Origin of the sequence: Parabacteroides distasonis ATCC 8503, assembly GCF_000012845.1 — a bacterium.
GTDB lineage: Bacteria > Bacteroidota > Bacteroidia > Bacteroidales > Tannerellaceae > Parabacteroides > Parabacteroides distasonis.
The window spans coordinates 2,195,172-2,425,857 of record NC_009615.1 but is presented as its reverse complement, the minus strand read 5'-3'; the positions used below and the strand labels follow the sequence as shown (position 1 = coordinate 2,425,857).

Sequence of the window (230,686 nt, the reverse complement as noted above, 5' to 3'; positions counted from 1 at the left end):
ACGCTAGTGGCTTGCATACACTGGGTAACGCTGATTTCCAGAAATTCTATTTCACGATCAACTTGAAGAACGATGCTTTGGCTATGTATGCCGCTGCCGCTCCGACCGTGAACGCAAGTCCGATGAGCTCCGTTCCGAACGTACGTGTCGTATATGCCAGCGTGATCGAGACGAAAGCCTTGACCGTATCTGACTTGCAGTCGGGTTCTACTCAACCTGCTCAAGGAGCCGCTCCTGTTATTACCGTAACGAAGGGAACTCCTTCTACGATCGCTACAGGTACAGGCGTATACTTCTTGAAGAGTGCGAGCAAGGGCGATAAGGGCGGACAATACGCTGTCGCTTACGATAAGAGTGCCGCTTCCGATAAGTTGGTAACCGCGGCAGGTTTCAAACCTTCTATTTATCAACCGAAGGGACAATGGTATATCAAGGAAAACAACGGAATGTATTCGGTTGTAGACCGTAATACGAATACGACTATTATTTCTAACGAGGAGATCTTCGCCGTTCAAGGTATGGCCAATACCTATACATTTGGGGGTAGCACCGATTCTATTACGGTGGAATATCAAGCGAATGTGGATTTAAAGGATAAGTTCTTGGGTACTCGTCACTTCTCTGCGGAGGAACTCGCTGATAATGGTTATGTATTGAACTTAATCTCCGGTACTCCGGGTGTAGACGATCTGTATGCGTTTACTTCTGATTCCGTATTGATGATTAAATCCGGTGACGCAGCGAACGCAGCCGCTCTTCGTATCGTGGTTAGCCAAGATTCCGTACAGAATGTAACGGATGGTTTAGGTGCCCGTGCTTTAGGTGATACCTTGTATCATGCGACTTATATGTTGAAAGAACGTTTCAGCAATGATTTGGTTGCCAGCGAGAATGGCGGACCGTTGAAATTATCTGATTATACCGCTCCGTTGGAATTCGTATTCAATACGGCTACGACCGGTGGCAAATACCAGATGGCTACAAGGGTAGGTGCGACCACTCAATATGTCTTTATGAACGTGAATACGGCGAACCTGATCCTTTCCGATAAGGTTAACTACTTCGACTTTGTCGCTGTAGAGGCTCCAGAGTACGCTTCTATCGACAATTCTCACAAGCGTTTCGGTACGAATGGTAAGTTCTTGACGATGAATCCGCTGAATTTCTTCGCCGAAGTGAAGAACGAAGGCCAAGATATCTTGAAGTCAACTTATGAGACTGACAACTTCTCTTTGTGGGTTCAAGAAGCCGATACCGTGATCGCTGGTAAACCGTTGTATTTCATCACGACATCGATCTATACGCCGGAGACAACTACCAAAGCTGTTTCTCCTCGCTACTATATGGTATCCTTGCGGGATTCTAACGAGACATTCGTTAGCAATGGCGCTACTTACTACCGTGTAGGCTTCAGCGATAAAGCGAATATCGTTCCGTCTTTGGATAACAACGCTTTGTTCGCCTTCAAGACAACTCAGGATGGTGGTTACTTATTGGAGAACCAGAAAGAGCTGAATCGCACCGTGGCCGCAGGCGAGTTGAAGACTCCTTATGTAGGTGTGGTAAACAATGTTGTGGTAATGTCTAATGTTGGCGTTCCATTCACGATCGAGAATGCTCCGACCCCGGTTTCCAACGAACAATTGGAAGAGGTTGCCAGCTTCACGGTAATCGCTGGCGAGGCTAGCGTTACGGTCTTGAACGCGGCAGGCAAGACGGTTACATTGTCTAACATCTTAGGTCAGACCACCGCTTCCGCTATCGCTTCTTCAGATAACTTCGTGATGCCGGCATCGAAAGGTATCGTGGTAGTTTCCGTTGATGGCGAGACCGCCCAGAAGGTCGTCGTTAAATGATGAATAACTGATAGTGGATATCAGTCTGTATACTAACGCCGGGATTCCTACTGTATGGTAGGGGTCCCGGTGCTTTGTTTATAGGTAGGCCATTTGTATGGAGGGATTCTACTCCTCCAGTTTATTCTTTAGATAAGCGATCTTCTTCTCTGATTTCTCTTTCAAGGTGTTCATGCTCTTGATATCGCTTAATACGGTGGCGAGGTTGAAGGTGTTGACGATCGCTTTCTTGTCGGCGTCCGCCATATATATAATGTAAGGCTTGCCTCCTGTGTATTCCACCTTGATCCGCTCTTTCTCGTTATCGTAGATGAACTTGACGGCATCGACGCAGTGCTCCCCCTTGTAGGTCACTACCTCCGTGGTGCTTCCCATATCCTTGAAGCGGTAATTCAGTCCGCCGTCGTACGGGATGGAAGCGGTCTCGGCGAATTGGCCGTCTTTCAGGCTCAGCTTGATTCCCGTATGCTCGATGGGGCGTCCGCCGTAATATACGCTGGCCAGATACATCTCGCCCTCCTCGTTCACGCCGCAACGTACGTAACAACGTTGCACGTTGCGCTCGATCGTCTGCTGTTTCCAGATATAATTGCCGATTTCCTCGTAAACGGAATCCTTCTCGAAAGCGAAGCCTTTCTTCAATCCCTCTACTTCCTCCAGCTTGATCGGGAGTAAGCTGTCGCAGAAAGCGATGTTTCGCTCCGCCTCCTTTACTTCTACTTGGCGCATAAGCGTTAATCCCTGCTTCAGTACCTTTACTTCCTTGGGATAGAGCGCCCGGATACTGTCTATCTCGTTCTTCGCCCCGAAAAACTCGTTATTCTCGTACATGGCCCGGGCCTTGTCCAAACGGGCCTGAGCCGCTTTCTCGTCTCCGTTACAGCCCGTTAAAATGGCAGCAATGAGCGTTATACAGATCGCTAACTTTTTCATATCTTTCTCGTTCAATGTATTTGATACCGCAAAAGTACATGAAATTTGATTATCTTTGCGCTCTTTATTGGATTTGGAATACATAAATATGTATATAAACGAGGAAGAGATAGTAAATCATATATCCGCGAAGCCTTTCCATTTGATATCGGAGGCGGCGGAAGAGCTAGGTGTTGAGGTATATGTAATAGGCGGATATGTGCGGGATATTTTCTTGAACCGCCCATCCAAGGATATAGACGTGGTAGCGGTTGGCAGCGGTATCGAGTTGGCCAAACGAGTGGCCAAAAAGATCGGGCGTGGCGCTTATCTTTCCGTCTTCAAGAATTTCGGGACGGCGCAGGTGAAAGCCGGCGATCTGGAGCTGGAATTCGTGGGGGCGAGGAAAGAATCCTACAGCCATGACAGCCGTAAGCCTGTCGTGGAAGACGGCACCTTGGAGGATGACCAGAACCGCCGCGATTTCACGATCAACGCCTTGGCCCTTTGCCTGAACAAGGAGCGTTACGGAGAATTGGTCGATCCCTTCGGCGGGTTGGAGGATATGGACGAGCTTACGATCCGTACGCCTTTAGACCCGGATGTTACTTTCAGCGATGATCCGCTCCGGATGATGCGTGCGGTTCGTTTCGCCACTCAATTAGGTTTCTTTATCGATCCCGACACCTTCGACGCCATCATCCGTAACCGGGAGCGTATCTCCATCATCTCCAAGGAGCGTATCGTGGACGAGTTGAACAAGATCGTCCTCTCGCCAAAGCCCTCTATCGGTTTCGACTTGCTGGATAAATGCGGACTGTTGCCATTGATTTTCCCCGAGCTTTGCGCCTTGAAGGGCGTGGAGACCAAGGAGGGGATCGGGCATAAGGATAATTTCGCCCATACCTTGATGGTGCTGGATCGTTTGAGCAAGACTTCCGATAATCTATGGCTGCGTTGGAGCGCCCTCTTCCACGATATCGCCAAGCCTGCCACGAAGCGTTTCGACCCTCGCTTGGGATGGACGTTCCATAATCATAATTTTATCGGCGAGCGGATGATCCCCGGTATTTTCAGGAAGATGAAACTCCCGATGAATGAGAAGATGAAGTACGTGCAGAAGATGGTAAGCCTGCATATGCGTCCGATCGCCTTGTCGGACGATGAGGTGACGGATTCGGCGATCCGCCGTCTGCTGTTTGACGCGGGAGATGATATCGACGATTTGATGAAACTGTGCGAGGCCGATATCACGAGCAAGAACCCGGAGAAGGTTCGCCGTTTTTTGAACAACTTTCGAAAGGTGCGCGAGAAGCTGGCCGATATAGAGGAAAAAGACCGTGTCCGTAACTTCCAGCCCCCGGTATCCGGCGAGGAGATCATGGAGACGTTTGGCTTGGCTCCCTCCAAGCCTGTCGGCGTGCTGAAAGAGGCGATCAAGAACGCCATCCTCGACGGCGTGATCCCGAACGAGTATGAGGCGGCCCGTCAATTCCTTATACAACGTGCGGAGAAGATGGGGCTGAAGCCGATTCTGTGATCTTATAGTCACAAGGCTCAGTCTTACAGTTGGCACAGTCCCCTGTACGAAGTACTGCGGTACTTCCTAGAGGGTACTGTAGTACTTCGTACAGAGTACTACGGTACTTCGTGCACAGTACACTGTCTAAGAATTTAATCGCTCTACCGCTTTCACTCCGTTTACCGCCTTGATCTTTTTCGTCAGCAAGTTTAATGCGGTCGTATCTCTTACCAATACGGTAAAGTTACCTTGGAATAATCCGTCTACCGAGTTGATGTTTAAGGAGCGAAGCGTGACGTTCGATTCCTTTCCGATCACGGAGGTGATGTTGGTGACGATCGCTATATCGTCCCGTCCGATCACCCGCAACGTAACCGTATAGCCATTGTCTCCCTTGCCGCTCCATTTCGCACGGATGATCCGGTAACCGAAGCGGCTGAACATCTCTTGGGCGTTCGGGCAATCCATGCGGTGTATCTTGATACCTTGCGTGGAGACGAAACCGAAAACCTCGTCGCCATAAATCGGGTTGCAGCATTTGGCGAGTTTATATTCGATACCCGTCAGGTTCTTGTCGATCACCAAGACATCCTTGTTCGTCGATATCTCCTCCACCGGAGTCGTGGTCACGAATTCCTCCGCGCTACGCACCTCGGTGCGCTCGTTCGTCTCCGTCTCCTTGCGGAAAGCCTCCAGATATTCGTCGATTACTTGGTTGGGATCGAGGCGTTCCTCGGCGATCTCGATGTAGAAGTCCGTGACGGTCTTGAATCCTTTCTTCTTGATATAGCGCATCATGGTTGGCTCGTCCATGTCGATCTTCCGGTTCTTGAAGCGGCGCTGCAACATCTCCTTGGCGAACTCCACGGCCTTCACGGTCTCCTCCTTCAAGGCCTGCTTGATCTTCACGCGGGCCTTGGAGGTGACGACGAAGTTCAGCCAATCCCGCTTCGGGCTTTGCGCCGGCGACGTGATCACGGATACGCTATCGCCGTTGTTCAAGGTGTATTTGATCGGTACGTTCTTCCCGTTCACTTTAGCCGATACGCATTTGCTTCCCAGCTTCGTGTGGATGGCAAAGGCGAAATCGAGGACCGTCGCTCCCTTGGCCAGCTTGATAAGCTCGCCGGTAGGCGTGAAGACGTAGATCTCATCCTTATATAGATCCATCTTGAAATCCTGCATCAAGTCGAGCGGATTATTCTCCTTGGCCTCCAAGGCGGCACGTACGGTATTCAAGAACTCGTCTAGCCCGCTCTCCGCTTTCACGCCCTTGTATTTCCAATGCGCCGCTAGGCCTCGCTCGGCGATCTCATCCATCCGCTTCGTACGGATCTGCACCTCCACCCATTTATTTTGCGGGCCCATCACCGTGATGTGCAAGCTCTCGTAACCGTTGGTCTTCGGGATGGAGATCCAGTCCTTCATACGCTTCGGGTTGGGCTGGTACATATCGGTGACGATGGAGTAGACTTGCCAGCATTCCGAGCGTTCCTTCTCCAGCGGCGTATCCAATACGATCCGGATAGCGAAAAGATCGTAGATACCCTCGAATTCCACCTGCTGCTTTTTCAGCTTGTTATTAATGGAATGTATGGATTTGGTACGCCCCTTGATATCGAACTTGAATCCTGCCGCTGCCAGCTTCCGCTTGATCGGGGCGATGAACTCGGCGATATAAGCGTCACGGGAACGTTTCGTCTCATTCAGTTTCCGTTTGATGAAGTCATACTGTTTCCTGTCCGTGTATTTCAGGGAAAGGTCTTCCAGCTCGCTCTTGATCGTATATAAGCCCAACCGGTGGGCGAGGGGAGCGTACAAATAAGAGGCCTCGGTAGCCAGCCGGATACGATCATCCTCTTGCATCTGTTTTCCCATACGCATGAGGCAGAGGCGGTCGGCGATCATAAGCAAGATCACACGTACGTCCTCGGCAAACGAGAAAAGCAAATGATGGAAATTCTCCGAGTTGACGGCGGTGTTCCGGGCATACAGGTCGGAGGTCTTCAAGAGGCGACGGATGATCAAGGTCACGTCCGCTCCGAATTTCTGCTCCACTTCCTCTATCGTGATCGCTTTCTTCAATACCGGGCGGTATAATAGGAGGGCGATGACCGAGGTGCGTTTCAAGCCAATCTCCAAGGTGGCGATCAAGGCCGTGTCAATATTTCGCAATAAACCGTTGATACCATTCTTATCCCTGCCGTAGCAATCGAGGGCGACAACCCGCTTCATCAGCTCCTTCATCTTTCGGATATCTTCCCTCTCGAGGAAAGAGTAAAGGTTTCGTAACAGGAGCCTGTATTTGGAGAAGAACAGCTTCTTTTCCTCAGACGTAAAGAATCCAATTGTATCCATAGTTATATCATTTTTATTGCCCGGTTGAGGACAAACCGCAAAACATGCTGTAAAAATACTTTTTTCTATGGAATTTCAACATGTATCTTGCGGTTATTTTATACATTTGCGATACACATAGCGCATAAGTGCTTGTGGTGTTACTGATGAGATTATTCACATTAAATACTATACTATGTTAAACGCAAACGATTTAGAACAGCTGAAAGCCAAAGGAATCAGCGAAAAACAGATTGAAGAGCAACTCGCTTGCTTCGTAAAAGGTTTCCCTTTCCTTGAGATAGCGGCCTCCGCTTCGGTAGAAAAAGGTATTATGGTAATATCTAAAGAGGAACAGGCTTCTTATATGGATGCTTGGGACGCTTATCTGGCTAAAAACAAGAAAATCGTAAAATTCGTACCTGCCTCCGGCGCTGCTAGCCGTATGTTTAAGAATCTGTACGAGTTCCTTTCTGCGGATTATAAGGAACCGATGAACGCTTTCGAGAAGAAATTCTTTAGCGAGATCGAGAAATTCGCTTTCTATAAGGCTTTGGACAAGAAGTGCGTGGAGAATACAGGGAAAGATATTCCTGCGTTGGTAGCCTTGGGCGAGTACAAGGAGGTGGTATCCAATTTATTGGAGCCGAAAGGCTTGAATTACGGACAGCTACCGAAAGGCTTGTTGCTTTTCCATAAATATGCCGATACGGTTCGTACGGCGATGGAAGAACATTTGGCCGAAGGCGCCATGTACGCCAAGAATAACGCCGGCGAGGTGAATATCCATTTCACGGTATCTCCGGAGCATCAGGCTTTATTCGAGCAATTGGTTGCCGATAAATCTGGCGAGTACGAGGAGAAGTTCTCTGTGAAATACGATGTCTCTTTCAGTATCCAGAAACCGAGTACTGATACGGTAGCGGCCGCTATGGATAACACGCCGTTCCGCGATAAGAATGATAAGTTATTGTTCCGTCCGGGTGGGCATGGAGCCTTGATCGAGAATTTGAACGATGTGGATGCCGACGTGGTATTTATCAAGAATATAGATAACGTGGTTCCGGATAGCTTCAAATGCTCTACGGTTATCTACAAGAAGGTGATCGCCGGTGTCTTGGTAACATTGCAGGAGAAAGCCTTCAGATATCTGGAACAGATCGAGACCGGCAAATATACCCATGCCGAGGTAGAGGAGATGATTCATTTCTTGCAAGACGACCTATGTATCAAGAACCCGGATACGAAATTACTGGAAGACGCCGAGTTAATCCTGTATATCAAGAGCAAACTGCTTCGCCCGTTGCGTGTATGCGGTATGGTGAAGAATGTGGGCGAGCCGGGTGGCGGTCCGTTCCTGGCGGTGAATCCGGACGGTACGGTTTCCTTGCAGGTGCTTGAAAGCTCCCAGATCGATATGAGCGATCCGGCTAAGAAGGCGATGTTTGAGAAGGGTACTCACTTTAATCCCGTGGATTTGGTTTGCGCCGTTAAGAATCACAAGGGAGAGAAATACAACTTGCCGGATTACGTGGATAAGAATACGGGCTTCATCTCTTATAAGAGCAAGGATGGCCGCGAATTGAAAGCGCTGGAATTGCCGGGCTTGTGGAACGGTGCCATGAGCGACTGGAACACGGTATTCGTAGAAGTTCCTATCGAGACATTCAACCCCGTGAAGACGGTGAACGACCTGTTACGCCCCGAACATCAATAAATACCCAGTTGTAGAGACGGGGCGTGCCCCGTCCCTACAACTAGATCCTTATATTTTCGGTAATTCCCACGGTGCCCTGTATTCCTTGCACAATAGTTTATCCGCCTCCGTATCATGGAAACTCTTTCCATCCCACGATAATTTCTTACCCGTGCGATAGGCTATATTCCCTAATTGGGAGAACTTGGCGATATGCGCCCCGATCTCTACGCTGGCATTGCAATTCCGGTTCCGGCTCTTGATACATTCCAAATGATTCTTCGCATGCAAATTCAAGCCACCCTCTCCGTATGACTTCTTCAAGGGAACAGCCTCCATGCGGGCCTGTCCGTTTACCTTTTCCGGAATAACCTCCCAGCCGCCACGATCGATCACCAAGGTACCGTTCTCGCCAACGAATCCTAGGCCATGATTCCGTCCGTAGGCCCCGTCGTCAATGCCGATCGCATGATCCCACATAACGGTGAAGTCCTTGAATGTATAAATGGTTTGCAATAAGTCCGGGGTCTCGCAAGCGTCATCCGGATAACCAAATTTACCTCCGGAAGCCATGATAGACTCCGGTGCGGTGACGTTCATGCCATACAATGCGTAATCCAGTAAATGTACGCCCCAGTCCGTCATCAAACCTCCCGCATAATCCCAGAACCAACGGAATGTGAAATGAAAACGGTTCCGATTGAACGGACGTTTCGGGGCCGGCCCCAGCCACATATCATAGTCCACTCCGGCGGGCACCGCCTCGTCCGGCTTGACGGGGATAGAGGGGCACCAACCTTGATAAGAGAATACACGTACGGTGCGTATCTTACCCAGCTGTCCGCTATGTACGAATTGCATGGCGTCCTGCCAATGCGGATCGCTACGTTGCCATTGGCCTACCTGCACGACCCGGTTGTATTTCTGCGCCGCCCGTACCATGATGTTACATTCCTCGATACTATTTCCCAGCGGTTTCTCACAATACACATCCTTCCCGGCTTGGCAAGCGGATACCATTTGCAGGCAGTGCCAATGATCGGGAGTACCTACGATTACGAGATCGATATCCTTATTGTCTATCAATTTACGCCAGTCTTTATATAAATGCTTTACTTTCTTCCCGGTGATCTTCTCGGTCTCTGCCGCCCGATTATTCAATACGTTCTCGTCAATATCCGACAAGGCGATACACTCTACTTCCGGATTACGAAGGAACGCTTTCAGGTCTTCGAATCCCATGCCGTTACATCCGATAAGCCCGACGCCTATCTTATCGTTTGCGCCCACACCAGCGCTCCCGGCTTTAATGAAAAAAGGACTGATGGTAAGTCCGGCACCGAGCAAAGCGGTCTGCCGGAGAAAATCTCTTCGAGTTGTCATGGTATTACTATTGATTTAAAGTATTTGCAATATTAAGCGAAATCCTTTACAATCGCAAATGATAATAGCTTTTTAACTACTTACTTAGTCGATGAAGTATATATCCTATGGCACTTGAAGTATATATCCTGTGGTACTTGAAGTATATCTGTCCGGTAAGGTTGGTATTGTAAGGATATGTACCATTGCGTCTTTGTAAAAAAAGTTATTAAAAGATATAGGGATGCGATATTGGAGAATATAGTTTAACTTTGTGCATTATGTTCACCCTAAAAGGGCGATGTGTTGTATATAATATAATGTATAGAGTATGACTTTGCGAAATTTGCTTTTCTGTTTTTTTATGGTGATGATCTCTGTTTCATGTATCCGGGAGGAGGCGCCCAATGCGGAAGCGGATATCTTGTCGTGTACGGTGGATGGCGATATATTGAAAGCCGAGCCGGAGATCGACAACGAATCCGTGACACTGACCGTGAAAAGTGACGCCGATATTACAAACCTAGCCCCGGTATTCACCTTGACTCCCGGCGCTACTATCACTCCGGCTAGTGGTTCCGCTTTTGATTTTACGACGCCGAGAACCTATACGGTAACTTCCGAGGATGGTCACTGGACAAAGACTTATACGGTGCGTTGTATCGTCTCCGGCGTAAGCACGGAATATCATTTCGAGCATATAACGATGGAGCCGAAGAATGGACGTTACCAGATATTCTATGACTTTACATCGAATGGAGATTCCGTGACTTGGGCGAGCGGGAATGCCGGATTTGCCTTGACCAATAATAAATTGGAGCCTTTAGACTTCCCAACCATGCAAGACGATAACGGATATGTCGGTAAATGCGCTAAGTTGGTGACCCGCAGCACGGGTAGTTTCGGTAGCGGATTCGGTATGCCTATCGCCGCCGGAAACCTTTTCATCGGTACGTTTGATTTGCTGAACGCTATTCCGGACGCAAGGAAAGGCACGAGATTGGGACGTCCTTTCGATCATGTGCCGACTTACTTGAGTGGTTATTATAAATATAAAGCGGGAGAGTCGTATAAAGTGAATGGCGAGGAGGTAAAAGGTAAGAAAGACCAATGTGATATCTACGCCATCTTCTATGAGACGGATGAGAATGTGAAATATTTGGATGGTTTCAACGGGTTGACAAGCCCGAACCTGATATCCGTTGCCCGGATCAGCGATCAGAAAGAGACGGATGAGTGGACGCGTTTCTATATCCCGTTCGTGGCTAAGCCCGGTAAGGTGATCGATAAGGATAAGCTGGCGAAAGGTGGTTATCAGTTATCCATAGTCTTCTCTTCGAGTTTGAAAGGTGATGTCTTCGAGGGAGCGGAAGGTAGCACGCTTTGGATCGATGAGGTTGAGATAATCCAGTCCGGTGAGAACTAAAAAAACAGAGGATATGAAAAGATATATAGTATTAATAGGTATACTGTGCTTGTCGGGTGTCATTACGTTGAAGGCGCAGCAGGAAAGAAACCAAGGAATAATCTGGTCTTCCCTAAGGGGATTGGAATATACGGTAAAGGCCGGTATCAATATCGGCGGAACCGCTCCGGTGCCATTGCCTCGTGAGATTCGTGCGATAGATAGTTATCGCCCTACGCTTTGTGTCTCCATAGAGGGCGATATCAAGAAATGGTTCGGCGAGAGCAAGGAATGGGGTATGATGATCGGTCTCCGTCTGGAGAATAAAGGTATGGAGACAAAAGCGACGGTTAAGAATTACAGCATGGAGATCATTGGCTCCGGTGGCGAGAAGCTGAAAGGAAACTGGACCGGCGGCGTGCAGACGAAAGTGGAGAACTCTTATTTCTCGATACCGGTCGTGGCTCTTTACCAATTGAATAACCGGGTGAGTTTCTCGGCGGGACCATTTGTCTCGTTCGCTACAAACCGGAACTTCTCCGGCTACGTATACGACGGATATCTGCGTGAGATCAATCCTACCGGTACGAAGGTGGAGTTTTCTGGTGACAACCGTGCTTCCTATGATTTCTCGGATAACTTAAGAAAGTTTCAGTGGGGAGCGCAGATCGGTACAGAATGGAAAGCGTTTAAGCACCTTATCGTATACGCTGACTTGACATGGGGATTGAACGATATCTTCCAAAAGGATTTCGATACGATTACCTTCGGGATGTATCCGATCTATCTGAACGTAGGCTTCGGATATGCGTTTTAGGAATTGATATGAATCAAAATAAGGCTATCCCGGACAAGGATAGCCTTTTTTATTAAAAGATTATTATGGAAATAAATTATTTTTTATAACTTTGGGGCAATCATTCTCAGACCAAGTTACATTTTATCTTATATTATTAACAAAATTACCATGAAAGAAAACACTAAGAAGGGCGTAAGCCGTAGAGAGTTTTTGGGTCTTTCCGCACTAGGATTGGCTAGTTTAACAATTCTTCCCAGTTGGGCCATTGATGGAGTCCGTATCGCCCCGAGCGATCGAGTCGTTTTAGGTTTTATCGGCCTAGGTCAGCAAGCATTATCAGACTTTAAAGGATTTGCCGCATGTCCGGGCGTACAGGTTGCCGCATGTTGTGACGTGGACACGATGAAAACAGAGCGTTTCAGAAGACGTGTCGCTGAATGGCAAGCCTCAAAGGGAATGAACCAACGTTGTGATCAATATGAGTTTTACGAGGATTTGCTGGAGCGTAAGGATATCGACGCTATCGAGGTCGCTACCCCGGACCACTGGCATGCCTTGGCTACCATTCATTCTTGTCAATCTGGAAAAGACGTATATTGTCAGAAACCGTTGGCTTATACGATCGCTGAAGGTTTGGCTATGGTAAAAGCCGTACGTAATAATAAACGTGTGCTTCAAGTAGGTAGCCAGCAACGTTCCAGCAGAGAGTTCCAAGCTGCGATCGATATGGTTCAGAATGGAGCCATTGGTCATATAGAGAAAATATATGCACGTGTAGGTGAGCCTCCTACGCCGCTGAGCTTGCCGGAAATGCCGGTTCCCGCTAATTTGAACTTCAATCAGTGGATGGGGCCGTTGAACGATCCGAAGATCCATTATCATCCCGATTTATGTCCTCCTATTTCTCTGGATCCGGAAGAGAACGAGAAACTATGGGGCGCATGGCGTTGGTATCAAGAGACCGGTAATGGTTATACCGCTGACTGGGGCGCTCATATGTTCGATATCGCCCAAGCCGCTATCGGTATGGATGGCTCTGGTCCGGTAGAGTTTACACCTAAGGGATACAATGGCACGCAATATTCAACCATGCGCTATGCGAATGGTATCGTAATGACTGAACAACCTTATTTGGAGGATAATCCGGATGCGCAGGGTATTAAGTTTGTTGGTGATAACGGTTGGATCGAGGTAGCTCGTGGCTACATCAACTGCTCTGATCAGTCTAAGATCCCCGCCGACTTGAAGAATTTGATCGAGAAGCGCCCGAGAATGATGACTCCGGAAGAGCGTAAGAAGATGTATGAGGAATATATGAAGAAGCTGAAAGACAGCAAAAAGAAGGGTAACGATGCGGGTAATTATGAGACTAGTGCTCCGCATATGCAGAACTTCATCGACTGCGTTCGTTCACGTGAGAACCCGATCGCTCCGGTTGAGGTAGGTTGCAGTACGAATACGCTTTGTTGCTTACAGAATATCGCTCGTGAGCTAGGCCGTCCGGTTAAATGGAACCCGGCTACATTAAGCTTCGGTAATGATAAGGAGGCGGCTTCCCACCGTTTGTACTGGTATCAATATCGCAACCCGTATTCATTGCCTTATTTCTGTAAATAAGCCTATTTAAATAGAATGATGTTATGAGTAACAGACGGGATTTCTTAAAAAATATCTCTCTCTTTACCGCTGGTGGATTGCTGGCTGGTAAAGCCGGTTCCGTAAATGCGGCGAACGCTGCGTTGGGAGTTGTGGATGAGGTCCATGCCGGCAAAGAGATTGGCTTGCAGATCTATTCTTTATCCCAAGAATTATATAAAGGCGACGTGGCCGCTAATCTTCGGAAGGTGAAGGATATGGGATACTCCAAGCTGGAGTTGGCGGGTTATGGTAAAGGCGCTATCGGAGGTGTTCCTATGATGGACTTCAAGAAAATGGCGGAAGACGCTGGCTTGAAGATCATTAGCTCGCACGTGAATCCGGTAGACACATCTATCTCTGACCCTTTTAAGGCTATGATTTTCAAATACTCGAAGGAGGTTACCCCAAAGATCATGGAGTATTGGAAAGCTACGGCTGCCGATCATGCGAAACTAGGCTGTAAATATTTGATCCAGCCGATGATGCCGACGATTACTACGCACGATGAGGCTAAACTTGTTTGCGATATCTTCAATCAGGCCTCGGATGTTATCAAGGCAGAGGGCATCGCCACTGGTTTTGGCTATCATAATCATAATATGGAGTTCAATCGTGTCGCAACGAAAGAGCAACAGGAGAAAGTGAAGGGAAATCCTTTCGCTGCCTTCATGAAAGTCGGAGACCAGATTTATGACTTGATGCTGAAAGATACGGACCCGAGCAAGGTTTACTTCGAGATGGATGTTTATTGGACTGTCATGGGACAAAACGATCCTGTCGAGTATATGCAGAAACATCCGGATCGTATCAAGGTATTACATATCAAGGATCGTGCCGTATTCGGCCAAAGTGGTATGATGAACTTTGAGATGATATTCAAGCAAATGTACGCGAACGGAATCAAAGACTATTTTGTAGAGTTGGAGCAAATGCCGGACGGACGTACTCAATTTGCGGGTGTGAAGGATTGTGCCGACTATTTGATCAAGGCTCCTTTTGTAAAATGAAGTAACAATCGATAGATCGTAAGCCTCGGGGTTAATAAACTCCGGGGCTTTTTTATTAGATGAAAGGCAACATAAACGGGTCTATTTTGTTTTTATAAAAAGAAGTTTATATCGCAAAAATCAAGGAAAGGATGAGTTCTAGGATATGGAAGATATTGAAACATACGGTGATCGCTGTTTTATCGCTGGCTGTATTGTTCCTAGTTTTGAATCTTTTCCTGACAGGTCGTTTGGAGCGGTACCTGAAAAGAGAACTGATAGAGCGTACGGCGAATGCTACGGATGGTTTTTATCGCCTTTCTTTCGATAAGCTTTCTATTAGCTTCTTCAAGGGAGAGCTAAGGCTAGAGGGTGTTTCATTGGAGCCGGACTCTAAGGTCTTTGAACATTGGGCCGCCTTGGATAGCTTGCCCGATACCTATGTAAGTACCCGGATTGAGGTGATAGATTTTAAGGGAATTAATTTGGTATGGCGATGGAATTACCGGCAACTCCATTTCAATACCTTTGAGATCCGCTCGCCGGAGGTTCGTGTATACGGCTCTTCCGGATCAAACCCGTTAGTTTCCGGACTGGCGGCAGATACGGTAGAGCATGCCGAATCGAAGACCTTGTACGAGGTGATCTCTCCATACATAGATGCCCTGAGCGTAAAGACCTTGAACTTGGAAAATGCCAGTATCTCTTATAATGTGGAAAACCAAGTCTCGCCGATTATCTATACGTTGAATAACGTAAGTTTCCATGCGTATGGTTTTATGTTGGATTCTACCTCTTCACGGAGCGGGAAGCTGTTGTATTGCGATAACTTCGATTTTGTCACGAACCAGCCGCAAACCTTGTTGGTAAATAATGATTTTAGGTTGGAGACGGATAGTATATGCCTCAGTACCCAAGATTCCATTATCTATATCCAAAAAATCCAATTGCTTCCGCAAGAATTATTGTGGGGGGAGACCAATCGGAAACCTACGAATTATCTGGAAGGGAAAGTGCAAACCGTAGAGATACAAGGGATTCACTTTAGACGGGAAGAAGCCTTGAACTATTTGTCCGCCCGTAATTTTGAGATACAATCTTCGGATATTAAGGTGTATGACTTAACTCGGGAGAAGAAGCAGGCGAATGCCGATGCGGATTCTTTGGTGCAAGCCTTATCGTTATATGATGTGATCTCTCCAGTACTACATAGTATATCCGTGGATCAAATACGAATAGAGCGAACCGCACTTCACTATTCCTTAGCCTTGAAAGGGCAGATAGAGGACTTCTCGATCCCTGAGTTTAATTTCCATGCGGAAGGTCTTCTGATCGACTCCTTGGTAGCTCCGGGCGAGGAACTGAATTATTTTCGTTCCATTGCGTTTGAGGCGAATGATATACAAGGGATCATGAGGGCTCGTAATCATCGGTTCGATATCAAGCGTTTGGCGATGAATACGGCCTTAGGCTCGTTTCATATAGATAGCATGCGACTACGTCCGTTGTCTGTTCGTTCCCACAATGATTATTTGTCGGGAAGTATCGATACGATCTGGATAGACGGGTTGGCGTACGACAAAGGTGTTAGCGCAGATTTACTGAAGGTTCGGTCGCCTCGCTTGGTTTATTATAAAACGCCCTCCGTTGAATCTCCGGATAAAGGGAAAAGCACATCTGTAAATAGCCGTGTGGATGTGGAGAGTTTGTTAAATCCTTTCCTTCGGTATCTTTCCATCCGTAAGATCCAGATTCGGAATGCAAATGTGACATTGGAGGATCGTGAGATAAATGACACGACCCGGTACCGACTCAACGGCCTTGATTTCTTTGCTACGAATTTCTTGGTGGATGAGCAAACGAACCGGAGTGGGCAATTGTTTTTCAAGTATGATCATTTTGGTCTTAGTTTCCGGGATTTCGATAACTACTTACCGGGAAAGGATCTGCGTGTGACTATAAGAAAAGGTTCGCTATCCACCGTAAACGGCTTTTTCCGTCTACAGGATGTGACCCTGGCCGCTAAAAAGGACTCGATACGTTTTTCAACCCCATTGATTTCTTTAGCGGGAATCCGGATTCCCAAGAATAGCATCTATCAGATCGGGTTTGACCGATTTGATTTATCCGATGGTGATTTTTCTATGTCTTGGGGATCGGATACGACAATATTGCGGACTGAGAGCCAAAAGGATATCCAATTGGCTTTGGAGAATGTGTTTGTGGATTTGAAGAAGAAGACGTTTCAATTAGGTGATCTTCAGCTACAGACGAAGGATATCGATATACCGTTGGATAACGGCTTCTACCGTTTGAAAATCGGGGGGCTGGATTTGAGAAAGTCAGGTTTGAGGTTGGATCACGTACATTTAGTCTCGCCTTATTCTAAAATGGAATTCGCTTATAAACAGCCTAAGCATCAAGATTGGTTTGACGTGAAGGTTGGGAACGTAAGATTGAACGACGTGGATATTCCCGGATATTTCTCAACCAAGGAATTACGTGTGGGGGGACTCTGGATAAACGATGTCTTACTACAAAACTTAAAGAACCGGAAGATCCCGGTGGAGCCTCATATCGTTCCGATGATTTATGAAGGTTTACAAAAGGCTCCGGTCCGTTTCAAGATAGATACCGCTTCCGTTGCCAATTTCTCCGTGGTTTATGAGGAATTACCCGTTAAAGGCGATAAGCTCGGTAAGCTTTATTTTACCGATATGAACGGCCAATTTTCAGGTTTGACCAATATCGTTTCCTATCCGGAGCAATTCATCACATTGCATGCGGACGGGAACCTGATGGGATCGGGGCATTTCACGGCTACATGGCAACTCCCCGTGGATTCATTATATGACCGCTTTCTATTGGATGCCCGTTTGGATAGCCTAGACTTGCTTTCCTTAAATGAGATCATAAAACCTCTGGCTCCGGCGGAAGTGACGAGCGGTTGGGCGCAGGATGTGGTCTTTCATATGGATGCCTCAAGCCGGAAAGGACGGATACGGTTAGACTTCCCGTACCGGAAATTGAAAGTGGCTTTATTGAAAGAGAAAGACGGAGAGACCACACAAAAAGGTTTCTTGTCGAGATTGGCGAACTTAGTTCTACGGGATAATAATCCGGCTCATCCGGAGCGAAAAGATAGTAAATTGCGTAAGGTCGATATGGAAATTGTGCGAGATCCCTATCATTCCACGTTTAACTATCTATGGCAGATGCTAAGACCAGCCTTGGTGGAATCAGTCGGAGTCTCGAAAAAAGAACAGGATGCGGCCTTGAAAGTGGCAGGTTTCTTCACGAAGGTAAAGCGCTTTTTCGGTCTCGATAAAAAGAAGGATAAGCGGGAGGAGATTGATACAAATAATAAGGAAATAGAACCTTTAAAAGAATAAATAATGGAATATACAGTAAATCACTATCCGGAGAAACATCGTTTCGAGGTAGTAGAAGACGGCTTGACAGCCTATGTGGAATATCGTTTAAGAGGAGATGCCTTGGACATTATCCATACCATTGTCCCAAAAAACTTGGAAGGGCGTGGGATTGCGGCGACTCTTGTTGAAACAGCTTATAAATACGCAAAGGAACAGGGGTTGCGCCCTTTGGCTACCTGTTCCTATGCGGTTGTGTGGTTAAAACGCCATCCGGAGTTTTAATCCTTGATCGTAATACCTAACATTCTAGCGATGTCCAGTGCTTGTAAGGAGGTTACGGTAGCACCTTTCAACTCTCCTCCGGGAATCGAGCCGATACGTATACCGGCGATCTCGGAGGAAGTGAGATCGATCCCTTTCAAAGAGGTCCGGTGAAGCTCCGCCTCTACTAAATTACAATGTTCGAATTCAACGTTCGTAAATTGGCAATTGTCCAATCCGCCCCCTCGTAAAAAGCATTGATTAAAAGAAACGTTCCGGAGTTTGCTCATGGAGAAGATTACATAATCTCCTTTGCAATCCCGGATGGTAGTATGATTAAAGATTGATTCGGAGAAATTCGTTCCGGTAAGTTTACACCCAATGAACTCTACCCGGTAAAAGCCACATCCGGATAAATTTATATTTGATAGGTCACAGTTCTTAAATACCACATCGCTAAACTGAGATTTACGATAATTGCAAGCAATGAAACCACAATTGGTGAATAAGCAGGAATTAACGGATAGGTTCTGTTTAGATACGTCCTCGACGCATAATCCATTGAAAGAACATTCTGTAAAATCATCCTCTTGTCTGGATATACAATCCATCCAGTCCACATCCTCCCGTAAGTTTTTTACCAATCTAGGCGCTGTTATTTTCAACATGTTATTGTTTCCTATTTTAATTTAGATGGTAAAGATAACGGATTTGGGCTAAATAAACGATATCTTTACTTTATAGTTCATTTTAGCAATATCGGAAAAGTGTGTTCGGGATAATTCTTCTACTTTTGCCTTGAAATCCTAAGAATCATGCGAATAAAGACAACGACAAAGACAGAGTATCAACAACGTATCAATGTATTGGTTGAATACATAAATAATCACTTAGGCGAGGATGTCGATCTAAATAAGCTGGCGGAGATATCCGGATTCTCTCGTTGGCATTTTCATCGGATCTTTGCGGAGTTCTTAGGGGAACCGGTCGGTACGTTTATCGTTAGGATGCGGGTTGAGACGGCCGCTCGGCTTTTGCGTTACACGGAAATACCTGTCAAGGAGATCGCTTATAAAGTAGGATATGACGTACCCTCTTCTTTGTCTAAGGTTTTTCGCCAGTTCTATGGTATTTCTCCAAATGAATATAGAAACAATAAAGATTATGTAATTATGGAACCGAATAGAATAATGCCCGATATGGAATTGAAGGTCGAGGTAAAAGATTTACCCGGTAAACAAGTAGCCACATTCGTTTAAACGGAGGGTATAAAGAAATCGATTATCCGGGAACTTGGATGCGCTTGCTCCAATTTGCTAAGGAGCAAAACATCCAGCCATTGAGTTTTTCACCGATCTGCTTGTACCATGATGATCCGAAAGTGACCTCACCGGATAAGCTGCGTACCGATATTTGTATGGAAGTCGCTCCTGCGGTTTGCCCTAAAGGGGAGATTGGTACGAAAAAGGTATTGGAAGGGCGTTTTATGGTCGCTCTTTATAAGGGAACTTATCAGCAATTAGGGGCTGTGTATGATACGCTTTACGGCAAATATCTCCCCGAGATGGGTCTTTCCTTACGAGAAGTGCCTAGCGGCGAGATCTACTTGAATGATCCTCGTAATACGAAGCCGGAGGATTTATTGACTCAGATTTATGTGGCGGTAGAATAATAAGAGCTAGAGAGGTTTCTGAAGTGAATAAATGAATTAATCTTGATTGCCGTCTTGTCTAATTAGCGGCAATCAAGATTTTTAATATTTTAGATGCGATTGTATGATGTGATAACTTATATACTTGCTTTTACAAATTCATTATCGATCCAATAAGTCGCTTCTTCGGAAGTGAATTTCAATATACAATAGCTCGGATCTATTACTCCTCCAGGGAAATGGGCGAACATCCAGTCAGACCAAAGGGCTTTCTTGATTTCCATATCGGAAACGATCTCGACCTTACCCGTTAACACGATACTGTCTCCTCCTTTCATAAAGCAAACTCCGGCTTTCGGGTTGAGTTGGAATTGTATTGTCTTATCAGAGAACGTGCCTGTAGAGAACCATATCTGGGAAATGCCATCCGCTTTTATTTTTCCCATAGGAACCGGACGGGGATAACCCTCTTCCGTAACAGACGCAAGCATAGCGGTATCACATTCCGTTAATATGGAAATTGCTTTTTCCTCGATTAGCTTGAGGTCTATCATCTGGACGGGTATACATAAATCGATCATACATTTATCTTGTGGATGTTGATCGAGGGGGATGCTTTGATAGATCTCGAATGATTTGCCCGCACAAGGTTTGCATTGGTGTTTGGATGTAAGCGTGTACATCAAGCTCCATGCGGCGGGTATTTCATCCGTTCCTATCTCAAAATGCCCGATCGCATAAAGTCCTCCGGATAATAATCCTTTTGAGATCTCACTTTCTCCCTCTACCTCTTGAGGCACTGTTAAACCGATATCCACACTTAACACCTTTCCTTCGTGTTGGTAAACTGATATCAGTTTATTTGCCGGACCGTTTATAAGTCCTTTTGGCCCGGCCCATTGCATAAGCTTTCTGATAGAGCTTGGGATCAAGCTTATATCTCCTTGATGATGAAGATACACGATGTGTGTAGCTTGTAGTTCTTTTAGTTCAAAAGTGTAATTCATAAGATTCTTATTTGTAAAAGTTCAATAGTGCAAACATACGGAATGACTATTCTTTCTGGTTGTAAAAAAACGACTTTTTATGTGATAGATTCTTGCGATTTTATTTTTAATCAAATATAAGTAAGCGGTTCATCCGCAGGATTTGGTAAAGTCAGGAAGTAAGAGGGAACGTCTCCCGCTAAACGCTTGAATTCTTTGATAAAGTGGGAATGGTCATAGTAGCCGCAATCTAAGGCGATGCTGCTTAAGTCCGTGTGTGGGGCGTTCCTCAGTACTTCTATGGCATATTGGAATTTTATGATCCGGCTGAATTCTTTGGGGGTATATCCGGTGGCATCCTTGAACTTACGTTGGAAATGTCGCTGGCAGATGCAAATCTTGTCGATCAAGTTTTGTACGGGTAGCTGTCCGTAGGACTGTTTTATAAATGAGGTGGCGTATATAATTTGTCTGTCTACTTGAATGGATTGGGTGAGAAGGCGTATAAGATAGCCTTCGATAATGCGGATACGGACGGAATCGTCCGGTTGTTCGCAAAGCATCTCGGCAAAGGAATTATCGAATAAAAGGTTAATATCTGAAGACTGGATGCGAAGATCGGCAAACTGTCCCAAAGGCTCATTCGTGAAAGCTGCCAGCCCACAGGGTTGGAAACGAACTCCTAGCATATGTAGGGAATCTGTCGTAGCGGTAAGATTGGAATAAGACCTCATGGGACCGACAAAAAAGGAACGATAAGGCTGCATGATCATCGAATGCTCGTCCGTAGGGACGGTCATGTTACCGATTGAGAAGATAAAGTCGGTGCATCCGTCCGCGAGGATCTTAAAACGTGTCCCGATGTCGGTAAAGCCTTTGAACACCCAGAACTTGTCGATAAAGGGCACTAAGGCTGCGCAGGGGGTAAATTCGTGATACATAGTGCTTCTTTCGCTTGTTTTATACGGCGAAGATACTATTAAAAAATCATAGTTATGAAATTTTCAAAACATAGTTATGAGTTGAACAAATCATAACTATGTTTTTTTATTTGTTTTTATAGGAGTGGGAGATAGTCGGCATATCCCTCTTCTTCCATCTTTGCTTTAGGGATAAATCTTAATGACGCGCTGTTGATGCAGTATCGTAACCCACCTTTGTCGGCTGGGCCATCATTAAAAACGTGCCCTAGATGTGCATCTCCTGTTTTGCTGCGTATCTCAATCCGTTTCATCCCGTGGGAAAGATCCGTTTTTTCCATCACCAAGCTCTTGTCTATCGGCTTGGAGAAACTAGGCCATCCGCAACCCGAATCAAACTTATCGGTAGAGATAAACAAAGGTTCCCCAGTCGTGATATCTACGTAGATGCCTTCACGCTTTTCATTCCAATATTCATTCTTGAAAGCTCTTTCCGTAGCGTTTTGCTGTGTTACCGCATATTGTTCGGCGGTGAGTTTAGAGCGCAATGTCTGATCATCCGGTTTCTGGAATTTCTTTTGCGATACAGGCTTGTTCGAGGCTTTCCCCTTATTAGCCTTTCGGGCGAAATCGAATAGATCCGGGCTTATGTGGCAATAACCGTCCGGGTGTTTATCTAAATAATCCTGATGATAGTCTTCTGCCGGATAGAAATTACTTAATGGCTGAATCTCTACGACGATGGGCTTGGTATAATTCTTGGCCAATGCCTCCACGGTCTCTTTGATGATCGGCAGATCGTCCGTATTCGTATAATAGATGCCGGTACGATACTGTGATCCGATATCGTTGCCTTGCCGGTTGATACTTGTCGGATCTATCGTCTTGAAGAATAGTTCGATCAATAACTTCAAATCGGCTTGTCGCGGATCGTAGCTAACTTCCACTGTCTCGGCGAATCCGGTATTATCGTTACACACTTGTTCGTAAGTCGGGTTTTTGATACTCATCTTCCCGTTCGCGTAACCTACTCGGGTATTCGTAACGCCATCGATTTGCTTCATGAAATGTTCTGTTCCCCAGAAACATCCACCGGCAAAATAAATTTCACTTTGGGTATTCATTCTTGTTGTTTTTGAAAGTTGATCACTCATTGTCGTTCTCGCGATTGCTAGTCCGTTTGATACTAGCAAAGCTATAAATAAAATTAGATGTTTCATATACTTTTTCTTTATTATCGTGAAGGGATGAGATCCATTATATTATATAACCAGAATAGCAGGAAATGGTTCTCCACCAAAGGCTTGATCCCGGCGGCCTCGGTCGGGGTGAATTTAAAGAAACTGATAATTGATTTCATATTCTTGTTCATCTTAATGTTTAATCTATAATCCGTAATTTTTGTTCTTTGATAATTTAGTCTGTCGTTATGAGAAAAACTGACAAGATTTGTCGCGGGGGTATTTGCCCTTTTGGTGATGAACTATCGGGATTTGTTCGCTACCGATGTGATATCCTCATTTATGAAGCCGGTCGATGAGCCAATCGTGGTGTTAGGGCCTGTTCTGCAGATATTTCGCGGGATACTGTTGGCTTTGGTGTTATTGCCTTTACGGAAGGTGTTTTTTGAGGAAAAGAACGGCTTAATGAAATTAGGCGTAATAATCCTAGGATTGTCCTTGCTATCAACCATTGGGCCGACAATGGGATCCTTTGAAGGATACATATATACGAAAATACCCTATATGTATCAAATGTTGGGTTATCCGGAGGCGATACTATACGTGTTGTTGTTTATCGGGATATTGCATGTCTCGATAAAATATGCTCACAGGAGAATAATCACCTTGTTATCTATATTGATAATGGCGTTGATATGCTTTTTGGGGATAATGAGCTTTGTGATGGCGTGACGTATCTTAAATAATGGGCAATATCTCCGCCCAAATATGCTTCTTTAAATCCACGCACCCGTTCTTTTTGAAAGCGATGCCTTCTTTTTCCAGCAGTTCCCTTTGTTCCGTCCAATTGGGAGCCAATCTTCCTTGGCTGTTTACTACCCTGTGGCAAGGCAAGTTCAGCTCTCTCGGGGCGTTGAACATGGCTTGCCCTACCATGCGGGAACATTGTGGCCTCCGGGCGAGTTTGGCTAACTGCCCGTAGGTAACCACATTTCCCTCCGGTATTTCCTTTACGATGTTGTAAACTTCCGTGTAAAAATCAGCCTTCATCGATTCTCGCTTTTATCTTGCCCCATGCGTGCGTATCGAGGCTACAAATACGCATCGTCTCGCACATCTCCTTGAAGCGAGACATCGGGATCGTGAAACTCAATACGTTGCTTTCCACATAAGGGCGGGCCGAGGGATCGAAGAAGCCGAGGAAAGCACGGTGCCCGCCACGCCGGTTCTCATTGACGGCTTGCGTAATGGTTGCGCTACATCCCGAGCCAAAAGGCGTGGAGATGGCCTCGGGCGAGTTATTGTCGAAAAACGCCCACGTGACCAAGCCGGACAGGATATCCGGGGTAGCGAGGAACAAAAGCCCTTCCACATCCTCGAAGGAAGTAAGCCGGTCGATTCTTGCGAAATGGATATATTGCTTGGTCGCCCTTTGTACATCTATCTTCTTGATGCCTTCCAGAACCATCTCGGGTGTTTGCTTATATCGTTCTTTCAAGGAAACAAAGTTAGGTACATGTTCCGGCATGGGAGTGAATCCGGTATAGAATTTCCCACCTCCGCAACCGATGCTTTCTCCGCTCATGCTGATAATCTCCCCGTTCCTTATGGCGGGAAGCGCTTTAAACAGGCAACCTTGCGTCTTCCTTAATTCTCCCGATAGAGTATCGGAATACCAGAAAGCGATCGGTAATTCCGCTTTGCCGGAGAATGTCTCCTGATAGTTGTCGATAAACGTTTGAATATCCATATGCGATTGATTTAGGTTGATTTATACTTACCAATCGATTTCCGGGATGCCTTTACCCCGTAAGAAATCATTAGCCTTACTGAAATGCTTACAACCGAAGAAACCATATTCGGCGGAGCGGGGAGATGGATGTACGGTCGTTAGGACCAAATGTCGGCTCGTATCGATAAGGGAAATCTTGGCTTTAGCGTAACTGCCCCATAACATGAATATTAGATTTTCCCGTTCGTCGCTTAATTTCTTGATAACGGCATCCGTGAACGTTTCCCATCCCCTGTTCCGGTGCGAGCCTGTTTGGTGGGCACGGACCGTGAGGACGGAATTCATCGGAAATACGCCTTGGCTTACCCAACGATCCAAATTCCCGGAGGAAGGAATCGGTTTCCCAAGATCATCGTAGATTTCTTTGAATATATTCATCAAGGAACCGGGAATCGCCACGCCATCGGGTACCGAGAAGCAGACCCCATAGTATTGCCCCGGATTTGGATAGGGGTCTTGTCCCAAGATAACGACTTTTACCTTCTCAAACGGGCATGCGTTAAATATATGGAATATCTGGGGCCCGGGAGGAAGTACGTGCGCTTGCTTATATTCGTTTTTGACAAATGTCACCAATTGCTCGAAATAAGGCTTGTCAAATTCTTCTTGCAGACGTTTTCTCCAACTTTCATCTATTCTAACATTCATGGTGTTTTTCTTATTCTTCCACCAAAGGTACGGAGAAAAGCTTAAAATTCGAGGATTTTGTGTAAGTTTGCCTTCCGATTTGAATTTAAATAAGAAAACATGATAAGTTACCTTCAGATAGATAAGCTGACCAAGAGCTTCGGTGATTTGGTTCTTTTCGAGGATATAACGTTCGGAGTCGCGCAAGGACAGAAGATCGGGTTGATCGCCAAAAACGGGACGGGTAAGACTACCTTATTGAATATTATCGGTGGTAAGGAGGATTACGACTCGGGTGAGGTGGTTTTCCGGAAAGACCTGCGGGTCGGGTATTTGGAGCAATCACCTTCTTATCCGGAAGAACTGACCGTGCTACAGGCTTGCTTCCACTCGAAGAACGAGACTGTCCAGTTGATAGCTGAGTACGAGGAGGCGATGGCGAAAGAGGATCACTCGAATCTGGAGGACATCCTTACCCGTATGGATAGCTTCAAGGCGTGGGATTATGAGCAAAAGGCGAAACAAATCCTCGGGCAGTTGAAGATTCATAACTTCAATCAGAAGATCGGGGAATTGTCCGGAGGGCAGTTGAAACGGGTAGCCTTGGCGAATGTCTTGATCACGGACCCTGAATTGATTATCTTGGATGAGCCGACGAACCATTTGGATCTGGAAATGACCGAGTGGCTGGAAGATTATCTGAGCCGGGCCAATATCAGTATCTTGATGGTGACGCACGACCGTTACTTCTTGGATCGTGTTTGTAGTGAGATCATCGAGATCGATAATAAACAAATCTATTCGTATAAAGGTAATTATAGTTATTATCTGGAGAAACGCCAAGAGCGTGTCGAGGCGATGAACGCCGACGTGGAGCGTGCGAAGAATCTTCTCCGTACGGAACTGGATTGGATGCGCCGCCAGCCGCAGGCACGGGGCACGAAAGCGAAGTACCGTATCGATGCCTTTTATGAGCTGGAAAAGAAAGCGAAGCAACAACGGGATACTGGAAAGGTGAACTTGGACGTGAAGGCTTCTTACATCGGTTCGAAGATTTTCGAGGCGGTGAATGTAAGCAAACGTTTCGGTGATTTGAAGATTACGGAGGATTTCAACTATATTTTCGCCCGTTACGAGAAGATGGGTATTGTCGGGAATAACGGTACGGGCAAATCTACCTTTATCAAGATGCTGATGGGGGAGGTGGCTCCCGATAGCGGCCATTTCGATGTGGGCGAGACCGTTCGCTTTGGCTATTATAGTCAAGATGGCTTGAAGTTCGATGAGCAAATGAAAGTGATCGACGTGGTGCAGGCGATCGCCGAATACGTGGATTTGGGTAACGGACAGAAGATGGGAGTGTCCCAGTTTTTGAACTATTTCCTGTTCACGCCGGAGAAACAGCATAATTACGTTTATAAATTGAGCGGTGGCGAGAAGCGTCGCCTCTATTTATGTACGGTATTGATGCGTAGCCCGAACTTCTTGGTGCTTGATGAGCCGACCAATGATCTGGATATCGTGACCTTGAACGTATTGGAGGAATACCTTCGTAACTTCAAGGGGTGTGCTATCGTGGTTTCCCACGACCGTTACTTTATGGATAAGGTGGTAGATCACCTGCTGGTTTTCCGGGGTAACGCTGATATCAAGGATTTCCCCGGCAACTATACGCAGTACCGGGATTGGAAAGATGTGCAAGACCAACAGGAAAAAGAGGCGGAGGCTGCTTTGCAAGCGAGACAAAACCCGGCTCCGGAGAAACCGTCTCGTCCTGTCAATGAGCAAAAGAAAAAACTCACTTTCAAGGAACGGAAAGAGTTCGAGGCCCTAGAGGAGGAGATACCGGCTTTGGAGGCGGAGAAGGCGGAGTTGGAGACCGCTATGAGCAGTGGTACTTTGTCTACGGACGAGCTTATGGCTAAATCTCAACGGATCACCCAAGTCATGGAAGAGATCGACGAGAAAACGATGCGCTGGCTGGAGTTGAGTGAGCTGGCATAAGTAATAAAGAGGAATGAGCGAGACTAAACCTGTACTTTGGAACCGGAATTTCGTCCAATGTTGTATCTCTTACTTCTTGATGAATTTCGCCTTTTATATGTTGATGCCTACTATGCCGGTCTATCTGGTGGAAGAGTTGGGCATCAGCACGTCCGAGGTGGGGATGGTCTTGTCTAGCTATACGATCGGGTTGCTGTGCGTGCGCCCGTTCTCGGGATATCTGGTGGATTGTTTCTCCCGCAAACCGTTATATGTATTCGCCTTCACGATATTCGCCTGTTTGTTTGCCGGTTATTGGTTTGCTATGACAGTCTATACGATCATGGCGGTTCGTTTCATCCAAGGCGGGTTTATGGGACTGACCTCAGTCTCTGGCAATACGATTACGATAGACGTGATCCCTTCCAAGCGAAGAGGAGAGGGCATGGGCTTTTACGGATTGACGATCAATCTCGCCATGTCTTTGGCTCCTTTGGTGGCGGTCGGGCTGTACGATCGGCATGGTTTCTTCTGGATCATAGGGGTCGCTTTGGTGATCGCATTGGTCGGGATCGGCTCCGTCGGGCTGATCTGTTATCCGAAACGGGAGAAAGTGCCTCGTCCGGCCTTCTCGTTGGATCGTTTTATCTTGGTAAAAGCGCTTCCTGCGGCCTTGGCCTATTTGCTGGTCGCTATACCTTATGGGATGTTGCTCTCGTTCGTGGTATTATATGGTAAAGAGATCGAGGTGCCGAACCCAGGCTATTTCTTTATATGTATGGCGATCGGTGTAGGGACGGCCCGTTTGATTTCCGGACGGTTGGTGGACCATGGCAAGATCCATGTCGTGTCCATCGTATCCTTGGTCTCTTTAGCGATCTCGTTTTCCGTGTTCGCTACCGTACATACATCATTTGTCTTTTTCGCTTGCGCCTTGGCGATCGGTATCGGTTTTGGCGTGAGTGTACCGGCTTTTCAATGTCTTTTCGTGAATGTCGCTCCGCACCATATGCGCGGTACGGCCACTTCTACCTACTTGACCTCTTTCGATTTCGGGATGGGGATCGGGATGCTGTCCGCCGGCTTTATCGCTACCCATACCAATCTGGCTACCGCCTACGGAGTCGGGGCGGTTTGTTGCCTTCTTTCCTTATTCGTCTATATCCGCTTGGTAAAAGCCTCGTACGAGAGGAATAAGCTGATTTCTTGATCCGCTTGATTCCCGGTTTCGTCTAAACCTACGGCGTACTTCGTCGATTCTTCCTTTTCTAGCGGGAAACCTCACCCTATATTTGTATCAAAGATCACAGAGAAATAGGTTTTTAAGGTTTAACAAATGAAAGGAATAGGTAGTATGAAACGTTTAGTAATGGCTATGTCAGCCTTGTTGGTAAGTGTGACAATGAGTTTTGCGCAGGAATCGAGCTTACATAAAGAACCGTTTGTAGTCAATGTGGGCCAATTGGTAAGCTATCTGGAATTACGTCCTAGCCAGATTAATGAGGTAGGGATGATCAACGATTATTTTAGGAAAAAGCAAAGCGAGGGCTTGAGGGGAAGCCATAAAATGCGGGATAAACGGATGCGGCAAGCCGTATTTGGCAACTTAAAGTTGATGAAAAAGGCGTTAAGCACCGATCAATATCGGAAATACGTGGCTTTGATCAACGTAACGAACAATAATAACCGGATGACGAGCGGGCTTTCCTTCCCCGATGTTTATCTAGCCGATAAATAAGTAAAGGATAGATGTAAAGTATCAAGCTATTGCATAAAAAGTATCTTGTGACTGTATCTATTCTATAAACCACGTCGTGGTCTGTATAGATCATGTCGTGGTTTTTATAGACCACGCTGTGGTTTGTATAATCCACGACGGAGATTATAGAATAGATACGGTATCGTATAAGAATACAGCTAGGCTTGTATAAGAATATATCTAGGCTTTTGTTTGTTTATAAACGGTGTCTATGATGAAATAGATAGTGTTTATCGTAATATGTGTTACAAAATGATTGCTATATGCCTTGATATATATCAATAACGTCAATTGTTTGCAAAAATTAACCGTATTGAAGAACAATGTTATAAAACATACTGTTATATTTGCAGTAACAAAAAGAGAAAGATAGAAGATGCGGAAACGCCGCATTTATTAGTTAAGGTCTTAGTTTAGGTTTAAATTTTAGGTATTATGAGACGTTTAGGTATGATGGTAGTCGCTTTAATGATGGTAGCGACAATGAGCTTCGCTCAAAAGGTTAGTGATTCAAAGAGTATGAGTTTCGATAAGCTAAGCAGATATTTGCAGCTTGACGCAAACCAGATCGCTGAGGTGTCAGAGATTAATACTTACTTTGAGAATCAATTAGGTCAACCCCTGTCTGCGGAAGCGCTTTGCAATAACGCAAGACCGGAAGAAACTCGCAACGCATTGTTGTGTAATTTGAAACTGATGAAACGTGCATTGACTAAAGATCAATATCGTAAATATGTAGCGTTGATTAATGTGACTCGCGCTAATCAGGAAGATAAGGTTTCTAATCCGCTTTTGGACAGCTATTTGGCTGAGAAGTAATTAAGCCAATGTGATTGGGCTATGTGTTTTTAAGGTTTTTGTTTAGGTTTAACAATTTAAGGTTTTTAGGTATTATGAAACGTTTTGGAATGGCAGTCGCAGCCTTATTGATGTGTGCGACAATGAGCTTCGCTCAGAAACCGAGTTTGAGTAGAGAACCGTTTGTGGTAAGTACAGAGAAGTTAGCGAACTATTTGCAATTGACTCCGAGCCAGTTGGACGAGGTAGCTAACATCAACGAATATTTCATCGAGATGCAGAATGCGAGCGTAAAAGCTAGCGCTAAATTGCAGGATAAGAAAATGTATCAAGCGGTTTACGGTAACTTGAAGTTGATGAAGAAGGCTTTGAGCCCGGATCAATATCGTAAGTATGTTACTTTATTGAACATCACGAACAATAACAACCGTACGCTGGGTATTAATACGTTCCCGGAAGTGTACTTAGCGGATAACGCAAGTAAGTAATTTATACTATATAAGAGTGTGTCCCCCACTATTTCCTGTCAAAAGGTAAATAGTGGGGATACTTTTTTTTAAGGCTCGCGTATAAATCGAAGAAGATTGTGTAAGTTTGCGGCGTTTTACAAATAACGCTTAATTCGAGTCATGACAACACAACAACTTTTAGTCCCTTCTAATGCTACTTTGAAGAGAAATGTAATGGACTACTCCTTAATCGTGGTAGGTTCATTTTTGCAGGCACTTAGTTACGTGCTTTTCCTAGCGCCTTACAAAATCGTACCGGGAGGTGTGTATGGTATCTCTATCGTAATCCACTATGTGACGAAAGATTTGTTCCCGTTCTTCCCGGATGGTTTGCCGATGGGTGCGACGGCGCTTTGCTTCAATATCCCGTTGATGATTTTGGCGATGAAAAAGATCGGATTGTCTTCCGGCCCGAAGACGATCGTTACTTTCTTGCTGATCTCTATATTTACCGACTCATTATCTTATTTCCTTACCGATCCATTGGTGGAGAACGATGCCTTTATCGCCGCCTTTTACGGTGGAGCTATTTTAGGATTGGGTGTGACTTGTATTTTCCGGGCGCAAAGTACAAGTGCCGGTACGGATGTGCTGGCGCGTGTAATAGCTAACGACTCCAACTTGAAGGTCAGCAATATGATCATCGTATTGGATTCCGCGGTCGTATTGTTGGGCTTGATCGTATTTAAGGATTGGGCGGTACCTTTGTATTCTTGGTTTACTATTTTCGTATATGGAAAAATCGTGGAGATGTTCCAGACGGAGAATCCGAACCGTGCCGTCTTCATTGTCTCTCGTAAGACACAGGAGTTGAAGACCTTGATAGTCGATAAAATGGGTATGAGGGGTACTTTTATTCACGGTAAGGGAATGTATCAGGGAAATGAGACTGAGATTATATTCACGATCGCTGAACGAAAAGATATGCCCCGCTTGAAAGATGAGGTGAAAGAGATCGATCCGAATGCCTTTGTTTCTACGATGCACGCTAGCAAGGATTCGCCTCGGCCGGGTATTTAATAGAATTAAGAATTATTCCGTATATTTGTGGGTAGGCTAATATTAATATCGGTTTTGAATGATGGATAGAAGAGGTTTTTTGAAGAATGCTACGCTTGTGAGCGCTGCTTGTTTGATGGATTTCAGGGAGGCTTTGGCGTGGGGCGCTAAGGATGCTGAAGTAGGAAAAGCATGGAAAGGATGGAAAAAGGGGCAGTTCCAGATTCATCTGATTTATACCGGGGTGTCGGAATCGATGTTCTTGATTTTCCCCGACGGTACAACGATGCTGCTTGATTGTGGTGATCATAATGCGGTTGGGCGCGGTAAATTGGCTGTGCCGGTGCTTCCCAATCCCGATCGGCATGCCGGGGAGTGGATCTCACGCTATGTCCGGAGAGTGAACCCTCAGAAGGATTATGTTGATTATATGATGTTGACGCACTATCATTCAGATCACGGTGGCAACAATAAATTCTACGCTCGTAAGGAGACGAGGGATGGTAAGGATTACTACCTAAGTGGATTCTCTCAGGCTGCCGAGTACCTTACGTTTGGCAAGGCTTTTGACCGTTGCTGGCCCGACTACAACGATCCTCTTCCTTTGACCCAGGAGGCAGCCGATGCTTTTGAGCACATGAAGGATTTTTACGACTATATGTTGGCTCATAAGAAGATGGAGATTGAGAAGTTCTGTCTTGGCGAAACCAACCAGATCGCCATGAAGAAAGACGCTACGGCATATCCGGGATTCTCGGTAAGAAATATCTGTGCCAACGGCCGCATTGCCGATAAGGAGGGGAATATACGTGACCTCTATGCGGAGCGCAAGAAATCCAATCCGGTTAAGTTCAGTGAAAACGGAATGAGCCTGGGCATGATCTTTACCTACGGCGATTTCAAATTCTATACGGCGGGAGACTTCTCTGATGGCTGGGAGTTGCCTAATGGAAAGAGATTCGAGATAGAGGATGCGATAGCCGACGTGGTTGAGCCGGTGAGTGTGGCGAAAATCAATCACCACGGACACAAGTCAATGACTGATAAGCTCGTGGCTGCGTTGCGTCCGCGTGTTGTTGTCAACAACGTGTGGGATCAGCTTCATACACTGCCTTCGGTCATGGAGCGTTTTTATAACCGGAATCTTTATCCCGGCGAGCGCATCGTGTGTCCTACCGTGTTCCCTGCAGAACGTCGTGCCGAGGATGCCGGACAGCCGTGGCTTGATATACTTAACCCCTCGTCGTTTGATGCCGGTCATGTGATTGTCAATGTCGAGGAGGGAGGTAAGGACTATTCGGTTACTTACCTCACTGCCAATGATGAGTCGATGACTGTAAAGAGCGTGATGCGGTTCAAGTCATAAACGGCTTGAATTTGGTGTCAACTGTCAACTAAAATGCCTATCTTTGCATCATAAAAACGAATAAATATAGAATAATAATGCCCAACATCTCACAAAGAGGAGTCGAAATGCCCGCTTCCCCGATCCGGAAGCTGGCTCCATTGGCCGATGCTGCCAAACAGAGAGGAGTTCATGTGTATCACCTGAATATCGGTCAGCCCGACCTTCCCACTCCGCGAGCGGCACTTGATGCGATCCGTAATGTCGATCGTACGGTGTTGGAATATAGCCCTAGTCAGGGATATCGCAGTTATCGCGAGAAGTTGGTTGGATATTATAAAAAGTATGATATTAATCTTACGGCTGACGATATTATCATCACTACCGGTGGTTCGGAGGCTGTTTTGTTTGCCTTCTTGAGTTGCTTGAATCCGGGTGATGAGATTATTGTACCGGAACCTGCTTATGCCAATTATATGGCATTCGCTATCTCGGCAGGAGCCGTGATCCGGACAGTGACGACTACGATAGAGGAAGGATTTTCTCTTCCGAAAGTGGAAAAATTCGAGGAGTTGATCAATGAGCGTACTAAAGCGATCCTGATCTGTAACCCGAACAATCCTACGGGTTATTTGTATACGCGTCGTGAGATGAATCAAATCCGGGATATCGTAAAGAAATATGATCTTTATCTTTTCTCGGATGAGGTATACCGGGAGTTTATCTATACCGGTTCCCCGTATATCTCGGCTTGTCATCTGGAAGGTATCGAGCAGAACGTGGTATTGATCGATTCTGTCTCAAAACGCTATTCGGAATGCGGTATCCGTATCGGTGCGTTGATTACGAAAAATGCCGAAGTGCGTAGTGCCGTCATGAAGTTCTGCCAAGCTCGTTTAAGCCCGCCTTTGATCGGACAGATCGCGGCCGAGGCTTCTTTGGATGCTTCCGAGGAGTATGCCCGTGAGACTTATGACGAGTATGTGGAACGGCGTAAATGCTTGATCGATGGCTTGAACCGTATTCCCGGCGTTTATTCTCCCATACCGATGGGCGCTTTCTATACGGTGGCTAAACTTCCGGTGGATGATGCCGATAAGTTCTGCGCTTGGTGTCTGGAAGAGTTCGAATACGAGGGTCAGACGGTCATGATGGCACCGGCGTCGGGTTTCTACACGACACCGGGACTTGGTAAGAATGAGGTTCGTATGGCCTATGTCTTGAAAAAGGAAGATTTGGCGAAAGCTTTGACGGTGTTATCAAAGGCGCTGGAAGCTTATCCGGGAAGAATGTTATAAATGAATTTAGAGCTATTTATCGCCAAAAAGATACATTTCAGCAAGGAGGGGGATCGAGAGGTTACTCCTCCCGCTGTTCGTATTGCCATGATCGGGATCGCCTTGGGATTGGCGGTGATGATTCTTTCGGTGGCGATCGTGATAGGCTTTAAGAAAGAGGTCCGGAACAAAGTGATCGGTTTCGGCTCGCATATCCAGATCACGAATTTCGATAGTAATTCTTCCTATGAGTCGCAGCCGATAGCGGTTAGCGATACTTTATTGAATGCGCTCGATGCATTCCCCGGTATTCGCCATGTCGAGAAATTTGCGACGAAGCTAGGCATCTTGAAGACTGACCAAGATTTTCAAGGAATTGTCTTGAAAGGGGTGGACACGGATTATGACTGGACTTTCTTCAAGGATAATTTAAAAGAAGGCGAGATCTTTACGATCCAACCGGATAAGAACTCTACAGATGTTATTATTTCCAAGTATTTATCAGATCTGCTAGGACTAAAGGTAGGGGATTCTTTCCTGACTTATTTTGTGCAAGATGACGTGCGTGCCCGTAAGTTCACGATCACGGGGATTTATGAGACGGGTTTCCTTGATTATGACAAGATGTTCGTAATCGCTGATATTAAGCAGATACGCCGCTTGAACGGTTGGGATAAAGATCAAGTAAGCGGACTGGAGTTGCAAGTGGATGACTATGATCGTTTGGACCAAGTGGCCGAGGATGTTTATTTCGATCTGACGGAACGGCAAGACCGAAATGGCAATACGTTCTACGCCCGCTCGATCAAGGAGTTGAACCCGATGATCTTTAATTGGCTGGATGTGCTGGACATCAATGTGGTGGTTATCTTGGCGCTGATGCTTTCCGTCGCAGGGTTTACCATGATCTCCGGATTATTGATCATAATCTTAGAGCGTACCAATATGATCGGAATCCTAAAAGCCTTGGGACAAAATAATAACAGTATTCGCAAGATCTTCTTGTATGTCTCTTTCTTCTTGATCGGCAAAGGAATGTTGTGGGGGAATATCATCGGTATCTCTCTTTGTTTGCTTCAATCTCATTTCCACATTATCCAATTAGATCCTTCTATTTATTATTTGGATGCCGTGCCTATCGATCTGAGCCTATTTTCACTGTTCCTTTTGAATATAGGGACATTGGTCGCCTCCATGTTGATGATGTTAGGACCTTCCTATTTGATTACGAAGATTGATCCGGCCAAGAGTATCCGTTTTGAATAAAAGCCGTATCTTTGGCATACGTTCTAGTTTTGCCGGATTGATATGACAGATCTTATCTCTAAAGAAAAGCGTAGCTATATCATGTCTATGATTAAGGGCAAGAATACAAAGCCCGAGATTATAGTCCGTAAATACCTGTTCCATTGTGGCTTTCGCTTTCGTGTGAATGTAAAGCGCCTTCCCGGTACCCCTGATATCGTATTGCGTAAATATAAGACCGCTATCTTCGTGAACGGCTGTTTCTGGCATGGGCACGAGGGTTGCCCTGAATTTCGTCCTCCCCGTACCCGGGTAGAGTGGTGGACCGAGAAACTAAACCGGAATAAAGCCCGGGATGCCCGTGTACGTGAGGAATTACGAGCGATGGGCTGGAATACGATGGTGATTTGGGAATGCCAGCTTAAACCCAAAGAACGGCAAGCTACTTTAGAAAATGTCGTCCGTTTATTGGAAAAGACGTATGTGGAATCTACCTATCATGCGAAGTTTACCCCAGCCTACCCGCTATTAGAGGAGGAAGAACTTCCCAAAGTGGCGGAAGAAGAGATATCCTATGAGAGTGCTCATCATTATTAATTCTCCAACCGGAACGTATAATCCTTCCTACTTCTGAAAAGCCGGTAAATACGGACATATCCATTGAATATGGGTTGAATAAACTCCAACAGGAATAACCAACCGATAGTAGGGCTTTGTTGAAGCATTCGAGCTGATTTGCCGAAAACGATTGCCTTGATTATAAAACGTATCAAATATAATAATACGGCGATCAAGGAGATTAGCCAGTTGCCCTGTAATCCGATCACTACCGTAGCGATAACCGATGCTTGGAAAAGGTAGAAACAAGTGGATTCGAGATGATAGAATGTCAAGGCGCTTCCTTTGTAATACCGTTGAGTGGCGGCACGGGAAACCTTCATCTCTTTCCAGATTCCAAAACGTTCGATTTGATCCATTTCCGTTAGGCTGTCCGGAGTATAAATTACTTTCGTATTCTCCTTGGTCGAGGCTTCGTTGATGAATAAGTCATCGTCTCCCGCATGCAAGTTCAAGGATTGGTAGTAACCTTTATGCTTGAAGAATAACTCTTTCCGATAAGATAAATTTCGTCCGTTTCCGGTATATGGGTGATGGGAGAGGGCGGAAGATAGATAACGTAAACCCGTCAATAAGTTATCATAGGCGATCAACTTATGAAAGAATCCCTTGTAGTTGCTGTATTTGCAGTAGCCCAAGATAATACTGGTCTCGGGTGTGTATCCACCAACCATGGCGGATAACCATTGATCGTTGAGCGGTTGGCAATTCGCCTCCGTGAATAGAAGAATATCGTATTTGGCCGCTTTCGCGCCTAGGGTAAACGCCAGTTTACGGCGGCTTAGGTAGCGAGCGTCCGAGGGGACGTAAGTATGATACAAATGTTTATACTCATTTTGAAAGAACTTTAGCGTATCGTCAGTATCGTCGCTTGAGCCATCGTTGATAACGACTACCTGATATTCAGGGTAATCTTGTGTAAGTAACGCTGGAAGGTGTTTCTTGAGGTTCTCAGAATCATTTTTAGCGTATATGATGATGGATACGGGGAGTTTATTACCTTCCTCTAAGGTATCATCCGTTCGTCTTGACGCACGTAAAAGGCGGGCATAAGCGATCAGATAATAAAGAGATAAGATAACGAACCCTATCAAAGAGATCCCCAAAAGGAAAAGCTCTGTAGTATTGAGTAGAAACATAATAATGTACCAATGTATTAAATGTCAATGTGCTAAAACGACAATATACCAATGCGATACCTAAAACGTATTCGCATGGGTATATTGGTATAGTAGCGAAGCGCTATTACCTCTTTATTATATCGTATCGGAATAATAGGCTTTCGGTAAATGGCGGCAGTTGTATTGGGAGGCCATGACCTCGCCATAAGCGCCGGCGGAACGAAGGGCGATCAAGTCGCCACGATGAGCCTTATTCAACTCTACATCCTTACCGAATACATCCGATGACTCACAGATAGGGCCCACTACATCGTAAGTCTCTACTGCCTCATCGCTGCTGATGTTCTCGATACGGTGATAAGCGTCGTACATCGCCGGGCGGATCAATTCCGTGAAACCTGCATCAAGGATAGCGAATTTCTTCGTCTCTCCTTCCTTGACATATAATACCTTAGAGATTAATGTTCCGCATTGAGCGACGATCGAACGTCCCGGCTCAAAATGTACCTGTTGACCCGGACGTACTTGAAGCAGTTTATGAATGGCCGCGAAATAGTTATCGAAAGCCGGGATCGATAAATGATTCGGGTGATAGTAATCGATACCTAATCCACCTCCGAAGTTTAGGTTCTCCACTGTAACCCCATGAGCTTCCAGTTCTTCCTGTATCTCGTTGAAACGAATTACCAAATTGCGGAAGCTAGACATATCCGTGATCTGTGAACCGATATGGCTATGGATACCGATCAACTTCACATTCTTCATCTCCTTTAATTTATCCAGTACACCTCCTAATTGGCTAAGGTTGATACCGAATTTATTCTCTTTCATACCCGTCGTGATCTTGGCATGCGTATGGGCATCCACTTCCGGGTTGATACGAAGGGCGATAGAGGCTACTTTATTTTTAGCGGCCGCCAGCTCATTGATGATTCCCAGCTCAACGGCAGATTCCACGTTAAAGCAGAAAATATCATTGTCCAGTCCTAGGTTGATCTCCCAATCCGCTTTGCCAACACCGGCAAAGACAATCTTATCGGCAGGAAAACCGGCATCTAAAGCTGCCTGTACCTCGCCGCCACTTACGCAGTCTGCGCCAAGGCCGTTTGCCGCTATGATGGAAAGGATACGGGGATTGGCATTCGCTTTCACGGCATAATGCACGTGGTAACCATATTTCCCGGATTCGGTTTTTACTACGTCTAATGTGTCTTGCAATAGCTTGACATCATAATAATAAAAAGGCGTAGAAAGCTGCTTGAACTTTTCTACAGGAAATGTTCCTTTGAGCATATTATACGAAATTATATAAAGATAAATAAGGGCAGTCTGTAAAAGGCCGCCCTCGTTTGTTTTTATTTGTTGTTAAATAAATGATCGCTTAGAGCTTGCAGCGCTCTCTGCTTGTCCGAGGCCTTGATCAGCAAGGAGACGTTGTAGTTGCTTCCTCCGTAGGAGATCATACGGACCGGGACATCCTTCATAGCTTGTACGATACGAGCCTCGAAGCCGATGTTATCCCATTCTAGGTCGCCAACCACGCAAACGATAACCATATCCTCGTCTACGGTCACGGTTCCGTACTTCTTCAAATCGTCAACGATCTCTTCCAGATGCTTGCGGTTATCGATCGTAACGGAGACACCCACTTCGGAAGTCGTAACCATGTCGATCGGAGTCTGGTAGTTCTCGAAAGTCTCGAATACCTTACGCAAGAAACCTGTAGCTAGCAACATACGTCCGCTCTTGATCTTGATAGAGGTAATATTGTCTTTGGCGGCGACCGCTTTGATCTTACCTTTTTCGATAGCGTTTGAGATCAATGTACCCGGAGCGTCCGGCTGCATCGTATTTAACAAACGAACCGGGATGTTGTTCAATTTAGCCGGCAATATACAAGTCGGGTGAAGGATCTTGGCTCCGAAATAAGCTAATTCGGCAGCTTCCTCGAAATGCAATTGACGGACTGGAGACGTTCCCTGTACGATACGAGGGTCGTTATTGTGCATACCGTCGATGTCTGTCCAGATCTGGATCTCTTCCGCACCGATAGCCGCGCCGATTAAGGATGCGCTATAGTCGCTACCACCTCGTTGTAGGTTATCGATCTCGCCGTAAGCGTTGCGGCAGATATAACCTTGTGTGATGTATAGATCAGCATCCTTATTATCAGCGAGTAATTTCACCAATTTCTCTTTGATATAGACAGGGTCCGGTTCCGCGTTCTTATCCGTACGCATATAATCCAAAGCCGGGATCAATACGGATTTCACGCCGCATTCGTTCAAATAAAGATTCATCATACCCGTAGAGATCAACTCTCCTTGTGCCAAGACAACCTTTTCCTCGAACAAGGTAAACAGATCCTTCGTGAACGTACGGATATATTCGAAATGAGATTTTATCAGTTCTTTGGCCTTCTGTTTATATTCCTCGGTGCTGTATAGTTCCTCAACATGGCCCATATATTTCATGGCAAGCTTGTTGATGATCTCATTCGCTCCGTCTGGGTTCTTTTTGTACAGGTAGTCGGAAATCTCGACTAACGAGTTGGTTGTACCCGACATGGCTGACAATACAACGATCTTACGGTCTCCCGTGATCAGTTTCGCTACATCTTTCATTCTCTGTGCAGATCCCACAGAAGTACCGCCAAACTTTAAAACTTTCATCTTCTTTTGTTCTATATTAAATTGTTTTCTTTTTCAATCGAATGCGACCGCAAAGTTACAAAAAAATTATTCTCTGACATCACTTAGACAGGCATTCTCGCATTTTACTATGCGGGCAGGATAATTATGCACGATCGTATAGTTATGAGTGGTCATAATCACCGCCGTTCCCTGCTGGCAGATGTCGTGTAAGAGTTGTACGATTTGTCCGCTCGTCTCCGGGTCCAAGTTGCCGGTCGGCTCATCCGCCAGTATCAACTTGGGGTTGTTCAGAAGGGCACGGGCAATAACGATACGTTGTTGTTCCCCGCCGGATAGCTCATGCGGCATTTTATAGCCTTTGTCTTGCATGCCTACCTGACGGAGCACGTTGTCTATCCGTTCCTTGATCTCGCTTTTCTTTTTCCATCCGGTGGCTTTCAGCACGAATTCCAGATTCTTGGAGACGGAACGGTCGGTCAACAATTGGAAATCTTGGAAGACGATACCTAGTTTCCTACGCAAATAAGGGATATCCTTCCGCTTCATCTTGGTGAGGTTGTAATCCATGATACGTGCCTCGCCTCGCAAGATCGGTATCTCGCAATACAAGGACTTGAGCAGGCTGCTTTTACCGGAGCCTACCTTCCCGATCACATATACGAACTCTCCGTTACGAAGCGTGAGGCATGCGTCGTGTAATACCCTGTTTTCCTCACGGCATATCTCCACGTTCTCTAATTTGAGTAGAATATCTTCTTCCATAGAATTTATCAACCTTTATGTCTTTTCTTTAATTCACGGGCGAGGTCTTCCAGACGAAGTCCCTTGCTTGTCAATAATACGATTAAGTGGTAAACCAAGTCGGATGCCTCATAGATGAAGCCGTCCTCGGTTCCGTTGGTCGCCTCGATAACGGTCTCTACCGCTTCTTCGCCGACTTTCTGGGCCATGCGATTCACGCCTTTCTGGAATAAGGTAGTCGTATAGGAACCTTCCGGCATTTCTTGACGGCGACGCTCGATGAAGTTCTGCAAGTATTTCAAGAACATGATATCCTCTACGTTCTTCTCGCCGAAACAAGTATCCGCTCCCGTATGACAAACCGGTCCGGCTGGAATCGCCTTGATCAATAATGTATCGTTGTCGCAATCCGCCGTGATGCTAACTACCTGCAACGTATTTCCGCTACTCTCTCCCTTCATCCACAAACGGTTTTTCGTGCGGCTAAAGAATGTAACCTTACCCGTACTTACTGTCTCATCATAAGCTTCTTGATTCATGAAGCCCAACATTAATACCTTACTCGTGTTGTTGTCTTGTACGATAGCGGGTATTAATCCGCCCATTTTCTCGAAATCTAATTTCATCTTTATATATAATGTGTTATATCCTTACATTGATCCCCTCGTCCTTGAGGTATTGCTTCAAGTCGCTAATCCGTATCTCGCCGAAATGGAAAACGCTGGCCGCTAAAGCCGCGCCCGCTTTCCCGTTGGAAAACGTATCCCGGAAATGTTCCATCTTTCCCGCTCCACCGGAGGCGATAACCGGGATATGCAACGTATCGGCCAAGGTAGCCAGAGCGTCGTTCGCGTATCCGTCTTTTACGCCATCGTGCGTCATACTGGTGAAAAGGATCTCGCCGGCGCCACGGCTTTCCGCTTCCGAGGCCCATTGAAACAAATACTTATCCGTCGGGACACGCCCTCCGTTTAGATAGCATAGCCAGTCATTGTTCTCAAAATTAGCGTCGATAGCGACTACGCATACCTGACTACCAAAGTTCTTGGCGATCTCCTCGATTAATGCCGGGTTACGTAAAGCCGCCGAGTTGATCGAGACCTTATCGGCGCCAGCGCTAAGCAAACGATCCACGTCCTTCAATTCGTTGATACCTCCACCCACGGTAAAAGGGATGCTGATATGGGCCGCCACTTGTTTTACCAACTCGGTGAAAGTCTTTCGCCCCTCGTGTGAGGCGGTAATATCCAAGTACACTAATTCGTCGGCCCCTTCACGGCTGTACTGGGCGCCCAACTCCACGGGGTCTCCAGCGTCGCGAAAGTTCACGAAGTTGATGCCTTTTACGGTCTTTCCATCCTTTATATCCAGACAGGGAACAATTCTCTTGGCTAGCATATATCTATTTTATTATTTCAAGTAAAACGAAGTAAATCTTTCAACTGGATCTTCCCCTCATAAATGGCCTTGCCGAAAATGACAGCGGGAATCCCAGCCTCAGATAATTTCTCAATATCCTCGATCGAGCTTACGCCACCGCTCGCTATGATATAAAGGAAGGGGATCTCGTCCCGTATCTCTTTATATAAATCGATAGCCGGGCCTTGCAGCATACCATCCCGTGCGATATCCGTGCAGATCACCTTGGTAATCCCCTTGTCGTAATATCCTTTGATAAAAGGAACCAACTCTTGGCTGGTCGTTTCCTCCCAACCGCTGATGGCGATCTTCTTTTCTTTGGCATCGGCCCCTAATATGATTTTCTCGCTACCGAACTTGCTGATCCAAGAGGTGAACATTTCCGGGTTCTTCACGGCGATACTGCCTCCGGTTACCATCTGGGCGCCGCTTTCGAAGGCGATCTCCAGATCATCCTCTTGTTTCAAGCCCCCTCCGAAATCAATGATCAAGGAAGTCCGGGTCGCTATCCGCTCAAGGATACGGTAGTTGATGATGCGTCCTTCACGGGCTCCATCCAAATCTACCACATGCAAACGCCGGATGCCGTTACCCTCGAACATCTTGGCCACCTCCAGAGGATCTTCGTTGTAAACCTTCTTGGTCGCGTAATCTCCTTGCGTCAACCGGACGCATTTGCCATCTATTATATCTATAGCGGGAATAAGCTCAATCATATCTTTAAAAAGTTTTTCAATATAACCTCTCCTACCGATCCACTTTTTTCCGGATGGAACTGTGTCGCGTAGAAGTTGTCCTTATGTAAAGCGGCGCTGAACGGAAGGATGTAATCGGTCGTAGCCGCCGTATATTCATTTACAGGTACATAATAACTATGTACGAAGTAAACAAATTTGTTCTCCAATCGCTCATTGAATAGGCCGCTTTTAACGTTTGTCAAAGTATTCCAACCCATGTGAGGAACCTTGTCCTCATGCTTTCGCGGAATGAAACGTTTCACTTCCGTAGGGAAGATCCCCAAGCAATCCGCGTTTCCCTCCTCTGAACGCATGCACATCAATTGCATGCCGAGGCATATCCCGAGTACCGGTTGCTTTAGGTTCAAGATCACCTGATCCAATTTATGCTCCCTTAAATACTCCATGGTCGTGAAAGCTTCACCTACTCCGGGAAAGATAACCTTATCCGCTTTATTTAATAATTCCGGATCAGCCGTGATGATCGGGGTAACGCCCAACCGCTTCAAAGCGTAATCTACCGAGTAGATGTTTCCGGCATTATATTTAATAATGGCAACGTCCATTGTTGTTAAGCATTTATATTGAGTCGCAAAAGTAACAAATTATCATTACATAATTATGAATGGCGATTGAAAAGTTCCAAAATGAAATGTATTTGTGATAAACTGGTGTGATCGGGAAGGGGATAGGGGCGGCATAATTATGTAGCTTCTGAGGTCTCTCCAGATATTTTTACTATCAAATATGATATTTTTTTGCGTCAGCTATTGCAGATTTAAAAATAATACTTACCTTTGCACCGCAATCGAGAGAGATAGCGATAAAAGAAAAGAGGTTCGGTAGTTCAGCTGGTTAGAATACATGCCTGTCACGCATGGGGTCGCGGGTTCGAGTCCCGTCCGGACCGCCTCTTTTTCAAAATTATTATTGATTATAAAATGGTTCGGTAGTTCAGCTGGTTAGAATACATGCCTGTCACGCATGGGGTCGCGGGTTCGAGTCCCGTCCGGACCGCTTTCAAAGAAAGCAAAATAAAGTAAAGCTCTGTAATTTAAAAATTACAGGGCTTTTTCTTTTTCCTCACTTATCAAGAATGACGGCTCACCTGCAAAACTCTATGTTTGTAAAACACTCGCAAAAGCAGGGGGCGGCAATCTGTTTTGCGGTTGGCTTCAATGATGTTGTAAGCGAAAATGCGATAACCTTGACGTTTTGTTTGAAAATCCGGGATTATGATGACAGGGCCTTTTTGCGAATAGAAGAAATAGGGAGTGCTTTATGTTCAAATTATCCATTTTACCCTGTTTTTTTGCATGAATATCTCTGTTGGGAGACGAAAGTAATGGGATTAGGTAACGCGAAAGCCAGTGTTAGGCAACGCTACCGTATGTGTTTGGCGATACATACGGTAGGAATTGGGTACGCAACCTATAGGAATGGACGATGCATCCGTATGAAAAGCACCTTTCTCCTGCATAAATAGGAGATAGGATGAATTAATCTCGCTAGAATGAAAGGGTATATTTAAGCAAAGTGCTATAATACAATTGATTGCTGATATTTTTTCTCGTATTTGGTAACAGCATGTACCTTTGCCCGGAAAAAACGATTCTCCGGGGCTTCAGATTACATATTGTCATATTGTCAATTTGAGCGTATTACTTATCTTTTGAGTCCCTACCGTTGTAGAGACATATGCTATATATCCCACTATCCTGATAGAATCTTAAAGTTTCCATTCCGAGGGGATGAGACGCAGCACGCTACGTCTCTACAACAAGGCGACAAATTATATATATTAGCTGCGATTTGCTGGGACAAATCTTACATCTTGTCCTTTACTATTTCCTTCAGTAATTCGATTACGCTGTCTTTCTCTTTTAGCATTCGCTCATATAAGGCGTTTTTCTCGTTGTATAGTTCGATAACTTTATCGATCGGATTGAATGTCGGATTATTAAATATTGAACCTGCTTTATCATATAAGGTGCTAGAGACAATATTAATAGACGCAGCGTTATCAAGTTCCGTAATGGCTTCCACCGGAATGTTCAAGGCTACGGCGATCTTATCCAAGATCTCCTGTTCCAACGTCTCTTTTTTCTCATAGCCAGAGAGGGTCGCCTGCGATACTCCTATTTCTTCCGCAAGAACGTCTTGATTTACATTACGCCATTCTCTCCACCGGCGTATATTAGCCCCATGGTTACATTTCTTCGCTGTCGTTTGCATTGCTTAATTAGTATATAATATTCAATCAGACAAAAGTATGAATTTAATTTGGGTGATGCTTGTTTGATAGAGTAATATTTTATCTGGTGGAGATAAATATATTATGTATCATTGCGATAGGACGTATTCCGATCCCTGCTTATGCGGATCTATTATTAATTTGCCGCACTAGGCTGGCAATGCGGGCAATAGTAAATGCTGCCTCCGAGGTAAGCCTCTTTCTGTATCCGTTCGCCACAGACGGGGCAAGGGTCATGGTAGGTGTTCTTCGATAGGATCGTGCGGTAATTGCCTAAGGCGCCGTATAGATCCTTCTCCGTATCCCGGCCTCCTCGGCGAGTCATCTCTTCCAGCGTGGATTTCACGGTGTTGAAGAGGCGGTCTATATCCTCTTCTGATAAAGTCGATATTTTTCGTTTCGGGGAGATCCGGGCATTGAACAAGATATCTTGGCAGACTCCGTTGCCCAGGCCCGGAATACGTTGCTCGGTGGCGAGTAACGCCTTTGCGGATATATCTTTCTTGAGATTCCCGATGAGACTGATAAAATAGGTTTTATCGAATCTCTCGTCCAACGGACATAGCTTATGGATGCTACCTTGGTAATAGGGATTGTCAAACTCGCCTTTGAAAGCGTAGATGGAACCATACATCGAAACCGTGAAAGCTAGGAACGAATCGTCCTCGAATACGATCATAAGCTGATATTTCTTCGGGGCCTTTTCTGCGGAGGTATAATAACGCATATTGGTTCCGTCTCCGATTAAGAGGTGGGTATCTGCGTCCATAAAGATGTCCACGAATGCGCCATAGCCTTGGGCGCCTAGGACCGTTCGTCCTACCAGCCTATTGGAGTATTCCGCCGGATCGCCATTATAGAACGTGAAGCGGTGAGGACTGTTCGACTCGATAACATGCGCTATCCGTTTACCCTTTAGCGTTTCGCTAGCCTGTTTGCCAATGGTGGCGGATTCGGGAATCTCAATCATATTCGTATTGTTTTTAGAGGTGACAGGGTAAATATAGGCATATTTTCCGTACCAATATTCATTGATACGGAAAATAGGAACCGGGCTTTAATTCTGGGTCGGATAAAGGGGCTTTCCTGTCTCGTCCACATCTGTCCAGTCTTTTACGTTGACACTGGCCAAAGTGACCGAATTACCGTTGATTACCGCTTTAAATAAATAAGAGTTTCCCGCTTTCAACTCGCCATCCGGAAGAGGGATCTGGGTGGTATAGGTGCGGGTACTGTTTTCATTGTCGGCGGATATTTCCAGCGTGAGAGTCATGGGAGCCGTATGTCTTATCGGCAACATGATATATTGGGCTGTTAATCCGTTTATCCCCATCTTATCCGCTTTTCCGAAGGCGGTAGCAGGAGTGATGACACCTGTGCCCAGATCCATGGTAGCCCCAACCACGGGAGGAGTGATCATGGCGGAGACCAGTTGGTTGATCGTGATACCTTCACCGCCGGTTAATTCTACTACGACTTGGGTAGCCACATGCCCATAAACAATCGGTATATTGATTTGGGAGCTATTAACATCCTGTTGTATGGCGCTCCACCAAAGATAATCGATACCGTTGAAGAGGGGTTCGGATACGCCACTCGTGAATGTCGGGGGGATCGTGGAGAAATTGTCGGATACGGCGTAGAAATTATAAGTGCCATTGGAGAGAAACATTTTATATCCGTCACTTCCTGTTAACACCCCGGGAGATGAGGTTATGTAAAGGCCTGACGCCTCGGGGCTTCCCTTGGTTCCTGCGCTGCTGTCGAAGACATAAACCCTGCTTTGTATCCCTTTATTCATGGGAGACATGGAACGTAATAGGTTCCGGCCCTCCACGGAGGCGTTGAAGGTCACCAACGTGCTGTTTCCCGGGTCCTCGTTTCCCGAAGAGCCGTTCGGGGTTGTTCCATCCTCAAAAATAATCGTGTTCTTGTTGCATCCGGCGAGGAGTAACAGGAACATCGTGCTAAATGTAAGCGCATTTGCCGCTTTCAGTAAATTCCGTATCATATAATTTGTGTTTAGTGAATAGTCTATATAATACATTTTACGAACCGTTTTGGTTCAGAAAGCGGCAAATGTTTTAACTTTAATCTAGCGGTTTCACGTAAGACCAGTGGGTTTGTATGATCTTCCATTGGTTGTCGGGGTTGCGTCTGTAAACCTCGGTGCAGTTCCATTTTATTACCTTGTCGGATAAGTAGCTATCAAGGTTGAAGGTGAGTACCGCTATGTTTTGTGCGACTTGTACGACCGGGCGGATCATGTCGAAATGATCTGCCGGAGGAAGTTGCATACCTTTATAATAAGTGCGCAGTTGTTCCAATCCCTCTATTTTCGTCTCTAGGGAAGGATCGAAGTAAATCACGTCGGTGTCTGAAAGCTCTACGAATGCCATCGGGTCGGTCGAGGCTAGAGCCTCTTTTTCAAGGGAGATGATCATCTCCGGGATGTTCTCGTTTAATGTTTTGTTCTCCATATTCTTTTGTTGTGCGTTAGCGGATAACGTGCTTCCTAATATGAGAGCCGCTATCCATGATTTGTATTGTCTCATGATGCTTTATTTATTGATAGAGGCAAAATTAGACATACCGAATGGAGTTCGTATAATACGTATAAAGGAGGAAATAGTACTTTTTACGGTTTTGTATTCCTGCGATAGTTTAGCGGGGTCATGTTTGTTTGGGAACGAAATAGACGGATGAAATAGGATGGATCCTCGTAACCTAGAGCTTCCGTTATGGCGGATATAGGCAAGTCTGTATAAGTCAATAGCCGTTTGCTCTCGATTAGTATTTTGTTTAGGATGTATTGTTTAGCGTTGATGCCCGTAGCGTTTTTCACGATCTCATTCAGGTAGTTCGGGGTGATGCAAAGCTGATCGGCATAGCTCCGGATGGAATGATCTTGCTTGAAGGAATGGTTTACTAACTCGATAAATCGGTCTACATAGATGCTTTTAGATCGGGTGTTTGTGTCTGGTGGTAAAGCGTTCGAGTTAGAATATAACCTGTTGAGCAACATTAATGTCTCGTACAACAAGGCCCGGAGTAAGTGTTTGTCTTTCGACTGATAGTTCTTGATCTCTTTATCGATCTCCGAGATCAACTCGGAGATGCGGGCATAGGCTTTCTTGTCGAGACTGAGCTTGGAAGACCGTCTTTCCGTATGGAAATAAGAGAGGTTCCGGAGAAATGCCGGATCATTGAAAAAAGAGAGCAGGAACTCTTCCTCAAAGATAAGAGCGAATCCGTCTTGTATCGTTTTATCGTCCCATTTGCGTATTTCGCCGGGCCGGGTAAAGATGATATCTTGAGGCTTTACCCGGTTCGCTTGATGATCGATAAGGAATTCTCCCTCCCCGCTAGTGATCAATGTTATATCGTAATACGTCAATATATGTACGGGTTGTTCCTTGAGATACTTCTTGATCGTGTTCAAGGGAACGACGTCGATAAGTAGCTCATCGCCGTATTTGTGTTTATAGAAGTCGTATTGCGGTATATTATGATTCATCTGCTCATGTCTTTTATTTGAAAAGCATAGGAGCGAATTGGAGGAGATAAGCCCGCCAATTGGCCCAGATATGCCCTCGGGTGGATTCTACGTACTGGTATTTCATACCTAGGCTATCCATTCGCTGGCGGAATTGCTGGTTCGCGTCGTACAGGAAATCGTCCTTTCCGATACCGATCCAGAACAATTGATAACCGGATCTCTTGAGGTTTCCTAACTTCTCGTCGAGGTTCGTGTACATCGGGCTATTGGGGTCTACACCATTTGCGCTGAGCCCAGCGGAGAAAAGTCCTATATAGTTAAAATAGTCCGGATAATTCAATGATATATATAATGTATGGAAACCACCCATCGAAAGTCCGGCTATGGCTCGGTGTCGCTTATCCGGGATCGTACGGTAACGGTTATCGATGAAATGAATGATCTCGGTGAAACTCTTCTCGTACGAGCCATCCTTATAACCGGGGAAGCTGTTGCTCATGGCCGGCTTGTAATTCAGGTTATCGGGCGTTTCGCCGGGAGCGGCCTGTTTACTGGGATTGCCGTTTGGCATAACGACAAGCATTGGCTGTATCTTGCCTTCGGCAATCAAGTTATCCATGATACGGGCGGTACGGCCAAGCTCCAGCCAAGCGTTCTCGTCGCCGCCACTGCCATGTAACAGGTACAGAACGGGATAAGACTGGATGTTCTTATCGTAAAAAGGAGGTGTATAAACGCTAAGCCTACGTTCGCTCCCGAGGATATCCGAGTGATACCACGTGGTCGTTACATCGCCATGGGGCACGTCACGTACTTGATAATAATCCCCATTTCCCCCGTTGATATAGAACAGGCTGAACAAGGTGCCTACGTCACGGCAAGAGAATGGGTTGTTTGGGGCGATGTTGTAAATACCATCTATGTTTAAACGATAGGTGTACATTTCGGATGGCAGTGGGGGAGTCGTATAGCTCCATGTACCGTTTTTCCCTTTCGTCATCTGGCCATTGCCCTCGTTGGCTTCCCAGTCTCCTTTTACGGAGACGGACTTCGCCTTTGGGGCTTCTACATAGAAAGTAACGCTATTGTCTGGGTTGATCACGAGAGGTTCTACCTTATCGGTCTTGAATCCTACGTTCTGTTGGGCGAAAACCATGGATAGCGGCAGTAAGAGAGCTGCGAGTAATGCTAGTCTTTTCATTTTATCTATACGGTTTAAAGAATTAAGTTATAGAGACAAATATACGATTTATTTCGGAAAAATAGAAGTTATACTTACTTGGCACTTGTAGTATATCTTTTTGGGTAAAGTAAGTATATCTTCTTTAGTACTTGCTGTATATATCCTTTTCTGATTAGGATGATTCTTTTTGATTATAACTAATACCTGATTTCACGTTACTACCTTTGCGGCTCTTCTATTGTTAATTAGTCTTATATGTTTGCACAGTATTTGCTGTTTTGTGCGGCACATTTTTATTAAAAGTGTGCAGTGTTTGAAAAAAGTATTTATCTTTGCGACCGTTTTGTAATCAAGAAAAGTAAAACATGAAGAAAAAAGTAGTATTAGGTGCGGCATTGATGATGATGCCTTTGGTTTCTTTCGCTGGAGGATATTTGACGAATACGAATCAGCATGCAGCCTTTTTAAGGTCACTTTCGCGAGGTGCTGCAATTGATATAGACGGCGCTTTGTCAAACCCGGCGGGTCTTTCTTTTTTGCCGACAGACGGTTTCCGCGTTGGTGTGAGTATCCAAAGTGCTTTCCAGACCCGGGATATCGATGCCTCTTTCAGTACATACAATGGTTTCGACCCAGTGAATAAGGTGCCGACAGTGAGCGACGTTCCCTATAAAAAGTATTACAAAGGAAAGGCAGCCGCTCCCGTGATTCCGAGTGTTTTTGCGGCTTACAAAAAAGGTGATTGGACGATCTCCGGTTTCTTTGCCATTACGGGTGGAGGTGGTAAGGCTTCGTTTGACGATGGTCTGCCAATGTTCGAATCGGCTGCTATGGCCGGTATCTTCAAGGAAAGTGTAGCGAAATATATAAAGACTGGCGGTCAAAGTCCCATCGTCACGCCGGATATGTATACTATTAACAGTGCGATGGACGGAAAACAGTATATTTATTCCCTACAACTTGGCCTATCATACAAGATCACGGATTGGCTTTCTGCCTTTGCCGGTGGCCGGATGAACTATTTCTCAGGAAACTATGACGGGTATCTGGATGCAAAATTAAAACAGAATTTTGGTGGAGCGGATTTAATGAACCTGGCTTTGGATTGCGACCAGACAGGTTGGGGGTTGACACCGGTTTTGGGTGTCGATGTCAAATATGGTAAATTCAATTTCGGAGCTAAATATGAGTTTAAGACGAACTTGAACATCGAAAACAATACCAAGAAGTTGGATTATCCCGACAGTGCGGAAGGTTTGGTTGGCCCTTATAAGCATGGTGTAAATACGCCGAACGATATTCCTTCCATGCTTTCGGTGGCAGCTTCTTATCGGTTTTTGCCCATGTTGAAGGCTTCTGTTGAGTATCACTTCTTCGATGATAAGAAGGCGGGAATGGCCGGTGGAAAGCAGAAGGAACTGGAAAGAGGTACGAATGAGTATCTGTTTGGTATAGAGTGGGATGTTGTCAAGAGATTGACCATTAGCGGTGGCGCTCAAATTACAGATTATGGTTTGTCTGATAATTTCCAAAGTGATGTTAGTTTCTCCTGCGATTCTTATTCGCTGGGCTTTGGTGCTAAAGTGATGTTGAGCGAAAAAATGGCTTTGAACGTGGGATATATGTGGACAACTTACCACGATTATACCAAGAAGATGGACAACTACTGCGGCACGGGACTTCCTGGGCAGAATGTGTATAGCCGCACCAACAAGGTGTTCGGATTAAGTTTGGACTACGCTTTCTAAGCTTGAAAATATTCGTATCCTATTGAAAAAGGAAGCTGCCTGTCGTGTGGCTTCCTTTTTTTAATTCATGGGTATTCAACGGACTATATGAAACCCTATGCATTACGGCTCGTAACCATAGGTTTTAGTCGCTGTAAAGCATAGCTGGGTATGGCATAAAAAAAGAGGGTGCATGACGCATCCTCTTTCTTGATTATTTGTTTTACTTGTTGCCGATTATAACTGAATCCAACGTACATAAGCGAAGTCCATACGGTGAGGCAACTCCTTGTTTACAGGATATACACGGAAGCCTATCTTATGGTTACCAGCCTCGGAAGGAGTGGTCGTTAACTTGAAGAATAACTTGGAGCCTTCTTCCTTCATCAACTCGAACTGAGCGGTATTGATTGGTGACAGCGTGTGTTTCTCCGGATCTTCCTTCATGACAACCATTTCAGCACCTAACATACCTTGTAGTTCATGACGGTCGATTACCAAATTGAAGTTGTATTCTTTTCCTACAACCGGGCCATTCACCGTCAAATCTTGGTCGCAAGTGAAAGATTCCACTTGGAAGCTATCCCAATGTTGCGCAACTTCCTCTTTCCAAGCAGCTAATTGCTTAGCGATCTCGTAGTTGTTAGCGGAAATATGAGCGGAACGAGTAGCCAATTTGTGATAGAAACGATCCTCATAATCGTCCAACATACGTTTCATCGTATAATCCGGAGCGATCTTGGCGATAGAGTTCTTGATATATTGGATCCAGTCCGGAGAGTAACCCTTGCTGTTCTTAGCGTAGTAAGTCGGGATGATCTCAGTTTCCAAGCAATGGTAGATCGTAGCCGCATCCAATTGGTCTTGGTATTGCTGGTTCTCATAAGTACGCTTGTCGGTCAATGCCCAACCTGCGCCTTCTACGTAACCCTCATACCACCAACCGTCAAGAACGGAGAAGTTCAATACACCGTTCATCTCGGCTTTCTCACCGGAAGTACCGGAAGCCTCTAACGGACGAGTCGGCGTGTTCAACCATACGTCTACACCAGAAATCAAACGACGGGCCAAACGCATATCGTAGTTCTCCAAGAAGATGATCTTTCCTAAGAACTCCGGACGGCGAGAGATCTCTACGATGTGTTTGATCAAACCTTGACCACCACCATCAGCTGGGTGAGCCTTACCGGTGAATACGAACTGAATCGGGAACTTCTCATTGTTAACGATCTTAGCCAAACGGTCTAAGTCCGTGAACAACAAGTGCGCACGCTTGTAAGTAGCGAAACGACGACCGAAACCGATCAGCAAGGCATTCGGGTTGATCTTCTCTAGGATAGAAACCACCTTGGAAGGATCACCTTGGTTCTTCAACCAGCTATCTTTATATTGAACACGGATGTAATCAATCAATTTATTCTTCAAGGTCATACGGAGATTCCAGATTTCCTCGTCGGATACATTCTGAATTCCTTCCCAACATTTGCGATTTGATTGATCCTCGAAAAGCTTCGTGCCTAATTTATCCGCATAGAATTTCTTCACCTCGGTAGCGGCCCAAGTCGGCATATGTACACCGTTCGTTACATAACCAACGTGCAGTTCATCCGGGAAGTAACCTTTCCAAACCGGGGCGAACATGCGCTGAGAAACCTTACCGTGCAACCAGCTTACGCCGTTAGCCTCTTGGCAAGTGTTCAAGGCGAATACGCTCATGGAGAATTTCTCGTTAGAACCTGGGTTCTCACGTCCCATGTCGATGAAATCTTGCCAGCTAATACCTAACTTGCCGGGGAACTCACCCATGTAACGTCCGAACAAACCCTCGTCAAAGTAATCGTGACCTGCCGGAACCGGAGTGTGTACCGTATAGAGGGCGGAAGCACGAACTACCTCCAACGCTTGGTTGAATGAAAGGCCGTCGTTCTGGATATAGTCTACCAAACGCTGAGCGTTGATCAAAGCGGCGTGTCCCTCGTTGCAGTGATAAATTTGTTTCTTGATACCTAACTTGTTCAGCATCATGATACCACCGATACCCAACAAATACTCTTGTTTCATACGGTTTTCCCAGTCGCCACCATATAATTGGTGCGTGATGGAACGATCCCATTCGCTGTTCTGAGGAATATCCGTATCCATTAAGTACAAAGGTACACGACCTACGCTAACTTTCCAGATATGAACGTAAACGGTTCTGCCCGGATAAGGAACTTCCAATACCATCGGCTCTCCGTTCGACTGCAATACCTGAGTCAACGGCAGGGCGTTGAAATTTTGCGGCTCGTAATTGGCGATCTGCTGACCGTCCATGGACAAAGTCTGTGTGAAATATCCGTAACGATACAAGAAACCTACGGCACATAAATCGATATTGCTATCGCTGGCCTCTTTCAAGTAGTCACCGGCTAATACTCCCAGACCACCTGAGTAAATCTTTAATACATTGGTCAAACCGTACTCCATGCTGAAGTAGGCTACAGACGGTTGTGTCTTGTCGGGTTTTACATTGATATAAGCTTTGAAATCAGCGTATACCTTTTGGATTTCAGCCATTAACTCCTTATCTGCTAAGATCTCTTCCATACGTTTGTGTGAAAGGCTTTGCAATAGCTGTACAGGGTTACCTTCTGTGGATTTCCAAAGTTGTTTGTCGATCTTGCCAAATAGTTTAGCGCCTTCATGATTCCATACCCACCAAAGATTCGTAGCGATCTCATTAAGTGGTTCCAACTGTTGTGGAAGCTTGGAATGTGAGTAGACGTCCTTCCAAATAGGACTGTTTGCGTTATTCGCCTTAATTTTCATTATCGTGAAGTTTAAAGTGTTTGTCTAAAAACGAGTGCAAAGATAGCATTATCTTATTAATTATGAGCAATATTTAGCTGTTTCTTTCCTCGGCATGCTTTATGGCGATATCGAATGCGGTCAGATAATAGTCGATAAACTTGCTCCATTCAGCTTTTCGAGCGAGATCGAAACAACGCTGTTTGATTTCCTCGATGTCCGTAGCATCCTTTTGGCTGAGAGCCAGGATGGAGTTCATGATAGCGTCCGCTACCTCAAAATAATTGAAATCCGTACGATTAATAACCTCTACGCCTTCGCTAAGGTTATCTCCGGATACCGTTTTCTTCGCCCACATACCGAAACCAGCCAGATTGGTCGTGATCGTCGGTATACCGAAAGCGATACTTTCCAGCGGGGTATATCCCCACGGCTCGTAGTAGGAAGGATATACGGTAGCGTCCATCCCTATCAGCATATCATAATAGGTCTTATTGAAAATACCTCCTTTACCGTCCAAATAACAAGGAACGAATATGATCTTTAGTTTTTCGGATGCCGCGTTCGTGAAGCCGGCGTGGTTGATATAATTCAAGACCTTATCTTCTGGCATATTATGCAACCAGTGCGTAATGAAAGGGATTTGAAGCGGAGAGGTCGTCTTTATGTCCTGCTCGATCGCCTCTTTTAAATCCGCACGGGCAGCACGTACCCAAGCCGGTACCATGATAAAGGCGACGACCTCACGCTGCAGGCGTCCGGACGTACGTACACGGTTCATCGCCTCGATGAAGACATCGATACCTTTATTTCTGTATTCATAGCGGCCACTGGTGGAAACCAGCAAAGCGTTCGGGTCGATGGAACAGCCCAATAATTTCTCCGCTACATTAATTAATGTACGACGTGCCTCCTTCCGCTTTTTAGCGTATTCCTTACCCTCGGGTACGAAGTTGGGCTCAAAGCCGTTCGGGGTAACGATATCCGGTGCCTTATCCAATAACTGTTTACATTCACGGGCCGTGATATCGCTTACGGTCGTGAAGCAATCCACGTAATGGGCGGCCTGCTTCTCTACGGAATGCTTGGCCTCCATGTTTAGCTCCTTAGCCATCTGATCGCCGTTGTAACCGTCCATATAAGCGTATAACGCTTTGTTGTTACCGGCGATAGAGCGTCCGATCGATGTGGCATGCGTCGTGAAAAGTGTCGCTATGGCAGGGATTTGCTTTTGAATGTAAAGCGCTCCCATCGCCAACATCCATTCATTGAATAGGGCGGCGACTTTCTTGTTTTCCAGTTTGTAGAAGTGATAGAAACTCTCTATTACCTTACCGACCGCATATGCGAAGATACAAGACTCATCGTAATCGCCGTAGGCGTGGATGGAGTCAACTCGGAAATTTTCCCACATAGAATAGAAAAAGGCGTCTCGTTCACTGAAGTAGGACTTGAAATCTACCAGTATAACAGGGGGGGTACCCGGTACGTTCCAGCGACCAACCTTAACTTTCAAGTGATCTACTGCCTCGGCGTGCTTTCTCCAATCCTCAAACAAAGATGCGTCTTCCGTAAAATCGGGAGCGGTTGTGTTTGCCCACACATCCGGACCGATGAATATTACTTTGTCGTTAAAAATTTGTTGAAGCGTATGAGCTTTAGTCGATAGTACGGTATAAATACCTCCCACTTTATTACAGACTTCCCAGCTGCTTTCAAAGAGAAACTCTGGCGTCTTTATCATTTCGTTCATATTTGATTTGTTTATAATCAATGATTTCACCGCTGCAAAGATAATTCATTTTATGTTTTTTCTTGGCCTTTCCTCGGTATTTAATAACATATGTTCTATATTTGTGGATAATTAAATATGAAATAATTATGGCTAAAAGAAGAATTTTAAAGAAAGAGATCAGCTACGTGGCTGGTGAATTGTTCACGGAAGCGCTGGTTTGCAAATTGTATATACCCGGAGTAAATCAAGAGAAAGCGGATGCTTTGATGGCTCGTATCCTAGATATGCAAGATAGTTATATCGTTCGTGCCGGACACCCCGACGGCAAGGATAACAAGGCTCTCGTACGGAATTATTATCGCAAATTAAGAGAGGACTTGCAAAACGAGGTTAACGCTATCGCCGACGAGATAGGAGAGTTGAGCAAGGACAAATAGGCATGAAGAAGGCAATTAGTAAGGCGATACTCCGTATGGCGGGGTGGAAGCTGGGCCCGGTGGATGGCGTGGATTTGCCGAAATGTATCGTATGTGTGGCTCCGCATACCAGTAACTGGGATTTTATCGTAGGGAAACTTTTTTATACCTCGATCGGGTGTAACGCCGGTTTCCTTATTAAGAAAGAGTGGTTCTTTTTCCCTTTTAATTTGCTGTTTAACTGGCTGGGAGGTGTTCCGGTGGATCGTGGTAAACGTACGTCGGTGACCGATCAGATGGTGGAACGTTTCAAGACCAGTGAGCGGTTTCAATTGGCCGTCACACCGGAAGGTACCCGGAAGCGGGCCAAGGACTGGAAAAAAGGATTCTATTTTATCGCTTTGAAAGCGAACGTGCCGATCGTGGTGGCTTATTTTGATTATGGAAAGAAAGAGGTGGGTACGAAGGGTGTTTTTTATCCGACAGGTGATGTGGATAAAGATATCCATACGATACGTGAGATGTATCGGGGAGTTACCGCTTGCCATCCTGAGAATTTCGTACAGGTATAGGAGTTTTATGGTGAAGAAATAAGAGTTTTACTATAGGAAAACAAAAGTTTTCCCTAAGAGAAACAAAAGTTTTGCTATGAAGAAACTACTGTTTCTTCACCATGAAACTGTTTCCTTGTCACAATATGTCTTTTTATTACCTTAATATCTTTATTCTATGACTGAAGACTTACGTATCAGCATGATACAATCCCATATCATTTGGGAAGACCGTGAAGAGAACTTGGGTTATTACGGCGAACTGTTGCGCCGTGTTAGTGGAAGAACCGATTTAGCCGTATTGCCGGAGACGTTTACCACGGGATTTTCCATGGACGTGGAGAAACAAGCCGATACGATGGAGGGCCAGACCGTACCGACTATAAAGGAATGGGCTAAGAAATATAAACTGGCCGTGGCCGGGAGTTTTATCGCGAAAGATAACGGAAAGTTCTACAACCGGGCTTTTTTCATCACTCCGGAAGGAGAGGAGTATTATTACGATAAGCGTCATTTGTTCCGTATGGCGGAAGAGGACAAGCATTTCTCGGCGGGCGACAAACGGCTGATCGTGCCCTATAAAGGCTGGAATATCTGTTTGCAGGTTTGTTATGACCTGCGTTTCCCGGTTTGGAGCCGCAACGTAAATAACGAATATGATCTTTTGATTTATGTGGCCAATTGGCCCGAGGCCCGGAAGAAGGCGTGGAAGGCATTGCTGCATGCCCGTGCCATTGAGAACATGGCTTATGTCTGTGGCGTGAACCGTGTGGGGGTAGATGGGAAAGGTTTTCTTTTCAGAGGGGATTCCATGATTTATAACGCAAAAGGAAAGAAATTGGCTGATGCCGGAAAACGGGAGGAAATCACCCGGACATGTACCTTGAAGAAGAGCGAGCTGGATGAGTTCCGGGCTAAGTTCCCGGCGTGGAAGGATGCGGATGGATTTAGTATTGACTTCTAATCATCTGATTCCTGCTGATTATGGAAAAACGTAGTCCTTGGGCTTGGATCCCGTCTCTTTATTTCGCCGAAGGCTTGCCCTACGTGGTAGTCATGACGCTTTCTGTGATCATGTATAAACGTTTGGGCGTCTCGAATACGGATATCGCCTTGTTTACCAGTTGGCTTTATTTTCCTTGGGTGATCAAGCCCATCTGGAGCCCGTTCGTAGACTTGATAAAAACGAAGCGTTGGTGGATTTATGGCATGCAGTTATTGATTGGTGGTGGAATGGCAGGTGTGGCGTTCGTCCTTCCCGGGGATTTCTTTCTGCGGTTTACCTTGGCTTTCTTTTGGTTGATGGCGTTTAGTTCCGCTACGCACGATATCGCCGCAGATGGGTTCTATATGCTGGGCTTGACGGAGGAGCAACAGGCGTTCTTCATCGGTATCCGAAATACGTTCTACAGGGTGGCGATGCTAACCGGACAAGGTCTGCTGGTTATGCTGGCGGGACTTTTGGAGGAGAGTACCGGGCGGATTTCCTTTGCTTGGAGCCTGGTGTTTTTCGTATTGGCCGGTACCTTTATCGCCTTGGCCTTGTGGCATAAGTATATCTTACCCCGTCCGGCGAGTGACGCGCAACGTACGAATATCACCCCTCATACCATCTTGGTGGAGTTTGGCAATACTTTCGTGAGTTTTTTCAACAAGAAAGGGATTGTCCCGGCTTTGCTTTTTATGCTGACGTATCGTTTGGGGGAATCCCAATTGGTAAAGTTGGCTTCTCCTTTCCTGCTGGATGGGCGGGAAGTTGGCGGGCTGGCGCTCAGTACCGGTGAGGTCGGGTTCGCTTATGGTACGGTGGGAGTGATCTCCTTATTGCTCGGAGGGGTTTTAGGAGGCCTGGCTATATCCCGGAGTGGCTTGAAGACTTGGTTATGGCCTATGGCATTGGCTATCTCCTTGCCGAATCTGGTCTATTTGTATATGGCCTATACGATGCCGGAGAGTATTGTTGTCGTAAACGCTTGTGTCGCTGTCGAGCAATTCGGCTACGGGTTTGGCTTTACGGCTTATACGATGTATCTGATGCTTTTCGCCGAGGGGGAATATAAGACTTCGCATTATGCGATCAGTACCGGTTTCATGGCGTTAGGTATGATGCTACCGGGAATGGCATCGGGATGGATACAGGAGCAGATCGGTTACCAACATTTCTTTATCTGGGTAATGATCTGTTGCATACCTTTATTTATTGTATTGCCGTTCTTGCGTTTCAAGAAAAAATAATCTTATACCGATAATCCGGGAGTGTAGGGAAGGGTCACGATGAATGTGCTACCTTCCCCTTCTTTGGATTCTAGGGTGATATATCCTCCGAAGTGCTCGATGATAATTTGGCAGATCGCCAGTCCGAGGCCTGTCCCTTGCGCAAACTCGTCCAGTTTGTTGAACCGTTCGAATACTTGGGCTTGCTTATCTGCGGGAATGCCTTTGCCCGTATCGGTCACGGAGATCTGGATCCAACGTTTATCTTGCGTATAATCGTATTTAATCAAGATGTATCCTTGCGTCGTGAATTTTGCGGCGTTGTTTATGAGGTTGGTAATCACTTGGGTTAATCGATGTAGGTCCGCTTGGATAATGGCCGGGAGGACCGGCAGTTGTATTTTAAGCGCTACGCCTTGGGGCATCAACAATTGATGGGTGCGGTAGATATGGGATAGTAATTCGTTTAAGTCACAATTCGTGAGGGTAAACGACATCTTACCGGACTTGATGCGGGATAGATCGAGAATGTCATTGATCAATTTCAATAAGAGGTCGCTGTTCTTACTGATAACTTGCATGAACTCATCCCTCTCGTTCGGGCTTATTTCCATATCGCTTGTTAGCAGTTCCGAAAATCCAACGATGGCGTTAAGCGGGGTACGTATCTCATGGCTCATATTGGCGAGGAACGCTGATTTCATTTGGTCCGCTTCCTCGGCCCTTATACGGGCTTTGATAAGATCTTCCTCTACTTCCTTACTTTGTTGGATATTTAAGCAGAGCCCGTTTACTCCGACATTATTGCGGGTGGAGTCTTGTCCATTCTTCGCTTGCGCATATCTGAATTCCCACCATATATGCCCTTTGCCGTTGAAATTATATCGGCGGCGGGTGATCTTACGGGAAGGGAATCCTGTATCAAGCAGGTGCTTATGTTGGATGAAATCTTCCCGGTCTTCAGGGTGGATAGACTCTTGGAATTGCGTGGAGGTGATCGGCTTTATCGGCATATCCAACGACTTATAGAAATCATGGTCGAACTCGAATACGCCGTTGCTGTATCGGAATGCGAAAATATCACCGCTCTCTAAAGCCAACGAGAGGAATTCTTTCTCTTTCCGTAAACTTTCTTGAGCCTGTTTCTTGTGAGAGGCTTCGCGACGGTATTGTACTCTTTGATAGAAAAGTGTCCATAGGATAAATAGGGTTAGAAGAATCCCGCATAGAATAATATATGTTTGATAACGAACCACAAAGGGCATATTCAAGAAGATACTGTTTTGAGGCAGTTCTTTCCAATCGATACCCCATTTATTTAAAGTCGGGTAATCGAACAGATAGTTTTTGGCGCTTTCCGTTATTTGTGGGAAGCTATTGGCCGGTGTGCCCTTGAGTATGCTGGCAGCTCGTCGTAAGGCTTCTTGGGTTTGGCTCTCTACCGGGGTCATATATCCTCCGATGAAGTCTCCGTCATATCCTACGGATTCGTTGATCGCCGAGAAGCTGGGAAATGAGCAGAACCTACCTAAGGCTATCGAGGTATAATCTCTTTTGGTAGCAAGGTAGGCCTTGTTGTAAGTATTTGTACCTAACCCCCAGATCAAGTTGGAACTGGTGCGGGGTTGAATGGTTTGTATATAGAGGGAATCGAACGGTACTTTTGGGAACCGCACTAAAGAAGAGGATCTCTTTTTATCGGATGGGGATGAATACTGGGGATATTTAAGGTAATCGGGTCTAGCCTTGGAGCATAGCCCTTTTATTTGCTCATCCATATCTTTCAGGATCTTTTTGTCAAGAGCTGTACTATCAGAGACACGTACAATTACGCATTTTCCCATGATTCGCTCGATAAGTTCGACGTTTTTCCGATAGTCCGGCTTATCCCAAAATCCGGATACGTTAGGATACTTTTGAATTAAGGGTATGTTTGGGTAGTTGACTCCGGTAAAAACGATAGGTACGCTATCTAATAAAGGATGTTCGCAAGCCAATAAGGAATAGGTCGCTTGATCATCGTTTACGATTATGATATCAGGCTTCCATAAAGATAACGTATTGAGTTCCGTATATATTCTTTGTTTCTCTTCTAGCGATTGATAAGCTTCGCAATTAAGATAGAACGTGAAGATACTAGCAGGAATGCCTTCCTTCTGGAATCCTTTTTTAAAAGCCTCTTCTATATCTTTATAGGCTTGAAAGTCCGGCTCATAAGATTGGACTATCAAGATACGCTTTTCCGTGGTTGAGCGTTCGCAAGAATTTGCGACCAATAGAAATAATGGAAGCAACAATAAAAAAAGATAACGATAAGAAGTGTTCGCCATGTGTATAGCTTCAATATAATAGGTACAAATGTATAAAAAGTAATTGGATATCAAAGAGACAAATGTCTATTTTTCTTGGCTTCTGAGGTTGGTTTATAATTCGAAAACCAAGGAGATGCGGCACCCCTTATTCTTTTCGGACTTGAGCAAGATACGCCCGTTTAATTGTTTTACGATAGCTTGGCAGATCGATAATCCAAGACCTGTCCCTTGCACGAAATCATCCAGCTTCTTGAAACGCTCGAATATCGCTTCTTGGTCCTCGGGAGAGATCCCGATGCCTGTATCCTGCACATAAAGTCGGACGTCTTGTGCATTGGTGGAATACTCGTAACCGATCTCTATAAAGCCTGCGGAAGTAAATTTTATAGCATTTTTCAGTATGTTCTCGAGCGCTTGGTAAAGTCGCTCCTTATCCGTATATAAGCAGATCGGCGTATCGGGGCATTTCTCCTTGAATTCGATACCTTCGGGGACATCGGAAAGATGTTGTTTATAAAGGGTTTTCACTAAATCCGTTAAATTGCAGGATTCTTTATGAAAGACGATACCTCCGGATTCAATCCTTGCCAAATCCAATATGTCATTGACTAACTTTAGTAATAACTCGTTATTGGTCGTGATGATATTAGCGTATTGCTCCTTCTCTTCCGCTGTCAGATCCAGTTCGGCGATTAGGCTTGAAAAGCCGATGATCGCATTTAGAGGGGTACGTATCTCATGACTCATGTTAGCCAAGAATACGGATTTCATCCGGTCGGACTCATTGGCTTTCTCCAAGGCTTCCGCTAATGATTCCTTTTCATGTAATAGGGCTTTTTGCGCTTGTCGTTTTGCCTTGGATTCTTGGGTATACATGATGATGAAGCTACCGAAGACAAAGCAGCACATCGTGCTGACTACGATTATCAAGCTCCAGAATAATCTTGGATATTGGTCCTTAAAAGGAAAGTTCAAAAGTATAGCATCCTTCGGAAGAAGCCTTTTATCGATATTCCAATATTTGACTTCATTGAAATCAAATACATAATTCTTCTTGCTCTTTGTTATCTGTGGGAATGATTCGCTAGGGGAGCCTTTTAATATTTCCGCGGCTCTATCGGTAGATTCTTCTATTTGGGTTTCCAAGGAGGTGATATAGCCACCTACAAGTTTATTCGTATATCCTAGATCCTCGTTGATCGCCGTAAAAGAGGGTTTACTGGAAAAACGGCTGGTGTTCAATACCCGGTAATCCCGTTTGGCCTGTAGATAGTAGATGTAAGGGACGTGTTTACTCATGTACCAAGAAACAGCTGATAGCTTGTCTCCTTGCACGGGCACGACGTTGACGGTCGTACTATCCGGTCGTTTTAAGCTTTGATTGACCCTGTCCAAAGTAGCGATCTCTACCGGTATATACATGATGCGATTATTATCGACCCGAATGTCTGCTTGAGCACATTGCTCATGTAACGTAGCCTTAATGTGCCTATCTATATACGTACTATCGTGCAACATATAAATCGTAGACTTGCCCAACAGATGTTCTATCAAGCGGATGTTCGTGACGTAGTCGGGCTCGTCCCAGAATCCGGAAACATTCGAATATTGCGCCAATAGTGCCTTATTGGGGAAATTTACGCCGCCAAATACAATGGGAATTGTAGAAATTAGCGGATGATGGCATTGCATTAACGTGTAAGTCGCTTGATCCTCGTAGACCAATATCAGATCGGGTTTCCAAGTGGAGATCGAATCTAGATACAGGTACATCCGTTTTTCTTCGGCAGGTGCCGCATATTGCTCGCAGTTCAAATAGAATGTTTGGATCGACGGATTAATCCCCTTTTTCTCGAGGGATTTCCGGATCAACCGATCGCAGTCTTTATAAGCTACATAGTCGCTTTCATAGGAATGGACTACTAATATACGATATTTATTTTCCGACTGTTGACAAGAGGACTGTAGAATGGCTAGCAGAAAAAGTAGAACAAATATGTAATATTTCTGTATAGATCTCGCTAGCATAAGTCGAAAATTAGTACGTTGCCCTTAATCGTAATTTAAAATGAGTGTTTTTATGCGAGTGCAAACTTATTAATAATTATTGGATATCAATGGCTTTTTTATTGAATATATAGGGCTAAAATAAAAAACGGCTATCAGATCCCGAAGGACCCGATAGCCGTTTTTCTATCTTATGTGGAGTAAAGGAGCGATTAAAACCGCTTCTTTTTATTTTACTTCCTCAAAGTCAACGTCCGTAACGTTACCGTCTTTGCTGTTGTTGCTGCTACCTGCGTTACCGCCAGCTTGTTGACCACCGAAGTTAGGATCTGCTTGCGGACCGCCTTGAGCGCCGCCACCTTGAGCGTTGTACATTTCTTGGCTAGCTGCTTGGAATACGCTGTTCAATTCTGCCATAGCAGCATCGATACCTGCGATATCCTGAGCCTTATGAGCTTCTTTCAATTTGTTCAAGGCACCTTCGATCGGAGCTTTCTTGTCTGCCGGAAGCTTGTCGCCAAGATCTTTCAATTGTTTCTCGGTCTGGAAGATCATGCTATCCGCTTGATTCAATTTATCGATACGCTCTTTCTCTTTCTTATCGGCCTCTGCGTTTGCGGCAGCCTCTTCTTTCATACGCTTAACCTCATCATCGCTCAAACCGCTGGAAGCCTCGATACGGATACTTTGTACTTTACCGGTTCCTTTATCCTTAGCCGATACGTTCAATATACCGTTAGCGTCGATATCGAATGTAACCTCGATCTGAGGAACACCACGTTGTGCGGCAGGTATTCCATCCAAGTGGAAACGACCGATAGACTTGTTATCTTTAGCCAAAGAACGCTCACCTTGCAAGATGTGGATCTCAACAGAAGGCTGATTGTCTACGGCAGTCGTAAATGTCTCGGACTTCTTGGTCGGGATGGTCGTGTTAGACTCGATCAATTTAGTCATTACACCACCCATTGTCTCAATACCTAAAGACAGCGGAGTAACATCCAACAGCAATACGTCTTTAACCTCACCTGTCAATACACCACCTTGGATCGCTGCGCCTACGGCTACTACTTCATCCGGGTTAACGCCCTTAGACGGAGCTTTACCGAAGAATTTCTCAACGATAGCCTGTACAGCCGGGATACGAGTAGAACCACCTACCAAGATCACTTCGTCGATATCAGAAGTTGATAAACCTGCATCTTTCAAGGATTGACGGCACGGTTCGATACATGCTTGGATCAGACCGTCAGCCAATTGTTCGAATTTAGCACGAGTCAAAGTCTTAACCAAGTGCTTTGGAATACCGTTTACCGGCATGATATACGGCAAGTTGATCTCCGTGCTAGTCGTACTTGACAACTCGATCTTCGCTTTCTCGGCAGCTTCTTTTAAACGTTGTAAAGCCATCGGGTCTTTACGTAAGTCTACGCCTTCCTCTCGTTCGAATTCTTCAGCCAACCAGTCGATGATTACGTGGTCGAAGTCATCACCACCTAGGTGAGTATCACCGTTTGTTGATTTTACCTCGAATACGCCGTCACCTAACTCAAGGATGGAGATATCGAATGTACCACCACCTAAGTCGAATACGGCGATCTTCATGTCTTTGTTCGTCTTATCCAAACCATAAGCTAAAGAAGCGGCAGTCGGTTCGTTTACGATACGGCGTACGGTTAAACCTGCGATCTCACCAGCCTCTTTCGTAGCCTGACGTTGAGCGTCACTAAAGTAAGCAGGTACTGTGATAACGGCTTCCGTTACTTCCTGTCCCAAATAATCCTCAGCTGTCTTTTTCATTTTCTGCAGGATCATCGCTGAGATTTCCTGCGGAGTATACAAACGTCCTTCGATATCTACACGAGGAGTGTTGTTATCACCACGCACTACTTTATAAGGAACGCGATTGATTTCCTTTTGTACTTGGTCATAAGTTTCACCCATGAAACGTTTGATAGAGAATATAGTCTTTTCAGGATTGGTGATAGCCTGACGTTTTGCGGGATCACCTACCTTACGCTCGCCGCCTTCTACGAAAGCTACGATTGAAGGTGTTGTTCTTTTACCTTCGCTGTTCGCGATAACAACCGGTTCGTTACCTTCCAATACGGCAACACAAGAGTTGGTTGTTCCTAAGTCGATTCCAATAATCTTTCCCATGATTGTAAATATTTTAATTGTTATTATTCATCGTCCGTCATCCTCCTTGTTTAAAGGATTCACATAGTATTCAACAAATGCCGTGCCAAAGAAGTTTGGGTTTGAAAATAAATAATACGTGTCATGAATCGTGACATTTTGGCGGTTTGGCAGAATACAGAAAGCCCCGGAACCGTTTTAATAGGCCCGGGGCTTCTCTTGTTATTTGTTGATTATTTCCTTTTCTTCTTTCATGTCAAGCTCATTCTTGTCGGCATCAAAGAATTTGTATTCAAGAAAGGCGAGACTTTGATTGGGAATAACTTTTAAACCATGTGTGTACTTCATTTTCCACTTCATGCTCAAGGGGAACAACCCCTTGTTCACATACGCTGCGACATACGGATGTACATGCAGGGTGAATTTCTTCACGTGATGTTTGTTTACTAAGCAATCTATTTTTTCTTCCAGGCTGTCGGTAAACAGGATGGAAGGCTTAACCGTTCCTGTTCCGAAACAGGATGGGCAGTCTTCTGACGTATCCACGTCCATTGCCGGACGTACCCGCTGACGGGTAATCTGCATCAAGCCAAACTTACTAAGAGGAAGGATATTGTGTTTAGCCCGGTCATTTGCCATTGCCTTTGTCATGTGTTCAAATAGCTTTTGCCGGTTGGCAGCCTCTGCCATATCGATAAAGTCTATGACGATGATACCTCCCATGTCTCGTAAGCGGAGCTGACGGGCGATCTCATCGGCGGCGGCTATATTTACGTCGATAGCTGTCTTCTCTTGGGCATCGCTGCCTTTGGAACGGTTCCCGCTGTTCACGTCGATAACGTGCATAGCTTCCGTGTGCTCGATAATCAAGTAAGCTCCACTCTTGTAAGTGACAGTTCGTCCGAATAGCGACTTGATTTGCTTGGTGACCGCAAAGTTGTCGAAGATAGGAAGCTCTCCCGTATATAACTGTACGATTTCTTCCCGTCCCGGTGCGATCAAGCTTACATAGTCGCGGACATTATTATAGACCTCCTTGTCATTTACATAAATATTTTGGAAAGAGGGGTTGAATATATCCCGAAGCAAAGCTACGGTACGTGCCGTTTCCTCATAAATAATAGCCGGAGCTTTGAGTTTAGGCACCTTCACGATATTATCTTCCCATCGTTTCATCAATGTCTTCAATTCATGATCAAGCTCTGCGACACGCTTGCCCTCCGAGGATGTCCGTACGATAACACTGAAATTCTTCGGTTTGATACTTTGGATTAACTGGCGCAAACGGGCTCGTTCCTCGCTTGATTTAATTTTGGTGGAGACAGATACTTTATCGGCGAACGGTATCAGCACGATATATCTTCCGGCAAAAGAAAGCTCGGAAGTCAATCGGGGACCTTTCGTCGAGATAGGCTCTTTAGCAATTTGAACCAACACCTCTTGTCCTACTTTCAGCACGTCGCTAATACTCCCGTTCTTTTCGATCTCCGGTAGAATCTGAGTTTTCGACAGTACCGGCGCCTTTTTGGGATCGCTCAGCAATTGCTTTAAATATTTCTGTTGGGTGTTGAAGTTAGGACCTAAGTCCAAATAGTGAAGAAACGCATCCTTTTTGTAACCGACATCAATGAACGCAGCGTTTAAGCCCGGCATCAGTTTCTTAACCTTACCTAGATAGATATCACCAACAGCGAACGAGACGTTGCGGGCCTCCTTTTGGAGCTCCACAAGGCTCTTGTCCTCCAAGACGGCGATAGATACCTCTTTGGGCTGTACATCAACTACTAATTCACTAATCACTTAAGATGTGTTTTTAAGATCAGACCTTATAAAATACGCAAAGAACAAACTTAAAAGGTCACTTATTAAGTTTGTTCTTTAGAGTTCGTTAGATAGACTTATTTCTTCTTATGTCTATTCTTCTTCAGTCTCTTTTTGCGCTTGTGCGTAGACATTTTATGTCTTTTTCTTTTCTTTCCGCTAGGCATCGCTTTAAAATTTTAAATTAAACGTATAATAATTAATTACTTAACTTCACCAATAAAAGTCTTAGCCGGCTTGAATGACGGAATGTTGTGTTCCGGGATGATGATCGTAGTATTTTTTGAAATATTACGAGCTGTCTTTTGAGCTCTCTTCTTAATAACGAAACTTCCGAAACCTCTCAAGTAAACGTTTTCGCCTTGGGCTAAAGAACTTTTTACGATATCCATGAAGGACTCAACGCTTGCTAGCACTGTCTGTTTGTCGATACCAGTGCTTTTTGAAATCTCGCTAACAATATCTGCTTTAGTCATGTCTATAAATTAATTAATTGATTTTGACCTATTAATTTTTTGGAATGCAAATATATAGCTTTTTATTTAAGTGGAAAAAGAATTGAGCTTCAATTTTTAAATAAAAAGATTCTTCTCGATTCGTAATATATATGTATGTTTGCGGTAATCAAATAGTTATGATGTTGAAAAGTGAGAAAGGGAGCAGTTATGTTACAGTATGAAAGTGAGTTAGAAATCAGCCGGATATTGGTTGAGTGGTATGAAACCTATAAAAGAGAGCTTCCTTGGAGGGAAACGAGAGACCCTTATATCATCTGGATATCGGAGATTATATTGCAACAAACCCGGGTTGTACAGGGATTGGAGTATTTTTTGCGTTTTACCGAACGTTTCCCGGATGTGGCATCTCTAGCGGTGGCGGAAGAGGATGAGGTGCTGAAATATTGGCAGGGCTTGGGGTATTATAGCCGGGCTCGTAACTTACATGCGGCGGCTAAATCTATCATGGAGCGGTTTAACGGGGTTTTCCCGGAGAATTATAAAGAGGTATTATCCTTGAAAGGTATCGGGGAGTATACGGCGGCGGCGATCGTCTCCTTTGCTTGGAACCAACCGTGTCCGGTCGTGGATGGAAATGTGTACCGGGTACTTTCCCGTTTGTTTGCCGTAGATACGCCGATCGACACCACGAAGGGTAAAAAGCAATTTGCGGAACTGGCCGGAATGATCTTGGACCCTAAGAACGCAGGGACGCATAATCAGGCGATCATGGAATTGGGTGCTTTGCAATGTGTTCCTCAAAACCCGGACTGCGGGGTGTGCCCGCTAAAAGATAAATGCGTGGCGTTCGCTTCCGGCAATGTGCAAGCTTATCCGGTGAAACAAAATAAGACGAAGACAAGGGATCGTTATTTCCACTATCTATACATTATATATAAAGAACAAACTTGGATGAACAGACGGACGGGGAAGGATATCTGGACCGGTTTGTATGAATTTCCATTGATCGAGACGGATCATGCGATGGATTTTTCCGGTTTGTGTGAGACGCAAGCCTTCCGTAACCTATTGGGAGATGCTGGAAAATTGAGTATCACCCAAGGGTTATCGAATGTAAAGCATACGCTCTCCCATCAAATTTTATACGCTTCTTTCTATCAAATAGAGATAGAGCAGGTTCCGGAATCCTTGGGGAATTACCTCTCTCTGCCTTGTCGGGATATTGAGAAGTATGCCGTTCCCCGGCTGATACATATTTATTTAGAGAAATTAAACGGAAACTTGTGAGAATGATTGAATTTGTGTTTCTTTGTATGGTTATTAAGAATTTGAATTATGTCATTGAATAAGGTTATATTGATCGGCAACGTAGGCAAAGATCCTGACGTTCGCTATTTTGACAGTGGTGCCGCTGTCGCTAATTTCCCGCTGGCAACCTCGGAACGTGGGTATACGTTGGCAAATGGAACGGTGGTTCCGGAACGTACGGAGTGGCATAATATCGTAGTTCGTCGGGATTTGGTTCCTTTCGTGGAAAAATGGGTACGTAAAGGTTCCGGTGTATATGTGGAAGGCAAGATTCGTACTCGTAATTATGATGACCAAAGCGGCGTGAAACGATATGTTACGGAGATCCATGCGGATCGTATCGAGTTTTACAGCACGGGTTCCCGTCCGGCCGATGGTGGAAATACGACTGCACAAGGCGGTAGTATGCAGCCCAATGTGGGACAAGGACAACCGGCTCAACCGACCACGGCGCCAAATACCGCTTATCAACAGCCAGCCGCCTCGCAGCCTAGCGCATTCTCAGAATCCAGTGACGCGGATGATCTCCCGTTCTGATATTGTTTAACTAATACTGTTTCCCTTGGACTCGGACTATTATTTATGGGGCTTATTTGAAAACGTAACGGTGCAGGCGCTGACAGCGGGTCCTGTGATCGCATTAAGCCTCGCTTTTTTACTGCTGTTTGTTTCCGGCTTCGTGTCGGCCTCTGAAGTGGCATTCTTTTCTCTAACCCCGGGTGACCTAAATGAGATCGGGGAAGAGAATCGCCCGGCAGATCCTGTTATCAAACGTCTCCTTGAACGTTCGGAGTATCTATTGGCATCTATATTGATCGCTAATAATTTTGTAAATGTGGCGGTCGTTATGCTGTGTACCTATGCGATTAACGCTTGGATTAATTTCTCGGCCGCTCCTCTTCTAGGCTTTGTGCTTGAGACGATTCTCTTGACTTTCTTGCTTTTACTTTTTGGGGAGATCATGCCTAAGATTTACGCACAGAAGAATTCTTTGCGTTTTGTTCGTTTTTCAGCCTCCGTATTAAGTGGTTTGGAACGCTTCTGCCGCCCATTCTCGAAAATCTTGGTTAATTCCACATCGGTCATCAATAAAGCGTTAGCGAAAAAGAAATATGATATCTCTGTAGATGAGCTTTCTAAAGCGTTAGAGCTAACCTCTACCGAGATCCCGGAGGAGAAGGAGATGCTGGCGGAGATTATCAAGTTTTATAATAAGACCGCTGATGAGATCATGACTCCTCGTCTGGATATGGAAGATATCGAGATCAAGATCAGTTTCCGTGAGGTGGTTGATTTTATTATCAAATCCGGCTATTCGCGTATTCCGGTATATTCCGAGACTGAGGATAATATAAAAGGTATCTTATATATCAAGGACTTATTGCCCTATATTGACAAGCCCGATACATTCCGTTGGCAGAGCTTGATCCGACCGGCCTATTTCGTGCCGGAAACCAAGAAGATCGATGATTTGCTGGAAGAGTTCCGTACCAATAAAATTCATATGGCGATCGTGGTCGATGAGTTTGGCGGTACCTCCGGTATCGTGACGATGGAAGATATCCTAGAGGAAATTGTTGGAGAGATCTCCGATGAGTATGATGAGGATGAGCAACAATTCATCCGTTTAGCAGACGGTAGCTTGATCTTTGAGGCAAAGATATTATTGACGGATTTCTTCCGGGTTATCGATGCCGATCCCTCAGATTTTGGTAAATTGACGGAAGAAGTGGAAACTTTGGCCGGTCTTTTGTTGGAGATAAAAGGGGATTTTCCACGCCGTAGGGAGATTATAGATTTTAAGGAATATCGTTTCCAAGTGCTGGAAGTGGATAACAGGAGGATATTAAAGGTTAAATTTAACCGTATCCTTGAAGATACAGGGAATGATGAGAATGGGAAAGATACGAAGTAAATGTTTATGAAATGGATAGCTGCTGTCATAGGAGGTTCTCTGTTTTTAGGGATATGCTGTATTTCGTGTGTGGAATATACGCCGAAGCCACGGGGCTATGTTCGTATTGAACCTTCGAAGGCACAGTATAAACCGCTTGATCTCAGTTACCTGCCTTTTAATTTTGATGTCTCTCAGACTGCGGTCATAGAGGTTCCGGATCAAAAGAAGGGTGTTACGGGCTTGAATATCTCGTATCCGGAGTTAGAGGCTAAGCTTTATTGCAGCTATTTGCCAATTACTCCCGCGTCCTTGGTGACGGTGGAAACGGAAAGCCGCTCTTTCGTCGCCCGCCTGATAAAGTCGGAGAATCGGATATCGGAGAAAGCGTATTCCAACCCTGCCGCAAACGTTTATGGCTCGTTGTTTCTTCTGGATGGAGAATCGGCTTCTCCCATACAATTCCTGTTGACAGATAGTGTATCGAATTTCTTCCGGGGGGCCTTGTATTTTGACTGTAAACCCAATGCGGATTCATTAGCTCCCGCTATCCAATATATCCGGGAAGATATCATAGAACTTATACAAACTTTTAGTTGGAAAGAATAATATGGCCTTGCTATATAAACAACTCTCGCCGCTGCATGGAGTCTGGAAAATGGAAGAAAGCTCTGATGAGCTTTTGGGGATGCTTGAGCATAAAGCGGACTATTCTTCTTTTTTGGAGCGGGTATCGGCAGAGAAGCGGAGGCAGGAACGTTTCGCCAGCCGGGTGCTTTTAAAAGAGCTTTTAGGAGAGGAGGCAAGGGTTGACTATCATTCTACGGGTGCCCCGTTCCTTGCGTGCGTACCTTTATATATAAGTATATCTCATACGAAAGATTATGTGGCGGTAATCTTGGATAAGCGTCCGACAGGGATCGATATCGAGTATCGTTCGGACCGGATCTTGAAAATACGAAGTCGCTTTATGAATCCGGAGGAAGAGGCGGGTATCGATCTGGAGCATGAGGTCGAGCATCTATTAATCCATTGGTGCGCCAAAGAAACCTTGTTCAAGATAATCGGGCAGGAAGGAGTGGACTTTCAAAAGCATCTTCACGTGAATCCTTTTCCTTATTTATCGAGTGGGACGTTTAAGGGACGAGAAACCCGGACCGAGGCATGCCGGGAATATGAGTTGGCATATCAAGTTACACCGGACTATGTATTGACTTGGTTGAAGTAAGTTAACTTCATACGCTTGTGAAGTTAACTTCATTGACTAACGAAGCTAACTTCATTGGCTCACGAAGCTAGCTTCATCAAATCATGTGGTTGGAAAGATATCGTTCGATCTATTTCTGCCAGATCTCCCAAGCGGCGAAAGCCTGTAATAGAAGCATTTCCAGACCATTTTTCACGACGGCGCCTTTTTCTTTTCCTTTCTTCATGAAAAGGGTCTCATCCGGATTGTAAAGTAAATCATACAATAGATGATTCGGCGTAAGTAAATCGTACGGGATATCCGGACATGAGTCTATATTCGGGAACATGCCTAAGGGAGTCGTATTCACGATCACCGTATATTGCTCCATGGTCTTCGGAGTAATCTCATCGTACGTGATACAAAATTCTTTCGGTTTGCGAGAAACCAGCGTGGCACCAACACCTAGCTGTTTCAGTCCATGGAAGACTGCCTTTGACGCCCCTCCCGTACCAAGGATCAACGCTTTCCGGTGCGTTTCTTTCAATAAAGGATCAATCGATTGCTTGAATCCGATAATATCCGAGTTATATCCTTTCAGTTTAAGTTTGCCGAAAAGACCTTTTGTGAACTTGATGACATTTACCGCTCCGATCTGACGGGCATCGTCATCCAAATCGTCTAAATATGGGATTACTTGTTCCTTATAAGGAATGGTCACGTTTAAACCGTTAAGTTCAGGGTTTTCTTTGATTACGTTCTTAATCTCCTTGATAGAGGGAATCTCGAAATTCAAGTACTCAGCGTCGATCTTCTCCGCCTCAAACTTCTGGTTGAAATACGTTTTAGAAAACGAATGTCCGAGGGGATATCCCAGTAAGCCATATTTCTGCATAACCTTTTTATTGTTTATTCTTTAGATCCTGTATATAATGAACAGATCCCGAAGGTAAAGGTCCGTACACGGGCCTGCTTGAAGCCTTGGCGGGTGAGTAAATCCGTCATGACCTTTCCCTGAGGAACTACCTTGATGGAAGCCGGCAAATAATTATACGCGACTTTTTCTTTAGAGAGTAGACGTCCGATAAAGGGGATGACGGTCTTTGAATAGATCTGGTAGAGTTGTCTCATGGGAAAATGTTCCGGTGTGGAAAGTTCCAAGATCATGATATGTCCACCGGGTTTCAGCACCCGGTACATCTCTGAGATACCTTGCTCTATGTTCTCAAAATTACGAACCCCGAAAGCGGCGGTTACGGCATCGAACGAGTTTTCCTCGTAGGTCAAGGCCGTACAGTCCTGTTGCTCGAAGGATATATGCTCCGAATAACCGGCGGCAGCTACTTTTTTCCGTCCCACTTCCATCATGCCTAACGAGATGTCGGCACCGACGATATGGTCGGGTCGCAGCTTTTTGTACATGGAGATAGCCAAGTCTCCGGTACCGGTAGCGATATCCAGTATCGTTTTAGGAGAGAAAGGACGCAGGAAAGCGATCCCTTTCCTGCGCCATATCTTGTCGATACCAAATGAGAGAGTATGGTTGAGTTGATCATACGTTTCGGCTATCGAGTCGAACATACGTTTGACTTGCGTGCCCTTTTGTTCCTCTTTGTTATAAGGAAGTATTGTCTCTGAACCATACTGTGTCATGTGCGGTATCTTATTTATTCTGTAAATATTCAGTAACGTTTTTCTCGATGCGGTTCAGCAAGTTATCAGTCTCGCCTTTTACGAAAGTCTCCCCTGTGATATGCTCGAACAATTCGATATATCGGTTGCTGATTCCTTCTACGATCTCCGGTGTCATTTCAGGAACTTTCTGTCCGGATTTACCTTGGAAGCCATTTTCCATCAACCATTCGCGGACGAACTCCTTGGAAAGTTGCTTCTGCGGTTCCCCTTTGGCGAAACGATCCTCGTATCCTTCTGAGTAGAAATAACGGGAGGAATCCGGAGTATGGATCTCGTCGATCAAATAGATCTTGCCGTCACGATGACCGAACTCATATTTCGTGTCAACCAAGATCAAGCCACGTTCCTTAGCGATCTCGGTACCGCGTTTAAACAAGGCCATCGTATATTTCTCAAGAACCTCGTAGTCCTCTTTAGAGACCAAACCTTTAGCGAGAATCTCCTCTTTAGAGATATCTTGATCATGCTCTCCGATCTCAGCCTTTGTGGTCGGGGTGATGATGGGTTCGGGGAAACGTTGGTTCTCACGCATACCCTCCGGTAGTTTCACGCCGCAGATCTCACGTACACCGCTCTTATAAGCACGCCATGCGCTTCCGCACAGATAACCGCGTACGATCATCTCAACCGGGAAACCTTGGCATTGAACGCCAACCGTTACCATCGGGTCCGGAGTAGCCATTTTCCAGTTCGGACAAATATCAGTCGTAGCGTCAAGGAACTTGGCGGCGATCTGGTTTAACATTTGTCCCTTGTAAGGAATACCTTCCGGCAAGATAACATCGAAAGCGGAAATACGGTCTGTAGCGACCATTACCAATACCTCGTCATTGATGTTGTACACGTCGCGTACTTTCCCATGGTATACGCTCTTTTGTCGCGGGAAATTGAAGTCTGTTTTAACTAATGCCTTCTTCATGACTCTTACTTTTAGTTGTTGTCTATATTCGTTTTCTTCTCTTTTGCCTCTTTGATCTCTTTCTTCCGTTTATCATCGAACTTATCATAAGCCTCTACGATTCGTTGGACAAGTTTATGCCGGACAATATCTTTCTTGGTGAACTCGATCTTACCGATCCCGTTTACGCCCTTCAATATTTGCATGGCCTGTATCAATCCGGACGTGGTAGAAGGCGGAAGGTCTATCTGCGTGACATCTCCGGTGACGATCATCTTGGCGTTCATACCCAAGCGGGTCAAGAACATCTTGATTTGATGCGTCGTCGTGTTTTGCGCCTCGTCCAATATAATGACGGCGTCGTTCAAGGTACGACCGCGCATAAACGCTAGCGGGGCGATCTGTATCACGTTATTCTCCATATATTCCTTCAGCTTGGCTGCCGGTATCATATCCTGCAAGGCATCGTAAAGCGGTTGCAGATAGGGATCTAGCTTATCTTTCATCTCACCCGGCAAGAAACCCAGTTTTTCTCCGGCTTCCACGGCGGGACGGCTTAAGATGATCTTCCGTACTTCCTTATTCTTTAATGCTTTTACGGCTAAGGCGATAGCGACGAATGTTTTACCCGAACCGGCGGGTCCTGTGGCGAAAACCAGATCGTTGTTCTCGAAAGCCTTTACCAATAACTGTTGATTCTCGGTACGTGCGGTAATCGGCTTGCCATTCATGCCGTGGATGATCAGGTTCTCCTGCTTCACGACCGTGGGACCTTTCCCTTTTATAATATCCAGAATCACGTCTTCGGAGAGCGAGTTAAACTCCTCACAGTATTTTTCCACCTCACGGATTTTCTTGAGAAAAAGCTCGGACTCATCCTCATCTCCAATCACTTTCATCACATTTCCACGGGCAACGATACGCAATTTCGGAAACAATGTCTTGATCAATTGCATATTAGAGTTATTCACACCGTAGAAAATTACCGGGTCTACGCTTTCAAGAATATAAATTCTTTCAATCATCCGCTATTCCTTTTATTAAATTACGCTTCAAAAAGATGTGCTATTTTTTATTATTCGAATCAAGTTACAAAATTAGTAATATTCTTTATCCATTGATGCAAAGGGAGAAGTTTTATTTCACGGGAACACATCTTTCAGCCGTCCGTCTACCATTTAGAGAAAAACTAATTGGAGTTAAGGGGGAATTTCGGATTTTTCCGTATGTTTGTCAGGCAAAACGAAGGAAATGAAGATGAAGACTGTGTTTAATGTGATGTTGTTGCTGGTCGTGATCGTGTCGGCGACGGCTTTTTCTTCTTGTAAGGAGAAAAGAGGTGAATTGAAGAAGATTTGGTACAATGGAAGCTATAATCGTGATTTTAATGATTTGAATGACGTTCATTTGTCCGTTGCGAAGAAGATCGGCATAGAGCCTGTCTCTTCGAGGGAAGGAGCGGAGCACGCCTCCCGGGATATGGTGGAGATCAAGACGAATGACTATTACGAGGTAGAGGAGTTGACGCACTCTATTCCGTATTTGGTGCCGGAAGCCGCTAATCTGCTGGAGGATATCGGGAAAAACTTCCAAGACTCATTGAAAAACTTGAATGCTTCCATTTATAAAATAAAGGTAACCAGTGTAACCCGTACGGTTGCCGATGTCAAGAAATTGAGAAAAAGGAATACGAACTCTTCTCTCAACTCTGCCCACCAATACGGAACTACGTTCGATGTATCATGGGTACGCTATACTAAGATAGATGAGAAAGATACCTTAAATATTGATAAGGACCGCTTGAAAATGGTGCTTGCCTCCGTGCTTCGTGATTTGCGCAGGGCGGATCGTTGCTATATCAAGCACGAACGCAAGCAAGGGTGTTTCCACATTACGGCTCGTGAGTTGTAATTTGTTCCAGCGCTTTCGTATAAACCGATTTGTCGTATCCGGAGAAACAGCACATCGTGACTTGCTGGATTTCCGGATTCTCTTTTAGGAAGGTATCGATCGTGCGGATCGCTATCTGTGCCGCCTCCTCGATAGGATAGCCATATACGCCGGTGCTTATTGATGGGAAAGCGATTGTTCTCAGTCTGTTCTCTTTCGCCAATCGCAAGGAGTTTCGATAACAATTTTCCAGTAGCTCCGGCTCTCCGTGTTGTCCGTTTCGGTAGATGGGACCGACGGTGTGTATGACATGACGGGCTTTCAATCGATAACCTTTCGTTATCTTCGCCTCTCCGGTCGGGCATCCTTGTAAAGTCCGGCATTCGTCAAGGAGTTCCGGACCGGCGGCCCAATGGATGGCACCGTCTACGCCGCCACCTCCCAATAAGCTATTGTTCGCGGCATTTACGATGGCGTCTACATCCAATGTCGTAATATCTGCTTGTATAGCAATTATTCGTTCGTTCATATCTTTAGTTATTTGTATGTTGGTCCTGTTCATATATATTCTAAATGTGCGCAATATAGCGAAAAAGTTGCTTTGTTTCAAACTTAAAATAGTTGTTTTGAAAGCATGTACGTGTTTTCTAGGAGGGTTAGTGGGGGATTTTGGCTGTATTTTGCAGAGTCAAATTTTTATTGGAATATTTTATAATATTATTTGGTTTATAAAATAAACTTGTCTATATTTGCGATGTGCAAAGAGTGATGCGCAGCTCCTTTGCATTTTTTTATCCATGGATGGTTTATAAAATAAACTTGTTTGTAGTAACAGTGATAATAATTAAGAGGAGGATACTAAAATGAGACGAGTTTTATTCATATTATCTTTATTCATGTTGGTATGTGGTTGCATAGAGGCACGTACTATTATTGTAGAGATTGGAAATATACGTGGTAACCATGGGAATATCCTAGTTATGGCTCAGTCAGGAAAAGATACCAAGCCTGTTTATGGCATGGCGAAGTCTGAGAAAGGAAAGGCTACGATCCGACTGGAAAACGTGGATTGGGAAAAGTTTGATCTGTCCGTATTCCATGACGAGAACGAGAATTGGCAAATGGATATGCTGGAAGGAAAAGGGCCTGCGGAAGGATATGCGTTGAAAAGTTGCGAGGTGAAGGATGAGGAAGCGACTTTCAAATTAAAACTGTATTATCCGGTAAATCAATAGAGCCATGGTACGGTTTTTACTGCTATCGCTTTGGATTTTGGCGATAGGCGGGGGTAGTGCTCAAAAGATCTCGGGACAAACGGTTTATAAAGCCCATGTTTCCGATGCGGAGGGAAATGCCGTGGAATATGCGACCGCTGTGCTTTTATCGGGAGAAAAACAGGTAGGGGGTGCCGTGGCCAATAGTGATGGCGATTTTAGCATGGAGGCGGAGGCTGGGAAGTATAGGCTTGTTGTTCAATGTCTCGGATACGAGCCTTTACGGAAAGAGCTGATCTTACCGATAAAACGGCGGGATTCCTTGATTCTAGATCTATCGAACCATGTTCTGAGGGAAGTCGTTGTTCGAGCGAAGAATATTGAGCGGAAGGCAGACCGCTTTATCATGTCGGTCATGCCATCTGCCGGAAAGGATGGTACGGAATTATTATCGCAGGCACCGGGTGTGTGGCTCTCGGATGGAACGATCTCGATTAATGGGGCGCAAGGGGCGAAGGTGTTTGTGGATGACCGTGAGATTCGTTTAACGGGAGAGGAGCTACTGGCTTATTTGCGGTCTTTGAAATCGGAGGATATAAAAAGGATTGAGGTAATACCGATCGCGGGAGTTGAGTATGAGGCCTCAACTAAGGGTGGAGTGATCAAGATCTCATTGCGGCGACGTCCGGATAACGGTATGCAAGGATATGTATCTTTAGGTACGTCATTGTCTCCATCTTTACAAGGGTATATTCCATCGGCGTCCGTAAATGCACGTGTCGGGAAATGGAGCTTGAATGGAGCGGTATCGGGTACTTTTACTCCCCGGGATAAAGGAGAGATGAACTCCAACAGGGAATACGGAACGGTGGGGAATAAGTTTGTGTCTCAATCTTTGTATGATACGGATTCCAAATATGGGAATGGACGTGTCGGGGCTATTTTCGAGATCGATTCGCTGAATAGTGTCGGAGCTGAGATCGAATATATCAATCAAGCTTCGGACGGAACATCTTGGAGTCAAACGGATTTAGTAAAGAACTCTTATCCTATGAAGAGTACGGGGAATTATCGACAGAAGGATGATTATAACACGTTTTCCGCTACGGTCAATTACTTACGTAAAATGGATGAACGAGGCTCGATATTTAAGGTCATAGCCGATTTCGTAAATAAGCGATCAACCGGGGATAATCTCCATACGATCCGTTATGAACAATCTAATTGGAGCCGTGATACGGTTTACCGGAGTCATGCGGCGGCGGATTATGATATGGCGACAACCGATATTTCTTTCCAAAAGAATTTGCGTGAAAAAATGTCTTTGAAAATCGGGGCTAAATATACCTATACGTTGATGGATGATCATTCCTTGTACGAGGGTTTAAACTCTAGTGGGAGTTGGATTCCTAATGAGGAATATGGATATACCTTGAGATATAATGAAAACATTGTAGGAGCTTACGCCTCTTTCTCTGCGGAGATCAAGAACTGGTCGTTCGTTGCGGGGGTACGTGCGGAATATTCCAAGACGTCGGATAGAAGTGAGGATTTTAGTCGGGATTATCTGGATCTTTTTCCGAACTTGAACGTGACCTATGCGTTCGATCCCATCAAGAGGTGGATGCTGGTAGGGCAATATGCTCGTAATATCGAACGTCCTCCGTTCTATACCTTGAATCCGAATCGTATACAGAGTTCGGACTATAGCTACCAGATCGGGAATCCTTATCTGCGTCCTACTTATATCAATCGTTTCAGTGTAACGTTGGTTTATAATTATCGTTATACGGTGACTGTAGGAGGAAACTTGCACCACGACTTGATCCGGGAGTTCTGTAAACAAGATGTGGTGAATCCCGATGTATCCTATATCACGTATGAAAATCACGATCGGGAAAACCATTGGTTTGTAGCGGTCAGCTTGCCGTATCAACCCTTTACTTGGTGTAACTTGACAGGGAATTTCATAGGCGTACGGCAGGATATCCGGATGACGGAATTGTCTTCTTTTTCGTCTCATTATTTAGGGTTTGCCAATGCGATCGCTACCTTTACGTTGCCGGCAGGTTTTACGGTGGAGGCCCGGTATAGTGGAACGAGCCGGCTATATTCCGGTAATAGCGAGGTCGCCCCCCGGCATACGGTTGGAGTAATGGCGAGAAAGAAACTATTGAATGATAAGCTATTGTTGGCAGTTTCAGTCGATAATATCTTTAACCAAGCCAATGAGTACGCCAGTACGTTGGATGTTTATCGAACATCATCCCGTTATGAAAACGGACTTACTGGAAGGGTCTTTAAGGTTGCGTTGACATGGAATTTCAATAGCGGAAAGAAAGTAAGGAAGAGTAAGATTGAGATAGGTTCCGAACGGAGTCGCCTGAATGAAAAATAATAACCGAAAGGTTGCTCAGAAATACCAATGGCCTTATCTTTGGATACGTATTTACATTTTTACATTGAATGAAGAACAAGATAAAATAAATACAGTTATGGAAGATAGAAAATTATCAGAAAAAGAAAGTCTGGATATTATCACTCAGATGATCAACTCCAGCAAGCGAAATATGAAAGTAGGGAGTGGCAATGTGTTGCTTTATTGGGGGTATTTTACCGTGCTCTTATCGGTCGTGATATCCTCTTTGATAGTGTATACGCAAAATTATATTTGGTCTTGGGGATGGATGCTCATGTTTGCTGTCGGACCGGTTATTTCATATAAGCAAAGAGGTTGCGAGCCGGCCGTGGTGACTTATACGGATAAGACGATCTCCAGTGTATGGCAAGTGTTTGGCTGTATGTTTGGACTTACGTTCGTCTTGATCGCGGCGTTTTGTGTGCTTTATGAACAATCCGTCAATTTTATATTAATGCTTCCTTTATCGTTATTATATTGTGGGTTGGGGGTGTCGATAAATGGCATTATCTTGCGGGAGAAATGGATGATTTACTCTCCGGTAGTTGCTTTCGTCTTAGTTATCTACATGCTGATGAGTTTGATAAATCATGGTCCTGTCACGGTCTTGTGGTATTTGTATTTTGGCCTTTCATTTGTGGTAATGATGATTATTCCCGGGCATATTCTTAATAATAAAGCTAAAAAACAATGTTTAAAGAATTAGATCCTTTATTGCATTCCCAACTCCGGCTAGCGGTGATGTCCATTTTACTATCGGTGGAGGAGGCGGAGTTTGTCTATATCAAGGAGAAGACGAACGCTACGGCGGGAAATCTCAGCGTCCAGTTGGACAAACTTAATGAAGCTGGTTATATCGAGATCGAGAAGGGGTTTGCCGGGAAGAAGCCCCGAACGGTTTGCCGGATCACAGACAAAGGACGCTTGGCGATGGAGGAGTATGTGAATACATTAAGACAATATATTAATATTTAGCTTGTGCCATTTTTAGGGCACGCTTATGCCACCGTGATGGCACAGCTATGCCATAAGGATGGCACAAGTGTGCCACTAGGATGGCACGGCTGTGCCACGCCTATGGAAAGTAGTGGCACAGTAATAGTTTGTCAATCAGTTGTATGCTTTGGGGCGAATTGTTTATCCTTCCACTATCTTATATCCCGAAACGGTGAGTAATTGCCGGATCTCATTAATTTGCTGTTGATTTCTTGTTTCCATCTCCAACCGCAGATAACAGCCATTGATATCAGCCGTATGGCTGACACGCTCGTGATATACGGATACTACGTTAGCGCCGGTAGAGGCAATGATTTCAGATACGTGCTGTAATTGTCCGGGTTTGTCTACCAATTCGATCGTCATGGAACAAGAGCGGCCGGATTTTTGCAAACCACGTCCGATTACCCGGGAAAGGATATTCACGTCGATATTTCCGCCGGAAATCAAACAGATTACTTTTTTCCCTTTGATGGGTACTTTATTAAACATGGCGGCGGCCACGGCTACGGCACCCGCCCCTTCGGCGATTAATTTATGTTGCTCGATCAACGCGAGGATAGCGGTGGAAATCTCATCGTCTGTCACGGATACGATCTCGTCCACATATTGCTGGCAAAGATCGAAAGTATGTATTCCCGGTTCTTTTACGGCGATACCGTCGGCTATGGTACGGACACCTTCGAGGCGTTCGATTTTCCCATGCTCGATAGAGTTTAACATGCTGGGCGCTCCTTTGGCTTGCACTCCGTAAACTCTGATATCCGGGTTCAAGTTCTTGATGGCATAGGCGACTCCGGAGATCAGCCCACCCCCTCCGATCGGAATGATTACAGCCTCTACTTCCGGGAGTTGTTCCAATAACTCCAAACCGATGGTCCCTTGTCCGGCGATCACATCCTCATCATCAAACGGATGGATAAATGTGTATCCTTTCTCATCCTTCAATTGTAAAGCCTTGTTATAGGCGTCATCGTAAACACCTTCGACAAGGCATACATCTGCCCCATAAGATTTAGTAGCCTCGACTTTAGAGATAGGAGCGTTATCGGGCAAGCAGATTAAGGACTTGATACCATGAGCGGTAGCCGCTAATGCCACACCTTGGGCATGGTTTCCCGCCGAGCAAGCCACTACGCCATGCGATTTCTCTTCTTCCGTAAGCTGGGCGATCTTGAAACAAGCGCCGCGCACTTTAAACGATCCGGTTACTTGTAAGTTCTCTGGTTTTAGAAAAATATGGGATTCCGGATTGATATTGGGAGCGCTGATTAAATCAGTGCGTCTGATGACTGTCTTCAAGGCATATGATGCCTGATAAATTTTATCGAGTGTGAGCATTCTGTCTGTATGTTAAAACGATGTCGCGAAAGTATAAAAAATACCGCAACCTATTCATACTTATCTTTGTTATATTATAAATCAAAATATAGAGAAGTATGGTAGTGATCGATTTAACGAAAGATGGTTTTATCGCCAATGTCGGTGATTTTGAGGCCAATCCCAAAGATTGGAAATATATAGGAAGTCGTCCTTGCCTCATAGATTTTCACGCTCCTTGGTGCGGTTATTGCAAACGCTTAAGCCCGATATTGGATGAGTTTGCCAAAGAATTTGATGGGAAGATTTATATTTATAAGGTGGATGTAGATCAAGAGGAGGCACTCGAGACAGCCTTTAATATCCGAACGATTCCCACTTTGATGTTTTGCCCGCTAGACGGCCCCCGTGAGATGATGATCGGCACGATGGGAAAACTGGAGTTAAAGCAGTTGATTCAGGAAAAATTGTTGAAGTAATATAATATGGATATATGGTGTGGGGTGTAGAGACGTAGCGTGTATGCTGCGTCTCTATTTTTTGCTTTCTTATTATATGAATTGAATGAATAGTAACCCCAATCCAACAGAAACTCCGGTCGCTATCAATCCCGGCATCATGAAAGAATGGTTCAAGATGTATTTACCGATGCGGGTCGTGCCCGTGCGATCGAAGTTGATGGCGGCTACGACTGTCGGGTAGTTTGGGATGAAGAAATAACCGTTTACGGCGGGGAATAAAGCGATCAACATATAGGGTGAGATTCCCAATGCGATCCCTAGCGGCAATAACGCACGAATGGTAGCCGCTTGGCTAAATAATAAAATGGACATTACGAAAAGGGCCAATCCGAATAACCAAGGCATCTGTGTAACTATATGCTCGATAGATCCCTTTAATTCAGTCATATTGCCGGCGATAAATGTATCTCCCATCCAAGCGATACCGAAGATCGCTACCACCGCTTGCATACCTGCGGAAAAAACGGAACCCTGTGCGGCCTTGATACCATCTGTTTTTGTAAATAATAAGATGAAAGCGGAGGCTGTCAACATTAATACCTCAATAATATGTGACATCTGCATCGAGACCTTTTCCGTGCCGACGGTAAAGACCGGACGTAGGGACTCCATAGAACCAAAAATAACGATCGCTATCGTAGCGAGAACAAATATAGAGACCGATAAGGCCGCTTTCATTTGGTTTTCAACGCCTTTCGCCTCATAATGTTCCGTGCTAAACTCATGGTTCGCCACCCGCTTTAAGTATTCCGGATCTTGATCTAGCTCTTTACCGACCTTTAAAGAGTAGATCGCTCCCGCTAACACACCTAATAAGGTACAAGGAACAGAGATCATCAAGATATTCATCAAGGAGATATTGTATCCGGACAACATACTTAATAAAGCTACCGTAGCCGCCGATATCGGACTGGCCGTAATGGCCTGCTGGGAAGCGATCACGGCGATCGCCATCGGACGTTCGGGACGGATCTTCGTTTCCGTAGCGACCTCGGCGATTACCGGAAGGACCGAATAAGCCACATGCCCCGTTCCGGCTATGAAGGTAAACAAATAGGTGACGAGCGGGCTTAATATCGTGATTCGTTGAGGATTCTTGCGAAGCAATTTTTCCGCCCACTTAACCATAAGATCAAGTCCGCCAGCGGCTTGCATACAACTAGCCGCCGCTATTACGGCAACGATCATAAGCATGACATCGATAGGAGGGGAAGTGGGCTGGAGCCCGAATCCAAAGGTGAGTATACCGAGTCCGAGACCTCCTAACACGCCTAATCCGATACCACCGATACGGGCACCTATAATAATGGCTATTAAAACGAAAGCTAATTGTAACAACATGCTGTGCAATTCTTTTGATTTAGTTTGTATTGGAGACAAAAATACTTATTTTTGCTCCGCTATGAATAACAAAAACACAAAAAACGAATGAAAAGAACAAGTTTCGCTATTTTGATCGGTTTGTTTTGCCTTTTCCCTGCGCTTTTTTCTCAAGTACGCAGTGAGTTCCTGTTGGAAAAGAATTGGAAGTTCACCCGGGAAGACCGCCCGGAGTTTATCAATCCTACTTTTAACGATAGCAAATGGCAATCCGTGACTGTTCCGCATGATTGGGCGATTTACGGCCCTTTCAGCTCTCAGAATGATAAGCAAGAGGTCGCTATCGCCCAAGACGGACAAACGGAGGCCATGGAACATGCCGGCCGAACCGGAGGTTTGCCTTTCGTGGGAGTCGGCTGGTACCGGACCGAGTTTGAGGTTCCTCAATTTACGGATGGGAAGCGTGCCACGATCCTGTTCGACGGTGCGATGAGCCATGCTAAGGTCTACGTGAACGGACAAGAGGTTGGATATTGGCCGTATGGCTATAATTCTTTCTATTTCGATATCACGAAACAACTCATGCCGGGGAAAAAGAACACCTTGGCGGTTCGCCTCGAGAACTTGCCGGAATCCTCCCGTTGGTATCCGGGAGCGGGATTATATAGGAATGTACATGTAATCGTGACGGAAAACGCCTATATCCCGGTCTGGGGAACTTATATTACGACCCCGACCGCCACGAAGGAATTTGCGAAAGTCAATGTACAGACGAAAATCGTACTGCCGGAAGGTGCCGATGCCAGCAAGTATAGCGTGAAAACCAGTGTATGGAATCCGAACGGGCAGAAGTTGACGGAGCAGACTATGCCTCTCTCACAGATTAAGTACAATGATAATAGCCTCTCCCAAGAGTTTATCATCCAGACCCCGACTTTATGGTCGCCGGATATGCCCGCCCTGTATTCTGCGGAGACTCGTCTCTATGAGGGCGATCAACTGAAAGATATATATACGACCCCGTTCGGTATCCGTTCGATCGAGATCATTCCGAATAAAGGCTTTTTCTTGAATGGTGAGAAGACGGTATTCAAAGGCGTTTGTAATCACCATGACTTAGGCCCGTTAGGGGCTGCCGTCAATGATGCCGCTATCCGTCGTCAGATCCGGATCTTGAAGGACATGGGATGCAACGCTATCCGTACTTCCCATAATATGCCGGCTCCCGAGTTGGTAAAGGCTTGCGATGAGATGGGTATGATGTTGATGGCAGAGAGCTTCGACGAATGGAACAAGGCGAAATGTGCGAACGGCTATAATTTGATTTTCGATGAATGGGTGGAGAAAGACCTCGTGAATCTGGTACATCATTACCGGAATAACCCGAGCGTCGTGATGTGGTGCGTCGGCAACGAGGTGCCTAACCAATGGGATGAGAGCGGTTGTAAGATCTCCAAGTTCTTGCAGGATATCTGCCATCGGGAAGACCCGACTCGTCCGGTGACGCAAGGTATGGATGCCCCGGATGCCGTCGTGAATAATAATATGGCGGCGGTGATGGATGTGGCGGGATTCAATTATCGTCCGTTCCGTTATCAAGTGAATTATAAGAAACTGCCTCAGCAAATAATCTTGGGAAGCGAGACGGCCTCCACGGTTAGCTCACGAGGGGTTTATAAATTCCCGGTAGAGCGTAAGGCGATGGCTGTCTATGAGGATCACCAAAGTTCCTCGTACGACGTGGAGCATTGCAACTGGTCTAATCTGCCGGAAGACGATTTTATCCAGCATGAGGACCTTCCGTATTGTATCGGGGAATTCGTATGGACAGGATTTGATTATCTGGGCGAGCCTACTCCTTATTATACGAATTGGCCAAGCCATAGCTCCTTGTTCGGTATTATCGATTTGGCGGGTATCCCCAAGGATCGTTACTATCTATACCGTAGTCATTGGAACAAAAGCGCCAAGACCTTGCATATCCTGCCGCATTGGACATGGCCGGGACGTGAGGGCGAGGTGACACCCGTATTCGTTTATACCAATTATCCTTCCGCCGAATTGTTTATCAACGGAAAGAGCCAAGGGAAACGTACGAAAGATCTAAGCATCGGTATCGATAGTAGTTATACCGAAGCGGCTCAAAAGAGTTTCGAGCGCCAGAAACGATATCGTTTGATGTGGATGGATACCAAATACGAGCCGGGAACTTTGAAGGTGGTCGCTTATGACAAGGAGGGTAACGCTGTGGCCGAGGAGGAGGTTCATACCGCAGGGAAGCCGCATCATATTGAGTTATCTGCCGATCGTAACCAATTGACGGCTGACGGAAAAGACCTTTCTTTCATCAATGTTAGAGTCGTAGACAAGAACGGTAACCTTTGTCCGGATGATACCCGCCAGATCCAGTTTAAGGTACGTGGTGCCGGAGCCTACCGTGCGGCGGCAAATGGAAATAGCGCCAGTCTGGAACTCTTCCATCTTCCGGAAATGAAACTGTTTAGCGGGCAACTTACCGCTATCGTGCGGACGGCCGAGGAACCGGGGACGATCTATTTCGAGGCTTCCGCACCGGGAGTAAAAGGGGCGACCTTGGAATTGATCAGTAAATAAGCTTGATTATCATATAACGCAAACCGCGCGATTCAAGTCCGGAGACGGCTGTGAATCGTGCGGCTTTTTTATACGATATTCCCGAATACATCAAAGGTAATCGTCTTGTCCTGCCCGTTATGTGAAACCTTGAATAGGTAGAAGGTGCCATTGGCATTCAATAACGTATATATGGACTGTACCTTGTCGCTAGCGTAAGCGGAGGATTCGAATCCTTGCATCACGATCTGCGGAACCTCTTGCTCGGACATGGCCCATGTGGTACTTTGCCACCTGTAATCCTTATTCAATTGCGCCACTTTATAAATCTGGTTATCGATCATATCCAGCTCGTAACCTAGGCTGTTCTGTTGGATATCCAGCAACTCGGCGTTGGCGAAAGTGATCTCCATCAGGTTGCTGACCTCTTTCGGGATAACGATCGGTGCGTCATTATTGATCTCATCGTCCACGGCTTTGATCAGGTTTCCATACTGTGAATAATACAGGTCTACTTCGCTATTGGACTGCTCCGCCTCGATCTTGTAAACGATTCCCATATTTAGGCGATTGATGGCGTACGTGTCATCCACGGTCCAATTTGAGTAAAAGCTTTGTTTGAAGGCGGTGGATACCGCTGCCGGTAATTGGGCGAAAGAGATGTCTATCTTCTCCATCATCCATATGCCTTGATCCGTGAACCAAGCTGTTGTCTCGGAGCCGCCGTTGTTGAAATCTACCACATAATAGTTACCTTCGATCTCAAAAACAGGGTTTTTGGCATCGGGATATTTCTCTTGGAAAGCGTTCTCTACCGGTGGAAGAGGGATAATGCCTTGATGATCATCATCATTTTTGCTACAGCCAGAGAAAAAGAGAGTCAGACCGGCTATACAGGTGAATAGAATTAGTCTTGTGTTCATACATTTTGCGTTTATAAGTTTTGGGCATAGAACAACAGGTCTATCGGAAAAGTTTTGAGCGAAATCGATTTAAGTATATTGAATCAAGAACAAGGATCTTGTTTCGACGAGATCCTTGTTCTTGTATAATTGCTACGGATTTACGTTCAAATAATAGGTTGCTGTGCCTATTAAAGAACTTCCATTATACATTGCGCAGGTGATGCGAAGAGATCCACCGTAATGTTGGGAGTTTAGATAGACACTAACATCTAATCGATTACCGGAAGGATAAGTGTACCATCTATCGCATTCTCCATAGAATTCAGCGTTCCAGCTATACGAGGTCGGAGTTCCTGTCTTTGTGTAAGCATATAAAGTCGTCGTGGCATTACCCCCTGGCGCATTGATAGAGGAACTGCCGCTACTATAATCCTCTTGACTCTTCCCTATATAAACAGTCGGCATATCATTTTTTTTCATATATTTTAAGCTTGATGCATCAAAGGGACATGAGCTTTGGGATGCCTCATAAGAGCGTATTCCCCCCATTTGGAGATGAATATATTGGGCGTAGATGTCGTTACGGCAGAGTGATTATCACTAAGATAGGATACTTTGGTTGCGGCACCTGTTGTTGATATATAACTACCATCTAACCAATATACGTTTGTGGGATTAATAGTCCATCCCATCCAAACTGCTGATCCGCCTTCAGTCATATACCAAGCATAGGCATGACAATTGTAAGTGGTTGTTGAACTACTTATTAGAGTTGCTTGTGAATAGGTTGTTGTACAATATTGGTCATGGCTCGCTTTTTGTGAGGCTGATAATTCCTCACTTCTGTAGTAAGTGTCATTAACGAGTGTCCCGTTAGGAGTGTAAACAGTAGCGGCTGCTCCTTGAGCTTTTGTCTCAACATTGAGATTCGGCTCCCAAATCATGTTTAAATTCTCCATAGTGATCCATTCATTGGGGAATTTTTCGATTCGTTCTCCGGAAAGCAAGAATAGTAATTGCCCGCAAGAAGCACAAGAATTCACCCCATCCAAAACGAGAATGTGTTCTTTTCCATCTCCTTGAATAGTAAAGACCCAAGGGTATGGATAGTCTGTTCCCTTGACATGGGAGTGAGCGACAGAATCTACTACATTCACCAACCATTTAGGATATGTTATCTTTCCGTCTTTAATGACAATTTCTGAACTGGATGTCAAGATTTCTTTATCACCTCCTTGCATATTATCCATTTCATTGTCACATGCGTTCAGCGTGAATGCCAGCATGATTATTAAATAGTATAATACTTTTTTCATGATCTCAATTTATTAAAGGTTACAATGTATTGTTTTAATAACTCTTCGATTACATTACTGCCCGTTAGCTTTTCATCGATGGTGAATTGTTTAAATTTGGGCGTAATGGTCTTGTTGTCTATCCGTTCTAGACTTCGACCTAGGAGATAGACTACGGTTTTTAGACCATATTGTCCATAAATATCCGGGTTGTTTTGTTTGTAAAGGAGTCTCTTTACGGCTTCGGAGGAGATCTCTTGCTGTAAAAGATTATTTGTATTAGATAATATCGTCTCATTAGACAGAAGAGCCTCGATTACCATTTGCCGACTAATTTCATTACCTATTTCTATGGAAGTCAACACTCCTGCTTTCAGTAATTCTTGTTTTTTTATCTTCTCAAATAGCAAAGAAGCATTGTCTTTCCTTTTGAATAACTCTTGTAACCCGTTAAAACGTGCGGAAACCTTGCTAATGCCTTCCTGTATTCCATTGTAAGCGAATATGTCGCCTAATAATGGGTAAGCAAGGCAAAGTTCTATAAGCTCTTCTGTTGATACCGTTTTTAATATCTCTGCCGGAATTTGGCAGGCTTTCAGCATATCCTCATGTGTGGATAATGCTTGCCAAGCCTCCGTTCCTGGTTTTATGGGGTAATCCCAACTTTTTATTGATTGTGCGTTCATATCTATCGATATAAACACGAGGAGGAAAATGCTCCAAACGAAAGTTACTGTTTTTTTCATCTCTCTTTAGAATTTAGGGTAAATAATATAAGATTGGTATTCCTTGATTATGGATTTTTCCAAAAATAGTCCTTTTTGTAAAGATAATCAAGTATTTATATGTTAATTATGATTGAATATCTGTAGATTCTCATTGCTGATGTCTTTGTTTTCGTACAAAAGCGGACACAGTGTTCGATATCGGACATCTCTTTTGTTTTATTTCTTCAATAAATCAATCACTTACGTTTTTGGCACGGGGTTTGCTCTTTGGAGGGTGGAAAATAAAAACAAACGAAATATGGACAGAGAGATATCAAAAGAGGTTCGGCAGAAGGAGCAGCGTAAACAGTTTATAAAGCTGGGGGCGGGGATCGGTATTGCCGTTGTCTTGATTGGCGGGGTGATCGGTTTTATGCAAACCAGCCTGCAACGGAAGGACTTGGTTTTTTCAACGGTAGATAAAGGAGTGATCGAGGTTTCCGTTAGCGCATCCGGCAAGGTGGTACCTGCTTTCGAGGAAATCATCAACTCACCGATCAACTCCCGTATCGTCGAGATTTATAAAAAGGGAGGCGATTCCGTGGATGTAGGTACTCCGATCTTGAAACTGGACTTGCTAAGCGCCGAGACGGATTATAAGAAACAATTGGACGAGGAGCAAATGAAACGCCTCCAATTGGATCAACTCCGTATCCAAAACCGCAATAAGCTTTCCGAGATGGAGATGCAATTGAAAGTCTCTCGCATGGAACTGAACCGAAAGGAAGTGGAGTTGCGCAACGAGCGTTATCTGGATAGCCTAGGCGCCGGAACGACCGATAAGGTCCGTCAAGTGGAACTGGACTATAACGTTAGCGTCTTGAAACTGAAAGAGGATGAGCAAAAATATGAGAACGAGAAATCCTTGACGGATGCCGATTATAAAGTGAAAGAACTCGACCTGAACATCTTCCGAAAGAGTCTAGCCGAGACGAAGCGTACCTTGGAAGACGCCCAGATACGCTCTCCCCGCAAGGCGATCCTGACCTACGTGAACAACGAGGTAGGTGCCCAAGTCTCTCAAGGCAGTCGTGTCGCTATCGTCTCCGACTTGTCCCATTTCAAGATAGAGGGGGAGATCGCCGATACCTATGGCGACCGGATCGCCGCCGGTAGCAAGGCCGTCGTAAAGATCGGCAACGATAAACTGGATGGGGTGGTTAGCGATGTTACCCCCTTATCGAAGAACGGCGTGATCTCCTTCACGGTACAGTTGGAGGAGGATAACCATCGCCGCTTGCGCTCCGGTTTGAAGACCGATGTATACGTGATGAATGCGATCAAGGACGATGTGCTGCGTATTTCCAACGCCTCGTTCTACGTCGGGAAAGGAGAGTATGAGTTGTTTGTTGTCAACGGAGACCAATTGATCAAGCGGAAGGTACAGCTGGGAGACAGCAACTTTGAGTATGTAGAAGTAGTAGGTGGCTTGGAACCGGGTGACGAGGTGGTCGTTTCCGATATGACAAGTTTCAAGGAAAAGAATAAACTGAAATTGAAATAACGATTCGAATTATGTATAAGCAGTACATCAAACAAGCGGTTCAAATGCTGCGTGAAAATACGCTCGTAAGCATAATCTCTATTTCGGGAACGGCCCTTGCGATCGCCATGGTGTTGGTGATGGTATTGGTGTTCCAGATTAAATCCACGGGATATGCCCCTGAGTCCAATCGGTCTAGGTTTATGTATGTCTGGGGTACGGAAGTCGGTTCGAAATCCCCCGGAGGATCGGATCGTAATCGTGGAGGCATGTCCAGCGAGGTCGTGAAGGAATGTTTCTATACCTTGCGGAAACCAGAGGCCGTATCCGGCTATTGTAGTGATAGCCATTCCTTGTCATTGCCCAATAGACGGCTCTTCAAGGAGTATGAGATTTGTTATACGGACGCGGGCCATTGGAAAATATTCGACCATCCTTTCGTGGAAGGAGGCCCCTTTAGCGAGGCTGATTTTCAATCCGGTATACCGAAGATGGTGCTGTCGGAACAGGTGGCGACCGATTTGTTCGGAACAGGACAGGCCGTCGGGCGGCAGGTTGTGATGGATTTTATCACTTTCACCGTCTGCGGGGTGGTGCGTGACGTACCTTCTTCATTGATGAGCTCCTACGCTCAGGTATGGATACCCTATAGCAGCAATGAGGCCCTGACCCGTGTAAATGGGGAGTATGGGGAGAATATGGCCGGTTATTTCAGCGTGGCCTTATTGGCTCGTTCCTCTTCCGACTTCGATGCCATACGCTCGGAGCTAGACCAACAGGTCCGTCGCTACAATGACAGCAAGACCGATTATAACGTAGGTTTCCCTTCCGGGCTACTTTCCCAGTTGGATACGGCCATGGGAAGCGGCGCTTTTCAAAAGGTGGACTGGCCTACCTTCTTGGCCGGATCGGGCGCTTTCCTATTCTTCTTGCTCTTGGTACCGGCGCTGAACTTAACGGGCGTGATCCAATCGTCCGTGCAGAAGCGGAAAGAAGAGATCGGTTTGCGTAAGGCTTTCGGGGCTACGGGACAGAATCTTTTGATGCAGATCTTATCGGAGAACTTTGTGCTGACCTTGATCGGCGGCGTGATCGGCATCGGCCTCTCGATGGTCTTGCTGGTGGTAGGGAAGCCTTTCATGTTGAGCGAGAACGTGAGCCTTACGGCGCCTATGCTCGTTAAACCGGGCTTATTTATCTCCGCCCTTATCTTTACGTTCTTGCTGAATATATTAAGCGCCGGGATACCGGCATGGCGTACGACAAGGCAACCGATCGTAGAAGCGTTAAAGGGGAACGAGTGAATCCAATGAATGATGAACAATGAGTTGTCAATTGTCAACTATCAACTATCAACTATCAAATTATGATTAAGCATATATTTAAAATAATATGGGCCCAGCGCAAGAGCAACGGCTGGATACTGGGCGAGTTGGTTATCGTGATGTGCGCCCTTTGGTTTATGATGGATAAGTTATGGGTGGACGTGCGCTGCTATAACGCCCCGATGGGATATGATATCTCGAATACGTGGCGTTTCAAGCTTTCCACGCTCTCGTCGAACGCCCCGGGTTATGTGCCCGACTCACTTTACGACTCGAACGCAACACAGGATTTGTTGAAGCTTATGGAACGTATCCGCCAAGAGCAGGAGGTCGAGGAGGTATGTGTTACGTATTGGTCCATGCCTTATTCAAACGGAAGTTCGTGGGGGACGCTCCTTCCCTTGGGCGCTGATACCTCGAAGGCGGTAGGACAGAACTACCACAAGCTGAAAGTATCCCCTTCTTATTTCGATGTATTCCGTATGAAGGATAAGGAGGGCCGTGCTATTACCCCGTTGGTGGAGAACGCTTACCGTCCGCTCGTCATAACGGCGGAGGCGGAAGATTTCTTCTTCGGGGGGCAGTCCGCCATAGGCCGGCAGATCTCGGAGAATGACGACCTTTCCGAGCCTTTCACGATCGCCGCCGTGCTTCCTACCTTCCGTAGCAATGACTTCGACCGCCCGGAGAACTGCGCTTTCACGATATTGAAAGGTGAGTCATTGCAGGAGTTCGTGAAGAATTTCGGCGTAAGGAGCGCTGAACTATCGGTACGTACGAAACGCCCGATGACCGAGGATGAGATGTACGCTTTCTTGGAGAAAACAGCGGATCGGATGACGGTAAATAACACCTTCGTCCACGGTGTCACCCTCCTTGCCGACCAGCGTGATGACCAACTCCGGTTTACCAAGAACGAGAACAGCAAGAAACTCTCCATGATGGCCTTCCTGCTCGTGAACGTATTCTTCGGTATCGTAGGCACGTTCTGGTTGCGTACCGAGCGGCGGCGTAGCGAGATCGGTCTCCGCATGGCGATCGGTTCCAGCCGGGGCAGGCTGGGCGAGTACATGTATCTGGAAGGTCTGGGCCTCTTGGCGATCACTGTGCCGATCCTACTGGTCTTCGTCTTCAATATGGCCTTTTTGGATAAGCTGGATTCCTACCGCGAGCCCCTCTCCATCCTCCGCTTTCTAGTAACCCTCAGCGTCTCCTACCTCCTGATGGCCGGCATGATCTGCATGGGAATCTGGTTCCCTGTCCGCAAGGCGGTAAAGATGGCTCCGGCGGAGGCGTTGCATTACGAATAAATTGTCTATCTTTGCGTCTGTCAATTCATTAATGAGAAAGGAGCAAGCGTATGACAGCTATAGAATTAAAAATGTCGTTACTGCAAGAGGTGATGTCCTTGGAGGATGAGAAGTTGATCAAGAAGGCCCTCAACAGCGTCCGCCGTATGAAGATGGCTGCTTTCGGTAAGGCCACCCCGGTAGAGAAGTCGGCAGACGATTACGTGGAGCCTACCAAGGAGGAGATCTTGGCGGGGCTAAGGAACGCCCTGCAAGACGTGAAGGATTTGCGTGAGGGCAAGGATGTGGGGCATAAGTTTAGAGACTTGAGTGAGTTGCTCAATGAGGTATAGGATAAAAACCCATCAAGACTTCGATAAAGAGTTCAAACGTCTCTGTAAGAAGTATAGCTCATTGAAGGCTGATTTATCGGCTTTGGGTAAGTCTTTGAGCGAGAACCCTGATCAAGGGACGAGCTTAGGCAAAGGCGTTCGCAAGGTACGCATGGCCATCGCCTCCAAAGGAAAAGGAAAGAGCCATGGGGCGAGAGTGATTACTTACACGGAGGCCATTGTCTGCGCAGATAATGAGGGTACGGTTATTCTCCTCACGATCTACGATAAGGCCGACCGTGACTCCATTTCGGCAGCCGAGATCGATGAACTGCTGAGATCCTTACGTTGGGAATTATAAAATCTGAAACTGTCCATAATCGCTGTCCGATAACGAATCAAGTGTTCGTTATCGGACAGCTTTTTTTACGGGGTGATGTTAGGAATCAAGTGGTTACGTTTTTGGCACGTTATTTGCCTCCGTAGGGGCACAAAGTCGGATGATAACAAACAATCGCTGTTTTAGTCGGGTAATAGATAATTTATAATACAAAAGTTTATGATAAAGCAATACATTAAACAAGCGTTGAGGATGATCGGGGAGAACAAGCTGTTGAGCGTGATCTCGATACTCGGTACCGCCTTGGCCATTTGCATGATCATGGTGATCGTCATCCTGTATGTCGTGAATACGGCGAGTTTCAAGCCGGAGGTAAACCGTGGCCGCACCTGCTACATAACGACCGTCATGAGCAATGGCAAGGATGATAACCGGCGCATCTCCTACTCGTCGTTGGGACTGCCCTTGGTGAAGGAATGCTGCTATCCGCTGAAAGGGGCGGAGGCCGTTACCGCCATCAACATGGATCGCTATAGGCCGTTGACCGCCTCGTCCATGGACGGGCTTAAGAATCGGACGAGTTACATCTCTTATACGGATACCGCCTTCTGGAAGATTTTCCAGTTCGATTTCCAGCAAGGAGGCCCCTTCAGCCCGGCGGCTTTCACGAGCGGTATCCGCGACGCCGTGATCAGCGAGAGCGTGGCCTTGGCCCTTTTCGGCACGGACCAAGTCGTGGGGCGGGAGATGAAGCTCGATTTCATCGTCTACAATATCTGCGGGGTCGTGAAGGACGTATCCCGGTTCGCCTCGAAAGCGTGGGCGGAGGTCTGGATCCCTTACACGGTGCGGGACGACGGGGGATACCAAGAGGGCATCAACGGCTCGTATAGCTGTTGCGTCCTGCTGAGACCGGGCGTCACGAGAGAGGAGTTGAGGACCGAGGCGCTGCGGAAGGTCGAGGAGTTCAACGCCAAGACCCGGGATGTCAAGGCCGATATCCTTCACCAGCCCTCCACCCAGATCGAGGAATGGATCGGCGGCGGTAGCGAGTTCGGGGCGAACCTCTTCTACCTCTACGTTCGTTACGGTATCATCCTTTTCATCCTCCTGCTGGTTCCGGCCTTGAACCTATCGGGCATCACCCTGTCGAGGATGCGCCGCCGGATGGCCGAGCTTGGCGTACGCCGGGCTTTCGGGGCCACGCAAGGCACCATCCTCTGGCAAGTGCTGTCCGAGAACATGGTCTTGACCCTGCTCGGCGGACTGCTGGGATTGGCGATGTCGTACGGCGCCATGTTGTTGCTGAGGGACTGGTTGCTGGTCACCTCGCTGGGGAAGACGGGGCTTTCCACCGGGATGTTTAACGGGGCGGTCTTTATCGCCGCCTTCCTGTTCTGCCTCGTGCTGAACCTGTTTTCCGCCGGCCTCCCGGCTTGGCGAATGTCAAGATTGAATATTACGGACTCTATAAATGGTTGACGCTATGTATAAGATGATTCTAAAACAACTCTGGAACGAGCGCAAGGGGAACTTGTTTATCTGGTTGGAAATGCTCGTGGTCTCTATCTTCCTGTGGTACGCGGCGGACGCCTTGTTCGTGATGTACAGACTCTACTCGCAGCCCTTGGGCTTTAACATCGAGCATACGTATCATGTGAGTTTCGGCGTGATCCCGGAGGAAAGCCCCGATTATGACACGACCTCCGTGCATAGCGAGCGGGGAGGCGGGGATTACCTGACCTTGATGGACCGCATCCGCCGGAACCCCTCCGTGGAATCAATCTGTTTCACCACCGGCGTGCATTTTCATTACCGGGGATCGAATCAATACGCCACGTTCCGGAAGGACTCGTTGATCCGTAATGGCTTCGTGCGCTTCGTCTCGCCCACCTATTTCGAGGTGTTCGGCGTGAAGACGGCAGAAGGCGGTTCCCCCTCGGAGTTGGTGGATGCCCTGCGCGACAACCAAGTGGTGGTGACGGGCCGTGTAGCCGATGACTTCTTCGGTAACCCGGCGGCGGCCGTGCGCCAAGAGATCTATATCACCGACCAAGGCTCTCGTGATAGCGTGGCCTACCGTATCGGTGGTGTCTGCGAGAAACAACGTTACTGCGAGTTCACCGGTTATGATTACGCCTACTATAAGCTGGTGGACGAGAACAAGGTGGCCGAGGAGGGCGATTGGGTCGGAGAGGGCCTGAACACCTTCATCCGGGTGAAGCCCGGTGCGGACGGCGCCGCTTTCGCCACCAACTTCCGGAAGGAGATGGAGCAGCAATTGTGCGTGGGCAATATCTATCTGAAGGATGTTTTCCCGATGTCCCATTACCGGGACCAGTTCCTTGAGCGTTGGTTGGATCAAGTCCGCCTTTACGTGGCGGGCATCGCCTTCTTCCTGCTGAATGTCCTGCTCGGCGTGGTGGGAACCTTCTGGTATCGTACGCAACAAAGGAGCGCCGAGATCGGCCTCCGTATGGCGATGGGAGCCACCCGCAAGGGCATATTCTGGCAATTGGTGAAGGAGGGCTTGGCGCTACTCACCATCGCTTTCATCCCCTCTACCGTCATCTTCGCCAACCTGCTGCATATGGAGGTGACGCAAGGCTCGGAGATACCGCCCGACATGGCCTCACGCCTGTTGTTCGGTTTCGTCTTCTCGTATGCGGTGATGGCTGCGATGATTGTCGTGGGAATCAGTTTTCCGTCTTACCGGGCCATGCGGATGCATCCGGCGGACGCCTTGCGGCAGGAATGATCAGACACGGACATCTGTGTTCGGGAATGAACCGACTGTTCGATAATGGACAGTGCTTTTTCAGGAAGATGCCATGGAATCAATGAGATACGTTTCTGGCACGTAATTTGCTTTTAGGTGGCAAAGCCTAGCGATAGCAAGAGTTTAACAATAACAAGAGTCAAACAATAACAATTAAAATATTACAGTCATGATCAAACTAACGAATTTACAGAAGATTTACCGTACGAAAGAGATAGAGACAGTCGCGTTGGAAAACGTGAACCTAGAGGTGCAGCAAGGCGAGTTCCTCAGCATTATGGGGCCTTCCGGATGCGGGAAGTCCACCTTATTGAACATCATGGGCCTGCTGGACCTTCCTACCTCCGGCACGGTCGAGATCAACGGAGTAAACACGGTAGGCATGAGCGACAAGGAGTTGGCCGCTTTCCGTAACAAGCAGTTGGGTTTCGTCTTCCAGAGCTTCCACTTGATCAATTCCCTGAACGTGCTGGACAACGTGGAGCTGCCACTTCTCTACCGCAAGGTATCCTCCTCGGAGCGCCGCAAGCTGGCCGAGGCCGTGCTAGAGAAGGTCGGCCTGAGCCACCGTATGCGCCATTTTCCGACGCAGCTCTCCGGCGGTCAATGCCAGCGTGTGGCCATCGCCCGTGCGATCGTAGGTAACCCCGACATCATCCTCGCCGATGAGCCGACCGGTAACTTGGACTCCAAGATGGGTATCGAGGTCATGGACCTGCTCCACCAACTCAACAAGGAGGACGGCCGCACCATCGTAATGGTAACCCACAACGAGGCGCAAGCCAAGCAAACCAGCCGCACCGTGCGCTTCTTCGACGGAAGGCAGGTGCAGTAAGGGGCGGATCTAGGACACTACTGCTCGCATCACTCATGATAGCTATCATGAGTTAATCATGAAAGCTATCATGAATCGTTCATGAAAGTTATCATGTGTCGCTCATGAAAGCTGTCATGTGTGATACGAGCAGGGAAGGCTCGGGAGCTATCTCACTAGGAAGGTGAGTGTTCCATAGCGGGGTTGCTTGTATGGACGCGAGTTGGGTGTGTATTGCGTCACCACCTCCGCCACCCACTCGCCGTCGGTGAAAGCGAAGCCGGGCGTGAAGCAAAGTCGTTTGCCGGTATTGATAAACACCTCGGAGGGCGGGTAGAAGTGTTCTTCCGAGCCGTCGGGGCGGTGCAGGTAGAGACCCACGCGGGGATCGTCGCCCATCAGTTTCAGCCGGTCGCCATAGATGGAGATGAAGTGGTGCTCACCTGCCGGAAGCTGGTTGTAAGGCTCGTCGCTGTCGGGCGTGCGAGGCTGGATGCGGAGGCTGACGTAAGCGGGACGGGGCTGGGAGTTGTAATCCAGTTGGTAGGTCTCGTTCACGGCACGCAAGTTTGCCACCCGTTGTTTCAGCTCCGGCGCGGGGCGCAGGCGTGGGGCGAGCGTATGGCGGTTGGGGTCGAACTTCTCGTACAGGCTCTCGAAAGGCCCGTTCACGGTCAGTTCCGTCCGCCCGAAGCCGAAGTCCACGTTGTAGCCCTCCTCGATGGCGTCGTAGATCTCCCGCTTGAGGAGGTTGAAGGTGGTGATGAGCGTCTCCTTGCGATACTCGCTCCGTTTGTCTACGACACGGGCGGCGATGTCATCGATGCTGAGCGTACGTTGCCATACGACGCTTCCCTTGTAGCTCGCGTTACCGGGCAGGTGGCTCTTGCTGACGCGGAGGCTCAGCTTGCGAAACGGCTTGGGCAGCTCCGACTTAGGTAATTCTTTATCCATGATCTCGTGGTTTAATGAATGATTAAGTGGCAAAGATAAGAAAGATAACGTGAATCGAATGAGTATGTACAAGATCTACATAAAGCAAGCATGGGCCTTGATCCGGCAGGAGCGCTTCTTCAGCTCGGTCTACATCGTAGGCACGGGGCTGGCCATCTCTATGGTAATGGCGCTGGCGGTGGCCTACCATATACGTACGGCGAATATCGCCCCCGAGGTGCATCGGGACCGGATGTGCTACCTCTCGAACGTGACATACAAGTTGAATGGCACGAAGAGCAATTACAAGGCGGCTTGCGGCCCTCGCCTCGTCAAGGAGGTGATCGGTAATCTCCGCGTCCCGGAGGACGTGGCGGTGACCACCAACTCCTTCATGATGCCTTTCTCTTATGGTGACGCTTTCATGCGACTGCCCGGTGGAGACGAGTCTCCCAAGGTGAGGTTGAAAGGCTGCGACGACGGCTTCTGGCGTGTCTACCGCTTCGATTTCGTGGAGGGGCGGCCCTTCACCGAGGCCGAGTTCCTCTCCGGCATGCCCCGTGCGGTGCTGTGCCGCTCGTTGGCCGGCCGGCTGTTTGGGCACGAGGCGGCGGCGGGGCAGACGATCTTGCTGAACGGCTTGGAGTATACCGTGAGCGGTGTTGTGGACGACGTCTCCGGCATAACCGCCGATGTCTACGCCGAGGCGTGGGTCACTTATTCCTCCCTCTCCGTCGCCATGGACCATGCCTTGGGCGAGCGTGACGGGGCCGTCGGCCTGCTGGAGGCAAATATCCTGCTTGCCGACGCGTCCGACCTGCCGGCTCTCTCGGAGGAACTGCGGCGGGAGGTGAGGCGCTATAATAGCGGGCTGTCCGAAGGGCAGGTGGTATGCGAGGAGCCCTTGAGCTATGCCGACAATCTCCTTTCCGGATTGTTCGGCCCCGAGACCTACATCGTGCTTGGGATGGCGCTCCTCCTTTTCTTGTTGGTACCGGCGCTGAACCTTTCCGGGATGAACGCATCGAGAATACAAGAGCGTGTCGGCGAGCTGGGTATCCGCAAGGCGTTCGGGGCGACGAAGGCTACGCTGATGGGGCAGGTCTTCGTGGAGAATATGGTGCTGATGCTGCCCGGGGGCGTGGCGGGGCTGCTCTTCTCCTACGTGCTGGTGTTCATCTTCCGTAACGCCCTCCTCGTGCCTGGGTTCAATCTTCTGGGGACGAGCGGGGATGTCTTCCTCTCGCCGGGGATGCTGCTCAATATGTCGGTCTTCGCGTACGCCTTCGGGGTTTGCGTCGCATTGAACCTGCTTTCCTCGATGCTGCCCGCTTGGAGGATCGTGAGGGGGAATATAACGGATGCGTTGAATGGATAAATAGGAGATACGGTTATGATAATACATATATTGAAACTGATAAGGTCCCGCATGGGGGGCAGCGGATGGATACTGGCCGAGTTGCTGGTGGTGTTCGTGGTGATCTGGTTCATGACCAGCTACTTCTTGATGATGGGTAAGTCGTGGTATGAGCCGGTGGGCTACGACCTCGAGGGCGTCTACCATGCGGTATTGGCCGTCCGTCCCTCCAACAGTCCCTCGTTCGTTACCTACGAGGAGGGCGGCGATGAGGCTGCGCGCGACGTGGAGCGTATCGTGGAACGCCTCCGGGGGCATGCCGACGTGGAGGCCGTGGCGCTCTCCGTCTCTTCCTTGCCCTATACCCTTTCTTGGTCGGGAAGCCGGGTGACGAGGGATTCCGTCAGCGTAAGCGTACGGCTGATGACCGTCTCGCCGGACTACTTCCGTGTGTTTGGCATCCGTCCCGCCTCGGGCGAAAGCCCGGAGAGGCTGGGCGAGGCTCTGTCCGGGACAAGGGAAGGCAGGGATCGGGTGATATCGGCGGAGTTGGCGAGGCGGCTATATGGCACGACCGACGCTATCGGGGCCGATATCTACCTGCATGGTGATACCCTTCCCGGACACGTGGTGGCGGTGACAGGGCCGGTCCGCAATGACGAGTTCGACCGCCGGAAGCAATGTATCCTCTTCTCCTTGCTCGACCTGCGGGAGCTTAACGATCTTACACAGGTGCAGATAACCTTCCGCCTTCGCCCTTCCGTGGCTACGGCCGGTTACGCCGATCGGTTCCTGAAAGCGATGAAGCGTCAATTGATGGTGGGCAACTTCTGGGTGTCGGAGGTGCGAGCCTACCCCGACGTGCGATCCTCTTATCTGGAGAACTCGATCGAGAGTAACGCCCAGCGGATCGTCTCCGCTCTGGGCCTGTTCCTGCTCACGAACGTGTTCCTCGCGGTGATCGGCACGTTCTGGTTTCACGTGAGCCGCCGCCGTGCGGAGCTGGGCTTGCGTATGGCGATGGGTTCCACGCGTGCCTCCATCTTGGGCTTGGTGATGGGGGAGGGCTTGATGTTGCTGACGATCGCCACCGTCCCGGCCCTGTTGATTTGCGTGAATCTGGCCTGGATTGACTTGATGCCGCCCGGCTTGGTAGAATCCAAGGTAGGCTGCTTCCTGATCAACTCCCTGCTGACTTGGCTGATCTTGGCGCTCATCATCAGCCTTGCCACTTGGTATCCGGCCCGCAAAGCCTCCAGCTTGGAACCCGCCGATGCCCTGCGCTATGACGGATAACAGATAACACCCGGTTGTAGAGACGGGGCGTGCCCCGTCTCTCACCGACTGATAGAATATTTAAATGGAATGAATATGTATAAGATCTACTTAAAACAAGCATGGGCCCTGATCCGGCAAGAACGGCTGTTCAGCTCGGTCTATATCGTGGGGACGGGATTGGCGATCTCGCTGGTGATGGTGCTGTCCATCGTGTTTTACGTGAAAATGGCCTCTATTTATCCGGAGATGGACCGGGACCGGTTGCTGACCGTGAAGAGCGCTGCGCTGAAGAATGAGAAAGGGGGCACGAGCAGTGGCCCGGTATCGCCCCGCTTCGTGGAAGAGTGCCTTGCGGGGGTGCCCGGCTTGGAGGCGTTGGCGCTATGTTGCGATGACGCCGCCTCCGCTTTCGTGCAGCCGGTGGGCAGTCCCGTGCAGATACCGGTCATGAAGATGGGGGTAAACGATGGGTTCTGGAAAGTGTTCTCCTTCCGTTTCCTGGAGGGCAAGCCTTTCACCGAGGCCGATTTCCGGTCGGGGATGCCCGTGGCGGTAATCGCCCGCTCACTGGCCAAGAGGCTTTATGGAGAAGGTAGTGCCGTGGGGCAGACCTTGAGCCTCGACTTTACCTCATTTCGTGTGGTGGGCGTGGTGGATGACGTATCTTACCTGATGGATCGGGTTTTCTCGCAGGTCTGGTACCCATATACCCAAGTGCCCGACTTCGAGGAGCGGGTCCGATACTCGGAGGTGCGTATGCCCGGGCTAGGCCCCTTGAAGGTCTATATGCTCGTGAAGGACAAGGCCGATATCGGCAAGGTGCGGGAGGCGGTGGCGGATAACGTGCGTCGCTTCAACCAATCGTTGAACGTGGATGGTAAACGTGAGTTCTCCCTTCTTGGGCAGCCGGATCGCCATTGGGAGAGTATCTTCCGGTATTGGTCGAACGTGGAGCCGGATATCGTGGGAGACTTGAGCCGTTATGGGGTGATTTTCCTGCTCCTGCTGCTCGTCCCCGCCGTCAGCCTCTCGGGCATGGCCGATTCCCGTATGGAGCGGCGTCTGGGCGAGCTGGGCGTGCGGCGTGCTTTCGGGGCTCCCAAGGGGGCGTTGATCGGGCAGGTCTTGATGGAGAACTTCCTGTATACGCTGCTGGGCGGCTTGGTGGGACTCCTGTTCTCCTTCCTGTTGGTGACGTTCGCCAGTTCGTGGGTCTTCAAGATCGGCAACGGCTTCTCGGATGCCGCCCCGGATGGTGTGGACGTATCGCTCTCCATGGGGATGCTGTTCAACCCGTGGGTCTTCTTGATCGCCTTGTGCGTATGTTCCCTGTTAAACCTGATGTCGGCGTTGTGGCCCGCTTGGCGTGCGTCAAGGCGACCTATCGTTGATTCGTTGAACGCTTAAATGGAGGGAAGAAAGATATGTGGAAAATAACTTGGATACAATTGATGAACCGCTGGCGTAGCAACGTGTGGGTGTGTGTGGAGTTGCTGCTCGCCTTTTGCCTAGCGTGGTACATGGTGGATTACTTCTTCGTGGAGATCTATAACCGTAGCCTCCCCTCCGGACGTGGCTACGCGAATGTCTGGCAGGTAGAAATGGGCCTCTTGCCGGAAACCTCCCCCGACTATCGAGCCGCCGAGAGCGACTCGATCGCCATGCTGGGAAATTATGAGCGGATAAAAGACCGCTTGCGTGATTATCCGGGAGTGCAGGCGATGGGCGCGGCCTCGGGCTGTTACTCCACGCCTTATACGGGCTGTTATTACGGTATCGGTTTGGCGAACGCGGCCGATACGAGTAAGCGGGAAGCGGTCATGAGGTATGAGATAGATCCTACCACGGATTTCCTGTCGGTCTTCAACCATTCGTACGCCAAAGACGGCCGTCCGGTATCTACATCCGATTTTGATTGGGGAGACCCCCGCGCTATAGTAACCACCCGGATGGTGGAGCGAAAGGTATTTGGAGAGGCATCCGCCGTTGGGCGTGAGGTGAAAGACCCTTTCGACGAGGAGGGCCCGACTTATATCGTAAAGGGCGTATTAGAGGATATCAAGCGTTTTGACAATAGCCTACCCCAAGGTGCCGCCTTCTTGGCGATCCGTCCCTCGGCGGAGGAGATCCCCGAGATGAATTATTTCATACGGATCGATCCTGCCGTGGCAGGCCCTCGTTTCGCCGATACGTTCCGGGAGAAGATGAGCCGTGAGCTTCGGGTGGGGAACTTCTACCTGAAACGCCTGACCTCCTATGAACGGATCAAGGCCGATACCGATTATTCCTTTGGCATTACCTACGATTACCGGGTCCGTATGGCGTTGATGGCCTTCTTGGGACTGAATATCCTGCTTTGCGTGATGGGTACGTTCTGGTACCGGGTGCGGATGCGCCGGGGAGAGATCGGGTTGCGCATGGCGATCGGTTCGCCCCGTGAAGAGATACGTAGCCAGATGGCTCGTGAGGGCATATGCCTGTTACTCATGGCTACCCCGCTCGCTTTGTTGATAGAGGCTCAATTCGTGATGGTCGGCTTCTTGGACATCCCCAAAGGGACCTTGCCGGAGCATTACTGGCCGGCGATCCTGCCGCTCCGTTTCTTGCTGGTGAATATCTTGACATGGATACTGCTGGCTATCGTCATCCTGCTTGCCGTCTGGCTCCCCGCCAGCAAGGCCGCCGAGATGGAGCCGGCCGAGGCGCTGCGGTATGACGGATAACAGATAATACCCGGTTGTAGAGACGGGGCGTGCCCCGTCTCCCACCGACTGATAGTATAATTAAATTGAATAAATATGTACAAGATCTATTTGAAACAAGCCTGGGCCTTATTGAAAGAGAACAAGCTCCTTTCCGGAGTCTCTATCTTCGGTACGGCCTTGGCGATTTGCATGATCATGGTGATCGTGATCGTATGGCAGATGCGTACCGCCAATTACTCACCGGAAGACAATCGGGACCGGATGATGTACGTCAGTGATACCCGTGCCTCCTACAAAGAGAACGAATCTTATAACGACTGCTACCTTCTCGCTTCCCGGGTGGTGAAAGATTGTTTCTATCCCTTGCGCTCTGCCGAGAAGGTAGGCATGGCGTATCATGGCGTGCAACGCTTGGCGGCAGTGGCGGATCATACGGTGGAGTTCAAGTGCGACGTGACCTTTACGGACGCGGCGTTCTGGAATATCTTCAACTTTCGTTTCCTCTCTGGTAAGCCTTATGGCGAGGAAGAAGTACAAAGTGGCATCATGGATGCTGTGGTAAGCGAGTCCGTGGCACGTCGGCTCTATGGCACGACCGAGGTCGTAGGCCGTACCGTCGAGATCAGCTACGTGCCCTATACCATCCGTGCCGTCGTGCGGGATGTCTCCCTGCTGGCCGAGTCTGCCTATGGCGATGTCTGGTTGCCTTATACCACCGACAATTCCCTGTATGATAATGGTTCCGACCGTCTCGTCGGGGGCTTCCGTTGTTATATCCTCGCAAGTTCGTCCGCCGACTTTGATGCGATCCACTCCGAGGCTGAGGCGAATATCGCTCGCCTTAACGAATCACAAAGCACGCACCTACTGAAAATTGGAGGAGGACCTGATACCCATTTGGGCGATTTGGCTCGCGAGGATGCTTTCTCTGAGCCGAATGTACGGGAACTGGTCATGAAATATGTTATCATCGTTCTTGTCCTTTTGCTGATCCCTGCCATCAACATGAGCGGTATCACGCAAAGCCGGATGCGTAAACGTATGGCGGAGATCGGGGTGAGGAAGGCGTTCGGGGCGACACGCTCGGAATTACTGACGCAGGTACTCTACGAGAATCTGTTGCAGACCTTGCTGGGAGGTGTGTTAGGTCTGTTTTTCTCATACGCCTCCGTATTGCTCTTGTCCGATTGGTTGCTAGATACGGGCACGGCATCGATGGGTATCGGTCGCACCTTCGTCAATGCGGAGATGATGTTCAATCCATTGATCTTCCTTTACGCGTTCCTTGCTTGTCTTGCGTTGAACCTGCTGAGCGCCGGCATCCCGGCTTGGCGAGCCTCAAGGATGCGTATCATCTCGGCTCTCAACGAGAATGTTCATTAATCTCCTGCGTTGGATGATAGCTATACTAAAATAATAGAAAGATATGATACAACATTTATTACAATTGATCTGGAACCAGCGCAAGCAAAACGCTTGGTTGTGGGCTGAGTTATTGCTGGTCTCGGTCTTCCTTTGGTTCCTTGTGGACTACCTGTATGTGATGGGGCGCACGTATACGGCTCCTCTGGGCTTCGATATCCGGCATACGTACAGCATCGTGATCAGTAGCCTTTCGGAAAGAAGCCCGGATTATATCCCGAAGGAGAAGCGGGAGCGGCCGGATGGTGTTCATCTGCTGACGGCGTTGGATCGCATCCGCACCTATCCCGGCGTGGAATCGGCCTGCCTTACGGATGGGGGGATGCCTTATTATATGGGAAGCCGTAACCTCGTTTGGCGGATTGATACATTGCAGGTGCCCTGCCGCTATGCTTTCGTCACCCCGGAGTTCTTCGACGTGTTCCGTATCTATGATAAGGACGGCAAGACGGCTTCCTTGAAACGGGCCATCGAGGATAACAACTCCATCGTAATCTCCGCCGACGTGGAGACGATGAATCCCGGCCTTTCCCTACTCGGGCAAAAGGCGTACCGGGGGAATGTGACCGACGAGATCGAGGAGACGATCCGTGGTATCAGCGTCCCCATCCGCCGTCATGAGTACACCAAGGCGGAACCCAACGTCTATAGGGCCCTGCGGCTAAGCCGGATGGAGGAAGGATACTATGAGGGGATGATAGATGCCGTGCGACTCTGCGTACGTGTCCGTCCGGATGTCGATAATGCTGATTTCCCCGCACGCTTCCGCAAGGATATGGCCGAACAGCTTCGGCTAGGCAACCTCTATCTGCTAGACGTACAGCCCTTGTCATATATTCGCGACGGTTATATCCGTTCGATCGGCGTAGAGAACGAGGTGAAAACCCGTGTGGCGGTAGCCTGCTTCCTATTGGCGAATATATTCCTCGGCATCATCGGTACCTTCTGGTTCCGTACGGAATATCGCAAAGGCGAGATGGGGCTTAGGATGGCCTTAGGCTCTACCCGCCGTCAGTTGAACTCGATCATGGTGGGAGAGGGTGTCCTATTGCTGGTCTTGGCGTTCATCCCGTCCTTACTCATCAGCTTCAACATCGCCCATATGGATTTGATAGATACCTATCAGCTTCCGTTCACGTGGCTGCGCTTCGCGATTTGCGGAGGGATTACGTTTGTCTTGATCGTCCTCATGATCATCTGTGGCGTATGGTATCCCGCCCGCTCGACAGCTCGCTTGGAGCCGGCGGAGGCTCTGCATTACGAGTGATCAGGGTAGCTAGCCTGCTTTCGGGAGTGTCCGATAACGAGCCAGATGTTCGTTATCGGACACTTTTTTATGATATGGCTGTTGATATACAGCTGCTTACATCTTTGGCACAGCATTTGCTAATAGATAGATAACAGTCATAAAAACGAACACATATGTATAGGCAATATTTTAGACAAGCTCTACAGATGCTGAAAGAAAGCCCTTTCTTCAGCGTGATTACCATTCTGGGCACGGCCTTGGCGATCTGCATGATCATGGTGATGGTCATTGTCTTCGAGATACAAAATAAAGGCTTCAAGCCGGAGTTGAACCGGGATCGGACGCTTTATGTGAAGGACGTGGCGATCACGCATAAGAATGAGGAGGATGGCGGTATGAACTATTCCCTTGTCGGTGGCCGTGTGGCTAAGGAGTGCTTCTTTACGCTGAAAACCCCGGAGGCCGTCAGCATGCAATTGATGCGGATGCAAACGCTGGTCACTTCCACGGATCAAACGAGACGGATGAAATGCGATCAGATACGGACCGACGAGGGCTTCTGGAAGATCTTCGATTTCGAGTTCTTGGCGGGAAAACCATTCCTGCGGAGCGATGTGGAGAGTAATATCAAGAAAGCGGTGATCAGTCGCAGGTTGGCACTCCGTATATTCGGGTTGGCAGACGAGAGCGTGATCGGGCAAACGATATTGGTGGCACGCCGTCCATATGTGGTTGGCGGTATCGTGGAGGACGTATCTCCTCTCGCCAACCGTGCGTATGCCCAGATCTGGATTCCTTATGCTCAATCCGATGTGGATCGGCTGATAAACGAGGAGACATTGGAGGGTCTGATCGGTAGTTATCGGGTCTTGATATTGGCTCGCTCAAGCGGTGACTTCAACAAGATCAAGACCGAGGTGGAGCAAAACGTAGCCCGGTTTAATAATTCCTTGCAAGAACTCAAGATTGACTTGATGAAGCAGCCGGATACGCAGATGGAGAGCCGCCTTCGCTTGTGGAGTAATGTCGTGCCCGACGTGCCGAGAATGTTGGGGCAGTATGCGTTGGTCTTGATCGTCTTGCTTCTGGTCCCGGCTATGAACCTTAGCGGGCTTACTGCGTCAAGGATGCAGAAACGCATGGGGGAGCTGGGGGTACGGAAAGCGTTCGGTGCGAACCGTGGCACGTTGATACGGCAGGTACTGGCGGAGAATCTCGCCGTGACGTTATTGGGCGGGGTGTTGGGATTGCTGTTCTCCTATGTGGCGGTCTTCTTGCTTAAGGATTGGCTGCTAGGCTCGTTCGAGCTGGCTTCCTTGAATAGCGGCCTGACGTTGAGCGCGGGGATGTTGATCCGTCCGGCTATATTCTTCTTTGCTTTCCTGTTCTGTTTATTGCTGAATCTGCTGAGTGCGGCGATTCCGGCGTGGAATGCCTCTAATGGGAATATAGTGGATTCATTGAATGATAAGTAATAACCGGTTTTGTTAATTCTATAATTCGTCACTGATATGATAAAGCATCTAGTAAAGATCATCTGGAACCAACGTAGGCGCAATGGGTGGATTGCCGCCGAGATCCTGCTGGTATTCGTGGTTCTGTGGTACATAATCGATTCGCTAATGGCGGTTGGGAAAGTCTTCTTCGCCCCGATGGGATGGGATATCGACCATGTCTATTGGATCTCGATGGGTGTGGAAGAGGTAGACCGGAACGAGATGGATTCTACCTATCGATACATCACTTCCGGACGCAGCATGCTGACGGCGATCGACCGTATCAAGACCTGCCCGGGTGTGGAGGCGGTGGGTGCGGGGCTGATGTCCATGCCGCATACGGGAGAGAACCGGTACATGCATGTTGCCGTGAACGATTCGATAAATGTAGAGTACGTGAAGCTACTGGAAGTGACACCCGGTTTTCTGGAGGTGTTTAATTTCCGTCCCATGGAGGGCGAGAAGAAGGATTGGGAAGAGATGCTGAACGGGCGTCAGGTCGTTCTTTCCGCCGGCCTGTTTAGGGAATTTCAGGAGAAAGGCGGCAAACGGGATGAGGGGATTTCCTTCTGGGGGGATAGGCGATCGATCGGTGGGGTTACCGCCGATTTCCGTGCCGACCGTTTCACGAAAAGCTGTAGCTGGCTGTTCATGCCTTTGACGGATGAAGAGATCGCCGAGGACGATACCGATTTCCATGTGAAGATCGCCATCCGGGTAAACCCTTCTGCGGATCATGATTTCCCGGAGTTCTTCGTGAAGCAAATGGAGAAGCAACTCTCCATAGATCGTTTGTATTTGCTGGATGTCATCCCATACTTGGACTTGAGATATAGCATGGAATTAAGGAATGGCGTAAAATCCGAGTTGCAGAACCAGATAGCCGTGATGGGATTCTTGCTGTTCAATATATTCTTGGGGATCATCGGCACGTTCTGGTTCCGCACGGAACAACGGAAAGGGGAGATGGGGTTGCGGATCGCTTTGGGTTCCACCCGTTTTAGCTTAAAGGGGATCATGATTGCCGAGGGGGTATTATTGTTGACATTGATCGCTGTCCCGGCCTTATTGATCTGTTTTAATCTTCATGTGTCGGAATTGACGAAAGGATTCTATATGGATTATACGATAGCCCGTTTTGCGGCGGGGTTCCTTATAACCTACTTAGTCATGGCGGTGATGATCATCTTGGGGATATGGTATCCGGCTCATCAAATGGCACGGTTGGAACCTGCGGATGCCTTACGGTATGAATAACACTTTTTGTTTAACATATTACACTTACACACAATTGAAAGCCCGGTCTTGTAGTGATACATGGCCGGGCTGTTTTCGTGTTTGGCAAAAATTCGCGAGTTAAAACGTCATTGACGCATATACCCCATAATGCCCGTCTCCCGCTACCGGGCTGATAGACAGGTTATGTTTCTTTGCGAACGGACGGGTAAAGATATAGGCGCTACCGGCGCCGATAACGGCTCCCGCCGCCACGTCCCACCAATCATGCTTCTTCCCATAGACCCGGCTCCAACCCACGTAGGTAGATACCGCATAAGCCGGAATACCCCATTTCCATCCATAACGCCTTTGGATAAAAGCGGCTCCCGCAAAGGATACGGAGGTATGCATGGATGGGAACGAATGATTATCGCTGAAGTCGGGCCGCTCTTTCTTCACTAGGTATTTCAGCGCATAGGTTACGCCCAATGTCGTAACCCCGGTGAATACGCCTTGTTTCAGCCCTTGCCAATCTTGGGTTGCCAATACGGTCGCTAGACTCGCCACCGGAGTGATAAACACCAATACGTCTCCCGAGGTCCGTACGGCTTTCCGGCTACCGGTCACCTTCAATTCTTGTCCGTTAACGGACAGGCATAGCATGAGCATTGTAATTGCGAAAAGGATATGTCTCATAGATTTAAAATATAGTTGCTATTTTAGGTATAAAAATGACGAACCCGACGATTGCTGCCGCTATCGCCATCAATAATACAGCTCCCGCCGCCAAGTCTTTCGTTCGCTTGATAGCCTCATTATACTCAGGGGAGACCAAATCTGCTAGGGCCTCGATGGATGAATTGACCGCCTCGGCAGCTAATACCGCTCCGATCACGATCGTTACTGCGATCCATTCCATGCGGGAAAGTCCAAATACCATTCCGGCGATAAGTACGCAAACTGCCGCGAAACAATGGATCCAAGCGTTATGCTCCTTCGTGATCAATAGCTTGATTCCGTTGAAAGCGAATTTAAAGCTTCTGGCTCTCTTTCGAAATGTGAAACCGTCATTCTTCATTTTTATAGCATCTCTTATTGAGGAGGGCAAATATAGGTATTTTTTGCCTTTATCGCATATCCTGACGAACAAACAGGATATTCACCTTTCATATTCCGCAATTCGTCAAGATTACTTGTTGGTTTTTATCTGGAACGATAACTTCGTTGATTAAAAAAGTACCTGTGATATGAGCATAGATCAAAGTAAAAGAATAAATTTATGGCTTGAAATCAGATATGAAGATAAAATATAACTTTCTAAGTCCGTTGCTAATGGCGATATTGACGATCTGTTGCCTGTGGATTGTTACGGATGTCGCTTATGGTGTCCGCATGTGGGAACTGGGAGTGGACGCGTGGATCGGGCGTATCAAGGCCCTTGCTATTATATTGATCGGCGTTAGCTTATCTTATTTGTTTTTTAATTACTTGGCTAATACTTTTTTAGATAGGAATAAAGAGCGGAGGTCCCGCCCGGTATTCCGGGAATATCTATGGGTGGTCTTGTTTAATTTAGTCGTGCTCAATATCGGCTTATATATCGTGATCTATTCTATAAATGGAACGACCTATCGGTGGGGAGAGGCGTTAATGATCAATGCGGTAGCTGTGCCGATCTTTCTCCTATACTATTTCTTGATCCGTAATAATATATTAGCCAAACGCTATTCGGAGAAAATCGTTCAATTGGAGAAACTGAGAGTAGATCAGCTGGAAACGCAATTGAAGCTGCTGAAGATGCAATACCATCCCCATTTCCTGTTTAATGCCTTGAATACGATCTATTTCTTGATCGATGAGGAAAATGAGGAAGCGATTGAGGCTGTAGAGTTACTTTCGGACTTACTCCGTTATCAATTATATGATATAAATACGAAAGTGACGATCGAAGAGGAGATTGATTATTTGCGAACATATATTCAATTCCAGCGACTTCGTATGACGAAACGCTTACAGTTCGAGGAGTCCTTTGACCCGGAATTGACCGGACAAAAAATACATCCGTTGCTTTTCCAGCCATTATTGGAGAATGCGTTTAAATATATAGGCGGAGCGTATCGGATACAAGTATCTATGCGGAAAGAGGGGGCAAAGGTCTGTTTGGGGGTAAGCAATACTTTCAATCCGGATTTCTTGGAACAAAGAAAGGGGAAAGGCATTGGGATCGACAATCTGAGAAAACGGTTGGAACTATTGTACCCGGATAAACATGAGTTACGTATAAAAAAAGACAATACCCGTTTTAGGGTTGAGTTATGTATTGATTTATCAGAATAATATGGAAATAAAGTGTATCATAACGGATGATGAGCCAATCGCCAGAAAAGGACTTCGGCGACACATCGGTAAAATTGATTTTCTGACCATCGTCGGAGAATGTGAGGACGCTATACAACTCAATAATATGCTGAATTCGGTTCAGGCGGATTTGCTTTTTCTGGATATAGAGATGCCGGATATGTCCGGACTGGACTTCTTGGAGAGTGCTCAGAACGCTCCTAAGGTAATTATCACCTCGGCATACGAGCGGTATGCGTTGAGAGGATATGAGTTTGACGTGGTGGACTATTTATTGAAACCAATCTCTTTTTCCCGTTTCCTGAAATCGGTCAATAAAGCACATGCGTTGATGGAATCTACATCGAAAAGCGAGGAGCCCGCTTATATCTTCGTCAAGACGGAGAAGCAACTTAAAAGGCTTTATTTAAAGGAGATTCAATTTATAGAGGGCATGGAGAACTATATTGTTATCCATACCCTCACTTCCAAAGAGATCGTTCATCTCCGGTTGAAGAGTATACAGGAAACGCTGCCGGCACAAATTTTTATGCAAGTGCACCGCTCTTTCATCGTAAATCTTTCTTATGTACAAGCGATAGAAGGAAATCTATTAATCATTGGGGAGCATAAAATCCCGGTGTCGCGTCCTTTACGGGAAGAGGTATATAAATCGATCGTCAATAATCAACTCATTCAAAGATAAGTATCCAAAAACGAACACACTGTTCATTATCGAACACTTTAAATATTCCTATTTATCGGATTATCAATAGTATATGTTTTTGGCATGCCTTTTGCCTTAGGCAGGGTAAAAAAACTTATACTAAGATGAGAAGGATCTATATAGCGATGTGTTGTCTGTGGGCGGGGATTTCGGGAGTATGTGCCCAAGACAATACGAATAAAGTTCGAATAACCCTGCGGCAAGCGATCCAGATCGCACAGCTTCAATCCGTAGACGCTGCCGTGGCGCTCAATGAGTTGCGAACGGCCTATTGGGAATTCCGTACGCATCGGGCGGATCAGTTGCCGGAAGTGATATTTACGGGGACTCTGCCTTCATATAGCAAGCAATACTCGAAGTACCAGCAATCGGATGGTTCTTATACCTATGTGCAAAACAATGCCTTAGGCTTAAATGGAGAGATCTCTATCGCCCAGAACATAGCCTTGACCGGAGGTAAGATCGCCTTGAATACCTCCTTGGATTTTACCCGTCAGCTAGGTAGTGGCGCTTACAACGAGTTTATGAGCGTACCTGTTAGTTTGACATTGACGCAACCGATCTTCGGCGTGAATGACCAAAAATGGAAACGTCGTATCGAGCCTGTTCGTTACCAAGAGGCTAAGGCCGCTTATATGGAGAACGTGGAGAATGTAACGATCGCTACCATCACGAATTACTTCAACTTACTGTTGGCGGAAGATAATCTGGATATCTGTAATCAGAACTTGCTGAACGCCAATAAACTCTATGACATAGCGGTAGCGAAGCGTAAGATCGGGCATATCTCGGAGAGCGAGTTGATGCGTTTGAAACAGTCGGCCTTGCAAGCGAAAGGTAAGCTAACCGAGGCCCAATCCAATTATAACGCGATGATGTTCAAGCTCCGTTCCTTTTTAGGGATGAGCGAGCAAGACGTGATCGAGCCTGTTCTTCCCGAGGCGATAGAAGGGGTCCGTATGGATTATCAGGCGGTATTGGAGAAGGCTCAAGAAAATAACTCATTCTCAAAGAATATCATGCGCCGCCAGTTGGAAGCGGATTATGATGTGGCGACCGCCAAGGGAAACCGTCGAAGTATTAACCTGTTTGCCTCCGTGGGTTATACCGGTAAGGATATGTCCATGCGAGGAGCTTACAACCCGTTGAAAGATAACCAGATCGTAGAGGTCGGGCTTTCGATTCCTATCTTGGACTGGGGAAAACGGAAGGGAAAGGTAAAAGTAGCCGAATCGAATCGGGATGTCGTACTTTCCAAGATCCGTCAGGAGCAAATGGATTTTAATCAAGATATCTTCCTCTTGGTGGAGAATTTCAATAATCAAGCCGCTCAATTGGAGATAGCCGCCGAGGTGGACACGTTGGCGGAAAAGCGCTACAAGACCTCGATCGAGACTTTCATGATCGGAAAGATCGATATCCTAGACTTGAATGACGCCCAGAGTTCGAAGGATGACGCGAAGCAAAAGCATATCCAAGAACTGTATTATTACTGGCGTTATTTTTATAACATCCGTAGTATAACATTGTATGATTTCTTGAATAATCGTACATTAGATGCCGATTTCGAGGAAATCGTGAAACGATAAATTGATTATATGATACTGATAATAGATGATGATGCGGCTGTTCGTTCCTCGCTTACATTCCTGCTAAAACGTGCGGGTTTCCGGCCGGAGGCGGTTCCGGGGCCGAAGGAGGCCTTGGAGGTGGTCCGTGCCACGGCGCCGGAGCTGATCTTGATGGATATGAACTTCACGTTGACTACCACGGGCGAGGAGGGGATTCAATTATTGAGACAGGTGAAGATCTTTCGTCCCGATGTACCCGTGATCTTGATGACCGCTTGGGGATCGATCTCTTTGGCCGTGCAGGGAATGCAAGCCGGAGCCTTCGATTTTATCACGAAGCCTTGGAATAACTTGGTATTATTAAAATCGATCCGGACCGCCTTGGAACTGAGCGAGCAGAAGAAGGAGGCAAACGCTCCCTTGAACCGTTCGGATGCCGATCATAAATTTCATTTTGATAAGATCGTGGGGCAAAGTGCCGCTTTGATGGATGTCTTGGGGACGGTCTCGCGTATCGCTCCGACAAACGCCTCTGTCTTGATTACCGGCGAGAGCGGTACGGGTAAAGAGCTGATAGCGGAAGCGATCCATGCGAATAGCCCCCGGTCGAAAGAGGCTTTCGTAAAAGTAAACCTAGGCGGACTTTCCCAAAGTCTTTTTGAGAGCGAGATGTTCGGACATAAGAAGGGGGCTTTTACGGACGCGTACATGGATCGGGTAGGGCGTTTCGAGATGGCGAACAAAGGTACGATCTTCTTGGATGAGATCGGCGATTTGGAACTGTCTTGCCAAGTAAAGCTGCTTCGGGTATTGCAAGACCAGACCTTTGAGGTCTTGGGGGATAGCCGTCCCCGGAAGGTGGATATACGGGTCGTAAGCGCTACAAACCGGGATTTACGATCGATGGTGGCGGACCGTACGTTCCGTGAGGATCTTTTTTACCGGATCAATTTGATCACGGTGCATTTACCCGCCTTACGTGAGCGAAGGGAGGATATCCCATTGCTGGCCCGGTATTTCGCGGATAAGCAATCGGAGATCAATGGGCTACCGAGGGTGGAGTTCTCATCGGATGCCCAGACCTATTTAAGCCGTCTCCCTTTTCCCGGTAATATCCGTGAGTTGAAGAACTTGGTGGAGCGGACGATCCTTGTGTCGGGTAAGACGCTTTTGGATACCGCTGATTTCGAGGTTCATTGCATGAATACATCCGGTGCTAAATCGACGATTCCGCCTTCTTTGGAGGGCTTGACCTTGGATGAGTTGGAGAAGCAAACCATCTTACGCTCCTTGGAAGCGCATGGAGGTAATTTATCGCATGTCGCTACGGCGTTGGGAATCAGTCGTGCCGCCTTGTACCGGAGATTAGAGAAATACGGAATCCCGATCGATAAATAAGAAGAGGCAAGGATGAGGCTGAAAGGACTATTCTGGATATTGACGACGCTGCTGTTGACTATATTGGCGGTGGTGACTTATTATGTCTTTTATACGTCTTCTATCCGGATGTTTTTCGCGGTAGAAGCCTTGGTCTTGCTTACGATCATCTATTTATTTGTCTTTTATCGCCGTATCATAAAGCCCTTGCATATCATCGGTAACGGTATGGAGCTGTTGAAAGAGCAAGACTTTAGTTCCCGCTTGGGAAAGGTCGGGCAAACGGAGGCGGACCGGGTGGTCGATGTGTTTAATAAGATGATGGAGCAGTTGAAGAATGAGCGTTTGCACCTCCGGGAGCAAAACCATTTCTTGGACTTGCTGGTCAACGCCTCTCCGATGGGAGTGATCATCTTGAACTTGGATGAGGAGATTCTATCCATGAACCCGGCCGCATGTAAATTGTTTGGCGCGCAAAGCTCGGAGGATATGGTGGGAAAACGTTTTCTTCAACTAGATTCTCCCTTGGCGGAAGAATTGGTACGGGTTCCGATGTATCAAGCGCAAACCGTCCGGTTGAACGACGCTAATATTTATAAATGTACGCATTCCTCATTTGTGGATCGAGGTTTTCACCACCCGTTTTATTTGATAGAGACGTTGACCCAAGAGGTGTTCAAGGCCGAGAAGAAAGCGTATGAGAAAGTGATACGTATGATCTCTCATGAGGTGAATAATACGACCGCGGGTATCACCTCTACCTTGGATACGTTGGAGTCTACTTTCAGCGGGATGGAAGATATGGAGGATGTCTGCGAGGTTTTGCGGGTCTCCATAGAACGCTGCTATAGCATGAGCCATTTCATCACCAATTTCGCCGATGTGGTGCGTATACCCGAACCCCAAAGTCGTCCGCAAGCATTGAACCAAGTGGTGTCCGCTTGTAAACGCTTTATGGAGACAGTTTGCCAGAACCGGAATATCGAGATTGTTATGGATCTGAGCGAGGAATCTCCAGTCGTGAATTTGGATAATTCATTATTCGAGCAAGTCTTGGTCAATATTATCAAGAATGCCGCCGAATCCATCGACCGGGACGGAAAGATCTATATCCGGACGACAGTGCGTCCTACCTGCTTGGAGATAGCCGATACGGGCAAGGGCATCGACAAGGAAACGGAAACGAAACTGTTCAGCCCGTTCTTCTCTACGAAACCGAACGGACAAGGTATCGGCTTGATCTTTATCCGTGAGGTGCTGTTAAAACATGATTGCCGATTCTCTCTCCGCTCTTACGCGGATGGATTGACAAGGTTTAAGATTTGGTTTAGTTGAAATAATCCCTTTATGGTTTGAGGTTTTTCCCTTGTAGGCTAAGGCTGTATTCTTACAGGTGTTAGCCTTTTTGTCTGCTTGTATTCATCATGCAACAGCCGTTGCATGATCATCTACCAACTGTTGCACGATCTTCTACCAGTCGTTGCATGATCGTCCAACAGTTGATAGATGATGGATGTCTCTTGAGGAAAAGTCTAAAGATAGGGATGGAAAGGGCTAAAGGATATGGAGGTTTTGGGCAAGCTGTACTGGATTTTATACTATCTTTGGGCCGTATAAATGCAATAGAAATCTAATCTTGAATATCATGAAGAAAGTAGTATCTGTATTATTTATCCTTGCGATTATCGTATTTTCTGTATTAATGGTAAGCTATTCGAGTGATCAAAAGCCGGAGAAAGTTCTTCGCCATGTTGTTATGTTCGGTTTTAAGCCGGATGTGTCCGAGGCGCAGGTGAAAGAGGTTGAGGATGCCTTTTGTAAGTTGCCTTCTCAAATCGACTTGATCAAAGGATATGAGTGGGGAACGGATTGTAGTCCGGAGGGATTGCAACAGGGCTTGACTCATTGCTTTTTCTTGACTTTTCATTCGGATGCGGATCGGGACGCCTATTTGGTACATCCGGCGCATAAAGCATTTGGCAAGGTGTTAGGAGGGAAGGCATCGGCGGTTACGGTGTTGGATTATTGGACGAAATAAAAAGAATGGGCGGGATGAATCGATGAGTCACCCCGCCCGTTTTTATATTCCTTAGTTACTTTATATTATAACCATTGATTCATGAACTGATCCATCTCTTCCGCATGGGCTTCTAGGCTTTGAAGTAGCTTGAATTGGGCTTTCGTACGGATTAAGTTATGTTTCGGGCTATGGATCTTGTAATAGGTATCGCCGTTGATATAATCGGTTAAGAAACGAACGGTCTGCATATAAGTCAATAAGCGTCCACCGTAAGGTAGCAATTTGATCTCGGTAGGAGTTAAGAACGCCTTGGCCTTTTCCATGTATCCACGGGTATAGGCTTTGAATATCTCCATATTAACGTTTACGTTATCCAGATTCTCATCGTCCTCGGCACCCGTATTGGCTCCGGTACGGATAAAGTCGCCGATATCGGAAAGGACGAAGCCCGGCATCACGGTGTCCAAGTCGATCACGCAAAGCACCTTGTCGCTATCAGCGTCAAACATCATATTGTTAACTTTTGTATCGCAATGGTTCGTGCGTTTCTTCAATTGGCCCTCACGGTACAGGCGTTCTTGAATGCACATCGCTTCGGCACGTTTCTCGATCTCCTCTACCAAATCTTTCACCTCTTCCAACCGGCCTGCCGGATTAGCGGCTACAGCCTCATGGAATTGTCGCAAGCGGAACTCCATATTATGGAAATCCGGGATGGTCTCGCCCAGCGTACCCTCGGGTATATCGGACAACATGGTCTGGAAATCACCGAACGCTTTGCCAGCCTCATAAGAAAGCTCAGGAGTTACTTCCTCATAGCTTTTGCTGCGAGGGATGAATAGGCATACCCGCCAATAACTATCTCCATCGAAATAATATTTTTTCCCGTCTTTAGTCGGCAAGAAGGTTAATACCTTACGGTCGATATCCGTTTCACCTTTTTCCTCCAGCTTTTTGCGGATATGAGTGGTAACCACATGGATGTTATTTTGCAGCATATCCACATTGGTGAAGATTAAATGGTTGATACGCTGTAGCACGTATTTGATCTCCCCTTTCTCGTTGGTCACTTTCAATGTATCATTAATGTGTCCGTTTCCGAATGGTTCAGCGGAAACTACTTTCTCGTCCAACTGGAACTGATCCAAGATGTTTAGTAATTGTTCTTTCGTTTTTGCCATGATATTTCATTATGTTAACTCCGGCAAAGATACAAAAAAAGGCCACGATACAAATCGTGACCTTTTTTTATTTCTTAAAGAAAGAAATCTTATTTCTTGTTACGGTTACCATAACGGCTCATGAACTTATCAACACGTCCGGCTGTATCGACCAACTTAGACTTACCAGTGTAGAACGGGTGAGAAGTGTTAGAGATCTCGACCTTTACCAACGGATAAGTTACGCCGTCGATCTCGATCGTCTCTTTAGCGTTAATAGTAGAACGAGTGATGAATACATCATCGTTTGACATGTCCTTAAATACTACAGGACGATAATTTTCAGGATGAATACCTTTTTTCATTGCTTTATTATCTATTTTAATTTATACTCTGTATATATTTGGTAACCGGTATTTTGGCTTGCAAAGGTAAGGGTTTGCCACAAACAAACAAAGAAAATCGTATTATTTTTTTCAAGGGCGTTGATTTTGTGTTATTTTATATGCTTTGAAGCATCATTTGTCGTGAATCTTGATTATCTTTGTGCAAGTTTTTAATCATTAACGTAATAACATAATAACAACTATGGTAAATTACAAAGATTTGGGCTTGGTGAACACAAAAGAAATGTTCGCTAAGGCTATCAAGGGCGGATATGCTATCCCTGCTTTCAACTTCAATAACATGGAACAGATGCAGGCTATCATCAAGGCTGCTGTAGAGACAAAATCTCCGGTTATTTTGCAAGTTTCAAAGGGCGCTCGCCAGTACGCAAACGCTACTTTGCTTCGTTACATGGCACAGGGTGCTGTTGAATATGCTAAGGAATTAGGTTGCCCGAATCCTCAGATCGTTCTTCACTTAGACCATGGTGATACGTTTGAGACTTGCAAGAGCTGTATCGACTCTGGCTTCTCATCTGTAATGATCGACGGTTCTCACCTTCCTTATGAAGAGAACATCGCTTTGACTAAGAAAGTTGTTGAGTACGCTCATCAATTCGATGTAACTGTAGAAGGCGAGCTTGGTGTATTGGCAGGTGTTGAGGATGAGGTTTCTTCAGACCACCACACTTATACCAATCCTGAGGAAGTTATCGACTTCGCTACTCGTACGGGCTGCGATTCTTTGGCTATCTCAATCGGTACTTCTCACGGTGCTTATAAGTTCACTCCGGAGCAATGTACGATCGACCCTGTTACAGGTAAGATGGTTCCTCCTCCATTGGCATTCGACGTTTTGGACGCTGTTATGGAGAAACTTCCGGGATTCCCTATCGTTCTTCACGGTTCTTCTTCTGTTCCTCAGGAAGAGGTTGAGACTATCAACAAATTCGGTGGCGCTTTGAAGGCTGCTATCGGTATTCCTGAAGAGTGGTTGCGTAAGGCTGCTAAATCTTCTGTATGTAAGATCAATATCGACTCAGACTCTCGTTTGGCGATGACTGCCGCTATCCGCAAGACTTTCGCTGAGAAACCGGCTGAATTCGATCCTCGTAAATATCTGGGCCCGGCTCGTGATAACATGGAGAAACTTTACAAACACAAGATCATCAACGTTCTTGGTTCTAACGACAAGTTATAATCGGAAGTTTCTTGATATAAATAAAGAAAGCCATCTCGGTATCGGGATGGCTTTTCTTTTGGTCTGTAGTTTAGTCTTTTAATACCTTACGAAGCGCTTCCAACATCGGATCTACGGTAAGATCGTTGCCGGTAGCTTGCTTGATCCACACATTCGGGGTGAGGCGGCCTTGCTTGAATATCCGGCTAACCTCATTCGCGAAATCCTTGCCATTGAGGTAGTTCTCTAGCTGGAACTCGATAATCTGTCCGAAAGCGTAGGCGGAAAGGTAGAGCGGATAACCGATCATATGGGAGTAAATCGCTAGAACGGTCTCGTCTTTTACACCGAATACCGGAGCGTAATACTTATTCCAGATTTCCTTGGAAAGACGGATCACGGCCTCCTGCAATTCCCCGGCGGTAGCGTTAGGATGTGCGTACATCCATTTCCATACGGAGATATCCAGCATGGAAACACCGCAAATCTCATACATGCTCCATATCTTATCCAAGATATCCATCTTTTCTTTTTCCGGATTCTCGTCTTTTATGCCCAGTAACTCAAGGTCTCTTTTCTGGAAGACAAAGGCCAGCGCTTCGGTGAAAGCCGTATTGGGAACTCCGTTGAGCATATAATAATCGACATCATATAATGAGATCGTTTGCTCTACGTTATGTCCGAACTCGTGGATGGCGATATTATATCCTTTGTAATCCATCCCTTGTGAAGGGATACGGGTACGTAAACGGGAACGCTGGCCTTTCATGGAGGCTCCCCACGCATGACCGGAACCACGGGCGGGATCGACTGCGATCTTATCCGCTAGATATTGGGCACGATCGGGGCTGAATCCTAGTTTCTGTAATATTTCCGGTAGCTTCTTTTCCATCGTTACCGCATCGGGATACAGGGTACGGGTTTGCTCGTTTAGCTTGTTCTCGTCCAGATTGCTACGGGCCTTGAAGCCATCGTACCATATATCGTAGGCTTCCAGTTTGCGTCCGAGGCGTTTGGAGATGATTTTCCCCACTTCCTTTAGTTCGGGGGCGGAAAGGAATTGATCGAACAGGGCTTCTACATCGTTGACATCTATTTCCATATCTTCCGTGAACTTACGGTCTATATAGGTGTTTCCCGTATATTTGTCTATACGCTGCATGGCGTTGAAGTTATTCAACATTTTCTGATAGCGGGCCGGGCTTTCAGGGGTACCTTCTAGTTCATTTCCTGCTTGAGATAACGTATTGGCGTACGGGTTCCATTCGTAACGATCCGAGTTGATCACCTCTTTCGGGATTTCTTGCGAGATGATTCGCTTCATGATCTCATATACCATCCGTTGTTTTTCCAATCCCTCTTTTCCTTTGTTATAATTGGCCTTGATCTCGTCGCGAAGGTTCCAATGGCAAAGTAAGCGCATGTCGGAGGGGAAAATGGTTTTTCCTTTAGGAGTTAGTAAATGCCCCATATAGATATTATAATCCGCTATGTAAATATCCGCGTCACTTTCCGTATCTGCGGCGGCTTGCTTTACTTCCGCCGGTATCCGTTCCGTAAACATATCGCCTAGCCGGGCGTAGGCCCATGCTTTACGGTCATTCCCTAACGCCTCTTTCTCCTTGAGAGTAAGTTGGGGAAAGTTGAGGGCGATGATGAAGCCGATCTTGTTGGCGTATAGATCGTCCATTAGGTGGGAACTGGGGCTGTAGGATCCGAATTTCTCATCGATGGCGTGTAGAGGTCCGGTATCTAGGTTCAAATTTCGTTGCAGACAGAGTACCATCTCGTTGAAATTGCCATTGATACCTTCAATATACTCGCTGATCTTGAGGAAAACTTGGTCTTTTTCGGCGGGATCGGATAGATAATTCTCCCGGCAGAAGGTTTGAAACGCTTGCTCATCCCCATCGGAGGTTTGCCAGAGGCGGGCTACTTGCTCGACACCCTTTGTGATTCCTGCTTGATTCTTAGCGTCCTTGGCTATTAGCTCGTCAATCGTAGCTTTTACGATAGAAGGCTGGATGCTGGCTTGCCCTTGCATAAAGCTAAAGGCGCAGGCCAGTAACATACAAATACGTACGACTTGCTTTCTCATGGTATGTTTGTATAAAGTTATTTAAAACAAATGTATGAATAATATTCGTATCTTTGGCCGATTTTTCTAATTGAGTAAAAAACAAAGAGATGAAAAAGTTACTATGTATGTGGATGGTCGTATGCGGCCTTTTGTTGATTCCCGGAAACATGAAGGGACAGTCCTTGAAAGATATCTTAAATTCATCTGCCGTAAAGAACGCCGTGACTTCTGTCACCGGAGGGAAAGCCGTGACTTTCGAGAATTTACAGGGAACTTGGATGTATGTGAACCCTGCCCTGCAACTGGAAGGTGATAATGCCTTGAAGAATGTAGCGGGAAGCTTGGCTGCTACCGAGGCAGAGAAGAAAATGAAGGAATATTGCGCGAAAGTAGGTATCGTGGAAGGTGTATTTAATTATGTCTTTAATTCGGATAGTACGTTTACGAGCGCGTTGAAAAGGGGAAGCTTGAAAGGTACTTACTCGGTGAGTCCGGAAGATAAAACGGTGACGTTACGGTATACGGTGGGTAATAAGAAGCTGACCGTTTCTACGCTTACCGCCCATGTCGTCCTTTCTGGTAATGAGTTGACATTGCTTTTTAACGCGGATAAATTACTGAAGTTCTTGAGCACGGTTTCTTCTATATCCAGCAATACGACCTTGAAAGCTATCAATAAGTTGGCAAGTGAATATGATGGCATGATGCTGGGTTTCGATTTGAAGAAATAATGTAATATGATACGATTTATACCGAGGCGTTATTGGGCAGTAATAGCGGTTGCGTTGGCATTGACCATGTCCGTGTTGGACGGCACGATTGTCAACGTGGCGCTTCCTACCTTGTCCCGTGAATTCGGGACATCCCCTTCCTCCACGATCTGGATTGTCAACGCTTATCAGCTAACGATTACGATGTCTCTTTTATCGTTCTCCGCTTTGGGAGATATTTATGGATATAAGCGGATTTTCTTGATCGGGACGACAATATTCTGCTCAACGTCATTATTTTGTGCCTTATCCTCGTCTTTCGCCATGTTGACGGTCGCGAGAATATTGCAAGGGATCGGAGCCTCGGCTATCATGAGCGTGACGACCGCTTTACTTCGTATTATTTATCCTCCACAATATATAGGGCGGGGAATGAGTATCAATGCCATGGTCGTGGCGGTATCGATTGCTGCCGGGCCGTCGTTGGCGGGCGCTATCTTATCAGTCGCTTCTTGGAATTGGTTGTTCGCTATCAACGTACCTTTAGGGATTTGCGCGATTATAACGGGTTATTTTCTTTTGCCTCAAAATCCTTGCAAGGATGGGCCGAAACGAAAGTTTGATAAGATCGGTGGAATCTCGAATGCCCTGACTTTCGGATTGCTGATTTATTCGTTGGAAGGCATCGCCCATCATGAGAACTGGAGAATGATCGCTTTACAGGTTCTTCTTCTATTGGTGATCGGAACATTTTTTATCCGCAGGCAACTACGGCAGGAGGTTCCGATATTGCCATTGGACTTGATGCGGATTCCGATATTCGCCTTGTCCGTATTATCCTCGATCACTTCATTTACGGCACAGTTGTTGGCGATGGTATCATTACCCTTTTATTTGCAAAATGTGGCCGGAAGAAATGAGGTGGAGACGGGGCTGCTGTTGACTCCTTGGCCGGTAGCGACGATCTTGACCGCTCCGGTAGCCGGGAGGCTGATCGAGAAATATCATCCCGGATTGTTAGGCGGTATCGGAATGGTGGTGTATGCGACCGGACTTCTTCTATTGGCTTTATTGCCGGGGCAACCCACCAATATGGATATCGCTTGGCGATTGATGCTTTGCGGTATGGGTTTCGGCCTGTTCCAGACCCCGAATAATAGCACGATGATATCGGCCGCCCCTCGTTCCCGGAGTGGCGGGGCGAACGGTATGCAAGGTACGGCACGACTGTTGGGGCAAACGCTGGGGACGACATTTGTCGCTTTGATCTTTAGTGTTACCTCTGCCACCGATAGTATGCCGGTTTGTATGTATGTAGCGATCGGTTTCGCTTTAGTCGCCGCTATCGTGAGTTGTCTCCGTATCTCACAGCCCGTTCCCATGCGTGGAAGGTGAGTAGGAAGATACGATTTCTAATAGGGTCTCACCGTAGTTCTCTATGATCTTTTTGCCGATTCCGGGTATCTTCAACAGTTCTTTCGAGTTCGTGGGCAAAGTGTTGCAAACGCCAATTAAGGCTTTCTGTTGCAAGATCGTGTAAGGAGGCAACTCCTTTTCTACGGCAAGCTCGTATCTCCATTGTTTCAAACGGGCATATAGCTCAGGATGTAAGACATCCGTGGAGACGGGGATCTTTTCCGCTTCCGTCGATTTCCGCGTCGATTTCTGCTTGCTGGCAACAGCCGACTCCTCAATGTTCGCTTTAGCCTTGGCGGATAGATAGTCGATGAGACGAAAACCATCTTGGCAGGCTTTTAATGTAGCGACCTTGATCGTAAGCTCATCGCTGAAAGCTTTTAATGCGGATGTAAATGCCTTACGGGCCTCTTTATTGTCGATCTCTACATCGGAAGCCTCTATCAAAGGGAGGCAATAGGTCTCGATCTTTTCCAGAAAGTAAGCGCAACCTTTTCGGATGCGGTCTTGTATATGCTCGTCCGTATCATAGAGATTCGTGCTGGAGATCATACGGGTGAGTTGCTGGCAGAAACGTTCGCCTACTTCTACTATATCCGAACGGAAATAATCCCGTACCCGGGGATATTGGTTGCTTAATTCCGGGTATAGTTTTTGCAGATGGGTGTATGCCGCGTAAGATGTATATTGCAACTTTTGTTGTACGGGATTGAAGTCGAATAGCTCGGTTGCCAATCTCAAATAATACTGTTGTTGGGCTTGACGCAGTTGGTCTTCACACGGTTGACGCTCCGAGAGGGAAGAGGTATAACTTAATATCTTCTCATCGCTAATCATGGCGTTTCGAGTGATCGGGCTACTTAATACCATTCCTTCCAATGTCTTGCAACGGCTCAAAGCAACGTAGACTTGTCCGTGTGAGAAGGCGGCGGATGCGTCGATGATGGCATGCTCGAAAGTCAAGCCTTGGCTTTTATGGATCGTGATCGCCCAAGCGGTTTTCAGTGGGTATTGGCTGAAAGAGCCGGCGATTGTCTCCGTGATATCCTTCGTGTTCTCGTCGATCGTATATTTCACGTTTGTCCATGTCTCCCGGTCTACGGTGATATCGTTTCCTAATTCGTCGGATACGATAATCTTGCTCGGGCTGATGAAGACAATTCGGCCGATCTTTCCGTTATAATATCGCCTTTCGCCGGAAGAGTCGTTTTTTACGAACATGACTTGAGCGTCTTGCTTTAGCTCCAATACCTCGTCGGTCGGGTAGGAGTAAGCTGGAAAGTCATCCTTGATCTCCGCCTTGTACGTATAAGCCGGGCCGGGTAATTCTTGCAACTTCCGGTTATTGATTTGCTGGGCTTGATAATTATGGGTTGTCAGCGTGATATAACCTGCTTTGTCATTTGGTTTAAAATTGGGGATATAACGTTGGTTTAAGGTGTGTAGCGTATTCTCGTCGAAGCGGTTTTCCCGGATATTGTTCAATAAGCGTACGAACGTATCGTCCGCTTGGCGATATACTTGAGTTAATTCGATGCAAAGATAATCACTTTCGGAAAGAGCCTTACTGTCAAAAAAGAAGGGAGAGGCGTAATGTTCTCTCAACAAATTCCATTCGTCCTCCTTCGCTACGGGGGCTAATTGTTGTAAATCTCCGATCAATAATAATTGAACGCCCCCAAAGGGTTTATTCCTATCCCGATAACGACGTAGCATATCACTGATAGCATCCAGCAAATCGGCACGTACCATACTGACCTCATCAATCACGAGCAGGTCCATACTACGGATGATATTGATCTTATCCCGGCTGAATTTATGAGAATAGGATTTATTTTGCCCGGAGGCCATTTCGCTACCCGGTATATACGGTCCGAAAGGTAGCTGAAAGAAGGAGTGAATGGTTACCCCTCCCGCATTAATCGCCGCCACTCCGGTAGGTGCTACCACAATCATCCGTTTTGGGGAAGTCTCTTTAAGTTTTTTCAAGAATGTGGTCTTTCCTGTTCCCGCTTTTCCGGTAAGGAAGATGTTGGTTCCGGTATTTTCCAGATAGTTGAAGGCAAGGTCCAATTGTAAATTCGTCTGCATCATATTTAAGCTGTTTAGGTGAATTCACAAATGTACGTATAATCTTTCAAACGTCCTTCTCAAATGGAAAATAAACGGAGTAACTGCGCTAAAATCTACATCCCTTTTTCCTTTTTAGGAAGAGATTGATATACGATATCGTAGGATTGTTTTATAAGCTCTTTGATCTTGTTGTCGGGTACATCTTGATTAAAATAGACACTAATCCAGTATTTTTTATTCATATGCCAACCGGGTGTTATGCCAGAGTATCGAGCTTGCAACTCTCCCGATTCATTCGGGTCACATTTGATACAGCAAAAATCAAATACTTCGATATTTACGAAGCAGAACCATTTACTTCCTACATAAAAGCAAAGAACGTCCCGACTGTATTTATCAGGAACATTCGTGAAAGGCATTTTTTCATAAACACCATTCAACGAAAGGCAATATTCCCTAAACTCTTCAATATTCATAACATTCGTATGTATGATAGATTATAGCGATATCCTATAGACTAAGAAACTCAATGGTTGGACGGAGACTTCAGTAGCGGGAGCCTCTAGTTCCACCGCTGATTCAATGGGTATGACTGTTTCCGGTTTACCCAATGTGTTCTTCGCTTCTAAGTCTGAGGCATGTAAGACCATCAACTTTCCTTTATGCTTGCCGGATGAGATTCCGTTTAGGTTTAATTGGATCTTTTTGCTCTGGATGCCGGTATTGACGATTTTGATGATGAGCTCGTTTGTGCCTTTGTCGAGGGCGGCTGTGGCGAATAGCTCGCTTTGCCCGGTAACGGCTTCTTTGTTCATCGTCAGGGGCAATACGTTTGTTCCGGCATTGTGCCCGTATAATTGTTGTACATAGTAGTTAGGAGTTTTCACGATGTTTAGGTTGTTGAACCAGATTAAGTCCGGACGCCATTGCCACGCATCGACATGTGCGAATAAAGGGGCGTATGTACATAATTCCACCACGTCGGCATTCCGTTCAAGACCGGTCATAAACGCAGCCTCGCATAATGCGGTCAGGAAGCTATTCTCCCGGTTAGTCGGGTGGCAAGCATATTCACCGGCGAACACTTTGGGGCCTTGCCGATCATACGAATCATATCGTTTGGCACTATTTAGGAACCATTCCGGTGAGCGATAGAAATGTTCATCCACCAGATCTACTTTTAAGCGTTTCATCTCCGGCCATAGATATTCGAAATCTTTTCCTTCCGAATCAGGACCGGAACTGCCGATGATTTTGATCTCCGGATATTTGGCTCGGATGGCTTTCACGAATGGTTCGAGGCGTTCGGGATATAATGGTCCCCATTGCTCGTTGCCGATAGCGATAAATTTCAGATTAAAAGAAGCCGGATGCCCCATATCCGCACGCACTTTGCCCCATTGGGAGGTAATCGGGCCATTGGCGAATTCGATTAAGTCCAAGGCATCGTCTATATAAGGTTGTAATTTATCTACCGGCACATGCTGGTCCATACCCTCATTCTCAAACTGGCATGACAGCCCGCAATTCAATACAGGCAGGGGCTCGGCTCCGATATCTTCGCTTAATTGGAAATACTCAAAGAATCCCAAACCGTAAGATTGATAATAATCCGGGAATTTCTTGTGAGGAAATGTATAATTCCATCGGCTGATATTGATAGGCCGGTTCTCTACGGGGCCTACCGTATTTTTCCATTGGTAGCGTGTGGCGATGGTTGTACCCTCAACGATACATCCACCCGGGAAACGAAAGATTCCCGGCTTTAGATCTTTCAACGCTTGTGCCAGATCGCGGCGTAGGCCGTTCGTGCGATTGTTGAATGTTTTTTCCGGGAAAAGGGAGATATGTTCCATATCCAAAGTACCTGCCGTTTCCATCGTGATGCGTAGGCGTGATTTAGCCTCGGTAGCTTTGGGAGACAAGATAACGGAATATTTCTTCCAGTCTTTTCCTTTTATCTCTAGGTGTTGTGTCTCATAAATATCGTTATCCCTGTTTACTAATTCAATACGTAGTTTGATCGGGTTATTGGTCTCGGTACGGGCATATAAGGAAAAGTCGTAATTTTCGTCAGCCTTTATACCGATACCTTTGAAGCCTTCGTTCTCCAGACCGGTTCCGGTGATTTGCCCGGTATAAGTCAGGTGTGCGTAATGGGGGTTTTTGTTGAAACAGGGATTCTTCTCAGCTATACTTACATCGCCGAAAGGCTCCCAACCTCCCCATGGATTCTCAAACTCGAAGGAGCGGTTCTTGATTAGCTCCGCATACAATCCTCCATCTGCCCCGAAATTGATATCCTCGAAGAAGATTCCATACATGGTTGACTGGATAGGCGAGCCTACTTTCTGTATATCGATGTCAAACTCATGGACAGGAACGATGTCTTGTGCGGTCATGCAGTTTACACCTACACTTAAGAGGAATAAAGCCGCGGTTTTTTTCATGTTCTTTCTTCTCATATTCTATGTTTTTCAATAAATAAAGATTTAGACAATCAAATTCGCTATCATCTGTATAAACAAGATCAGGAATACCATCGCTATCGGATAAACCGTCGCATAAGCCACGCTTGGGGCTGGGCTGTCTGTCATAGAATCTGCGGCGGCAAGTCCCGGGGTACTGGTCATACCACCGGCGATTGTTCCGACTAAATCGAGAATGTTGATCTTAAAGAAATAATATCCAGCTAATACGGCTATAATCATAGGGATCATTGTTATAGCGATACCGACTCCGAATAAAGTTAAACCGCTTGATTGGAAAGTGGAAACCAGATTTACACCGGCGGATGTCCCGACCTCGGAGAGGAATAGCAATAATCCCAATTGGCGAAGCAGGTTATTAGCGGAACCGGACATTGACCAGATGATCGGACCTGTTTTTCCGATGGCGCTTAATACCAAGGCAACCATAAGGATACCGCCGGTTAGTCCCGGAGAGAATGAGAAGGAATCCGAGAAGGATATATTTAATTTTCCAAACAATACGCCTAATACGATACCCATAGCGATCGGGAAAAAGTCTGTATCCGAAAGACGTTTCTCATCATTGCCAATGAATTGGGCGAGTTCATTTACGCTTTCTTTCTCGCCGGCGACCATCAACTTATCTCCAAACTTCAACACCAAATTAGGTTCCGGGGAAAGGTCGATTCCGCTTCGACGTACACGGGTTACCGTACAACCGAAAGTTCCTTGTAAATTTAAATGGCCTAGCGATTTATTGATAATGCTCTTATTGGTCAGTAACAGGGATTGCAAGGTCTGTCCGCCACTTAACGGCAGATCTCCCTCGATACGTTCTCCCAACAATAATGTCAGTTGCTCCAAGGCTTTGTCGTTACCTACGGCCTTCAGTAAATCTCCCTCGTTAAGCGTGGTATGGGGAGTTGGCATAGATATGACATTGTCGTGTTTTATACGGGAGACTACCGCTCCGGTCATGGCCCGTACCTGCAATTGTGCCAAACTCTTTCCGCAGATGTTTTTATTCGTGACTTTAAATGCGGCGGTATGTAATGTAGGATATTGGCTTTTCCGTTGGGCTTCCAGCGCTTTAGCCTCGGCTATCAAATCCTTGCGAAGCATTTTGGGCAATAGTTTCACGAAAAGGATCACGCCGATTACGCCGAACGGATAAGCGATGCCATAGGCGATGGATGCTGCGGATGATTGCGTGGAGTCGATCGCTACCGCCAAACCGGGCGTACTCGTCAATGCCCCGGCGATCAGACCGACGATACTCGGGGTATCGATATCCAAGATATACTTGAATAAGATTCCTGTCAAGCATGCCGAACCGACAATTAATAACGTCAGGATAATGAGTGTCTTGCCTTTGGAACGGAAGGAGTCGAAAAATCCGGGGCCCGCTTGGATACCAATGGTAAAGATGAATAACACCAACCCCATATTCCCTAATTCCTTGGGTATGATAACCCCAAAATGACCGAATAACAGGGCGATGAAAATAACTGCCGATACATCTAGCGAAAGACCTTTGATCTGTATCCGGCCTAGCATGAATCCAAGCGCTATGATCAGAAACAGGGCAAAATAAGAAGACTGAAGTAATGTTTCAAACATGTCAGATAGTTTTGAAGTGAAGCTGTTAAAGATGCAAAATTAAACTTTTTAGCCCATTCGGGCAACGGCTTGGCAGGATTTCTGTACCTTTGTGCCATATTTTAGAAAAGAGAAAGTAAAGAGCATAAGCGTGAGACGATATTTTATATATCTGGGATATAACGGAAAGAATTTTCGGGGCTGGCAGATCCAGCCGAATGGTATGACGGTGCAGCAATCTATAGAGGAGGCCTTGGCCATCTTGATGCGTACGCCCGTGCCTATTGTGGGGGCCGGCCGTACCGATGCCGGCGTACATGCCCACTTGATGATCGCACATTTTGATTGGGAGGAACCGATCGGGGATTTGGTATTCCTCGCGGAAAAATTGAATAGGCTCCTGCCCAAAGATATCGCCGTTTATAAGATCGTGCCGGTCGTACCGGAGGCGCATGCCCGCTTCGACGCTACCTCGCGAACCTATAAATATTATGTTACGACAAAGAAAGACCCGTTTAATCACGAGCTGGTTTATAAGCTTCCCGGTCGTTTGGATTTCGAGGCGATGAACGAGGCGTGTAAGGTCTTATTCGATTATATCGATTTTACGAGTTTCAGTAAGTTGCATACGGATGTAAAGACGAATAATTGCCATATCCAACATGCGGGTTGGACGCAAGAAGGGGATATTTGGGTGTTTACGATCCGTGCAGACCGTTTCCTTCGTAATATGGTGCGTGCGATCGTTGGTACTTTATTGGAAGTCGGAAGAGGACGTTTAACGATAGACGGCTTCCGAAACGTGATTGAGGCAAAGGATCGTTGCAAGGCCGGAACCTCCGTGCCGGGACACGCCCTGTTCTTGGTAGACGTCACGTACCCGGAAGAACTCTTTCCAGTGGAGGATTAAACCATGTGGTTAGCTCTAGCCTTCCTCTCCGCCTTCTTGTTAGGTTGTTATGAGGTCAATAAGAAAATGTCGTTAAATGGGAATGCCGTTATTCCCGTTTTATTCTTCAATACGCTCATAAGCAGTTTGATTTTCGTCCCGTTCATCTTGCTCTCTTTTTATACGGATTGCTTGGACGGGACGATGGTGTATGTACCCCGTGCCTCTTTGGAGGACCATCTGAAGGTATTGATAAAGGCGGTGATCGTCTTATCCTCTTGGATATCGGGGTATTTTGCCTTGAAACATTTGCCGCTGACGATAACCGGGCCGATCAAGGCCAGCCAGCCCGTGCTTACATTACTGGGTGCGATGCTTCTGTTCGGGGAACGGCTGAATCTATTTCAATGGGTCGGAGTCTTGCTTTCTATCGCTTCCTTTTATCTCCTTTCCTCATCGGGGAAGAAAGAGGGGATTCATTTTGCCCATAATAAATGGATCTTCTTCACGGTCCTGTCTATCTTGACCGGAGCGATGAGCGGATTGTATGATAAGCATTTGATGCGTAGTATGGATGTAATGACGGTACAAGTCTGGTTTAATGTCTATCAATGTGTTATCATGTCATTTATCCTGTTGTTTCTATGGTATCCGAACCGGAAAAAGAGCACGCCTTTCCAATGGCGATGGAATATCATCTTTATCTCCGTATTCTTATGCGTGGCGGATTGGGTGTACTTTTATGCCTTGACATTCCCGGATTCTATGATCTCGATCGTATCGATGGTACGTCGGAGTAACGTATTGGTGACATTCTTGGCGGGAGCCATCTTCTTCCATGAAAAAAACTTAAAGAACAAGGCGATCGACTTATTCCTTGTGTTGTTAGGAATGATATTCCTATATTTGGGGACAAAATAGAAAATTAGATAATGAGACGAGTTATAGTTACGTTGTTGATCTGTGTCTTTGCGTTGGGAATGAACGCACAAGATATGACAAGTGTGTTCACGGCAATGCCAGACCAATACATTCCTCAATTGGAGCACGCTTGGCGAAAGGATTTGGTGGATCTTTATACTTCAGGAAAAGAATCCCGGCTGAAAAATACGATGAATGGCTTTTCTACCTTGCAAAAGCTAACGAACGATTACCTTTTGCTACAGACTACGGAGCGTAGCACGGTAGAGATGAAATTACTTCCCTTGGTAAACAATACCTACGTGGTTTGTATGATCTCTACGGTAAACGGCCCGGTTCCGGATAGCCGTATCGAGTTTTTCACGACCAATTGGGAGCCTTTGGCAACATCCGATTTATTCACGCAGCCAACTTCCGATTGGTATATCAAGCAGGGAATAGATAAGAAAGACGAAGCCTATCAAGAGGCCGCCTCACATTTGGATATGGATTTAATTCAATATCGATTGAGTCCGGATGATCAGACTTTGACTGCCATTTATACGACTCCTCAATATCTGAGCCAAGAGGCTCGTGAGAAAATAGAGCCGTATCTCATTGAACCGAAAGTCTATACGTGGCAGAAATATCATTTTCAGTAATTCTTTCCTTATCCATCCACTCCGATATAGTTCAAGAGGTTTTTTTGCGGTACTACTGCACGGCGGTTGCGGCAATACTGCACGTGGGTTGCAGTAGTACTGCGATAAAGAGCCTTTTTTTAATGGGTAGGAGAGACTAAGATCCCTTCTTCATTAAAAAGAATTGTTATATCTCGGTCTCCTTGCTCCAGCTCGAACTCATAAGAGAGTCCTTCCGCTTTTTGAATGACATGGATATCATCGATTTGATAAGAGGCATATGCGGAGGCCTTGAATGCGGTCATCACGATATCGGGTACTTGGGAAGAGCGTATTTCCCACTCCGTATATAACCATTTGTTCTGGGTATCCAGCCAAACTTCCTTATGGATATTCTCATGAAGGATATCCACCTCGGTACCTTTTGTCTCCGTATCTATCTCAAGGATTGTCGCTCCCGGATACATCTCTGAAATGAGTTCCTTAATAGCGCTGGGGGTAACAGAGGGACGATGCTCGTTGTCGCCGTTACCATCGGTTACTTCCTTGATGAGAATACCACCTTCCGTATAATGTAGGTCTGCATCTTGCTCGCCATTTTCAACGTCGAGAACGTAAATGGTACCAGCGTCCGGACGTTCTAGCATATCTACATCGTCTATCTTCCATTTAGCGTATAGGCTTGCCTCGAAACTGTTTTTTACGGTTTGGGGCAAAGCGTTGTAAGGAAGATCGGTCTCTGTCAGCATCCAGTTGCCTTGCGGATCAAACCACGCTTCAGCCTCATATGAACCGGTGTAAAATTCTGCTTTGACATAGCCTGCCTCGTTCTCCCAACTGACACGTTGCGCATCCGGATATTTTGTGTCAAAGGCTTTTGTTACAATACTCTCAGGTGTGAATTTGTCATCATCGTCATCACATGACATGAATACGAATGAGCTGCAAACCAAAGTTGCCATTATGAATGCTTTTGTTTTCATACGATTGATTTTAATTAAAAATATATTAATACTTATCTTAGAGTGTCTATTAGTCATCGATATCAATCAAGTTCCCTTTTAAGTCGAATGTCATCTCAAGACCGTTATCTAGCTTTATCTCATAATCCCGTATCTCTTTTTCTATTTTAACAACCTTATTCGATGAATAGTTTTTCTTGATAAGGTCTTGTATTACCTCCGGAATGATCGCTGGCGGGATAGGGAGCCCATGCCGTTTAATCTCTTTCCATTCTCCTTTATGGTTAAACTCAACATTGGTCCCGTCCGTGAGGATCACGTCGTAACTGCTAATCCGGATCAGATTTTTCTCTATTTGGATATGCGATACTGGGATGTCTTTAAAATGATCCGATATGAATTGGCGGCTGGAAACCGGCAATATGTTGGTGTCACTCGTGATCTTATCATTGCCGGCACAAGCCATGACAGATAATAATGATAAGACTATCAGTAAATAATTGATCCTTTTCATATGCCTTGTTTTTTATTATACCGCAAAGAAAAGGATGCATTTTGGAAAAAATTGGGAATTTCGGCCGTTAATAGAATAATAATGTGAATGTATGCATGCCATTTGCGTATTGGTAATCTATCCGGATCGAATATAGATCGACTATTGATTTGACAATGGCCAACCCAAGGCCCGTCGATTCTTGTTGTTTGCTTTGGCTGGCAAAACGGGCAAATAATAATTCCTTATCAAGGGTTTTGTCGATTCCCGTATTTGCGATTGTAAGCATACGACGAGAGATCGTGATTCCTATATCCCCTTTCTCGTAATTATGGACATAGGCGTTTTTAATGAGATTGGTGATTAACGTAGTGGCCAGCGATTCATTCATGGTGCATACCAAACTCTCTTTTTCTGAAACTCGTAAGTGGAGAGCTTTTCTTTCGTATATGTCATTAATTCCTTCTAATATCTTATGGATAAGATGATTTAGGCAAATATCCCGGGTCTCGGGGAATTGTTTGTTATCTATCCGAGAAAGTAATAGGAGGGATTTATTCAACCGGATGATGCCGTTCAACGCTTGATGCAAGCCAGCGATCTCTTTCAGTTGATCTTCTGTGCAATCTGGATGTTCGCTTAATAATTCTAATTTGTTCATGCATACGGCCAATGGAGTTTGTAACTCGTGGGCGGCATTCTCTACGAAATGTCTTTGTTTGTTGTATAGCTTGTCGCTCTGGTTGACGCTTTCTTGAACGGTCTCGTTTAATATCTTAAATTCCTCGATGGGTGTAGGGTTGTTTAATGGAGGATTATATTTGCCTACTTGAAAACTTTTCAGCCAGCTTAATAGCTTATATAAAGGCTTAAAGCTTCTTTTGAATCCTCGATGGATCACGAATAAGATACAACTTATCAATGCGATATATAAGACGGCCATGCTCCAGATAATCGTCTCGATCATATCTTCTTGTTCTAAGGTGGATAACTCCAGCGTCAGTTCGTAGAATTTACGATCTTTTGTCATGAAATAAGTGCGTAAGGCACGAACCGGTTCGTATTCTTGCTCTATCTCTATGTATACCGTAGTATCGTAGAACTCGTCCTTATCTAGTTTCGCTTCGCTTTCCGGAACCTCACGAATGTAGTACCGGGTCATGATATCCACATGATCTTTCAGCAATGTGCTGTCCGCTAAGGCGGAGCGGATGATAATCTCTTTGTAGTTCTCAAGGCTGTCATTTGTCTCGTCTTCTACCTCATGTAGAATCATAAGGCAGAAAACACATCCCCAAGCGGCGAAAATGACCAATATGGGGACAAATAAATTGCGGAGGGTGTAATGGATTAGCTTCATATTTATTCCTCGTCGGTCATTTTGTAACCGAAGCCATAGACCGCCTTTATTTCGGGGATGGCTCCGGCGGCTTTTAATTTCTTTCGCAAGTTTTTTACTTGGCTATAGATGAAGTCGAAATTATCGGCTTGGTCTATATAATCTCCCCAGACGGACTCGGCTAAAGTAGCTTTGCTGATCAAACGGTTGGGGTTGGATATGAAATAGTAGAGCAGATCGAACTCCTTACGGTTCAATACGATCTCTTTCCCGTTTATATAGACGGAATGTTTATCGGGATATATCGTTAGGTTCGCTAAAGACAGTTGCAATTCCCCATCTTGTTGCTTGCGGCGGATAACGCTCTTGATGCGGGCGTTCAATTCCGCCAGATGGAAAGGCTTGGTCAGATAATCATCGGCCCCAAGATCTAATCCTGTAACTTTATCCTCGATAGAGTCTTTTGCGGAGATAATGATGATACTGTCTTTCTTGCGTAAGGCCCTTAATTCCTTCAAAAGGGTAAGGCCGCTACCTCCCGGAAGCATGATGTCCAATACGATACAATCGTAATCATAATCATTTATTTTAAGAGAAGCTTCCCGGAAAGAGGAAGCGCTCTCTACCACATATCGTTCTTTTTCAAGAGAACGAACGATAACTTCTCTCAGTGCGTTTTCATCTTCGACTACCAGAATTTTCATAGGCTAGCTTGTTAATCACACAAAGCTACTGAAATATTCTGATAAAAATCTGGAATAAGAAAAGATTCAGTATCGTTCTACTTCAATAATTGGGCCTCTGAGTTAAACGTGAGACGAACCTCATTGTTCTCATGCTCTAGTTTGAATACGTAAAATGTTCCCGAAGGCTTGTCTATTTGTGTCACCTCATCTATCTTATATTCATGATAAGCCGAATTTGTTAGGTTATCCATGATGTCTACGGGAACATCTTCGGCATGGATATCGAATTTCGTACTTAGCCACTCGTTATTTTTGCCGAGCAGAACCTCTTTCTTAACGCCTTTATCCTTGATGTCGACTTCTACACCTGCGGCATCTTTATCGTAATCGGTAATGGTCGCCCCCGGATATTTTATCTGGATCACCTTTTGAATCGCTTGAGAGACCGATTTGTCATCGAAACCTTGTTTCTTTTGTTGGCAACCTACGGTGAGGAATAAGCAGCAGCTCATGAATAAAATGGCTGTAAATGATACTTTTAGTTTCATAACGTTTAAGTTTTCTATTACAAACAAACGGGTGACAGGCAAAGTTTTTTCCAAATAAGTTAATTTTCCATGATATGTTTTTCTTCCTTTGTCGTCTTGATTATAGAAATGGAACTTGAGACGTTTAAAATAACCGTACTACCTCTCCGGCAGAAGATGTTGAATTTCTCCCGGAGACTGGTTGAGGACGCAGCCGATGCTGAGGATGTGGTGCAAGAGGCATTCATAAAGCTTTGGTATATCCGGGAAAAACTGGATGCCTACCATAGCGTGGAGGCGCTGGCTATGCAGGTTACGAAAAATCTCTCATTGGATAAGATAAAGTTGCGAAAGCCGCAGGGATCGGAGTTGGAGAGCGTTACATTGATATCGGAAGCGGTAAGCCCGGACGAACAACTGGAGCAAAAGGATGCCGCCGAGTGCATACGGCGCTTGATCGCCCAGTTGCCCACTTTGCAGCAAACCATTATCCGGATGAAGGATATAGAAGGCTATGAGTTAGCCGAGATCGCGGAGATCACGGCTACACCGGTCGAGAATGTCCGGGTGAATCTCTCAAGGGCTCGGAAAAAGATACGGGAACAGTTTTTACAATTAAATAAACAAGAGAAATGGACATAGACGAGTTATTAAACCGATATTTTGAAGGAGAAACCTCTTCGGAAGAAGAGCGGGAACTTCGAGCCTTCTTTACTTCCGGGAATGTTCCGGACAGGTTGGCGGTCTATACGCCTATGTTTACCTATTTGGAGGAAGAGAGCCGGAAGGAGCGACAGCCGGATGAGGCATTGATTCCGATTGATGAGGATATCCTTTTTATGCTGGATGCGGAAAAGGTGGAGGAAAAGAAGACGTTTACTTTACGATCCGTGTTGTATTTGGTATCCGGTATCGCCGCCAGTTTCTTGCTGCTTTTGGGGCTTAACCATCTGTTGAATCCGGTAGATCCTTGCTTCTGCTCGGATAATTATGTCGTTATAAACGGTCGTTGTTATACGGATATTCATAAAGTTCGCTCCATGGCGCTGGAAGCTTTGCAGGAGGTGGCCACACCTGCGGATGAGTACTTTCCGGAAGCGGATCGTGATGAGGCCGACCGTATGATTATTGATAACCAATTGAACGAGCTTCGTTCTTTATTTGATGATAATGAATAAAAATACTGTAAATATGAGACGGTTCAAATACATGTTATGGTTGCTGGTGGCGGTATTTTGCTTAATGCCTTGTGGTGTCTCGGCTGCCGAGACACAGAAAGACTTGAAGATTCAGGAAGTCTTTCAACGATATGGCAAAAAACGTAATGTCACGATGGTGGAGTTGTCTAACGAGATGTTGGAAACGTATGGCATGACTCGTTATAAGAGTATTACGATCAAAGATGATCCGGAAGCCCTGCGGTTTACCCGCCAATGTCTGGAAGCGGACCAGAAAGGGGCCCGGAAGATCAAAGAGGTGACGGACGATGGAGGGGTAGTCTCCGCTTATTACCAGTTGAAGGGCGTAGAAGCAGATATCAACCGTTTTGTCCTTTTTAAGGTCAGCAAGAAAGGGGTAATAACCTTGGTGTACATTGAGGGAGATTTGGATAGTGATGATTTAATCACGCTATTATTTACGAAGAAAGATTTATAAACAAACAAAACAGATAGGAAGATGAAAAGAATACTTTTAGTCTTAATGGTTTGCTTCCCGGTAATCGGGTTGATGGCCGCTGAGGTTGAGCCTTTGGCTGGGGATACGATTATCACCCTTGAGAGAAAACGTATCGAGGTGAAAGATAATGGCGATCGCATGAAAGTCAGGGTGTATGAGGTAGACGAGGATGGTGATTCCGTGGACGACGAGTTGATCTTCGAAGGGCATTACCGGGACGGACAAAGCTATGAACGCCGTAAACACGTGAAGTCTATCAATATCCCTGTGCCTACTTGGGATAAGGACTTCAATCCGCATTGGGCCGGTTTTGGAATGGGCTTCGCGAACTTCGCGGATGGGAGTTTACATGTAAATGATGTAGACGGAGTCTCCCTTCGTAGTGGAAACTCATTGGAATATAATTTGAATGTATTGGAAAAAGCGTTCCCGTTCTCTCGGTATCGTTGGGCGGTGGTGATCGGTGCCGGTATGCGTTGGAGCCGTTACCGGATAGATACGAATGAGTATTTCAAGGAGATAGACGGTGTTACGGCTTTGCGTCCGGCTCCTGAGGGTGTTACGTTGAAAGCGAGTAAGTTGAATATCACGAGTCTGACCATTCCGTTGTTATTGGAATGGCAACCTAAAAAGCGTTCGAGTGAATTCTTCTTGTCTGCGGGTGTAGTCGGTGTGATCAAGACTTGTTCTTCCTCGAAGATCGTATATAATGACGCTTCCGGTAAAAAGCACAAAGAGAAAATGGGTTCCGGTATGAATATCCGTCCGGTAACTATGGATTTCTTATTTCAAGCCGGTTGGGATTGGATCGGTCTTTACGCCAAGTACTTACCGATCGACCTCTTTGAAAATGGGAAAGGTCCGAAGGTGCATCCGGTTTCTATCGGCTTGCAGTTGCATTTGTAGGTCGTTGAGTTTTTGCGAGATAAAGAACGTACGATATGCCGGATCTTGTTAGCAAGGTTCGGCATTTATCTTGAAAAAACTTATTTTATACTTTTTTGATGGGGATCGGGAAGTATTGCAAACTTATCCGGCGATATGGCCATTTCTTAATCGTGGAAATAAGATGAACTTTGCAATGTAAATAGAAGACAAAGTAATAAATAAAAAGGAGGTTCAAGATGGGTTTTATTAAGGTCGGTGCCGTATTGTTCGCAAGTCTTTTGGTAGGAATGGCGAACGCTAGTAATGGAAATAAGAATAATAACAATAAAACAGAAAATAAAATGACAGTAACAGAATTAACACAAGAAGATTTCGTAAAGAAAGTGTATGACTTTGAGACAAACCCGAACGCATGGAAGTTCGAGGGTGATAAACCTGCGGTTATCGATTTCTATGCCACTTGGTGTGGCCCTTGTAAGATGATGTCTCCTATCTTGGATGAGATCAGCAAAGAGTACGAGGGTAAAATCAACGTATATAAGGTGAATGTCGATAAAGAGGCGGATTTAGCGAGTGTTTTCGGTATCCGTAGTATTCCTTCTTTATTGTTTGTACCGATGAAGAAAGAACCGAGTATGGTTCAAGGGGCTATGCCGAAGAATGAGTTGAAGAAATTGGTAGATGATATTTTATTAGAGTCGAAATAACTCGTATAGTGTGTTTTGGGGATTAGTGACGCGGAAGTTTGCTGGGAATAAAGTGAACTTTCGCTTTTTGTTTATATAATATTGTTATCTTTATCCGTCTTAAAATCCGGAAGAAATCTATGGAATATATTTTTAATACTCGCTTAAGAGGTAATATAGCGTTGACCGATTCGTATCACACGAACCTTGCTTTGCAGAAAGATAATACGCTTTACAAGTTTATTTGGGTACAAAGCGGTTCGTTGCGACTGGAGATCGATCACGTACCGACTACCTTAGTGAAAGGTGAGATTATTCCCTTGACTCCTTTGCACCATATCGAGTTCAAGGCGATCAATGGCGAGTACTTGACCCTTCTGTTTAACAGTAACTTCTATTGTATTTTCGGACATGACAATGAGGTGTCGTGTAATGGTTTTCTTTTTAACGGGACTTCCAATGTGATGCAATTGAAATTGAGCGAATCCCAAGTTGCCTCTTTGCGCGATATCACCGACAGCCTAACGAGTGAGTACGCCATAAAGGATAATTTGCAAGAGGAGATGCTGCGTATCTTACTGAAACGTTTCATTATTTTGTGCACCCGGATCGCACGTGAGAAGTTTTCGGTAAGCCCGGAACGGGAAAAGGCGTTCGATATGGTTCGCCAGTTCTATGTATTGGTAGATAACCATTTTAAGGAAAAGAAGATGGTCCAAGATTATGCGGATATGCTGCATCGCTCCCCAAAAACCCTATCCAACCTTTTTACGACTTGCGGATTACCTTCTCCGTTACGGATCATTCACGAACGAATTGAGGCTGAGGCCAAACGATTGCTATTATATAGCCAGAAGAGCGCGAAGGAAATCACGGAGATCTTGGGCTTCGAGGATCAAGCCACATTCAGCCGTTTTTTCAAGAAAATGACGGGAGAAAGCGTCTCTGAGTACCGGAAAAGAGAGAAACGGGAATAATTGCTAACTCATCCGGTAAAATCGCCATTTACGGGATAGGTGTTTCTACCGATCTTTGCGGTATAAGTTCAATACTATAAAACAAATAATAAGATGAAAAAGTTGAATGACCTGTTTTACTCGTTTTTGCAAGTGGCGGCCTCTACTCAGAAGCTAGGTATTCATTTGATCCGTATATCGATCTTGATCATATTTGTGTGGATCGGCGGTTTGAAGTTCTGGAATTATGAAGCGGAAGGCATCGTTCCGTTTGTGGCGAACAGCCCTTTCATGAGTTTCTTCTATACGAAAAGCGCTCCCGAATATAAGACGTATAAATTAAAAGAGGGTGAGTTCGATCAAGCGAAGCATGAGTGGCATCAAGAGAATAACACGTATGGCTTCTCTCGTGGCTTGGGAATCTTGATCATGGCGATTGGTATCTTGACTTTCCTCGGCATTTTCTCGCCGAAGATCGGTTTGGTAGGAGCGGGGTTGGCTATAATCATGACGTTCGGGACGTTGTCCTTCTTGGTCACGACTCCGGAGGTCTGGGTACCTAATCTCGGCAGCGGGGAATTTGGTTTCCCGTTATTATCGGGGGCCGGGCGATTGGTGATAAAAGATACGGCGATACTGGCCGGTGCGATCGTGGTGCTGTCGGATTCGGCGCAACGGATCTTGAAAAAGAAATAAGCGAAACAAGAAAAAGGGGAATGGTTTTAATGCCATTCCCCTTTTTCTTGTTGGTTACCGTTTATTCTGTACGATATTCGGGTTTGCGTCGATCTCGCTTTGCGGAATCGGGAGTGCTACCCGGGGATCGGAAGCGTTGATCACCTGTGCGTCGGTAGGTAATTGCGGCAAATGCCAACCGCCCTTGCGGATTACCGGAATATTGTTACGCATGTAATCAAAGAACGCATGTCCTTCGCCAACCAATTCTTTGCGGCGTTCTTTAAGGATTCTCTCTAGGGAAAGCTCGGAGTCGCTAACGGATTTATTGGGGTTGGCTCGGCTTACGATTTGATTCAGGTAGCCTAACGCCTCGCTACGTTTTCCTAGCTTGAAAGCTGCCTCGGCCGCATTTAAGTATATCTCGGACAGACGGATGATGCATAGGTCATTGTCTTGCGGATTGCCGGTCAATACATCTCCTGTTTTTCCGGGATACTTCGCCAGATATTTAGGATGTCCGGTCGAACCGGTTGGAAGGATATCCTCGTCCGGTTTTTGAGGTAAGCGGCATAAGGCATGGCGAACATCATCCGGGTCTTCACCCAGTAAATCCAAGAAATCTTTCGTCAAGACCAAATTGTTCCAATCTTTCACGTTATCGGCATATACCATGGGAGCGCCCTCTCCGCCACTACCGCCGGAAGGCTCGGTAAGCGTAAAGTAGAACTCGAACAGGGATTCGGAATTGAAGTCTTTTCCCCATACGGAGGTATACTCATCGTACGTGAACAAGGTATAAAGACCTCCGTTATTGATTACTTCTTGAGCGTATTTAAGGGCGTTCTCGTTGTCGTTCATATATAAATAGATACGAGATAGAAGTGCTTTCACGCTCCATACATTTTGGTGACCGTCGGATTTGGTTGTAACAAGGTTGGGTAAGGCTTCGGTCAGGTCTTTGATCACTTGGTTGTAGCATTCGGCTACCGTGTTGCGAGACGGTTGGTGAGTCGGCAACTCCGTCTTGATCTCGATGGGCACACCCAAGGACGCCCCATTATCCAGTGTATAAGGCATGCCAAAGAGGCGGGTTAAATCGAATAAGGCCAAGCCACGCATAGCCAACGCCTCTGCTTTTATACGGGCGATTTCTTGCGTGTCGGAGGTTTGGACGCTACCGTTGTCTATTTTCTCGATTAAGCTGTTCGCTTGATGAATCACGATATAGGGTTGGTTCCATACTCTCGTGATATTAAAAGCGTCGTCGGCGGCTACGTTGAACAGATAGTACGGAGATACACGTCTGCCGGGACCTTTGTCAATACGAGCTTGTACGTCTTCGCCACGGCAGTCGGCATAATAGAGGTAGTTGTCTCCATAATAACTATGCTCGGATGCTATGCGATAGATTCCATTTAATGCGGTTTTAGCGTCTTCCAGTGACTGAATAGCGTTATCGCTGGTTACGGAAGTGGAGGGATCCAGATCCAGCCAATCTCCGGAACAAGCCGTGAATAAGAAAGGAAGAGCGCTTACGATATATTTAATTGACCATTTCATTGTATTTCTTTTTTATCGAATGAATTGTTGTGTTTAGAAATTAACTTCCACGCCGAAGCTAAAGGTTCGCATGGGCGGTGTCTCGCAGAATACCTCGCCGGATACGGGCACTTCCGGATCATATTGCTTCCATTTCGCCCAAGTCAGCAAGTTGCTGCCGGAGAAATAGACACGGACTTTATCCAGCAAGACTTTATCGGTCCAGTTATGAGGCAGGGTAAACCCGAACGTCAGGTTCTTTAACCGCAAGTGATCCGTACTATGTACGAAGCGAGAGGAACCACCGCTCACTTTGTCGGAGCGTCCCAATACGAAACGGGGAATGTCGGTGATATCACCGGGCTTTTGCCAACGGTCTAACTCATAGATGGGCAGGTTGCGGTTTCCTTCGCTGGCTCCGTCTGTCTCGATATACGTACCGGTCTTGTCGAAAGAATAGCCGCCCAATGAATAAGAGAGCGTAAAGGCCAAGTCGAACCATTTATAAGAAAGGATATTGGTAAGGCCGCCGGATATCTTCGGATCTACTTGTTTATAAGGAACCGCTTGCGCCTCATTGACATCTTGGGTCAAGGTGCGGTCTAGATTGCCGTTCTCGTCTTCCGTATTTTTATAATACAGCGCATTTCCGCTCGAGGGATCTACCCCGGCGAATTCCTTTACATAGAATGTATTGAATGGCAATCCTATTTTCCGGATAAACCAACTACTTTCTACCACTTGATCGAGATTACCATCAAGGGCCACGATCTTATTCTTGTTATGTGTCAAGTTCAATACCGTAGTCCAATTAAAATCTGCGTTCGAGATATTCAAGGAACGAACCTCCAGCTCGACACCTTTATTGTTTAACTGCCCCAGATTACCCAGATAGTTCAGGAATCCGGTCGTGGCGCTGATCGGACGGTTGTAAAGCAAATCCTTGGTGTCACGATTGTAATACTCGAGCGTTACGAAGATGCGATCGATAAACGCGAGGTCTAGTCCGAGGTTCATATTATAGTTCTTCTCCCATTTTAGATTGGGATTGGCTTGTGTGCTTTCATACGAACCGGGGTTATCCATATAGTTCTTTCCGTAACTATATAAACCCATATAACCGTAATAAGATCCCGGCTGATTACCGTTCACGCCATAAGAGGCACGGATCTTGACATCGCTCAACACCGGCTTTACGGCTTTCATGAAATCCTCGGCTCCCAGATGCCACATGCCTGAGACCGACCAGAAATTACCCCAGCGATGCTCCGGTGCCAATCGGGAACTACCATCCCGGCGGAAACTTCCGGCGATATAATACCGGTTGTCGTAATCATAATTCAAGCGGGTTAGATAAGAAAGCAACCGATAATCCTGTGTAGAGGATACGAAACTGTTTATAACGGCGGCATTGTCCGGCTCGAATAATTGGTCGGACGGCATCTTGCTTTTCTCACCGGCGGCTTTATCTGTCTGGAAACTTTCCGCCTCATAAGCGGCTAGTACATCCAGATGATGTTTGTTGGCGAATGTCCTCACGTAGTTCAATGAGGTAGAAGAGATCAATTTCCCGTATTCGATAAAACCTTTGGACGATTGGGCATCGCTACCGCTCTTGGGACCCGCCCCGCTTAATGCGTTGAAATAGCGGGCATCCTTTTGGATGCTATAATCATAGCTGAGTACTTCCTTTAATTTAAGTCCTTTGATAATCTCTACCGCACCGTGCGCCGTACCGAAGATACGGGTCATACGAACCCGGTTATAGTCGGTACGCATATCCCGCAAAGGATTTACGTTCGTTCCGGGATAGGTATTGGCGTAGGAACCATCCTCGTTAAATACTGGGTAGGAGGGAGGAGTGGCTACTGCCATGCAATAGAAAGGATTGATACTGGATGTACGTTCCTCGTTCATCTCTTGATTCACTTGCGAGAACATGAGGTTCGCTCCGGCCTCGCCTCGTTTGCCGATCTTTTGTTGTACGTTAAAGCGTCCGGAGTATCGTTCCATCGATGAGTTCTCCACCAGACCCTCTTGTTTTTGATAACCCAAGGAGCTGTAGACCGTCGTGTTCTCGGAGCCACCGGAAACGGAAGCCTCATAATTTTGATGTACGGCCTGTCTCATCAACACGTCTTTCCAATCGGTATAGCCTAAAGCGGGAACAGAAGTGTATGCCCCGATATTGGCGTTGGCGTACTCTTCCGGAGTCTGGGTGAAAGATGCGGGATCTTTGGCGATCTGGTCTTGCGCGTAATTAACCAAGCCTTCATAAAGTAGTTCCCGGCGTTGCTCTCCGTTGAGGGTCGGGCGGAAGTCTACCGCCGCGTCCGAGAATCCTGCGCTAGCGTTCAACGTGACCCGGGTACGTCCTTTCGATCCTTGTTTGGTCGTGATCAAGATAACACCGTTGGCCGCACGGGAACCGTAAAGGGAGGCGGCGGCGGCATCCTTTATAACCGTGATATTCTCGATATCGGAGGGATTGATCGTACTCATGATGTTGGTCTTGGCATTGTTCATGTAGGAGGCCTCCGATCCGCTTCCGGTACTTAGGTTTCCCGAGGTGACGGGAACTCCGTCTATCACAAACAAAGGTTCGTTCGATGCGTTGAACGAGCCCATACCACGGATACGGATGGATGCGTTCGCTCCCGGTTGCCCGGAGCTTCCCGTGATATTGACACCGGAGGTCATGCCTTGTAGTTTTTGTTCTATGGAAACCACCGGCATCTCTTTCAGTAGGTCAGCCCGTAAAGTGTTGGCGGAACCGGTAAAGGAAGAACGTGAGAAGTTACCGTAACCGGTTACCACGACCTCATCGAGGTTCATCGCCTCCGGTTGTAAAGCCACGTTTAAGATACCGCTTTTCGGGATAGGTACTTGGGTCTGCTTCATGCCGATGTAATCGACAATAATGAATTTGGCGTCAGGATCAACTTCCAGCGTGAAATGCCCGTCGAGATCGGTCTCTGCTCCCGACAGGCTCCCTTTTACGATAACGGTCGCTCCTATCAGAGGCTCCTTGTCCTCTTGGGAAATCACCGTTCCCTCGATCTGTCTTTTTTGTGCATACGCTACCCCGGGCAATAGAAGTAGACATAGGAATAGTATGCCCCATGTTTTTACATTTCTCATCTCTTTTTGTTTAAAACGTCTTATTAATACCTATACTAACTAAAGGATTATCTGAAAAAGGCGTGCCAGATGTGATAAATCCTGTAGATTTCTTTATAATTGTTTTCTTATGAGATTATTACGAAAAGCTTTGAATACGGGTGTGGAGGTGGCATTGTGTAATATTTCCTCATTTGATGTGCAATTTTTCTACACTACTTGTTATCTTTGTGAAAGATGATTTAATAGGATTCGTTTATGGACACAAGAAAGATTGAGGATGTTCCTTTCGAGGAAGTACATGAGATACAAAGATATGGGACTTATTTCTCGGAGAAGAGTTTCTGGAAGAAGATAGAGCGGGTAGCGAAGAAAGTGGGGGCTACGGTATTGCGTCCTGTCTTCACGCTGTATTATATGTTGCAGGATGAAAAGGTACCTCTTCAACATAAGGCTTATATAATCGGGGCTTTAGGATACTTTATATTGCCTTTCGACTTGATCCCGGAGAGCGTGCTCCCCATTATCGGCTTCACGGACGATGTGGCGGTGATGACTTTCGTATTGAAAATGGTGAAGGATAGCATTACACCGGAGATCCGGAGAAAAGCGGATCAGAAAATACTGGATCTGTTTCCTGATCCGGCTTGATAGGGCGTTATAGCAACGGGCGAATATCGGGAAGCTCCTCGCTTCCCTTTTTCATTTCCGGAAGGAGGATTAAGGGGATCTCCGGGAATTTGGCCTTTAGATACTCCAAGGTATTCGCCTCGATCAGTGGGTCGATGCTTGGATATTGGTTATAGACGATGGCTTTTACCTCGATGCCGTATCGTTCGCAGGCGTACAGGCTGAGCAAAGTATGATTGATACTTCCCAGCTTGCCGGACGTGACAAGTATCAAGGGATACGCCTGTTCCTTTACATAATCGATCGTGAGGGATTCCATGTCGTTCGGAACCATCAGTCCTCCAGCTCCTTCCAGTAATACATACTCGTAGGTCTCTCGCAATCGCCGAGTGGCTTGGGTGATCGTGTCTAAATCGATACGTCTTCCATCTTTCGCCGCCGCCATATGAGGAGAGCAGGGATAGGTGAAGATATAAGGACAAGTCAGTCCTTGCGTATCCTCGTCGGTAAAGGGGAGCCCTTGGATTTGGCGGTGTGCCTCGATATCCTCCGATACGTGCTCGCATCCGGTCTGTATCATCTTTTGGGTGATCACTTTCTTTCCGGCTTTCGCCAATGCCTTGGCGATCATTCCGGTGGCTACGGTCTTTCCGACGTTCGTGTCTATGCCGGAGATAAATAATACATTTTCTTTCGTTTGATGGTTCATTGTTCTGTTGTTTAAATAGTTGCTTGATTAATCTTTTGTCTCTATGGATATTACTCCTTGTCTCTAAGAGATTTATTCCTTTTCTTCTGCGCTATTGATCTTTTCACCTTTGTGAAAAGAACGTATCACCTAGGTGAAAAGATCGTTTCACCCTTGTGATACGATCATATCATATAGGTGAAAGGATCAATACCTCGGAAGAGGCGACCTACCTCACCTTTATCTTTTGACCACTAAGATATAGAGTGGACGGTAAGTTAATGTGACCCCACCATCCGCCGAGGGGAATCTCTCTTGATAATCCCGGCAGAAACGTTCCTGTTTTCCCCGTGTCCAGACGCAAGAGGCGTTGGCCGTGACCCCCGTGTACTTTAGATGTCTTAGCACCTCCAGCGGGTGCCGGAAGGTCAGGGCGATATTTCCTTCCTCTTCATGGACGATCTGGAAGTAGGTGGATAACCACTCCCTTAATTGTCCGGCGGTAGGATAGGTGAGCCCTTCTCCGGTCAGTTCCTTGATCTCGTGAAGGTTGTCTGGCGTGAAGGTGTTGAAAGCCAGCATGCCTCCGGGCGATAGGGTGGACGATAGCTTATGGAGGAAACGTGGAAGGTCTTTCATCCATTGCAGGGCGGAGGCCGAGGCAATCAAGTCGAACGTGCCGGGAAAAGCCAGTCGCTCGGCATCACCGGCCAAGAATAGAGGAGTGGCGGAAGGAAACAACTCCTCGATGGCGCTTTGCCAAGTCTCGCAAAGATCGTTGAGTACCCATTCCTCGATTTGGCATTCTTGTTTTAATAAACGGGTGAATCCGCCGCTTCCGCAACCGATTTCCAGCACCCTGCGGAAATGAGAGGAGGTGTATACGGTCAATAGCTGTACCAGATGGGCGCATATCCGTTTCTGGGCATCCGCGTGATCGTCGTATGTATTCACCGCTTGGCTGAAACGCCGGCGGATCCGTTCTTGTTCGATTACTTCCATAATTCGTTCCATGATTGATAGTGGTAAAAAGGAAGATGAGGCGCCTTGATCTCTTGGATGGGGCAACGGCCTTGCCAGTAGTTCCGGAGGTTGGTTGCCGGGAATATCTTATCTTCGGTGGACAGGATGGCTTGATCCCAGAAGGCGGATATCCGCGGATCGGCTGATTCGAGCTTTTCCGGGAGGATCTGATTATATAGAGATTCCAGTTCCTCCTTGATCTCCTCCAGCGGACGTGGTGAGAGTTCCGAATAGCAATTGAATGTCTCCTTGTCTCCGCACATCCTGCGGTTAAAGCGACGCATACCTTCCTCGCTGATATGATGGAGGGTTCCCTCGAAGATCGCGGTCGGGATGCCTAGCGTATCGTGCATGGGAAAAGGGGTACCGTTCAGGGCGGTCGCCGTGGTAAAGGATCGGTGGCCTGCCCAGAGTCGGGTGGCTACCCATACGCCTAGAGACCAAGCGACCAGATGTACCTCTTTATAGGGGGCGAATGTCTCTTCGAATGCGAGCGTCCTGTAATCGTAGGCAATCCATAGGTCTGTCTGCTCCGGTACTTCCAGATGGCGGAAAAGCTCCGGCGAGGTGGACCAGCCGGCGAGACAGAGGATCAGACTAGGGGATAGCTTATTTATTATCTTATCTATATACATACTATCTATCCAGTTATCTATCCGGGGGTGTAGAGACGGGGCATGTCCCGGTGGGAGACAAGGCACGCCCCGTCTCTACAATCAGTTGATGAATATTTTTTATTGTGAGGTTTGCCGTAAGGGAGAAGCGGATACGGGAGGTACCTTTGGGCACTGTCGGCGGGCGAACGGGGAGGCAGTAGAAGCCTTTTCGTTGTAGCTCTTCCGCTTTCCGTACGCAATCCTCGCTCTCTCCCACAATGAAAGGGATGATGTGGCTTTGGCTGATCTCGCCTCCTTTGCCCGTTAAAGCCTCCGCCAGCAATCGGCTATATGCTAGAAGATTCTCCCGTTCCTTCGTGAACGAGGGGAGTTGCTCCCAGATGAAGGAAGTCCATGCGATTTGGAACGGTGGCAGGGCCGTACTGAATATGAGCGGTCGCATCGTATTGACCAGATATTCCCGTATCGTACGGGAACAAACCAAATAGGCCCCCATAGACGCTAACGCCTTGCCGAAAGTACCGACCAATAGATCGATCTCTTGGATACAACTTTGTTCCTCGGCGATACCTAGCCCCGTCTTTCCACGGGCTCCGATGGCATGAGCCTCGTCTACGTACAATAGGATATTGGGATATTGCCTTTTGATAGCTATCAGGCGGTTTAAATCCGCTACATCCCCGTCCATGCTGAAAATGCTTTCGGTCAAGATGATGATCGTCTCGTATTGACAGGCGTTCTTTTGTACGAGGCGTTCCAGTTGGTCATAGTCGTTGTGGCGGTAACGGAGGAATGGGGAGCCACTCAACAAGATGCCATCGATGATGCTGGCGTGCACCAGCTTGTCGGCGAGTAATAAGGTCTGTTTATCGGTTAAGGCCGGGAGGATTCCGGTGTTGGCATGATAGCCGCTATTGAAGATCAATGCGGCTTCCCGGTCGAAGGAGCGGGCGATCTGTTTCTCCAGTTTCGTATAGACGGAGAAATTACCCGTCAGCAAGCGGGATGATGAGGAGGAGTAGGGATAGAAGCGGTCTTGTGTGGATGCTTGAAACTCCTCTTGTAAATCCTGCCGGCTGGCTAATCCAAGATAATCGTTGGAAGAGAGATTCAGCATACGCATTCCCTCTTTTAATATCCATATTCCTTGATGCTCGACTTCCGGTAGGTGCCTAAGATTCCCGGAGGCTCGTAAAGCCGTAAGTTGCTCGTTATATGATTTCATATATCTATATATTACCCGGTTGTAGATATGTTAATTATGCGTTAATACTCTCAATAATCCGGAGGTTAGTCTGGATAGTTCATACGTGGAGATAACGAAAGGAGGCATGAGATAAACCAGCCGTCCGAATGGACGTACCCATATCCCTTCCTCTACGAATCGACGTTGCAATACCGCCATATCCACCGGATGCTTCATCTCGATAACCCCGATCGCCCCCAATACCCGTACCTCAGCGACTTCAGGCAGCTTGGCGGCTGGCGCTAACTCCGCCCGCAATTGCTCCTCTATAAGCTTCACTTTCTCCTGCCAGTGACTGGCGATCAATAAAGAGATCGAGGCCGAAGCGATAGCGCATGCCAAGGGATTTCCCATAAACGTAGGTCCATGCATAAAGCATCCCGCCTCGCCGGAACAGATCGTGTCGGCTATCGGCTTTGTCGTGATCGTGGCGGAAAGCGTAAGATAACCTCCCGTCAATGCCTTTCCGATACACATGATATCGGGTTCGACTCCCGCATGTTCCCATGCGAACAACTTTCCGGTACGCCCGAAGCCAGTCGCTATCTCGTCGAATATCAATAAGACGTTATACCGCTCGCAAAGTTCCCGGGCACGAACGAGGAAAGTGGGGGAGTAGAAATACATGCCTCCTGCCCCCTGTACGACCGGTTCCAAGATCAAGGCGGCGATCTCGTCGGCATGCCGCTCTAGTAAATCCCGCAAGGGAGCCATGGCCTCCTCTCTCCATTCCTCGCCGAATCGGACCGAAGGTTGAGGTATGAAGTATTGGATGGGTAGGCTTCCGGAGAAGATCCCATGCATACCCGTCACCGGATCGCATACCGACATGGCGTGCCAAGTATCCCCGTGATAACCGCTACGGATCGTGGCGAAGGTATGTTTTCCCGGTATGCCTTTGGACTGCCAGTATTGGATCGCCATCTTTAAGGCTACCTCCACGGCGACCGAGCCGCTATCCGCTAGGAATATCTTTTCTAGAGAAGGGGGCAATAGCGGTAATAATTTAGCGGTCAACTCGACAGCCGGCTCGTGCGTGAATCCCCCGAACATGATATGACTCATCTTATCCAATTGGGCTTTAGCCGCCGCGTTAAGTACCGGATGGTTGTATCCGTGGACTGCCGCCCACCAAGAAGACATTCCGTCTATTAGCTCCCTGCCGTCCGCAAGGGTTATCGTTACGCCCTCCGCTTTGGATACCGGATAGACGGGAAGTGGATCGATGGTCGAGGTGTAGGGATGCCATAGATGATCCCGGTCGTATTGTAAAAGTTCGGTTGTTGTCATTTTTCCCAATCGGTGTTTTCGGTGAGTGAATAGCCTTCGGAGGTAAATAAGACTTTGTCTTCCTCTACCTTGCTTCCGATAGTCGTTAATAAGTCTCCGATGATCGCGGAGTTAATCCCTATATGTAGGGATTTCCGTTGCGTGACCTCGCTTAATTGTGCCCGTCCGCCGGAGAAACGGAGAAATGCGTTTGGATTGATCAAGCGGAAAAGGGCGATCGTTGTTAGCCATTCCTCTTCTTCTAGGATCTGTGTATTCTCCATAGGAGTTCCCGGTATCGGCTGTAATAAATTGAGAGGGATGGATAAGACACCTTCTTTCTGTAAGAAACAAGCCATCTCGATTCGCTCCTTCATCGTCTCGCCCATGCCGATAATACCACCGCAGCAGATGCGGAAACCGATTTCCCGGGCGGTATGGATGGTTTCCATCTTCTGCTCAATCGTATGCGTGGAACAGAGTTGACGGAAATAGGAAGGGGCAGTCTCGATATTGCAGTGATAATTCTCCACTCCGCTATCGTAAAGCGATTGGAGTTGGGAGCGGGTTAGCAATCCCATGGAGGCACAGCATTTAATATCGCTTTGCCGCTTGATTTGCCGGATCGTATCGGTGATCTGTTCCAATTCTTTATCCGATACTCGCTTACCGCTAGTCACCAAGGCAAAACGCCGGATACCCTGTTTCCGGTTATATACCGCATGATAGACACATTCCTTGGCCGGAAGCAAAGGATATAAGTTTACGAGGGTCTTGTAATGTCCCGATTGTGCGCACCATTTACAATCCTCGCTGCAATTACCGCTTTTGGCGTTGATGATGGAACAAGTGTCGAACTTATTCCCCATAAAATGGCGGGTGATTTGGTGGGCGGCCTCGTAAAGCGCCTCTTTGTCCGGGTGATTCGCCAAGCTTAAAGCCTGTTCCTCAGTAATCTTCCCACCCTCTAGGATGTGCTGCTTTGCTTCTTCTATTGTCATTTTCTCTCATTTAATAATTCCGTGTATATATATACCCAGTTGTAGAGACGGGGCACGTCCCGTCTCTACAACCGGATGGAAATAAGAAAGGCGGAAAGTATCCGAAAGAATACTTCCCGCCTTTACTATATTATATAATGTATAGTGAGCTACACGATGAGCCGGATGAGCGATCTCATTTGATACCAATACCGGGAGTAATGCCGTAAACAGTCCATGCGATACCGCGAGGCTCCGTTTGTTCTCCTCGGTATTCTCCCTCTCCTCGTTATCCTCTTCGAAAAATCCGTCCGTGAACGTACCGATACCGGTATGTAAAGACTGGTTCTTTTTTTCGAAGCGATCGGCTACGGAAAAGGATAATTGTCCGATCGTAACAGCCCTCTGTATACTGATGAAAGCCGCATACGCCTTCCGGCTCCATCTTCTGAAACGGAGTGCCTGCGAACGATATGTATACGACTTCCTCATCCTCTAATTTTCAATTCTCAATTCTCAATTGTCAAGCCACTTTATCTAGTTTCTTCATGATAGAGAACATGAACAACGCAGACAGTAAGCAAAGAACGATCAACACGCTCCATACCATCCATAATTGCATGCTTCCCCACAAATAACCGATGATAGCGACCAGATAGTTACCGATAGCCGTAGCCACGAACCAACCACCCATCATCATACCTTTGTATTTAGGAGGAGCCACTTTGGATACGAAAGAGATACCCATCGGAGAAAGCAATAATTCGGCGAAGGTCAATACCAGATAAGTCGAGATCAACCAGTTCGGAGAAACCAATACCTGCAATTTGCTATCTGCCGCTAAAGCGTCCGGTGTAGGCAAGCCCATAGAACCGATCGCTAAGATCAAGAAACCGCAAGCGGCGATCATCATACCCAATCCGATCTTACGAGGAGCGGACGGCTCTTTCTTCTTATTAGCCAGATAACCAAAGATCGCCAACGATACCGGAGTCAATACAACCACGAAGAACGGGTTAAATTGCTGGAAGGTCTGCGGAAGGATCGTTACGGTTTCCGGCATAGCCATATATTTGATACCTAGAGCGGCTAATGCGGCCACGGTCACGATGCCGGCGATCGTTTTGCCTTTGCTCGTTGTGGATTGTGCGATAGCGAATCCTCCATACACGGCGATAACCAATAATGTTAAGTTAATCACATCAAAGCCGATACGATCCAGTCCGGTCACTTGGTTGGCCGTATAGTCGCGAGCAAAGAACGTCATTGTCAGACCATTTTGATGGAAAGCCATCCAGAAGAACAATACCACGGCGAATACCAGCAGCAAGGCGGTGATACGTTGTTTCGTCTCGGCAGGTGACAATTCCTCTTGCGGAGCGTGGGAAGCCTTTGCTTGTTTGGTATTGACATCCGCATGCTTAAAGGTAGAGCGGAATCCCATATAGATAGCCATCGATATGATCAATGAGATACAAGCCACACCGAATCCATAGTTGTATGCCTCAGACAACTTCTCGATATACGTGGAACAGAACGTAGCCATATCGCCGGTGAAACCTTGTGCGCTTTGCAGAGCGGCGAGTGCCTCTTTGTTCTCTGCGGAGATGGTTCCGTTTAAGAATTGGTGAGCGAGTGCCGGAATTTGTGACTCGTAGAAAAGGTTATACTTACCCAACATCCAGTCTGTCATTTTAGTGGCAGCCGTAGGCGCGTACATGGCACCGATATTGATCGCCATATAAAACAAACTAAAGGCTTGGTCACGTTTACTTCTATATTCCGGGGCATCATAAAGATTACCTACCATCACCTGTAAGTTACCTTTAAATAATCCGGTACCGCAAGCGATTAGCGCTAGCGAGCCGAACATCATGATTTTTCCCGAGGCGGCATCTGTTGGGATGGCTAATAAAAGATAACCGACAAACATGATGATGATACCCGAGGTAACCATCTTTCCATAACCGAACTTATCGGCCATCATACCGCCAATCAATGGCATAAAATACACGAACGCTAAGAAGCTAGCGAAAATCGTTGATGTCTCAGCGGCCGTATAGCCGAATTTCGCTTGCAAGAATAATGTGAAAATCGCAAGCATCGTGTAATAACCGAAGCGTTCGCCCGTGTTCGCGAGTGCTAGGGCATAGAGACCTTTAGGTTGTCCTTGTAACATGTGTTTTAGATAATATTAGTTTATACTTATTGAATAATTTGCTTTATGGCGCCGGTTTCCGGATAGAAAAGAACTTTGACGGGGGCTTTCTTATCCTCAAACATAACAGGGGCTAATCCTTCCCGTGTTCCGAATTGAGTAATTTGGGCCTCTCCTTTGTAGAGCGTTTTTTTGTTCATTAGTATTTCTATGCTGGCTTTTCCCGGAACATTGTAGACGATTCCTTTCAATGATTTGTCTTTCTTCTCGGCTTCCTTGGCATCAAGGATCGGAGCTCTTTCTGTCGCTTTCAAGTTCATATAGACAGGGGTACCGCCCAAATCGTCAGCGTCTACGATACCTAGCTGTTTGGAGAAACGGAACAATACCTCTTTATCTAAGTTGTCGTGGGGGATGATACTTACCTCATAATGCTCGGTTTCTTTGGTCAAGATTCCGGTGAATAGGTTTGTTAATGCTTTTTCTTGCTCCTCCAATTGCTGGATCACCAGTTTCATGGCTTCACCATCGGGGGGTAAATTATCCGCCTCGCCGGTCAAGATGTTCAAACGGCTTTCCCGGATACGGTAAATTTGTTTAGCGGCCACCTCCGCTTGTTTGGCGGTGGAGCCTGCCATTAGTAATTCCTCCGAGAAAACGGAAGTGTCTGTCACTTTTTGTTGGGAGCCTTTATTTTTCTTTGCGGCATCTAGCTCGGATTCAACTGGTGTATATTCTGCGTTTATCGAGCATAATAATCCATCTTCGGTAAGATAAGCGTAAGGGGCGACCGTACCTTGCTTGAATTCTACGATATAGGTATTATCCGCATCGGGTAATCCCCGGTTGATCAGACTGATTTTTCCGAGATCGAAATAAATCTTATCTTCCGTGACTGCATCTTTTACGCCTAGATACTTCTCTGCATATTGATAGTAAGGCCCGGCTTTGCAAGTTACTTTCGTCACTTCGGCGTCTACGACTAGCGAGGTCTTGGGCAACGAGTAGGTGATTCCGAAATTATTGGCTTTTACGGCGTTCTTTTTTACCACCTTGGTTTGTGCCATAAGCGGCATCCCGAGGAGTAAACTAGCTATAATGATTATATTCTTCATATCCCAGTTTATTTTAATTCTGTATATTATTGCGCAAAACTAGGAAATATTTTGCTTAAAACCAATTGGAAGTATTCTTATTGCATGAAAATCCCGGACAACATTAAGAATTTCTAGATTCGCATTGTTCGGGATTCTGAGGATGTCCGGGGGAGAAAGCTTAAAATAGCACGTCTATATAGATCGGCAGGTGATCGGACGACTGGATATCGATCACTTGGTCGTTGATAATCCTAAATTCATGCCTTAGGTCGCCGAAGATATAATCTAAACGCAAACGGGGATGATCCGAGGGGTAGGTCTCTAACGTAGGGTCGGATAAGAGCCTCCACGTTTGTTTCATCGCCTTGAATTCCTTAGAGTCTGGCTCCATGTTGAAGTCTCCGGTGATCAGGATTGGTTTGTTTTCGCTTTTCATCGTCTCATTGATGAGTCGTATAGAGGCCAGGCGAGAGTCTGGGTCGAGCGAGAAATGTGTGTTACACAAGGTATAGTTCGGATATTCGAGACAAAGGAAGGTACGTGGCTCTTCCTTTCCCGGCAGAGGTATGTATTGGTAGCTACGAGGTTTTTTGCGGGAGAGTGCGGCGATTCCGTATAATCCCTTAGAACGTTCTGTGGCAGGTGCGAAGATTGGATACATGCCGGTCAACCGTGCTAATTCTGCATATTGGTTGATCCATCCAGAGCGTTCGCATACACTGTCCACCTCTTGTAGCCCGACATAGTCCGGCTGGATCTTGTTGATCACTTCAGCGATTCGCTTCAAATTGGTCTGTTGGTCCATACCGATCCCGATGCGGATGTTGTAGCTCATGATTCTTAACGATTGTCGTGTCTTGCATAGGCCACTTCCCAAATTTAGGAGGGCGATGGTTAGGAGAAATAAGATTCGTTTCATGGATTTCTAAGGTATTTCGTGAATAGAAACCCCCGCAGACAACAAGAAGGACTATCTGCGGGGGCTACAGTAATAAAAATTGAAGATTAATAATTATCGTTCTGTGTTAATGCGCCTCCTACATAGTCGATCTCGCTTTGTGGAATCGGGTAGGGGTATGTCTTATCGGTGACGAGTGTCCCGGCACCGGAATACTTGCCCTCATCAGTCTTGCCGAATTTCTGCATTGTAGATACGAAGGTGCCCCAGCGAATTAAGTCGTAGAAGCGTAATCCCTCGCCTGCAAGTTCGATACGGCGTTCGTGGCGAACGGCGGCACGCAGATCATCGGAAGCTTTCACTTTATACTTAGCGTTGAAAGTATCCTCGGTCACTCGATCGCTCTCCTTGAGGTTGAACTTACGGTATTTAGCGTAGCTATCTGTCAAAGAGGTTGTCACGAAGGCACGATAACGTACTTGGTTGATCAGGTCGGCCGCTAGTTGTTTGTCGCCATCCGTCTCGATCAGGCATTCAGCGTACATCAGCAATACATCGGCATAGCGGATGTGATAGTGGGTCCAATCCGTGTTCAATAAATCGTTTAGTGGCCGTCTGGAGAAGTCTGGATACTGCTTACGGCTGTGTTGCTGTGGGAAATTGTCGTAGCCGGAATAGTCGTGTACCTCTTCGGAACCATCGTTCTTGACGAATATATCGCCGGATGACAATACCGTGTGTACCAAGCGTGGATCGCCTACCTCATACTCGTCTACCAAATCCTTCGTCGGACACTCGCCGCCCCATCCGCCGGCAATACCGCGACCGACATTCATTTGTGGACAAACGCTACCGCTAGTGTAGCTAGGAATGTAAGAGCGCAGGGTGATGAAGACGGACTCTTTTGACATATAGCCCTCTGTGGCGTTATTGAATAGCTTCTCGTAGTCATCTACTAATTCATAGCTTCCGGATTCGACAACTGTCTTCAGGTCTTTCAGAGCCTCTCCGTAGTTGCCGTAGAACATCAATACCCTAGCACGGAAAGCCATGGCGGCCTCTTTGGTGATTCGCCCAATCTCGCTGGTCGGAAGGCTTTTTGCATTAGGTAGATTAGGTTCGGCGATTGCGGTGTTCAGGTCTTTCAGGATAAAGTTCATGACCTCCTCTTTGCTGGATTTCGTGATCGTACTTTTGTCGACGACTTCCATGGGCTTGTCAATTAGTGGAATATTCTGGAAGATTGTAGCTAGGTCGTAGTAATAGAACGCACGCATGAATTGAGCCTCTGCGATCCATCGCTGTTTGGTTTCTGTGCTGACCAAGCCTCCGGCATCATCGATCAATTCTGATTCAGGTGTGATTAGCGACAGGAATACGTTGCAGGCTGAGATCGCTGTTTGGTAGCGATGAGTCCAAAGGTCGGACAAGACTTGATTAGTCGCCATTGGTGTCCCGCGGGCGATTTCCGTGATACGAACGCGGTCTCCTGCATCAGAGCCGCCTTTGGAGCAGTCGTCGCTCAATTGATCTCCCAAGACAAATTTCATGTCCTGATAGTTCCAGCTATCTTGTAAGGGCTGATAGCAATTGACCAAAAGTTTGTAGCCGGCATCCTTGGTACTCAGATAAGTTACCTCATCCAATGTTCCCAATGGCGGGCGGTCTAGAAAGTCGCTGTTACAGCTTGTCGTAAGGGCACCGACGCATGCGATCGATACAAGTAATTTCCCTATGTTAACTATAGATTTCATAATAATTCATTTTAAGATTATAATTTCAAACTAAGACCGAACATGAATGTACGCGGTTGCGGATAGAATCCCATATCACAGCCTTTGTAAAGAGGCGAGTTATTGATCTCTCCGATCTCAGGATCTAGTCCGGAATAACCGGTGATCGTGAATAAGTTCTGTGCGGCAACAAAGAAACGAAGGTTGTTGATCGTGATCTTCTTAGTCCATTCGGACGGAAGCGTATAACCGATTGTCAGGTTCTTCAAGCGAACATAAGAACCATTTTCCACATACCAATCGGACATCTCCAAGTTCATGCGGCTATCCGCATCGATTGCGAAGTTCTCGTTTGTACTACCCGGTCCGTTCCAGTAGGTTGTTAATATATCCTTCGGAGCATTGTACCAACCGGTACCTGAATAGATGTCATATTTCAATATGTTTAAGATGTCATTGCCGACTGATCCTTGGAAGAAGGCGGAGATGTCGAATCCTTTCCATTCTGCGCCTAAGGTCAAACCAAAGGTGAAGTCTGGATGAGGATTTCCTGTCATCGTGCGGTCTTCGTCGTCTAGTTTACCATCTTTGTTCAAATCTTGGAACTTTAAGTCGCCCGGCTTTGCGTTTGGCATTACCATTTGACCGTTGTTCTTGTAGTTGTCGATCTCTTCTTGGGTCTGGAAGACACCATCGGTTTTATATCCGTAGAAATAACCGATCGGTTGTCCTGGCTCTGTCATCGTATAGGAGAAGTATCCTAGATGGATGCCTTTACCCGGAATATTCGCTCCACTACCTAGGCTTTTTACCTTATTTTTATAGGTGGATACGTTTCCGTTGATATGATATTGGAAGTCGTTCCCGATCTTACCGTCGTATCCGAGCGTTACTTCAAAACCTTTATTGCTTACGCTACCGGCATTCATCCACGGCGTGTTGGGGAATCCTAGTGAACTGGGCACGGGTACTTGCACCAACATATCACTTGTCTGACGGTCAAAGTAGTCGAAGGTTGCTCTCAAGGAACCTTGGAAAAAGGCCAAATCCAATCCGAAGTCCAGTTGGCGAGTAGTCTCCCATTTCAGATCCGGATTACCCACCTGCGTACGTCCGGCATACAAGTTCGTCTGATACGGATTACCGAAGAGGTAGTAGCTACCATTTCCGAACGTATTCATATAGGCTCCGGAGGAGATAGTCTGGTTCCCGATCTCACCCCAAGCTGCTCTTAACTTACCTTGTGACAGCCACTCAAGGTTCTTCATGAAGCTCTCTTCCGAGAAATTCCAACCGGCGGATACGGAGGGGAAGTAACCCCAGCGATTACCATCCGCAAATTTAGAGGATCCATCCCAACGGATATTGGCTGTGATCATATAACGGTTGTCAAAGGAATAAAATACACGACCGAAATAAGAATTCAGCGTACTCGTGGCGTAGTAGCCTGATGCGGCGGGATTCATGGTACCGGCGTTGATGATCTGCTGGTTCGGGTTGTTGTTGACCTGTCCTTCTTTATAGGCGTAGATCTCCTCGTAGCGCTCTTTCTCTGCGGAGGTACCGACCATGGCTGTTACCGCATGTTTGTCGAATTTTTGATTGTAAGTTAGGTAATTGTCGAATACCCAGTAATCTTTATTCGCTACGCTCCGACTGGCGCCCGCATAAGTGGAGTACTCATCTCCATCCAGATAGTAAGAAGGACGGAAAGAGTCGCTTTGGTTACGGACTAAGTCAAGAGCGATACTGGATTTGAAGGTCAAGAAGGGTAACAACTTGACTTCGCCGGAGATATTACTTTTCGTGGCGATCCCGTGCCATTGATTTAATGCGGAGCGGTCTACCTGTCCAACCGTGTTCGGTTTGTTTGAGTAAATTACGCCTGTATAGCGAGACCAAGGATTGGTCGGCTCATAACCACCCATAATTCGGTTTTGCAAGAAATCTGGGATATCCACTAGGTTGTCGCGATATACCGGAGTGATTGGGTCTGCCGCAAGGGTACTGAACACGGTTGCTGTGTAAGAGTTATTCTCATCTAGGTTGCGCCTGGATTCGTACGTGACGTTCACATTTGCGGAGAGGTTCAACCACTTGGTTACCTCAGAGTCTACGTTCAACCGACCGGAGAGGCGTTCATAGTCGGAACCTTTCAAGATTCCTTGTTGATCCATATAGCCAAAGCTAGCACGGTATCTGAGTTTCTTCATACCTCCGGAGAAAGCTAGGTTGTAATTCTGACTGATAGCTTCCTTGGGTTTACGGGTGCTCTCTTTCCACCAATCCGTACCGGATCGTCCTCCGTTTTTCCCTAGGAAAGTAAGGATCTGCTCTCGCTTCTCTGGTGTGGCGAAATCATCGATCAAGGCTTTCCCGGATGCGGCGTAAGCCCGGTTCTTATATTCCATGAAACCTTCGGCGTCTAGCATGTCATACGTTTTCACTACATCTTGGAAACCAATGTTCATATCAAACTCGATGTTGCTTCGGTAACTCTCGCCGGAAGCTCCTCGCTTTGTGGATACTAGGATCACACCGTTGGCAGCACGGGCACCATAGATCGCTTGTGCGGAAGCGTCTTTCAATACCTCTATGCTCTCGATATCACGGGCATTTAACCAACCGATATCACCTTGAGGTAGACCATCTACTACATACAACGGATCATTATTATTGATAGTACCGACACCACGGATACGGACATTACCGAGTGAACCTGGGCTACCGGAACTAGATGTTATGGTTACACCGGCTGCTTTTCCTTGCAAGGCGTCGGCGGCGCTGCGAAGCGGTAGGTTCGAGATCTCGTCTCCTTTTACTTGAGAAACAGCTCCGGTTAAATCTCTTTTCTTGAAGGAACCGTAACCAACAACTACTACCTCATCCAACTTTTGAGTGTCTTCCGCTAAAGTGACGTTGAGGTTACTTTTATTGCCTACGTTGATACTTTGTTGGAGATAGCCGATGTACGAGAATTCAACGGTAGCATTGGAGGGAACATTCTCTAGAATGTAGTTTCCGTCCATATCGGTCATAGATCCGATTGTAGTACCTTTCACTACAACGTTTACTCCGATCAGAGGCTCCCCATCTTGTCCTACTACTTGTCCGGTTAGCCGTTTGCGATTTTGGTTGGTGGATGGCAACTCCGTATCTTTCATGGTCTTGTTGGTAAGTACTACGTGATTCTTGACGATCTTATACGTAATATCCGTACCTCTAAAGACATTGTTTAATACTTGTTCTATGGATTCTTCATGGATATTGACATCAACCCGTTTATTCAAATTGATTTGATTGTCATTATAAAAGAATTTATATTCACTTTGGTCTTCAATCGCCTTAAAAACTTCAGTGATAGTTCCTTTTGTGATATTTAAGGATATAATTTGTGCTGATGCCGCTACTGTGTACGGCTGGAAAAAGGTTAAGCACAAACCTAAAAATAATGATTTTTTCAGGGTTCTGTAATTAGTTCTACCGGAACCATTGACATTCCCCGATATGAAATATCAGAGATGGATAAACAAGAGGCTGTGGAAGATAATGATCCTTATTCGATACTTAGTATTTTTGAAATAGAACGAATCACGGAAAATACGATAGAGGAATTACCAGATCAATGTAAATCCATTTTTAAATTGAGTCGTATAAATGGACTCAAGAACCAAGAGATCGCAGATAAATTGGATATCTCCGTCCGTACAGTGGAAACACAGATATATAGAGCCCTTAAGATTTTGAAAAGTAGATTGAAAGATTATCTGGTTTCTTGAAAAAATATAATACAAAAATCTATCAATCTTGTAAGTAGCACATCGTTTTGAAGTGTCATACATATAGAATCGAGAAAAAACAATGAAAGAATATATAAAAAATATAATTGCGGAAAGTCTCAAAGACGAAGTAGATGTTGATAGGGAGTGGGAGCGTTTGTTTTCATCCATAGAGAAAAAAACTATTTCCAAAATGAAAACAAGAAGGCTATTCCTTCAATACATGAAATATGCCGCTGCCGTGGTTTTGGGCATAGGTGTTTCACTATCAACGTTGTATCTTACGAATCAAGAGAACTTATCGACAGTTGGAAATTATAAATTAGTAACGAGCAAAGGAGAGAAGAGCTATTTGCAATTACCGGATGGTACGAGGGTTTGGCTTAACTCTTGTACAACTCTAGAATATGCGGAGAACTACGGCCATTCCAATCGTAGCATTTATTTGGATGGAGAAGCTTATTTTGAAGTCGCAAAGAATAAAGACTTACCATTTGTTGTAAAGGCAAACGGTATTGATGTGAAAGCGATTGGTACGGCCTTTAATGTTTCCGCTTATATGGAAGACTCGCAACTAACCACAACCTTGTTCAATGGCAAGGTCGCCGTACAACCTACGTTGACTAAACAAGAGGTCTTACTTGAGCCTAACCAAGTGGCGGTTTATGATAAAAGTAGAAATAAGATAGAAGTAGTACCTTACGATAAGAAACTATTCGCTCAATGGAGAGGAGGTTTCTTGTCTTTTAAAATGATGTATCTGCAAGATATAACAAAGTTGTTGGAAAGGAACTATAACGTTGTATTTCGTTATGAAAATCAAGGGATAAAAAAATTAAGGTTTAGCGGTAGTTTCCGTAACAACGAAGATTTATCGGAGATTCTCAATGTGATAAAGACGAATACGGGTATTCGCTATCAAATACTGAAAGATACTATAGTAATCAAATAATAAATCATTGAATTATTAATCTTAAAAACAGTCTTGCTTATGAGAAATGGATGATTTTTAGTGTAATACGGATAAAAAACGTAACATTGTTAGATCTTATTATTAATCTTAAATTTATTAATTATGGCTAATCAGATAGGGAGTTCCGGTAGAACGAAGGTAATTGAGGCATTCGTTCTGTATAGCCCTGTATAAATAAGCGTTTAAAGACGTGTGAATATCGATGTTCTCACGCTTTTCCCAAAAGCGGAGGAAGACGTTTTGTAAGATGTCTTTTGCGTCTTCCGGGGCGGGGATAAATTTTCGGCAATGTATATAAAGTTGGAGATAAACAGACTTGAACAGGGTATTAAAGGCGGCTATATCTCCTTGTTTGATCAATTCGATTATTTTGTTGTCAGATGCCATTTTATTCCCGTGTATTATTAGAAAGGTGGAGCGTATAGGCTAGGAGAACGTCCCTTGGGCCTATACGCTTACTACCTGTCAATTAATGCTAATCCCTATTATAAGATTTCGTTTGCGGTTTTATTGAAGTATTGGATACATTCTTTAATGTCCGGTACAGAGTTTTCCCAGTTGTATTCATACTCGATAGAGAATACTCCCTTGAAATTCTGGGATTTGAGTTCTTTCAACATTCCCTTTACATCTAGGATGCCTGTGCCCCAGATCACGTCGTGCTGCTCATTCTCTCCTGCTTTTTTCGGGGCGATATCCTTGAAATGCAAAGAGATGATTCGACCTTTGAGTTGCTTTAAGCAATCAATCTGGTTTAGCCCCTCCCGACGCCAATGCCCCACATCGGAACAAGAACCAAGCGATTGACTGCGTCCGGAGATGGCTTTCAACAGGTTCTCAGGTTTCCAGTAGTCGGAAGGCTGCGGGTGATTATGGACGGAGATCTTAATGTTGTATTGCTTGGACAATTTTTCTACCAAGTCCCAGTCACTTAAAGCCGGTTCGCAAGTAATGAACTCTAGGTCCATCGCTTTCGCGAATTTGAACATCTTTTCCCAATCGGACGACTTTTCGGCTACATACACCCCGGTTCCTACGATCTTGATACCTTTGGATGCCGCAAGCTCCTTGATCTCTTTCTGGGTCTGCGCATCAAGGTTGAAATCGAATACTTTATCTCCCCATTTACCACCGAGCTTATGGCCGGGATAAATCTCGATGTATTTCAATCCCAGTTCTTGTGTCTTATCGAGAGCTTCCGTCAAAGGGAACAGGTGGAAACTATAGGATTGCATCCCTAGACGCCATCCGTTCTTCTCGGCCTTCGTTTGCGCTTCGCTTGGAATAGCCAATAGGCAGCAAACGATCGCTATCATTATTTTATAGATATGTCTTATCATATTTGGCTGTTATTAAAAGGTTTATCTTGGCATATCCGGCAAAGAGAAACCGTTGTTATACGTATGCTTGATCCATTCGTTGGCCATTTCCGCAGCGTTAAACTCGGCGAAGCGACGGTCGAAACGCGGATCTCCGTCAATTACCTTGAAATCATCCACCGTGACGATCTTGATCTTATCGTTCGGGGAGATGTTCGTAAACCGCATGTTCTCTCCATCCCATTGCAACTCACGATGCAAACCTTGCAGTCCGGAGAGGCGAACGGCCAAGACTCCCATCACGACCATCTCGTTGAACGGACCGGAGAACTGGAAGTTGGATGAGGCTTCCGTACGATTTTCCGGGGATTCCTTGCAAGCCCGGATCCAGTCTTGCTCATGGGCATTGGTGGACCATATGTCTCCATTGCCACCTTTCACTCTCGGGATCGTCGGTTTGGGCTGGTTGAAATGTTCCATGTCGGAAACCGGTAATAAGGTCGGGTTCATTCCATAACAGCCTGTCATGATCTTTCCTTTCGTTCCGATGAAGATGATACCGCCGTTCTCGTCGCCCATCATCTGCCCGTCTTTCAATTCTTCCGGACGGGGAGGCATCAGACCACCATCGTACCAATAGACTTTCACTTCCGGCATCTTGACATTTCCTTTGGGTGGACGTGCGGGGAATGTATAGGTTACGATCTGTGCGTGAGGAGGGGAGTACAGGTTACTCAAAGTAGAGCTGCCGATTACGCTGGTCGGATATTTTAAGTCGAGTGCCCAATACAACGGGTCCATGATATGGCAAGCCATATCGCCCAAGGCCCCGGTTCCGAAGTCCCACCATCCACGCCAGTTCCAAGGGGTATAGACCGGATTATAAGGCCGCTTTTGAGCCGGGCCGATCCATAAATCCCAATCCAGTGTCTTCGGGCACTTCGGGGTATCGTTCGGCTTCATCAAGCCTTGGGGCCAGATGGGGCGGTCTGTCCAACAATGTACCTCATATACATCGCCGATTACGCCAGACTGTATCCACTCCGCGATCTGCCGGCACCAGTCGAATGAGTTACCTTGGTTACCCATTTGGGTGGCTACCTTATATTTCTTCGCCAGTTTGGTAAGCAAACGCGATTCGTAAACGGAGTGGGTAAGCGGTTTTTGCGTATAGCAATGCTTGCCTAGCGTGATTGCGTGGGCGGTCACGCCGGCATGTGTATGGTCTGGGGTGGCTACCATAATCGCATCGATTGATTTACCCATCTCATCGAACATGACACGCCAGTCTTTAAAGCGTTTAGCCTTCGGATAGTCCTTGAAGGTCTTGTCCGCGTAGTGCCAATCTACATCGCATAAAGCTACGATATTCTCCGTGTTCATGTTGGCGAGGTTACGACGTCCCATACCGCCGACACCGATACCCGCGATATTCAGTTTGTCACTAGGAGCTGTATAGCCAAAGGATTTACCGAGTACAGAACCCGGAACGATCGTTAGTCCGGCTGCCGCTACGGCTCCGGTCTTGAGGAAACTTCTTCTCGAAATGTTTTTCATAACTATTAAATTTTAAGAAAACGATATTCTATAATGTTTGTAAATGAAGGTTGCGCCAAAGAACCTTGATGCCGCCACCATCATGTATTTGCAAAGCGATACGCCCTTGACCGGCTCCGATCTTTTCATCCCGGATGTTTACCATCTCCTCTCCGTTGAGCCAAGTCTGTACATTATCTCCTTGTACCCGGATACGCATCGTGTTCCACTCTCCTTGTTTTAGGATGTTCTCCTTCTCGTCCGGGATCTGTATCAACCATCCTCGTCCGTAGGATTCGTAGATACCGCCCGTGTCAAAGCCTTTGGGGGCGACTTCCACTTGCCAGCCGTTTACCTTTACATCTTTTTCTTCTACAAAGGAACGAATAAATACGCCAGAATTACCATCCGCTTCCTGTTTAAATTCCACGGTAAGGTCAAAATCGTCGTAATATTCCCGGGTGGCTAGATAGCCGTATTGTTTATCCGGGCCACTTTCGCATACTAATAAACCATCTTTTACATACCATAATTCTGTGCCGTATTTATCCCAGTTTGTAATGTCCTCGCCGTTGAATAAACGAGCCTCTCGTGTCTTGCGGGGAAGTTCCTTGATCTTGATATTACGGAACCATGCGGGATAACCGTGGTCTTGCAAACAAATCAAGCCTTTATGCGCTAATCCGTATTCAGGAGCGTTCGCCCATTTACCGCTGTTCTTACGGGAGAACCAATCATCAGACCATGCATCGAACTCTACGGTTTTGTGCCCGTTCATAAAGTAGGTGACATGTCCGTTGTCAAAAATAATCTTAGAGTTGTTCCATTCGCCGGCCGGATGTACTTTTATCGTGTTGAAGTCCGGTAAATACATCGCGTAATCCACTCCGCAACGTTGCCAATCTTCCAATGGCTCCGCGAAATTGATATCATCAATCAATTGATACTCGGGACCGGTAACGTAGGGAACCGGGAATTGAGGACGTTCTACCACATGATATAATAAACCGCTATTTCCTCCTTTCGAGATTTTCCAGTCCCACGAAAGCTCAAAATTCTCATAAGCCTTGTCGGTGACGATGTATCCGCTGGCATCGCTACCTTGCCCGTCCGCTTGGATGGTTCCGTTTACAACTTCCCAAGGTCCGGTCAAGGCAGTTCCGTTATAATCCCGCCAGCCATCCAAGGTTTCCCCATCGAATAGAAGTTCCCAACCTTCCGCTTTCTCTTGTTCGGTCAATGTGTTATGCTTCGTGTTATCACAGGCGATTAAACCGAAAGCAGCTGCCATTGCGAACGATACGATTGTTATTTTCATGTACGTATAGCTTTATTGTTAATACAAATTTGTCGGTGTTTTATATATGAGACAACTCTGGGGCAAGGGATACGTAAGCTCTTTTTCCTTTTTTATTTATTTTAACGGAAGTGTATGGCAATCGGTCATTTATTAGTCGGCAAACGCAGTAGTACTGACTTTGCCAAGTAATATATACAAACATCGCCAACGCAGTATATCTGATTTGGATACACTAAATACATTATATGATGTAGCCAAATGTTGCTGTAATAGTTATGGTATCAACGACTGAAGCTTTTCTTTACAGAAAATACTACAATAAGCCAGTAATCGAATACTTTATTTAAAGTGTTGATAATCAGCATTGTGAAAATATCATGATGTTTATGCTGAAACACGTACGTGTTTTCGAAAAAAGTCGTACATGTTTAAAAAAATTCATGTACGTGTTTTTCTATAAAATGATAGGGATACAATTATACATGTTTAAAAGTTACAATAACTCTACTTTACAGAGCTTTGTCATAAAAGATATCGCCGACATTTATTGAGTGAGTAAGAAAAGGTTGAAATGTGATAGCAAAAGGCGTTGGGGTACCATGAAAATTTACTACCACCATTCTATATGTACACTGTAAGTCCGTATAATATATGGAATAGCGGTAGTAATTGTAACAAACGAGAGTAAAAACGCCCGTTGTTTTTGCTGGATTTATTTGATTTGCTTAAACGCTTTTCCGAGCATATCCGTGATGTCGCTGGCGATCATGCTCTCTTCCGAGCGGAAAGCGGCGGCGAGATCACCGGCTGTGCCGTGCAAGAATACTCCGACTACAGCGGCAGTTTCCGGAGAATAGTCTTGCGCCAATAAGCTGAGGATGATGCCCGTCAGCACGTCTCCGCTACCGGCGGTTGCCATGCCCGGATTTCCGCAACTATTGAAATAAATGTTTCCTGCCGGAGAACAAATAGCGGTATAAGCACCTTTCAATACGATACAAATCTTATGTTCGGCGGCGAAAGATTGCGCTTTCATCAAACGGTCGTATGAGTTCGTGCTTTCACCCGCTATCCGATCGAACTCCTTCGGATGGGGAGTGAGGATGCTCCGTGGCGGGATCTTATTGAATAAGTCCTTGTTGGATGCCATTATATTAATAGCGTCCGCATCGATAACGACTGGTTTTGTGCTGGATTGCAGGATACGTTCGATCGCTGCTGCGGATTCTAAATGCTGTCCGAGTCCCGGTCCCATACCGACAGCGGAGTAACTACCTATCTCGGGAACCGTAGAGAAATAATCAGGATTTGCGTCTAGACTTAACATCGCTTCCGGGAAAGCGGTCTGGAAGATTGATTCGCCTCGGGTCGGGATATGCACGGTCAATAGTCCGGCTCCACTCCGTAAGCATGCCTTCGCGGATAATAGGGCGGCTCCCATTTTTCCTTTACTTCCGGCGATCAATAAAGCATGTCCGAACGTTCCCTTATGGGCGAAACGTTTGCGAGACTTTAACGAATAGGATATATCTTCTTCCGTAACCAATGAGTAAGGGGAAGCCGTCTCATAAATTGCGTCCGGATGGATTCCGATATCCAGTATTTTCCACTCGCCTACGTATTGTTCATTCTCCGGAAAAAGAAACGCCAGTTTCGGGAAGCCGAATGTCAAGGTTAAGCTGGCCTTGATGATCGCCTCCGAGTCATTCTTACGATTATCTTCCCCGAATAAGCCGGAAGGAATATCGATCGCTACGACTTCCGCCTCGGATTGGTTGATATAATTGACCATAGCGGCGAAACCTCCGGTGAGAGGACGGTTTAATCCCGAACCGAACAAGCCATCGATCACCACGTCTCGGTCGGTTAGCGTCGGCGGCTCAAAGTCACGGACCACTTCCGTAAATTCGATCCGTTCCATGTCGAGCAGACGCTGCTTGTTTTGCTCACACTCTACGGACAGATGCTCTGTCGGGTTGAATAAATACGTCTCTACCCGGTATGATTCCTCGTTCAAAAGGCGGGCGATGGCCAAAGCGTCGGCTCCGTTATTGCCTTGACCGGCGAAAATCACGATGCGGACCTGCTTGGAGTAGCGCCGGCAAAACTCATGGACGAACGTCGTAGCGGCACGCTCCACTAAGTCGATCGAACTAATTGGCTCGTGTTGAATCGTATATTGGTCGAGCTCCTTTACCTTGTCTGTAGCGAATATCTTAATCATAATTCTAGATGTCTGGGGTTTTATTCTGCTTACAAATGTATAACAAACTTTGGTATGTTGCTACACTTTTTTGTGCATCGCCGAAAAAGTTGTACATTTGTCCCCTCGAAAACCGAAAGATTTATGGACAGAATTCGTCTAAAAGACAAAGAATTTGAACTGTTTATTCCGGAGTCGGATATTCAGGCGGCTATCGCTAAAATGGCCGTTCAGATTAAAGCGGATGTGGAAGGGAAAAATCCTCTATTCGTGGGTGTGCTAAACGGGGCTTTTATGTTTGTCGCCGAGCTGATGCGTGAGCTGGATGTTCCGTATGAGCTGACATTCGCTCGTTATTCCTCGTATCAAGGAACTTCCAGTACGGGCATATTGAATGAGATCATGCCGGTGCAGGCTGATATTCGCGGACGTATGGTGATCTTATTGGAGGATATTATCGATACGGGCTTTACGATGAGCTACGTGATGGAGAAGCTTCGGAGCGAGGGTGCCGCCGATGTAAGATTGGCAACGATGCTTTTCAAGCCGGAATCCTTGAAATGCGAGTTGACTCCGGATTATGTAGGCTTACAGATACCCGCTGATTTTATCGTGGGACATGGTTTGGATTATGATGAGTTGGGCCGCTCATATAAGGATATCTACAAGGTTGTGGAATAAAATAGTATACATTATATATAATAAAGGAACAATAGTATGTTGAACGTGGTTATTTTTGGTGCTCCCGGTTCAGGTAAGGGAACACAAAGTGAGTTGATTATTAAAGAATACGGTTTGGATCATATCTCTACTGGCGATGTATTGCGTGGCGAGATGAAGGCTGAGACAGAACTGGGCAAGATCGCTAAGGATTATATCGAGAAGGGACAATTGGTTCCGGACGAGTTGATCGTTGATATGTTGGCGAATGTATTGGATAGCAAGAAGCCGGCTAAGGGCGTAATCTTCGATGGTTTCCCTCGTACGATCCCTCAAGCGAAAGCCTTGAAGAAGATGTTGAACGAGCGTGGAACAGACGTTTCCGTTATGTTGAACCTTCAAGTAGAGGAAGAGGAGTTGATCAAGCGTTTATTGGAGCGCGGTAAAGTATCCGGACGTTCTGACGATAACTTGGAGACGATCAAATCCAGACTGGATGTTTACCATACTCAAACAGCTCCTTTGGCAGACTACTATGTAGGTGAAGGCAAGCACGTGGCCATCAAAGGGATGGGAACAATCGAGGAAATCTTCGGTCGTATCAAAGAGGCGGTTAATAACGTAAAATAATTGAAATAAACCAATATGGCTGAATCGAACTTTGTAGATTATGTCAAGATCTATTGCCGCTCAGGAAAGGGTGGAAGAGGGTCTTCTCACTTCCGTCGTGAGAAATACATTCCGAAAGGAGGTCCCGACGGGGGCGATGGAGGGAGAGGAGGTCATGTGTATCTCCGTGGTAACCGGAATTACTGGACGCTCCTTCACTTGAAATATGAGCGTCATATCATGGCCACCAATGGTGAGAGTGGTAGCGCGAAGCGTAGCTCGGGTAAAGACGGGGAGGATCGAGTAATCGAGGTTCCTTGCGGTACGGTTGTTTACGATGCTGAGACCGGAGAGTTTATTTGCGACGTTACGGAAGACGGTCAGCAAGTGATGTTGCTGAAAGGCGGTCGTGGCGGTCTGGGGAATTTTAACTTCAAGACGGCTACCAATCAAGCGCCCCGTTATTCGCAACCGGGTGAGCCGGCATTGGAACGTACGGTGATTCTTCAGTTGAAATTGCTGGCCGATGTCGGTTTGGTAGGCTTCCCGAATGCGGGTAAATCTACCTTGCTTTCTGTCGTATCCGCCGCTAAACCGAAGATCGCTAATTATCCTTTTACTACGTTGGAGCCTAATTTAGGCATCGTGAGTTATCGCGATAACCGTTCGTTCGTAATGGCCGATATACCGGGTATTATCGAAGGAGCAAGCGAGGGAAAAGGTTTGGGACTTCGTTTCTTACGTCATATCGAACGTAATTCATTGTTATTGTTCATGGTTCCCGCTGAGGCAGACGATATCAAGAAAGAATACGAGATATTGCATAATGAGTTAGTGAAGTATAATCCGGAATTGCTGGATAAACGCCGTGTACTGGCGATCACCAAGAGCGATATGCTGGATGAGGAATTGATCGAGGCTTTGTCGCAAGACTTGCCGGAGGGAATTCCGTATGTCTTTATATCTTCTATCACGGGACTGGGTATTGTCGAGTTGAAAGACCTTTTATGGAAAGAGCTGAATAAGGAGAATTTCCATGAGGCAGAGCGAATTGTCCATAAGAATATAGATGTAAGCACGTTGGAATTTGAGGACGACGACGAATACATCTTCCCCGTGGACGAGGACGAGGATGACCCGGATGAGGAATACGAGGAATACTGGGACGATGATGAAGATGAAGATACAAGAAAATAAGCAAATAGAGGTGTCGCGGTTCTCCGGGTTAAGCGGATACCGCGACATTTCTCATTTTACGACAACACGTCATGGCGGCGTGAGTACGGGAACGTACGCTTCGATGAATCCGGGCGTTTATACCGAGGATGATCCGGGCTTCATCCGGAAGAACTTGGAACTTCTTTCGAATGCGGTCGGGATTTCCCTAGAGAATATGGTTATACCTCATCAGACCCATGAGGATCGAGTATTGGCGATCGACGCGTCTTTCCTTTCGCTGAATGATAAAGAGCGAAAGCTACGTTTGGAAGGCGTGGACGCTTTGGTGACGAATGTTCCGGATGTATGTGTAGCCGTATCTACGGCGGATTGTGTCCCTGTCTTGTTATATGCGCCGGATCGTAAAGTGGTAGCTGCCGTCCATGCGGGTTGGCGGGGTACGGTTTTACATATAGCTCGTAAGGCGGCAAGCTTGATGATCGAGGCATACGATTGCGATCCCACTCAATTGGTTGCCGGAATAGGTCCCTCTATCAGTCAAGCGGCATTTGAGGTGGGAGAGGAAGTCGTAAAAGCTTTTCAAATGGCGGGCTTCCCGATGGAGCGGATTCTTCGACGTAATGCGGAGACTCAAAAAGCGTATATCGATCTATGGGAAACCAACCGTTTACAATTGTTAGAGGCAGGATTGCTCTCCGAGCATATAGAGATCGCTGGCATCTGTACTTATATTCGGTATGAGGATTATTTCTCCGCTCGTCGCCTCGGTGTCAAAAGCGGCCGGATTCTTACCGGAATATGCTTGAAAAAATCTTAGTTATATTGGCTCAAACTTATAATAGACATGATTTCAATCACTCTTTCATCTGAGATATCGGAGGCTTGCCCCGATCTTCACGTGTTGGCTATCGCCTGTCAAGTAAAGAACACGGAGCCCGATGAACGACTTTGGGAAGAAATAACCCGTGTTGAGGAGGATATCCGTTCTACCTGTAAGATAGAGGATATTAATAAGTGGACTCCTATTTTCGCTACCCGTCAGGCTTATAAACGTCTGGGGAAAGACCCGAACCGGTATCGCCCTTCCGCCGAGGCGTTAAGACGACGGATACTTCGCGGGCTTCCTTTATATAAGATAGATACCTTGGTGGATATCGTCAATCTGGTTTCTATCCGTAGCGGTTATTCTATCGGAGGATTTGACGCAGATAAGATTGTAGGCGGATTGGAACTAGGTGTCGGAAAAGAGGGGGAAATTTATCACGGTATCGGACGTGGTGAATTGAATATCGCCGGTCTTCCAGTCTACAGGGATGGAGTAGCGGGTGTCGGAACGCCTACCAGCGATGAGGAACGTACCAAGATTGAAATGTCGACCACTTCATTGTTAATGATTCTGAATGGTTATTCCGGTAAGGAGGGCTTATTGGAAGCGGGTGGTTACTCGGTTGACTTATTAAAAAGATATGTCTCAGCGGTAAACGTGGAAGCGGAACTGATATGCCGAGAAAACAGAGGAAAAATAACGTTATAACCGTGTTAATATTGTTTACAAAGCGAAAAATGTCCATCTTTTATGCTAAAAAACATCTATAATCTTTTGTTTTAATCATTTAATCTATAAATTTGTCCCCAGTAATCAAATGTTATCATAAAATGATTGAATTAATTGGTACAAACGCCGGCCTTGTATGGAACGTTTTAAATGAAGGCGGTAAAATGAGTTTTAAGGCAGTGAAGAAAGCCACGAAGATTAAAGCGGAAAAAGATATGTACGCCGCTTTTGGTTGGTTGGCGAAAGAAGGTAAATTAGCTTTCGAGGAGATTGAAGGTGAAATGTATGTTTCTTTAGTGTAAACAAGAGGAACGTTTACAAGAATTAGGGAGGGCTGTTCGATTTTTTTGGACGGCCTTTTTATTTGTCCATACGTTTTCTGTCAAAATAATTAAGTCTACAGTTGGTTAATTCAATTCAAAAACTTACTTTTGTGTAGAATTTGGTGTGAAATGACCGAAGATCATAAGAGATTGTTAGCTGTATTTGAGGTTAGAGTTCGTGATTTGATGGCGTTATGCGATCAGCAGAAACGTAGAATTGACGAACTTACAGCTGCTTTGAGCCTTAAAGACGAGGAGTTGCGGCAGGCGAAGGATATGATTGAAGGATTGAATGCCAAATGTGATAACATGCTGACGGCGCGAATTGTTTCCACGAACGAGGAAGAGATGAAGAACGCCCGGATGCGGTTATCAAAATTAGTGCGGGAAGTAGACAAGTGCATCGCACTTTTAAATGAATAGAAGCGATGGACGAAGAATTTCTTATAAATATAGTGATAGCCGGAAAGAAATATCCGCTTACGATCAAACGTCATGAGGAAGAGTTGGCGCGTGCCGCCGCTGATCAGATCAACAGCAAGATTCTTCAATACAGGCAGCATTTCGCGGTCGAGGTGGATACGAAAGATTTGTTAGCCATGGTGGCTTTTCAACTCTCGATGCATAATCTGGAGTTGGAAAAACGGAATGATACAAATCCTTTTACGGATAAGATACAGGAGCTTACAACCGAGTTGGAAGGATATCTGAAGAAATAACATACATATTGTAAGAAGAGAGTTTCCGCACTGCTTTGCACGGTGAGACCGTGTGATGGTAGTGCTTTTTTTGTATATAAATAAATGAATCTTAAATTATTAGTTAAATGGTTGGAATGTATATAATCATACCGATAGTAACCTTCATCATTGGTGGGTTGCTTGCGTGGCTGGGCATGCGTTTCCTTCTGAAGTCGAAGTACGACTCCGTGCTTCAAGAGGCGGAGAAGGAGGCCGAGGTGATAAAGAAGAACAAGATGCTGGAAGTAAAGGAGAAGTTTCTTCATTTGAAAGCGGACTTGGAAAAACAGGTATCACAGCGTAACGCTAAGATCCAGTCTGTCGAGACTAAATTGAAACAAAGAGAACTGACGATGAATCAACGTCAGGAAGAGTTACAGCGTAGGAATAACGAGGTAGAGGCTGTAAAGGAGAATTTATCTTCTCAGTTGGAGTTGGTGGAGAAGAAGAAGCAAGATTTGGATAAACTTCATCAGAAGGAAGTGGAGCATTTGGAGGCTATCTCCGGGTTGTCCGCCGAGGAAGCCAAAGAGCGTTTGATCGAGTCCTTAAAGGATGAGGCAAAGACGCAAGCCGCTTCTTACATCAACGAGATCGTCGAGGAGGCGAAGATGACCGCTAATAAGGAGGCGAAGAAGATCGTGATCCAGTCTATCCAACGGGTAGCGACGGAGACGGCTATCGAGAACTCTATTACCGTGTTCCATATTGAATCGGACGAGATCAAAGGCCGTATCATCGGTCGTGAGGGACGTAATATCCGTGCTTTGGAGGCCGCTACCGGTATTGAGATCGTGGTGGATGATACGCCTGAGGCTATCGTTCTTTCCGGATTCGATCCGGTTCGCCGTGAGATCGCTCGTTTGGCCTTGCATCAATTGGTACAGGACGGACGTATCCATCCGGCTCGTATCGAGGAGGTGGTAACGAAGGTGAAGAAGCAAGTGGAAGACGAGGTCGTAGAGACTGGTAAGCGTACCGTGATCGATTTGGGTGTGCACGGTTTGCATCCGGAATTGATCCGTATGATCGGTAAGATGAAGTATCGTTCTTCTTATGGACAAAACTTGTTGCAACATGCTCGTGAGACGGCCAACCTTTGTGCCGTGATGGCTTCCGAGTTGGGCTTGAACCCGAAGAAAGCGAAACGTGCCGGATTGTTACATGATATTGGTAAAGTGCCCGATGATGAGCCGGAATTGCCGCACGCTATCTTGGGTATGAAGCTTTGCGAGAAATATAAGGAGAAACCGGATATTTGCAACGCCGTAGGCGCTCACCACGATGAGGTGGAGATGCAGACGCTGTTGGCTCCGATCGTACAGGTTTGCGACGCTATTTCAGGTGCTCGTCCGGGAGCACGTCGTGAGATCGTAGAGGCTTATATCAAGCGTTTGAATGATTTGGAACAATTGGCTTTATCGTATCCGGGTGTCGTCAAGACTTACGCTATCCAAGCGGGTAGAGAGTTGCGCGTCATCGTTGGCGCTGATAAGATTGACGATAAGGACACCGAGAACTTGTCCGCTGAGATCGCTAAGAAGATTCAGGATGAGATGACTTATCCGGGACAGGTTAAGATCACGGTGATCCGTGAGACTCGTGCGGTAAGCTACGCTAAGTAAGAATATTATTAATATAAATAAAAAAGGCCGGCTTGTGTAAGTCGGCCTTTTTTATATCTGTCGTTATCGATTTCCCAGATCGTCGTATAAAGTTTGTAATAGGACTTTTCCTTTCTCCAAGCGGGTCTCGTTTCCGCTTTCAGGTTCTTCTACTAAAATCTTGTTCCCTTCATTGTCGTATACGGAAACACCGGATTCGTCTATAAAGCCAAATCCATTATTGAATGTATAAAAGGCGTAATGCGGGACGCAAGGATTCAATATATCTTTGCTGAATGAGAACTCATCTGTGGGGAGACCCATCTGATTTAATAAGGTGGCTGCCAAATCGGTCTGGTTTGCGTACGTATCGATCACTTTAGGTTCAGCGATCGCTCCACCTAGCCATAGCATAGGTATGTGGAAACGCAAAGGTCCGTACTCCTGCATGTTTTCAGGGTAACGGTATCCGTGGTCGGAGACAAAGATGACTACCGTATTTTTCCATGCCGGCAGTTCCTTGAACGTATCAATGAAATTGCCGATACAGCTGTCCGTAAATGCGACGGAGTTTAGATAGGGATGCTCCAAATGGTGAAACGGGACCTCGAAAGGCTCATGGCTACTTAATGTTAGGAATGTACTTAACCAAGGTTTGCCGTCGACTGGTCTTTGCTTGATATCCTCGTAAAGATGCGAGAACGTGATATCGTCGTTTGCTCCCCATTTACTCAGACGGCTACTCAAGGGAAAATCACGGTCTGCCGTTATCTTGCTGTAGCCGGAACTATAGAAATAACTTTGCATATTCGTGAAATTGATATCACCTCCATAGAGCATATCTGCCGTATATCCTTCTTTGTTAAGACTCTTTGCGATAGATGGAAGGGTCTGGCTTTTCACCGGATACTTCATGATGGAGGTGGTGGGTTGGGCTAAATAGCCGTTCAATACGGAGACTAAGCCTCGATCGGTACGGAACGAGTTGGCATATAGGTTCGTGAATAATACACCCTCTTTGCTCAGCCGATTCAAGTTCGGCGTAATTCCCGGCTCACCGCCAACAGCCTCGATAGCATTTGCCGTGAAACTCTCCATGATGATAATGAGAATATTGGGACGAGTCGTTGTCAATAGTTTGACAGGCTCTGTAGGTATGGAATCTCCCGGGCATAAGGAGTCTTGGGCTTGAATGAGCGTATCGAATAAGGCTTTCCGCTTTTCCTCCGGGTAGAAATCGAATTGCGAGGCAAAATCCTGTTGCTTACTCAATGAGGCTATCAGACTGAAACACGGGTTGATCGCCGAATGATTCAAGAACTGGTTCTGGCTGAAATAAACCATGCCGACATTCGCCGTAGACGTAGTTACGCCTCCCCGGATCGGAATAAACAATATTCCCCCCGCTAAGAGGATGGCGAAAGTACTTCCCAATTGTTCCAATCCCGTAGGTGGAAAGCTAGGCTTTACTGGTGCGAACCGGAGGATGAAGGTGAACCAAGCATAGATACCTAGCGCATATGCCACGAATACCAATAATTGGATAAAGAACAATCCCAACGGAACACTCGCCATCGCATCGGCAGGCGATTGCAGGTAGAAGAATAAAGTAGCGTCCAACCTGAATCCCCAAAAGCTGTATAAAGCCACATCTACGGAGAAGATCGCAGATACCAGAATTCCCATGATCAAGAAGTACCCTTTCAATACCTTCTTCAACCAAGCGCCCGGAAGCCAAACTGATACTAGAGTCAATAGGAGAGGGATGGCCGTAAGGTATCCCGCTATCGTACAATCCAGCTTCAGCCCATGAAGCATAACCTGTAGGAAGTCCGTGAAGGTACAAGCCTCGGACAACGCATGCTGATAAAACATAAATACCGGTTTTTGAATAACAAAAACCGGTAGCCATGCGATAAAAACGATTAGTATGAATAATAATCTTTTTTTCATTTCGAATATAACTTTTCCCGTAACTCCGCGATAGCCGGATCTGTGATGTAATCATCGTAATCCATCATCTTATCGATGATACCGTTAGGAGTCAGCTCGATGATACGGTTCGCCACGGTCTGTATGAACTCGTGGTCATGACTGGAGAACAGGATATTTCCCTTGAATGTCTTCAACGTATTATTGAAGGCTTGGATGGATTCCAAGTCCAAGTGGTTGGTCGGAGTATCCAAGATCAAGCAGTTGGCGTCGGTGAGCATCATACGTGAGATCATACAACGCATCTTCTCACCTCCGGAAAGTACGCTTACCTTTTTCATAAGCTCCTCGCCCGAGAACAACATACGTCCGAGGAAGCCTTTCAAGAATACCTCGTTAGTATCCGGCGAGAACTGGCATAACCAATCGAGCAGGTTGATATCTGTATTGAAATATTTGGAGTTATCGAGAGGAAGATAAGAGGTCGTGATCGTCTGTCCCCACTGATACGTACCGGCATCCGCTTTCTCCTCACCGTTGATGATCTGGAACAAGGCGGTCATGGCACGAGGGTCGTGACTGATAAATACGATCTTGTCATCCTTCTCCACGAAGAAGTTCAAGTCCTTGAACAATACCTGTCCGTCGATACTCTTCGACAATCCTTTCACCTCTAGGATCTGGTTGCCCGGTTCGCGGTTAGGCGTGAACAAGATTCCCGGATAGCGGCGTGAGGACGGTTTGATCTCCTCGATATTCAGCTTCTCCAACATCTTCTTGCGACTGGTGGTCTGCTTGGACTTCGCTACGTTGGCGCTGAAACGGCGGATAAATTCTTCCAACTCTTTCTTCTTCTCCTCGGCTTTCTTATTCTGGTTCTGCTGTTGACGAAGGGCTAACTGGCTAGACTCGTACCAGAAGCTATAGTTTCCGGCGAATAATTGTAATTTACCAAAGTCGATATCCACGGTATGCGTACAAACGGAGTCGAGGAAGTGACGGTCGTGGCTAACAACCAATACGGTATGCTCGAAATTAGAGAGATAATTCTCCAACCAAGAAACCGTCTCAAGGTCCAAGTCGTTCGTCGGCTCATCCAATAATAGGTTATCGGGCTGTCCGAACAAGGCACGGGCCAATAAGACACGTACTTTCTGCTTACCGCTCAAGTCCTTCATATACATATAATGCAAATCCTCCTTGATGCCTAGTCCGCTCAATAGGTTGGCGGCGTCGCTCTCTGCGTTCCAGCCTTCCATCTCTGCGAATTTCTCTTCCAGTTCCGATACGCGGATACCGTCGGCGTCGCTGAAATCAGGTTTCTCGTAAAGGGCGTTTTTCTCGCTCATCACCTCCCATAAGGTCGTGTGCCCCATCAATACGGTATCCATTACCGTATATTCATCGAACGCGAAGTGATCTTGGCTCAATACGGAAAGGCGTTCGCCCGGTCCTAGGTTAACGCTACCTCTGGTAGGGTCCAATTGCTTGCTGATTACACGAAGAAACGTAGATTTTCCGGCCCCGTTAGCACCGATAATACCGTAGCAATTGCCCGGTGTAAACTTCATGTTCACATCCTGAAAAAGGATGCGTTTTCCAAACTGTACGTCCAGATTGTTAACTGTTATCATATTTCGTATACCTATTAAATTGCGATTGAGGATGCAAAGGTACGAAAAATATTGTTTATCTTATCATTGGATGTCATACATCCCGCTCGTTCTCTCCCTTTTTTAGGCTAATTATCTTTTGGGCGTTGAGCGGTGAGATAACGCTTTTCCCGGTTTTGGCTTCCAGCTCTAATCGGGCGTTACGAGCCACCTCGCCTCCTTGTTGGGCGACATTTATGTGCTCGCTAAAGGTGTCTGGTTCCGATGCTTCTGATATTTCCTTGGTAGATAACTCGGCCAGCATGTTTAATACAAGCTCTTTGTTTGTCATATTATCTCGAAGATTCTCTTTTCTTAATCCTTTGAATCGTTTATATTCCTTGGAGGTCATGTCGGACCATGACTTATAGATTATGTCGGTTAATGTAGCGAAATGGAGGCCTTCTTCCAGTCCTCTCTTCTTCCATTCGTCTGTTAGATCTTTCCGTATCTCGATGGATTTCAATCGTTGGTTGATCCAATTATCCGAATAGCCCAATCGTTTATAATCGGCCATGGCTTGCTCGATAGACAATTCCGGGTCTTGCATTTGATCCAAACGTTCCTTCGCTACTTGGGCGATCCATAACTTAAAAGGTTCTGCTTTTGGAGATGGTACTGATTGGATAAGGCGGAAGAGTTGCTCGGTATTGGCTACGTCGGTTAAATATTTCTTGCCATCAGCGGCCTGCATTTTCAGTTGACTACAATTTGTAGTCAACTCGCTACCTTCTCTTTTCAATCTGGTTTTTAATACACTCCAGTATTTTCGAGGGTTGGGGCTATCTGTTAAAATAGATATAACATCAACGATCGAGAAATACCATTCCTCTTGTTCGTCATCCCATATGGCGCGAACTTTTCTTTCTTCGAATAAGCGGATAGATTCTTTTTGTGTCATTTGTAGTTGCTTTGAGTAGTTATAGACAAAGGTAAATGAGAATTTAGTATATCCATAGTTTAATAGTTTGATTAAAAGTTTATTTATCGCAAAGTAAGTATATTAATCTCATTTAAGCAAACGATACGCGGTTTAAATGAGAAGGTACGAAAAATATTGCTTATCTTTGCATTATACATTAATATCCAATTGTGTAATGAATAAACAATCTGTCATATCTCTTCTTCGGAAAGCAAAGCAGCCTTTGTCGCAGAGTTGCGGTGTAAAGCAGTTGGGGCTTTTTGGCTCTACTGTTCGTGAGAGCAATACGGAAAGTAGTGATGTGGATATATTGATCGACTTTGAGGATGATAAAGAGACTTATTCCAATTTCCTTTTGGCTTGTGAGATATTAGAGAAGCTTTTTGACAGATTGAAAGTGGACATAGTCACCCTTAAAGGGTTAAGCCCTTTTATTGGCCAGCAGATATTAAAGGAGGTAGAATATGTGTAAGACCCCTATCGCTTATTTGCTGCATAGTAGGGCTTTATGCGATTTTGGCTGTGTGCGACCTCTGTTTTATGGGAGAACCATGGTGCCGATACCTGCATAACGTGGGGATTATCGTGGGGTGCGTGTGCTTTATCAGCCTCACGGCGACCTGTTTGGAGCGAGGGCTTTGTCGGGTAAGCGGTTTTCTGGCGGGGAGCAGCTTCTTTGTTTATGCTTATCATGGGATGCCGTTGGCGTTGGCTATCAAGGTGGTGGTTCGGTATCTCCCTCCGGGGTCTGAGTTAGAGGTGATAGGCTTGTATTTGGGATCTGCCTGTGTGGTGATAGGGATCGGACTCGCTTTGTATGGCGGGATGAGGCGGTGTGTCCCTTCCTTTTTATTGCTGATTACTGGTGGACGATAGTTCTCATCACTAAAATGGCTTGTCTGCGTAATTCGCTTATTCGTGGCTTTTTGCTTGGGATGGGCGCTTTTCGCTGACAAGCCATTCCTTTGAATAGACTGAAATAGCGGGAATAGAGGGGAGAAAAGAGAGGATTTGGTTGTCTTTTCATGCTGCGGATAGGCATTGTAAGGTTGTTACGATCCAGTTGTAGGGTGTTTACGGCGGCGTTGTTAGTTGCTTTCGACTACGAATGCTATTGTTTTCGAGTGAAAAGTCTATTGTTTTCGAATAAGAAGTCTATTGTTTGTATGTTTGAGGGTGATAAGAGACGGGAATCCTCGCTAGAATAAAAGCTCCAAAAACGATATATCCTTGGAAGATAACTAATTGCGGATTTTTATTCTCAAATATGGAAACCGACTGTACTCTGGGGCGAAATATTCGATTCTCTGGAGCTTTAGAATACAAAATGTCAGAATGTCAAATTGGGCGATCTTCTATTATTAACAAAGGAAATCTCATTATCTTAGGGCAATGTCATATGTTGTAGAGACGGGGCGTGCCCCGTCTCCCGTATCATGTGCGATGGATTCATGTTTCTTTGGCTATGGATGAAATTTGGTATGGTTGCCTTGTTTTTATCTGAATAATAAGGCTGGATTGGAAATAAATATCTACTTTTGTGCTCTAAAACATTAAAGTAAACGAAAATAGAAAGATGGCTGCAACGAAACGAATGAAACGTGCCTTGGTCTCTGTGTTTCACAAAGACGGGCTGGACGAAATCCTAAAGAAATTGCATAGCGAGGGTGTGAGCTTTGTATCAACAGGTGGTACTCAATCATTTATCGAGTCATTGGGTTTGCCTTGTGATGCGGTAGAGGACTTGACTTCTTATCCGTCTATTTTGGGCGGTCGTGTGAAGACGCTTCATCCGAAGGTGTTCGGTGGTATCTTGGCTCGCCGCGAGAACGAGAATGACCAGAAACAATTAGCCGAATATGAGATCCCGGAGATCGACTTGGTTATCGTTGACCTATATCCTTTCGAGGAGACTGTCGCTTCCGGCGCTGAGGAACAAGCGATTATTGAGAAAATAGATATAGGCGGTATCTCTTTGATACGTGCCGCCGCGAAGAACTTCAAGGATGTGGTAATCGTAGCTTCCAAGGCTCAATACCAGCCGTTGATGGATCTTTTGAACGAGAAGGGCGCTGAGACAAGCATCGAGGATCGTAGATGGTTCGCCAAAGAGGCGTTCGCCGTTTCCTCGGGTTACGACTCCGCTATCTTCAATTATTTTGATGGCCGCGAAGGTTCCCATTTCCGTGCAACGGTAGATAGTCCGATGCATTTGCGTTATGGCGAGAATCCTCATCAAGCCGCTAAGTTCTATGGTAAGTTTAACGATATGTTCGATCAAATCCATGGAAAAGAGATTTCTTACAACAACTTATTGGATATCGACGCTGCCGTGAACTTGATCGATGAGTTCGACGAGCTGACGTTCGCTATCTTAAAACATAATAACGCTTGCGGTATCGCTTCCCGCGGTAATGTGGTTGAGGCTTGGAAAGAGGCTTTGGCCGGTGACCCGGTTTCCGCTTTCGGTGGCATCTTGATCACGAATACTACGATTAACAAGGAAGTGGCCGAGGAAATCAACAAGATTTTCTTCGAGGTGATTATCGCTCCGGCTTACGACGCTGACGCGCTGGAGGTACTTCAACAGAAGAAGAACCGTATCATCTTGATCCGTAAGGATTGCAAGACTTGCCCGATGCAGTTCCGTTCTTTATTGAATGGTGTCTTGATGCAGGAGAAGGACTTGAGCATCCAAGGTAAGGCTGATTTGGAGCCTATGACGGATAAGCAGCCGACAGCCTCGGAGGTTGAGGACCTGTTGTTCGCCAACAAAATCGTGAAGAACAGCAAGTCCAACGCGATCACCTTGGTGAAGAACAAGCAGCTTTGCGCCAGCGGTATCGGGCAGACCTCTCGTGTGGACTCTTTGAGACAAGCCATAGAGAAGGCTAAATCATTCGGCTTCGACTTGAATGGCGCCGTGATGGCTTCCGACGCTTTCTTCCCGTTCCCCGATTGCGTTGAGATCGCAGACCAAGCAGGTATCACGGCCGTAATCCAGCCGGGAGGCTCTATCAATGATAAGTTGTCTGTCGAGTACTGTAACCAACATGGTTTGGCTATGGTGAAGACAGGTGTTCGTCATTTTAAACATTAATAATAAGACTAATGGGATTGTTTTCTTTCACACAAGAAGTTGCCATAGATTTGGGTACCGCCAATACCATTATCACGTGTAATGATAAGATGGTGGTAGACGAACCTTCGGTGATTGCTTTGGATGCTCGCTCGGACAAGGTGCTGGCTGTCGGTAAGGTGGCCCGTGAGATGTACGAGAAGACGCACCCGAATATTCGTACCGTACGACCGCTTCGTGAGGGAGTTATCGCGGATTTTTACGCTGCCGAGCAAATGATTCGCGGCTTTATCAAGATGGCGAGCGGAAGGAAGCGCTGGTTCGCTCCGTCCTTACGTATGGTGATCGGTATCCCTTCAGGTAGTACGGAGGTAGAGATACGTGCCGTGCGAGACTCTGCCGAGCATGCCGGTGGACGTGATGTGTACATGGTTTTTGAGCCGATGGCTGCCGCTATCGGTGTCGGTATAGATGTCTTGGCCCCCGAGGGTAATATGATCGTGGATATAGGCGGTGGTACTACCGAGATCGCTGTCATCTCCTTAGGTGGTATCGTGTCGAATAAATCAATCCGTATGGCGGGTGACGATTTAACGGCTGATATCGTGGAGTATATGCGTCGCCAACACAACGTGAAGGTGAGTGAGCGTATGGCCGAGCGTATCAAGATCAACGTGGGTTCCGCGCTTACGGTATTGGAGGACGCTCCGGAGGATTACGTGGTTCACGGCCCGAATCAGATGACTGCCTTACCGATGGAGGTACCCGTCTCTTATCAGGAGATTGCCCACTGTTTGGATAAGTCTATCTCGAAGATAGAGGCGGCTATCTTGAGTGCCTTGGAGCAAACCCCTCCCGAGTTATATGCCGATATCGTGAAAAACGGTATCTATTTGGCTGGCGGTGGCGCTATGCTTCGCGGTTTGGATAAGCGCTTGCGGGATAAGATGAATATCCAGTTCCATATCGCCGAGGATCCGTTGCATGCCGTGGCGAAAGGTACGGGAGTCGCTTTGAAGAATATTGAGAAGTTTAATTTCTTAATCCGATAAGAGTAAATAATTGAGAATTGAGAATTGAAAGTTGAAAATTAGCAAGCCGATAGGTCTGGTTCTTTTCAATTTTCAATTCTCAACTTTCAGTTTTCAATTCCTATGCGTAAGTTACTAGAATTCCTGATCGGGAAGAGGCATTGGTTTTTGTTCATTCTGCTTGAGGCTGTTTCGTTGATGTTGGTCTATCGTAATAACGCGTACCAACGGAATATTATATTCAGCTCAGCGAATGTCGTGACAGGATATATCGCCTCGATATCCGGATCTGTCACTTCTTATTTGAATCTTCGGGATATCAATAAGGAGTTATTGGAGCGTAACGGACAGTTGGAATTGCAAATGCTGGATCTGCAAGATCAGTTAGATGCGCTGATTGCGGATACGGTTAGTTTTAAGGGATTTGCGCCGGATTCGACGGAGCAATTTCCTTATTCGTTTGTCGTGGCGGATGTAGTGAACAACAGTGTCACGCATTTGTCTAATTATATTACCGTGGATAAAGGGAAGCTGGACGGGATCATGCCCGATATGGGAGTTGTCTCGGAACGAGGTGTGGTGGGTATCGTATCGACGGTTTCCGATCATTTCTCCGTGATCATTCCGTTGCTGAATCCTAAGTTCCGGTTGAGTTGTAAGGTATTAGGTAGTAGTTATTTCGGGTCATTAAGCTGGAATGGACGCAATACGCTGTACGCCAACCTCGATGAGTTGCCGCGCCATGTGGAGTTCCAGAAAGGCGATACGATCGTGACGAGCGGTTACTCAGCCGTATTCCCCTCGGGTATTATCGTAGGTACGGTCGCTGATTTCGAGAAACAACACGATGATAATTTCTATTCATTACAGGTAGAGTTGGCTACGGATTTCCAAGCGTTGAACAACGTGCGTATTATCAAGAATTTCCGTCAGACGGAGCAAATTGGTGTAGAACAAGAGGCGAAAAGAAATGATTAATAATTTACTGCGTGGTTTCATATATTTCGTGGTGTTTGTGTTGATTCAGGTCTTGATCTTGAACAACATTCATTTCTTGCGGATCGCTACCCCGTTTCTGTATCTCTATTTCATTATTAAGATGCCGGTCGGTAGCTCACGGACGCAAGTCGTTTTCTTCTCTTTCATAGCCGGGGTGGTTATCGATACATTCAGCAACACACCGGGTATGCATGCGGCCGCCTGTACATTGGCGGGATTTTGCAGGGAGCCGTTAATCCGTGTATTCATGGGGAAAGATTTGCCGGAAGGTATTTACCCGTCTTATAAGACCTTTGGTTTCGGAGGCTTTTTCCGATATGTGTTATCGTTTGTGTTGATACAACATACGACTCTTTTCGCGATTGAGTCGTTGACTTTATTTGACCCGTTGTTTCTGGTTGTCCGTATCCTCTCGAGCGTGGTGATGACAACCTTATTGATTTGTACGGTAGAAGCATTCAATATAGAGTCTCAGAAAAGTGGAGAATAATACCAAGTATGAGTTTGAGAACAGGCGCTATGTCTTAGGTGGGGCGGTGATCCTGTTGGTTATCATCTTTATTATCCGTTTGTTCATCCTTCAGGTGGTCGACAACGATTATAAAGCTTGGGCGGATAGTAACGCTTTCTTGAAAAAGACCTTATATCCTTCCCGAGGCATGATGTACGACCGTAATGGTAAATTATTGGTCTATAACCAGCCCGCTTACGACGTGATGCTTATCATGCGTGAGATACAGCCTTTCGATACCCTCGATTTCTGCGATGTGCTGGGCATCACGAAAGAGCAATTCCTCAAACGTATAGCGGATATTAAGAACCGGCGGTTAAATCCCGGTTATTCTTCCTATGTCCCTCAAGTATTTATGAACCAGCTTTCCGCGCAGGAATATGGCGTGTTGCAGGAGAAGTTATACAAATTTCCCGGCTTCTATATACAGAATCGCACGATCCGCCAATACGAGTATCCCAATGCCGCTCTTGTGCTGGGAAATATCGGCGAGGTAAACCGGAAAGATATAGAGAGTGACTCTTATTATACACAAGGCGATTACTCCGGCAGGACCGGGATCGAACAATCGTACGAGGAATATTTGCGGGGCGTGAAGGGTGTCGAGATCCTGTTGCGTGACGCTCACGGACGTATCAAGGGGCGATACGAGGAAGGCCTGCACGATATCCAGCCGGAATCCGGCAAAAACTTGAAATTATCCTTGGATATGGACTTGCAGGCTTATGGGGAGAAGTTAATGCAGAATAAATTAGGGGGTATCGTGATGATAGAGCCGGAGACAGGGGAGGTGCTTTGTATGGTTTCCGCCCCTACGTATGATCCGAGTATCTTGATCGGGCGCCAGCGGGGAAAGAACTACGTGGCTTTGCAGAAGGACCCGTTGAAACCTCTGTTCAACCGTCCGCTCATGGCGCAATATCCTCCCGGATCTACTTTTAAACCGACCCAAGGTTTGATCTTCTTGCAAGAAGGTGTGATTACCCCGGAAACTCAATATACCTGTGCGCATGGATACACCTTCCGGGGTGGTAAGCCGGCTTGCCACGGGCATCCGTCTCCTCTGAATCTGGTCGGGGCGTTGGCGACCTCTTGTAACTCTTTTTTCCCTTGGGGACTGCATGATATGATCGACAGCCGGAAGCGATATCCCTCGGTACAGGAGGCTTTTGAGGTTTGGAAGAATCACATGGTCTCAATGGGATATGGCTATAAGTTGGGAATTGATCTTCCGGGAGAGAAGCGAGGGTTCATTCCGAATAGTAAGTTCTACGATAAGGTGTACCGGGGACGTTGGAATTCCAGTACGGTTATCTCGATCGCTATCGGTCAGGGTGAGATATTGGCTACGCCTTTGCAAATCTGTAATTTGGCGGCTACTGTCGCTAATCGGGGATATTATATTACTCCGCATGTCGTAAAAGAGATTCAAGACACTCCGCTGGATACATTATATAGTAAGAGGCATTATACATCGGTGGATACGCATTATTATAGTTATATTGCCGAGGGTATGCGAGGGGCTGTTACGGGAACCGCTTATGGTGGAACCTGTCGTGGGGCGGCTTTACCGGATATCGAGGTTTGTGGAAAGACGGGAACGTCGGAGAATCCGCATGGTAAGGACCATTCTATTTTTATGGGATTCGCTCCTTATCAAAAGCCGAAGGTCGCCATTGCCGTGTTTGTGGAAAACGCCGGATTCGGTGCTACCTATGCGGTGCCTATCGGTAAATTGATGTTGGAGAAATATTTGAAAGGAGAAATATCCGAGGCTAACAAGGCGACGGAGGAATATATTATGAATGCCGTAATACTACCGAACAATGCGCTATAGGAAAACGGAAATATGGAAGTCGGTAGACTGGATTACCATTTTGTTGTATTTGATTATGGTAATCGCCGGTTGGTTTAGTATTTGTGGGGCGAGCTACGAGTTTGATAACGTTGGCTTGTTCGACCCGTCGGGCCGTCCGGGGATGCAGATGATTTGGATCGGTACCTCACTCGCCCTTATTTTCGTCATATTGATGCTGGAAAGTGACTTCTTCGATATATTCGCCTATCTGATCTATGCGTGCGTGATCGTATTGTTGATCGCCACTATATTTTTAGCACCTAATATCAAGGGATCGCATTCTTGGCTCGTATTGGGACCTATCCGTTTGCAACCAGCGGAGTTGGCTAAGTTCGCTACCGCTTTGGCCGTGGCGAAGTTTATGAATGGCTATGGCTTTAAGCTAACGACGGTCAAGAATTTCTCAATCACTTTGTTCTTGATCTTCTTGCCGATGGTTTGTATTCTTTTACAGAAAGAGACGGGGTCGGCATTGGTTTACTTGGCATTCTTCCTGATGTTATACCGGGAAGGAATGACTGGATATATTTTGTTGATAGGAGTTTGTGCGGTCGTCTTTTTCGTTACGGGAATGAAATATTCAGAGGTGATGGTGGGTATTACCCCATTGGGTGAATTAATCGTCTCTTGCCTTGTCTTATTAATAACCATGGGATTAGTTGGGAGTGTCCGTAAGGATTATATAAGCGTTAAGATCATGCTTGGGGGAATTGCTTCGACATTCTTGATCGGGTATGTCGTTTCTTTGTTTGTCCCGGTAAACTTCGCTTGGATATCGATAGGCTTGGTAGGAGCCGCGTCAATCTATTTATTCTATTTATCCATTCGAAACTGGGTATGGCATTATGCGTTAATCGCTCTGTTCGCTTTAGGTTCTATCTGTTTCCTATTTTCTGTGGATTATGTGTTTAATGACATATTGGAACCTCACCAACAAATTCGTATTAAAGTCTCTTTAGGCTTGGAGGATGATCCAAGCGGGGCGGGGTATAATGTGAATCAGTCCAAGATCGCTATCGGTTCCGGAGGATTATCCGGAAAAGGATTCTTGAATGGGACGCAGACCAAATTGAAGTATGTGCCGGAACAGGATACGGATTTTATCTTTTGTACGGTAGGCGAGGAGCAAGGCTTTTTGGGAGCCTCTGCCGTATTGATCGTATTCGGACTTTTTATTCTTCGTCTGATTGTATTGGCGGAGCGGCAAGATAATGCTTTCGGGCGAGTCTATGGCTATAGCGTAGCCTCCATATTCTTTTTCCATCTGGCGATTAATGTCGGCATGGTGACGGGATTGACTCCGGTTATCGGCATTCCCTTGCCTTTCTTTAGCTATGGAGGTTCCTCGCTTTGGGGATTTACGATCTTATTGTTTATTTTTCTTCGTTTGGACGCTTCTCGGAAGGAGCGTTAGTGGAAGAAGGTAAGACCCGTAAGCCGATTTCCTGAATGCCCGGAAGTTGGTCGTTACGCATCCCCTGCCGGAAGCTAAAGGTATATTGCCCTTTAACGGGGAAATAGTAAGCAGACCGTATCGGGAAACTGGATTGAAACAGGGAGATCCCGTCCCCATACCATTTCCCAAACTCATCAGCTAACATACATTCGATCGTATCCCTTTTTAAAGGACCTATCGGAAGTTCCTCGCTGCAAAATACCCATAGGTTCTGATATGGATACATATTATTGTTCCGTACTTCCAAGGTTAGGTCGTACGGAATCGATATATCCTTAATCAAGAAAGTGAAATAGTACTCCTTATCCTTCTCCCACGAGGTGTTTTGGATAGCTTGATACTGATCGTATACAGCTTCATTCTCGCAAGAGAAGCATAAGAAGCATGTTACACAGGCGGCAATGAACTTTTTAAGCCTCAGGCTTTGTCTCTGGCCTATTCTCCGTTTTATCAGGTCTGGCCTGTTTGATCGGTTGCTGAGGTTTGTCATTATTCGCAGGCTTGTCATTGTTGGATTGCTTATCGTTATTAGCTCTCGGCCTTTGTTTCGGGCGATTGTTTCGGTTGCTCTCCCTGTTATTATCACGGTTGTTCTCCCGATTCTCCCGACTGTTTTCCCGGCTATTATCTTTGTTATTCTCCCGGTTATTCTCTCTGTCCCGGTTATTCTCACGATTGCTATTCCTATTATTTCCTCCGTTGCGGCGATTATTGCCACCGGCTCCGTTTCCTCCGTTGTTCTTATTCTCAGAAACAGGTGCGTCGGTGTTGGTAACTGCCGTCGCGGTGGTGTTAGCTCCGTTCCCGTTTCCATTGTTCTCGCCATTATTCTTGTTGGCAGGACGTTTTTTCTTTTTCTTTTTAACAGAGTCGAAACGTGTGACGCTTTCTTGCCCAAGAATATCTTGAGCGTCTCGTTTCGGTGGTTGTGGCTTCGTATCCGCCTCTAGAGATATCGGCTTCATGCCTTTCTTATTCATGTTAATGACATCGAAAGCACGGCTTGCCGGAATCGTGATAAGATTAGCCGCAAATGATTTATCCGTAGAATAGGTAATTTCCCGTTTGAAAATATCCGTCTTGAAATGATAGTAATTATTATCTTTGGTCTCCAAGACAATCTCCCGGGAAGGAAGGCGTTTCTGGGCTTCCACATATGTATCTACCTCATAATTGATACAACATTTCAATTTAGCGCATTGTCCGGCCAATTTCTGGGGATTCATGGAAATATCTTGATAACGGGCAGCTCCGGTAGCGACCGATACAAAACTTGTCATCCAACTGGAACAGCAAAGTTCTCTACCGCAAGGGCCGATACCACCGATACGTCCGGCTTCTTGACGAGCACCGATCTGCTTCATCTCGATACGAACACGAAAAGCCTCCGCTAGCACTTTAATTAGTTGACGGAAATCTACACGTTCATCCGCTATATAATAAAAGATCGCCTTATTACCGTCACCTTGATACTCTACATCACCGATTTTCATATTCAATCCTAAATCGGCAGCGATTTGCCGCGAGCGAATCATAGTGGCATGTTCCTTTGCTTTCGCTTCCTCATATTTCTCGATATCGGTCGGTTTTGCCTTTCGGTAAATCCGTTTTGGCTCAGCTTCCGTGCGCACGTTGTTCTTCTTCATTTGCAGCAGAACCAATTTTCCCGTTAAAGAAACCGTACCGATATCATGACCGGGACTTGCCTCTACGGCTACTATATCACCTTTTTCCAAAGGTATTTTAGCACTATTCAAGTAATACCCTTTGCGGGTATTTTTAAATTGAACCTCTACGAAGTCAGTCGAGCCTTCCGCGTCGGGTACATCGCACAACCAATCATAGGTATTCAGTTTATTGTTTTGCCTTTTGCTGCAACCTTTGCAGCCCATATGGCTACTTCCTTTATCTAATATGAAATCCATTTATTTTTAATTTGTAAGAGGGCCATCGACATAACCACCCAATTTATCTAAATATGCAAAAATAGTGATTTATTCCCATTCAAAATCATAGTTATGATTTTTTCAGTTATAAAAAAAGACCCGAAGATAGGTGTTATACCTAACCTTCGGGCCTTTTCTTATATATTTACACGATTAGTCTACCAACCCATGGCTCTTGAATACCTTGTGGATTGTTTCCAAAGCGTAATCTAGTTGCTCTTTCGTGTGGGTAGCCATAAGGGAGAAGCGGATCAGTGTATCCTCGGAAGCAACTGCGGGAGCTACTACCGGGTTTACGAAGATTCCGGCCTCAAATAATTCTTTTACGATAAGGAATGTCAAGTCGTTGTCACGGATAAACAACGGGATGATCGGGGTAGAAGTATGTCCGATCTCACAACCCATGTTACGGAAACCATCCAATGCGTAATGAGTCAAATCCCATAAATGTTGGATACGTTCCGGTTCGCTTAACATAATATCTAATGCCGCGTTCGCTGCGGCAGTAGCGGCAGGCGTATTGCTTGCGCTAAAGATATAGGAACGGGAGTGGTGACGTAAGTAATTGATAACCGGTTCGTCTGATGCGATAAAACCACCGATAGAAGCGAAAGACTTACTGAAAGTTCCCATGATCAAATCAACATCGTTCGTAACGCCGAAGTGATTACAAGTACCGCGGCCATGATCACCGAATACACCGATACCATGAGCCTCGTCAACCATTACACTTGCGTTATATTTCTTTGCGAGAGCTACGATTTCCGGTAATTTAGCGACATCACCTTCCATGCTGAAGACACCGTCGATAACGATAAGTTTCACCTTGTCTGGCTCGCATTTCTGGAGTTGTTTCTCCAAGGAGTCCATATCGTTATGCTTGAATTTCAATTTCGTGGAGAAAGAAAGACGATGTCCTTCGATAATGGATGCATGATCCAACTCATCCCAAAGGATATAGTCCTCACGTCCGGTGATACAGGATACAACACCTAGATTAACTTGGAAACCTGTAGAGTATACGATGGCGTCTTCTTTACCAACAAATTCTGCTAAACGTTTTTCCAACTGGAGGTGTAAGTCCAACGTTCCGTTTAAGAAACGTGAGCCGGCACAACCTGTACCATACTTTTTAATGGCCTCGATCGCTGCTTCTTTTACTTTAGGATGATTGGTTAATCCTAAGTACGCATTAGAACCAAACATCAAGACTTTCTTCCCGCTGATTAGAACTTCCGTGTCCTGATCGCTCTGGATTTCCCTGAAGTAAGGATAGATTCCCATTGCCATGGCTCTTTGAGGAGCGTCGTACTTTGCTAGTTTCTCTTGTAAAAGTTTCATATTATTATAAAAGAGAATGATTTATCTCGCTATTTATTTATTCTAATAAAGAACACAGGTTCGCCGCATACATAATCCCATGTTTCGGCAAATCCAGCCGCAAAAATAGTAAAAAAATAACTTATAGTAGTCGAAATGCTTTAAAAGTTTTATAAAAGCATTATTTTTGTCCTCTCAAATAAAAAAGAAGAAGTGAGGATGAGCGAACGGGATATAAAAGTACAAGCTATCATAAACCCTATATCAGGTGTAGGGTCGAAGCGCAAGATACCTAAGATGATCGAAGGGATCTGCTCGAAAAAGAACTGTTCGTTAAACATTTCTTTTACAGAGTATGCAGGCCATGCCAGCGAGTTGACTCGGCAAGCCATAGAGGAGGGAGCTGAATATATTTTGGCGGTAGGCGGTGACGGGACGGTGAATGAGATAGCGAGAGCTATGATCCATTCGAATGCGATCTTAGGTATCATCCCGAAAGGTTCGGGCAATGGCTTAGCTAGAGAATTGCACATACCGATGGACGTGAAAAGAGCTATCGATCTGATCGCGAAAGGGCATGTTACGACGATAGATTGCTGCCGGGCGAACGGACAGGTCTTTTTCTGTACCTGTGGAGTCGGTTTTGATGCCGCCGTCAGCCAGAAATTCGCGAATGAGAAACGGCGCGGCTCTCTTACTTATATAAAGAATACGATAGAGGAGTATCTGAGCTATAAGCCTGAGCCTTATGAATTGGTGGTGGATAATCAGACGATCAAGGAGAAGGCGTTTCTAGTCGCTTGCGCGAATGCTTCGCAATATGGTAATAACGCGTTTATCGCTCCGCACGCGAATATACAGGACGGACGGATGGACGTTACGATCTTATCCCCTTTTATGCCATTGGATATCGCTCCTTTGGCCATTCAATTGTTTACCAAACAGATTGATCGGAATAGTAAGATTAAGACGATGAAAGCCCAGCAAGTCACGATTATTCGCCAACATCCGGGCGTGATGCACTTGGATGGAGAACCGATCATGGCAGATCGCCGTATCGATATTACGGTGGAACCAAAAGCCTTACATGTGCTGACTCCGGAGGTTGTGTCTTTCACCAAGGAGGTACATAATTTATTTGACGAGGTAACTCGCTTCTTCGATAAAAAGCTTCCTTACATTTTCAAGTAAAAGTCTTTAGCTATAGCGGTGAATTCTTCGCTATATCGATGCCGCTCGATTTCTAGAGTCAGATGAGACGACTTGGGCTTTGCTACCGGCGTCGCTGAGAGTTCTATTAATAAACGCTTAGGAGGGGCGTCCGGTATGGGGGAAACGTGGGCTTCTCTCGATGGAGACAAAGACTCTTCTCGAGCGATGTCTATTAAAGACTCCCGTTGCTCGAAGGGAAGCACCAAGGCGATATTTCCTTCGGGTGCCAACAGTTTGCGGCTATCACGCAATAAATCCGGGAGTGATAGAGTATCCGTATGCCGGGCTAGATTACGTTTAGTATCCGGGCATTTCAATGAATCAATAAAATAGGGTGGGTTGGATACGATCAAGTCATATTTGATATTCTCATCCGGCATATATTCGGAGAGCGAGGTTTGATAGACTTGTATCCGGTTGGCGAAAGGCGATTTCGCGATGTTTTCCTGAGCTTGTAAACATGCGTCTGAATCTATATCGATAGCGTCTAAAATCGCGGTGCTACGCTGCGCCAGCATGAGGGCGATCAATCCCGTTCCGGTTCCCACATCCAAAATCCTCTGACATCTCTCTGTGCTAGCCCATGCCCCAAGCAAAACGCCATCCGTTCCGACTTTCATGGCACATTTATCGTGCCATACCGTAAATTTCTTGAATTGAAAATAAGGATTTGCCATATCTCTATCGATTGTATGCCGCGAAATTAGTAAGAATTGAATGAAAAGCTGTAACTTTGGCACGTTTATTGTATTAACATATACAATGATGAATGTATATATGAAAGAAAAGACGAGAGTATTTTGCCAGAATTCGTTTGATGACTTGGATGACAATATTGGTATCGTAATGCCAATTCTTACAGAATGCGATGTAGATGAGGATTTCACAGAAGGAATAGAGAAAGTTGGAGACACTATACCCATTCTTCCGTTAAGGAATATGGTACTCTTTCCGGGTGTTGCCTTGCCGGTGATTATCGGGCGTCCTAAATCGATGCGCCTGATTAAAGAGGCTGTACATAAAAAGAGTTTGATCGGAGTTGTTTGCCAGAAAGAGATGGGTACGGAAGATCCTATCTTAGAGGATTTATATACAACCGGGGTAATCGCTGACATCGTTCGTGTCTTAGAGATGCCGGACGGTAGTACTACTGTTATTCTTCAAGGTAAGAAACGCTTTGAATTGAATGAGTTGACCGAGACAGATCCGTATCTTTCCGGTAAGATCACCGTGTTGGAGGACACGAAGCCGGACAAGACAGACCGCGAGTTCGAGGCTTTGATCTCAACGATCAAGGATTTGACCATCAAGATGCTTGGGGCCGTGGCTGAACCTCCCCGGGATTTGATCTTCTCGATCAAGAATAATAAGAATGTCTTGTATGTGGTCAATTTCTCTTGTAGCAATATACCGAGTGGATCGGCCGAGAAACAGCAATTGTTATTGATCGGGGACTTAAAAGAGCGTGCGTATCGGTTACTTTTTATCTTGAACCGCGAGTATCAGCTGGTGGAGTTGAAAGCTTCCATCCAGATGAAGACACATGAGGATATCAATCAACAACAAAAAGAATATTTCCTTCAACAGCAAATCAAGACGATTCAAGAGGAATTGGGCGGGAATATCAATGAGTTGGAGATAAAAGAATTACGGGAGAAAGCCAGTCGTAAGAAATGGCCTGCCGAGGTAGCGCAGGTCTTTGAGAAGGAATTGCGAAAATTGGAACGATTGCATCCGCAATCTCCGGATTATTCCGTACAGACGCAATATGTCCAGAATATCGTTAACTTGCCGTGGAACGAGTATAGTAAGGACAATTTCAACTTATCTCATGCCCAGAAGGTCTTAGATCGTGATCATTATGGTTTGGAGAAGGTGAAAGAGCGTATTATCGAGCATCTGGCGGTATTGAAGCTGAAAGGGGATATGAAATCTCCGATTATCTGTTTGTACGGTCCTCCGGGAGTCGGCAAGACTTCATTGGGGCGTTCCATCGCAGAGGCTTTGCGCCGCAAATATGTACGTGTTTCTTTAGGTGGATTGCACGATGAGGCCGAGATCCGCGGACATCGTCGTACCTATATCGGCGCTATGTGCGGACGTATCATCCAGAATATACAGAAGGCGGGAACATCGAACCCTGTCTTTATCTTAGATGAGATCGATAAGATCACGAATGATTTCAAGGGGGATCCGGCATCCGCTTTATTGGAGGTCTTGGACCCGGAGCAGAATAATGCGTTTCACGATAATTATCTGGATATCGATTACGATTTAAGCAAGGTGATGTTTATCGCTACCGCTAATAATTTGAATACGATTTCCCAGCCATTGCTGGATCGTATGGAACTGATCGAGGTGAGCGGTTATATCATGGAGGAGAAGGTAGAGATCGCAGCGAAGCATCTCGTGCCTAAGCAGATGGATGTACACGGCTTGAAGAAAGGTTCCGTGAAATTCCCCAAGAAAACCTTACAAGTGATCGTTGAAGCCTATACACGCGAGAGCGGTGTCCGGGAATTGGATAAGAAAATCGCCAAAATCATGCGTAAGCTAGCCCGTAAGGTCGCTAGCGACGAGCCTATCCCGACGAGCATTAAGCCGGAGGATTTGTATGAATATCTAGGGGCGGTCGAATATTCCCGCGATAAATATCAAGGGAATGACTATGCCGGCGTGGTTACGGGATTAGCTTGGACGGCTGTTGGTGGTGAGATTCTTTTCGTGGAGTCGAGCTTAAGTAAAGGTAAGGGGTCAAAGCTTACTTTGACCGGGAATCTGGGAGATGTGATGAAAGAGTCTGCCATGTTGGCACTTGAGTATATCCATGCGCATGCGGCTCAGTTTAATATCAACGAGGAGTTGTTCGAGAACTGGAATGTGCATGTCCACGTACCGGAGGGGGCGATCCCGAAAGACGGACCGAGTGCCGGAATAACGATGGTGACTTCTCTTGTCTCCGCCTTTACTCAGCGTAAGGTGAAAAAGAACTTGGCTATGACAGGCGAGATCACGTTGCGTGGCAAAGTGCTTCCCGTGGGAGGTATCAAAGAGAAGATCTTGGCGGCTAAACGTGCCGGGATTAAGGAATTGATTCTTTGCAAGGAGAATGAGAAGGATATCAATGAGATTAAACCGGAGTATTTGAAAGGCTTGGTGTTCCATTATGTGAGTGACATTCAACAGGTGGTGGATCTGGCGTTGCTGAGAGAAAAGGTGGATAATCCATTGTTTTAATAACGACTTTTTATGCATATATTGGTGTGGGCTTATACGTATATACGTGTAGGCCCATATTAATATCGGCGTAAGCCTATACGTATATACGTGTGGGCCTATGCCGATATAGGTGTTTTTAAAGGAAGAGTATGCCTTTATTTAGAGCATTTCTGTAGGAATTCCAAGCTGTTGCGTATCTCTTGGATATCGGATTTGAAATCATCGTACTCGATGGAGATAAGCCCGTTGAAATGCTGACGCTTCAGCTCGTTGACGAACGCTTTTACCGGTAAGATCCCGGTTCCCCATGTAGCGTCTTCCATCTTGTCGGTGAGGTCTTTCAAATGTGCTACCTTGATGCGTCCGGACAACTTCTGGAGATTCTTGAGCGGATCTTCACCCACTCGTTTCCAATGGCCGATATCGGCGCATACTCCCATCAAGGGAGAACGGCCTTTCAGCGCTTTCTCTACCACCTCGGCACTTGCGTAAATGCATGGACTCGGATGGTTATGGATCGCTACCTCCATATCGTACTTCTTGGCGAGGGATTCGATGTAGTCCAACTGGTTTAACTCCGGTTCGACAGTCACGATATGTGCGCCTATTTTATGAGCGAATGCGAAGAACTTATCCCATTCCTCGTTAGTCCCATAAGAGGCTACACCAAAGGCGATCGGCTTGATTCCCCTTATCTTGAACTCGTGGCGTAATAAAGCGCAGTTATCATCGCTCAAGTCGTAATTCAGATAGGTCTCTTTTGGGAACGGAGCACCCAATTCTTGGAAAAAGAAAGCTTCCGCATACCCCATGCCCAGTTGTTGGGTCTTATCCAAGGTCTCCATCAACGTAAGATTGTGGAAAGTCCAAGTCTGTATACCCACCTTCCAGTCCGCTTTTTGCGCCGCCAGCTGTACGGCCTGCCCAAGGAGCATGACCGTACATAGTGCTAATATAATATATCGTTTCATACTTATACCGGCATTTCCGGAAGGCTCCAGCCTTCACGATAGGTATGTCTGATATATTCGTTGGCAGCCTCTAGCGCATTGAACTCCGCGTATTTCGTATCGAAATAGGGGTGACCGTCTATCACCTTGAAATCATCGCTGGTTACGATCTTCAATACGTCGGAAGAGGATATGTTGGTGAAACGCATGTTTTGGGCGTCCCACATCAATTTCTTGTTCAAGCCTTGCAGACGGATCGCCAATACGCCTAATAACACCATCTCGTTGAATGGTCCGGAATAAGCGAAGTTGGAAGTTCCTTCCACACGGTTCTCAGGAGATTCTTTACAAGCACGGATCCAGTCTTGCTCATGGAAACCGTCGAAGTATCCGGTAGCGTTCGGGATACGGCGCAAATAAGGGGTTACTTGAGGTACACGGCCGGATAATAACCGGGAGTTGAAACCTCCGCAATCGCAGATCAACGTGTCTTTAGTACCTACGAAGATACATCCACCCAAACCGTCACGCATCATATCTACGCCATCCGGTAATAAGTCCGGACGCTGAGGAAGCATACCGCCATCGTACCAATATACTTTCACCTCCGGTAAGGCTACCTTTGGAAGATTATCACGAGCCGGGAAGCGGAATTCTACCACCTCCGATTGAGGAGCGGATTCCGTATTGATCTGGGTAGAACGGCCTTGTACGCGATCCGGATAACCTAACTTCAAGGATTGGTAAACCGGGTCGAGTACGTGGCAAGCCATATCTCCGAAAGCTCCGGTTCCGAAATCCCACCATCCACGCCAGTTCCAAGGGGTGTAGATCTCATGGAACGGACGCATGGCGGCCGGGCCGATAAATAAGTCCCAATTCATCGTCTTCGGACAACGTTGTTTTTCGGTTGGGCGCTGTAATCCTTGCGGCCAGATCGGACGGTTGGTCCATGCGTGTACTTCTTTTACTTCACCGATCTCTCCGTTCCAGATCCATTCGCATAATTGACGTACACCATCGCCGGAGTTCCCTTGGTTACCCATCTGGGTCGCTACCTTATATTTAGCGGCGAGTTTTGTCAATAAACGGCTCTCGTAAACGGAGTGGGTAAGCGGCTTTTGGCAATATACGTGCTTCCCCATTGTCAAGGCCGTGGCCGCAATCGTGGCATGAGTATGGTCCGGAGTAGCTACCATGACACCGTCGATCTGGTCGCCCAACTCATCGAACATCTTTCGCCAGTCCCAATAACGTTTAGCGTCCGGGAATTCCTCGAAGCAGTTCTTCGCATATTTCCAGTCGATATCGCAAAGCCCGATGATGTTCTCGGTTTTCATGCCGACCAAGTTCGGGTGGCCTTTACCACCGATACCGATACCGACAATATTCATTGTATCACTTGGTGCCTTATGGCCTAATCCAGCGATCGTTTTAGAGGGGACGATTGTTAGACCAGCTGCCGCTACGGCTGCTTTTTTCAGAAAATCTCTTCTTGATTCCATGTTGTATAATTTGTTTTTTAGTAGTTACTGTTAGAAATTGAAACAGGAGGTTACCATTCTATGATCCGAAGGGTAAGGGGAGACTACCACGTCCGAGGTGGCCTCGCTTTCGCCTGTGATAAATGAGTCTGTTACCTTACATCCGGAATATAGTACGAAATCCAGACGGTCTAGTATATCTTGTTCGCTAGGAACGGGAGTCCATGTATAGCCGGGTGTGGAGACCTCGTCCGGATGGATTGTCCGGTAGGAGTCGTTCATCCCGATCTCAGAGAAAGCCTTGGTTGCCGGCCACTCCACCTTGATCTTGTGGATATCGGCATCGGCGGCCCGTTGTGTCCAGTCCAAGAAAGAAGGCTCGTTAAAATCTCCTGTTAAAAAGACAGGATAACCTTCTTTCATGACTTGCTGTATATCCTTTTGATAACGAGTTACTTCTTCACGCCGGGCCTCGTTGGCGAACCGGACAGCTTCTTCCTCGGTATCGATAAACGGATAATCGCCATAAGGAATCCCATTCAATTGATAAGGTTGATACGGAATATAATATAGATGGCAATTAAACATCCAGCAGAATTTGTCTTTGCCTACTTGTATCTTCACCCCGTAGCGGGAAGCCGTACTGTCGACGACCGGATAACGAGATAAGATATAATGTCCCTCCCCTTGGTTGAAAAGGTGGAAACCTAGGGATTCCGCGATTTCCGGTACATGATCGTGCTTGATGCCGTCTTCTTCATAGATATGCCCTTCTTGGATTCCTACGATATCCGTCTGGCTAGCCTCGATCACTTTCGCTGTCTGGCTAGGGGGAAGCTTTCCCCCTAGGGTATTCAACCAAATATTGAAACTGCTGACTTTTACCGTTGCCGGCTTGTCGCTACATGCGCTCAATGCACAACAAAGTATGGCTACGCAGCATAAAATTTCACTTATCTTCCTCATGTTTCTCTGGTATTTACAGGAACAAATATATTAAATGTCCCGTTCTTTTCACTACTAAGACTTCTTAATTTATTTTACCATCGGCCAAGGAAACTTCGATACAAGCTGGATGCGTTGACCTGTAGCTTGTGATTTTCGGGCGGCCTCGATAATCTCTAATACGTGTAACGCATGCTCGACATTTATACGTGGTTCCGTGTTTAATGCCATGTGTTTGCTGATATCGGAAGCTCCTTCTTGCCAAACATAGCCATTGGTGTCCGGAACGAAACGTTGGGGTACCGGATGATCCATCGTCGATAAGTCCACCCCGTTTGGTGCCCAGTCGTAACCTACCATATGCATATTGCCGTGGGAACCGTATAAGGAGATCGTCGCTTTCTCCTGTCCTTTACCTAAATGTCCGTATGGATCGAAATAATTGAAACCACACTCGATATGAGAAAGGACTCCCTTTTCGTGTTCCATGATAATCATGGCATTATCTTCTTCTCGAACTTTGATTTTGCCCTTATCGTCTACGGTTCTCTCCGGGGTTACGATTGTAGTCATGGCAACAACGGATTTAGCCGGTCCCAATAATCCGGTTAGGGTAGCGATGTTATAGACTCCTAAGTCGGGCATACTGCCACCTAGCGGTTCGTAGAAGAAAGCGGACCAAGAAGGGCCTTCATGTCCGTAATGTCCGTGCGCACATGCCAGATTACCTAGGGTTCCTTTATTGATTTGTTCGGCCATAAAGGCAAATTGAGGACTGTTTACAACGGCAGGCGCACCCCAGATACGAAGTCCCTTGCTCGTAGCGAGATCGTATAATTCTTTGCCTTCCTTATAGGAATTCGCCAAAGGTTTCTCGCTCCAGACATTTCTTCCCGCCATCAAAGCCTTACGGTTCAACTCTCCGTGAACCTGCATATCGGTCAATGTAAGCATCAAGTCGAACTTGGAACCGCTAAGCATATCATCGATATGCTTGTACCATTTAGGTATATTATATTGCTTGGCCGCCTTTTGAGCACGATCCGGTTTGATATCGCAACAAGCCACGATTTCTACATACGGGCATTTCGATATATGGGGAAAATATTGGGTAGATACACTTCCGCAACCGATAACGGCTACTTTCACCTTTTTACCTTCCGACTCGAATTTCTCCGCATAGGCGGAAAGAGGGGATAGTAGTGACGCTAGACTTGCTGCGGCAGATACTTTAAAGAATTCTTTTCTATTCATGGCATTGATTTCTTAATACAATTAGTCTAAATCCTTAATCTTCACATTCTTGAAATATACTTTACTTCCATGGTCCTGAAAACAAAGTTTACCGGTGGTAGAGATACCGTAATCGGGGAAAGCTTCCCATTTACCGCTATAACGACGCATCTTCCAATCTTCGGACCCTTCTTGGAAAGAGAATAGTTTTTCTCCGTTCAGCCAGTGCTCAACATATCCATCCTTGTAAAGTACCATAGAGGAGTTCCATTCTCCCGGAGGGTTCACCTGTTTGGTTTCCGGTACATACATAGCGTAGTTGCAACCCGTTTTCTGCCAGTCTTCCAATCCCTCTTTTCCGGTCTCGCTGACCCAAGGATAGTTATCGTCATCGATCAACTGGTATTCCGGGCCGGTTTCAAAAGGAGCTTTGTACTTAGGCCCTTCTTGTACGTGATATAAGAATCCTGAGTTTCCTTGCGCCCCGATTTTCCAATCCCATTTGATCTGGAAGTTATGGTAATTCTTAACGGTAACGATATCGGTACTTACCTTGATCGTAGTATCCGCTATCACGTCACCACCGTTTCCGTAGCCGACGATCACCCCGTCTTCTACCTGCCATCCCTTGACATCACCCCCGTTGAACATTTTCCAACCGGTAAAATCCTTGCCATTGAATAACAAGGTGTAGCCTTCCGCTTTTTCCTCCTCTGTCAATACATTATCTTTTACTTCCGTGGATGAGGAACGACTTCCACATGCAACCATACACATTCCGTAAATGGTTACTAGAAAAATAGATACGATCTTTTTCATATATTAGAATATTTAGTTTAATTATCTCCTTATGATAACGCCATTTGATATGGTTTATTTGTTCATTGGCAAAAATACTGCACATAAAGGATTTGGATAATAGAGTATCTAGCTAAAAAAAATGGATTATCTTTGCGTTATTCAGTAACCATCTAAAAGTTCTGGTTTATGGCGAAAATAAAGCATGGTTTTTCCGGTCAGCGATTGATTGTCTATCCTTTCTACGTTATAGAACAAGCGTTGAACAACCCGTTAGTCGCGGACTTGGTCGTACACTCTATGGGGTATTTTCCGAAGGCGGAAAGCCATTATATTGATCGTGCGTCCGGTTGTGGAGAGTACCTTTTAATTTATTGCACCAAAGGAGAGGGTTGGTACGTGTTGGATGGAAAACGATATGTCGTACCCGAGAATCATTTTTTCATCCTCCCGGCAGAGAAGCCCCATCAATATGGTTCGAGCGAGCATGATCCTTGGTATATTTATTGGGCACATTTTAAAGGGAAAAAGGCGAAGTATATCAGCGATCAACTGCAAGGGGTGATCCCGATCGACATGGATGATAATTCCCGTATCGGCGATCGTATCGCCTTCTTCGATGAACTATTGAACGTGTTGGAGAGCGGGACGGATGAGGCTACGGTTAATTATGTCAATTTAAGTTTCAATCATTTGATCGCCTCTTTCCTCTATGTGAAGACGTATAGGGAGGCTAAATTCTCCAAAAGCAAGGCGGAGAATACGTTCTTTATTAGTTTGGCGACCCACTTCATGACGGAGAATCTGGAAAATAAATTGACATTAAAGGAATTGGCCTCTCATTTCGGCTATTCGGAATCTTATATGTACAGGCTTTTCTTCAAGGAAACCGGCTATGCGCCGATGAATTATTTCTTACATATGAAAATAGACCGGGCTTGCCAGCTATTATTACATACAAATATGAAAATCAATCAGGTCGCCTTGAAACTGGGCTTTGACGATCCCTACTATTTCAGCCGTATCTTTAAGAAGATAGTAGGTACATCGCCCAAGGATTACCGGCACTCGTTGCCGAAGTGAGATATTTACGATGAACCTAAACGGGAGCTTAGGGCTGGCGGTATTTATTCCGGTCGGCTTCCGTTATTTCCCGGATTACACGGCAGGGATTGCCGGCGGCTATGACATTGGCCGGAATATCTTTGGTTACGACGCTTCCTCCGGCGATTACCGTGTTATCGCCAATGGTCACCCCGGGAAGGATACAGGCTTGCGCCCCGATCCATACGTTATCGCCGATAGTCACGGGAAAAGCGTATTCCAGACCTTCATTACGTTGCTTTACGTCAAAAGGGTGGCCGGCGGTATAGATGCCTACGTTCGGGGCGATGAACGCGTTATTGCCGATACGAACTTTCGCTCCATCCAAGATAACGAGATTCACGTTGGCGAAGAAATTATCCCCAATCTCGATATTATAGCCATAATCGCATTGGAAAGGGGATAGGATAACGGTGTTCTTCCCTTTCTTGCCTAGAAAAGAGGTTAGGATCCGATCTTTTTCTTCCTCTTGGTCGGGGGGCAATTGGTTGTATTTGAAAAGGACGCATTTCGCTCTTTTCATCTCATCTTGAAGCTCACTATCATGATTCGCATTGTATAATAGACCTTCCGCCGCTTTCTCTTTTTCTGTTTTCATATGTCTCTTACTAAGATTTATAAAACGATGATTTGCGCGAAGATACTATTTTATTGGGAGGAGTTTATCCTCCGATTCGTATTTCCAAACCCATTTTTTCCCCCATCTCCTTAAAGGGGAACAGCTCTTCTTTGGCTAGCATTTGCTCGCAGGAATAAGGATAGGTGAGACCTAATTGCTCGTATTTATCTTTTCCCAATGTATGATAGGGAAGCAGGTGTACGCATTTGATACGATTTTCTTTCGCCAGCATGAATATTTCCCGAAGCGTATTCTCATTGAAATTGAAACCGGGGATTACCGGTACACGGATCGTTACTTTATTAGCGCTCTTACTGGATATATACCGTAAATTCGTGAGGATCGTATCCAAGTTCGCTCCGGTTTCTTTCTGAAGTAAATCCTTGTCCGTATGTTTGATATCGAACAAGAACAAATCGATAAGCGGAAGCGCTTGCTTTATCTTATCAAGATTCACTTGCCCGCAAGTCTCCACGGAGGTATGCAGTTTCTCGTTCTTGCATTGGATCAGCAAATCCATCAATCCCTCGAATTGCGTGAAAGCTTCGCCACCGGAAAACGTAACCCCTCCACCGGAATTTAGGTAATAATCCCGGTCACGTAAAAGGATTTCCATGATCTCGGATGAGGTAATAGATTCACCGACAAACTTAATGGCGTTCTGCGGGCATATACGCTCGCAAGCCTTGCAGGCTACACAGGCCTGACGATTAAACACCGGAAAATGGTCTTGGATGGAGATATTGCCCCGTGGACAAATCGCCTCGCAACGTCCGCATCCGATACATTTATTCTTGATATGGAGCAAATGCGGTTTCCTTTTCTGGGATTCCGGATTGGAGCACCATGAACAATGTAGGGGACAACCTTGAAGGAAAACGACGGTCCGGATGCCCGGGCCGTCGTGAACGGCGAACCGTTCGATCTCCATGATTGATAACCTATTCTCGCTAACCTTATATTTATTTATCATACAATACCCTGCTTAAAAGTTCCTGTTGAATATTGGGAGATAAATCGACGAATACCGCGGAGAACCCGCTTACCCGGACGATTAGGTCCGGGTAATTTTCCGGGTGCTCTACCGCGTCTTCTAAAACTCCCTTATCTACTACAGTCACCATCAAATGGCAACCCCCTTTCGCAAAATAAGTCTTGAACAGGCTCTTGATGACAGCCCTGTTCTCGTTGAACATGGAAGGAGAAAACTTAATGTTTTGTACCGAGCCTCCATGATACTTGGCGTCGAACTTCGCCAAGGAATTCAGCATGGCCGTGGGGCCGCTTTTATTCGCTCCCCCTTGCGGATTATTGGCAGGATTCATATACATGCACGATAATCGTCCGTCGGGTGAGGCGGCGGTCCGGTTTCCCCATTCCGTGTTTAATTGGTTATTGCTGATAACGATCAAGAAGTATTGCATACCGATGGCGATACCGCGATCGCGTACGCCTTTCGCTACGAACTCGTACAAATCGTTGGCCATCGTATCGGCAGTCTCAAGGTCGTTACCATATTTATCACAGTTCAGGCAATCTTTTCGTAAAGCCTCATAGCCGTTGAAATTAGCTAGCATGGCATCATTCAATTGCCGTAACGTGTATTTTTTTTGATTGAATACCAGATCCCGGATTACCCACAGGGAATCGGAAGTGTTGATATTGCCATACGTCTCGTTTGTCCCGCCTAGATAACGTACGCCTCCGTCCAAAAGCGCTTTTCCCCGTGCGATGCAATCATCGGTCAATAGGCTGGTAAACAAGAAACTTACGTGCTGGTTCATCACCTCATACGAATGGTATTGGGCTTTGACAGACAGATCCAGATAATAATCGAGTAAAGCCTTGTAACCGTCATAGAATTCCTCGAATGTCTGATACTCCTCTAATTTCTTTAGAGATACCGGCCCGGATTTACGTTTACCGTCAATCGGGTCGATACCATCATTCATATAAATCGTAAGTAGTTTTAGTAAATTGATGCAAATGTTGGGCGTACCCGTACTCTGTCCTTGTATCACGAACTCGGTACAACCGAAAGGCACGTATTGTTCCGCCGTTTTCTCGTCTACACGCATTCCGTACATGACGGCCGGGACGTTTACATCATCATTGTAAAGGGTCGGGTAAGTAGCTCCCGCACCCAAAGCGTCCAACGCTTCGTCCCAGATTTCCTCGGAGGTCTCTTTATCGAAGCGCAAGGTGAATTGTGGCTCTACATATCTGCAATTTTTCGCTACTTTCATGGCGATATGCAGGAATACGTCGGCCTCTTTCGGGTGTTTGCGCCCTTTACCGCCTACGATGATACGTCCGTTTACGGTGGTACGGCGATTCTCAATCATGGTCCAAAGCGAGTGGATATATCGGTATGCCTCTTCGTCGGTCAATCGCCCGGACTTGAGATCGGCTACTAAATAAGGGCCTAGATAATCATCCAGACGACCGTAGTTTATAACACCGGCCAACAAAGCGAATAACCAGAATAACTGCATTGCTTCATGGAACGTACCGGGTTTCTTCTCCTTGATGTTCTCTAGGGCTTGGCAGATACGCTCTAATTCTTTTTGCCTTTTCATGTTGGCTGAAGCCATTTGCTCTCTAGCGTCTTGCTGGAGATGAGAAGCACAATCTACAAAAATATCCAGACATTGGATGCCTGCTTTGTAAAAGTTATTATCGGGTTGCTCTTTGAGTTTCTCCTGTAAATCAGAGCGAAGGCCACCGATGCCCTTATCCAATAGTTTCGGGTAATCCAGCATCATTCCAGATAGACGTGCGGTAGCGATCATCGGGTATTCGCAGTCGATGAACATACCCAATGTATCCTCGGTGAGGACCTCCTTGTTGAATTGGGTCTTTAAATCGTGATCCAACCAATAATCATATAACGCATCCACCCGTTTTCGTTCAGTTTCATCCAGTTGTAGCTGGAAGGCACGGAGTTTCTTGAATACGCAATAATGCCCGACACCCCCTAATGAGGTTACGCATCCGAACCCGATCGGTAGGAAGTCCGTACGTCCGGCGATCAAGTCTTGATTCGTGATCTTGCGAAATAGCGTGGGGTATAAAACTTTCAGGCATTCCACTTCACGTATCTCTTTGGGTAGGGCGGCACAGGCTTTATGGACTGCCGTATACCGCTCCATGATCTCCAGTTGTACGATCAGAGGTTTCTCGCAAGGTAATTTCTTGCTGATCTCTACGTTTTGCGCCCCTTCTACATTGAAATTTGCCATATGACTATTAATGTTTGCTTCTTTCGGCTTCCCGCCAGTTATTTTGGTAACCGGTTAGTAAGTCCGTAAAACGTTTCGTGATCAAGTGCGGACGGGTGATCGCGCTGCCTACTACTACGGAGTGAGCTCCGAGGAAGATACATTTCATGGCATCTTCCGGCGAGTAGATATGCCCCTCCATAATGACATAGGCTTTATCTTTAAAGTCACGGCACATACGGGCGAATTCCCGTAAATCCGGTTGCTCGATATGCTTGGTTGCTTCCGTATATCCATATAAGGTAGGGCCAACGATATCGGCTCCCATTTCTACGGCACGTACAGCTTCCTCATAATTAGAGACATCCGCAAAAATGATAGCTTCCGGTATCTCTTTCTTGACGATTGGTAGCAATTCGTATGCAGGGCGGCCTTCATGGGTTATTTGGCTCGTACAGTCCAAGGCGATAATCTCGGCTCCGGCTTCCCATACGGCTTTAGCGGCCTCTAAGGTTGGGGTGATAAACACATCCGTGTCATCGTGCCAGATTTTCCAAAGCCCGATTACTGGTAAATCCACTTCTTTTTTAATCGCCTTGATCTGCTCTGGGTCGTTGGCACGGATACCCACGGCTCCTCCCCATTGGGCGGCTTTTGCCATTTTTACGACAAAGTCTACTGAAAAAGTCGGATCATCGTGTTGTACTTGACAGGATACGATCAGTCCTCCCTTGAATGAATCTAAAAGTTCTTTCTTATTTGTTTTCATATTTTTTTTCGTTACATCGTTTTCTCTAAAAGCGCGGCGCCGATTATTCCGGCGTCATTTCCTAATTCCGCACGGATGACTTGGGGGATACCTATTTCCTCGGCGGCGAAGGTACAAGTATGTAGTTTCTCGTTTAAAGGTTTCAACAGCAGGTCACCTGCATGTGCGATACCACCCCCTAAGATGATTACTTGCGGACGGAAGATGGTTATGAACGTGGAGATTCCGGCGGCCAGTTTACTGATATAGTCATCGACGATCTGTTTAGCGAGGGAATCCCCTTGTTTAGCGGCCTCGAAAAGGATTTCTCCATTGACTTTATTTTCGTCTTCGCCGCAAAGTTTCCATATCAAGGTGTCCTTATTCTCTTGTAAGGCCTCTTTCATGATGCGGATTAATGCGGTAGATGAGCAATAAGCTTCCAAACAGCCTTTTTGCCCGCATGTGCAACGTTCGCCATTGTATACCAATTTGGTATGTCCAAGCTCTGCTCCCATATTATCGGCTCCGGAATAAATCCTCTTACCCATGATAATTCCGCCTCCGACTCCTGTTCCTAGCGTTAACATGATGGCATCGGTATATTGGCTGGCCGATCCGGCCAAGACCTCTCCATAGGTTGCGCAATTGGCGTCGTTGGCTATATAAGTAGGCAATGAAATATGCTTCTTTAAATAGTCGTAGATGGGGACATTCTTCCATCCGAAACAATTGGCATGTACCAAAAGGTTCGTCTTTGGATTTACGTAACTGGGCATGCCGATGCCCCAAGAAGAGATGTCTTCCATTTGCAAGCCTGCTTTGAGAACCGCTTTTTTGCTGACTTCCGCCATGTCGGCGGTGATCTCCTCGATCGTGCGTCCGGCTTGTGTCGGTATACTCTCCTTTGCGATAATCTGGTGATTCTCATCTACTACGCCAGCGACCATATTGGTACCGCCAACGTCCAGACCGAGATAATACTTGGTGCTTTCCATCTTTGCTCTTTATTTTATGAGGTCAATAGAGTGAATTATTTGTTGGCAAAGATAAAGGAGTTACCCGCCCTAGACAATGTGAGGTTTAGCCTAAAATAATGGACTATTTTTGCATAAGTGCTCTTGTTGGTTAATGTGGCAATATAAAAAAAGGACCGGACGATGGGTATCGAACGGTCCTTTCTTTAATCTTTATGTCGTATGCTGTTATTCAGCTTCTTTTTCAGCAGCTTCCTTTTCTGCCGGAGCATCTTCCGGGGTGAAGTCAGTGATGCCTGCGTTGATCAAGATGTTATACCAAGAGAGTAGTTTCTTGATGTCGCTCGGATAAACACGCTCACGATCATAGCTAGGCAATACCTCGGCAAAGTACGCACGCAATTGGTCCGTCGTGGCTTTAGAAGGTACTAAAGAGGCGGCTTTTCCCTCTTCTTTATTCTTTACGCTAGTCAATACCTCATGCAAAGGCACTTCTGTTTCATCCGTATAGATTGCGATATCGCCTAATGAGATTACTTTATCTTTTGCGTATGCGGGTACTCTCTTGTTATCAGTCAGCGATTCAACGATCAACATGTTTTTTCCATGGGAAACCAGTTTATACAGACCGGGTTTTCCCGAAATAGACAAAATAGTCTTCAACATAATGTTTTTATTTTCTATTAGTGTTAAACTTCGAGGTGGCAAAGGTAATAAGAAAAAGTGGAATTCTTCCGTCATGAGGACAGTTAACTTCGTTGGAGAAGTATCTTAGGTGCATCGACAAAGTATCTTAGGTTCGTTGACGAAGTATCTTAGGTTCATTGGATGATGAAGGTAAGATACTGTAAAAGCCACTCGTCCCGCTATCGGTGATTATTGGGATTGAAGCCAACATAACAGTTTGCCTACTTGCGGTATAAGGGCCTGTCTGTTGTCATTATAGATAACGTAATCGGAGCGATCTTTCTTTTCCTCGTCCGACATTTGGCTGTTGATTCTGCGTTCGATTTCTTCTCTCGAGGCTGAGTCCCTCCCCAAGGCTCTTTCGATGCGGAGTTCTCTTGGGGCATAGACCATCAAGCTTATGTCTACCACTTTGTAGAAACCGGATTCGAATAATATGGCGGATTCGATGGCACATAAAGGGGAAGTCTGTCTCTCTACCCAAGCCGAGAAATGACGGTTTACCTCAGGATGAATGATCTGGTTGACCTGTTGTAATTGTTTCGGATTATTAAAGATGTGGGAGGCTAGAAGTTTCTTGTTCAATCCCTCATTCGTATAAATCTCCGGACCGAAAAGGGCTGTTAATTTCTCACGGATAACCGGGGAGTTATTTGTCAGCCATTTACTTTCCTCGTCCGCTATGTATACGGGTACACCGGATAACGCTAATAAAGAGGCTACGACGGATTTGCCGCTCCCGATCCCTCCTGTAATACCTATTTTAATCATGCTTATTGTTGTGTTCCAAAATAAATTCTACCTTATCTGGCAATAAGATTGCCGTATGCACCCAGTCTGGTTTCTTGGTGAGTTTGACGGGTAGGGTACCAGATACGTTTTGCTCCAGATCCTCAAAAGGTATATGAATCGAGAACATATCTTCCGAAAGTCCTTTGAATCGGGACAAGGGCACACTGCAAGTCACTTTTACGACCGCCGGAAACATACGTACCGTATAATGTGGCGGTATATGACTGCAAGAGACAGGTATTTCCAATGTCTTCTCCGTGTACTCCTCTATCGGAATCGTGATGGATACACTTTCCGGATCGAAGTTAACGCCGTCTACCTTGATCAGTTGTACGGTTCTCGTAATGTTTTTATTCGCCTTTTTAACCTCGGTGAAGACCGTCTTAACCGAGGTCAGTGTATCCAAGATCGCCGCGGTGGCATAAGCGTTGATCTTTTGAGGGGTGATTCGGATATCCCCGGATAGTTGAAAGCCGGCTTCCAGATGAATATCGCCATTAAAGACGACCGGTATTTCCTTATGGACCCGCTGACTGAAATCCATATCTATTTGTTGCGGATCAAAACTTTGTAATGCCGTAGTGGCTATCAATTGTTTTTGAATATCGTTCTCGATCTGCCTTTTACTTACTTGAACCGAACCATTTTTCTCCTTCGTATTCTTCATGTTCACTTCAATCGGAGCAAACGATCTTCCAAAAGTATAGTTGAGTAAAACGCTACCCTTGTCTTTTACCTTTGCGGTAATCGTTTCCACCTCAGGGGCATTAAACGCTATATCGGCAGGTACGTTCTTATACTTAACCGGAAAAACAAGTTCTATCTCATATTCCTGCTGCAAGCTTTGGAGTAGCCAGAAACCGAAAGCCAAAAGGGCGAAAAAGAAAAAGACCAAGACCTCTTTCCATCTGTCTCCGTGGAAAAAAGCCTTAGTCTTTGCTTGGATAGACTTGAAGGAATTTTGTATGTTCTCAAGTCGTGACATATTCTGTAGTTAGATTATTTCTGCTGCTGAGCGTCTTCCGCTGAAGCGAAAATAGAAGTTTTATCTACACGGATACGTACTCCATCCGCTACCTCGATTAGCATATAAGTATCACCGATCTCTTTGATCTTTCCATAGATACCTCCGGCGGTAATCACTTTATCGCCTGTTTTCAACGCCTCACGTGATTTCTGGATTTCTTTTTGTTTCTTTTGTTGCGGACGGATCATGAAGAAATAGAAGATAGCTACGATAACTACCATCATCAAAATACCGGACCACTGACTTCCTCCAGCTGGAGTTTGAAGTAAAATACTGAGTAAGTTCATACTATAATAATCGTTTTACAAGTTAATATCAATAATGATATGCACAAATGTAATGATAATAATTAATCTTTGAGCAATAACTTCTCTTTTTTTAATTCGTTGACTATTGAATCCAGAATTCCGTTAATGAATGTTCCGCTTTTAGGTGTACTATAATACTTTGCGGCATCGATATATTCATTTAAGGTAACGTTGATGGGAATGGTCGGGAACGATAAAATCTCGGCTAAGGCGACTTGCATGATGATCAAGTCCATATTGGCGATACGTTCGGTTTCCCAATTCTTCATATGTTTGTCGATGCGTTCACGATATTCCTTACCTTTCAACAAACTTTGACGGAATAACTTGATTGCGAAAGCCTTGTCTTCCAAATCCTTGAACATTGGCAATAAGGCTTGTTTGCTACCTTTCTTCTCCTCGAATTTCTTGATAGTCTTCAAGGCGAAAGTCTCTACGATCTCGATATCGTCATTCCAGTAGATGCTTTTATCTTCCAGATATTCCTCTATCATCTCGTTTCCACAGATTATTTTCTTGAAGATCTGGCGCCAGAACTCACGATCCGTCTCGTACGAGTCTTCTTCGTTTTTCAAGTATTCGGCGTAAATCTCAGAACTTAGGATCGTATCCAATACGTTCTTAATGAACTCCTCGTCGTTGCTCCATGAGAGACCTTGCTCGTCTACATACTTTTTCAACGTATCGTTTTCCGCTAATTGAGCGACGAAACGATTGTCTATGAAGCGTGTATTCGGGTTTAACTCCTCGTCGGTAGGCATGTATTTGCACTTCCGGGTGTCAAGGATCCTTCTTTGCAGGTTGGTAACTTCGATAATTAGGAGTAAGAAATAATAATATAAGTCATATGACTTCTGAAGGCTGAAAAGCAATTCGTTTTCCGCAACTTTGAGGTCACCGTTTCCGTTTTGATAGTAAGAGTATACTATCTGTAAAACTTTAATGCGGATTAAAATTCTGTTGATCATCGTTTGAAGGAACTTCTTATTATAAATTAGGCTGCAAAGGTAGTTGTTTTTTCCATAAAAGAATCCGGATTTACTTAATTTTATATGTGTTAGATGATATTTTACAAATTTAGCCTCAATGGGCGTATTTTCGATCGTTAAAATAGTTGCTAATTAAAAAAAAATGCACATATTTGAAGCAAGTTCTATAAAGTGGGTGGGTTTTTAACGAATGTTAGCTGTCATGGAAGAATCAAGGAATAAAAAACATGTTGAAGGTGGCGACAGGGAGATTCTATACTCTAAAGCCATTAAAGCGGGAAAACGGATTTATTATCTGGATGTGAAGAGGAATTTGAAAGATGACCTATTCGTTGCCGTTACGGAAAGTAAGAAAATTCAATCAAAGGATGGTTTGCAAATCTCATTTGAGAAGCATAAGATTTTCCTTTATAAGGAGGACTTTGAGAAGTTCATGGAGGGAATGCAAGATGTAATCAGTTATATCAAGAACTCAAATCTGAAGAAATCCGCGGAAGACGTGGTGGAACCTGAAGAGGAGGAAACGATTCATGGCGATTCCCCAGAGGAGGATATGGCTTCCGGTGATATAAAGTTAGATATTGAGTTTTAATATAACACGAAGAGAAAAAGATAACGGGCTGTTTTACTCATAGAGAGAAACAGCCCGTTATGTGTTAGGAGCTTTCCGCAAAGGAAAATCCTATTCTTTGCTGCGAATTATTCAGCCGGGTGGATAGCCTCTGTAGGACATGCGTCAGCGCAAGTTCCACAATCTGTACACATTTCAGGGTTGATGCTGTATTTATCACCTTCTGAAATTGCTCCTACCGGACACTCATCAATACAAGTTCCGCATGCAATACAATCATCGCTAATTACGTAAGCCATTTTTTTAAACGTTTAAATTGATAACTATTAGTAGGTGCAAAAATATAGCTTTCTTTCTATTTAAAAAATATCTACTGGCTTATTTTCTTCAAAAATCTTCTTTTTTGCAATATCTTTGTCGGGTTTTCGTTATTAAACAAAATAGGTTGAGATTTGAGACGATTATTACTTATATTATATGTGGTAAGCTTGGCTACCATGGGAGCCATGGCTCAAAAGGAAAGGGTGAGGAATCAGCCGTACGCTGATTTGAAATGGCTTCATCTGGGGTTTCATGTGGGTATTCACTCGCAGGATTTGTTATTGACCCATACCGGTGTCATGACCAATGGAGAGACTTGGTTTGCGGAGATTCCTTCTTACTCACCCGGCTTTAGTGTCGGGGTGATCGGAGATATGTATATGAATCCTTATTTCAATTTACGTTTCACGCCTTCTATCCATTTCGGAGATAAGAAATTTAAGTTTCGGGAACAGGCTACGGGAGAGGAATTCATCACGAACGTTCGTTCCAGTTATCTGAATTTCCCCTTAGACGTTAAATATACGGCTTTACGCTTGAATAATTATCGTCCTTATTTGATCGGCGGTATCTATGGCTCCGTGGATATAGGCCGTAAGAAAGGTAATCCGATTCTATTGAAAAGCACGGACTTCGGATTTGAGTTTGGCTTGGGATGTGATATCTATCTACCCTACTTTAAGTTATGCCCGGAGCTGAAATTCTGTTTCGGATTGGTTAACCTATTGGAGAAAGATCGTCCGGACTTGGTAGATCAAGCAAATATCAAATATACGGATGCCTTATCGAAAGCTACATCCCGTATGGTGATCCTGACATTTAATTTCGAATAAATAACTCGATATAGATATAAGCGGCCGGTATAGCCATCATTACGCTATCGAAGCGATCCAGCATGCCTCCATGTCCGGGTAATACATGCCCGGAATCTTTCACGCCTAACGTACGTTTCATCAAAGATTCGATCAAGTCGCCCCAAGTTCCGAATACTACGATCGTGCCGGCTAATCCAAGCCATGTGTACCAGTTCGTGGCCGGCATGAACCAAGCGAATATTTGGGAGGTTATTAATACGAATGCCAACCCTCCGTAAAAACCTTCCCAGGACTTCTTGGGAGAGATACGTTCGAACAATCTTCTTTTTCCAAGCATAGATCCCACTAGATAAGCTCCCGTATCATTTACCCATACGAAAACGAAAATAGCCAAGGCAAAATAGGGGATATGTACGATCTCGCCCGGCGTATTAGGTACCGATGTAATAAAGTTTAGCAGAGAGAAAGCGCCTGCGCAATAGATTTGACCGAATAAGGTCAATGCCCAGTTATTGATTGGATTACTGGCTTTATCGTAAAGCTCGGTGATCATGGTATACATTAAGAATAAAAGATAGGGGAGAAATATATTGCCTCCAACCAAGCCATTGGCGTAACCGAATGTGGCGGCGAAGAGGTAGGCTCCCCCCAAGGAGCTGACAAATCGTTTGATGGCGGCATTCTCATAATGTTTAACCAATCCGTAGAACTCCCATAGAGAAAGTCCGGTAATGAGTCCAAATACCGCAAGAAAATAATAGGAGTGGAAATAGATCGCACCGACTAATACCGCGACGAAAATGATGCCAGTCAATGCACGTGTAATCAGATTTTTCAAAACAATAGTGTTTTTGCTTGTTTGTAATTTTGGCTGCAAATATAACTAATAAATTGATAATACAGCAATAAGGAAGGCTGGATAGTAACTTTTGATCAAAGATACGCCCCAGCCTTACTTGTTATGAATGTCTTGACTTTGGTCAAGCTATTTTCCCTGTCTTGTTTTCTTCGGTAGGAGTATCGGTTACGTTTTCCGTTGTTGCGTCCGCTTCCGCCTCCTTATCCGCATTCTCCTTGTTCTTTCCGTTAGCCTTTTCCTGCAACTCCAGAATCTCTTGGGAACGGGAGATCCAGGCTCGTTTCCCGAAGATATGCTCTACATCTTCCGAGTAGATTACCTCACGATCCAATAATACCTGCGCAAGTTTACTATGTCCTTCCTTATTCTCGGATAATATCCGTTTTGCCCTGTCGTATTGCTCATTGATGATCTTCTGTACTTCCGTATCGATCAATTTCGCAGTCTCCTCACTATAAGGCTTGGTGAATCCCCAATCCTGTCCGGTGGAGTCGTAATAGTTCAAGTTTGGAAGTTTATCGCTCATACCGAAGTAAACGACCATCGCATATGCTTGTTTCGTGACACGTTCCAAATCGTTGGATGCGCCTGTGGATATTTTTCCCAAGACTAATTCCTCTGCGGCACGTCCTCCTAAAGTAGCGCACATCTCGTCCTGCAATTGCTCGCGGGTGGTGATCTGTCTCTCTTCCGGCAAGTACCATGCCGCACCTAATGCCTTACCACGGGGAACGATTGTCACCTTAACCAGCGGATTGGCATGTTCCAACAACCAACTTAACGTAGCGTGACCGGCCTCATGGTTCGCGATACATTTACGTTCTTCCTCTGTCGTGATCTTCGAACGTTTTTCAAGACCACCGACAATACGGTCTACCGCATTCATGAAGTCTTCTTTCTGTACGAATTTCTTTCCGTTACGGGCGGCGATCAAAGCAGCCTCATTACAAACATTAGCGATATCAGCACCCGAGAAGCCCGGAGTCTGCCTTGCTAGGAACTCAGCATCTACGCTTTCATCTATCTTGATCGGACGCAAATGCACCCCGAATATCTCTTTACGTTCATTCAAATCCGGTAATTCAACATGGATTTGTCGGTCAAAACGTCCGGCACGCAACAACGCTTTATCCAGAATGTCCGCACGGTTTGTAGCGGCTAAGATAATAACACCACTGTTAGAGCCGAAACCATCCATTTCGGTCAACAACTGGTTCAACGTGTTCTCACGCTCATCGTTGCTATTCATATTCGCGTTCTTCCCACGGGCACGACCTACCGCATCGATCTCATCAATAAAGACGATGCAAGGAGATTTTTCCTTCGCTTGGCGGAATAAGTCACGCACACGGGAGGCGCCTACACCGACAAACATCTCCACGAAATCAGAACCAGACAAGGAGAAAAACGGCACATTAGCCTCTCCGGCAACAGCCTTCGCCAATAATGTCTTACCGGTTCCCGGAGGGCCTACCAATAATGCACCTTTGGGTATCTTACCTCCTAATTCGGTATATTTTTCCGGATTCTTTAAGAAAGAGACGATCTCCTCTACCTCTTGTTTCGCTTCCGCCAATCCGGCGACATCCTTGAATGTCACCTTACGGTCATTATCTTTATCAAAAAGCTGAGCTTTTGCCTTACCAACGCTGAACACGCCACCCGGACCTGCGCCGGTACCACCGGACATACGTCTCATCAAGAACATCCATACACCGATCAATAAGATAATTGGGCCGAATGAAACCAAGAAATTCCAGATAGCGTCATCGCCTTCCTCGAACCGGACTTGTGTATCGATATGACTATCGGCTACCGCTTTGTCATAGAAATCGGAAAACTTGTCGGCCGACGGGATCTTTACGTATACTTTCGGAGAAACCCCGATTTTAGAAACGTCCATATTCCCAAAGACCTGTTCAGTCTTTCCATTTTTCACTGTAGCCTCCACCAAGTTCTTCTTGTTGTAGACTGTCATTTTGTCGAATACGTTTTCCTGCGCTAGTTTCTGGAACTCTGTCCAGCCTAGCTCTTTCGTTCCCGAAGAATCATTTGTCATGTATAGGGCAACAAGCATGATGAAGATCAACCCGTACATCCAATACAAATTAAAGCGGAACATCTTAGGTTTCCCGCTCTTCGGTGTTTTATTAAACATGTCGTTTTTATTTTCCATAAGAGATTATCATCAAATATTTAGACCGGCTTAATCAATGTTAGGTACTTGTATAACCTTCGAGTCTGCCCAAAGGTTCTCCAAGTTATAAAATGCACGTTGTTCCGGCAAGAATATATGTACAAGAACCGTGCCATAATCCATGCCGATCCATTGAGCGCCCTGTGTACCGTCAATAGACAAAGGCTTCTCATTTGCATTCTTGCGTGCGAAATCCCATACGGAATCGGATAAAGCAGAAACTTGGGTAGGAGTGTTTCCCTCACAAATAACCATATATTGACAAATGGCACCAGAAGTCTGGCTTAAATCTACTGTTACAATATTTTTGCCTCTTTTTTCTTGAAGGCCTTCAACAATCGTTTTTACTAATTCTTTTGTTTGATCCATTTATTTCTATTGATATAATTTTCCAAGTCGCAAATATACTTCTTAATTCGTTACATACGTCTTTTTCTTTCATTAATATATGTGTAATACCTTGTTTGAGACTATCTCCTCGATCGTTATAAGCTTTTAAAAAAACACGTACGTCTTTTTGAGAAAACATGTACGTGTTTTATCCGAAAGACGTACGTGTTTTTTCTGGACATTTTTTTCGAAGGTTTATTTGCAAATTTTGAAAAAGTATATACCTTTGCACTCGCTAACAAGAGAGTTGGTGATTTGTTAAATATTGTTCTATGGTGTAATGGTAGCACAACAGATTCTGGTCCTGTTTGTCCTGGTTCGAATCCAGGTAGAACAACGTTTAAAGTTTACTTGACAATTTTGTAGAGATTGTTCTATGGTGTAATGGTAGCACAACAGATTCTGGTCCTGTTTGTCCTGGTTCGAATCCAGGTAGAACAACATAAAAAAGCCTCGTTATTCGATAAGAGTAGCGAGGCTTTTTTGTTGTAGTTATCATGTTTTTATTTGTAACGAAGCCATTTGGACATCTCCTTTATACTAGGTTTCTTACCATACATGAGAATGCCTACACGGTATATTTTGGCGGAAAACCAAGTAAAACCGATGGATGATATATACAAAAATCCAATGGAAAGTAGTATTTCCCACAAAGGCACCTCGAATGGCACCCGGACCATCATGACGATCGGAGAAGTGAAGGGGATCATGGAGCACCAGAAAGCTAATGGTCCGTCAGGGTTTTCCATGCTATAGATCCCCGCATAGAGGGCGAAAACCAAAAGAAGCGTGACTGGTAGCATGAATTGTTGCGTGTCTTCTTGGCCGTCTACAGCTGATCCGATAGCGGCGAATAAAGAAGAATATAATAAGTAGCCGCCTATGAAATAAGCGATAAACAAGATGCCTATCTCGGTGAAGTTAATCGTATGAAGCATCTCTATCCATTCATTTGCCGGCTGCTGGGCTGCGATAACCGTCATGTTAGGGGTTGTGTTAAGTGCCATGCTTGATTGCAAGATCTCGCTTTCCATACCTCCTCCCAAAAAGAAAGTTCCCCCGGTGATGAGAATAAAGGTCATAACCGCCCAAAGGAATACTTGCGTAAGCCCGACAAAACCGATTCCTATAATTTTACCCATCATTAAGTCGAAAGGTTTGACGGACGAGATCATAATCTCGATGATCCGGTTCGTCTTTTCTTCCATAACCCCTTGCATGACCATTCCTCCATAGATTAGGATGAACATATAGATAAGCATGGTGAAAATTACTCCGGTTATGGATGCCACTACGGACGAGGATTGCTTTTCGCTTCCGTCATCCCCCCATTTGATCGTTTGTATGTTGAAATCTACTTTACTTTCTTTTATGATCTCTTGTAGATTGGGGATATTGAATGTTGCCAGTTTGTCACTCTCTATCTGCTTCTTTAATGTCATATTGACGAGTCGGCTCAAATCCGCCGGGATTTGTTTCTTGGAATAGAGGGTTGCGTTTTTCGGATTTTTCTGCAAGTCGTCGGAGATGTTGAGAAATGCGAATATCTCCTTTTCCGACATTTGCCTGTACTTATCCATATCTTTGTCGCCGTTGATAAAACGATAGCTTTCCGTATCCTCGAACAACGGGGCGTATTTGCCGGTGGCGTCGAGTATGGCGACTGTATGAACCTCATCTCCCTTGATGGAAGAGAGCCATAGGGGGACGAACGCAAGTGCAGCGAATAGAAACGGTGTGAGGAACGTGAGCAGGATAAATGACTTTTTACTTACTCTCCGGAGATATTCCCGTTTGATGATTAATCCAATTTTGCTCATACCTTTGATGTGTTTGTACCGGAAACGGTGTTGATAAAAATGTCATTCATAGAAGGGATCTCCTCCGTGAAGGAAAGAATCTCATATTGGGACGCCAGCCGGGTAAGCCAATCGGAGTTACTGATATTTTCTTCCTTGCGTATCCTTAACTCCTCAATACCTCCAGTCTCCTTGCGTACATTTAATATATAGGTATTACTCTTAAACCGTTCCCGTACCTCCTTGACATTGCCGGACAGGACGACCTCAGAGCGATTGATTAAAGCAATCTCGTCACAAATCTCCTCAACGGAGGACATGTTGTGAGTTGAGAATATAATGGTATGTCCGGCTGCCTTCAATTCCAATATCTCTTGTTTAAGGCGATCGGCGTTGACCGGATCGAATCCGCTAAATGGCTCGTCAAAGATCAATAGCTCGGGTTCGTGTATCACGGTAATGATGAACTGTACTTTCTGCTGCATACCTTTCGACAGCTCTTCCAGTTTGCGATTCCACCAAGGCATGATGTCAAATTTCTCGAACCAACGGGTCAAACGACTGCGTGCCTCTGGGTAGGAGAGACCTTTCAATTGTGCCAGATAGATCGCCTGCTCCCCGACTTTCATCTTTTTATACAACCCTCTCTCTTCCGGCAAATAACCGATCTGGTAGATGTCTTCCGGGCTGGATTCATGGCCGTTGAAGCGAACGATTCCGCTATCCGGTGCCGTAATCCGGTTGATGATCCGGATCAAGGTCGTCTTGCCCGCTCCGTTAGGCCCCAGTAATCCAAAGATTGTTCCTTGAGGAACTTGGATACTTACCTTGTTCAGCGCCAGATGCCCGGCGTACTGTTTTACCACGTTTTCTGTCTCAAGGAAATTCATAGATGTTTTTTTATTACATTTTTAATACGATACGCTCACCCAGCTCTTTGCAGAGCACGTTCTTGATCTCGTTGAGGTGGGCATTCTGTTTCATTAAATCAAAGATCAGCTCCATGTCTCCCTTGTTTTGAGCCTCTTTGATTTTCGCTTGGATATCCTTTATCTTATAGAGGATATAGGCATCTTTCATAGAATAGATTTCCCGGGGTACCAAGTAATCCAATTTATCTTCTTCTTGCTCCAGTTCCCTGAACTTCGTATGATATTTACTAAGCTGGTACTTATCGCTGATAAGGTTGGCGGCAAGCCGGCTGATGTTCGGGTCCGGATGGGCAAGGAAATAACGAGTGGCCATAAAACCCTCGTTCTGGCAATGCTCGGCAGCCTCGTCCAACATTTGCTTGAAGGTCGGCGTATAAAACGTAAGGTCATCACGTTCCAGATCGAAACGGATATAATCGGCGACCCGCATGATAACATGCTCGTTGGTCTCCTCATCTACGTAGTCATAGAGGACACGTTCGCCGTATCGTACGATATAGCGTAAAAGAGCCAATTCGTAAGCCTCGAAAGGAGAGCGTTTCGGTTGGACCTGTATGTTGGGAGCCGTCGGAACCTCGTATGGAGGAGTAGGGGGCGGACCCGCTTCCTCTTCCGGAATATAGTCCTCGGGCGGTGGAGGCGGAATATTTTCCGGAGGAAGGGTATTCGCCTCTTCCGGTGTATACGGTTGGTAGCCGGGGAAATCCGGATACTCCGGAATCGTATTGACGGGAGATTGAACGGGCGGTGTATTCCTTACGGATTTAGCCGCTTGGTTCTCTTCCTTGTTGAGACGGATCTTATTGACCTCGTTGAGTAAGACTTGCTCGTCTATCTCCATGGTCGTACTACATTCCCGGATATACACGGAGCGAGCGATATTATCAGGTATGATCGCTACCGTACGGATAATATCCGAGATCAGGGCGGAACGTTTGATCGGATCGCCCCCCGCTTCCGCCAATAGTAACTTTGTCTTGAAACGGATGAAATCCGTCTCGTTCTGGCTGATAAACTCTGCGAACTCGCTCGCGCTATGGCTACGGGCAAACGAGTCCGGATCTTCTCCCGCCGGAAGAAGCACGACCTTGACGTTCATCCCTTCTTCCAATAACATATCGATACCCCGGAGGGCCGCTTTGATTCCGGCGGCGTCTCCATCGTATAATACCGTGATATTATTCGTGAAACGATGTATGAGCCGGATTTGCCCTTGCGTGAGCGCCGTACCCGAGGAGGCAACCACGTTTTCTACGCCCACTTGGTGCATACCGATCACGTCCATATATCCTTCCACCAAGAAACAGCGATCCTGTTTCATGATTGCTTGCTTGGCGAAATAGATGCCGTAAAGCTCGTTACTCTTATGATAAATCTCGCTTTCGGGAGAGTTTACGTACTTCGCGGTCTTCTCGTCCTTTTTCAATACACGTCCGCCGAATGCCACGACCTTTCCGCTTAGCGTATGGACGGGAAAGATGACACGTCCCCGAAAACGATCGTTCACGTTTCCATTATCATAAGCGATAACTAAACCGGTTTTCTCGAGGAATTCCTTTTTATAACCTGCTTTTATAGCGGTTTTGTATAAAGCATCCCGCTGGTCCAAGCTATACCCGAGCTGGAATTTACGGATGATATCTTCCCTCAATCCTCGCTCGGCAAAGTAACGCATACCTACGCTTTTCCCTTCAACATGCTCATGTAATAAAGTAGAGAAGTATTGTCCCGCCCAACTATTGACGATAAGCATACTTTCCCGGTCGCTACGGATTTGTTTCTCTTTCTCGGTAAGTTCCCGTTCCTGTATCTCTATATTGTATTTTTTCGCCAGAAAGCGTAAAGCGTCGAAATAGCTGAGTTGCTCATGCTTCATGATGAAGTGAACGGCGGTTCCACCTTCTCCGCAAGCGAAACACTTACAGATATTCTTTGAGGGGGATACGTAAAAAGACGGTGATTTGTCCGAATGAAATGGGCATAATCCTACATAGTTGATCCCTCGTTTCCGAAGAGTCACGAATTCAGAGACAACATCCACGATGTTCGCCGCGTCCAATATCCGGTCTATGGTAGGTTGATCGATCATTTTAAATTACTCCTTTTTTAGCGAACACAAATGTAGTGAAAAATAACCAAACACAAACAAGGCTTGATGTTTGCTTGTGTTTGGTTATTTTTTGCTATATTTGCGGCGTGAAACGAATGCTATTCGCCAAGTAGCCTATTTGCCAAAATAGCTCAAAGGCTATAAAAATGCCTTCTCGGTATTAAATATAGGGTCTTTTGAGCGTAAAACAAGTTGGCTTCGATGGCAACAAAAGGTCTTGAAAAGAGAGTATACGCTTTCTAACTTACAAGAGTCTATTGTATAACTGATTGGATATTAAGAAAATACACATCCTTTCAGGATTAGAAGAATTATCCCTTATCCAATGGAATATCCTTTAACAGACGATTGGTTCGTATTGCGAGACTTGACCCGTCCCAATGCTAAACGCCCGGCCTATAGGTTGCTAGAGGAAAAGGGTATTGAGATTTTCACTCCTATGCGTTGGCGGTTGGTCGAGAGGAAGGGTAAGCGGATTCGTGAGGAGGTTCCTCTTCTGCACGATTTACTTTTTGCCCATACTACCCGTACCTGTATGGATCCAATCGTAGAAGAGATCAGTACCCTCCAATATCGTTATTTGCGTGGTGGCTACCGTAAGCCGATGACGGTAGGCCATGCGGAGATGAACCGTTTTATCTGTGCTGTCCATTCCGATGATTCCCCACGTTATTTCTTGGTGGAAGAATTAACTCCTGCGATGTACGGTCGCATGATCCGCATCGAGGGTGGTCCACTGGATGGCTACGAGGGTCGTTTACTCTCTATACGAGGGACCCGTGTGAAACGTTTGATCGTAGAGATACCAGGTCTGTTGGTTGCTGCTGTAGAGGTCGATCCTAAATATATTCGGTTACTATAACATATATCTACCTATCTGTCTCTTGAGGATATATACTACATGTGCATCCGGATATATACTGTATATTCCCTTGAATATATACTGCGTGACCGAAGTCAGTGCTAACGCTTTTTATGTGGTTCGTTTTGATGGCTATCCAAGCAGTATGAAGGCTGTGTGCAAATCAAGAAAGTTGTACGCTTGAGAATTTGAAGAGTGTTACAGTTGCTCTAAATTTGAAGGATACCAATTCTCAATAAGATATATGCATTCAATATCCGAGAATAATAAGCGGATAGCGAAGAACACGCTGTTCCTCTATGTACGTATGCTCTTGATCATGGGGGTGACGCTATACACCAGCCGAGTTGTATTACAGATGCTGGGGGTAGAGGACTACGGGATTTATAACGTGGTGGGAGGAATAGTTGTACTCTTTACGTTTGTCAATAACGCCATGGTCACCTCCACGCAACGGTTCTTGAATTATGAGTTGGGACGTGGGGATTTGGTGACAACCCAACACGTGTTCTCTGCCAGTGTCACGATCCATCTAGGAATAGCGTTGCTGACGTTCGTACTTGCGGAGACTGCTGGGTTGTGGTTTTTGGAACGCTACATCCAATATCCTGCGGATAGGGGATGGGCGGTGACACTTACATATCAATTTACGATATTGGGCACTTGTGTTAATATCATGCGTGCTCCTTATAACGCAGCCATTATCGCACATGAGCGGATGTCATTCTATGCTTATATCAGTGTGATTGAGGCCGTGTTTCGTTTGTTGATTGTGTATTTGTTGACTTGGACCGCATGGGATCGTTTGATCTTTTATGGGTTCTTGATGTTTGTCGTACTGGCTTTGGTGTTGGCTTGTTATTATTTGTATTGCAGGCGATCGTTTGCAGTATGTCATTATCATTTCTTTTGGGATAAAGGGTTGTTCTGCGAGTTGCTAGGTTTCTCTGGCTGGAGTCTGTTTGGAGGAATAGCCAATATGGGAGCCTCGCAAGGATTGAACATCTTGTTGAATCTTTTTTTCGGCGTGACGGTGAACGCTGCTATGGGTATCGCCAATCAGGTACAAACGGCGGTCTATAGTTTTGTGAGTAATTTCCAGACAGCATTCAATCCTCAGATCGTGAAATCCTATGTGTCAGGCGATCGTTGTTATTTCATCGACTTGATCATGCGTACCTCGAAATACTCTTATTTCCTGTTGTTCGCTATCTCTTTGCCTCTGTATATCTGTTGTGAGGAAGTGTTGTCGCTGTGGTTGGGGGAGGTACCTGCGCATACGGTGTCGTTTTGTCGCTTGATGATATTGCTCTCTTTGCTGGACGCTTTGCAAGGTCCACTTTGGGTATCGGTACAGGCCACGGGAAAGATCCGTGATTATCAGATACTGATGAGTGTGATGATCCTGGCCAACCTGCCAGTCAGTTATTTGTTTTTGAGGATAGGGTATGTACCAGAGGTGGTACTGGAGATTCGTTGTATTTTGAGTATTTTGATACTTTGGGTGCGCTTGTGGTATTTGAAGCGGCTTTATGCTTTTTCTATTAAAAGATATTTGCGAGAGGTGTTAGGGAGAGTGATCGTGGTGACTGCGTTTGTCTTCCCTATTGTTTATTTACCATTGGAAATGATTGGTGATGAAGAGAAAATTATTTTTTTAGGAATACTCTCGTTGGTATTGAATTTTTTAGTTATGTATTGTTTCGGTTTAGATAGAAGAGAACGGGAAATTTTGATTGTTCAACTTAGGAAAATTTGTGGGATATATAAGTGATAGAGGAAAAATTGTAGTCGTTATGAAAAATGTTTATCTGTAATAGATATTGAAATGATTGATTATAAATGGCTTAAATATAAAATAATGGATTTTCAGGAAAAGATAGAAGAATTAAGGAAGATAATAAAAGATAATATAGAACCTTTAATAACATCAGATTATGTACATTTAGATAATCCTTATCATGGTAATATAGGAGATATATTGATATGGGAAGGTGAAAGGCAGTTTTTATCTTCTATAAAATATAAGTGTTTGCAGTCTTCGTCAAATTCATGGTGTGAAAATTACCTCCACCCCGAAACCGTTATACTGTTTAATGGTGGAGGTAATTTTGGTGATTTGTATAGGGAGTGTCAAGATTTCCGTTTGAGAGTAATAGAACAGTTCCCAAATAATCGGATCATAATGTTTCCTCAGTCTATTTGGTATGAGGATGAATCTTTAATAGCGAAAGATGCGGCAGTCATGGCTCGTCATAATGATTTGACATTGTGTGCGCGTGATAAATGGAGTTATAACTTTTTGAAAGAGCATTTTGGAAAGAATAAGATTTTGTTAGTTCCAGATATGGCTTTTTATATATCTGATGAATATTTGAATAAATACAGAGAATGTGTTTTTTGGGGGCAAAAACTTTATCTGAGGCGTATTGATAAGGAAATGGATTTTTCTACCATATTGGATGATTTGAGAGGTTTTGATATACGTGACTGGCCCTCATTAGAAAGAAGACCAATTTGCTTATTGATTTTGAGGATAATGAAAAGAGCTGCTTATTACTTGCAAAAAATAACTTGTTTAACTGTTTTGCAAAGATTTGTTAACCGTCTGGCTGATGAATATGCTATCCGTATTGTTCGTCCTTATCTTCTAAAGAGAGGTTGTGATTTTATTTCCCCTTACTCGGAAGTAATAACGACTCGTTTGCATGGGTTAATTTTATCTATTTTATTTCATAAGCCAGTTTATTATATAAATAATACGACAGGCAAATTATCAGCTTATGTGGATACATGGCATTTGCAGGATATTTTAGAAGTATCTCCTTATGTGGATAAAATATTAGAAAAGCATGTTGATTAGTGTAGTATTGCCGGCTTATAATGTTCAAGATACGATAGGGGAATCTATCGATAGTATTTTAAGCCAAACATTTACGGACTTTGAGTTGATCATTATCAATGACGGATCGCAGGATAATACAGAAGAGGTGATTCATGCTTATTCGGATAAGAGAATTCGTTATTATCGGAATGAAAAAAATGAGGGTTTGATCTATACATTGAATAGAGGATTGGACTTGGCTCAAGGGAAATATATAGCACGGATGGATGCTGATGATGTTTCTCTTCCAACACGTTTTGAAAAGCAAGTCAAGGTGATGGAGGAAAGTCCAAATATCGTAGTTTGTGGAACGCAAATCATTCTTTTTGGAGTAGATACGGCTAAGAGATTCACTCTGTTTTTGCCAGAAGAATCGGAAGATCTGAAAAATCTATTGTTTATTCAGACTTGTTTTGCTCATCCAACGGTAATGGTTCGTCGGCAAGTGCTCATTGATAACGAGGTGAGGTATGATGCTGATTATCCTCATGCGGAGGATTATAAGATGTGGATTGATTTATCTTTGTTGGGTGAGTTTTATAATATACAGGAACCGTTGTTGAGATATAGATTGTCGGATGGGCAAGTAAGTCATAAATTTAGTGATGTCCAGAAACGGACTGCATCTGCTTGTCGTAGGTTTTTAATTTCTGCACGGTTTAAGGATGAAAAGTTGGATCGTCAAATCGAAAATAGTATAGATATAAGTACAATTTGTTATATAAAAAAGAAAGAGTACCCACGAGAATTATTGGAAGTACTTTATTCCTCTTTAAGAAAGTATAACTTTAAATGTTTGTGTTATTTGTTTGTTAGTGGTGATATTTTTCGATTTGAAATTGTTGTTGCATTGGCTTTATTAAAGAGATTTATTATAAAGAAAGATAGACTATTATGAATGTGTCTAATAGAGGGTATCTATATTTTGTTCGTTTGTCAGGAAAAATAATTCTGCTATTTTGTGTGTTTTCTTATGTGTATCAAATACATTATAAGATCTTTCCTGTGACCTTTTCTGTTATATTAGGGCTTTTTGGTATTTTATATAATTTCTTTATAAATAGAGGTGTTTTTAAAATCAAATGGTGTAATTTTTATGTTTTTTGTGGGTTTTATTTGGTTATTATATCTTTGATTATTTCTGCTGTTGTAAATGGTACTAATGATTATACTTTTTTGCAATTTGGAATTGTGAATCTTTTAAATGTGTATTCATTTTATACGATATCGATTCTTTTTAAAATTCTATATAAAGATATAAGTTTTGAATTGATTGTGAAATATTATATTGCTTCAGCGTTGCTTCAATTGATTATTTCATTAGTTATGTTTTTAGATGTGGATAAAATGGTGTGTTTTACTGATTTATTGAAGTATACGTCTTTGGCTGAAACTAAATTGATTGAAGAGATGGGAGCTAGATTGATAGGGTTTGGTACTCAATTTTTTCAATCAGGTATAATACATGGAATGATTTTGTTGTTGTTAGTATTTTATGCTGATAAAAAAAAGTGTATGTTATATGAAAAAGTATTCTTGTGCTTTGTTTTTTGTTTGATATCTATTGTTGGTATGATGATGGCAAGAACAACTTTAGTGGGTGTTTTAATGGCGATTGCTTTTGTTATATTTAAATCTAATATGTGGAAATTAAAAATCAAAATTAGTTCGATTAAATTGGTTTTGAGTATGTTTGTTGTGTTGTGTGCTTTTTCTTTATTCGTGATGAATTTTTCTTATGAGGTGAAGACTAGTTTGTTGGTAGCCTATGATTTTGGATTTGAATTGATTAATTCATATACTCAGACAGGGCAATTGGAAACGGCTTCGACAAATGCAATGTTTAGAATGTATATATTTCCTTCTTTGTTTAAGACATGGGTGATAGGAGACGGGCTATGGATGGATTCTTTTGGCAGGTTTTATATGCATACAGATATTGGATTTATACGTATGATATTCTATTTTGGAATTGTTGGATTGATTAGTTTTATTGTGTTTCAATCTGTATCTATATTTGCAGTTTATAGAAATAATAAATATCTTGGAAAAATTCCTTTTATTTTAATATTTGTTTATTTTTTTGTTTTGAATTTGAAAGGGTTTACTGATTTGTTTTATCTAATTATTCCGTTTTGTTACTGCTCTAGTTTTACTTTAAAACATAGGTATTAATTCTTTATGTGTAATATTTTGATTGTAACCCATGCTTTTCTTCCAGATTTAGATGGAGGAATCATTGTTGCTTATGATTATGCAAATCTTTTGGTAGACTTGGGTCATAAAGTGACTGTATTATCGAAGGAATATAAGAATCCAATCCAAAGTACTAAATTTACATATATTCAAATACCCAATAAATATGGTGAGTATTTTTGGATGTATAATTATGGTACGTTCTTGAAAAATATGGATTTGGATGGTTTTGATCTTATCTTGTTGAATCAGTGTCCTTCGGCTGCTATAGCAGGAAAATATTTCTCAAAAGAACAATTGAGTAGAACTGTACCTATCATACAAGGTGTGGAGGTTGAATGGGTTTATAGAAATGTAGACCTGAAGAGTAATCTTTTCTATAACGTGTTTTTGAGGATGAAACATTATCATAGGAAGTGTTTGATGAGTTGTAGAAAGATTGTCTCGGTCAGTGATTTTCATAGACAAAAAGTAATCTCTGCCGGAGATTTTCAATCCATATCAAATAAATTTCAGGTAATCTATACAGGAATAGATAAAGAACTATTTAGGGAAATTCCTTCCGATTTTAGGAAGCAAATAGTCGCTTTTGATAAAGATATATTGCTTACGGTTAGTAGGATAGAAAAGATGAAAGGTCTTGCGGAGATGTTATCTGTTTATAAGCGTTT

General features: G+C 45.8%; 208 protein-coding genes, 4 tRNA genes and 2 pseudogenes (2 of these 214 only partly in view). 107 read left to right on the top strand and 107 right to left on the bottom strand.

What is annotated here, in order from left to right; genetic code table 11:
* Positions 1-1,856, top strand: partial view of a DUF6383 domain-containing protein gene (locus tag BDI_RS10275; RefSeq protein WP_011966675.1) — the 3' portion only. Its footprint begins 799 nt before the window's first position; 1,856 of the gene's 2,655 nt are visible here — the last part of the coding sequence; its start codon lies off the left edge, out of view; its stop codon occupies positions 1,854-1,856.
* Between the two features lie 108 nt (positions 1,857-1,964).
* Here the strand turns inward: BDI_RS10275 and BDI_RS10270 are convergent, their stop codons facing one another.
* On the bottom strand, positions 1,965-2,789 hold the full coding sequence (locus BDI_RS10270; RefSeq protein WP_011966674.1) for a hypothetical protein: 825 nt from the start codon (positions 2,787-2,789) through the stop codon (positions 1,965-1,967).
* Positions 2,790-2,877: 88 nt separating this feature from the next.
* On the opposite strand from BDI_RS10270, the gene BDI_RS10265 reads away from it, so the two are divergent.
* The gene (locus tag BDI_RS10265) at positions 2,878-4,308 is read left to right on the top strand and encodes a CCA tRNA nucleotidyltransferase (RefSeq protein ID WP_005854484.1); all 1,431 of its coding nucleotides are present in this window, start codon (positions 2,878-2,880) and stop codon (positions 4,306-4,308) included.
* A 126-nt stretch (positions 4,309-4,434) separates the two neighbouring features.
* Here BDI_RS10265 and BDI_RS10260 read toward each other — a convergent pair whose 3' ends face one another.
* On the bottom strand, positions 4,435-6,648 hold the full coding sequence (locus tag BDI_RS10260; protein ID WP_005854485.1) for a RelA/SpoT family protein: 2,214 nt from the start codon (positions 6,646-6,648) through the stop codon (positions 4,435-4,437).
* Positions 6,649-6,823: 175 nt separating this feature from the next.
* On the opposite strand from BDI_RS10260, the gene BDI_RS10255 reads away from it, so the two are divergent.
* Positions 6,824-8,344 (top strand): DUF4301 family protein, encoded by a 1,521-nt coding sequence (locus BDI_RS10255; protein ID WP_005854486.1) that lies wholly within the window; start codon positions 6,824-6,826, stop codon positions 8,342-8,344.
* Between the two features lie 48 nt (positions 8,345-8,392).
* Here the strand turns inward: BDI_RS10255 and BDI_RS10250 are convergent, their stop codons facing one another.
* Positions 8,393-9,706 (bottom strand): Gfo/Idh/MocA family protein, encoded by a 1,314-nt coding sequence (locus tag BDI_RS10250; protein ID WP_011966673.1) that lies wholly within the window; start codon positions 9,704-9,706, stop codon positions 8,393-8,395.
* Positions 9,707-10,016: 310 nt separating this feature from the next.
* Between BDI_RS10250 and BDI_RS10245 the strand changes: the two genes are divergently transcribed.
* The 6 genes from BDI_RS10245 (at position 10,017) to BDI_RS10220 (ending at position 18,169) form a co-directional block, all read left to right on the top strand.
* A complete protein-coding gene (locus BDI_RS10245) occupies positions 10,017-11,111 on the top strand; it encodes a PCMD domain-containing protein (protein WP_005854489.1) in 1,095 nt (364 codons plus the stop codon).
* A gap of 13 nt (positions 11,112-11,124) precedes the next feature.
* On the top strand, positions 11,125-11,907 hold the full coding sequence (locus BDI_RS10240) for a porin family protein (RefSeq protein ID WP_008780069.1): 783 nt from the start codon (positions 11,125-11,127) through the stop codon (positions 11,905-11,907).
* Between the two features lie 150 nt (positions 11,908-12,057).
* Entirely contained in the window at positions 12,058-13,506 is a 1,449-nt protein-coding gene (locus BDI_RS10235) for a Gfo/Idh/MocA family protein (protein ID WP_011966672.1), read from the top strand.
* A 23-nt stretch (positions 13,507-13,529) separates the two neighbouring features.
* Positions 13,530-14,534, top strand: a complete 1,005-nt coding sequence (locus BDI_RS10230) for a sugar phosphate isomerase/epimerase family protein (RefSeq protein WP_005854495.1) — start codon at positions 13,530-13,532, stop codon at positions 14,532-14,534.
* A 131-nt stretch (positions 14,535-14,665) separates the two neighbouring features.
* Complete coding sequence (locus BDI_RS10225; protein ID WP_011966671.1) at positions 14,666-17,905, top strand: hypothetical protein; 3,240 nt, start codon at positions 14,666-14,668, stop codon at positions 17,903-17,905.
* Positions 17,906-17,908: 3 nt separating this feature from the next.
* Positions 17,909-18,169: a GNAT family N-acetyltransferase gene (locus tag BDI_RS10220; protein WP_005864416.1), complete on the top strand. Its 261-nt coding sequence runs from the start codon at positions 17,909-17,911 to the stop codon at positions 18,167-18,169.
* On the opposite strand, the gene BDI_RS10215 is transcribed toward BDI_RS10220, so the two are convergent.
* On the bottom strand, positions 18,166-18,816 hold the full coding sequence (locus BDI_RS10215; RefSeq protein ID WP_008780073.1) for a pentapeptide repeat-containing protein: 651 nt from the start codon (positions 18,814-18,816) through the stop codon (positions 18,166-18,168). The two genes, BDI_RS10220 and BDI_RS10215, sit on opposite strands and share 4 nt — an antisense overlap.
* Positions 18,817-18,963: 147 nt before the next feature.
* Here BDI_RS10215 and BDI_RS10210 point away from each other — a divergent pair.
* A pseudogene (locus tag BDI_RS10210) lies at positions 18,964-19,820 on the top strand (AraC family transcriptional regulator).
* A gap of 116 nt (positions 19,821-19,936) precedes the next feature.
* On the opposite strand, the gene BDI_RS21190 reads toward BDI_RS10210, so the two are convergent.
* The 8 genes and pseudogenes from BDI_RS21190 to ung all read right to left on the bottom strand — a co-directional run bounded on the left by BDI_RS21190 (position 19,937) and on the right by ung (position 25,326).
* Positions 19,937-20,353 (bottom strand): pyridoxamine 5'-phosphate oxidase family protein, encoded by a 417-nt coding sequence (locus tag BDI_RS21190; RefSeq protein ID WP_227154481.1) that lies wholly within the window; start codon positions 20,351-20,353, stop codon positions 19,937-19,939.
* Between the two features lie 63 nt (positions 20,354-20,416).
* Positions 20,417-20,806: pseudogene (locus BDI_RS21185) on the bottom strand (AraC family transcriptional regulator); the annotation flags it as partial.
* 110 nt (positions 20,807-20,916) lie between these two features.
* A complete protein-coding gene (locus tag BDI_RS10200) occupies positions 20,917-21,726 on the bottom strand; it encodes a helix-turn-helix domain-containing protein (RefSeq protein WP_011966669.1) in 810 nt (269 codons plus the stop codon).
* A 116-nt stretch (positions 21,727-21,842) separates the two neighbouring features.
* Positions 21,843-22,925, bottom strand: coding sequence for a peptide-methionine (R)-S-oxide reductase MsrB (msrB, locus tag BDI_RS10195; RefSeq protein ID WP_009018127.1), 1,083 nt, complete (start codon positions 22,923-22,925; stop codon positions 21,843-21,845).
* 14 nt (positions 22,926-22,939) lie between these two features.
* Positions 22,940-23,065 (bottom strand): DUF417 family protein, encoded by a 126-nt coding sequence (locus BDI_RS20745; RefSeq protein WP_197730312.1) that lies wholly within the window; start codon positions 23,063-23,065, stop codon positions 22,940-22,942.
* A gap of 559 nt (positions 23,066-23,624) precedes the next feature.
* Positions 23,625-23,936 (bottom strand): MGMT family protein, encoded by a 312-nt coding sequence (locus tag BDI_RS10185; protein ID WP_005854515.1) that lies wholly within the window; start codon positions 23,934-23,936, stop codon positions 23,625-23,627.
* Positions 23,926-24,636, bottom strand: a complete 711-nt coding sequence (locus BDI_RS10180; RefSeq protein WP_011966667.1) for a DUF169 domain-containing protein — start codon at positions 24,634-24,636, stop codon at positions 23,926-23,928. The genes BDI_RS10185 and BDI_RS10180 overlap by 11 nt, the downstream gene beginning before the upstream one ends.
* Before the next feature lie 27 nt (positions 24,637-24,663).
* Positions 24,664-25,326, bottom strand: coding sequence for a uracil-DNA glycosylase (ung, locus tag BDI_RS10175; RefSeq protein WP_011966666.1), 663 nt, complete (start codon positions 25,324-25,326; stop codon positions 24,664-24,666).
* A gap of 99 nt (positions 25,327-25,425) precedes the next feature.
* On the opposite strand from ung, the gene BDI_RS10170 reads away from it, so the two are divergent.
* From BDI_RS10170 to BDI_RS10125, 10 genes are all read left to right on the top strand, one after another.
* The gene (locus tag BDI_RS10170; protein WP_011966665.1) at positions 25,426-27,309 is read left to right on the top strand and encodes an ABC-F family ATP-binding cassette domain-containing protein; all 1,884 of its coding nucleotides are present in this window, start codon (positions 25,426-25,428) and stop codon (positions 27,307-27,309) included.
* A gap of 13 nt (positions 27,310-27,322) precedes the next feature.
* Complete coding sequence (locus tag BDI_RS10165; RefSeq protein ID WP_011966664.1) at positions 27,323-28,498, top strand: MFS transporter; 1,176 nt, start codon at positions 27,323-27,325, stop codon at positions 28,496-28,498.
* Between the two features lie 144 nt (positions 28,499-28,642).
* Positions 28,643-29,026 (top strand): hypothetical protein, encoded by a 384-nt coding sequence (locus BDI_RS10160; protein ID WP_011966663.1) that lies wholly within the window; start codon positions 28,643-28,645, stop codon positions 29,024-29,026.
* 456 nt (positions 29,027-29,482) lie between these two features.
* Positions 29,483-29,866 (top strand): hypothetical protein, encoded by a 384-nt coding sequence (locus BDI_RS10155; protein WP_005854530.1) that lies wholly within the window; start codon positions 29,483-29,485, stop codon positions 29,864-29,866.
* A 74-nt stretch (positions 29,867-29,940) separates the two neighbouring features.
* The gene (locus BDI_RS10150; RefSeq protein ID WP_011966662.1) at positions 29,941-30,333 is read left to right on the top strand and encodes a hypothetical protein; all 393 of its coding nucleotides are present in this window, start codon (positions 29,941-29,943) and stop codon (positions 30,331-30,333) included.
* Between the two features lie 141 nt (positions 30,334-30,474).
* Positions 30,475-31,374, top strand: coding sequence for a YitT family protein (locus BDI_RS10145; RefSeq protein WP_005854534.1), 900 nt, complete (start codon positions 30,475-30,477; stop codon positions 31,372-31,374).
* Between the two features lie 58 nt (positions 31,375-31,432).
* Positions 31,433-32,719 (top strand): MBL fold metallo-hydrolase, encoded by a 1,287-nt coding sequence (locus BDI_RS10140; RefSeq protein ID WP_008780091.1) that lies wholly within the window; start codon positions 31,433-31,435, stop codon positions 32,717-32,719.
* A gap of 77 nt (positions 32,720-32,796) precedes the next feature.
* Positions 32,797-33,996: a pyridoxal phosphate-dependent aminotransferase gene (locus BDI_RS10135; RefSeq protein WP_005854538.1), complete on the top strand. Its 1,200-nt coding sequence runs from the start codon at positions 32,797-32,799 to the stop codon at positions 33,994-33,996.
* Positions 33,997-35,241: an ABC transporter permease gene (locus tag BDI_RS10130; protein ID WP_009018135.1), complete on the top strand. Its 1,245-nt coding sequence runs from the start codon at positions 33,997-33,999 to the stop codon at positions 35,239-35,241. It abuts the gene before it with no gap.
* A 42-nt stretch (positions 35,242-35,283) separates the two neighbouring features.
* The gene (locus BDI_RS10125; RefSeq protein ID WP_008780092.1) at positions 35,284-35,817 is read left to right on the top strand and encodes a very short patch repair endonuclease; all 534 of its coding nucleotides are present in this window, start codon (positions 35,284-35,286) and stop codon (positions 35,815-35,817) included.
* Here BDI_RS10125 and BDI_RS10120 read toward each other — a convergent pair.
* The 8 genes from BDI_RS10120 to hisH all read right to left on the bottom strand — a co-directional run bounded on the left by BDI_RS10120 (position 35,814) and on the right by hisH (position 43,076).
* Complete coding sequence (locus BDI_RS10120) at positions 35,814-36,977, bottom strand: glycosyltransferase (RefSeq protein WP_011966661.1); 1,164 nt, start codon at positions 36,975-36,977, stop codon at positions 35,814-35,816. The genes BDI_RS10125 and BDI_RS10120 overlap by 4 nt on opposite strands.
* A 117-nt stretch (positions 36,978-37,094) precedes the next feature.
* Positions 37,095-38,252, bottom strand: a complete 1,158-nt coding sequence (gene lysA / locus BDI_RS10115; protein ID WP_008780094.1) for a diaminopimelate decarboxylase — start codon at positions 38,250-38,252, stop codon at positions 37,095-37,097.
* 62 nt (positions 38,253-38,314) lie between these two features.
* Positions 38,315-39,631 carry an aspartate kinase gene (locus BDI_RS10110; protein WP_005854548.1) on the bottom strand — a complete coding sequence of 439 codons (1,317 nt, stop codon included), beginning with the start codon at positions 39,629-39,631 and terminating at the stop codon, positions 38,315-38,317.
* A gap of 66 nt (positions 39,632-39,697) precedes the next feature.
* Positions 39,698-40,375, bottom strand: coding sequence for a cell division ATP-binding protein FtsE (locus tag BDI_RS10105; RefSeq protein WP_005854551.1), 678 nt, complete (start codon positions 40,373-40,375; stop codon positions 39,698-39,700).
* Positions 40,376-40,383: 8 nt separating this feature from the next.
* The gene (hisIE, locus tag BDI_RS10100; RefSeq protein WP_005854554.1) at positions 40,384-40,980 is read right to left on the bottom strand and encodes a bifunctional phosphoribosyl-AMP cyclohydrolase/phosphoribosyl-ATP diphosphatase HisIE; all 597 of its coding nucleotides are present in this window, start codon (positions 40,978-40,980) and stop codon (positions 40,384-40,386) included.
* A 16-nt stretch (positions 40,981-40,996) separates the two neighbouring features.
* Entirely contained in the window at positions 40,997-41,752 is a 756-nt protein-coding gene (gene hisF, locus BDI_RS10095) for an imidazole glycerol phosphate synthase subunit HisF (protein WP_009275763.1), read from the bottom strand.
* A 17-nt stretch (positions 41,753-41,769) separates the two neighbouring features.
* Complete coding sequence (hisA, locus tag BDI_RS10090) at positions 41,770-42,489, bottom strand: 1-(5-phosphoribosyl)-5-[(5-phosphoribosylamino)methylideneamino]imidazole-4-carboxamide isomerase (protein WP_009275764.1); 720 nt, start codon at positions 42,487-42,489, stop codon at positions 41,770-41,772.
* Complete coding sequence (gene hisH, locus BDI_RS10085) at positions 42,486-43,076, bottom strand: imidazole glycerol phosphate synthase subunit HisH (protein ID WP_005854561.1); 591 nt, start codon at positions 43,074-43,076, stop codon at positions 42,486-42,488. The genes hisA and hisH overlap by 4 nt, the downstream gene beginning before the upstream one ends.
* A gap of 270 nt (positions 43,077-43,346) precedes the next feature.
* Here hisH and BDI_RS10080 point away from each other — a divergent pair.
* A tRNA-Asp gene (locus BDI_RS10080) sits at positions 43,347-43,420 on the top strand.
* Positions 43,421-43,453: 33 nt separating this feature from the next.
* A tRNA-Asp gene (locus BDI_RS10075) sits at positions 43,454-43,527 on the top strand.
* Positions 43,528-44,337: 810 nt separating this feature from the next.
* Here the strand turns inward: BDI_RS10075 and BDI_RS10065 are convergent.
* The 6 genes from BDI_RS10065 to BDI_RS10040 form a co-directional block, all read right to left on the bottom strand.
* Positions 44,338-44,745, bottom strand: coding sequence for a helix-turn-helix domain-containing protein (locus BDI_RS10065; protein WP_005854563.1), 408 nt, complete (start codon positions 44,743-44,745; stop codon positions 44,338-44,340).
* A 155-nt stretch (positions 44,746-44,900) separates the two neighbouring features.
* Positions 44,901-45,734 (bottom strand): DNA-formamidopyrimidine glycosylase family protein, encoded by an 834-nt coding sequence (locus BDI_RS10060; RefSeq protein WP_011966659.1) that lies wholly within the window; start codon positions 45,732-45,734, stop codon positions 44,901-44,903.
* An 87-nt stretch (positions 45,735-45,821) separates the two neighbouring features.
* Positions 45,822-46,811 carry a fimbrillin family protein gene (locus BDI_RS10055; protein WP_005864624.1) on the bottom strand — a complete coding sequence of 330 codons (990 nt, stop codon included), beginning with the start codon at positions 46,809-46,811 and terminating at the stop codon, positions 45,822-45,824.
* Between the two features lie 43 nt (positions 46,812-46,854).
* The gene (locus tag BDI_RS10050; RefSeq protein ID WP_005864625.1) at positions 46,855-47,319 is read right to left on the bottom strand and encodes a YybH family protein; all 465 of its coding nucleotides are present in this window, start codon (positions 47,317-47,319) and stop codon (positions 46,855-46,857) included.
* Positions 47,320-47,402: 83 nt separating this feature from the next.
* The gene (locus BDI_RS10045) at positions 47,403-48,281 is read right to left on the bottom strand and encodes an AraC family transcriptional regulator (RefSeq protein ID WP_011966658.1); all 879 of its coding nucleotides are present in this window, start codon (positions 48,279-48,281) and stop codon (positions 47,403-47,405) included.
* A gap of 13 nt (positions 48,282-48,294) precedes the next feature.
* A complete protein-coding gene (locus tag BDI_RS10040; RefSeq protein ID WP_011966657.1) occupies positions 48,295-49,464 on the bottom strand; it encodes an esterase in 1,170 nt (389 codons plus the stop codon).
* Between the two features lie 347 nt (positions 49,465-49,811).
* Here BDI_RS10040 and BDI_RS10035 point away from each other — a divergent pair, with 347 nt between their 5' ends.
* Complete coding sequence (locus BDI_RS10035; RefSeq protein WP_011966656.1) at positions 49,812-51,194, top strand: OmpP1/FadL family transporter; 1,383 nt, start codon at positions 49,812-49,814, stop codon at positions 51,192-51,194.
* Positions 51,195-51,410: 216 nt separating this feature from the next.
* Here the strand turns inward: BDI_RS10035 and glgP are convergent, their stop codons facing one another.
* Positions 51,411-53,981, bottom strand: a complete 2,571-nt coding sequence (gene glgP, locus BDI_RS10030) for an alpha-glucan family phosphorylase (RefSeq protein WP_011966655.1) — start codon at positions 53,979-53,981, stop codon at positions 51,411-51,413.
* Between the two features lie 73 nt (positions 53,982-54,054).
* Entirely contained in the window at positions 54,055-55,713 is a 1,659-nt protein-coding gene (locus BDI_RS10025) for a glycosyltransferase (protein ID WP_011966654.1), read from the bottom strand.
* 128 nt (positions 55,714-55,841) lie between these two features.
* Here BDI_RS10025 and BDI_RS10020 point away from each other — a divergent pair, with 128 nt between their 5' ends.
* From BDI_RS10020 to BDI_RS10005, 4 genes are all read left to right on the top strand, one after another.
* Positions 55,842-56,132 (top strand): hypothetical protein, encoded by a 291-nt coding sequence (locus tag BDI_RS10020; protein WP_005854588.1) that lies wholly within the window; start codon positions 55,842-55,844, stop codon positions 56,130-56,132.
* Between the two features lie 2 nt (positions 56,133-56,134).
* Positions 56,135-56,683, top strand: coding sequence for a 1-acyl-sn-glycerol-3-phosphate acyltransferase (locus BDI_RS10015; RefSeq protein ID WP_008773478.1), 549 nt, complete (start codon positions 56,135-56,137; stop codon positions 56,681-56,683).
* Positions 56,684-56,840: 157 nt separating this feature from the next.
* Positions 56,841-57,626, top strand: coding sequence for an amidohydrolase (locus BDI_RS10010; RefSeq protein WP_008780108.1), 786 nt, complete (start codon positions 56,841-56,843; stop codon positions 57,624-57,626).
* 20 nt (positions 57,627-57,646) lie between these two features.
* Positions 57,647-58,897: an MFS transporter gene (locus BDI_RS10005; protein ID WP_005854594.1), complete on the top strand. Its 1,251-nt coding sequence runs from the start codon at positions 57,647-57,649 to the stop codon at positions 58,895-58,897.
* 2 nt (positions 58,898-58,899) lie between these two features.
* Here the strand turns inward: BDI_RS10005 and BDI_RS10000 are convergent, their stop codons facing one another.
* The 5 genes from BDI_RS10000 to BDI_RS09980 all read right to left on the bottom strand — a co-directional run bounded on the left by BDI_RS10000 (position 58,900) and on the right by BDI_RS09980 (position 67,631).
* Positions 58,900-61,206, bottom strand: a complete 2,307-nt coding sequence (locus BDI_RS10000; protein WP_011966653.1) for a sensor histidine kinase — start codon at positions 61,204-61,206, stop codon at positions 58,900-58,902.
* Positions 61,207-61,299: 93 nt separating this feature from the next.
* Positions 61,300-63,216 (bottom strand): sensor histidine kinase, encoded by a 1,917-nt coding sequence (locus BDI_RS09995; protein WP_011966652.1) that lies wholly within the window; start codon positions 63,214-63,216, stop codon positions 61,300-61,302.
* A 207-nt stretch (positions 63,217-63,423) separates the two neighbouring features.
* Positions 63,424-65,355, bottom strand: coding sequence for a molecular chaperone DnaK (gene dnaK, locus BDI_RS09990; protein ID WP_005864708.1), 1,932 nt, complete (start codon positions 65,353-65,355; stop codon positions 63,424-63,426).
* A gap of 201 nt (positions 65,356-65,556) precedes the next feature.
* A complete protein-coding gene (locus BDI_RS09985; RefSeq protein ID WP_005854603.1) occupies positions 65,557-67,134 on the bottom strand; it encodes an Rne/Rng family ribonuclease in 1,578 nt (525 codons plus the stop codon).
* Between the two features lie 224 nt (positions 67,135-67,358).
* Positions 67,359-67,631 (bottom strand): HU family DNA-binding protein, encoded by a 273-nt coding sequence (locus BDI_RS09980; RefSeq protein WP_005854607.1) that lies wholly within the window; start codon positions 67,629-67,631, stop codon positions 67,359-67,361.
* 189 nt (positions 67,632-67,820) lie between these two features.
* Here BDI_RS09980 and mutY point away from each other — a divergent pair, with 189 nt between their 5' ends.
* From mutY to BDI_RS09955, 5 genes are read left to right on the top strand one after another with little or no spacing between them, the layout of a single operon-like run.
* Entirely contained in the window at positions 67,821-68,900 is a 1,080-nt protein-coding gene (mutY, locus tag BDI_RS09975; protein ID WP_005854609.1) for an A/G-specific adenine glycosylase, read from the top strand.
* Positions 68,901-68,948: 48 nt separating this feature from the next.
* On the top strand, positions 68,949-69,458 hold the full coding sequence (gene ssb, locus BDI_RS09970) for a single-stranded DNA-binding protein (RefSeq protein ID WP_005854611.1): 510 nt from the start codon (positions 68,949-68,951) through the stop codon (positions 69,456-69,458).
* Positions 69,459-69,483: 25 nt separating this feature from the next.
* Positions 69,484-70,836, top strand: a complete 1,353-nt coding sequence (gene gldE / locus BDI_RS09965; RefSeq protein ID WP_005854613.1) for a gliding motility-associated protein GldE — start codon at positions 69,484-69,486, stop codon at positions 70,834-70,836.
* A gap of 6 nt (positions 70,837-70,842) precedes the next feature.
* The gene (locus BDI_RS09960) at positions 70,843-71,424 is read left to right on the top strand and encodes a hypothetical protein (RefSeq protein WP_005854615.1); all 582 of its coding nucleotides are present in this window, start codon (positions 70,843-70,845) and stop codon (positions 71,422-71,424) included.
* 1 nt (position 71,425) lies between these two features.
* Positions 71,426-72,043 (top strand): 4'-phosphopantetheinyl transferase family protein, encoded by a 618-nt coding sequence (locus BDI_RS09955; protein WP_005854617.1) that lies wholly within the window; start codon positions 71,426-71,428, stop codon positions 72,041-72,043.
* Between the two features lie 109 nt (positions 72,044-72,152).
* Here the strand turns inward: BDI_RS09955 and BDI_RS09950 are convergent, their stop codons facing one another.
* From BDI_RS09950 to BDI_RS09935, 4 genes are read right to left on the bottom strand one after another with little or no spacing between them, the layout of a single operon-like run.
* Positions 72,153-72,896: a shikimate dehydrogenase family protein gene (locus tag BDI_RS09950; RefSeq protein ID WP_005854619.1), complete on the bottom strand. Its 744-nt coding sequence runs from the start codon at positions 72,894-72,896 to the stop codon at positions 72,153-72,155.
* 14 nt (positions 72,897-72,910) lie between these two features.
* Positions 72,911-73,654 (bottom strand): bifunctional demethylmenaquinone methyltransferase/2-methoxy-6-polyprenyl-1,4-benzoquinol methylase UbiE, encoded by a 744-nt coding sequence (gene ubiE, locus BDI_RS09945; protein ID WP_005864725.1) that lies wholly within the window; start codon positions 73,652-73,654, stop codon positions 72,911-72,913.
* Between the two features lie 10 nt (positions 73,655-73,664).
* Positions 73,665-74,615, bottom strand: coding sequence for a phosphoribosylaminoimidazolesuccinocarboxamide synthase (locus BDI_RS09940; RefSeq protein WP_005864727.1), 951 nt, complete (start codon positions 74,613-74,615; stop codon positions 73,665-73,667).
* A gap of 11 nt (positions 74,616-74,626) precedes the next feature.
* Positions 74,627-75,619, bottom strand: coding sequence for a PhoH family protein (locus BDI_RS09935; RefSeq protein WP_005854625.1), 993 nt, complete (start codon positions 75,617-75,619; stop codon positions 74,627-74,629).
* A gap of 226 nt (positions 75,620-75,845) precedes the next feature.
* Here BDI_RS09935 and BDI_RS09930 point away from each other — a divergent pair, with 226 nt between their 5' ends.
* The gene (locus tag BDI_RS09930) at positions 75,846-76,505 is read left to right on the top strand and encodes a DUF5715 family protein (protein ID WP_008773450.1); all 660 of its coding nucleotides are present in this window, start codon (positions 75,846-75,848) and stop codon (positions 76,503-76,505) included.
* Here the strand turns inward: BDI_RS09930 and BDI_RS09925 are convergent.
* Positions 76,486-77,013 (bottom strand): O-acetyl-ADP-ribose deacetylase, encoded by a 528-nt coding sequence (locus tag BDI_RS09925; RefSeq protein ID WP_005864731.1) that lies wholly within the window; start codon positions 77,011-77,013, stop codon positions 76,486-76,488. The genes BDI_RS09930 and BDI_RS09925 overlap by 20 nt on opposite strands.
* Positions 77,014-77,347: 334 nt before the next feature.
* Between BDI_RS09925 and BDI_RS09920 the strand changes: the two genes are divergently transcribed.
* From BDI_RS09920 to BDI_RS09905, 4 genes are all read left to right on the top strand, one after another.
* A complete protein-coding gene (locus BDI_RS09920; protein ID WP_009018173.1) occupies positions 77,348-77,719 on the top strand; it encodes a DUF2141 domain-containing protein in 372 nt (123 codons plus the stop codon).
* A 4-nt stretch (positions 77,720-77,723) separates the two neighbouring features.
* On the top strand, positions 77,724-80,096 hold the full coding sequence (locus BDI_RS09915) for an outer membrane beta-barrel family protein (RefSeq protein ID WP_011966651.1): 2,373 nt from the start codon (positions 77,724-77,726) through the stop codon (positions 80,094-80,096).
* 97 nt (positions 80,097-80,193) lie between these two features.
* Positions 80,194-80,823: a hypothetical protein gene (locus tag BDI_RS09910; protein WP_005854635.1), complete on the top strand. Its 630-nt coding sequence runs from the start codon at positions 80,194-80,196 to the stop codon at positions 80,821-80,823.
* Complete coding sequence (locus tag BDI_RS09905) at positions 80,808-81,092, top strand: winged helix-turn-helix domain-containing protein (RefSeq protein ID WP_009275783.1); 285 nt, start codon at positions 80,808-80,810, stop codon at positions 81,090-81,092. Before BDI_RS09910 ends, BDI_RS09905 begins: the two co-directional genes overlap by 16 nt.
* Before the next feature lie 162 nt (positions 81,093-81,254).
* Here the strand turns inward: BDI_RS09905 and ilvA are convergent, their stop codons facing one another.
* Positions 81,255-82,454 (bottom strand): threonine ammonia-lyase, encoded by a 1,200-nt coding sequence (ilvA, locus tag BDI_RS09900; protein ID WP_005854639.1) that lies wholly within the window; start codon positions 82,452-82,454, stop codon positions 81,255-81,257.
* A 98-nt stretch (positions 82,455-82,552) separates the two neighbouring features.
* Between ilvA and BDI_RS09895 the strand changes: the two genes are divergently transcribed.
* Complete coding sequence (locus BDI_RS09895; protein ID WP_005854641.1) at positions 82,553-82,912, top strand: thioredoxin domain-containing protein; 360 nt, start codon at positions 82,553-82,555, stop codon at positions 82,910-82,912.
* A gap of 72 nt (positions 82,913-82,984) precedes the next feature.
* Here BDI_RS09895 and BDI_RS09890 read toward each other — a convergent pair whose 3' ends face one another.
* Positions 82,985-84,295, bottom strand: a complete 1,311-nt coding sequence (locus tag BDI_RS09890) for an anaerobic C4-dicarboxylate transporter family protein (protein ID WP_008780146.1) — start codon at positions 84,293-84,295, stop codon at positions 82,985-82,987.
* Between the two features lie 87 nt (positions 84,296-84,382).
* Here BDI_RS09890 and galB point away from each other — a divergent pair, with 87 nt between their 5' ends.
* The gene (gene galB / locus BDI_RS09885) at positions 84,383-86,887 is read left to right on the top strand and encodes a beta-galactosidase GalB (RefSeq protein ID WP_011966649.1); all 2,505 of its coding nucleotides are present in this window, start codon (positions 84,383-84,385) and stop codon (positions 86,885-86,887) included.
* 68 nt (positions 86,888-86,955) lie between these two features.
* On the opposite strand, the gene BDI_RS09880 is transcribed toward galB, so the two are convergent.
* The 4 genes from BDI_RS09880 to BDI_RS09870 all read right to left on the bottom strand — a co-directional run bounded on the left by BDI_RS09880 (position 86,956) and on the right by BDI_RS09870 (position 89,812).
* Positions 86,956-87,789 (bottom strand): PepSY-like domain-containing protein, encoded by an 834-nt coding sequence (locus BDI_RS09880; RefSeq protein WP_011966648.1) that lies wholly within the window; start codon positions 87,787-87,789, stop codon positions 86,956-86,958.
* Between the two features lie 132 nt (positions 87,790-87,921).
* Complete coding sequence (locus BDI_RS21180; protein ID WP_011966647.1) at positions 87,922-88,251, bottom strand: hypothetical protein; 330 nt, start codon at positions 88,249-88,251, stop codon at positions 87,922-87,924.
* 5 nt (positions 88,252-88,256) lie between these two features.
* Positions 88,257-89,087 (bottom strand): hypothetical protein, encoded by an 831-nt coding sequence (locus BDI_RS09875; protein ID WP_011966646.1) that lies wholly within the window; start codon positions 89,085-89,087, stop codon positions 88,257-88,259.
* Positions 89,084-89,812 (bottom strand): hypothetical protein, encoded by a 729-nt coding sequence (locus BDI_RS09870; protein WP_011966645.1) that lies wholly within the window; start codon positions 89,810-89,812, stop codon positions 89,084-89,086. The genes BDI_RS09875 and BDI_RS09870 overlap by 4 nt, the downstream gene beginning before the upstream one ends.
* Positions 89,813-90,092: 280 nt before the next feature.
* Between BDI_RS09870 and BDI_RS09865 the strand changes: the two genes are divergently transcribed.
* The 8 genes from BDI_RS09865 to BDI_RS09830 all read left to right on the top strand — a co-directional run bounded on the left by BDI_RS09865 (position 90,093) and on the right by BDI_RS09830 (position 98,216).
* Complete coding sequence (locus BDI_RS09865; protein WP_009275788.1) at positions 90,093-91,337, top strand: efflux RND transporter periplasmic adaptor subunit; 1,245 nt, start codon at positions 90,093-90,095, stop codon at positions 91,335-91,337.
* An 11-nt stretch (positions 91,338-91,348) separates the two neighbouring features.
* Complete coding sequence (locus tag BDI_RS09860; protein WP_011966643.1) at positions 91,349-92,620, top strand: ABC transporter permease; 1,272 nt, start codon at positions 91,349-91,351, stop codon at positions 92,618-92,620.
* Between the two features lie 62 nt (positions 92,621-92,682).
* On the top strand, positions 92,683-93,951 hold the full coding sequence (locus BDI_RS09855; RefSeq protein WP_005854657.1) for an ABC transporter permease: 1,269 nt from the start codon (positions 92,683-92,685) through the stop codon (positions 93,949-93,951).
* A gap of 50 nt (positions 93,952-94,001) precedes the next feature.
* Positions 94,002-94,283, top strand: a complete 282-nt coding sequence (locus BDI_RS09850; protein ID WP_009275791.1) for a hypothetical protein — start codon at positions 94,002-94,004, stop codon at positions 94,281-94,283.
* Positions 94,273-94,623, top strand: coding sequence for a hypothetical protein (locus BDI_RS09845; RefSeq protein WP_005854661.1), 351 nt, complete (start codon positions 94,273-94,275; stop codon positions 94,621-94,623). The genes BDI_RS09850 and BDI_RS09845 overlap by 11 nt, the downstream gene beginning before the upstream one ends.
* 198 nt (positions 94,624-94,821) lie before the next feature.
* Positions 94,822-96,084: an ABC transporter permease gene (locus BDI_RS09840; protein WP_008780152.1), complete on the top strand. Its 1,263-nt coding sequence runs from the start codon at positions 94,822-94,824 to the stop codon at positions 96,082-96,084.
* Positions 96,085-96,088: 4 nt separating this feature from the next.
* Positions 96,089-97,360 (top strand): ABC transporter permease, encoded by a 1,272-nt coding sequence (locus BDI_RS09835; protein ID WP_011966642.1) that lies wholly within the window; start codon positions 96,089-96,091, stop codon positions 97,358-97,360.
* A gap of 190 nt (positions 97,361-97,550) precedes the next feature.
* Positions 97,551-98,216, top strand: a complete 666-nt coding sequence (locus BDI_RS09830; RefSeq protein ID WP_005854666.1) for an ABC transporter ATP-binding protein — start codon at positions 97,551-97,553, stop codon at positions 98,214-98,216.
* 147 nt (positions 98,217-98,363) lie between these two features.
* Here BDI_RS09830 and BDI_RS09825 read toward each other — a convergent pair whose 3' ends face one another.
* Positions 98,364-99,149 (bottom strand): DNA-binding domain-containing protein, encoded by a 786-nt coding sequence (locus BDI_RS09825; protein ID WP_011966641.1) that lies wholly within the window; start codon positions 99,147-99,149, stop codon positions 98,364-98,366.
* A 64-nt stretch (positions 99,150-99,213) separates the two neighbouring features.
* Here BDI_RS09825 and BDI_RS09820 point away from each other — a divergent pair, with 64 nt between their 5' ends.
* The 8 genes from BDI_RS09820 (at position 99,214) to BDI_RS09785 (ending at position 109,892) form a co-directional block, all read left to right on the top strand.
* Complete coding sequence (locus BDI_RS09820; protein ID WP_008780155.1) at positions 99,214-100,506, top strand: ABC transporter permease; 1,293 nt, start codon at positions 99,214-99,216, stop codon at positions 100,504-100,506.
* 15 nt (positions 100,507-100,521) lie between these two features.
* On the top strand, positions 100,522-101,781 hold the full coding sequence (locus tag BDI_RS09815; RefSeq protein ID WP_008780156.1) for an ABC transporter permease: 1,260 nt from the start codon (positions 100,522-100,524) through the stop codon (positions 101,779-101,781).
* 69 nt (positions 101,782-101,850) lie between these two features.
* The gene (locus BDI_RS09810) at positions 101,851-103,170 is read left to right on the top strand and encodes an ABC transporter permease (RefSeq protein WP_010183778.1); all 1,320 of its coding nucleotides are present in this window, start codon (positions 101,851-101,853) and stop codon (positions 103,168-103,170) included.
* A 17-nt stretch (positions 103,171-103,187) separates the two neighbouring features.
* Positions 103,188-104,486, top strand: coding sequence for an ABC transporter permease (locus BDI_RS09805; protein ID WP_010183776.1), 1,299 nt, complete (start codon positions 103,188-103,190; stop codon positions 104,484-104,486).
* 75 nt (positions 104,487-104,561) lie between these two features.
* A complete protein-coding gene (locus BDI_RS09800; RefSeq protein ID WP_009275797.1) occupies positions 104,562-105,851 on the top strand; it encodes an ABC transporter permease in 1,290 nt (429 codons plus the stop codon).
* A 43-nt stretch (positions 105,852-105,894) separates the two neighbouring features.
* Complete coding sequence (locus tag BDI_RS09795) at positions 105,895-107,157, top strand: ABC transporter permease (RefSeq protein WP_011966639.1); 1,263 nt, start codon at positions 105,895-105,897, stop codon at positions 107,155-107,157.
* A gap of 155 nt (positions 107,158-107,312) precedes the next feature.
* The gene (locus BDI_RS09790) at positions 107,313-108,614 is read left to right on the top strand and encodes an ABC transporter permease (protein ID WP_005854684.1); all 1,302 of its coding nucleotides are present in this window, start codon (positions 107,313-107,315) and stop codon (positions 108,612-108,614) included.
* A gap of 36 nt (positions 108,615-108,650) precedes the next feature.
* Entirely contained in the window at positions 108,651-109,892 is a 1,242-nt protein-coding gene (locus BDI_RS09785; RefSeq protein ID WP_011966638.1) for an ABC transporter permease, read from the top strand.
* Between the two features lie 99 nt (positions 109,893-109,991).
* On the opposite strand, the gene BDI_RS09780 is transcribed toward BDI_RS09785, so the two are convergent.
* Complete coding sequence (locus BDI_RS09780) at positions 109,992-110,549, bottom strand: phosphatase PAP2 family protein (RefSeq protein WP_005854688.1); 558 nt, start codon at positions 110,547-110,549, stop codon at positions 109,992-109,994.
* Positions 110,550-110,553: 4 nt separating this feature from the next.
* A complete protein-coding gene (locus tag BDI_RS20265) occupies positions 110,554-110,931 on the bottom strand; it encodes a diacylglycerol kinase family protein (RefSeq protein WP_005864789.1) in 378 nt (125 codons plus the stop codon).
* Between the two features lie 218 nt (positions 110,932-111,149).
* On the opposite strand from BDI_RS20265, the gene BDI_RS09770 reads away from it, so the two are divergent.
* The 6 genes from BDI_RS09770 (at position 111,150) to BDI_RS09745 (ending at position 117,903) form a co-directional block, all read left to right on the top strand.
* Positions 111,150-112,190 (top strand): sensor histidine kinase, encoded by a 1,041-nt coding sequence (locus tag BDI_RS09770; RefSeq protein ID WP_008780162.1) that lies wholly within the window; start codon positions 111,150-111,152, stop codon positions 112,188-112,190.
* A 1-nt stretch (position 112,191) separates the two neighbouring features.
* Positions 112,192-112,896 (top strand): LytR/AlgR family response regulator transcription factor, encoded by a 705-nt coding sequence (locus BDI_RS09765; protein WP_008780163.1) that lies wholly within the window; start codon positions 112,192-112,194, stop codon positions 112,894-112,896.
* Between the two features lie 125 nt (positions 112,897-113,021).
* Positions 113,022-114,506, top strand: a complete 1,485-nt coding sequence (locus BDI_RS09760) for a TolC family protein (RefSeq protein WP_005854697.1) — start codon at positions 113,022-113,024, stop codon at positions 114,504-114,506.
* 9 nt (positions 114,507-114,515) lie between these two features.
* Positions 114,516-115,886: a sigma-54-dependent transcriptional regulator gene (locus tag BDI_RS09755; RefSeq protein ID WP_005854699.1), complete on the top strand. Its 1,371-nt coding sequence runs from the start codon at positions 114,516-114,518 to the stop codon at positions 115,884-115,886.
* A gap of 12 nt (positions 115,887-115,898) precedes the next feature.
* Positions 115,899-117,200 carry a sensor histidine kinase gene (locus BDI_RS09750; RefSeq protein ID WP_011966637.1) on the top strand — a complete coding sequence of 434 codons (1,302 nt, stop codon included), beginning with the start codon at positions 115,899-115,901 and terminating at the stop codon, positions 117,198-117,200.
* A gap of 310 nt (positions 117,201-117,510) precedes the next feature.
* Positions 117,511-117,903, top strand: coding sequence for a Dabb family protein (locus tag BDI_RS09745; protein WP_005854703.1), 393 nt, complete (start codon positions 117,511-117,513; stop codon positions 117,901-117,903).
* A 65-nt stretch (positions 117,904-117,968) separates the two neighbouring features.
* Here BDI_RS09745 and BDI_RS09740 read toward each other — a convergent pair whose 3' ends face one another.
* Together BDI_RS09740 and BDI_RS09735 are read right to left on the bottom strand one after the other, a co-directional pair.
* The gene (locus BDI_RS09740) at positions 117,969-119,066 is read right to left on the bottom strand and encodes a phosphotransferase enzyme family protein (protein ID WP_005854705.1); all 1,098 of its coding nucleotides are present in this window, start codon (positions 119,064-119,066) and stop codon (positions 117,969-117,971) included.
* Between the two features lie 89 nt (positions 119,067-119,155).
* The gene (locus BDI_RS09735) at positions 119,156-119,410 is read right to left on the bottom strand and encodes a type B 50S ribosomal protein L31 (protein ID WP_005854707.1); all 255 of its coding nucleotides are present in this window, start codon (positions 119,408-119,410) and stop codon (positions 119,156-119,158) included.
* 223 nt (positions 119,411-119,633) lie between these two features.
* Between BDI_RS09735 and BDI_RS09730 the strand changes: the two genes are divergently transcribed.
* Positions 119,634-120,632: a class II fructose-bisphosphate aldolase gene (locus BDI_RS09730; protein ID WP_005854709.1), complete on the top strand. Its 999-nt coding sequence runs from the start codon at positions 119,634-119,636 to the stop codon at positions 120,630-120,632.
* A 70-nt stretch (positions 120,633-120,702) separates the two neighbouring features.
* Here BDI_RS09730 and BDI_RS09725 read toward each other — a convergent pair whose 3' ends face one another.
* Positions 120,703-122,709: a hypothetical protein gene (locus BDI_RS09725; protein WP_005854711.1), complete on the bottom strand. Its 2,007-nt coding sequence runs from the start codon at positions 122,707-122,709 to the stop codon at positions 120,703-120,705.
* A gap of 89 nt (positions 122,710-122,798) precedes the next feature.
* Between BDI_RS09725 and BDI_RS09720 the strand changes: the two genes are divergently transcribed.
* Together BDI_RS09720 and BDI_RS09715 are read left to right on the top strand one after the other, a co-directional pair.
* A complete protein-coding gene (locus tag BDI_RS09720; protein ID WP_008780164.1) occupies positions 122,799-123,422 on the top strand; it encodes a DUF4923 family protein in 624 nt (207 codons plus the stop codon).
* 6 nt (positions 123,423-123,428) lie between these two features.
* Positions 123,429-124,796, top strand: coding sequence for an MFS transporter (locus BDI_RS09715; RefSeq protein ID WP_008780165.1), 1,368 nt, complete (start codon positions 123,429-123,431; stop codon positions 124,794-124,796).
* On the opposite strand, the gene BDI_RS09710 is transcribed toward BDI_RS09715, so the two are convergent.
* The 4 genes from BDI_RS09710 to BDI_RS09695 form a co-directional block, all read right to left on the bottom strand.
* Positions 124,767-126,911 carry an HRDC domain-containing protein gene (locus BDI_RS09710; RefSeq protein WP_005854716.1) on the bottom strand — a complete coding sequence of 715 codons (2,145 nt, stop codon included), beginning with the start codon at positions 126,909-126,911 and terminating at the stop codon, positions 124,767-124,769. The genes BDI_RS09715 and BDI_RS09710 overlap by 30 nt on opposite strands.
* A 92-nt stretch (positions 126,912-127,003) precedes the next feature.
* Entirely contained in the window at positions 127,004-127,366 is a 363-nt protein-coding gene (locus tag BDI_RS09705; protein WP_005854719.1) for an MmcQ/YjbR family DNA-binding protein, read from the bottom strand.
* Positions 127,367-127,387: 21 nt separating this feature from the next.
* The gene (locus BDI_RS09700; RefSeq protein WP_005854721.1) at positions 127,388-129,355 is read right to left on the bottom strand and encodes an alpha-L-arabinofuranosidase C-terminal domain-containing protein; all 1,968 of its coding nucleotides are present in this window, start codon (positions 129,353-129,355) and stop codon (positions 127,388-127,390) included.
* A 27-nt stretch (positions 129,356-129,382) separates the two neighbouring features.
* Positions 129,383-130,981, bottom strand: a complete 1,599-nt coding sequence (locus BDI_RS09695; RefSeq protein WP_008780166.1) for an aspartate:alanine exchanger family transporter — start codon at positions 130,979-130,981, stop codon at positions 129,383-129,385.
* A gap of 130 nt (positions 130,982-131,111) precedes the next feature.
* Between BDI_RS09695 and truA the strand changes: the two genes are divergently transcribed.
* The 3 genes from truA to BDI_RS09680 are packed head-to-tail and all read left to right on the top strand — an operon-like array spanning position 131,112 to position 133,411.
* Positions 131,112-131,870 carry a tRNA pseudouridine(38-40) synthase TruA gene (gene truA / locus BDI_RS09690; RefSeq protein ID WP_009275803.1) on the top strand — a complete coding sequence of 253 codons (759 nt, stop codon included), beginning with the start codon at positions 131,112-131,114 and terminating at the stop codon, positions 131,868-131,870.
* A 3-nt stretch (positions 131,871-131,873) separates the two neighbouring features.
* The gene (locus tag BDI_RS09685; protein ID WP_005854727.1) at positions 131,874-132,770 is read left to right on the top strand and encodes a DMT family transporter; all 897 of its coding nucleotides are present in this window, start codon (positions 131,874-131,876) and stop codon (positions 132,768-132,770) included.
* An 11-nt stretch (positions 132,771-132,781) separates the two neighbouring features.
* The gene (locus tag BDI_RS09680; RefSeq protein ID WP_008780168.1) at positions 132,782-133,411 is read left to right on the top strand and encodes a DUF3256 family protein; all 630 of its coding nucleotides are present in this window, start codon (positions 132,782-132,784) and stop codon (positions 133,409-133,411) included.
* Positions 133,412-133,530: 119 nt separating this feature from the next.
* Here BDI_RS09680 and BDI_RS09675 read toward each other — a convergent pair whose 3' ends face one another.
* The 5 genes from BDI_RS09675 to BDI_RS09655 form a co-directional block, all read right to left on the bottom strand.
* Entirely contained in the window at positions 133,531-134,373 is an 843-nt protein-coding gene (locus BDI_RS09675; protein ID WP_008780169.1) for a PepSY-like domain-containing protein, read from the bottom strand.
* 49 nt (positions 134,374-134,422) lie between these two features.
* Positions 134,423-134,866: a PepSY-like domain-containing protein gene (locus BDI_RS09670; RefSeq protein WP_005854734.1), complete on the bottom strand. Its 444-nt coding sequence runs from the start codon at positions 134,864-134,866 to the stop codon at positions 134,423-134,425.
* Between the two features lie 67 nt (positions 134,867-134,933).
* Positions 134,934-136,205 carry a sensor histidine kinase gene (locus BDI_RS09665; protein ID WP_008780170.1) on the bottom strand — a complete coding sequence of 424 codons (1,272 nt, stop codon included), beginning with the start codon at positions 136,203-136,205 and terminating at the stop codon, positions 134,934-134,936.
* A gap of 2 nt (positions 136,206-136,207) precedes the next feature.
* Entirely contained in the window at positions 136,208-136,888 is a 681-nt protein-coding gene (locus tag BDI_RS09660; protein WP_005854737.1) for a response regulator transcription factor, read from the bottom strand.
* 77 nt (positions 136,889-136,965) lie between these two features.
* Positions 136,966-137,418 carry a PepSY-like domain-containing protein gene (locus tag BDI_RS09655; protein ID WP_005854740.1) on the bottom strand — a complete coding sequence of 151 codons (453 nt, stop codon included), beginning with the start codon at positions 137,416-137,418 and terminating at the stop codon, positions 136,966-136,968.
* A gap of 69 nt (positions 137,419-137,487) precedes the next feature.
* Between BDI_RS09655 and BDI_RS09650 the strand changes: the two genes are divergently transcribed.
* The 7 genes from BDI_RS09650 to BDI_RS09620 all read left to right on the top strand — a co-directional run bounded on the left by BDI_RS09650 (position 137,488) and on the right by BDI_RS09620 (position 142,300).
* Positions 137,488-138,039, top strand: a complete 552-nt coding sequence (locus tag BDI_RS09650) for an RNA polymerase sigma factor (RefSeq protein WP_005854742.1) — start codon at positions 137,488-137,490, stop codon at positions 138,037-138,039.
* Positions 138,030-138,575, top strand: a complete 546-nt coding sequence (locus tag BDI_RS09645; protein ID WP_005864833.1) for a hypothetical protein — start codon at positions 138,030-138,032, stop codon at positions 138,573-138,575. Before BDI_RS09650 ends, BDI_RS09645 begins: the two co-directional genes overlap by 10 nt.
* A gap of 13 nt (positions 138,576-138,588) precedes the next feature.
* Positions 138,589-139,053: a hypothetical protein gene (locus tag BDI_RS09640; RefSeq protein WP_005854747.1), complete on the top strand. Its 465-nt coding sequence runs from the start codon at positions 138,589-138,591 to the stop codon at positions 139,051-139,053.
* A gap of 21 nt (positions 139,054-139,074) precedes the next feature.
* A complete protein-coding gene (locus BDI_RS09635; protein ID WP_011966635.1) occupies positions 139,075-139,980 on the top strand; it encodes an outer membrane beta-barrel protein in 906 nt (301 codons plus the stop codon).
* Between the two features lie 218 nt (positions 139,981-140,198).
* Positions 140,199-140,669, top strand: a complete 471-nt coding sequence (gene trxA / locus BDI_RS09630) for a thioredoxin (RefSeq protein WP_005854752.1) — start codon at positions 140,199-140,201, stop codon at positions 140,667-140,669.
* Positions 140,670-140,788: 119 nt separating this feature from the next.
* Positions 140,789-141,625: a helix-turn-helix domain-containing protein gene (locus tag BDI_RS09625; protein WP_011966634.1), complete on the top strand. Its 837-nt coding sequence runs from the start codon at positions 140,789-140,791 to the stop codon at positions 141,623-141,625.
* A 93-nt stretch (positions 141,626-141,718) separates the two neighbouring features.
* Positions 141,719-142,300, top strand: a complete 582-nt coding sequence (locus tag BDI_RS09620) for a DUF417 family protein (protein WP_005864846.1) — start codon at positions 141,719-141,721, stop codon at positions 142,298-142,300.
* 54 nt (positions 142,301-142,354) lie between these two features.
* Here the strand turns inward: BDI_RS09620 and BDI_RS09615 are convergent, their stop codons facing one another.
* Entirely contained in the window at positions 142,355-143,842 is a 1,488-nt protein-coding gene (locus tag BDI_RS09615; RefSeq protein ID WP_011966633.1) for a RagB/SusD family nutrient uptake outer membrane protein, read from the bottom strand.
* 33 nt (positions 143,843-143,875) lie between these two features.
* Positions 143,876-146,962: a SusC/RagA family TonB-linked outer membrane protein gene (locus tag BDI_RS09610; protein ID WP_008773400.1), complete on the bottom strand. Its 3,087-nt coding sequence runs from the start codon at positions 146,960-146,962 to the stop codon at positions 143,876-143,878.
* Between the two features lie 237 nt (positions 146,963-147,199).
* Between BDI_RS09610 and BDI_RS09605 the strand changes: the two genes are divergently transcribed.
* Positions 147,200-147,592 (top strand): YkvA family protein, encoded by a 393-nt coding sequence (locus BDI_RS09605; protein ID WP_005854762.1) that lies wholly within the window; start codon positions 147,200-147,202, stop codon positions 147,590-147,592.
* Between the two features lie 7 nt (positions 147,593-147,599).
* On the opposite strand, the gene bioD is transcribed toward BDI_RS09605, so the two are convergent.
* The 12 genes from bioD to BDI_RS09545 form a co-directional block, all read right to left on the bottom strand.
* A complete protein-coding gene (gene bioD / locus BDI_RS09600; protein ID WP_009275806.1) occupies positions 147,600-148,280 on the bottom strand; it encodes a dethiobiotin synthase in 681 nt (226 codons plus the stop codon).
* A gap of 219 nt (positions 148,281-148,499) precedes the next feature.
* The gene (gene bioC / locus BDI_RS09595) at positions 148,500-149,261 is read right to left on the bottom strand and encodes a malonyl-ACP O-methyltransferase BioC (protein WP_009275807.1); all 762 of its coding nucleotides are present in this window, start codon (positions 149,259-149,261) and stop codon (positions 148,500-148,502) included.
* Complete coding sequence (locus BDI_RS09590) at positions 149,252-149,917, bottom strand: DUF452 family protein (protein ID WP_011966632.1); 666 nt, start codon at positions 149,915-149,917, stop codon at positions 149,252-149,254. The genes bioC and BDI_RS09590 overlap by 10 nt, the downstream gene beginning before the upstream one ends.
* 13 nt (positions 149,918-149,930) lie before the next feature.
* The gene (locus BDI_RS09585) at positions 149,931-151,124 is read right to left on the bottom strand and encodes an 8-amino-7-oxononanoate synthase (protein ID WP_011966631.1); all 1,194 of its coding nucleotides are present in this window, start codon (positions 151,122-151,124) and stop codon (positions 149,931-149,933) included.
* Between the two features lie 30 nt (positions 151,125-151,154).
* Positions 151,155-152,435 (bottom strand): adenosylmethionine--8-amino-7-oxononanoate transaminase, encoded by a 1,281-nt coding sequence (bioA, locus tag BDI_RS09580; protein ID WP_011966630.1) that lies wholly within the window; start codon positions 152,433-152,435, stop codon positions 151,155-151,157.
* Entirely contained in the window at positions 152,432-153,415 is a 984-nt protein-coding gene (bioB, locus tag BDI_RS09575) for a biotin synthase BioB (RefSeq protein WP_011966629.1), read from the bottom strand. The genes bioA and bioB overlap by 4 nt, the downstream gene beginning before the upstream one ends.
* A 6-nt stretch (positions 153,416-153,421) precedes the next feature.
* Positions 153,422-153,886, bottom strand: coding sequence for a hypothetical protein (locus BDI_RS09570; RefSeq protein WP_011966628.1), 465 nt, complete (start codon positions 153,884-153,886; stop codon positions 153,422-153,424).
* Between the two features lie 31 nt (positions 153,887-153,917).
* Entirely contained in the window at positions 153,918-155,573 is a 1,656-nt protein-coding gene (locus BDI_RS09565; RefSeq protein ID WP_011966627.1) for a peptide MFS transporter, read from the bottom strand.
* 26 nt (positions 155,574-155,599) lie between these two features.
* Positions 155,600-156,667, bottom strand: coding sequence for a DUF4831 family protein (locus BDI_RS09560; RefSeq protein WP_008780178.1), 1,068 nt, complete (start codon positions 156,665-156,667; stop codon positions 155,600-155,602).
* Between the two features lie 160 nt (positions 156,668-156,827).
* On the bottom strand, positions 156,828-157,484 hold the full coding sequence (locus BDI_RS09555; protein WP_228002592.1) for an endonuclease/exonuclease/phosphatase family protein: 657 nt from the start codon (positions 157,482-157,484) through the stop codon (positions 156,828-156,830).
* A 170-nt stretch (positions 157,485-157,654) separates the two neighbouring features.
* Positions 157,655-159,301, bottom strand: coding sequence for a RagB/SusD family nutrient uptake outer membrane protein (locus BDI_RS09550; protein ID WP_011966626.1), 1,647 nt, complete (start codon positions 159,299-159,301; stop codon positions 157,655-157,657).
* 17 nt (positions 159,302-159,318) lie between these two features.
* On the bottom strand, positions 159,319-162,720 hold the full coding sequence (locus tag BDI_RS09545; protein WP_008780181.1) for a TonB-dependent receptor: 3,402 nt from the start codon (positions 162,718-162,720) through the stop codon (positions 159,319-159,321).
* Between the two features lie 81 nt (positions 162,721-162,801).
* Here BDI_RS09545 and BDI_RS09540 point away from each other — a divergent pair, with 81 nt between their 5' ends.
* Both BDI_RS09540 and BDI_RS09535 read left to right on the top strand, forming a co-directional pair.
* Positions 162,802-163,059: a sigma-70 family RNA polymerase sigma factor gene (locus BDI_RS09540; RefSeq protein WP_005854787.1), complete on the top strand. Its 258-nt coding sequence runs from the start codon at positions 162,802-162,804 to the stop codon at positions 163,057-163,059.
* Between the two features lie 82 nt (positions 163,060-163,141).
* Positions 163,142-164,011, top strand: coding sequence for a FecR family protein (locus BDI_RS09535; protein ID WP_005854789.1), 870 nt, complete (start codon positions 163,142-163,144; stop codon positions 164,009-164,011).
* 117 nt (positions 164,012-164,128) lie between these two features.
* Here BDI_RS09535 and BDI_RS09530 read toward each other — a convergent pair whose 3' ends face one another.
* The 5 genes from BDI_RS09530 to BDI_RS09505 form a co-directional block, all read right to left on the bottom strand.
* Entirely contained in the window at positions 164,129-164,419 is a 291-nt protein-coding gene (locus tag BDI_RS09530) for an RNA polymerase sigma factor (RefSeq protein ID WP_005854791.1), read from the bottom strand.
* Positions 164,420-164,517: 98 nt separating this feature from the next.
* Entirely contained in the window at positions 164,518-165,372 is an 855-nt protein-coding gene (locus tag BDI_RS09525) for a sugar phosphate isomerase/epimerase family protein (protein ID WP_005854793.1), read from the bottom strand.
* 21 nt (positions 165,373-165,393) lie between these two features.
* On the bottom strand, positions 165,394-166,908 hold the full coding sequence (locus tag BDI_RS09520) for a Gfo/Idh/MocA family oxidoreductase (RefSeq protein ID WP_005854795.1): 1,515 nt from the start codon (positions 166,906-166,908) through the stop codon (positions 165,394-165,396).
* 28 nt (positions 166,909-166,936) lie between these two features.
* Positions 166,937-168,178: a 3-keto-disaccharide hydrolase gene (locus tag BDI_RS09515; RefSeq protein ID WP_370510636.1), complete on the bottom strand. Its 1,242-nt coding sequence runs from the start codon at positions 168,176-168,178 to the stop codon at positions 166,937-166,939.
* 721 nt (positions 168,179-168,899) lie between these two features.
* Complete coding sequence (locus tag BDI_RS09505) at positions 168,900-170,411, bottom strand: bifunctional ADP-dependent NAD(P)H-hydrate dehydratase/NAD(P)H-hydrate epimerase (RefSeq protein WP_005854801.1); 1,512 nt, start codon at positions 170,409-170,411, stop codon at positions 168,900-168,902.
* Between the two features lie 123 nt (positions 170,412-170,534).
* Here BDI_RS09505 and hpt point away from each other — a divergent pair, with 123 nt between their 5' ends.
* The 9 genes from hpt to rny all read left to right on the top strand — a co-directional run bounded on the left by hpt (position 170,535) and on the right by rny (position 177,081).
* On the top strand, positions 170,535-171,071 hold the full coding sequence (gene hpt, locus BDI_RS09500) for a hypoxanthine phosphoribosyltransferase (protein ID WP_010183721.1): 537 nt from the start codon (positions 170,535-170,537) through the stop codon (positions 171,069-171,071).
* Positions 171,072-171,107: 36 nt separating this feature from the next.
* On the top strand, positions 171,108-171,680 hold the full coding sequence (locus tag BDI_RS09495) for an adenylate kinase (RefSeq protein WP_005854805.1): 573 nt from the start codon (positions 171,108-171,110) through the stop codon (positions 171,678-171,680).
* Between the two features lie 15 nt (positions 171,681-171,695).
* A complete protein-coding gene (gene obgE / locus BDI_RS09490; protein ID WP_005854807.1) occupies positions 171,696-172,856 on the top strand; it encodes a GTPase ObgE in 1,161 nt (386 codons plus the stop codon).
* Positions 172,828-173,655, top strand: a complete 828-nt coding sequence (pgeF, locus tag BDI_RS09485) for a peptidoglycan editing factor PgeF (RefSeq protein ID WP_041525577.1) — start codon at positions 172,828-172,830, stop codon at positions 173,653-173,655. Before obgE ends, pgeF begins: the two co-directional genes overlap by 29 nt.
* Positions 173,656-173,682: 27 nt before the next feature.
* On the top strand, positions 173,683-174,372 hold the full coding sequence (locus BDI_RS09480) for a B3/B4 domain-containing protein (RefSeq protein ID WP_005854811.1): 690 nt from the start codon (positions 173,683-173,685) through the stop codon (positions 174,370-174,372).
* A gap of 122 nt (positions 174,373-174,494) precedes the next feature.
* On the top strand, positions 174,495-174,695 hold the full coding sequence (locus tag BDI_RS09475; RefSeq protein ID WP_005854813.1) for a winged helix-turn-helix domain-containing protein: 201 nt from the start codon (positions 174,495-174,497) through the stop codon (positions 174,693-174,695).
* 150 nt (positions 174,696-174,845) lie between these two features.
* The gene (locus BDI_RS09470) at positions 174,846-175,139 is read left to right on the top strand and encodes a hypothetical protein (protein ID WP_005864886.1); all 294 of its coding nucleotides are present in this window, start codon (positions 174,846-174,848) and stop codon (positions 175,137-175,139) included.
* Between the two features lie 5 nt (positions 175,140-175,144).
* On the top strand, positions 175,145-175,435 hold the full coding sequence (locus tag BDI_RS09465; RefSeq protein ID WP_005864888.1) for a cell division protein ZapA: 291 nt from the start codon (positions 175,145-175,147) through the stop codon (positions 175,433-175,435).
* A gap of 107 nt (positions 175,436-175,542) precedes the next feature.
* Positions 175,543-177,081 (top strand): ribonuclease Y, encoded by a 1,539-nt coding sequence (gene rny / locus BDI_RS09460; RefSeq protein WP_005854819.1) that lies wholly within the window; start codon positions 175,543-175,545, stop codon positions 177,079-177,081.
* A gap of 63 nt (positions 177,082-177,144) precedes the next feature.
* Here rny and BDI_RS09455 read toward each other — a convergent pair whose 3' ends face one another.
* The 3 genes from BDI_RS09455 to BDI_RS09445 form a co-directional block, all read right to left on the bottom strand.
* Positions 177,145-179,013: an LTA synthase family protein gene (locus tag BDI_RS09455; RefSeq protein WP_008780187.1), complete on the bottom strand. Its 1,869-nt coding sequence runs from the start codon at positions 179,011-179,013 to the stop codon at positions 177,145-177,147.
* Positions 179,010-180,626, bottom strand: coding sequence for an ABC-F family ATP-binding cassette domain-containing protein (locus tag BDI_RS09450; protein WP_005864892.1), 1,617 nt, complete (start codon positions 180,624-180,626; stop codon positions 179,010-179,012). The genes BDI_RS09455 and BDI_RS09450 overlap by 4 nt, the downstream gene beginning before the upstream one ends.
* A gap of 73 nt (positions 180,627-180,699) precedes the next feature.
* On the bottom strand, positions 180,700-181,545 hold the full coding sequence (locus BDI_RS09445) for a BRO-N domain-containing protein (RefSeq protein WP_008773381.1): 846 nt from the start codon (positions 181,543-181,545) through the stop codon (positions 180,700-180,702).
* Positions 181,546-181,741: 196 nt separating this feature from the next.
* On the opposite strand from BDI_RS09445, the gene BDI_RS09440 reads away from it, so the two are divergent.
* From BDI_RS09440 to rodA, 8 genes are all read left to right on the top strand, one after another.
* Positions 181,742-182,038, top strand: coding sequence for a nucleotidyltransferase family protein (locus BDI_RS09440; RefSeq protein WP_005854828.1), 297 nt, complete (start codon positions 181,742-181,744; stop codon positions 182,036-182,038).
* Positions 182,039-182,106: 68 nt separating this feature from the next.
* On the top strand, positions 182,107-182,442 hold the full coding sequence (locus BDI_RS20260) for a hypothetical protein (RefSeq protein ID WP_008780188.1): 336 nt from the start codon (positions 182,107-182,109) through the stop codon (positions 182,440-182,442).
* A 700-nt stretch (positions 182,443-183,142) separates the two neighbouring features.
* On the top strand, positions 183,143-184,666 hold the full coding sequence (purH, locus tag BDI_RS09430; protein WP_005854829.1) for a bifunctional phosphoribosylaminoimidazolecarboxamide formyltransferase/IMP cyclohydrolase: 1,524 nt from the start codon (positions 183,143-183,145) through the stop codon (positions 184,664-184,666).
* 11 nt (positions 184,667-184,677) lie between these two features.
* Positions 184,678-185,697, top strand: a complete 1,020-nt coding sequence (locus BDI_RS09425) for a rod shape-determining protein (RefSeq protein ID WP_005854830.1) — start codon at positions 184,678-184,680, stop codon at positions 185,695-185,697.
* Positions 185,698-185,799: 102 nt separating this feature from the next.
* The gene (mreC, locus tag BDI_RS09420; RefSeq protein ID WP_005864901.1) at positions 185,800-186,654 is read left to right on the top strand and encodes a rod shape-determining protein MreC; all 855 of its coding nucleotides are present in this window, start codon (positions 185,800-185,802) and stop codon (positions 186,652-186,654) included.
* Positions 186,647-187,165, top strand: a complete 519-nt coding sequence (gene mreD / locus BDI_RS09415; protein WP_009275822.1) for a rod shape-determining protein MreD — start codon at positions 186,647-186,649, stop codon at positions 187,163-187,165. The genes mreC and mreD overlap by 8 nt, the downstream gene beginning before the upstream one ends.
* Positions 187,155-189,023 (top strand): penicillin-binding protein 2, encoded by a 1,869-nt coding sequence (gene mrdA, locus BDI_RS09410; protein WP_011966623.1) that lies wholly within the window; start codon positions 187,155-187,157, stop codon positions 189,021-189,023. Before mreD ends, mrdA begins: the two co-directional genes overlap by 11 nt.
* Positions 189,013-190,458 (top strand): rod shape-determining protein RodA, encoded by a 1,446-nt coding sequence (gene rodA, locus BDI_RS09405; protein WP_005854836.1) that lies wholly within the window; start codon positions 189,013-189,015, stop codon positions 190,456-190,458. The genes mrdA and rodA overlap by 11 nt, the downstream gene beginning before the upstream one ends.
* On the opposite strand, the gene BDI_RS20255 is transcribed toward rodA, so the two are convergent.
* From BDI_RS20255 to spt, 3 genes are all read right to left on the bottom strand, one after another.
* Positions 190,418-190,990: a gliding motility lipoprotein GldH gene (locus BDI_RS20255; RefSeq protein WP_036628624.1), complete on the bottom strand. Its 573-nt coding sequence runs from the start codon at positions 190,988-190,990 to the stop codon at positions 190,418-190,420. The genes rodA and BDI_RS20255 overlap by 41 nt on opposite strands.
* Entirely contained in the window at positions 190,911-192,425 is a 1,515-nt protein-coding gene (locus BDI_RS09395) for a PSP1 domain-containing protein (RefSeq protein WP_010183701.1), read from the bottom strand. Before BDI_RS09395 ends, BDI_RS20255 begins: the two co-directional genes overlap by 80 nt.
* A gap of 174 nt (positions 192,426-192,599) precedes the next feature.
* Positions 192,600-193,787, bottom strand: a complete 1,188-nt coding sequence (gene spt, locus BDI_RS09390) for a serine palmitoyltransferase (protein ID WP_005854840.1) — start codon at positions 193,785-193,787, stop codon at positions 192,600-192,602.
* A gap of 198 nt (positions 193,788-193,985) precedes the next feature.
* Here spt and BDI_RS09385 point away from each other — a divergent pair, with 198 nt between their 5' ends.
* The gene (locus BDI_RS09385; protein WP_005854843.1) at positions 193,986-194,957 is read left to right on the top strand and encodes a diacylglycerol/lipid kinase family protein; all 972 of its coding nucleotides are present in this window, start codon (positions 193,986-193,988) and stop codon (positions 194,955-194,957) included.
* Here BDI_RS09385 and BDI_RS09380 read toward each other — a convergent pair.
* Positions 194,942-195,655, bottom strand: coding sequence for a tRNA1(Val) (adenine(37)-N6)-methyltransferase (locus tag BDI_RS09380; protein ID WP_036612898.1), 714 nt, complete (start codon positions 195,653-195,655; stop codon positions 194,942-194,944). The genes BDI_RS09385 and BDI_RS09380 overlap by 16 nt on opposite strands.
* Positions 195,656-195,743: 88 nt before the next feature.
* Between BDI_RS09380 and lon the strand changes: the two genes are divergently transcribed.
* Positions 195,744-198,215 (top strand): endopeptidase La, encoded by a 2,472-nt coding sequence (gene lon / locus BDI_RS09375; protein ID WP_005854849.1) that lies wholly within the window; start codon positions 195,744-195,746, stop codon positions 198,213-198,215.
* 137 nt (positions 198,216-198,352) lie between these two features.
* Here lon and BDI_RS09370 read toward each other — a convergent pair whose 3' ends face one another.
* The 5 genes from BDI_RS09370 to BDI_RS09350 all read right to left on the bottom strand — a co-directional run bounded on the left by BDI_RS09370 (position 198,353) and on the right by BDI_RS09350 (position 203,628).
* Positions 198,353-199,168 carry a sugar phosphate isomerase/epimerase family protein gene (locus tag BDI_RS09370; protein WP_011966620.1) on the bottom strand — a complete coding sequence of 272 codons (816 nt, stop codon included), beginning with the start codon at positions 199,166-199,168 and terminating at the stop codon, positions 198,353-198,355.
* Positions 199,169-199,170: 2 nt separating this feature from the next.
* Positions 199,171-200,652: a Gfo/Idh/MocA family oxidoreductase gene (locus BDI_RS09365; RefSeq protein WP_005864916.1), complete on the bottom strand. Its 1,482-nt coding sequence runs from the start codon at positions 200,650-200,652 to the stop codon at positions 199,171-199,173.
* A 30-nt stretch (positions 200,653-200,682) separates the two neighbouring features.
* Positions 200,683-201,597: an endonuclease/exonuclease/phosphatase family protein gene (locus BDI_RS09360; protein ID WP_011966619.1), complete on the bottom strand. Its 915-nt coding sequence runs from the start codon at positions 201,595-201,597 to the stop codon at positions 200,683-200,685.
* Positions 201,598-201,666: 69 nt separating this feature from the next.
* Entirely contained in the window at positions 201,667-202,830 is a 1,164-nt protein-coding gene (locus BDI_RS09355; RefSeq protein WP_005854857.1) for a Gfo/Idh/MocA family protein, read from the bottom strand.
* Positions 202,831-202,851: 21 nt separating this feature from the next.
* The gene (locus tag BDI_RS09350; RefSeq protein WP_005854859.1) at positions 202,852-203,628 is read right to left on the bottom strand and encodes a 3-keto-disaccharide hydrolase; all 777 of its coding nucleotides are present in this window, start codon (positions 203,626-203,628) and stop codon (positions 202,852-202,854) included.
* A gap of 168 nt (positions 203,629-203,796) precedes the next feature.
* Between BDI_RS09350 and BDI_RS09345 the strand changes: the two genes are divergently transcribed.
* Positions 203,797-204,690, top strand: coding sequence for an AraC family transcriptional regulator (locus tag BDI_RS09345; RefSeq protein WP_005854860.1), 894 nt, complete (start codon positions 203,797-203,799; stop codon positions 204,688-204,690).
* Between the two features lie 28 nt (positions 204,691-204,718).
* On the opposite strand, the gene BDI_RS09340 is transcribed toward BDI_RS09345, so the two are convergent.
* The 10 genes from BDI_RS09340 to nusB all read right to left on the bottom strand — a co-directional run bounded on the left by BDI_RS09340 (position 204,719) and on the right by nusB (position 214,058).
* Positions 204,719-205,309 carry a sugar O-acetyltransferase gene (locus tag BDI_RS09340; RefSeq protein ID WP_005854862.1) on the bottom strand — a complete coding sequence of 197 codons (591 nt, stop codon included), beginning with the start codon at positions 205,307-205,309 and terminating at the stop codon, positions 204,719-204,721.
* Between the two features lie 64 nt (positions 205,310-205,373).
* Positions 205,374-206,303: a glycyl-radical enzyme activating protein gene (locus BDI_RS09335; protein ID WP_011966618.1), complete on the bottom strand. Its 930-nt coding sequence runs from the start codon at positions 206,301-206,303 to the stop codon at positions 205,374-205,376.
* Entirely contained in the window at positions 206,293-208,572 is a 2,280-nt protein-coding gene (locus tag BDI_RS09330) for a pyruvate formate lyase family protein (RefSeq protein WP_011966617.1), read from the bottom strand. The genes BDI_RS09335 and BDI_RS09330 overlap by 11 nt, the downstream gene beginning before the upstream one ends.
* 7 nt (positions 208,573-208,579) lie before the next feature.
* Positions 208,580-209,320 (bottom strand): N-acetylmannosamine-6-phosphate 2-epimerase, encoded by a 741-nt coding sequence (locus BDI_RS09325; RefSeq protein ID WP_005854869.1) that lies wholly within the window; start codon positions 209,318-209,320, stop codon positions 208,580-208,582.
* 11 nt (positions 209,321-209,331) lie between these two features.
* Positions 209,332-210,297 carry an ROK family protein gene (locus BDI_RS09320; protein ID WP_005854871.1) on the bottom strand — a complete coding sequence of 322 codons (966 nt, stop codon included), beginning with the start codon at positions 210,295-210,297 and terminating at the stop codon, positions 209,332-209,334.
* A 207-nt stretch (positions 210,298-210,504) separates the two neighbouring features.
* Positions 210,505-210,942, bottom strand: coding sequence for a DUF5606 family protein (locus BDI_RS09315; RefSeq protein WP_005854873.1), 438 nt, complete (start codon positions 210,940-210,942; stop codon positions 210,505-210,507).
* A gap of 210 nt (positions 210,943-211,152) precedes the next feature.
* A complete protein-coding gene (gene coaE, locus BDI_RS09310) occupies positions 211,153-211,734 on the bottom strand; it encodes a dephospho-CoA kinase (RefSeq protein ID WP_005854875.1) in 582 nt (193 codons plus the stop codon).
* Positions 211,727-212,740 (bottom strand): YbbR-like domain-containing protein, encoded by a 1,014-nt coding sequence (locus tag BDI_RS09305; protein ID WP_011966616.1) that lies wholly within the window; start codon positions 212,738-212,740, stop codon positions 211,727-211,729. Before BDI_RS09305 ends, coaE begins: the two co-directional genes overlap by 8 nt.
* Before the next feature lie 14 nt (positions 212,741-212,754).
* Entirely contained in the window at positions 212,755-213,069 is a 315-nt protein-coding gene (gene yajC / locus BDI_RS09300) for a preprotein translocase subunit YajC (protein ID WP_005854879.1), read from the bottom strand.
* A gap of 62 nt (positions 213,070-213,131) precedes the next feature.
* Positions 213,132-214,058, bottom strand: a complete 927-nt coding sequence (gene nusB / locus BDI_RS09295; protein WP_005854882.1) for a transcription antitermination factor NusB — start codon at positions 214,056-214,058, stop codon at positions 213,132-213,134.
* Between the two features lie 223 nt (positions 214,059-214,281).
* On the opposite strand from nusB, the gene BDI_RS09290 reads away from it, so the two are divergent.
* Positions 214,282-214,671, top strand: a complete 390-nt coding sequence (locus BDI_RS09290; RefSeq protein ID WP_005854884.1) for a PUR family DNA/RNA-binding protein — start codon at positions 214,282-214,284, stop codon at positions 214,669-214,671.
* Positions 214,672-214,778: 107 nt separating this feature from the next.
* On the opposite strand, the gene BDI_RS20250 is transcribed toward BDI_RS09290, so the two are convergent.
* On the bottom strand, positions 214,779-214,949 hold the full coding sequence (locus tag BDI_RS20250) for a DUF362 domain-containing protein (RefSeq protein WP_005854886.1): 171 nt from the start codon (positions 214,947-214,949) through the stop codon (positions 214,779-214,781).
* 153 nt (positions 214,950-215,102) lie between these two features.
* Here BDI_RS20250 and BDI_RS09285 point away from each other — a divergent pair, with 153 nt between their 5' ends.
* Positions 215,103-215,804: a porin family protein gene (locus BDI_RS09285; RefSeq protein WP_008778155.1), complete on the top strand. Its 702-nt coding sequence runs from the start codon at positions 215,103-215,105 to the stop codon at positions 215,802-215,804.
* On the opposite strand, the gene BDI_RS09280 is transcribed toward BDI_RS09285, so the two are convergent.
* The 3 genes from BDI_RS09280 to rsfS all read right to left on the bottom strand — a co-directional run bounded on the left by BDI_RS09280 (position 215,791) and on the right by rsfS (position 219,211).
* The gene (locus tag BDI_RS09280) at positions 215,791-216,624 is read right to left on the bottom strand and encodes a phosphatidate cytidylyltransferase (protein ID WP_011966615.1); all 834 of its coding nucleotides are present in this window, start codon (positions 216,622-216,624) and stop codon (positions 215,791-215,793) included. The genes BDI_RS09285 and BDI_RS09280 overlap by 14 nt on opposite strands.
* A 142-nt stretch (positions 216,625-216,766) precedes the next feature.
* Positions 216,767-218,821: an ATP-dependent zinc metalloprotease FtsH gene (gene ftsH / locus BDI_RS09275; RefSeq protein ID WP_005854893.1), complete on the bottom strand. Its 2,055-nt coding sequence runs from the start codon at positions 218,819-218,821 to the stop codon at positions 216,767-216,769.
* A 30-nt stretch (positions 218,822-218,851) separates the two neighbouring features.
* Entirely contained in the window at positions 218,852-219,211 is a 360-nt protein-coding gene (gene rsfS / locus BDI_RS09270) for a ribosome silencing factor (RefSeq protein ID WP_005854895.1), read from the bottom strand.
* Between the two features lie 287 nt (positions 219,212-219,498).
* Here rsfS and BDI_RS09265 point away from each other — a divergent pair.
* Positions 219,499-219,569, top strand: a tRNA-Gln gene (locus BDI_RS09265).
* Positions 219,570-219,602: 33 nt separating this feature from the next.
* Positions 219,603-219,673 (top strand) — tRNA-Gln (locus tag BDI_RS09260).
* A 62-nt stretch (positions 219,674-219,735) separates the two neighbouring features.
* Here the strand turns inward: BDI_RS09260 and BDI_RS09255 are convergent.
* Genes BDI_RS09255 through dnaG form a run of 3 tightly spaced genes read right to left on the bottom strand, consistent with a single transcriptional unit; the run spans position 219,736 to position 224,052 of the window.
* A complete protein-coding gene (locus BDI_RS09255; RefSeq protein ID WP_005864952.1) occupies positions 219,736-221,052 on the bottom strand; it encodes an ABC transporter permease in 1,317 nt (438 codons plus the stop codon).
* The gene (locus tag BDI_RS09250; protein WP_008780206.1) at positions 221,049-221,921 is read right to left on the bottom strand and encodes an ABC transporter ATP-binding protein; all 873 of its coding nucleotides are present in this window, start codon (positions 221,919-221,921) and stop codon (positions 221,049-221,051) included. Before BDI_RS09250 ends, BDI_RS09255 begins: the two co-directional genes overlap by 4 nt.
* Before the next feature lie 13 nt (positions 221,922-221,934).
* Positions 221,935-224,052 (bottom strand): DNA primase, encoded by a 2,118-nt coding sequence (gene dnaG / locus BDI_RS09245; RefSeq protein WP_011966614.1) that lies wholly within the window; start codon positions 224,050-224,052, stop codon positions 221,935-221,937.
* 346 nt (positions 224,053-224,398) lie between these two features.
* On the opposite strand from dnaG, the gene BDI_RS09240 reads away from it, so the two are divergent.
* The 6 genes from BDI_RS09240 to BDI_RS09215 form a co-directional block, all read left to right on the top strand.
* Positions 224,399-224,935 carry a UpxY family transcription antiterminator gene (locus BDI_RS09240; RefSeq protein ID WP_011966613.1) on the top strand — a complete coding sequence of 179 codons (537 nt, stop codon included), beginning with the start codon at positions 224,399-224,401 and terminating at the stop codon, positions 224,933-224,935.
* Between the two features lie 244 nt (positions 224,936-225,179).
* Positions 225,180-226,709 carry a lipopolysaccharide biosynthesis protein gene (locus BDI_RS09235; RefSeq protein ID WP_011966612.1) on the top strand — a complete coding sequence of 510 codons (1,530 nt, stop codon included), beginning with the start codon at positions 225,180-225,182 and terminating at the stop codon, positions 226,707-226,709.
* A 54-nt stretch (positions 226,710-226,763) separates the two neighbouring features.
* Positions 226,764-227,798, top strand: a complete 1,035-nt coding sequence (locus BDI_RS09230; RefSeq protein WP_049762309.1) for a polysaccharide pyruvyl transferase family protein — start codon at positions 226,764-226,766, stop codon at positions 227,796-227,798.
* A complete protein-coding gene (locus tag BDI_RS09225) occupies positions 227,788-228,717 on the top strand; it encodes a glycosyltransferase family 2 protein (protein ID WP_011966610.1) in 930 nt (309 codons plus the stop codon). The genes BDI_RS09230 and BDI_RS09225 overlap by 11 nt, the downstream gene beginning before the upstream one ends.
* Positions 228,714-229,994, top strand: a complete 1,281-nt coding sequence (locus BDI_RS09220; protein ID WP_011966609.1) for a hypothetical protein — start codon at positions 228,714-228,716, stop codon at positions 229,992-229,994. Before BDI_RS09225 ends, BDI_RS09220 begins: the two co-directional genes overlap by 4 nt.
* A gap of 6 nt (positions 229,995-230,000) precedes the next feature.
* Positions 230,001-230,686: the 5' portion of a glycosyltransferase family 4 protein gene (locus BDI_RS09215; RefSeq protein ID WP_011966608.1), read on the top strand. Its footprint extends 427 nt past the window's final position; the window shows 686 of its 1,113 coding nt (coding positions 1-686); the start codon lies at positions 230,001-230,003; its stop codon lies beyond the right edge, outside the window.

Excerpts from the sequence above, each read along its gene's own strand:
- BDI_RS10270 (WP_011966674.1), bottom strand. The coding sequence starts at position 2,789 with ATGAAAAAGTTAGCGATCTGTATAACGCTCATTGCTGCCATTTTAACG.
- BDI_RS10265 (WP_005854484.1), top strand. The coding sequence starts at position 2,878 with ATGTATATAAACGAGGAAGAGATAGTAAATCATATATCCGCGAAGCCT.
- BDI_RS10260 (WP_005854485.1), bottom strand. The coding sequence starts at position 6,648 with ATGGATACAATTGGATTCTTTACGTCTGAGGAAAAGAAGCTGTTCTTC.
- BDI_RS10255 (WP_005854486.1), top strand. The coding sequence starts at position 6,824 with ATGTTAAACGCAAACGATTTAGAACAGCTGAAAGCCAAAGGAATCAGC.
- BDI_RS10250 (WP_011966673.1), bottom strand. The coding sequence starts at position 9,706 with ATGACAACTCGAAGAGATTTTCTCCGGCAGACCGCTTTGCTCGGTGCC.
- BDI_RS10245 (WP_005854489.1), top strand. The coding sequence starts at position 10,017 with ATGACTTTGCGAAATTTGCTTTTCTGTTTTTTTATGGTGATGATCTCT.
- BDI_RS10240 (WP_008780069.1), top strand. The coding sequence starts at position 11,125 with ATGAAAAGATATATAGTATTAATAGGTATACTGTGCTTGTCGGGTGTC.
- BDI_RS10235 (WP_011966672.1), top strand. The coding sequence starts at position 12,058 with ATGAAAGAAAACACTAAGAAGGGCGTAAGCCGTAGAGAGTTTTTGGGT.
- BDI_RS10230 (WP_005854495.1), top strand. The coding sequence starts at position 13,530 with ATGAGTAACAGACGGGATTTCTTAAAAAATATCTCTCTCTTTACCGCT.
- BDI_RS10225 (WP_011966671.1), top strand. The coding sequence starts at position 14,666 with ATGAGTTCTAGGATATGGAAGATATTGAAACATACGGTGATCGCTGTT.
- BDI_RS10220 (WP_005864416.1), top strand. The coding sequence starts at position 17,909 with ATGGAATATACAGTAAATCACTATCCGGAGAAACATCGTTTCGAGGTA.
- BDI_RS10215 (WP_008780073.1), bottom strand. The coding sequence starts at position 18,816 with ATGTTGAAAATAACAGCGCCTAGATTGGTAAAAAACTTACGGGAGGAT.
- BDI_RS21190 (WP_227154481.1), bottom strand. The coding sequence starts at position 20,353 with ATGATAGACCTCAAGCTAATCGAGGAAAAAGCAATTTCCATATTAACG.
- BDI_RS10200 (WP_011966669.1), bottom strand. The coding sequence starts at position 21,726 with ATGTATCACGAATTTACCCCCTGCGCAGCCTTAGTGCCCTTTATCGAC.
- msrB (WP_009018127.1), bottom strand. The coding sequence starts at position 22,925 with ATGAAACATCTAATTTTATTTATAGCTTTGCTAGTATCAAACGGACTA.
- BDI_RS20745 (WP_197730312.1), bottom strand. The coding sequence starts at position 23,065 with ATGAAATCAATTATCAGTTTCTTTAAATTCACCCCGACCGAGGCCGCC.
- BDI_RS10185 (WP_005854515.1), bottom strand. The coding sequence starts at position 23,936 with ATGAAGGCTGATTTTTACACGGAAGTTTACAACATCGTAAAGGAAATA.
- BDI_RS10180 (WP_011966667.1), bottom strand. The coding sequence starts at position 24,636 with ATGGATATTCAAACGTTTATCGACAACTATCAGGAGACATTCTCCGGC.
- ung (WP_011966666.1), bottom strand. The coding sequence starts at position 25,326 with ATGAATGTTAGAATAGATGAAAGTTGGAGAAAACGTCTGCAAGAAGAA.
- BDI_RS10170 (WP_011966665.1), top strand. The coding sequence starts at position 25,426 with ATGATAAGTTACCTTCAGATAGATAAGCTGACCAAGAGCTTCGGTGAT.
- BDI_RS10165 (WP_011966664.1), top strand. The coding sequence starts at position 27,323 with ATGAGCGAGACTAAACCTGTACTTTGGAACCGGAATTTCGTCCAATGT.
- BDI_RS10160 (WP_011966663.1), top strand. The coding sequence starts at position 28,643 with ATGAAACGTTTAGTAATGGCTATGTCAGCCTTGTTGGTAAGTGTGACA.
- BDI_RS10155 (WP_005854530.1), top strand. The coding sequence starts at position 29,483 with ATGAGACGTTTAGGTATGATGGTAGTCGCTTTAATGATGGTAGCGACA.
- BDI_RS10150 (WP_011966662.1), top strand. The coding sequence starts at position 29,941 with ATGAAACGTTTTGGAATGGCAGTCGCAGCCTTATTGATGTGTGCGACA.
- BDI_RS10145 (WP_005854534.1), top strand. The coding sequence starts at position 30,475 with ATGACAACACAACAACTTTTAGTCCCTTCTAATGCTACTTTGAAGAGA.
- BDI_RS10140 (WP_008780091.1), top strand. The coding sequence starts at position 31,433 with ATGATGGATAGAAGAGGTTTTTTGAAGAATGCTACGCTTGTGAGCGCT.
- BDI_RS10135 (WP_005854538.1), top strand. The coding sequence starts at position 32,797 with ATGCCCAACATCTCACAAAGAGGAGTCGAAATGCCCGCTTCCCCGATC.
- BDI_RS10130 (WP_009018135.1), top strand. The coding sequence starts at position 33,997 with ATGAATTTAGAGCTATTTATCGCCAAAAAGATACATTTCAGCAAGGAG.
- BDI_RS10125 (WP_008780092.1), top strand. The coding sequence starts at position 35,284 with ATGACAGATCTTATCTCTAAAGAAAAGCGTAGCTATATCATGTCTATG.
- BDI_RS10120 (WP_011966661.1), bottom strand. The coding sequence starts at position 36,977 with ATGTTTCTACTCAATACTACAGAGCTTTTCCTTTTGGGGATCTCTTTG.
- lysA (WP_008780094.1), bottom strand. The coding sequence starts at position 38,252 with ATGCTCAAAGGAACATTTCCTGTAGAAAAGTTCAAGCAGCTTTCTACG.
- BDI_RS10110 (WP_005854548.1), bottom strand. The coding sequence starts at position 39,631 with ATGAAAGTTTTAAAGTTTGGCGGTACTTCTGTGGGATCTGCACAGAGA.
- BDI_RS10105 (WP_005854551.1), bottom strand. The coding sequence starts at position 40,375 with ATGGAAGAAGATATTCTACTCAAATTAGAGAACGTGGAGATATGCCGT.
- hisIE (WP_005854554.1), bottom strand. The coding sequence starts at position 40,980 with ATGAAATTAGATTTCGAGAAAATGGGCGGATTAATACCCGCTATCGTA.
- hisF (WP_009275763.1), bottom strand. The coding sequence starts at position 41,752 with ATGCTAGCCAAGAGAATTGTTCCCTGTCTGGATATAAAGGATGGAAAG.
- hisA (WP_009275764.1), bottom strand. The coding sequence starts at position 42,489 with ATGATTGAGCTTATTCCCGCTATAGATATAATAGATGGCAAATGCGTC.
- hisH (WP_005854561.1), bottom strand. The coding sequence starts at position 43,076 with ATGGACGTTGCCATTATTAAATATAATGCCGGAAACATCTACTCGGTA.
- BDI_RS10065 (WP_005854563.1), bottom strand. The coding sequence starts at position 44,745 with ATGCAAACGACAGCGAAGAAATGTAACCATGGGGCTAATATACGCCGG.
- BDI_RS10060 (WP_011966659.1), bottom strand. The coding sequence starts at position 45,734 with ATGATTGAGATTCCCGAATCCGCCACCATTGGCAAACAGGCTAGCGAA.
- BDI_RS10055 (WP_005864624.1), bottom strand. The coding sequence starts at position 46,811 with ATGTATTATATAGACTATTCACTAAACACAAATTATATGATACGGAAT.
- BDI_RS10050 (WP_005864625.1), bottom strand. The coding sequence starts at position 47,319 with ATGAGACAATACAAATCATGGATAGCGGCTCTCATATTAGGAAGCACG.
- BDI_RS10045 (WP_011966658.1), bottom strand. The coding sequence starts at position 48,281 with ATGAATCATAATATACCGCAATACGACTTCTATAAACACAAATACGGC.
- BDI_RS10040 (WP_011966657.1), bottom strand. The coding sequence starts at position 49,464 with ATGAAAAGACTAGCATTACTCGCAGCTCTCTTACTGCCGCTATCCATG.
- BDI_RS10035 (WP_011966656.1), top strand. The coding sequence starts at position 49,812 with ATGAAGAAAAAAGTAGTATTAGGTGCGGCATTGATGATGATGCCTTTG.
- glgP (WP_011966655.1), bottom strand. The coding sequence starts at position 53,981 with ATGAAAATTAAGGCGAATAACGCAAACAGTCCTATTTGGAAGGACGTC.
- BDI_RS10025 (WP_011966654.1), bottom strand. The coding sequence starts at position 55,713 with ATGAACGAAATGATAAAGACGCCAGAGTTTCTCTTTGAAAGCAGCTGG.
- BDI_RS10020 (WP_005854588.1), top strand. The coding sequence starts at position 55,842 with ATGGCTAAAAGAAGAATTTTAAAGAAAGAGATCAGCTACGTGGCTGGT.
- BDI_RS10015 (WP_008773478.1), top strand. The coding sequence starts at position 56,135 with ATGAAGAAGGCAATTAGTAAGGCGATACTCCGTATGGCGGGGTGGAAG.
- BDI_RS10010 (WP_008780108.1), top strand. The coding sequence starts at position 56,841 with ATGACTGAAGACTTACGTATCAGCATGATACAATCCCATATCATTTGG.
- BDI_RS10005 (WP_005854594.1), top strand. The coding sequence starts at position 57,647 with ATGGAAAAACGTAGTCCTTGGGCTTGGATCCCGTCTCTTTATTTCGCC.
- BDI_RS10000 (WP_011966653.1), bottom strand. The coding sequence starts at position 61,206 with ATGGCGAACACTTCTTATCGTTATCTTTTTTTATTGTTGCTTCCATTA.
- BDI_RS09995 (WP_011966652.1), bottom strand. The coding sequence starts at position 63,216 with ATGCTAGCGAGATCTATACAGAAATATTACATATTTGTTCTACTTTTT.
- dnaK (WP_005864708.1), bottom strand. The coding sequence starts at position 65,355 with ATGGGAAAGATTATTGGAATCGACTTAGGAACAACCAACTCTTGTGTT.
- BDI_RS09980 (WP_005854607.1), bottom strand. The coding sequence starts at position 67,631 with ATGACTAAAGCAGATATTGTTAGCGAGATTTCAAAAAGCACTGGTATC.
- mutY (WP_005854609.1), top strand. The coding sequence starts at position 67,821 with ATGTTACAGTATGAAAGTGAGTTAGAAATCAGCCGGATATTGGTTGAG.
- ssb (WP_005854611.1), top strand. The coding sequence starts at position 68,949 with ATGTCATTGAATAAGGTTATATTGATCGGCAACGTAGGCAAAGATCCT.
- BDI_RS09960 (WP_005854615.1), top strand. The coding sequence starts at position 70,843 with ATGAAATGGATAGCTGCTGTCATAGGAGGTTCTCTGTTTTTAGGGATA.
- BDI_RS09955 (WP_005854617.1), top strand. The coding sequence starts at position 71,426 with ATGGCCTTGCTATATAAACAACTCTCGCCGCTGCATGGAGTCTGGAAA.
- BDI_RS09950 (WP_005854619.1), bottom strand. The coding sequence starts at position 72,896 with ATGCAGAAATATGGCTTACTGGGATATCCCCTCGGACATTCGTTTTCT.
- ubiE (WP_005864725.1), bottom strand. The coding sequence starts at position 73,654 with ATGACACAGTATGGTTCAGAGACAATACTTCCTTATAACAAAGAGGAA.
- BDI_RS09940 (WP_005864727.1), bottom strand. The coding sequence starts at position 74,615 with ATGAAGAAGGCATTAGTTAAAACAGACTTCAATTTCCCGCGACAAAAG.
- BDI_RS09935 (WP_005854625.1), bottom strand. The coding sequence starts at position 75,619 with ATGATTGAAAGAATTTATATTCTTGAAAGCGTAGACCCGGTAATTTTC.
- BDI_RS09930 (WP_008773450.1), top strand. The coding sequence starts at position 75,846 with ATGAAGATGAAGACTGTGTTTAATGTGATGTTGTTGCTGGTCGTGATC.
- BDI_RS09925 (WP_005864731.1), bottom strand. The coding sequence starts at position 77,013 with ATGAACGAACGAATAATTGCTATACAAGCAGATATTACGACATTGGAT.
- BDI_RS09920 (WP_009018173.1), top strand. The coding sequence starts at position 77,348 with ATGAGACGAGTTTTATTCATATTATCTTTATTCATGTTGGTATGTGGT.
- BDI_RS09915 (WP_011966651.1), top strand. The coding sequence starts at position 77,724 with ATGGTACGGTTTTTACTGCTATCGCTTTGGATTTTGGCGATAGGCGGG.
- BDI_RS09910 (WP_005854635.1), top strand. The coding sequence starts at position 80,194 with ATGGAAGATAGAAAATTATCAGAAAAAGAAAGTCTGGATATTATCACT.
- BDI_RS09905 (WP_009275783.1), top strand. The coding sequence starts at position 80,808 with ATGTTTAAAGAATTAGATCCTTTATTGCATTCCCAACTCCGGCTAGCG.
- ilvA (WP_005854639.1), bottom strand. The coding sequence starts at position 82,454 with ATGCTCACACTCGATAAAATTTATCAGGCATCATATGCCTTGAAGACA.
- BDI_RS09895 (WP_005854641.1), top strand. The coding sequence starts at position 82,553 with ATGGTAGTGATCGATTTAACGAAAGATGGTTTTATCGCCAATGTCGGT.
- BDI_RS09890 (WP_008780146.1), bottom strand. The coding sequence starts at position 84,295 with ATGTTGTTACAATTAGCTTTCGTTTTAATAGCCATTATTATAGGTGCC.
- galB (WP_011966649.1), top strand. The coding sequence starts at position 84,383 with ATGAAAAGAACAAGTTTCGCTATTTTGATCGGTTTGTTTTGCCTTTTC.
- BDI_RS09880 (WP_011966648.1), bottom strand. The coding sequence starts at position 87,789 with ATGAACACAAGACTAATTCTATTCACCTGTATAGCCGGTCTGACTCTC.
- BDI_RS21180 (WP_011966647.1), bottom strand. The coding sequence starts at position 88,251 with ATGAAAAAAAATGATATGCCGACTGTTTATATAGGGAAGAGTCAAGAG.
- BDI_RS09875 (WP_011966646.1), bottom strand. The coding sequence starts at position 89,087 with ATGAAAAAAGTATTATACTATTTAATAATCATGCTGGCATTCACGCTG.
- BDI_RS09870 (WP_011966645.1), bottom strand. The coding sequence starts at position 89,812 with ATGAAAAAAACAGTAACTTTCGTTTGGAGCATTTTCCTCCTCGTGTTT.
- BDI_RS09865 (WP_009275788.1), top strand. The coding sequence starts at position 90,093 with ATGGACAGAGAGATATCAAAAGAGGTTCGGCAGAAGGAGCAGCGTAAA.
- BDI_RS09860 (WP_011966643.1), top strand. The coding sequence starts at position 91,349 with ATGTATAAGCAGTACATCAAACAAGCGGTTCAAATGCTGCGTGAAAAT.
- BDI_RS09855 (WP_005854657.1), top strand. The coding sequence starts at position 92,683 with ATGATTAAGCATATATTTAAAATAATATGGGCCCAGCGCAAGAGCAAC.
- BDI_RS09850 (WP_009275791.1), top strand. The coding sequence starts at position 94,002 with ATGACAGCTATAGAATTAAAAATGTCGTTACTGCAAGAGGTGATGTCC.
- BDI_RS09845 (WP_005854661.1), top strand. The coding sequence starts at position 94,273 with ATGAGGTATAGGATAAAAACCCATCAAGACTTCGATAAAGAGTTCAAA.
- BDI_RS09840 (WP_008780152.1), top strand. The coding sequence starts at position 94,822 with ATGATAAAGCAATACATTAAACAAGCGTTGAGGATGATCGGGGAGAAC.
- BDI_RS09835 (WP_011966642.1), top strand. The coding sequence starts at position 96,089 with ATGTATAAGATGATTCTAAAACAACTCTGGAACGAGCGCAAGGGGAAC.
- BDI_RS09830 (WP_005854666.1), top strand. The coding sequence starts at position 97,551 with ATGATCAAACTAACGAATTTACAGAAGATTTACCGTACGAAAGAGATA.
- BDI_RS09825 (WP_011966641.1), bottom strand. The coding sequence starts at position 99,149 with ATGGATAAAGAATTACCTAAGTCGGAGCTGCCCAAGCCGTTTCGCAAG.
- BDI_RS09820 (WP_008780155.1), top strand. The coding sequence starts at position 99,214 with ATGTACAAGATCTACATAAAGCAAGCATGGGCCTTGATCCGGCAGGAG.
- BDI_RS09815 (WP_008780156.1), top strand. The coding sequence starts at position 100,522 with ATGATAATACATATATTGAAACTGATAAGGTCCCGCATGGGGGGCAGC.
- BDI_RS09810 (WP_010183778.1), top strand. The coding sequence starts at position 101,851 with ATGAATATGTATAAGATCTACTTAAAACAAGCATGGGCCCTGATCCGG.
- BDI_RS09805 (WP_010183776.1), top strand. The coding sequence starts at position 103,188 with ATGTGGAAAATAACTTGGATACAATTGATGAACCGCTGGCGTAGCAAC.
- BDI_RS09800 (WP_009275797.1), top strand. The coding sequence starts at position 104,562 with ATGTACAAGATCTATTTGAAACAAGCCTGGGCCTTATTGAAAGAGAAC.
- BDI_RS09795 (WP_011966639.1), top strand. The coding sequence starts at position 105,895 with ATGATACAACATTTATTACAATTGATCTGGAACCAGCGCAAGCAAAAC.
- BDI_RS09790 (WP_005854684.1), top strand. The coding sequence starts at position 107,313 with ATGTATAGGCAATATTTTAGACAAGCTCTACAGATGCTGAAAGAAAGC.
- BDI_RS09785 (WP_011966638.1), top strand. The coding sequence starts at position 108,651 with ATGATAAAGCATCTAGTAAAGATCATCTGGAACCAACGTAGGCGCAAT.
- BDI_RS09780 (WP_005854688.1), bottom strand. The coding sequence starts at position 110,549 with ATGAGACATATCCTTTTCGCAATTACAATGCTCATGCTATGCCTGTCC.
- BDI_RS20265 (WP_005864789.1), bottom strand. The coding sequence starts at position 110,931 with ATGAAGAATGACGGTTTCACATTTCGAAAGAGAGCCAGAAGCTTTAAA.
- BDI_RS09770 (WP_008780162.1), top strand. The coding sequence starts at position 111,150 with ATGAAGATAAAATATAACTTTCTAAGTCCGTTGCTAATGGCGATATTG.
- BDI_RS09765 (WP_008780163.1), top strand. The coding sequence starts at position 112,192 with ATGGAAATAAAGTGTATCATAACGGATGATGAGCCAATCGCCAGAAAA.
- BDI_RS09760 (WP_005854697.1), top strand. The coding sequence starts at position 113,022 with ATGAGAAGGATCTATATAGCGATGTGTTGTCTGTGGGCGGGGATTTCG.
- BDI_RS09755 (WP_005854699.1), top strand. The coding sequence starts at position 114,516 with ATGATACTGATAATAGATGATGATGCGGCTGTTCGTTCCTCGCTTACA.
- BDI_RS09750 (WP_011966637.1), top strand. The coding sequence starts at position 115,899 with ATGAGGCTGAAAGGACTATTCTGGATATTGACGACGCTGCTGTTGACT.
- BDI_RS09745 (WP_005854703.1), top strand. The coding sequence starts at position 117,511 with ATGAAGAAAGTAGTATCTGTATTATTTATCCTTGCGATTATCGTATTT.
- BDI_RS09740 (WP_005854705.1), bottom strand. The coding sequence starts at position 119,066 with ATGGCAAAAACGAAAGAACAATTACTAAACATCTTGGATCAGTTCCAG.
- BDI_RS09735 (WP_005854707.1), bottom strand. The coding sequence starts at position 119,410 with ATGAAAAAAGGTATTCATCCTGAAAATTATCGTCCTGTAGTATTTAAG.
- BDI_RS09730 (WP_005854709.1), top strand. The coding sequence starts at position 119,634 with ATGGTAAATTACAAAGATTTGGGCTTGGTGAACACAAAAGAAATGTTC.
- BDI_RS09725 (WP_005854711.1), bottom strand. The coding sequence starts at position 122,709 with ATGAGAAAGCAAGTCGTACGTATTTGTATGTTACTGGCCTGCGCCTTT.
- BDI_RS09720 (WP_008780164.1), top strand. The coding sequence starts at position 122,799 with ATGAAAAAGTTACTATGTATGTGGATGGTCGTATGCGGCCTTTTGTTG.
- BDI_RS09715 (WP_008780165.1), top strand. The coding sequence starts at position 123,429 with ATGATACGATTTATACCGAGGCGTTATTGGGCAGTAATAGCGGTTGCG.
- BDI_RS09710 (WP_005854716.1), bottom strand. The coding sequence starts at position 126,911 with ATGATGCAGACGAATTTACAATTGGACCTTGCCTTCAACTATCTGGAA.
- BDI_RS09705 (WP_005854719.1), bottom strand. The coding sequence starts at position 127,366 with ATGAATATTGAAGAGTTTAGGGAATATTGCCTTTCGTTGAATGGTGTT.
- BDI_RS09700 (WP_005854721.1), bottom strand. The coding sequence starts at position 129,355 with ATGAGAAGAAAGAACATGAAAAAAACCGCGGCTTTATTCCTCTTAAGT.
- BDI_RS09695 (WP_008780166.1), bottom strand. The coding sequence starts at position 130,981 with ATGTTTGAAACATTACTTCAGTCTTCTTATTTTGCCCTGTTTCTGATC.
- BDI_RS09685 (WP_005854727.1), top strand. The coding sequence starts at position 131,874 with ATGTGGTTAGCTCTAGCCTTCCTCTCCGCCTTCTTGTTAGGTTGTTAT.
- BDI_RS09680 (WP_008780168.1), top strand. The coding sequence starts at position 132,782 with ATGAGACGAGTTATAGTTACGTTGTTGATCTGTGTCTTTGCGTTGGGA.
- BDI_RS09675 (WP_008780169.1), bottom strand. The coding sequence starts at position 134,373 with ATGAAAACAAAAGCATTCATAATGGCAACTTTGGTTTGCAGCTCATTC.
- BDI_RS09670 (WP_005854734.1), bottom strand. The coding sequence starts at position 134,866 with ATGAAAAGGATCAATTATTTACTGATAGTCTTATCATTATTATCTGTC.
- BDI_RS09665 (WP_008780170.1), bottom strand. The coding sequence starts at position 136,205 with ATGAAGCTAATCCATTACACCCTCCGCAATTTATTTGTCCCCATATTG.
- BDI_RS09660 (WP_005854737.1), bottom strand. The coding sequence starts at position 136,888 with ATGAAAATTCTGGTAGTCGAAGATGAAAACGCACTGAGAGAAGTTATC.
- BDI_RS09655 (WP_005854740.1), bottom strand. The coding sequence starts at position 137,418 with ATGAAACTAAAAGTATCATTTACAGCCATTTTATTCATGAGCTGCTGC.
- BDI_RS09650 (WP_005854742.1), top strand. The coding sequence starts at position 137,488 with ATGATATGTTTTTCTTCCTTTGTCGTCTTGATTATAGAAATGGAACTT.
- BDI_RS09645 (WP_005864833.1), top strand. The coding sequence starts at position 138,030 with ATGGACATAGACGAGTTATTAAACCGATATTTTGAAGGAGAAACCTCT.
- BDI_RS09640 (WP_005854747.1), top strand. The coding sequence starts at position 138,589 with ATGAGACGGTTCAAATACATGTTATGGTTGCTGGTGGCGGTATTTTGC.
- BDI_RS09635 (WP_011966635.1), top strand. The coding sequence starts at position 139,075 with ATGAAAAGAATACTTTTAGTCTTAATGGTTTGCTTCCCGGTAATCGGG.
- trxA (WP_005854752.1), top strand. The coding sequence starts at position 140,199 with ATGGGTTTTATTAAGGTCGGTGCCGTATTGTTCGCAAGTCTTTTGGTA.
- BDI_RS09625 (WP_011966634.1), top strand. The coding sequence starts at position 140,789 with ATGGAATATATTTTTAATACTCGCTTAAGAGGTAATATAGCGTTGACC.
- BDI_RS09620 (WP_005864846.1), top strand. The coding sequence starts at position 141,719 with ATGAAAAAGTTGAATGACCTGTTTTACTCGTTTTTGCAAGTGGCGGCC.
- BDI_RS09615 (WP_011966633.1), bottom strand. The coding sequence starts at position 143,842 with ATGAAATGGTCAATTAAATATATCGTAAGCGCTCTTCCTTTCTTATTC.
- BDI_RS09610 (WP_008773400.1), bottom strand. The coding sequence starts at position 146,962 with ATGAGAAATGTAAAAACATGGGGCATACTATTCCTATGTCTACTTCTA.
- BDI_RS09605 (WP_005854762.1), top strand. The coding sequence starts at position 147,200 with ATGGACACAAGAAAGATTGAGGATGTTCCTTTCGAGGAAGTACATGAG.
- bioD (WP_009275806.1), bottom strand. The coding sequence starts at position 148,280 with ATGAACCATCAAACGAAAGAAAATGTATTATTTATCTCCGGCATAGAC.
- bioC (WP_009275807.1), bottom strand. The coding sequence starts at position 149,261 with ATGGAAGTAATCGAACAAGAACGGATCCGCCGGCGTTTCAGCCAAGCG.
- BDI_RS09590 (WP_011966632.1), bottom strand. The coding sequence starts at position 149,917 with ATGTATATAGATAAGATAATAAATAAGCTATCCCCTAGTCTGATCCTC.
- BDI_RS09585 (WP_011966631.1), bottom strand. The coding sequence starts at position 151,124 with ATGAAATCATATAACGAGCAACTTACGGCTTTACGAGCCTCCGGGAAT.
- bioA (WP_011966630.1), bottom strand. The coding sequence starts at position 152,435 with ATGACAACAACCGAACTTTTACAATACGACCGGGATCATCTATGGCAT.
- bioB (WP_011966629.1), bottom strand. The coding sequence starts at position 153,415 with ATGACAATAGAAGAAGCAAAGCAGCACATCCTAGAGGGTGGGAAGATT.
- BDI_RS09570 (WP_011966628.1), bottom strand. The coding sequence starts at position 153,886 with ATGAGGAAGTCGTATACATATCGTTCGCAGGCACTCCGTTTCAGAAGA.
- BDI_RS09565 (WP_011966627.1), bottom strand. The coding sequence starts at position 155,573 with ATGTTACAAGGACAACCTAAAGGTCTCTATGCCCTAGCACTCGCGAAC.
- BDI_RS09560 (WP_008780178.1), bottom strand. The coding sequence starts at position 156,667 with ATGAAGAATATAATCATTATAGCTAGTTTACTCCTCGGGATGCCGCTT.
- BDI_RS09555 (WP_228002592.1), bottom strand. The coding sequence starts at position 157,484 with ATGAGCTACAACATCCGCATCGGGATCGGTATGGACCAACAGACCAAT.
- BDI_RS09550 (WP_011966626.1), bottom strand. The coding sequence starts at position 159,301 with ATGAAATCTATAGTTAACATAGGGAAATTACTTGTATCGATCGCATGC.
- BDI_RS09540 (WP_005854787.1), top strand. The coding sequence starts at position 162,802 with ATGGATAAACAAGAGGCTGTGGAAGATAATGATCCTTATTCGATACTT.
- BDI_RS09535 (WP_005854789.1), top strand. The coding sequence starts at position 163,142 with ATGAAAGAATATATAAAAAATATAATTGCGGAAAGTCTCAAAGACGAA.
- BDI_RS09530 (WP_005854791.1), bottom strand. The coding sequence starts at position 164,419 with ATGGCATCTGACAACAAAATAATCGAATTGATCAAACAAGGAGATATA.
- BDI_RS09525 (WP_005854793.1), bottom strand. The coding sequence starts at position 165,372 with ATGATAAGACATATCTATAAAATAATGATAGCGATCGTTTGCTGCCTA.
- BDI_RS09520 (WP_005854795.1), bottom strand. The coding sequence starts at position 166,908 with ATGAAAAACATTTCGAGAAGAAGTTTCCTCAAGACCGGAGCCGTAGCG.
- BDI_RS09515 (WP_370510636.1), bottom strand. The coding sequence starts at position 168,178 with ATGGCAGCTGCTTTCGGTTTAATCGCCTGTGATAACACGAAGCATAAC.
- BDI_RS09505 (WP_005854801.1), bottom strand. The coding sequence starts at position 170,411 with ATGATTAAGATATTCGCTACAGACAAGGTAAAGGAGCTCGACCAATAT.
- hpt (WP_010183721.1), top strand. The coding sequence starts at position 170,535 with ATGGACAGAATTCGTCTAAAAGACAAAGAATTTGAACTGTTTATTCCG.
- BDI_RS09495 (WP_005854805.1), top strand. The coding sequence starts at position 171,108 with ATGTTGAACGTGGTTATTTTTGGTGCTCCCGGTTCAGGTAAGGGAACA.
- obgE (WP_005854807.1), top strand. The coding sequence starts at position 171,696 with ATGGCTGAATCGAACTTTGTAGATTATGTCAAGATCTATTGCCGCTCA.
- pgeF (WP_041525577.1), top strand. The coding sequence starts at position 172,828 with ATGATGAAGATGAAGATACAAGAAAATAAGCAAATAGAGGTGTCGCGG.
- BDI_RS09480 (WP_005854811.1), top strand. The coding sequence starts at position 173,683 with ATGATTTCAATCACTCTTTCATCTGAGATATCGGAGGCTTGCCCCGAT.
- BDI_RS09475 (WP_005854813.1), top strand. The coding sequence starts at position 174,495 with ATGATTGAATTAATTGGTACAAACGCCGGCCTTGTATGGAACGTTTTA.
- BDI_RS09470 (WP_005864886.1), top strand. The coding sequence starts at position 174,846 with ATGACCGAAGATCATAAGAGATTGTTAGCTGTATTTGAGGTTAGAGTT.
- BDI_RS09465 (WP_005864888.1), top strand. The coding sequence starts at position 175,145 with ATGGACGAAGAATTTCTTATAAATATAGTGATAGCCGGAAAGAAATAT.
- rny (WP_005854819.1), top strand. The coding sequence starts at position 175,543 with ATGGTTGGAATGTATATAATCATACCGATAGTAACCTTCATCATTGGT.
- BDI_RS09455 (WP_008780187.1), bottom strand. The coding sequence starts at position 179,013 with ATGAAAAAAAGATTATTATTCATACTAATCGTTTTTATCGCATGGCTA.
- BDI_RS09450 (WP_005864892.1), bottom strand. The coding sequence starts at position 180,626 with ATGATAACAGTTAACAATCTGGACGTACAGTTTGGAAAACGCATCCTT.
- BDI_RS09445 (WP_008773381.1), bottom strand. The coding sequence starts at position 181,545 with ATGACACAAAAAGAATCTATCCGCTTATTCGAAGAAAGAAAAGTTCGC.
- BDI_RS09440 (WP_005854828.1), top strand. The coding sequence starts at position 181,742 with ATGAATAAACAATCTGTCATATCTCTTCTTCGGAAAGCAAAGCAGCCT.
- BDI_RS20260 (WP_008780188.1), top strand. The coding sequence starts at position 182,107 with ATGGGAGAACCATGGTGCCGATACCTGCATAACGTGGGGATTATCGTG.
- purH (WP_005854829.1), top strand. The coding sequence starts at position 183,143 with ATGGCTGCAACGAAACGAATGAAACGTGCCTTGGTCTCTGTGTTTCAC.
- BDI_RS09425 (WP_005854830.1), top strand. The coding sequence starts at position 184,678 with ATGGGATTGTTTTCTTTCACACAAGAAGTTGCCATAGATTTGGGTACC.
- mreC (WP_005864901.1), top strand. The coding sequence starts at position 185,800 with ATGCGTAAGTTACTAGAATTCCTGATCGGGAAGAGGCATTGGTTTTTG.
- mreD (WP_009275822.1), top strand. The coding sequence starts at position 186,647 with ATGATTAATAATTTACTGCGTGGTTTCATATATTTCGTGGTGTTTGTG.
- rodA (WP_005854836.1), top strand. The coding sequence starts at position 189,013 with ATGCGCTATAGGAAAACGGAAATATGGAAGTCGGTAGACTGGATTACC.
- BDI_RS20255 (WP_036628624.1), bottom strand. The coding sequence starts at position 190,990 with ATGACAAACCTCAGCAACCGATCAAACAGGCCAGACCTGATAAAACGG.
- BDI_RS09395 (WP_010183701.1), bottom strand. The coding sequence starts at position 192,425 with ATGGATTTCATATTAGATAAAGGAAGTAGCCATATGGGCTGCAAAGGT.
- spt (WP_005854840.1), bottom strand. The coding sequence starts at position 193,787 with ATGAAACTTTTACAAGAGAAACTAGCAAAGTACGACGCTCCTCAAAGA.
- BDI_RS09385 (WP_005854843.1), top strand. The coding sequence starts at position 193,986 with ATGAGCGAACGGGATATAAAAGTACAAGCTATCATAAACCCTATATCA.
- BDI_RS09380 (WP_036612898.1), bottom strand. The coding sequence starts at position 195,655 with ATGGCAAATCCTTATTTTCAATTCAAGAAATTTACGGTATGGCACGAT.
- lon (WP_005854849.1), top strand. The coding sequence starts at position 195,744 with ATGAATGTATATATGAAAGAAAAGACGAGAGTATTTTGCCAGAATTCG.
- BDI_RS09370 (WP_011966620.1), bottom strand. The coding sequence starts at position 199,168 with ATGAAACGATATATTATATTAGCACTATGTACGGTCATGCTCCTTGGG.
- BDI_RS09365 (WP_005864916.1), bottom strand. The coding sequence starts at position 200,652 with ATGGAATCAAGAAGAGATTTTCTGAAAAAAGCAGCCGTAGCGGCAGCT.
- BDI_RS09360 (WP_011966619.1), bottom strand. The coding sequence starts at position 201,597 with ATGAGGAAGATAAGTGAAATTTTATGCTGCGTAGCCATACTTTGTTGT.
- BDI_RS09355 (WP_005854857.1), bottom strand. The coding sequence starts at position 202,830 with ATGAATAGAAAAGAATTCTTTAAAGTATCTGCCGCAGCAAGTCTAGCG.
- BDI_RS09350 (WP_005854859.1), bottom strand. The coding sequence starts at position 203,628 with ATGAAAAAGATCGTATCTATTTTTCTAGTAACCATTTACGGAATGTGT.
- BDI_RS09345 (WP_005854860.1), top strand. The coding sequence starts at position 203,797 with ATGGCGAAAATAAAGCATGGTTTTTCCGGTCAGCGATTGATTGTCTAT.
- BDI_RS09340 (WP_005854862.1), bottom strand. The coding sequence starts at position 205,309 with ATGAAAACAGAAAAAGAGAAAGCGGCGGAAGGTCTATTATACAATGCG.
- BDI_RS09335 (WP_011966618.1), bottom strand. The coding sequence starts at position 206,303 with ATGATAAATAAATATAAGGTTAGCGAGAATAGGTTATCAATCATGGAG.
- BDI_RS09330 (WP_011966617.1), bottom strand. The coding sequence starts at position 208,572 with ATGGCAAATTTCAATGTAGAAGGGGCGCAAAACGTAGAGATCAGCAAG.
- BDI_RS09325 (WP_005854869.1), bottom strand. The coding sequence starts at position 209,320 with ATGAAAACAAATAAGAAAGAACTTTTAGATTCATTCAAGGGAGGACTG.
- BDI_RS09320 (WP_005854871.1), bottom strand. The coding sequence starts at position 210,297 with ATGGAAAGCACCAAGTATTATCTCGGTCTGGACGTTGGCGGTACCAAT.
- BDI_RS09315 (WP_005854873.1), bottom strand. The coding sequence starts at position 210,942 with ATGTTGAAGACTATTTTGTCTATTTCGGGAAAACCCGGTCTGTATAAA.
- coaE (WP_005854875.1), bottom strand. The coding sequence starts at position 211,734 with ATGATTAAAATAGGTATTACAGGAGGGATCGGGAGCGGCAAATCCGTC.
- BDI_RS09305 (WP_011966616.1), bottom strand. The coding sequence starts at position 212,740 with ATGTCACGACTTGAGAACATACAAAATTCCTTCAAGTCTATCCAAGCA.
- yajC (WP_005854879.1), bottom strand. The coding sequence starts at position 213,069 with ATGAACTTACTCAGTATTTTACTTCAAACTCCAGCTGGAGGAAGTCAG.
- nusB (WP_005854882.1), bottom strand. The coding sequence starts at position 214,058 with ATGATCAACAGAATTTTAATCCGCATTAAAGTTTTACAGATAGTATAC.
- BDI_RS09290 (WP_005854884.1), top strand. The coding sequence starts at position 214,282 with ATGGAAGAATCAAGGAATAAAAAACATGTTGAAGGTGGCGACAGGGAG.
- BDI_RS20250 (WP_005854886.1), bottom strand. The coding sequence starts at position 214,949 with ATGGCTTACGTAATTAGCGATGATTGTATTGCATGCGGAACTTGTATT.
- ftsH (WP_005854893.1), bottom strand. The coding sequence starts at position 218,821 with ATGGAAAATAAAAACGACATGTTTAATAAAACACCGAAGAGCGGGAAA.
- rsfS (WP_005854895.1), bottom strand. The coding sequence starts at position 219,211 with ATGGATCAAACAAAAGAATTAGTAAAAACGATTGTTGAAGGCCTTCAA.
- BDI_RS09255 (WP_005864952.1), bottom strand. The coding sequence starts at position 221,052 with ATGAGCAAAATTGGATTAATCATCAAACGGGAATATCTCCGGAGAGTA.
- BDI_RS09250 (WP_008780206.1), bottom strand. The coding sequence starts at position 221,921 with ATGAATTTCCTTGAGACAGAAAACGTGGTAAAACAGTACGCCGGGCAT.
- dnaG (WP_011966614.1), bottom strand. The coding sequence starts at position 224,052 with ATGATCGATCAACCTACCATAGACCGGATATTGGACGCGGCGAACATC.
- BDI_RS09240 (WP_011966613.1), top strand. The coding sequence starts at position 224,399 with ATGGAATATCCTTTAACAGACGATTGGTTCGTATTGCGAGACTTGACC.
- BDI_RS09235 (WP_011966612.1), top strand. The coding sequence starts at position 225,180 with ATGCATTCAATATCCGAGAATAATAAGCGGATAGCGAAGAACACGCTG.
- BDI_RS09230 (WP_049762309.1), top strand. The coding sequence starts at position 226,764 with ATGATTGATTATAAATGGCTTAAATATAAAATAATGGATTTTCAGGAA.
- BDI_RS09225 (WP_011966610.1), top strand. The coding sequence starts at position 227,788 with ATGTTGATTAGTGTAGTATTGCCGGCTTATAATGTTCAAGATACGATA.
- BDI_RS09220 (WP_011966609.1), top strand. The coding sequence starts at position 228,714 with ATGAATGTGTCTAATAGAGGGTATCTATATTTTGTTCGTTTGTCAGGA.